Origin of the sequence: Paraburkholderia xenovorans (assembly GCF_046030735.1) — a bacterium.
Taxonomy (GTDB): Bacteria; Pseudomonadota; Gammaproteobacteria; order Burkholderiales; family Burkholderiaceae; genus Paraburkholderia; species Paraburkholderia xenovorans_A.
The window spans coordinates 113184-343869 of record NZ_JAQQBV010000002.1; the positions used below are offsets into that span (position 1 = coordinate 113184).

Genomic DNA, 230686 nt, shown 5'->3' on the forward strand with positions numbered 1-230686 from the left:
GTGTCGTCCGCGTTGCAGACTTTCTTGCGCTACGCCGAACGCGCGGAGAAGCACCGCTCGGCCGGTGCGCGCTACGGTGCAGTGCGCCGCCGTCTCGAAGCCATTTTCGCGGGTGACCCCGACGCACTCGACGGCCACTATCTGACCGCGATCCGCGACGAACTCGACCGCCTTGCCGAAGATTCGCCGAACGTGCCGCCGCAACGCTTCTACCGCACGCAACAGACGCTGGCCGATGCGCAGAAGCGGGACGCCGCCGCGTAAGCGCTGGTAAGACTTTTCCCCGCGCCCAGGGGGTTCACGCCCGCATGCCGGCAAGTTTTTCCACTCCCCACCCTGAAATCAGAACATTCCAGTCCTTTGTACTGAAAATTTACCTTTTCTTTGGGTCGAGCTTGTGACTCCTATGGTATTGTCCGACCTGCGCATTACCGCGTATTACAAACGCTCGATCGGGACGCGTACTCGCTCCCATAAAAATCATGGATGTAAAAAACGCCCGTCGCTGGGCACTCCGGGGAACACGCGCCTGGCTGGCCGCCGCTGCCGCATTGGCGATCGCCGCCGGCGTGCGACTGCTGCTCCATCCTTTGATCGGACCGATCATGCCTGGCACCGCGTTCTGCATCGCGGCGTCGCTGATCGAGTACTTCTTCGGCCTCGCGCCCGCTCTTGCGGTGATGGTGCTCGGCCTGGGCCTTGCCGACTATCTGTTCGTGCCGCCCTACGCCGCCATCGACGTATTCAACCGCGCCGACGTGATCCTGATCCTGTCGTATCCGTTGGTGACGCTGTTCATCATCGTGCTGATCGAGCGGTTGCGGCGCGCACAGTTTCGCGCCGAACTGATCGCGTCGGTCGCGCAGTCGCGCTATGAAATGCTGCTGCGCCACGACAACGAACGCATGCTCGCGCGCCGCGCGATCGACGAAACGCACAGACTGCTGCGGCATCTGTCGCATCACCACAAGACCTTCATTCTCATTCAGGCACTCGAGCGCAAAGCTCGGCCGCAGCAGGACGAAGGCCGCGTGCCGAGCCTGCTGCCGCGCCTGCCGAACGAAATCGCACCTGGCCCGCGTTTCGCGGACGTCAATCCCGACGATTTGCAGCGCCTGAGCAAGGCGCTGCTGCCCGGTAGTCATCGTGCGCGGCTAAAAGGCAGCGACGGCGCGTCGAAGCTCACCGACTGCGTTTGCGAACGCTTCACCACTCACGCGGGCGATTTCCTCGTGTTGCGGATCGGAGACTGAGCGATGAGCCAGCCCAGCCAGATTTTCCTGCCTGGCGACGATCACGCGGTGCTGATGTTGCACGGCCTGTCGAGCTCGCCGCTCGAATTGCGCTACCTCGCACGCTTTCTGAACGCCGAAGGCTTCACCACGTGTGCGCCGTTATTGCCCGGCTATAGCGCCGGTTCCGCAGAAACCGCGATGGAAACGTGGCTCGACGCCGCCGTGCGTGAATACGACGCGCTCGCCGCGCGCTTCGCGCGGGTGTCGATCTGCGGATTGTCGATCGGCGCCGCGCTGGCGCTCGCGTTGGCGCATCGGCGCCCGCAGGCGCAGTCGCTGGTGCTGTTGTCGCTGACTCTGTCGTATGACGGCTGGGCGATTCCCTGGTATCGCTTCCTGCTCAACTGGGCGTACTTCACGCCGCTGCGCAAGCGCTGGCGTTATCGTGAGGAAGCGCCGTTCGGTCTGCGCAACGAAGCGCTGCGCGCGAAGATCGCACGCGCGATGCAGCGCAGCGATTTCAGCGAAGTCGGACCGTCGACGATCTCACTGCCGGCCTTGCACCAGGCAAGCCGGCTCGCCGCGAACGTGCGCACGCTGGTTCAGGACATCAAGACCGATTGCCTGATCGTTCATGCAATCGACGACGAAACGTCGAGCCCGCGCAACGCGCGCTTTGTGGCGAGCCATATCGGCGCCGCCTTTTTACGCACAATCTGGCTGGACGATTCGTATCACATGATTACGTCGGACAACGAGCGCGAGATCGTCGCGCGCGAAACCGCGCTGTTTCTGCGCGAAAGCGAAGCGGCCAGTCGTACAGACGACGGCGGCAAGCAGCCGGTCCTGTCGAAGGCGCTCGCGCGCCGACTCAGACAACTCGCTGCGCTCGGCAAGGAGCACGCATGACGGTGGGGCGTTTGATCACGCGCGCAGGGTCGAGGAAGCCGGCGCGCGTGTCGTCGCTGTTCGCCGCCGCGCTGGCACTATGCGCCGCGAACGTGGCGTATGCCGACGACGCGGCGACAACGACGATTGGCACAACCGCGGCCACCGGGGCAACCGTGACACCGAATGCGGTTGCCGGCGCCGACGCGGCAGCCGACACCAGCAAATGGAAGATCGGCGTCGGGCCGGGCCTCGTGATCACGCCCAAATACCCGGGCTCGCGGCAGTTGAGCTACTTCCCGTACCCGGCGCTCGACATCTCTTACGACGACCGGATTTTCTCGTCGGGTCCCGACGTGCTGGGCGTGAACGTGCTGCGCGGACCCGCGTATCACGTCGGCGCCGCGCTGAGTTTCGATTTCCAGAGCCGCAAGGAATCCGACGACCCACGGCTGCACGGTCTCGGCGACGTACACGGCGGCCCGAAGCTGAAGTTGTTCGCCGATTACACGTGGTGGGCGTTCACCGGGTCGGTTGCGCTGTACCAGGACATCGCCGGGCATCATCAAGGCACGACCGTCAGCACCGATTTCGTCGCTTCCGCGCCGGTCGGCGGATGGCTGTTTTCGGTCGGTCCCGGCTTTACATGGGCGAACGGAACCTATACGCGGACTTTCTTTGGCGTGTCCGGCCAGCAAAGCGCCGCGTCAGGCTTACCGACTTACGGCACCAGCGCGGGCGTCAGGGACATTCACATGAACGCGGTGGTGAGTTACGACTTTTCCAAACACTGGAACGGCTCGGTGGCGGCAACGTTCGGGCGGCTCGAACACGACGCCGCCAATAGCCCGATTACCGAAAAGCGGTTTGAGATCAATACGCTGGCTGCTGTGAATTATCGGTTCTAGAAACGACGGCCACGCGCGTGGCGCGTCGCCGTCATTCCTCGCCGACGTCGATCCCCAACTCCGCGGCCATACGCGCCACGATTGCGCGCAGTCGCGTCACTTCGTCCGCAAGCCGCTTCTGCTCGGCCTTGAGCGCCTCGAATTCGGATGGCGGCACGCTGTCCTCTTCTCCGCCACCCGGCTGCGCGAACTCGCTCGCGCTCACTTCTCCGCATAGCAGATGCATCCAGCGGTTCTCGCGCTCGCCCGGCGTGCGGGCCAGTTTCACTACGCGTGGCGGATCGTTCACCGCGAGCTCGTCCAGAAACGCCTCGACCGACGAAATATCCGCGAAGCCATGCAAACGTGCGCTATTCAGGCGCAATTCGGCCGCGGTCTGCGGCCCGCGCAGAAGCAACGTGGTCAACAACGCGCCCGACTGACTCGGCAGACCGAGCACGCGGTTCATGTTGTGCTCGAAGCGCGGCACGCGGCTGCTGCTGCCTTCGAGCACGAGGCTGAGGCGCTTCAGCCCGTCGATTGCGGTCATTACCTCGGCTTCGGTCGCGTTCATTACCGGCGCGCGACCGGTTTTCTGATTGCAGCCCAACGTCAGCGCGTTCAGCGAAAGCGGATAACTGTCCGGCACCGTGTGCTGTTTCTCGACGAGTACGCCGAGCACGCGCCCCTCGAGCAGCGTCAACGCGCGAATGGAAGGACGGGAAAGCGCTTCGGGAATGGTGTTCATGGATGGTGTCGCGGCAAATGCCGCAGGGTCTCGTGTGTTGGTGCCGTTGGTGCCGTTGGTGCTGTCGGTGCACAAGGCACGTGTGGTGCTGCCTGGATTGGTGGCCACTATGATAAACGGCGCCACGCGTGCCCGCACTGCAGGAAACACTTGCGGTAAAAAATTTTGCCCGGTATTGTCGAGCCGTTCTGCAATGCAGCGCGGGAGAGATCGTCAGAGGTTGTGACGACGCCGACGGAGCAACCGCCCCGGAAACTCTCAGGCAAAAGGACCGCGCAGCAGGAACATCTGGAGAGCGGCGCATCGGCATCATCTATGCGCCCACCGAAGGGGATTCCCCGCGTACGGCATTCACACTGCCCGTGCGTGTCCGGGAAGAAACTCTCAGGTACAGGGACAGATGGGGCATCGACGCCGGATTCGATGAAGCAATCGAACACCGAAGCCGGCGATGCTCACAACTTGCTCTGGACCATGTCATGTCACGAATCGCCATCATCGGCGCCGGCATTACCGGCGTCACGACTGCTCACGCGCTCGCGCAGCGCGGCCACCACGTCACTGTCTTCGAACGTCACCGCTACGCGGCAATGGAGACCTCGTTCGCCAACGGCGGCCAACTGTCCGCGAGTAACGCCGAAGTCTGGAACAGCACGGCCACGGTCATCAAGGGTCTGCGCTGGATGCTCACGCGCGATGCGCCGCTGCTGCTCAATCCGCTGCCCACATGGCACAAATATTCGTGGATGGGCGAATTCCTGCGGCAGATCCCGCACTACCGCGCGAACACCGTCGAAACGGTGCGGCTCGCAATCGCCGCGCGCGAGCATCTGTTTTCGGTTGCCGAGGCCGAGGGCATCGACTTCGATCTGGAGCGGCGCGGCATTCTGCACATCTACAAGACTCGCAAGGAGTTCGAAGCGGCGAGCAAGGTGAACACGTTGTTGCGTGAAGGCGGTCTTGTGCGCGATCCGGTGACGTCGAGTGAATTGCACGCGATCGAACCGGCTTTGCACGGCGATTTCCACGGCGGGTTTTTCACGCCGTCGGATTCGACGGGCGATATTCACAAGTTCACACGCGGCCTTGCACAGGCTTGCGAGCGACACGGGGTCGAGTTTCACTACGACGCGGAGATCGCGTCGATCGAGCCATCGCACGACGGCCAGTTCACGCTGATGGTCAAACTCGATGGCGAGTCGCAGCGCTTTGCTTTCGAACGGATCGTGGTGTGTGCCGGCGTGAAGAGCCGCGACTTCGCAGCAATGCTCGGAGATCACGTGAACGTGTATCCGGTCAAGGGTTATTCGATCACCGTGTGTCTGGATGACGAAGTGAGCCAGCAGCGCGCGCCGTGGGTGAGTTTGCTCGACGATAGCGCGAAGATCGTCACCAGCCGTTTGGGCGTGGATCGATTCAGAGTGGCCGGTACGGCGGAGATCAATGGCTTCAATCGGGATATCCGGTCGGATCGGATCGCGCCGCTGGTCGATTGGACGCGCAGGCATTTTCCTGAAGTGTCGACTTCGCGGGTCGTTCCGTGGGCCGGGTTGCGGCCCATGTTGCCTTCGATGCTGCCGAAGGTGGGTCGCGGGAAGCGGCAAGGCGTGTTTTATAACACCGGGCATGGGCATTTGGGGTGGACGTTGTCCGCGGCGACCGCGCAAGCCGTGGCTGACGTAGTGCAGTAGGTTGTCTGCCTGGGGTGACCGGTAACGGGTTGCCCCAGGCAAACAACACGGGCGCGGGGTCAGGACGCGCGTTCGCGATTGGCACTGCGCCCCGAATTCTCCTCGCCGCGAAGGCCATCACACTACCCGGCAAACGTCGAATAACCTCAACTGCCGCCGCGCTCCTCGGCGCGCAGTAACCCGCGACAATGCCGCGAGATCTGCCGTTCCTCTTCCGTGTGGACCACCCGCACGTTGCCCGTCGCGTTGCCTTCCGATAAGCCGAGAAAAGCCAGCCCGTCGCAAACCCTTTTGCGCACGTCCGCGCTGTGCTCCCCGATCCCGCCAGTCAGCACCAGCAAATCGATTCCGCCGAGCAACGCCGCATACGCGCCAATCGTCTTCCTCACGGCAGTTGCGAATACATCGATCGCGAGCAATGCATCTTCATCACCCGCCGCCGCGCGTTTTTCCAGCGCCTGCATGTCGCTCTCGCCATCGGCATAACCCGCAAGCCCACTCTGCCGATTCAGCAGCGTCTCGAGCGCATCTGCATCCAACCCTTCGGCCCGCATCAGATACAGCAACACGCCCGGATCAAGATCGCCGCTGCGCGTACCCATCGGCACGCCGCCGGTCGGCGTGAGACCCATCGACGTGTCGACGGACTTGCCGTCACGCAACGCACACACGCTCGAACCGTTACCGAGGTGCGCGAACACCGCACGCGACGGCAAGTCGGCGCCGAGTCGCGTCACCAGCGATTCATACGAAAGCCCGTGAAAACCGTAGCGAATCACGCCGGCCTCCGCATAGCGGCGCGGTAGCGGCAGTTGCGCCGCTACCGGCGGCAACATCGCATGGAAGGCCGTGTCGAAACACGCGAAATGCGGCGCATCGCCGAAAATCTTCATCGCTTCGTCGATCAACGCGAGCGCAGGCGGAATATGCAACGGCGCGAAGTGCACCGCTTCCTTCAAGCGCTGCAACACTGGCGCGGTCAATCGCTGATGCGCGCGCAGATGCGGCCCACCATGCACCACCCGATGCCCGACCGCCGCCGGCCGCGCGTAACCCTGCTCGGTCAGCACTTGCGACAGCTTTTTTAACGCGTCGGTTTGCGACTCCAGCAGATGGTCCTGCTGCACCAGCACGCGGCCGTCGGGCGCTTTGATCCGCAAACTGCCGTCGGGCCGGCCAATACCTTCCGCGCTGCCTGTCAGCAACAGCTTTTCGTCGCCGTCGGCCTGTGCAAACACGCCAAATTTCAGCGACGACGAACCGCTGTTCAACACCAGAATCACCTGCTCGCCGTCGCGCGTTTCTTTGCTCATCGTTCGTTCGCCTCGCTCAAGCCTTCCACGTCCAGTTGCGGATTTCTTCCTTATCGATGCCCTCGGCATGCGCATAAGCCAGATGCTCGATGATCTGCCCGCGCAGCCATTCCTTCGCATGATCGCCGACGCCGCGCAACGACGGCACGCGATCGATCACGTCGATCGCCAGTGAGAAGCGGTCGACCTGATTGATGATCGCGAGTTCGAGCGGCGTGTTGATATTGCCCTTCTCGTGATAACCGTGCACGTGCAGATTGTCATGATTGGTGCGGTTGTAAGTCAGTTTATGCACGAGCGACGCATACGAATGGAAATTGAAAATCACCGGCTTGCTGGTCGTGAACAGCGAATCGAAATCGCGGTCGGACAACCCGTGCGGATGCTCGTGCTCCGGCATCAGGCGGAACAGATCGACCACGTTCACGAAGCGGATCTTCAGATCCGCAAAACGCTCCTTGAGTATCTGCACGGCGGCGAGCGCCTCCATCGTCGCGATGTCGCCGGCGCTCGCGATCACCACGTCGGGCTCGACACCCTGATCGGTCGACGCCCAATCCCAGATGCCGATGCCCTTCGTGCAATGCGTGACGGCGGCTTCCATGTCGAGATATTGCAGATGCGGCTGCTTGTCGGCGACGATCACGTTCACGTAATCGCGCGAACGCAGACAATGGTCGCCGACGCTCAACAAACAGTTCGCATCGGGCGGCAGATAAATGCGCACCACGTCCGGGCTTTTATTGGTGACGACATCGAGAAAGCCCGGGTCCTGATGCGTGAAGCCGTTGTGATCCTGACGCCACACGAGCGACGTGATCAACAGATTGATCGACGGCACCGGCTGCCGCCAGCCGAGATCGCGCTTGGCTTTCTCGAGCCATTTGGCGTGCTGGTTGAACATCGAATCGATCACGTGGACGAACGCCTCGTAGGTCGCGAACAGGCCGTGGCGGCCTGTGAGCACATAACCTTCGAACCAGCCTTCGAGCGTGTGCTCGCTCAGCATCTCCATCACGCGGCCGTCCACCGCGAGCTCGCCGCCGTCGGCGTCGCCCGGCTCGGTCTCAGCGAGCCACGTCTTCTCCGAGGCCTCGTAAATAGCCGTCAGCTTGTTGCTGGCGGTTTCGTCGGGACCGAACACGCGGAAGTTCGTCATGTTTCTGCGCATCACGTCGCGCAAAAACTTGCCCAGCACTTCAGTGGGCGACGTGTACGAGCCCGCCGGTTTTTTCACGGCGACCGCGTAATCCTGAAACGCCGGCATATCGAGCGTCTTGCACAGCAAACCGCCGTTCGCATGCGGATTCGCGCTGATGCGGCGCGCGCCTTGCGGCGCGAGTTCGCGCAATTCTTCGACAAGGCGCCCTGCTTCGTCGAATAACGATTCGGGTGCGTAACTGCGCATCCAGCTCTCGACGAGTTTCAGGCTCTTGCCGTTGGTGACGGGGTCGAGCACCGGCACCTGATGCGCGCGCCACGAACCTTCCACCTTGTGACCATCGACTTCCTTCGGGCCGGTCCAGCCTTTCGGCGAGCGCAGCACGATCATCGGCCAGCGCGGCCGCGACGCGTCGTCGTTCTCGCGCGCATGCCGCTGGATCGCGCGGATTTCGCCGATGCACTGGTCGAGCGTCGCGGCCATCTGCTGATGCATGACAGCCGGATCGTCGCCTTCGACGAAATACGGCTTATGCCCGTATCCGGTCAGCAATGCCTCGAGTTCCTCACGGGGAATCCGCGCGAGGATCGTTGGATTGGCGATCTTGTAGCCGTTCAGATGCAGCACCGGCAGCACCGCGCCGTCGCGAATCGGATTGAGGAATTTGTTCGAGTGCCACGAGGTGGCGAGCGGGCCAGTTTCCGCTTCGCCGTCGCCGATCATCACCGTGACGATCAGATCGGGATTGTCGAACGCCGCGCCATAGCCGTGCGACAGGCTGTAGCCGAGTTCGCCGCCTTCGTGGATCGAACCCGGTGTCTCCGGCGTGCAATGCGAACCGATGCCGCCGGGAAACGAGAATTGCCGGAAAAAACGCTGCATGCCGGCTTCGTCTTCGCTGCGGTCGGGATAGATTTCCGAGTAATGGCCTTCGAGGTAGCAATGCGCGAGCGTGGCCGGCGCACCGTGGCCCGGGCCGGCCACGTAGATCATGTTCAGATCGTGTTGCCTGATCACACGGTTCAGATGCACGAGCAGAAAGCTCTGCCCCGGGTCGGAGCCCCAATGGCCCAGCAGACGGTTCTTGATGTGTTCGGGCTTCAGCGGTTCGCGCAGCAGCGGATTGTCGCGCAGATAGATCATGCCCGCGGACAGATAGTTGCACGCGCGCCAGTAACGGTCCATCTTGCGCAGGGTGTCGGGGTCCAGTGTGCTGGGCGGGGTCGAACGGGACGAAGGGGAAGCTGCTTCAGCCATTGCGTCACTCCTCGAAAAGAACTGTCAGGCAGGTTGGCGGGTGCTGCAGCGAGTAATCCTTGATCGTGATGCGCGCGAAGTCATGTGCATGATGCGCGGCGGATTGAAGACGATGCCGATCATAGGGTCATGCGAATGACATACATACGGATGACATAACAGAGGTCTTGCGAAGATCGGGCAAACCAGACGCGTTTCGCGCAGTCTGGCGGAATAGCGCGAACTCTTGCGGAATAAAGTAAAAGGGCCTCCGATCGACAGCAGTGTGACAGACCAGCCGCCGCATGGTTCGAAGGAATCGCACAACACTTGATCTGGATGATCGTCGAACGACGCCCGCCGCGCGCCGCGGCTCGACGTTCGCGCTTAAGACCACATTAAGCGAATGCGATTAAGCTGACGCGGCTGCATTCGCGAACGCGGAGCGCAGCGGCGCATTCCGCCTCCTCTCGCCTCTTAACGGAACGAACGGCCATCATGTCGACTCCCAGCCGCCTCAAAGCGCCTCTGATACTTCTTCTCTCGGTCGTGTTGCTGTTCGCGGGTCTTGCGATCGCGATCGGCGTGTTCGGGCTGCTGGTCAAACTGTTCGGCACGACGTAGCGTGCCCGCCAGGCGGGCACGCGCCGTGCGAAATGTGTATCCTGACCGATGCCCAGGTGCTGTAACAGCAGCACGCTTATCGAAAGGAGATGACATTGACGGACCACGCTGAAACTCCCCCGCCCGCCAAACCGGAGATGGATCCGGAACTGCTCGAACTGGCGCAGCAAGTATTCGATCTGGCCCGCCGCGGCGATGCCGCGATGCTTGCCGCGGTGATCGAAAAAGGCGTCCCGCCGAATCTGCGCAACGACAAAGGCGACAGCCTGGTGATGCTGGCGAGCTACCACGGACATGCGGACGCGGTGCGGACCTTGCTCGAACGCGGCGCCGATCCCGATCTGCGCAACGACAACGGCCAGACGCCGATTGCCGGCGCCGCCTTCAAAGGCTTCGATGCAGTGATCGAAACCTTGCTCGCGCACGGCGCGAATGTGGAAGGCGCTTCGCCGGACGGCCGCACGGCACTGATGATCGCGGCGATGTTCAACCGCACGGCGATCGTCGATCTGCTGATCGAGCATGGCGCGGATCCCGCGGCACGCGACGCCAACGGTGTGACCGCGCTGGATGCGGCCGGCAGGATGGGCGCGAACGATACGGCGGCGCGTCTCAAGGGATTGGGCCACTGAGGGGCCACTGAGGGGCCGCTGAGACTGAGACGCCACCAGGCGTTTTTGCGGGCGCGCCCGCAAAAACGCCAACGCCCCGCCGTCTCAGGCACCTCGCCGCAACAGCAACTGCACATCGATATCGGCCAGCTCCCCGATCCGCTCGACGGTGACATCCGCGGGCGGATTCGCAGCGATCTCTTTCGGATCGAACGCGTAATGCCCCTGGCGCGGGAAAACCGTGGTCAACTCGTCGCCCCACGCTTTTTTCATGGCCGTCAGAATCCGCAGCTTATCGTCCACCATCACGTAATGCCGCGCCGGGTAGCACGACTTCACCTGATCGAGCATCAGCTCTTTATGGATGTAAATCAGAACCCGGCCATGTACTTCTTCCCATAAGCCCGCGCGCGAAATCTTGCGCGGCTGGAACACCACGTCGCCATCGGACAGGATCACGGTCGGCCCGTATTTGCCCAGATGCCGCAGCGTATCGAGCGAGCCCGGGTAAAGCCGGTTCGCAAACGGATAGTCGATCAGGAACTGCGAGATCGTCAGCAGGCCCGTATCGCGCGGATGCTCGTGCCGGTAACGCTGCAGCGCACCGAGATAGTCCGCGTAGCCGAGCTCCGAACGCAGTTCTTCGAAAATTTCCCAGTAACGCGCGCTGTTCTCCGCGCCGAACTTCTGCATCATGTGGGCGCGCAAATCCTCCAGCACATGATCGTTGTCCAGCAACGTGTTGTCGCAGTCGAACAGAAACACGACGTCGTGAAGTGTGGCCTTCGTGGCATCCATCTCGGCTCCCAATGCGTTAGCTCTTGCCGCCGGACGACCCGGCCGCACCCGCAGCCGGCGCGGCGCCTTTCTCGACATGGCCGCCAAAGTCATGCCGCATCGCCGACAGTACCCGGTTCGCGAAATCCGCTTCGCCGCGCGAGCTGAAACGCGCGAACAGCGCGGCGCTCAGCACGGGCGTCGGCACGCCTTCGTCGATCGCGGCGGCAACCGTCCAGCGTCCCTCGCCGGAATCGGACACGCGTCCGGCGTAGTTCGCCAGATCGGCGTCGTTGACGAGCGACCCGGCGATCAGGTCCAGCAGCCACGAGCCAATCACGCTGCCGCGCCGCCAGACTTCGGCGACCTCCGCCAGATTCAGATCGTACTGGTACAACTCGGGGCGGCGCAGCGGCGAAGTCTCGGCGTCCACCTCGCGCGCGTGCTTGCCGGCGTCGGCGTGGCGCAGGATGTTCAGGCCTTCCGCGTACGCGGCCATCATTCCGTACTCGATGCCGTTGTGGACCATCTTCACGAAGTGGCCGGCGCCGTGTGGGCCGCAGTGCAGAAAGCCCTGGTCGGCGGTGCCGGTGCCGGCCGCGCGGCCCGGTGTTGCCGGTGCCGCAGCAGCGCCCGGCGCGAGCGTCGAGAAAATCGGCTCGAGATGCTGCACGATTTCAGGCTCGCCGCCGATCATCAGGCAGTAGCCACGCTCGCGGCCCGCCACGCCGCCGCTCGTGCCCACGTCAACGTAATGAAGTTGAAGTTTCGCGAGATCGTTGCTGCGGCGGATGTCGTCGTGGTAATAGGAGTTGCCGCCGTCGATCACGATGTCACCCGGTTCGAGCAACGGCACGAGTTTCTCGAGCGTCGCGTCGACCACCGCTGCCGGCACCATCAGCCACACCGCGCGCGGCTTGTCGAGTTGCCCGACGAGGTCTTCGAGCGACGCCGCGCCCGCCACGCCGTCCTGCTTCAGCTTGTCCACCGCCGCCGCTTGCACGTCGTAGGCGATGCATTGCTGAGCGCCCTTCGTCAGACGTCGCACCATGTCGGCGCCCATGCGTCCCAATCCAATCATGCCTAGCTGCATATCTCGCTCCGGAAAGTGCGTCGATGCGCTGATCGATTCTGTTGGTCGTAACGCGGCGACGAGCGGCTCTGTCGACCCGCGATGCGCGTATTCATCGTAGCCACGTCGGCTTGCGTTTGCCGGACACACGGTAGCAGTGTCTGACTGTCCTTGCAGTGACGCGGGCTGTTGAGCAGGCTGTGAGGCAGGCCGTGACCCAGGCAGTGACCCGGCAGTGACCCAGGCAACATCGCCCGCAGCAAAGACAATACGCTTAAATGCAGAGGTTTTGCGCGGCCGGAAGTTCCTTGCGTGCGAATGCACGAGCCGCCGCGCGCAGAAAGCGTTCTATTCGACTGACACTCTGCTTACATTTTCAATGTTCACGCGAAGCTCGCCGCATGCACGAACGGCAGCACGCCGCAGCCGGGCGAATCAGCGCGCCCGGGTTTTGAACTTCACGTAATGCTCGCGTGCGAAGCGCTGCACCGCGCGCCACATCAACGGATAGCGATAGCCCGGCACGGCGAACAGCACAAGCGCGCACAGCGCCAGCAGTCCGCAGAACAGGAACGTGCCGCGATAGTTGAAAGCCTGCACCAGCAACCCGGACAACACGCCCGACAGGATCGAGCCGACCCGCGCGGCATTGAAGAACAGCGCGGTCGCGCGCCCCGGCGAGTTCGGCATCAGGTCCTGCACATAGATCATGCCGAGGCAGGACGTGACCGCGACCACGAACGCGTTGAGCATCTGCATCGGGATCAGCACGTTCACGCCGCCCGCCATCGACATCGCGACGAAATACACCGCATGCACCGCCGCGCAGGCGGCCAGCCAGTTCGGTTTGTGCAGCGTCGACGACTTCGCGCCGAGCGCGAGCATCATCGGAATCTCGGTCAGCGCGCCGAGCCCCAGCATCACGGAGACATCCAGATGCGTGCCGTTCAGGCCGTGCACGATGTAAAGCGGCAGTACGATCATCGTCGCGTTGGCGGCGAGGCCGAGCAGCGTGAGCGCGGCCACCGCGCGGCGGATGTCGTTGGTCGACGCGACGCCGGGCCGATTCTCTTGCGACTCTTCGTCCGGTGCGGTCAACGGCGGCACGGAAATCGACGCCGACGGCTCGGACGCCGTATCCTCCACCGTGTGATCGCCCAGATGCCCTTGCGGCTCCTGCATACGCCAGACGATCGCCGCACAGGCCGCGAAACTCGCGGCCGCGAACAGGAACAGCCCATAGAAACCGGTGCCCGCCAGCACCAACGCGCCGACCGACGGACCGAACACCCACGCCGCCGACAAGATGGTTCGCAAGCTCGCGCTGGCGAACGCGCGCTCCGCGGGGTCCGGCACCGGCAGCGCCGCGCGGCTGAACGAAAACACCATCGAGATCGCCGAGCCGCCCGCGCCGATGAACGCGATCCCGACTATCAGCAACAACCGGTAGTCGCGTACCACGCATAAGCACAGGTAACCGAGCGTGGCGGCGATCAGCGCCGCCAGCAGCAGCGGACGATGCCGGCCGCTTTTGTCGCTCCAGCGGCCCGCGATCGTGCTGGCGAGCACGCCGCTCGCGGCGATCAGCGTCATGAAGACGCCGAGCCGGAACGGCGTCATACCGGCGCGTTCGATGCCGAACAAGGACAGATACGGTGCGGTGAAGGACATCGCCACCCCGAGCATCAGCGTGGCGGCGGCGAGCGGCTTGAAGCCAGGTATGCGTAGCAGGTCGAAAAAACGTGAGGTCTTCAACACGGGCGGCGGTGGGTCGGGAGGGCGAGCCGGCGCGACGTGCGCGCCGGACTCGTATTCGGAATGACCGGGGCATTATCGGCCTGAGTTGACGACACGTAAACCCGCGCGTCGGCATCCCAAAAGCACGCGATGCGCGTTTGCCTTCGTCGGGGCAGCGTGTTTTCGCTTGTTTGCCCGCTTGTTTGCCCGCTTGTTTGCCCGCTTGTTTGCCCGCTTGTTTGCCCGCTTGTCTGGCGGCCCGTTTACCCGCTTGTCTCTCCGCTTGTCCGCCCGCTTATCCGCCTCCTACTTGCCGCTTGTTTCGCGCATTTTTTGCGCTTGCCGGGCAAGCAGCGGCGGAAGGTAGCGGGCAAGCGGCAGGCAGCAGCGATAGGCATCAGATGACTCCATGAAGAACACAGCAAAAGGACACGTGACGCGTTATAGAACGATGTAGCCGCGCTTTTCAAGCGTCCAGCGATGCCAGCGGTTGCCGTACTGCCCACAAGCAATGCCGAACAGCACCGACAGCACGAGGCCGATGGTGTCGGCGGTATCGCCCCACAGGCCGCTGCAGAACAGCAGCGTGTTGATTGCCAGCATCACGAAGGCCGCGAACCACATCCGCTTCGACAACGCCCACGCGAACCCGAGCAGCAGCGCGCCCCAACTGAAGCCGACGCCGACCGCAACGGTCTCGTCCTTGCCTGGATGCCGCAGATAAATTCGCTCGCCCATTTCCGTTCCTGAACCGATGATTTGCCCGCGCATCGCATGTCGCGCGCCGATGGCGATGTTTAACACGGCGCGCGGTCAAACGGATGTCGGTGTTCGCTTTGCTCGCCGACGCATCCGGAGCGTAGCTGCTAATCTTGTCGGAACCGCATCGAACGCGCCGCGGCGATATCGGCATATCGTCCGCGACCTTACACCGAGTCAAGGAGCCTCCCGCATGGCCACACCCACCGCTTACGCGCAACAAGCCCCGTCGCGAGCCGAAGTCGACACCCTGGCCGGCGCGACCGTCATCGAATTCGGCACCGACTGGTGCGGCTACTGCCAGGGCGCGCAGCCTTCGATTGCACAAGCTTTCGAACCGCACGCCGGGGTTCGCCATCTGAAGATCGAAGACGGTCCGGGCCGTCCGCTCGGCCGTTCGTTCAAGGTCAAGCTATGGCCGACGCTGATTTTCCTGCGCGACGGCACGGAAGTCTCGCGCGTCGTACGGCCCACCAGCGCGGCCGAGATCGCGGAAGCCTTTTCCGTGCTCTGATCCGCACGACGAGGTCCGAAACATCATGCGACAGGCGATCCATCATCTGAGCGTCAAGGCCCGCACGCGCGGGCTTGTCGAGTTCACCGACGAAGCACGCCGCTTCGTCGGTGAACAAGGTATCGGCACCGGCCTGCTGACGTTGTTCTGCCGGCATACTTCAGCGTCGCTGCTGATCCAGGAGAACGCCGACCCTTCGGTGCAGCGCGATCTCGAGCGCTATTTCGCAACTCTCGCGCCCGAAGACGACGAGCGTTACGAACACGACGCGGAAGGACCGGACGACATGCCGGCCCATCTGCGCACCGCGCTCACGCAGGTGCAGTTGTCGGTGCCGGTCGAACATGGACGGATGGTGCTCGGCACATGGCAGGGGCTGTATCTGTTCGAACATCGCCGGCATACGCAGCATCGCGATATCGTGCTGCATCTGATCGGCGAGTGAGGCGCCCCCGCCTTCAGACGAGCCTTCAGAAGAACCCTCAGCCCAGCCCTTCTCCGGCCCGCGCCATCCGGCGTGCTGCAGCCGGACTGTACGCATGTTGCGGATCGAGATCGAAGAAGCTCAGTACTTCGCTTGCCACCTGTTCGCGGTCGTTGTCGGCGCAGATCATGTGGTAACTGTTTTCCAGCACGACCGAGCGCGCATCCGGAATGGCGGCCTGAAGAAATTCAGCCGAACGCAAACTGGTCAGTTCGTCTTCACGCGAATGCAGAATCAGCGTTGAACACGCAATCTCCGGCGCGGCCTTGCGCACCCAGTCGCGCATCCGGTCGACCTGGCGGATGCAGACCAGCGGCACCCAGGGGTAGTGAAAATTGTCGCCGCGTTCGAACTTCTTCTTGACGATCGCGCGGACCAGCGGATTCTTGATGCCGAACGGCTCGCCCTCTTCGACCTTGATCTTCGCCGCGGCGCCCGGCACGCAGTACAGCAGATACCGCAAATCGCGATACCAGGGCGTCGACCAGCCGTCGATATAAACCGGCGGCGCGAGCAGCGCCAGCCGGCCGCGCTCGTGCTTCACGCGGTGGCACAGCAGCAGCGCGATCAGCGCGCCCATGCACATGCCGGCGACGTGCAGCGTGTCGTACTGCGTTGCCAGTTCACGGTACTGCGCGGTGACCGCGTCGAGCCATGTTTCGGCGCGCACTGTGAGCAGATCTTCCGGCCGTGTGCCGTGGCCAGGCAGCGTGATCATGTGAGCGTTGCCGCCCGCGCGGCGCGCGGCCTTGTGCAGCGAGCCCAGATCGTACTCGGTGCCGCCCAGCCCGTGGATGAGCAGGATCCCGGATCGTGCTGTCATAGCCCGAGCGACACGCGTGGCTCGCGTTGCAATTGCCAGACGCCCGCAATAACGGCCACGCCGACGTCGGCATGCGCGAGCGACGCACTGGTGTCGATCACCGTCATCACCTCGCCGTCCGGCAGGTTGACGCGCAGCGGCAGCGAAGCCGGACGCTCGCCGTCGGTCTCGGCCTGCCAGTGCGAGCGCAGCCGCGCCCGGTCGTCGGGATGCAGCCGCTCCAGCACGTTGCGTACGCTGGCGAGCGCCTCGGCGTTGCTGCCGGTGCCGAACGCGCGTTGCAGATCGCCGCTCCATTCGATGCGATCCCGGGACGTATCGAGCACGTAGCTCAATTGCGATGCGCCGGCCAGCGCAAGCGTCATATTGTTCTGCGACACCGCGGCGCGATCGTGCAGCTCATCTCGCGTGGTTTTCAACGCACTGATGGTCAGCACCAGCAAGGACGCGACCGCGAGGTAAATCTGCGCCTCGAGCAGCGACCGCCCGCGATGCGCATCGACCATTGAAAACGGTCCATGGCCTCTCGCCATCAGCACGCTGACGATCAACGCCAGCACGAGTACCGCAAACGAACCGCCTTTGCCGCCCCACATCAAGGTCACGACGACTGCGCAGAACAGCGGTATGTACGTCAACGCGAACACGACGCCGATACCCAGGTCGTGGGCGCCGGCGCGGTCCTGATCGAAGCTGATCAGTGCGATCAGCACCATCACGGCGAACGCGGCGAGGCCGATCAGGAAGTCGGCCAGTTCGTTCTGTCCTGAACGGTGTGCGCGAAAACGCGACCACGACGCGAGCACCGGTGTGACCAGCACAATGCCGATAAAATCCGAAGCCGCCCAGATCGCGCCGACTCTCCAGAACGACGCATGGTCGACGAAGGCAAACCAGGCGCCGCCGCCGATTGCGCCCAACAGACTGGCGAGCGCGGCGGCCGCCAGCAGGCCGCGCAGGAAGAACAGCCCTTCGAGGGAAAACCGCGCGCGTTGCACGATATAGACCGCGAGCGCGGAGCAGCCGATTTCATTGACGGCGAATAGCAGCGCGTCGACATAACCGCTTCGTTCGATGACGCTCAACAGCAGTTGCGCCAGCGCGAAGCCGATCGCGAGCACGCCCCAGTAGCGCACTGGGCGCAGCATGAAGGCTGCCATTGTGACGCCGGCAGGCAGCCAGATATAGCCCGTCATGTCGACCGGGCCGTTTAGCTGGTGCGATGCATACCCACTCGCCAGATACAGCAGGGCCCAGAACAGAAAGGACGATGGCGCAGGCGCGCTGCGGGTGATTTTCATCAGTTAGTATTCCTAGGGCATTGAAACATCGCACGCTGGCGCTCAGTCGCCGGTTGGCGGCAAATAATACCCGGAATCTCACAGACGAAACATAGAGGTTGTGTGCCGCCAGGCCTGCGGAGGCGGCCTCGTGCATAAGGTGATTTTTGCGCTGTGCCTCAGCTTTCGTCACCCGTATGCAGCGGCAAATCCTGCCGATGCGCCCTTCGCATTGCCCCGTGTGTTGCGGCACTTTGCAAAGGGCGGTATGGCCTTGCAGACGCACAGCGTGAAGCGTTGACGCGGCGGCGCTTACTGCCCCTTGGTGTCGCTGCTGGCGTCGGCGCCCGGCATATTGGTGCTGTCGGTAGCCGGCTTTTTGGTCGACTTCATGTGGTGCTTCTTCGTCTTCGAGTGCGCCGCAGCGCCCGAAGCCTGCATGTCGCCGCCTTCGCGAGTCGCACCGGCGTTGGTGCCGGCGTTCGGATCGTTGCCTGCGGGGCCGCCGCCACCGCCCCCGCCGCTACCTTGCGCCATTGCCACCGAGGAGGCGGCGAGCAGTGCCGAAATGAGCAGTGCGTTTCTGATCTTCATGACTTTCTCCTGTCCGATAAGGAATGGGCCGCGCCGGCTGACCCAGCCGGATCCGCAGACCTCATGCGCTTGACAGCAAGGGGTGTGCCGCGAGTTCTGAAACGCTTCGAACAGAGTGAAATAGCGGAAAAAACCGGAAACCGTGTGTTCGTCTCACGGTTCGCACGCAACCAGAGCGTGCAGTTCGTCGATGTTGAACGGTTTCGCGAGGATCGCGACGCCGAGCCGGCGGGCGCGTTCGAGCTCGTCCGCGTAGCCGGTCATCAGCGCGATCCGTTGCGCAGGCCACGCGCTGCGCACTTTTTCCGCGAGGTCGATCCCGTTCAGTTTGCCGGGCATCTGGATGTCGGACAGCACCAGCTCGAACGTCGCGCCGGAGCTCAGCACGTCGAGCGCCTGGTCGGCGGTGGCTTCGTGCCGCACTTCGCAGCCGAAGGTTTCCAGCACCGCGGCGACGCCCGCCGCCACGTCCGCATTGTCTTCGACCAGCAGCACCACGCCGGTGGCGGCGGGCACCGGTTGCCGTGCGCTTTCGGTTGCGCTGGCGAGCGTTTTTTGCCGTTCGCGATAGCGCGGCAGATACAAGCGCACCGTCGTGCCGCTGCCCGGCACGCTGTCGATTTTCGCGGTACCGCCTGCCTGCTCGCACATCGCGAGCACCTGGGCGAGGCCGAGCCCCGTACCCGAGCCGCGCAGCTTGGTCGTGAAAAGCGGTTCGAACGCGCGTCGCGCGACCGCTTCGGGCATCCCTTCGCCGTCGTCCGAGCACGCGATCAGCACGTATTCGCCGTCAGGCAGCAACGTGTCGCTACCCACCAGCCGGTTGTTCTGGCAACGGATCACAAAGCGGCCGCCGCGCGGCATCGCATCGCGCGCGTTCACCGCGAGGTTCATGATCGCGAATTCGAGGTCGGTGGGATCGGCCAGCACGGGCCATACGTCGTCGACCATGTTCAACGCGACCTCGACGTTGTCGCCGAGCGACGCGTCGATCAGCGGCGCGGCGGCCGGTAGCCATTTCGCGAGGTCGACCGGCTCCTGTTTAAGCGGCTGTTTCTTCGCGACGCTCAACAGCCGCCGCGTCAACGATTCGGCCGTGGCAGTGGCGCGCTCCACTGCGAGCACTTCTTTTTCGAGGTTGTTGAAATGCTTGAGCCGCGCAAGCTCGGTATTCGCCGACACCACCATCAGCAGATTGTTGAAATCGTGCGCGACGTTGGCGACCAGGTTGCCGAGCGCGCCCATCCGTTGCAACTGCCGGCTCGACGCTTCCGCCGACAGACGCATCGCCACTTCGCCCTGCCAGCGCTCCCACGCGCGCCGTTCGCCTTCGAGCTGGCGCAGCGAATAGAACACCAGCAACCAGATCGCGATGCAAGGCACCGCCGTGAGCGCCGCGATGATCAGGAAATGACTCCACCACGCGCTGACGATCGAGCTGATCGCGTACGCGCTCATCACATACAACGGATAGTCGCCGACGCGACGAAACGCGAGCAGACGATCGACGCCGTCCACCGACGAAGTCAGCCGGATATGCCCGAACAACTGCTTGTCGCGCAGCGCTGCGGCGAAGGCGCTGTGCGGCCTGGGCTTCGCGCCTGCGGGCCAGGCCGGATAGCGCACCAGCAGACTCGCGTCCTGGCGGTACAGCCCGAGCGCCAGCGACGGATCGCCGGCCGTGAGTTCACGATAGAAGCGCGCGAAATACTCGTTTTTCAGCGCGACAGCAACGGCGCCGAGGAACTGGCCGTTTTCACCCGAACGGCCGATCAGCGTATTGAAGACATTGGTTTGCGACAACGGCCCGAACATCGATAGCGAGAAATACGGCTGCGGCCGCATCGCTTTCGCGGAATTGAAATCTTCGCGTTGGCCGATCGACAGCGGAGGCGACGGGTACACCTTGCTCGACACCAGCAGATTGCCGCCGGGCCCCAGCACGTAAATCGACGCCACCTGCGGAAAGTCGCCGCCGATCTCTCTCAGACGATCGTGCTCGGACGCTTCGCGCGCGCGAATCTGCGCTTCGTCCTGGTCACCGAGCAACTCGATCACGCGGGAGGCCATCTGCTGATTGAGGTCCAGCACCTTGACGGCCTGCTCTTCGGCCACGCGCGCGAGCCGGTCGATCATGTCGTTCGAATCGGCAATACGGCGCTGATAATCGAAATAGCCATAGCCGAGCAGGCAGGCCAGCGGGAATGCAATCGACACGGCCAGCACGATCAGCAGCATGCGCCGCGTCACCGCGAAATTGCGCGACGGCATCGGGAAATCGACTGCAACACGCTCCGCACGCTGCACGGTCACGATCTCCATGAAAGATAAATTCAGGCCCCAGGGAGCAATAGCGGCAATGGCCGACACACGAATTGTTCGTGCGCTATTTCCCTTTCCCCGGGAATTTACCGCACTTCCGCCGTTCTCCATAGCGCGTGGCGTGAGGAAAACCCGGCCTGACAGTCTGCGCACGACCGTGCTGCGGCGGGCACATGGATTGCTGACGCAGCGCAGACAGCGTCACATTTTCACGTCCGCGAGGAAAGATCATCATGCCGACATCCGCCCGACTCGTCGCCAGGCTCTCGCAGTTGCGAACGGATCGTGCCGTGCGCGTCGAGGTGGAAGGCGAAAAGATTCTGCTGGTACGTGACGGCGATACCGTGCGTGCGTATGGCGCCGATTGTCCGCATGCAGGCGGCCCGCTCGAAGAAGGCGCGCTGTGCCACGGCCGGATTATCTGCCCGTGGCACAAAGCCAGTTTCGATGTCGCGACCGGCAATGTGCTGGAGCCGCCGGCACTTGTCGCACTCGACCGTTATCCGGTCGTGGTCAGCGGCGACGACGTGAGCGTCATCCCCGAAAAGCTGCCGCAACCGGTGCATCGCTCGTCGGCGCGCGAGCCTCACTACGTGGTGATCGGCGCGGGCGCAGCAGGCGCCGCCGCTTGTGCCGCGTTGCGTGAATGCGGCTTTGCGGGGCGCATCACGTTGATCGGCGACGAAGCACACCCGCCGTACGACCGCACGGCGCTGAGCAAATTCGTGCCGTCCGCCGAGATGCAGGCCGCCGACGTGCCGCCGCTGCTCGCTGACGACTGGTACGACCGGCACGACGTCGAGCGCATCGTTGCAAAAGTCGCGCGGCTCGACGTGCCCAAACGCACGATCCACCTCGAAACCGGCGGCGAACTGACCTACGACACCGCACTGCTCGCAAGCGGAAGCGCGCCGAAAATCCCGCCGCTCGACGGCCGCGAACTGGGCGGCGTACACGTGCTGCGCAGTCTCGACGATGCCGCCGCGCTGGTCGACGCCATCGGCGAATCGGCCGAGGTCGCGATTCTCGGCAGCAGTTTCATCGGACTGGAAACAGCCTCGGCGTTGAGAAAACGCGGCATACCGGTCACCGTGATTTCACCGGACAAGATTCCGTTCGCCAAACAGTTCGGCGAACGCGCGGGCAACATGTTCCGCGAACTGCACGAACGCAACGGCGTGCGCTTTCGCCTCGATACGAAGGTCGCGTCGCTCGAAGGCGAGGAAGGCAATGTGCAGCAGGTGATGCTCGAAGGCGGTGGACACATCGCCGCCGATGTCGTGCTGTTGGGCACGGGCGTTGCCCCTGCCACCGGATTCGTCGAAGGATTGCCGTTGCAGAAAGACGGCGGCGTGATCGTCAACGCGGGCATGCAGGCGGCGCCGGGGCTGTACGCGGCCGGCGATATCGCGGTGTTTCCGTTGCATGAGGATCAGGAACCGGTGCGCGTCGAGCACTGGCGCGTCGCGCAGCAGCACGCGCGGATTGCCGCCGAAAACATGTGCGGCGCCCGTCATCGCTACGTGGGCGTGCCGTATTTCTGGACTTATCACTTCGGCAAGCGTTTCGAGTATCTCGGCCATGCGAGCGAATGGGACGACATCGCAATCGACGGCGATCTCGATCAGCAGCAATTCGTCGCGCTGTACGTGAAGGACGACAGGGTCGTCGCCGTGCTCGCCTGCGAACGCGAAGCGCAAACCGCGCGGCTGATCGACGCAATGGGCAGCGGCTTGTCACGCGCGCGTGCGCTCGACATCGTCAACGGCGATTAGGGCGCGGCAGCAGAAAAACTCTCAAGTAGGCCCGCGCGGTTCGCCGCGCTCAACGGAAGGAGGAATTGCCATGGCAGACCACAAGGAAAAACACCCGCATTCGAACAAGTCGGAGAAGCAGATCGACAAACAGGTCGAAGACAGCTTCCCGGCCAGCGATCCGCCGTCCACCGGCGGCACGACGAAGATCGTGCGCGACAAGGATGCGCCGAAAGACGGTCACTCGGCCGACAAACCGGCTCGCCGCTAGCACGTCGCCTTGCCTTCGGAAAACCGCCCCGCGGGGCGGTTTTTCTCGACCCACGCAACCTCAATGCATCCGGAACGACGGGAACGAATCGCCATGTCAGACGAGACCGGCTCCGCTCAGAAAGAGCACGATCAGGACGATCGCAAGAACAATCAACACGCAAAGGACGAGCAGTCCAAAGACAGCAAGGACCAGAACGAGGGCAAAAAAGACGACGGCAACGGCACCGACGAAGGCAACGGCAAAAAGCGCAAAGGCCCCGGCAAGAAACCGCTGATCATTCTCGCGGTTCTGGTGATCCTGCTCGCAATCATCGCGTTCATCTGGTGGTTCGCAACCCGCAACGAGGTCACGACCGACGACGCGTACACCGACGGCAACGCGATCACGATGGCGCCGAAAGTATCGGGCTACGTGGTGCAGCTCGCGGTGAACGACAACGTCTATGTGCACAAAGGCGACCTGCTGGTCGTGATCGACAAGCGCGACTACCAGGCGCAAGTCGATCAGGCCCAGGCTCAGGTCGGCCTCGCGCAGGCGCAACTGAACGCGGCGCAGGTACAGCTCGATATCGCACGCGTGCAATACCCCGCGCAATACCGGCAGGCAAAAGCGCAAACCTCGTCGGCGGAAGCCAACTTCAGACAGGCCCAGGCAGCCTATCAACGCCAGCATGCGGTCGATCAACGCGCCACTTCGCAGCAGAACATCGACACCGCCGACGCGCAACGTTTGTCCGCCAGCGCCAGCGTCGAACAGGCGCGCGCGCAGCAGCAGACCGCGAGCCTCGTGCCGCAGCAGATCCGCCAGGCCGAAGCGGCCGTCGAAGAACGCCGCCAGCAAGTCCAGCAGGCCGAGGCGCAACTGGAGCAGGCGCAGTTGAATCTGTCGTATTGCGAGGTGCGTTCGCCGTCCGACGGCTGGATCACGCGCCGTAACGTGCAGCTCGGCACCTTCCTGCAAGCAGGCGTGTCGCTGTTCGCGATCGTCACGCCCGAGGTGTGGGTAACGGCGAATTTCAAGGAATCCCAACTGGAACGGATGCGACCCGGCGACAAGGTGAAAGTCGAGGTCGACGCGTATCCGAAGCTCGATCTGCACGGCCACATCGACAGCGTTCAGCTCGGCAGCGGTTCGCGCTTCTCGGCCTTCCCCGCTGAAAACGCGACCGGTAACTTCGTGAAGATCGTGCAGCGCGTGCCGGTGAAGATCGTCATCGACGACGGTTTGCCGCGCGATCAACCGTTGGGGCTCGGTTTGTCGGTGTCGCCGAAGGTGTATCTGAAATGAACACGATCACGTCATTTCACGCGACAGCAATGACACGGCACGGCGGATGCTATCAACAAGGTCATGAAGGCAACATTCAAGGCCGAACGGAAGACGCTCGAAAAGAACGGCTATCAACCATCCGCAACCGATCCGCACTATCCGAACGACATTCAGAAAGCGGAGAAGAAAACGTACGGCAACGGAGCCAGCGCGCCGATGGCCAATCCGCAATAAGCGGCGTTGAGGCGGTGGCATGAGTGCAGCCACCGCCGACAGCGGCAACACATCCAACTGGAAGCCCGCGGCGAACCCGTGGCTGATTGCGATCGTCGTCACGCTCGCGGCGTTCATGGAGGTGCTCGATACGACCATCGTGAACGTCGCCTTGCCGCACATCGCCGGCACGATGTCGGCAAGTTACGACGAAGCGACATGGACCCTCACCTCGTATCTGGTCGCGAACGGGATCGTGCTGCCGATCTCCGGCTTTCTCGGCCGGCTGCTCGGGCGCAAACGCTACTTTCTGGTCTGCATCGTCGCGTTCACGATCTGTTCGTTTCTGTGCGGGATCGCAACCGACCTCTGGCAACTGATCATCTTCCGGATCCTGCAAGGGTTCTTCGGCGGCGGTCTACAGCCGAATCAGCAGTCGATCATTCTCGATACGTTTCCACCCGAGCAGCGCGGCCGGGCCTTCTCGATCTCGGCCGTGGCGATCGTGGTCGCGCCGGTGCTCGGCCCGACGCTCGGCGGCTGGATCACCGACAACTTCTCGTGGCGCTGGGTGTTTCTGCTGAACGTGCCGGTCGGGATACTGACCTCGATTGCAGTGATGCAGTTCGTCGAAGACCCGCCTTGGAAAAAGAAAGGCGACAGCAAAGTATCGATCGACTATCTCGGCATCACGCTGATCGCCATCGGCCTCGGCTGTCTGCAGGTGATGCTCGATCGCGGCGAAGACGACGACTGGTTTTCGTCGAATTTCATCCGCATTTTCGCGGTGCTCGCGGTGGCGGGAATTGTCGGCGCGACCTTCTGGCTGCTGTACGCGAAGAAACCGGTGGTCGACATACGCTGCCTGAAAGACCGCAATTTCGCGCTCGGCTGCCTGACGATCGGCGCGTTCGCCACCATTCTGTACGGCAGCGCGGTGCTGGTGCCGCAACTCGCGCAGCAGCAACTCGGCTACACGGCGATGCTCGCCGGTCTCGTGCTGTCGCCCGGCGCGGTGTTGATCACGATGGAGATTCCGATCATCAGCAAACTGATGCCGTACATCCAGACGCGTTTTCTGGTGGCGATCGGCTTTGCGTTGCTCGCGTGCGCGCTGACCTATTCGCATCTGCTCGTGCCGAACATCGACTACGCCACGCTTGTCAAAATGCGCAGCGCGCAGTCGCTCGCGATCGGCTTTCTGTTCGTGCCGATCACCACCCTCGCCTATCTGACGGTGCCGCCGCAGTTGAACGACGACGCGTCGGCGCTCTTCACGATGTTCCGTAACGTGGCGGGGTCGATCGGCATTTCGTTGTCGACCGCGCTGATCCGCGAGCGCACTCAGGCCCGCATGGCTCATCTGTCCGAACATATGTCCACGCTTTCGCAAAACTACAACGACGCGGTGCAACGCAGCGCGCAGACGATTGCCGAGATGACCGGCGTACCGTTCGCGCAGGCCATGCAAACCGCAACCGGGCGCATGTACACCGAATTCATCTCGCAGTCGACGATTCTCGCGTACGTCGACGTGTTCGCGATTCTCGCGGTGTTCTGCGCACTGTGCATTCCGATGTGTTTGTTCTTTTCGCCGGTCAAAGCGGCCGGCGGCGCGGGAGGGCATTGACATGCGACGCTCTTTCATCAAGCCGAAACTGTCCGCCATATCGCTCGCGATCCTGCTCGGCGGCTGCACCGTCGGACCGGATTTTCACGCGCCGAAGGCCGACGTGCCCGCGCAATGGCACGATGCGCAGACCACGAACGTCACCGCAGCCACGGCCGCTTCCGCGCCGACGGTGGCATCGGTGCCCACGCTCGACACCGATCCCGATCCGCACTGGTGGCGCAACTTCAACGACCCGACGCTCGATGCGCTGGTCGAGCGCGCGACGCGCGGCAATCTCGATCTGCAGGAAGCGGTGTTGCGGATCGTCGAAGCCCGCACGCAGGTGCAAAGCGCCGCGGCCGAGGGTCTGCCCAACGTGCGCGCGACCGGCAGTTATCAGCGCGAGCAACTCGGCGTGAAGGGCTTTCTCGAATCAGACGGCGTGTACGACAAGGTCAATCAACTGGGCGCGCCGAATTCGCCGGCCAACGCGATTGCGCCGGGTGCGGGCGCGACGTTGCAGAACGGCGCGAACAACGTGCTGAATCAGTTGACCTCGCCGGTCAATCTTTGGCAGGTCGGCTTCGACGCGTCGTGGGAACTCGACCTGTTCGGCCGCGTGCGACGCTCGGTCGAGTCGGCCAATGCGCAGACCCAGGAAGCGATCGAGAGCCGCAATGACGCACTGGTGTCGCTCGAAGCCGAAGTCGCGCAGACCTACATGCAATTGCGCGGCGCGCAGGCCCTTCGCGACATCACGACGAGCCTCGTGGACCAGCAACGCGAAATCGTCACACTCACGCAAAGCCAGTCGAAAGTGGGTCTTGCCAGCGAGGCCGATGTGAAAAGCGCGACCGCACAACTGGCGCAGACGCAGGCGCAGTTGCCGCAATACGAGCAGCAGATCGCACAGGCGCTCAACGGCCTCGCGTATCTGGTCGGCGAAGCGCCGGGCGCACTGGAGGCCGAACTGGCCGCGCCGTCCGCCGTGCCACCTGTGCCGCCGAGCGTGCCGGTCGGTTTGCCGTCGACGCTCGCGCGCCGCCGCCCCGACATCCGGCGCGCCGAGGCGAGTCTGCATGCGGCGACGGCGAACGTCGGCGTGGCGGTCGCGCAGTTCTATCCGGACGTGTCGCTGACCGGTCAGGCCGGCACGCGGGCAACGAACGCGAGCGACCTGTCGCGCTGGTCGCATCTGTTCTATTCGTTCGGGCCGAGCATTTCGCTGCCGATTTTCCAGGGCGGCGCACTGGTGTCGAATCTGCGTCTGTCGAAAGCGCAGCAGGCGGAGGCCGCGCTCGATTACCGCAAGACGGTATTGATGGCGTTGCGTGACGTGGACAACGCGTTGGCCGTCTATCGCACCGACCAGGCGCGGCGCGATTCGCTCGGCGAAAGCGTCGCCGCGCAGCAGGATTCGTTCTTTCTCGCGCGCGACAGTTATCGCAAAGGGATCACGAGCTTCATCACCGTGCTCGACGCCGAGCGGCAGTTGGCGCAGGCGCGTCAACAGTACGCGCAAGGGACCATGCAGGTGAGCACGGATCTGGTGTCGCTGTATAAGGCGTTGGGTGGCGGGTGGCAGGATGCGAGTGCTTCGGAAGGAGGCTGAGCATTTCTAACGCGGACGTGCAGGTGCGGTTGCGGCCGCTATCAACCGTTGACGACGGCAAGGCCCTCAGCTTGCCGCTGCCCCGAAGCCTGGATCTGCCGGCAAGACGACACCACTTCCTGCAGCGTGCTCGCGTAGACCTCCGCTCCAATCGCGCTTTGCAGATCGGTGCTCCACTTGTCGGTATCTTCGGCTGCCCACAATCCGACCACGATAGCCGCGCGCGGTAAACGCGCGCGCAATCGCTTCACCAGATAGCGCAGGTGCGAAGGAATTCCGTCGATCTGCAGATAGAAGATGCACACGATCCCGACGTCGTCCGCCTCCAGGCTGTCGATCGAGGCTCGCGACGCGGCTTCGTGCGGCAACGCCCGCGCGTCGAAACCATGCTTGCCGAGCACTTGCAGCAGGATCGTCGTGGCGAGCGCGTCGAGCGGGCCGCGTCCGGGAATGCACAACACGCGATTGCCCGCGATGTGATTACGCTCCGCGTGTTCGGTGGGCGCGTGCGGGTCAGCCGCCGCATGCGCCACGGCGGCGGCGGTCTGATCGGCATCCGGAGACAAGGAAGCCGCAGGCCCCACCGCGCTCCAGTTCTCCTCGGCAACTTCCGGCTGCGGCGCGCGGTCCTCATAACCGTCGAGTCCGTCGACCAGATCGTTGGTGGTCGCCTCGATCCGCGCGAGTTGCGCCGACGTCACGCTGCCGCGCACGACGTCGTTAGCGGCGAGCTGCAAACCCTTCAGCGCGACCTCGTCGTAATACGCCGACAACGAACGCTCGCGCAACAACATCTCGGCTTGCTCGATTGCCTCGTCGGGATCGCCGGCGAGCGCGCGCTGGTAGAAGTTTTCGATTGGCGTCAGCGCGGGTTGATCGCCGAGCAGCACGTCGAGAAACTCGAGACGCCGTACATGCCGTCCGAGCACCAGCAAACACAAGGTCAAGGGCGTCGACAGGATCAGCCCGATCGGCCCCCAGATCCAGCTCCAGAAAATCGCCGCCACTACCACGGAGAACGGCGACAAGCCGGTGCTGCGTCCGTACAGCAACGGCTCGACGATCTGCCCGACCACCAGCTCGATGGTGGCGAACAGCGCGAGCGACCAGATCGCCATCGACCACCCCGGACTCACCGCGGCAGCGAGCGCGGTGGCGAGCGTCGCCGAAATCCAGATGCCGACGTACGGCACGAGCCGGAGCAGCGCGGCCAGAATGCCCCACAACAGCGGGCTCGGCACACCGACAAAAAACAGCCCCGCACCGATCACCACGCCGACCCCTGCGTTCAGTCCGAGTTGCGACACGAAATAGCGGCTCAGACGACGCGCCGCCTCATCCATCACGGTGGTCGTGCGATGCAGATCGCGCGAGCCGAACAGACGGATCGCGCGATCGCGCAGGTCGTCGCGTTGCAGGAGGATCACCACCATCACCACGAACACGATGAACGCGGTTTCCAACGGACTGATCGCCGGCGACAACACGCGCCGCGCCAGTTCGAACGGCGTCGGCACGGGCTCGCGCACTTCGACCGGCACGGCATCCGGCGCACGCTCGTTCGAAGTCGTCGCCGACGCGGTGTTGCGTGACGGCTGCGGTTGCGGCGGCTCGACGGTGGCGCGCTGGAACGCCTGGCCGGCCGCGCCCGCGAGACGGTTGAGCTTGGCCACGGTCAGACTGTGGGCCGCGTCCATCTTGCGTTCGATGGTTGCCTGATAGCGCGGCATGCCCGCTGCAAGGTCGGTCAGTTGCGTCGCGATCACTGCACCGAGCAGCCCGATCACCGAAATGGAGATCGCCACCGCCGCGAACACCGACGCGACGTGGCCGAGCCGCAAGCGCGCGAGCGAGTTCGCGAGCGGCGCCACGAGAAAGCTGAGCAGAATCGCGAGCGTGATCGGAATGAGCACCGCGCGCGCGAAGTACAGACACGCCACCACCGTGACGCCCACCGCGAGCGCGACCAGGCTATCGACGCCGAATGCGGCCGGCGGCGCCTGGATGCGGGCGGCCGGTCGGGTTTCGCGGGGTTCCGGGAATGGCTTCATGCGGGCTTCATACGACCGAGGACACTGCGATACGCGCTACGCCACGAGCCGACGCACGAACGTGTAGAAGCGTGCTCACTGGTTCAACGCGTTGTCGATCGGACCGCTTTCGACGGGCGGCGCTTCCTTTTCGACCTCGGCTCTGGCCTGCTCCCAGTATTCGTCAGGCGTGCCCTTGGGTTCGTCCGCCTGCTCCCAAAGGTAGTAAGCGCGCGTGCGAATCTGCTCTTCGAGAGACGTGTTTTCCTGTTCCATTTGATCACCTCATGTTGGGACCGGCGAAGACCTGCGCCGGTCGGGCTGCGTCGCCCGTGCGGAAAGCACAAGGCGCGCGGCCACCCGATATCGAGCAAGCGCTATACCCGGCGGCAAGCGACGACGGCCGGCGTCGCCGGCCATCTTGCAAACGCGTCAGGCGGCTGACGGAGCGTCGCTTTCGTCAGTCGTAAGCTGCTCTTCGAGCCGGTCGAACACACGCTGCGTGGCGCGGCTCGGCGCTTCGAGTGCGAACAGCAGCAGTGAACGCGCGGTGACCTGATACGCGTCGCCGGCGTGGAATTGCGGCAACTCGGAACGCACCGGCATGTTCGTATCGAGCAGACAGGTCCATACGTCGCCGTCGGGAATCTCGGGCAGCGTGAAGTTGACCACGTCGTGATGCGCGTTGAAGACCAGCAGCAACGTCGCATCCGAAGCCGGCCGGCGAATGCCGGATGCCTGCGCGCGGCCGTCGATCACGAGACCGAAAGCGCGCATCGACGCATCGGCCCACTGCTCTTCCGACAGATCGGCACCGTCGGGTGAGAGCCAGCGCGCGTCGGTCACGTCGAGCGCTTCGTTGTACTCGCCGGTCAGAAAACGCCCACGACGCAGTACCGGCAGACGATGCCGCAACGTGGTCAGATTCTTCACGAACTCGATCAGCGCGCGGCCGTCGTCGTCGAGACCTTCCCAGTCGACCCAGCTGATCTCGTTGTCCTGGCAATACGCGTTGTTGTTGCCCTGCTGCGTGCGGCCGAATTCGTCGCCGGCGAGAATCATTGGCGTGCCTTGTGCGAGCAGCAACGTCGCGAGCAGATTGCGCTTCTGGCGCTCGCGTTGCTGACGGATTTCCGCGTCGTCGGTCGGGCCTTCGACGCCCATGTTCCAGGACTTGTTGTCCGAGTGACCGTCCTTGTTGTCCTCGCCGTTGGCCTCGTTGTGCTTGTCGTTGTACGAGACCAGATCGTTGAGTGTGAAGCCGTCGTGCGCGCTGATGAAGTTGACGCTCGCCCACGGTCGCCGTCCGCGATGATTGAACTTGTCGCCCGAACCGGTCAGGCGCGTCGCGAGATCGGCTACCTTGCCTTCGTCGCCTTTCCAGTATTCGCGCACGGTGTCGCGGAAACGATCGTTCCATTCGGCCCAGCCCGGCGGGAAGCCGCCCACCTGATAGCCGCCGGGACCGCAGTCCCACGGTTCGGCGATCAGGCGCACGCTTTCGAGCACCGGGTCTTGCCGGCAACTGTCGAGGAAGCCGCCGCCTTCGTCGAAACCGTGGGGCTCGCGGCCCAGAATCGTCGCGAGGTCGAAGCGGAAGCCGTCGACTTTCATCTCCGTGACCCAGTAGCGCAGGCTGTCGGTGACCATCTGCAATACCCGCGGATGCGACAGGTTCAGCGTGTTGCCGGTGCCGGTGTCGTTGATGTAGTAGCGCGGTTCGTCGGGCATCAGGCGGTAGTACGACGCGTTGTCGATGCCCTTGAACGAGATCGTCGGCCCGCGTTCGTTGCCTTCGGCGGTGTGGTTGTAGACCACGTCCAGAATGACTTCGAGGTTCGCGTTGTGAAAGCGGTCCACCATTTCCTTGAACTCGCCGACCGAATCCACCGACGACGCGAAGAACCGCGGATCGGCCGCGAAAAAGCCGATCGTGTTGTAGCCCCAGTAGTTCGTCAGGCCTTTGTCGAGCAGATAACTGTCGTTGACGAAGGTCTGCACCGGCAGCAGTTCGACCGATGTCACCCCGAGACTCCTGATGTAATCGAGCACTACCTGCTGGCCGAGCCCCGCGAACGTGCCACGCAGATTTTCTGGCACGCCGGGGTGCCGCATCGTGTAACCGCGCACATGCGTTTCATAGAAGATCACGCGATCCCACGGCAGCGCATTGCGTTCCGGATGCGACCACGAGAAGTTCGCGTCGACCACCTTGCACTTCGGCACGAAGGGCGCGCTGTCGCGTTCGTCGAACGACAGATCGCCCTCTTCGGAATCGAGCGTGTAGCCGAAAATCTCCGGCGCCCATTTGAGCTCGCCGATGTGCGCTTTCGCATACGGATCGAGCAGCAGCTTGTTCGGATTGAAGCGGTGGCCTTTTTCGGGCTCGTACGGACCATGCACGCGATAACCGTACACGGCGCCGGGTTTCAGATTCGGCACGAAGACGTGCCACACCTCGTCCGTGTATTCCGGCAGTTCGATGCGTTCGATCTCGACCTCGCCAGTCTCGTCGAACAGACACAGTTCGACTTGGGTCGCGTTGGCGGAAAAGAGCGCAAAGTTGACGCCGCTTCCGTTCCATGTCGCGCCAAGCGGGAAAGGCGTGCCTTCCTGAATGCGCGTTGCGTAGCTGGCCTGGTTGGACATTGGGATTCCTGTTTGCTTTCCGGGAAAGGGACGGCTGTTCGTCGGGCAGTCGCAGACGAGATCAGATAGCAAAATCCAGACCCAACGCTGCGCGGACAACGCACAAGATTTGCGGCAGAAGGGTTAAAGCCGATTGCAAGGCCAGTTGCGCTGTGCGGGGTCGATAGAACCGCTTGGAGTCGCTAACGCGGGTCGCCGTCGTGCAGCGCCGCGGCCGATTCGAGCACGCGTAGCAACCGCGCCGGTGTCAACGGCTTCGCGCAATGCGCATCGAACCCGGCGGCCCGCGCGCGCACCCGGTCGTCGCGCGAAGCGAATGCGGTGCACGCGACCAGCAGCATATGACTCGTCGACGGATTCGCGCGCAACCGGCGCGCCAATTCGAGGCCATCGAGCCCCGGCATCTTGATGTCGAGCAGCACGGCGAACGGCTGCCATTCGCAAGCCATTGCGCAGACAGCGAGCGGGTCCTCGAGCGCGCGGCATTCGAAGCCGTCCGCATCGAGCAGCATCTGCAATGCATCCGCCGCCTCGCGATAGTCGTCGACCACCAGCACGCGACGATGCGAAGCCATCGCGTACTGTATGGGCCGCCACACTACGACGTCTTCGTTTTCATCCATACCGTCGTTCAACGTCACCGCCTTCTCCTTTGTCCCGCCGCTGGGAACCGGGGCGAACACGCGCAAGATTCGCTCCACGTGGGCTGCAAACGCTTCGACCTAACCAGGCGTTTACTTCGGTTTTTTTGCATTTTTTCTGCATGCCGGCGTCGACGCCCGTTGCGGGCGCGCCAAGTCCTACCATAGCCCACCGCACGCGATAGCGCCTTGCTGGTTTATGCCCATGGCCCCTTCTGCTCTACTCATCCTGCATGCTGTGCAAAGGCGTTATCTACACACGTTTGAAGCGGTTATCCCGCACGATCGTCGATGAAACCCTTCAGCATCGCGAGGGTATCGGCGTCGTCGATATGTTTGTCGGTGCGCCAGCGCAGCATGCGCGGAAAGCGCACCGCGACGCCCGACTTGTGACGCGGACTCGCCTGAATGCCTTCGAAGCCGATTTCGAAAACCAGCGTGGGCGTGACGCTGCGCACCGGGCCGAACTTTTCGATCGTGGTCTTGCGCACGATTGCATCGACCTGGCGCATCTCTTCGTCGGTGAGGCCGGAGTAGGCTTTCGCGAACGGCACGAGCGTCCGCACGCCGTTTGCGTCATCCCACACCGCGAACGTGAAATCCGTATAAAGGCTCGCGCGACGGCCGTGGCCGCGTTGCGCGTAGACCAGCACCGCGTCCACCGCATACGGATCGATCTTCCATTTCCACCACGTGCCCGAGGCTTTGGTGCGACCGACCCCATACATCGAGCCGCGCTCCTTCACCATCAGACCTTCGACGCCGCGCGCGCGGCTCTCTTCGCGTAACGCGGCGAGCGACTGCCAGTCCGGCCCGTGGACAAGCGGCGACACGCGCAGCAGATCGCGTGCGAGCGTGCCGTCGACATCGAGTGCCAGTTGCTCCAGTTGCGCGCGCCGTTCGGCGAGCGGCGTCATGCGCAGATCCTTGCCGTGCGACTCGAGCAGATCGTACGCGAGCAACGTGGCCGGCGAATCGGCGAGGATTTTTTTCGTCAGTGTTTTACGGGCGATGCGCGGTTGCAAACGCGCGAACGGCAATGGCGCATCCGCGCCCGGCTCCCACGCGAGAATTTCGCCGTCGATCACGAAGCCGTCCGGCAATGCTTCGCCCAACGCCGCGACTTCGGGAAAACGATCGGTGATCAGGTCTTCGCCACGCGACCATAGCCACACGCGTCCCCCGCGTTTGACGAGTTGTGCGCGAATACCGTCCCACTTCCACTCGATCTGCCACGCCGACGGTTCGCCCAACGTCGCCGGCTCGGCCTGCAACGGATGCGCGAGAAAGAACGGATACGGCAGACCGAGATCGCTCGCATGCGGCTCGTTCGACTCCGTTTCATCGCTGCCGGCTTCAGGCGCGATCAAGCGAAGATAACGCGCGGCATCGGGCTTCTGTTGCGAGTCGGTCCAGCCGACCATCCGCTGCGCGATCCGCTTATGATCGACGCCCGCCACTTCCGCCAGCGCGCGCACCACCAACTGACGCGCGACGCCGACCCGAAAACCGCCGCCGATCAGCTTGGTCAGCAGAAAACGTCCGCTCCAGTCGAGTTCGTCCCAATAGCTGAGCAAACGCGTGCGCAATTCTTCGGGTGCGATGCCGCGCAACGTCAGCACGCGTTGCTCGATCCATTGCGTGAGGCCCAGTTCCGAATCGCGTTGCGCGGGCGGCAGGATATGCGCGATGGTTTCGGCCAGATCGCCGACCGCGTGATACGACTCGTCGAACAGCCACTCGGGCAAGCCGGCGCGCTCGCGGGCGATCTCGGTCAGCAGCCGGGTCGGCACCGATTGGCGCGGCTTGCCGCCGGCGAGGAAGTACGATGCCCACGCGGCGTCTTCGGGTTCGGCGGCGGAGAAATAGCTGATGAGCGCGTCCAGCTTGTCGTGCGTGGAGGTGGTCGCGTCGAGCGCGGTGTAGAGGGCGGCGAAGCGTTTCATCGCGCGCTCGCGGGTTGATCCGTGGCGGGCGCGATGTCAGCGGTCACGCCTGGCTCGTCACCGCCTGCGGCGTCCGCTTCGACCGTATCGTCGCCGTATTGCGTGTCGAACGCGCCTGCCTGCAAACCTTGTTCGCGCAGCCAGCGCACCATCGGCTCGACCGAACCATGAGTCACGATGACTCGCTGTGCGCCGCTCGCCTGAATCGCGTTTTGCAAGCCCGGCCAGTCGGCGTGATCCGACAGCACGAAACCACGGTCGACGCCGCGTCTGCGCCGTGCGCCGCGCAGACGCATCCAGCCTGACGCGAACGCGTCGCTATAGTCGCCGAAACGCTTGAGCCAAGCGCTGCCTTGCGCAGATGGCGGCGCCACGATCAGCGCCTGCCTGAACACCGCCTTGTCTTTCGCGGCGACTTCGCTGACGAGGCGCACCGGCGGCAAATGCACGCCCGCATCCCGATATGCACGGTTGAGCGGTTCGACCGCGCCGTGACAAAAGATCGGCCCGATGCCGGCATCGACGCTCGCGAGCACGCGCTGCGCCTTGCCGAACGAGTAGCAGAACAGCACCGATGCACGACCCTCGGCCGCATTGTGCCGCCACCATGAATCGACGCCGTCGAACACCGCACGCGGCGCATCCCACCGATAGATCGGCAGGCCGAAGGTCGACTCGGTGATGAAGGTATCGCAGCGAACTGGTTCGAACGCATCGCAGGTTGGATCGGGGTCGAGCTTGTAGTCGCCCGACGCCACCCACACACGGCCGCGATGCTCGATCCTGAGTTGCGCGGAGCCGAGCACGTGCCCGGCCGGATGCAGCGACACGGTCGTGCCGCCGAGTTCCAGACGTTCGCCATAGGGGAGCGTTTGCAGCGCAATGCCGGGCAAGCGCGACAACAACACGGCTGCGCCCGCTTGCGACGCGAGATAGTGCCGATGACCGAAGCGCGCGTGATCCGAATGCGCGTGCGTGATGACCGCGCGTTCGACCGGGCGCCACGGATCGATGTAGAAATCGCCCGGCGGACAGTACAGACCCTCGGGCCGCGCGACGACGAGGTCGGCGATATCGGACGCGATAGTCAAAGGTGGCGTTTCCGGGAAGGGTCCATCGGTCATGGTCGGTCAGTCGGTTCTAGTGCTTATAGTCGGTATGCCGGAAAGCAAACGGTATTCCCGCTTGTTCCTCGACAGTCATCCCGCAACGGGCGTGGCTGCATTCTTGCTTCACTACCAGAATAGCTGTCGCACAGGCCGCCTTCCGGCGGACCGGCGACATGCAACGAGAGCCGCCATGCAAACCCTCCTCGACCAGCACATGCTGCACGTGGCACGCCATCCCGGCACGTTCTTCCTGCAAACCTTGAAGGCGTTTCGCGCGAATCAGGGCTTGCTGCTGGCAGGCGCGGTCGCGTATTACGCGCTGCTGTCGATCGTGCCGCTGATGATTCTGATCGTCATCGCGCTGTCGCGCTTCGTGCCGCAGCACGTATTGCTCGCCGCGCTCGGGCATTTCCTGCAATGGCTGGTGCCGGGCCAGGCCACCGCGCTGGTGCGTGAGCTCGCCAATTTTCTCGCGCATCGCGCGGTGATCGGCTGGGTCTTGCTGCTGACGATGATTTTCTTCAGCTCGCTCGCGTTTACCGTGCTGGAAAACGCGATGTCGCTGATCTTCGTGCATCGGGTGGTCGTCAGGCGGCGTCATTTTTTGCTGTCGGCGTTGCTGCCGTATTGCTACATCCTTTTTCTGGGCATCGGGCTGTTGATCGTCACGTTCGTGTCGAGCGGACTGGAAGCTGTCGGGGCCGAAGGCATCGAGCTGTTCGGCACGCACGTTTCGTTGCAGGGACTGTCGCGCGTCGTGCTGTATCTGCTCGGCCTCGCCGGCGAGGTGTTCGTGCTGACGTCGATCTATATGGTGATGCCGGTCGGGCGCCCTTCCCTCAGGCATGCGCTGTTCGGCGGCGTGGTCGCAGCGGCGTTGTGGGAGATCACCCGGCATGTGCTGGTCTGGTATTTCGCGACGCTGTCGCAGGTCAGCGTGGTGTACGGCTCGCTGACGATGGCGATCGTGATCCTGTTCAGCCTCGAATGGCTCGCCACGCTGCTGCTGTTCGGCGCGCAGGTCATCTCGCAGTACGAGCAATCCGGTCTTCAGCCGATGAAGGCCGCGGAGCCGATTCGAACCGGTTGAGTTCGCGCCGCAACTGTGCGGTCCGTGCTTCCGGCGCGCCTGGAATGCACCGGATTGCACTGGATTGCACGGCGTCATGCGTGGCGCATTACACAACGCCAACATAAGCCGCCTGCCCGCGAGACTGCGGTAACATTCCGCAGATGCCGGGGAGACGGCCCATTCACCGCAGCGTTTCCGGCGCTCCAGGAACCACGATGAGCATCACCCACCGCAACACCATACGGATTTCGGGCAGCGGCCACCGCACCATGATGCTCGCTGCACGGCTATGCGGCCGACCTGATCGCGGGTCTGGAGGCGCCGCGGCAATGAACACGTTTCTCGACCGGTTGAGCCTGTAAGCACGATGCAGAGTACGGACCGCCCGCTGCCGCCTTCCGATGCGCTGTTCGAGCACGCCGCGTGCGGGCTGCTCGTCACCGATGCCGACGGGTCGATCCTGCGCGTGAATGCCACCTTCTGCAATTGGCTCGGCTACACGGCGGCGGAGCTCGCCGGCGTGCATCGACTCCAGACATTGCTGACCGCCGGCGGCAAGGTGTTCTATCAGACGCATTGGGCGCCGCTGCTGCAAATCCAGGGCTCGGTGGCCGAGGTCAAGCTGAACATGCTGCATCGCGACGGCCATATGGTGCCGATGCTGCTCAATGCCGTGCAGCGTCGCCACGGCGAGGCCAGCTATCTGGAAGTCGCGGTGCTGATCGTCGCGGACCGGCACAAGTACGAGCAGGAGCTGCTGCTCGCGCGCCGCAACGCGGAAGCCTCGGTGGCCGCGCATCAGCTCGCGCAAAAAGAATTGCAGGAAAGCCGCGACATGCTGGGCCTCGCCATGCGCGGCGCGCGCATGGGCGCGTGGTCGCACGACCCGAAGAGCGGCCACTTCCAGTGGAGCCGCGAACTCGAAGCGCTCGCGGGCTACGCCGAGGGGCGTTTCGCAGACGTACCGGGCGGTTTCTTCGCGCTGATCCATCCCGGCGATCTGATCGCGTTGAACGAAGCGGTCGATCACGCGGTGGAAAGCGGCGACGACTACGTGGCCGAATTCCGCTTCCTGCATGCGAGCGGCGACTGGTGCTGGATGGAAGGCCGCGGGCGCGCCACCTACGACCGCCACGGCGGGCCGACGATGATCTTCGGCCTCGGCATCGACGTCACCGAGCGCAAGGAAGCGCAAACCGTCCTGCTGCGCCAGGCCGCGATTTTCGAGCATCTGAGCGATGCGATCGTGATTACCGACTTGCGCGGCAACATCACCGATTTCAACGTCGGCGGCGAACGGATGCTCGGCTATCGCACCCGCGAGATTCTCGGCAAGCCGATCTCGATCTTCCATCCGCCCGAAGACGCGCTGCGGATTCGCCGTGAAGCGCTCGCCGCGCTCGCCGCGGAGGGCACGTGGCGCGGCGAGTTGACCTTCGTGCGGCGCGACCGCACGAGAGGCGTCTGCGAAACGGTCGTCAAGCCGCTCGCGAACGCGCGGGGCGACATCTACGGTGCGGTCAGCGTAAGTCGCGACATCACGGGCAGCCGGCGTGCCGAGCAGCAGTTGCAGCGCCTGAATCTGGAATTGTCGAAAGCCGATCGCCGCAAGGACGAATTCCTCGCAACGCTCGCGCACGAGCTGCGCAATCCGCTCGCGCCGATGCGCAACGTGCTGGAAATCCTGCGCCTGAAGGAATTCGCCGACCCGCAACTGAACTGGGCACGCGAAGTGTTCGACCGGCAATTGCAGCACATGACGCATCTGGTCGACGATCTGCTGGAAGTCTCGCGCATCACGCAGGGCAAGCTCGAATTGCGCAAGCAGCGGCTCGAACTCGCGCGCGCGATGCAATCGGCAACCGAAGCCGCACGGCCGACCGTGCAAGCGTCGTCGCATCATCTGAGCGTGACGCTGCCGCGCGAGCCGCTCTATCTCGACGCCGATCCTACGCGCCTGTCGCAGATGATCCTGAATCTGCTGAACAACGCGGCCAAATACACGCCACCGGGCGGCCATATCTCGCTGTCGGCCGAGCGCGAGGGCGACGAAGCGGTGATCGCCGTGCGCGATTCGGGCATCGGCATTCCGCGCGAGCATCTGGGCAGCGTGTTCGAAATGTTCTCGCAACTCGCACCGGCGCTGGAGCGCTCGCAAGGCGGCCTCGGTATCGGTCTCGCACTGGTGCGCGGGCTGGCGGAACTGCATGGCGGCACGGTTGCGGCGTTCAGCGGCGGTCCGGGCAGCGGCAGCGAGTTCGTGATCCGGCTGCCGCTGTCGCAATCCGCGGCGGTGCCCGCTGTGCATCCATCGCCGCAGATGCCGTTAGCGACGGGCTTGCGCGTCGTGGTGGTCGACGATAACGCGGACGCCGCCGAGAGTCTCGCGATGGTGCTGGAACTCGAAGGCCACCGGGTGCGCACGGCCGGCGACGGCGTCGCAGGCCTCGCTCTGATCCGCGAATTCGCGCCGCAAGTGGTGATTCTCGACATTGGCTTGCCGTTGCTAAACGGTTATGAAGTCGCGCGGCAGATTCGCGACGACGACCGTCATGCCGGCCTGATGCTGATCGCCGTAACCGGTTGGGGCCAGCAACAGGATAAACAGACCGCCGAATCGGCCGGTTTCGATCATCATTTCACCAAGCCGGTCGATCCGCGCGAATTGCAGCGCGTGTTGAGCCGGCAGCGGGTTTGACGCCCGCTTTCAGCGCCACGTTTCTTCATGCCCACACCTCTTTCTTCGTTCCCGGTTCACGCCGCCCTCGTGCCTGAACCGCTCTCGCCGCGTGCGGAGGCGCCCGCTCATGCTCGATGAAACGCTGGTAGTCAGCCGGCTGGCCGCGCGCGGCATCGTGCCCGACGCAAGCCAGCAGCAGGCCATCGCCGCGCTGGTGAAGCTGCTCGCGTCCAATCAGCCGCTGACCGATTCCGGCGCGGCGCGCCAAGGCGTCTATTGCCACGGCCTGCCGGGGCGCGGCAAGAGTCTCGTCGTCGATACCGTGTTCGAACTGGCGGATTGCCCGAAGCGGCGTCTGCACTTCCATGAATTTCTGCGCGAGATCAACCGGCGCCTCGTGAACGCGCCGCGCGGCGACGACCGGCTCGGCGCGGTGTCGAAGGAATGGCTCGACGGCGTCGCGCTGCTGTGCTTCGACGAATTTCACGTACACGATATCGCCGACGCTTTCCTGATCGGTCGTTTCCTCGATACCGCGATCAGCCTGGGTGTGCGCATCGTGTTGACGTCGAATTACGCGCCGCACGCGCTGCTGTCCGATCCGGAATTTCACGAGCGCGTCCTGCCGACCATCGAGCAGATCGAACGCGGCTTCACGGTGATCCATTTCGACGGCGCGCGCGATTATCGCTTGGGCGGCGAAGAAGCCGCGTTGCCGCATTTCTTCGCACCGCTCGACAGCGCCACCGCCGCCGAGCTCGTGCAGGTGTTCGAGCGTTACGAAGGCGGCGACGCGCGGGAGCCTGCCACGGTCCCGGCGGCAGGCCGGCCGCTCGCGGCGCGTGCAGCGGGGGCGGCGTTGCTGTGGGCGGACTTCGAAGCGCTCTGCGTGGCGAGCCGCTCGCACCACGATTACCTCGATCTCGCAGGCCATTGGCACGGCCTGATTCTCGACAATCTGCAAACGGAATGGCTCGCAAAGTCGCATACGTTGCAGCGCTTCATCTGGCTCGTCGATATTTTTTACGACCGCAAACGCGCGCTGTTCATCGCGTCCGATCATCCGATCGAGGCGGCGTTGAGCGGTCTCGAAGGCGCGCACGATCTGTCCAGAACGTTGAGCCGGCTGGCCGAAATGCAGTCGCGCGCATATCGCAGCACGCTCGACGACACGGCGGGTGCGGCGGATCTTTCGGCTGAAACGGCGGCGTAGTCGGTATCATTCGCAGATTCCTGATGTCGTTCACGCGGCTCTGACATCAGCCTCTGCTTAAGACCCGGACACGCAAGGAAGAAAAAATGGAGGAAAAACTGGAAAGTCTGTCGCAGACGGTTGCGACCGCAGATAGCCTGGAGGCACTCACGCGCCCCTTGCTTGAAATGCTCGAGGTCGTCACAGGACTGGAATCGACATATCTGACCTCGATCGACCTGGAAAACGCGGTTCAGTCCATTGAAATAGCGCGCAACACCGGCGAACTGCTCATTCCGGAAGGGTTGACCGTTCCGTGGTCCGACACGCTGTGCAAACGCTGTCTGGAGCAGGGTCGACAGGTGGTCTCCAAAGTCAGCGAAGTCTGGGGCGACTCCCAGGCGGCAGCGGCTCTCGGCATCCAGACCTATGCGAGCGCGCCGGTTCGTGGCAGCAACGGCGAGATCTTCGGAACGCTGTGCGCCGCCGGAAAAATCAGCATGGAACTCGGCCCGCGCGCGCGCAGTGCGCTCAACCTGTTCTCGACGCTGATTGCGCAACATATCGAGCGGGAACGGCTGCTCGCGCAGCTTCGCCGTTCGAACGAATACCTGACAACCTATTCACTCACGGATTCGCTGACCGAACTGCCGAACCGGCGAGCACTGCGCGACGAATTGGGGCGATTGCTGGCGAGAGCCGCGCGGGATGGTTCGTATGTGCTGGTCGGCATGTTCGATCTCGATGGATTCAAACAGATCAACGACCAGTACGGGCATATCGCGGGCGATCAGTTGCTGAAGAAGTGCGCGGAACGCCTTGCGGGAATCGTACGGGACACCGACATGCTTGCGCGCATCGGTGGCGACGAGTTTGCTTTCATCGGCCCCGGTCCCGTTGACGAGGAAGAAGCGAACCGTTCCGCGTCCGAGCTTGCGGCCCGTGTCGCCGAGGTATCCGCGGGCGCCTACCTGCTGAAAGAAACACACCTGACTTACCCCGGCGCAAGTGCCGGCGTGGTCGCAGTGCGCTTTGTGTCGGTCGATCAGGCGATCGGCGCAGCCGACGCAGCGATGTATCACATGAAGCGTGAGCGGCAACGCATGCAAAAGAGCGGGGGCTGAAGCGGTCGTGACGATTCCCGCGAACTGAGCCGATAAAAAAGCCGGCGGACGCGATGCCGCCGGCTGCCTTTACTTGCAGCGCCGCCTACTCCTGGCTGCTCTTCGACTTCACCCGCTCGATCTGCTGCTTCGCCGCTTCATACACATGCTCGGGCGTGAAGCCGAATTTCTTCTTCAGATCGGCCAGCGGCGCGGACGCACCGAACGTATGCATCACCACCTGCGCGCCGAGCCGGCCCACATAGCGGTCCCAACCAAGCGACGCGGCCTGCTCGACCGACACGCGCGCATCCACATCCGGCGGCAGCACCGAGTCCTGATACGCCTGATCCTGAAGCTCGAAAATATCCCACGACGGCATCGACACGACGCGCGCCGCGATGCCCTCGCTCTTCAACTTTTCGTACACGTCGACGCACACCGACACTTCGCTACCGGTAGCCAGCAACAGCACCTGGGGCTTCTGTCCGTCGGGCGCATCGGCCAGCACATAGGCGCCCTTGCGCACGCCCTCCGCGGACGCGTAACGCGTGCGGTCGAAAGTCGGCAATGCCTGACGCGACACGACGATGCACGACGGCCGCCGTGGCTGCGTCAACGCGACACGCCACACCTCGCCGACTTCGTTCGCATCGGCGGGGCGCAGCACGGTCAGACCCGGCACGCCGCGCAGCGACGCCAGTTGCTCGATCGGCTGATGCGTCGGTCCATCTTCGCCGACGCCGATCGAATCGTGTGTGAACACGAAGATCGACGGGACTTCCATGATCGACGACAGACGGATCGGCGGCTTCATGTAGTCGCTGAAAATCAGGAAAGTCGAACCGTACGCGCGCAAATTCGACAACGCGAGACCGTTCACCGCTGCGCCCATTGCATGTTCGCGAATCCCGAAGTGCAGATTGCGGCCGCCGTAGTTGTCGTGTTCGAAACTGCCCGCGCCTTCGAATTTCAGATCGGTTTTGGTGGACGGCGAGAGATCCGCCGCGCCGCCGATCATCCACGGTACGCGCGCGGCGATGGCGTTGAGCACCTTGCCCGACGATTCGCGTGTCGCGATGCCCTTCGGGTCGGCGTCGAACTTCGGGATGCCCTTGTCCCAGCCCTCCGGCAATTCATGCGCTTCGATCTGCGCGAATTCGCGCGCGAGGTCCGGGTACTTTTTCACATACGCGTCGTATTTTGCCTGCCATTCTTCGCGCGCCGCATTGCCGCGCGCGCCGACGCCGGCTGCGAAACGTTCGTGCACGCCGTCCGGCACGTAGAAGAATTTATCTTCCGGCCAGCCGTAGAATTTTTTGGTCAGCGCCACTTCTTCGACGCCGAGCGCCTCGCCATGCGCGGCCGACGTGTCCTGCTTGTGCGGCGAACCCCAGCCGATGATGCTGTTGACCACGATCAGCGTCGGCCGGTCGGTAATGCTCTTCGCTTCGACGAACGCGGCTTCGAGTTCCTCGGCGTTGTTCGCGTCTTTCACATGCAGCGTGTGCCAGTTGTAGCCGCGAAAACGTGTTTCCACGTCGTCGCTGTACGCGAGATCCGTATGGCCTTCGATCGTCACGCGGTTGCTGTCGTAGATCCAGATCAGGTTCGACAGCTTCAGATGCCCCGCGAGCGACGCCGCTTCGTGCGAAATGCCTTCCATCATGCAGCCGTCGCCGCATAGTGCGTAGACGCGGTAATCGAATAGCGGCGCGTCGGTCTTGTTGAAGTGGTTTTCATACCAGCGCGCGGCCATCGCCATGCCGACACTATTGCCGAGCCCCTGCCCGAGCGGGCCGGTGGTGGTTTCCACGCCGGTCGTCATCCGGTACTCGGGGTGTCCAGGCGTGTTGCTGCCGATCTGGCGGAAATGCTCGATGTCGTCGAGCGACACTGCGGGCTTGCCGGTCGGTTGGCCGTCGTCGTCGACCGCCTTGACGCTCGCCAGATGCAGCACCGAATACAGCAGCATCGACGCATGCCCGACCGACAGCACGAAGCGGTCTCGATTGGGCCACAACGGCTCATTGGGGTCGTAGCGCAGATGGTTTTGCCACAGATGATAGGCGACGGGCGCCAACGCCATTGGCGTGCCGGGGTGGCCGGAATTGGCCTTTTGCACGGCGTCCATCGATAGCGTGCGAATCGTGTTGATGCATAGCTGATCGAGGGCGGGATCGTTTTGCATGGGGACACTCCTTGTTCGGCGGTTGAAAACATCGTCGGGACGCGTCGCGACACGCATGCCCGGCGAACCGTGTTCAGATGGGCTCACGCATCAGGAACGGCAGCCAGCCCCGTCGATGATGCGCCGATGCGCGCAAATCTGCACTGCGCTTTACATTCGGGCGCAGCACCTTCGCGTTTCGTTACAAACGGAACAGCGACGTTTCGGGGAGCGAAACTTTCAGACGGCTTGCGGGTTGGGTTCTGTCGATGCAGCAACAACCGGACCCTCTCCCACGTCGCGCCGTCGCTCGGCGGGATGCCCTGAAATCCGCCGCGCATCCGCATCACTTCTCCGGCGCGGCGCGGTCGGCGGCAACGAGTTCGCGGCCATAATCGATCGCGGCGCTGCGTGCCTCTTCGGCCGTTGCGAACGGTCCGATTTCCGGAGCGCCGTCGAATGGAAACAGGATCTTCCGATCCGCTTTTCTGACAACCTTCAGGCCACCTACGTATCGTCCGTCGCCGGTTCCGTGGTAGCTGGCAAAAATCTCGAAGTCGTCGTCAGCCACATCGGCCTTATGTCGCGCCATTTCTGATTTCCCTTATCCCTTGAATGCCTGGCCTGCTGCGCGGCGTCACAGGCATCGTGAGCGGCATCGCGCATGCGGGAAGTCGAGCAATACCTGTTCCACGCGTCGACGAGGCCCAGGTGGCGGCGCATGGGACCTTCGAAGGAGACCTGGCGGGCATAAAAAACGCGCCGGGCCTTGATGAACCCAAGGACCCGGCGCGCTCTCCCTCACGACACCCACGCTCAACGCAGCTTCGCGACGTCCTTATCGGTGACCTTCGTCGCCGCCGGATTACCGAACTGCGTCGTCACATAGTTGGTGAGCGCGGCGATCTGCGCGTCGTTCAACTGCACCGCGAAGGCCGGCATCCCGACATCGTTGCCCGCAGTCTTGCGCTGCACGCCATGCAGAATCACCTGCACCAGGTTGCCCGGATTGGCCGCGCCCACCGTCGAGTTATGCAACAGCGGCGGATAGTAGCCGTCCGGTGTGCCCTTGCCTTGCGCCTGATGGCAGGTCGCGCAATTGCCGAGGTAAAGACGCGCCGGATCGAGCGCGCCGTCGCTCAGCGCGACACCGCGCAAACGCGTAACGTCCGTAGCCGGTTTGCCCCACGCGGCGCGCGGCTGCGAACTGCCGTCGCTCACCGCCGGCACCGTGCGCACGTAAGTGGCGATGGCATCGATATCGGCGTCGCTCATCTTCGAGAAGCTGTGCTCGACCGCTTCGCCCATCGGACCGGCTGCCTGCGCGAGACCCGGCACGCTGCCCGTTTGCAGATACTGCACGAGCTGCTCATGGCTCCATCCGCCGATCCCGCTATTCGCCGACGACGTGATGTTGTAGCCGTCCCAGCCCGCCAGCACCGAGCCGCCAAGGAAGCCGCTGCCGGTTTCGTCGAGCGCCTTCTCCTGCATCGCGAAGCCGCGCGGCGTGTGGCACGTGCTGCAATGCGCGAGCCCTTGCACCAGATACGCGCCGCGATTCCACGCGAGCGTGCGGTCCGGTTTCGCCTGGTACGGGCCGTTTTTCAGGAACACCCAGTTCCATGCGGTCAACGGCCAGCGCATGTTGAGCGGCCACGGAATGTCGCTCACACGCGTGGGCTGGTTCACCGGCGCGACGCCGTAACGGAAGTATGCGTAGAGCGCTTTCACGTCCGCATCGCTGACCTTCGCGTAGGACACGTACGGCATCGCCGGGTACAGGTTGTGGCCGTCTTTCGACACACCATGACGCACTGCGCGATCGAAGTCTTGCAACGTCCATGTGCCGATGCCGGTCTGCGGATCGGGCGTGATATTGCTTGAATAGATCGTGCCGAGCATCGGCACCTTCAGCGGCAGGCCGCCGGCAAATGGTTTGCCCTTCGCCGTGCTATGACACGCCATGCAATCGCCGGCAGTAGCGAGATATTCGCCGCGCTGGATCAACGCGGTGTCGTTGCTGCTCACAGCGGCATTCGCATCGTCGGCGCGCGCGCAAACAGAAAACGCAGACAATGCGGACCACACCGACGCACCGGCCAGCAGCGAGAAAAAGGTTTTTTTCAGCACGTTCAAACTTCCTTCTTCAACTGGTCGGCCATGCGCAGCGCCAGCGCCGCGATGGTCAGCGTGACGTTGACGGTGCCCACCGTCGGCATCGTCGCGCTGCTCGAAATGAACAGGTTCGGGTGATCGAAGGTGCGGCAATGCTTGTCGACCACCGAGTCGCGCGGATCGCGGCCCATGATCGTCGCTCCGGTGATGTGATTGTTCGGCGCGAACTCGTCCTGATACGCGATCTCCGTGCCGCCCAGCACTTTCGCCGCGTTCGCGTAGACCTCCTTCGTGTGGACGGCGCCGCGCTTCACGTAATCGTCGATCGCGTAGGTGATCTCGGGGCGTGGAATGCCGATCGCGTCGACTTCCGTTTTGCTCGGCACGATGCGGTTCTGCGGCTGCGGCAGAATTTCGTGGAAGCAGTCGAACTCGACGAAGCGCGCCGAGCGGTCGCGAATCTGCGCGTCCAGTTCGGCCGGCTTGATCAGCTTGCCTTGCTTGAAAATCTTCGCCGTTTCCTGGTCGATACGCGACAGGTTCGACAGATGGATTTTCTTGGCCGCTTCGTTCGCGCGAAACGCGCCGTCGCGAAAGCCGATCAGCGAAGTCATTTCCTGCGGGCCACGGCCGGGCCACAGTTTTTCGTCCGCGTAGAACGTGACGCCGGTACCCGGATGGTCCATCAGGTTGCGGCCCACCATGTCGGAGCTATTGCCCACGCCGTTCGGAAAATCGTGGCTGGTGGACATCAGCATGATCTTCGGCGTTTCGATACCGTTGGCGGCCAGCACGAAGTACTTGCCTTCCACGCGGTGCTCGTTGCCTTGCGGGTCTTTGTAGAGCGCGGCCGTAATGCGCTTGCCGGGGCCGACTTCGAGCTTGGCCACCACCGCATTCACGATCAGCTTCGCGCCGGCCTGCTCCGCTTTTTCGACGTGCACGATGCCGTTGTACATCGCGCCGATCGGACAGATCGGCATACAGTTGTTGTTGCCGCAACAGGTCGGGCGGCCGTCGTACGGACGGCTGTTGCGCGCAACCGGTTCGGTCACGACGTGATAGCGCGAATCGAACGCGTTGAGCTTGCCCTTGATGGTCTGCTCGTTGTACGACAGCGGCAGCGGCGCCATCGGATACGGCTGGCTGCGCGGCGAGCCGAGTTCTTCGTCCGTCGGACCCCACACGCCGAGTTCTTCTTCGGCGCGCTGGTAGTACGGTTCGAGCTCGTCGTATTCCATCGGCCAGTCGCGGCCCACGCCGTACACCGTCTTCATCCGGAAGTCGTTCGGCATGAAGCGCCACGCGGACGCGGCCCAGTGCCACGTCGTGCCGCCCACCGCGCGAATGTACTGCGAGTTGAATTTGTGCTCGCCCTTCAGGATCAGATAATCGTTCGGCGGACCGTATTCCGGATGCGGCGCCCATGTGCTCGACGGATACGGCGCGGAGTTATCCGACTTGTCGAGCTGATTGCGAAAGCGTTCGACGATTTCCCAGCGCGGCATCCGCGGTCCCGCTTCGAGCAGAATCACCGACTTGCCCGCGAGCGCCATCTGATGCGCGACGATCGCGCCCGCCACGCCCGATCCGACCACGACGACATCGGCCTGTTCAGTCTGTTTCCGTGTGTCCTGTGTACCTTGATTCTCGGCCATGACTCAGACTTGCCTCTCTACGGGTTTCGCGGCCCAGAAGCCGGGCTTGTTGGGACAGTACGATCGGACGATCAACGTGTCGGACACGACGCCGTACATCAACGCCTGCTCGTAGGTGATCACGGTATCGTCGACGATGCCGAGGTACCACGCTTCCATGATCTTCAGCGCGAGCGCCTGTTGCGTGGCGTCGGCGGAACCAGCGGCCAGCGCGCCGGCCAGTTTCGGCAACTGCTGCGCGAGCGTGAGCGTCGACTTCTGCAACGCCGCGAGAAGACGCGCACCGACGTCGCGATCGAGACCGGACTTGCCGGTCAGCGATTGCGACAGCGTCATGAAGGCGTCGATGGGCGCGGCTGCGGAATCGTCGGCGAGCGCCTTGAGCGTGAGCGAGCCGGCGAGGCTCGCCGCGGTCAAGGCGAGTGCGCCCTGCAACCAGCGGCGGCGCGTCATCGTGGACGGCTCATCGCCCGCGGCTGGCGGGCTGTGAAGCTGGCGTTGAGAGTCTTGTGGAGTCAATTGTTATTCATCCCTTGTGAGGCGTTTTCAAAGCGCATGCCGACATGGCCGCGGGTTCCGTGGCCGTGCCGGCGGTGAAGCCGGTGCTGTCAACTGAGCTGTTAGCTGAGCTGTTAGCTGAGCTGCGAGCGGGGTTGCAAGCTGCGTTGCTGCGTGGATTGCATCAGAACTGATGCAGCATCCCGACATAAGCGCCGGTCTGCGATTCGCCCGCGAGCGGGCTGGTGTTGTTCGACGCATCGCGCGGCGATGCTTCGAGCGAGAAATTCGAATTGCCGCCGTTGCGCACATAGCCGACAGTGCCGTACAGGAAGGTGCGCTTCGACAGGTTGTACGTGGTGCCGAGCACATACATCATCGCGTGGCCTGCCGGGTCGTGCGCGGCATCGCCGCCGCCGTCGCCGACCTTGATGTAGTAACCGCCCGCCGTCACCGCCCAGCGCGGATGGAAGTTGTAGGTGGCGCCGAGCCAGTAGTGATCCGCGGAATCGGCGACGCCCACCGGCGAGTCCGGCGCCGCGTAATGCGTATAGGCGCCCTGGATTTTCACCGCATCGAAATGCACGTTCGCGCCGACGAAATACTCGCGCGACGCCTGGAAGATGTTGCTGAACCGGCCGTTGTTGTCGCGCAGTTCGTCGTAGATGCCGCGCACGTCGAAGAGCTGCGAGTGGTACGTCAGCATGATGCCGTCGGAGCGGCCGGATTCGCCGGCGGCTCCGCTGTTGAACGCGCCCGGCTGATTGCCGAACGAGTACTGGCCTTGCACGTCGAAGCCCCAGAAGGTTGGGCTGTGATACTCGATGTTGTTGCTGGTCTGCTGCCAGTTGCGTCCACGCACGAGTGAGGCCGACGAAAAAGCCTGCTGCACGAACGGGTCGAATTCCCACACGCCGTCGCTATCGATGAACAGGTTGCGACCGGCCTGCAACGTGCCCCACTGCTCGCTCCTGAGCCCGACGAACGCGCGCCGCGACCACAGGCGCCCGCCGCTGGTGGTGCCGTTCATTACCTGCAAACCCGTTTCCAGGTTGAAGATCGCATTCAGCCCACCGCCCAGATCTTCGTTGCCTTTCAGGCCGAGCATGCTGGTGCCCCAGTCGCCGCCTTCCGCGCTGTAGCGGCTCGACGAACCGCCCGCACCGTTATTGATGTGATTCAGGTATTCGAGGCCGCCATCGAGACGGCCATACAACGACACACTCGTTTGACCGTAAGCGAGCGAACTGGCCAACGGACTGGCCACTGCAAGAGCGGCGATTAATCTTGTACGTAGTCTCATTGTTTTTGCCGTGGATTTTTGTGTTGCGGTAATGGGCAAAGGGGACGGCTGATGAATCAAAACTACCCGGTACGTGGCGCCGCGATTTTCGGCGCACCGATCGTCGAGCATGGTGCAATTGCCGCTGCTGGCGCGTGTTGCAAGCTGCCGGGAGAAATGCGCTTTAATTGCCGCGCAGGTCTGCACCGAAGCAAGGTGTAGCAGAATTCAAACCAGCCCGTCACACGTGATGTTGTATAACTACACGCGCGGCGTGTCGAACTATAGGGGATAGATTCGCAATAGCCTATCCATTTGCCGCAATAACCTTTTGCGATCTGTGCGTTCGGCATCCATCATCGCGGCGAAATCCGCGCACGAATGAATGCACTGATACGTATCGTGGGAGATCGAAAGGTACTCAAGATAAGATAGTCCGCGATTGAGTCTTTGGCGAGGCGAAAACTCGTCAATCGAAATGCGCGAAATAGAACTCGCCGCCTGTTAATCGAATTTCATTCCTTGCCATGAACACGCCCGAACTGATCGAAGACGACAACCTTGGCCTCTACCAGCGCGCAACTGAATCCGGTTCTGAATGGTGGCGCGTCAGCGTGGCGGACCGGCCCGAGAACTACCGGCTGGAACACGGCGTGGACGACGGCAAGAGCGCGTCGGTCGATATCGATCTGGTGGTGGACGCGGAGAACCTGCGCGCAAAGCTGAAGAAATGGCGCCGTGAAGGCTTCGCAATCGATAACGAGGATACGAACGACGCAGCATCGGCCGAGCGCACGGCCTTCATGCCGGCGTTGCAAAAAGCGTCCGCGCTGGCGGCCGCGGCCGCACAACACCGGCATGCGGAACGCGCCGATGCCACCGTGCGGATCGGTCATGTCGACGTGCCCTGCGGCGCCGACGGTCCGCTCGTGCCGCGCGTCAATCCCGCTTATCTTTTCTCGGAGCGCTTCAACGACATCGTCGAGGATATCGTCGAGAACCGGCGCGTGATGCTGATCGGTCACACCGGCGCCGGCAAGACGAGCCTGATCGAACAGGTCGCCGCACGCTCGCTTCACGGCGTGTTGCGCGCCAACATGAACGGGCAGACCACCGTCGGCGACTTCGTCGGCTTCTGGACCGTCAAAGGCGGCGAGACGCTGTGGGTCGACGGCGTGCTGCCGACCGCGATGCGCGAAGGCCTGTGGCTGATCGTCGACGAAATCGACTTTGCGGAGCCGTCCATTCTCGCCGCACTCACCGCCGTGCTCGAATCGCAAGGCCGGCTGGTGTTGAAAGAGAAAGGCAACGAGATCGTCGCGCCGCATCCGGCTTTCCGGCTGTTCGCCACCGCGAACGCGGTCGGCGCGATGAGCCAGTTCCGCCATCTGTATCAGGGCGCGAATCTGATGAACGAGGCGTTTCTCGATCGCTGGCGCGTCTATATGCTGGACTATCTGTCGCCCGCCGAAGAAGCCGACGTGCTGATGCGCACCCTCGCCCCGCACATGACGCGCACGCTCGCCACCACGCTCGCCGCGATCGCCGCCGACTGCCGCGCGGCGTTCGCGCGCGAAGATCTGTCGAGCGCGTTTTCGACGCGGCGTCTGCTCGACTGGGCCGAGTTGATGCTGCGCACCGGCGACCCGGAACGCGCCGCCGGTCCCGCGATCTACGCGAAGGTCAGTCCGGAAGACGCCGCGCTGATCCGCGGCATCGTCCGCCATCACATCGCGCCGGCCGGCTGACGGACCGCGCGATGAAGGCCCTGCACGCCACCCGCAACACGCGGGATTTCGCGTTCGAATCCACGTTGAGCAAAGTCGCGCGCGTGCTGACCGGCCAGTATGGCGTGACGGTCGCGTTCAGCCCGGACGGGCCGCGCGTCGAACCCGGCCGGATCGTGATCCCCGATTACGAGTTGAGCGGCGGACTCGAGCGCGATGTGCTGATCGGTTATCTGGATCTGCTGGTCGCGCGCGCGAAGCATTCGTCGCTCGCGCAACTCGAGGCGCTGCCTGCCGGCGTTACCGCGAGGCTCGCGCAGGTGGTCGAGGATCGCCGTGTGTGTGCGCAATTGCTCGACGAATATCCGGGCGCGCGCTGGTTCGTCGGCAAACTGCGCGAGCATGCCGCCGAGCAGGCACGCCAGCGCTGGCCGAAACTGCATTGGCGCGACCGGCTGGTGTGGCTGGTCGAGCGCACGCTGTGGGACGAAACGCCGACGCGCACCGAAGCGAGTCATTCACTGCTGGCTGCGTTGCATGCGTCGCAGGAACTGCTCGTCGAGGCGCGCACGAGCGGTTCGACCGCGCAGAGCATTGCCGCCGCAGAGGCGCTGGTTGCACGGGTGCGTGCTTTGTCGGCCGGCGAAGCGAACAGCATGATGTTCACCTCCGATCCGATCGAAGACATCGACACGGATTCCGTTGCATCGTCGTCCGAACCATTCAGCGACGACCCCGCCCGCCCCGATCACAACGACGCCGCGTCGCCGCCATCGGATCAGAGCGGCGGTGCGCAGGCCGACAACGCGGTCGGCATGGGGCAATCGTTCGCTGACGCGCAGCAGCCGTCGTCGCGCTCGGAAGGCCAAGCACGCGCGGCGGCGGATACCGCACGTCCGCAGCTCTCGATCCCGCTCGCCACCGAGTTCGATGAAATCACCGACCTCACCGGCTCCGGCGACACCGCAACATGGCGCGAACTGCGCGCGCAAGCTCGCGCCGATACCGCGCCGCTGAAGGAAAAGCTCGAACGCGCGCTAAGCGCCGACGAACGCACCCGCTGGAAGCGCGAACAGGAGCGCGGCGAAATCGACCGCACGTCGTTGGCGAAACTGGCGACGTCGCCCGGTTATCGCACGCCGTTCCGTACGCAACGGACCACCAAGGGGCGCGACGTTGCGGTGAGCTTGCTGATCGATCGCAGCGGCTCGATGGCCGGACGCAAGATCGAACTCGCGCGGCTCTGCGCGACCGCGTTGTGCGACGCGCTCACGCAGTTGTCGTTCGATTGCGAAGTGCTCGGTTACTGTTCGCTCGAATCCGTGCCGATGAAGCAGCTCTATCAACGGCAAGTCGCGGCGGGAGCGGATTTGCGGCGCTATAACCGCTTTGTCGAACGGCTCGACCTGAAGGTCTATAAACGCTTCGGCGCGACGGATCTGAGCGGCATTGCCGCGCTCGATTGCGGGCACGAGAATCCCGACGGCGAAGCGCTCGCGTGGGCCGCAACGCGGCTCGCCGATCATCCAGCCGAACGGCGCATCCTGATCGTGTTTTCCGACGGCTATCCATCGACCGGCGACGGCGATCCGCAAGTGCTGCGCAGCGATCTGCGCGAGCGCATCGCGGCAATCGGCAAGCGCGGCATCGAACTGCTCGGCATAGGCGTGCTGACCGATGCCGTCGAGGATTTCTATCCGCACAACGTGGTGGTAAGCCGCCTCGCCGAGCTGCCGTCGACAGTGTTCTCGGTGCTCAGTTCGATGCTGCTGACGCGCTGATAGCCCGGGCCGCCACGCGACCCGAAGCGCCACCGCACTACGCCGGTTGCGGCTTGAATCCATACTGGTCGATCTTGCCGCCGCGCGCGACCACCACCGTACTCTCCGGAATTTCTTCCCACCATCCCGGCAGATCGGCCAGCGGTTCCGACAGCACCAGAAACGCGTCGTCTCCCGCCGCGACGATTCGCGGATCGTCCGGATACAGTTCGTGCAAATGCCGGAACGACGTGCTGTGAAAAAGCGAACGCGACTGCCCTTCGCTCGAATAACGCACCGCGACGACCTGCTCGCCGTCGGTCGCGCAGATCGTCATGTTGAGCGGCTCGGCAATGTCGTGGCGGCGCGCGGTCGCCTCGACGAAACCCACCATCCGCTCGATCGCGCTGACCGGCGCGAGTTCCAGCCCGAATGTCAGCGCCAGAAAGAACAGTACTTCCGAATCCGTCGAGCCTTCGAGCGACGGGAACAGATCCGCGTCGATCGCCAGCATCAGATCGCGGCGCACTTTAGGAAAGTCGCGCACGAGACCATTGTGCGCGAACAGCCAGCGCCCATAGCGGAACGGATGGCAATTGGTTTCCTGCGACGGCGTGCCGGTCGCCGCACGCACATGCGCGACGAACATCGGCGCATGGATCGCGCGTGCGGCTTCGCGCAGATTGCGGTCGCTCCAGGCCGGCTGAATGCAGCGATAGCGGAACGGGATATCGGTGGGATGCCCGTACCAGCCGATGCCGAAGCCGTCGCCATTGGTGGTGGTGTGGCCGAGCCGCGAATGCAGGCTCTGATCGATCAACGAATGCTTGGCGTTGAACAACACCGTTTCCAGCGGAATCGGGTTGCCCGTATAAGCGAGCCAGCGGCACATGAGTTGTTCTCCAGTCGGCTACGGATGACAGGCCCGGCGCTGCACGGCGCCGCGGCCTACTTGACCACCGGCTGCAGGGTCGCGATCGGGATCAGGAATTCGGAGAAGCCGGTCAGCATGATCTGCACGCCGATGCACAGCAACAGGAACGACGATACGCGCATCGCGACCTTGGTGCCTTCCACGTCGAGGTAGCGGGCGAAGATCACCGCACGGCTGTAGATCAGAAAGACGGTCGCCGCCACCAGCACCGAAATCACCACCGACGCGATGCTCGACAGCACGAACTCCGACAGCTTATGCGTGCGGTTCGCGGTCAGCGCGATCGCGGTGGCGATCGAACCGGGCCCGGTGGTGAGCGGAATGGTCAGCGGAAAAAAGGCCTTCGACATCGCGTTATCGGCATCCACGCGTTTGACCGCGGGCTGCTCGGCCGGTTGCGTGTCCGGCGCATTGAGCATCTGCCAGCCGCCCACCGCGACCGCGAGACCGCCGCCGATACGCAAGGCCTGCATCGAGATCCCGAAGAAATGCAGAATCGGCGTGCCGATAAAAAATGCGACCAGCAGCACGCACATCACGTTGATCGCGATTTTTCTGGCAAGCACGGTGCGCTCTTCGGTGGTGAGCGAGGCCGTTCGATCGAGGAAAACAAAAGCAATGCCGATTGGATTGATGATGCTGATCAGCCCGGTAAAGCCAAACAGAATGTCCGAGATCAGACTTTCGACCATATGCGATCCGTGTGGGTAGTTCAGGTGCGTGGCGAGATCATATCGCGTCGCGGCATGCCGACCGTAACACGGCGTGCCGATGCACGGCCCGCCTGGCATTGCGTTGCAGCAAGCCCGCGCAAAAAAGATGCGCCCACAACTTTCAGAAAGCCTACACTTTTTTGACTGGCTTTACGTACTGGAACCATCCGGCATACAGTCCCCAGCGAAGCCGCACTTTCAACGAGACGTACTCACCGGTTCGAGGAGTTGCCCCATGTTGCTTCGTGTACTTGCCGCGCTGCCGTTCATCGGCATTCTGCTCGGTGTTCCGTTTGTGAATCGTGTCGAGCCGCTGGTGTTCGGCATGCCGTTCGTGCTGGCCTGGATCGTCGCGTGGGTGGTGCTCAGTTCGATCATCATGGCGATCGTCTACCGTCTGGACCCAACCAACCGTCAGCTCGCCGCGGACGGCGAGGAGGCCCATTCATGAGCGCACTCGTCATCATTGCCGCAATCACGCTGTTCGCGTTGTATCTGGGCGTGCGTGCGCGGCGCGGCCACGACATGAGTCTCGAACAATGGACCGTGGGCGGCCGCAGCTTCGGCACCGCGTTCGTATTCCTGCTGATGGCGGGCGAAATCTACACCACTTTCACGTTCCTCGGCGGCAGCGGCTTTGCATACGGCAAAGGCGCACCGGTCTACTACATCCTCGCGTACGGCACGCTTGCGTACATCCTGTCCTACTGGATGCTGCCGCCGATCTGGCGCTTCGCGAAGAGCCACCGGCTGGTGTCGCAACCGCACTTCTTCGCGCGCAAATACGACAGCCCGGCGCTCGGCACGCTGGTCGCGCTGGTCGGCGTGGCCGCGCTGATTCCGTATCTGGTGCTGCAACTCAAAGGGCTCGGCATCATCGTCGCGACCGCATCGTACGGCGCGATTTCGTCGACGGCAGCCATATGGATCGGCGCCGCCGTGGTGACCGCCTATGTGATCGTCTCCGGCGTGCGGGGTTCGGCGTGGAATTCGGTGGTCAAGGATCTGCTGATCCTCGCGATCGTGCTGTTCCTCGGCATCTATTTGCCGATCCATTACTACGGCGGCCTTGGTGCGATGTTCCACGCGATCGACGCCGCGCGCCCCGGCTTCCTGACCTTCCCGGCCAAGGGTTCGAGCGTCACGTGGTTCCAGTCGACCGTGCTGCTCACCGCGCTCGGCTTCTTCATGTGGCCGCACACGTTCGGCTCGATCTACACCGCGAAGGACGAGCGCATCTTCCGCCGCAACGCGATCGTGCTGCCGCTGTATCAGCTGATTCTGCTGTTCGTGTTCTTCGTCGGCTTTGCCGCGACGCTGAAAGTGCCGGGCCTGACCGGCGGCAACATCGACCTGTCGCTGTTCCGGCTGTCGTTGCAGACCTTCGATCCGTGGTTCGTCGGCGTGATCGGCGCGGCGGGCATTCTGACGGCGCTCGTGCCCGGCTCGATGATCCTGACGTCCGCGTCGACGCTGCTCGCGAACGACGTGTATCGCGGGATGGTGAATCGCAATGCGTCCGATGCGTCGGTGGCGACGCTTGCACGCGTTCTGGTGCCGGTGGTCGCGCTGGTGGCCGTGGGCTTCACGCTGCACGGCGGCGAGACGATCGTCGCATTGCTGCTGATGGGCTACAGCTTCGTGACCCAACTGTTTCCGGCGGTCGTTTGCAGCCTGCGCCGGCACAACCGGGCGACGAAGCAAGGCGCGTTCTGCGGAATTCTGGCCGGCGTCGCCGTGGTTGCGGTGACGACCACGATGCACCTGAGCGTCGGACAACTGATGCCGTTCCTGCCGGACGCGCTGAAGGACATCAATATCGGCTTCCTCGCGCTCGCCGTGAACATCATCGTGTTTGCCGCGGTGAGCGCGGTAACGCAACCCGCGCCGGCTGAGCAGACCCACGCGCCGGTGCATTAGCTTTTTGCGTTCGAGACGGGGTGTGTTCTGCGCGGCCTGGCGCCACACAGCACACCCCGGTTTAAAGACGGTCGAATCTACACACGAATGAAAATATCGCCCATGTTCACAACGTGGCGCCGATAGCAGCACCCTCATTGCACCGCACCACGAACCCGCGCGCCGGGTGACGAATGGCTCCCCTCCCTCAGGCACACCCTTTGCTGAACCCCCACGTCAGCCCATCCCATCGCACTGTGCAAGTGCAAAAAAAACCCATCGCCTGGGGGCCGCTTTGCCACTCAATGTTCTTCTGGTCGCTTCCGAAGCTCTACCGCTCGCCAAGTCCGGCGGCCTCGGCGATATGGTCAGTGCGTACGCCGCCGCGCTGCGCGATGCCGGCGTCGACGTGTCGATCCTGATGCCCGCTTATCCCGCCGCGCTCGAGCGTGCCGCCGGTGTCACGCCGGTCGCACGCATGACGGGCTTGCCGGGCGGCGACGCCAGGTTGCTGCGCGCGCAGATGCCCGACACCGGCATTCCGGTGCTGCTGTTGCAAATGGACCATCTGTTCGCGCGCGAAGGCCTTTATCGCGACCCGCAAGGCCACGACTATCTCGACAACCTCACCCGCTTCGCGTCGCTCGCGGCCGCTGCCGCCCGCGTGGCGCGCGGCGTGCGCGGCGTGAAGCGCCCCGACATCGTGCACGCGCACGATTGGCATGCAGGGCTCACGCCGCTGTATCTGCGTCTGGCGGGCGTCGCGGCAAAGAGCGTGTTCACGATTCACAACCTCGCGTTCCAGGGCAATCATCCGCTCGCGATGGGTGGCTGGATCGGCGTGCCGCCCGAATTGCTGGCGCCGGCGCTCTCCGACGAACGCAGCATTGAGTTCTACGGTTCGCTCAGCATGATGAAGGCAGGCATCGTTCACGCGGATCGTGTGACGACCGTCAGCCGGCGTTATGCGCGCGAGATTCTCACGCCGCAATTCGGCCACGGGATGGAGGGCGTGCTGCAGGCGCAGGCGGCCAAGCTATCCGGGATCGTCAACGGGATCGATACGGCAACGTGGAATCCGGCGACCGATCCGCACATCGCGCGCCGCTATTGCGTCGACGACACCGCCGGCAAGCAGGCGTGCAAGCGCGAATTGCAGCAGGCGTTCGGCCTGACGCGCGATCCGTTCGCGCCGCTGGTCGCGATCGGCAGCCGCCTGACCGGGCAGAAACTGGCGGACGTCGTCGTGCTGGCGCTGCCTGAACTGCTGGACCGGCATCCGCGTCTGCAATTCGCGATTCTGGGTCAGGGCGAGGCTGGACTCGAACACGCGCTGCTGGACCTCGCGGCGGCATGGCCGGGCCGCGTCGGCGTGCAGATCGGTTATGACGAGCAACGGGCGCACATGCTGCATGCCGGCGCCGACATCCTGCTGCACGGCAGCCGCTTCGAGCCGTGCGGACTCACGCAGCTTTACGCGATGCGCTACGGCACGATTCCGGTGGCTTCGCGTGTCGGCGGGCTGGCCGATACGATCGTCGACTATGCACCGCACGAAGGCCGGCGCATCGATACGGCAACGGGCTTTCTGTTCGACGGCGAGCGCGCGGAGGCCGTTGTCTATGCACTCGGCCGTGCGCTCGATACGTTCGTGCAGCCGACGTCATGGCATGCGTTGCAACGCAATGCGATGAGCCGCGATTTCGGCTGGGCCGCGTCGACGTCGAACTATCTCGAACTGTATGCGGATCTGGTCGACGCTCGTCCGATGCCGAACGACGCGCCGGTTCGCAAGACGCCGGCTCGTGCCCGCACGGCGAATGCGCCGGCGACGCGGCGCGCCCGGTCGGAAGAAGGCTTTGCGGTGGGCGCCGCGGAGATGGCGCGCAGCGCGTGAGATGGGTCATCGAGTTGAATGCGCGCGAGGGGCTCACTGAATGGCGCAACGAAAACAACTGACCTGCTTCGCTCGTTCGATCATGTCGAGATCAGGTGTCGCGCTTGCCGATGATCACGAGACCGCGCGACGTTCCGCTCACGTTGTCCACGGCCAGCGCGCCGGCATACAGTTGAGCGATCGGCACCCAGACCGCCGGATATTTGTAGCGCGCGACGTCGAGCAGCAACACGCTGTCGCTCGACGCATCGAATGCGGCCAGCGGCGACCAGTGACCGCCGCCCACTTCACCGATCTCGACGCGCCTGAAATTGACCAGCGCGAAGCGGTCGCTATGCGTGGTCGTGTCGCGGATCAACGCGCGAAACTGCGCGAGCGACAGGTCCGCCGCATGGAATTTTTTCACGTCGACCGGAAAGGCGGCCAATGCCGCGCTGAGTTGATCGAGCGTCATCCCTTCTCGCGACACGCGTGCAGCATTCGCCACGTTTGGGTCGACGCTGCGGAAAAAATCCTCTTGCGAGAAATACGGAAAATCCGGGTATTGCGTCGACTCGGGACGGCGCACGCCCAATGCGTTGAGCGCCATCACCGAGGTCGCCACCGAACAATAAGCCTGATTGCGCTGCGTTTCGAAGTACTGCGACAGCGGCCAGTACGACGCCTTGTTGCCGGCGTCGAGCAGGCGTTTCTGGCCTGCCGGTTGCGTCAGCGCGATCAGATTGGGCGGAACAGCGAGTGGACCGTCGGCCGCACGCGCGGCGGTGGGCGCATCGCCGTGAAGCGTGACCTGGGGCGTGGTTTGATGCGCGGGTTGATCCGCGCTTTGATTCGTGGCCTGACTGACGCCAGGCGGCAATGGCGCGCAGGCCGCCAATGTCAGCGCCAATGCGGCAACGATTCTATCGACGCGGCTTGCGGGCCGCATAACGCCGATCAACGAGTATCCAAACATCGAATCCTTGCGCAGCAGATGATTTTTCGAACGCAAGGAGCACGGGAAAGCATCTCTTGCGTGGAGGCGAGTTCCGGTTTTTTAACACGAATCCCGGCGCGGCGTGCGGGCTCATGCAAACGCCGTTGAGCTATACTCGCGCGCTACCCGAAACCCAACCCTACCGAAGCGATGGTTTGACCAATGGCCGTTCAATCACCCTGCATCGACGTCTGCAAACTCGATAGCACAACGGGCTTCTGCATTGGATGCCTGCGCACGCGCGACGAAATCCGCGAGTGGAAACATATGGACGACGACCGGCGTCTTCAGGTTATCGATCAAGCGTCGCGCCGGGCGGCGGAGAAAAAGATTGGATCGACGGTTACGCAGGGTTAAAGCACGCGCCGTTCAAACAGGTTGCTTCACGAACGCGTAACCGTTCTTGCCGTTGCGTTTGACCTGGTACATCGCGTCGTCCGCTGCCGCGACGAGCCGCTGATAATCGTCGACGAGATCGGGAAAGCTGGCGATCCCGACACTCGCGCGCACCGTGCCGATTCCCAACTGTTCGTCCGTTCGAGCCACGCACGCAATCAGGCGCTGCGCGATTTCGCCGAGTTCGGTCTGCGTCGAAAACTCGCGCACCAGCACCGCGAATTCATCGCCGCCGATCCGCGCAACCAGATCGGTTTTACGCACCGAATCACGAAAGCACTGCGATACGACGACAAGGAATTGATCGCCGAGACCATGGCCGAGCGTATCGTTGACCTGCTTGAATCCATCGAGATCGACATACAGTAAGGCGATTTTGCGGCGCACCGAGCCTGTCGACGGTTGCGTCGCCGCTGCTTTCAGCGCGTGAAGCAGCATGCGCCGGTTCGGCAGACCGGTCAGCGCGTCGTGCAACGCCGCGTGTTCGAACGCGCTCGATTGCCCTTTCAATAAACGCGCGCGCTTCGCGTACATCGCCAGCGCCGCGAACAGCGTGCAGAACACCAATGCCGCGAGCGCGATGAGCGTATCGGCGACATGCGCGATTTTCACGCGCACGTCGGCGTTGTCGGCGTCGCGCTGGGCTCGCCAGGCGGCCGATATGCGGTTCAGCAACGCGGCCGTTCCCGCGAGATCGGTATTGGCGTTCAGCACGCCCGGCGGCGCACCCGGCACGACAAAAGGACTCGCATCGATCAACGCGGCAAGCGACTTCAGATGACGCGCAAGTTCGGCGCTCGCCGCATCGTAGCCCCTCTTTCGAGCCACGCTTTCCCCAGGCAGACGTTGCCACACACTCGCCTGATCACACGCGCTTTGCGCGCGATCGGCCGTGTCCAGCACCAGCCCCGCATATTCCTGTTTCAACTGGTCGGAGAAGATCGTCCTGATTTGCGCAGCCACGTAAAGCAGGCCGATCACGAGGCACAGCAGCGACGCGCCCGCGAGCATCGCCGGCCCGAGCCTCAGCCGTGTCGCGAAACCGCGCGCCGACATCGCGCGTGCGGCACCCGACGGCTCAGGGGTGGGAGTAGAGGTCTTGCTGGCCTGAGTTGCCATGCTGGCGGTAGGTTACGCGACGAAAGAACGACCCCATGCGTGCGAACAGACCACCTTTGCGACGCGGATTCACCGTCTGCGGGCGCCGCTCCCGCTCTTGCTGCGCGACACGTGCGTCGCGACCGGCGCGGCTCGCTGCCGTCTGCTGCGCGACGGGCTGCGCCGAACTCGTGGCGCGGCGAGCCGGTGGCGAGGACGGCGCGGCCGTGTCGACGGCATCGGTAGCGCTGGCCTGCACCTCAGGCAACGCGGCGGACCGTTTGACCTCGCCGGCCCACGACGCTTGCGGCGACCCTTGCTCGCCATCCGGCACGGTATGCGATTGACCGGTAGACGTGGACAGCATCGTGAAACCGGATGCGGGCCGCGCTGCGTTTGCCGACGTCGCCCGCACTGCCGATCCGTTAGATGCCGTTGTGCCGAGTGCCTGCCGCGCGTTCGCCATCGCTTCGGCATACGCGCGCTGATCCTGATTGAACCAGATCCCGTAAGCGACCGTGCCCATCACGCCGAGCGTCAGCGCGCCCGCCACCGCGAAGCACAGCGCGAGACGCCCGAACCGTGTCGGCGATGACATCTCGCTGTGCATGCGCGCGGCAAAATCCGTTTCCGGATCGTCCGAAGAACCTCGTGAAAAGTCACGCTCGTTGGCCATCGACATGCTCTCTGAAATTCTTTCGTCTGCCGCGTGGGCAGATTTTCCTCATATGAACGCTTGCGGATCGACGCAAAGCCGTTTGGAGAATTTAACTCCCTCGCGGCCCCGGTCACAACATGTAGATGCACTGCTTAAAACAATCTTCAGACAGGACGACTGAAGAAGCGAAAAATGTAAAAGATGCCAACACGCGTGTCGTTACGCGCCTCGCCGACCCGGCGTTCCCGCCCGCTGCCCGCGCCGCAGCGGGTCGTTGAAACAGCGGCGCGGCAGCAGGCAGTCGACATGCAACAAACACGCCCGCTGCGAACGGCAACGCGTGGTGGTCGTATGAAACGGCGGAACGAATTAACTGACTATTGAACCGTGATTGTTTCTTTCATGTTCGGATGAATACCGCAAAACACTTTGTAGACGCCGGGTTTGTCGAACTTGTACTGATAGGTGTCGTTCTGATCGAGCGCGGCCGAGTGGAACATGCCCGCATCGTTCACGACGGTGTGGGGTTCCCCATCGAGATTTTTCCACGTCACCGTCGAGCCGGCTTTGATCGTGATGTCCATCGGCGAGAACATGAAGTTCTTGATCGTAACGGAACCGGGCGACTCCGCGTGCGCAACGGAAAGTCCGGCCGATACGGCAAAAAACGTGGCGCCGCAGATCAGCGCGCGAAGCATGGGGCGAAGCGAATTGGCTTGCATGGCTCATCTCCAGAAGTGAGCGTTAGGTGAACTCGAATCACGAGATCAAACACGAGATCAAGCGAGCGTGGTATCGGCGAGCGTCGCCTTCAACGGATGCTGCGCAATCTGGATGCTGGTCACGCCGAGCATTCTGGGTAGCTGGTCGCTGGCCACCGTGAGCGGTCCGGGACCGGGGCCGTCGCCCGCGGTCGGTTGCGGATAGGCAGTCGAGCGCGCCGTGTGGAACGTGATGTTGCCTTCGACCTTCGAGACGATCTGATGAATATGGCCGTTCAGCACGGTCACCGACCCGAAGCGCTTCAGATAGCTCATCGCCTGACCGGCGTCGCCGGTCCCCCAACCCCAGGGCTCGTAGATCGTCCACATCGGCATGTGTGCGAAGACAACGATCGGCGTGCTCGACGAGCGCCCTTTCAGGTCGTTTTCGAGCCACGCGAGTTGTTCGTCGCCGAGTCCACCCAACCCGTTCGGCTTGAAATGCATCACGTTGACGAGCGCGATGAAATGCACACCGTTGTGGTCGAAGCTGTAATAGCCCTTGTTGTCCGATGCTTGTCCGAAGCGTTTGAAGTACTCGGTGCCGGGACCGTCGGTCACATCGTGTTCGCCCGGAACCGTATGAAGTTCCGTGATGTTCAGCCCTGACAGCAACTGCGCCGCGAGATCGAACTCCGACGCTTTGGACAGATGCGTGATGTCGCCTGTATGAAGCGTAAGTGCCGGTTTGACCGGCATCGCGTTGACGAAGTCGATCGTCTGACGGAGCGTTCCCGCGACATCCGGGTTCGCTTCCTTGTTGAAACCGATGTGGGAATCGCTGATCTGCAGGAACAGCGGCATGGCTCCGGTGGAGTTGGTCTGCGCGGCGAGCGCGAGATCCAGCGGCGTGAGGATGCCGCCCGCGAGCATGAAGAGCGTGCCCGTACCGCCGAACGCAAGGCATTTGAGCGCGTTGCGGCGGGTGGGGTTGAACGAATCGTTTGATGACATGGTGGGTCTCCCGGCTATGAGATTGCTGATGCTCCGACAATTGGAGCGACCGCTCGCGTGCTAGCGGTTCAGCAGGCATAACCGGGAGCGGTGCGGTTTTATTCCCGCACCGTTCTCTTCGAAACGAGATTCTGACTGGCGTCGGCTTACGCGACGCTAACTAGATGGTGTCGATGTCGCCGAACAATTGCGGATTACGTGTCACTGCCCGCTCGTAGTCGGCAACCGCCTGTAGCTTGCGGGTCATCCGGGCGGGCGGGGTTTTATCGAAGGCCGTCGGCTGATTCGCGCCATCGTAGTATTGGACCGACGGATCTCTCGCGAGCGTGCGCTCGTCAAACATCTTCTGCCCTGCTTCGTGCAAACTTTCGCTGAGATCCTTCAGCAGCTCAGGACCAATGGGCGGGAAACCCTCGGCTGCTATCCGCTGGTTCACCTCGGCCTTCGTCATAGGGTGAATGCCGCTGAGAGCCTGCTGCGCCTCATGTGATCCACCGGATTCGAAACGTTGTTTCTTGATGACCATCCCAGCCGGATCCAGTTTCAGGTTCTTCAACGTTGTCGCACCGGCAAAATGAGGCCAGGCATCGACCACGACCGTGTCTGCGGTACTCGCCCGTGGATCGCCGAGCATCACGAACTCGTGATTGTTCTGATAGGAGACTCGGCTCACCGGCGCATTGGCGCCTGTCGCGGCCAGGTACGTATACGCGGTATCGGCCATTTCGCCGCAGTTTGCACCTTGCAGCGTGGCGGCAAGGCGCGCGTTGCGAAACGTACGATCCATCTCCGGATGTTGTTTTGCATACTCCTTCTTCATACCCCTGGTCAGATGCAAGCGTGCGTAACTTTCTCCTTCGCTGTGCACCACCGCGGGCCATTGATTGCCTGCACCGTGCGGAAAATACTGTTCGACTGCATCGACGACCTGCGCGGACAAGCGCAAATTCTGGATCGTTTGCGGTTGTACCCGATCGACCGCATGGCTAAAGCGCGCACTCATCTTGAGCGAAGCAGGATGCAAGTTCGACAGTGCCGGAGGCACACTGCGAGGCGTGCTCGCGTTTCGGCCGGCGCTGGAATGTGCCGACGGCGCTCCCCCGCTCGATAACGTTAGATCCGGATGGAAATCCGCGGCATTTTTCGAAGAAATTCGGTTGCTCATCTGACTCTCTAATGGATATGTGGCATACGGTGACCGCGTGCTGAAAGTTGCACTTCCTCACGCTGCGTAAGCAGAGAGGAGAACTTTCCCGGTATGCGATCAACGCTCATTGATATCAAATGAACGGCGGCGGCGGACCGCCGCACACGAAGTGTCGACGCTCCGCGCGAACGCCTGCTGGCTCGATGCGTGGGAGCGGTCCATGAAACGAAAGTGCGTGCGCGAGGGTCTAGCTCTTGACGCTGCGCATCGCGCAAGCGGACCACGTAGCGATGCGCTCGACACTGAGACAGCGCGCAATCCGCTTGAGCGCATGACGGACCCGGCCACGCAGATGCGCGACCCGCAGGCGTCGCCAGAATCGCTCGGGCACGAAGTCGCCGAAGCGCGCCTCTTTCTCGAGCAGCGCCTTGCCGCCCGGCAAATGGACGAACGAGCAGCAGCGAAACCAGCGCACGTCGCGATAATTGTTGCCGGCCCAGTGCCGCCCGACCGCCTGATACGCGCCCACCTCGATCAAGCTCTGCCCTTCGTCGACGAGCACGTTCAGCGCGGCGGACACAAACGCTTCGTCGCCGTGATGCCGCAAGCGCGGGCTCTCGCGCAGATAGCTCGCGTAACTGGCCCGCGCGCGCGGCACGAGCCGCCGCAGCGCCGCGGGTGTGGCCAGCAAAAACTCCCCGCCGTACCAGCGCGGATTTCTCAGCCTGCGATTCGCGACGATTTCCAGATCCGCGACCACGCGCTCGCTTCCATACGCAGGGAACACCTGATCGGAAATGTCGAATGCGCCGATCCCGGCCAGCGCACATCGCTCGATCAGATCGCGATCGAGCGGCAGCATCGCCACCATGTCGGCATCGAGCAGCAACAGCATCGTGTCCGCGGGCAATGTCGCGGCGAGTTGATCCATCAGCGCGAGCTTGAAATGCGCGGCGTAGAACGGCGTTTCTTTGGGCAAGTCGATCGTTGCGGTCAGCGTCGTCAGCGCCGGCCGCTTCTCAGGTGCAATACTCGCGAGCCGTCCCGCGACGAGCACCGGCGCGTTGGTCATGATGGTCAGCGTCGGCATGCCGACCCGCCGCAAGCTGTTGTTCAGGCAGATCGCCTGATTCACATACGAGAGCGGGTCGCGATTCGTCGAGTTCGCACCCGGATTCGCGTCGGCGTCGACATAAACCAGCGTACAAGGGAAAAGCTTCACATTGCTCCTCAGCAGGCATCAGAAACGGTTCGCTCCTGGCTGGTGCTGTCCTGACTGTCTGGGGACGGATCTGGGCGTTCCTGCGTGATGCGATGAGTTGCGGCTCGCGCAATGGATGGCGCGGCGCACGAAACTCGTGAGCTGATCTGCGGCGATGGAGTCGGATGAGCCGGGGCGCAGATATCAGTGATGCCCTATCGTTTCACGTCTATGTATTGCCTTTCCGCCAAAACTCAGCGAGACGCAACGCGGCTGCGGTCCGCCGCTTCGCCGCCGGTCGAAGTTACGTATCCTTCGCGGCGATTTTGATGGGGGCTAGCGAAGAAGTTACCTCAGCTTCCTGTCTCGCTGTCATTGCCGTAGCGCACGCCATGCGCGCCGAGCAGCCGGTACAGCGTCGTGCGCGACACGCCGAGCTCGCGCGCGGCGTCGCCGGAGCGTCCGCGGTGACGCAGCAGCGCCAGTTCGATCGCCTGCCGTTCGGCCGTTTCGCGTGCCTGCGCGAGGGTGATCGGAACCATGGCGACGTAGCCCGCGAGTTCGAGATCTTCCGCGGTGATCGTGCGCCCTTCCGACATCACCATCGCGCGCCGCACCCGGTTGATCAATTCGCGTACGTTGCCCGGCCATTCGTAGCGATGAAGCGCCGCGATCGCTTCGGCAGAAAATCCGTATAGGCGGCGGCTCGCATCCTTGCGGAAACGCTCCAGCGTGTGCAGCGCGAGCAGTTCGATGTCCTTGCCGCGCGCGCGCAGCGGCGGCTCGTCGATTCTCAGCACGCACAAACGGTGGTACAGGTCCGCACGAAAGCGTCCCTCGTCGATGGCCGTATCGATATCGACGTGAGTGGCCGAAATGATGCGCACATCGACGTCGATCGCATTGTTGCCGCCGAGGCGGTCGATCGTGCTTTCCTGCAGAAAGCGCAACAGGCTCGCCTGGCTCTCGAGCGGCAGGTCGCCGATTTCATCGAGAAACAGCGTGCCGCCGTTCGCGGCCTCCACCCGGCCGATCCGGCGCTGATTCGCGCCGGTAAAGGCGCCGCGCTCATAGCCGAACAACTCGGATTGCAGCAGATGCGGTGGAATCGCACCGCAGTTGATCGCGACGAACGGCGCATTGCGGCGTGGCGAGCGCGCGTGGATCGCCGCGGCCGTGAGCTCCTTGCCCGTGCCGGATTCACCGGAGATGAACACCGGCGCATCGGTGGCCGCGACTTTGCGTATCGAGCGGAACAACGCGAGCATGGATTCAGAACTGCCGACCATGTTGTCTTCGGCGCTCGACGTGTCGAGCGGCGCGGGCACGCCGAGCTGGATCATCCCGCATGCATGGCCGACCGTGTCGACGATCCTGACGTTATCCGCCGGCAGCGTCACGTAATCGAAACAATAGTCGCGCACGAGCCGGCGGATGGCCGCATGGTCGAGCTCCGCCGCGCCGGCCATCGCCACCCAGCCGAGGTGCGGCAGCGCGAGGCAGGCTTCGATCGCCGCGAGCTCGCGAGTGTGGAACACGCTCGACAGGTCGATCAGGCCTGCGGCCAGCGAGCCGTCCTGAACCGCGTGTTGCACGTCGCGCACCGAATCGACGACCTCGACCGTCCAGTCGCGCGCCTGAAAAGACGTCAGCAGTTCCGGTAAGGGGTCGCGCGTGAAATAGACGACGCGCCGCGTCGAGGCCTGGATGTTCTGCATTATTTTTGCTTCTCCTCGCGGGCCTACGCCAAACGCGTAGTGTCGGCGCCCTCATCCGCAGTGAGCCGCCGATCATACGCGCCCGCGCGTTTGCCCGCTCGGCGCCTGACGATATTTGATGATCGGCATCACGTTCGATGTTTTCACGAACGCGATACGCGGGAGCAGCTCGAAGCGCAGGTGCGGTTCGAACCGCGCCGCCGCTAAGGCCGCAACGCGCGGAAAAACCGGCGAATCTCGGCGGCCAGCAGCGTGGGCTTCTCCAGTGCGGCAAAGTGTCCGCCCCCGGGCATGTCGGTCCATTGCACGACGTCGAAGGTGCGCTCGAGCCACGAGCGCGGCGGATGATTGATCTCCTTCGGGAAATGAGCGAAGCCCACCGGCGGCAGCACGCGTTGCCCTTCGGCGAAGCGCATCGGTTGCAGCCGGTTTTCCCAGTACATCTGGATCGAGGAGCCGATGCTCTGCGTGTGCCAGTAGAGCGAGATGTTGGTCAGCAATTCGTCTTTCGGGAACACGCGCTCGATGTCGCCGCCGCAATCGCTCCACGCGCGGAATTTTTCGGCGATCCACGCAGCCAGTCCGATCGGCGAATCGTTCAGCGAAGCGGCGAGCGTCAGCGGCTTCGTCGCGTGCATGTGGGCGTAGCCGCCTTCCAGTGCGACCCATTCGTTCTTTTCGCGCAGATAGTTTGCTTCGGCGGACGTGAGCGGACTTTGCGCGGCGCCGGTGGCCGGCTCGTACGAACTCGGCAGGAAGTTGAGGTGAATGCCATCGACCACGTCGGCATGACGCGCCGCGAGCGCCACCGACACCCCTGCGCCGAGATCGCCGCCTTGCGCGCCGAACCGTTCGTAGCCGAGGCCGCGCATCAGCGAAGCCCATAAATCCGCGACCTGAAATGCCGACGTTCCGCCTTGAGCAGGCGCTTGTGAAAACGCGAAACCGGGCAGCGACGGCACCACGACATCGAACGCATCGGCCGGGTCGCCGCCGGAAGCAGCCGGATCGCATAGCAGGTCGACGAGCGCGTGGAATTCGAAGAACGACCCCGGCCAGCCGTGCGTGATCACGATCGGGTAAGGCGCGGGACCCATGCCGCGCCGGTGCACGTAATGCACGCGCTGGCCGTCGATGTCGGCGAGAAACTGCGGCTGACGGTTCAGCCCGCGCTCGGCCGCGCGCCAATCGAAACGATCGGCCCAGTGGGCCGCGAGTTCGCGCAGCCAGGCTGTTTCGATACCCTGCTGCCAGGCCGGCGACAGCGTGGCCGGCGCCCAGCGCGTCGCCTTGATGCGCCGACGCAGGTCGTGGATATCGGCATCCGGGACGGCAATCTGGAACGGCTTGGTTTGCATGGGTGTTTGCCTTGGGTGATGGGGGGATAACGTGCGCGGCGTGACGCGGCCGCCATGCGGTGAACGGGTACGACGTCACGTGCATGGTACAGAAGATCCGGCTGACGCGACTTCGGGCCTGGCCCTGCTCCACACGAAACCCGACCTTCGCCACAGGTCATCCGGCGTGACGGGATCTTCCGTCACGCCAGCCGGAAAACCCGCTTAAAACCGGTGACGAATCCCCACCGTCCCCACCACTTGCGAATCGGTCGACGAAGCGCTCACGCCGACGATGTCAGCCGTAATGCCCGAGCTACCCGTACTGCCGACGTGCTGGAAAGCTGCTTCGAAGTACACGTCGGTACGCTTCGACAACGCGTAGTCGGTCTGCAGCGTGATCTGCTGGTACTTCGGACTGACGCCGTCGAGACTCGCGTCGGTGTACGTGTAGGCGCCCGACAACGTCCACGCGGGCGTCAACGCATAACGCGCGTTCACTTCATAGTTGGTGAAGCGGGCGCTGCCACTCGTCAGCACAAGACCGTTCGTCTGACCCGATGCGCCCGAGCTGATCGACGTAGCACTGCTCAGTTGCGTTTGCGTGACCACCAGCCCGACGTTCGCCGCGCCGAACGCATAGTTGACGCCCGCGCCGTACGTACGCTGACTGCCCGCGTTGAACGTGGAGTCGCCGGTCGGCACCGCGCCGCCCGAGTTAGTGGCGGAGCCGGTGCCGTTCAACTGCAGATAGCCCGCGGCGACCTTGAGTCCGCCGAACTCGTAAGAACCGCCCACGCTATATGCGCGGCTGTTCGCGAAACTGCCGGCCGCGTTCGAGAAGCCGTACAGCGCGCCGAATTTGAGGCCCGCGTAATCGACGCTCTGGAACTTGACCGAGTTGTTGATGCGCACGGAGTTGTTCAGGTTGTCGTTGTCGAACGGATGCGCCGCGAGCGTGCCGCCGTATTGCGTGCCGTTCAGCGAGAGCGGACCCAGATAGTCGACGACGCTGTCGTACTGGCGACCCAGCGTGAGCGCGCCGTACTGGTCGCTGGACAGGCCGACGAACGCCTGGCGACCGAATTCGAGCCCGTTCTGGCCGAGCTTGCCGGTCGACAGATTGAAGCCGTTTTCCAGCACGAAGATCGCCTTCAGACCGCCACCCAGATCCTCCGAACCGCGCAGGCCGAAACGGTCGCCATTGAGCAGGCCGCTCGCTTGCTGGTAATTGCTGCTGCCGCTGGAATTGCTGGTGTAGCTCAGGCCGGTGTCGATCAGCCCGTACAGCGTGACCGAGCTTTGTGCGTGGGCGACGCCTGCGGCGCCGAACAGAACGAGCGAGAGGCTCGACAGTACAAGTTTTTTCATTCAGATATCTCCTAATTCGAATAGCGAGTGCTATCGAGCGGCCGAGAATATCCGACAAAGTGAAAATCTGTTTTTCAGTTAATTACAGCGTTGTGTTTTTGCGACGTAAAAGGATTTATTATTCCAGATAATTTCATTACCTATCCGCGCCTTACTTCATGCCCATCGCGGGAATCCTTCCAGATTCTCGAATTAATCCAATTCATGTTTCATAAAATTTCCGGAGGAATTTAATCGCAATATTTAATACGATCAATCATCCAATTTATGATAAATATCGCAAATAATTAAAACCGATTTCCAGTATCAAACGCAATAAAGAATGCGCGCGGTCTCACGAGATCATCGAGACTTCGATGCCAGGCGATCTGGTCGCCGGGTTCGAACCACACGCCTGCCAATCGCCGGATAATGCGGCTTCCGTTTCCTTATCCATCGAGAGGAGAAAGCTGCGATGCCAGCCTATGAATCCAAAGTGCCGCGCGTGCTGTTGACGAACGACGACGGTATCGACGCGCCCGGCCTCGCCGTGCTCGAAGCCGTTGCCGCCGAGCTCGCGCACGAGGTCTGGGTGGTCGCGCCCGAGCACGACCAGAGCGGTACGTCGCATTCGATCAGCCTGCATTCGCCGCTGCGCGTGAGCCGCCAGGGCGAGCGGCGCTTCGGCGTGGTGGGGACGCCGGGCGACTGCGTCGTGATGGGCGTGCGTCATCTGATGCGTGAAACGCCGCCTACGCTGATTCTGTCCGGCGTCAATCGCGGCGGCAATCTCGGTGTCGAGACCATGTTCTCCGGCACCGTGGGCGCGGCGATGACGGGCCTGCTGCTCGGCCTGCCCGCGTTCGCGTTGAGCCAGACCTTCAGCGACCGCAACAACGTGCGCTGGGACACCGCACGCACGCTCGCGCCCGGCGTGATCAGGCAGTTGCTCGCGATCGAGCACGACGCGCCGACCTGCCTGAACATCAATTTCCCCGATGTCGATGCGGCCGCAGCCGGTCCGCTGACGCCGACGCGGCAAGGTGTCGGCCTGGTGACGGGCATCGAGGTGCTGCCGCAGGTGGACCCGCGCGGCCTCGAGTATCACTGGCTGCGCTTCGAACGCGGCCCGCGTGAGAACGAACCCGACAGCGAGACCTCCGTGGTGAAGTCAGGCCGTGTCTCGGTCACGCCGCTCGCGTTCGATCGCACCGACGAGCCCACCTTCACGAAGCTTGCCGCGTCATTGCGGTAAAGGTTGCGATCGACAAACCTTGTTGCTGTCTGCCAATGCGTGCGGTGCGTTACGCTTTAGGCGTCATGCGCCTGCGGATCAAGGCCGCGGCGCAATGGCGAGACTCGGCGCGCCGCCAGGGCCGGCCGGGTCCGGGTTGCCGAACGCCGGCAGACTGCCGTCGTTGCGTGCACGGACTATCTCGGCGCGCACCTGTTCGCGCGTTTTCGGACCGCCATCCGTCTTCACCACAGTGCCGCTCGACGTTTCGAGTGGCGCGATTGGCGGCGCCGCCTGAGCGGACGGCGGCGCCGCGGCTTGCGCGGTAAGTTCGGTTTGTGTGCGTGACGGCGGCGTTTGCGCGACGGGCGCGGCGTCCGATACACCGCTTACGCGTGACACCACTTTCAGCGTGGCCGATCCGGACGATGGCGTACTCGCCGCCTTCGCCGCACCGTCCTGCTCGCCCGACGGACTTGCGTCCGCAAACGCGGCGATCGGATCGCGCTGGCTGCTCGCGGAGGCCAATGCACTGTTCGCAGGCTCGCGCGTTGCCAATGACGAAGATCGCAGCACCTTCTGCGTCGACGTTGCTTTTTCTGCGATCACTGCAGTCGGCCCACGTCGCGCGGACCTGGCCGCTGCAACAGCCGCTGCCGGATGCTGCGCCGCGCCGGCGCGTGCCGTGACTTCCTGCTGCAACGCCTGCACCTGCACGTCGTTGCTGTGAACCGAACGCATTGCATCCAGTTGCGCTTGCGCGGCCGCCAGATCGTTGCGCTGCAAGCTATTGCGCGCCGCCTGCAACGTGTCGCCCGAATCGTGGTGCGTAACGACAGGCGCCGAACTCACCGCACCCGTGATCGTGTCGCCGCGCGTGTGATGAACCGACACATCGCCGCGCTCCAACCCGTTGTCATCCGCCGACAACCACCGCTTATCCGACTGCGCGACATAAGCCGCCACGGCCAGCGCGCCGACAATGAAGCCCGTAAAGACCACCTTCCTCGCTTCGTGATGCATGAGACGTCCCCTCCCACAGCGTGAACACGCGCATTCCTCAGAATTTGCTGGCGTGCCCGGAATCGTCAGAGGGTTGGCGGCGCATCGATCGATGGATCGCGCCACAACGACCGCGAGTTTGGGCCGGTCAAAAAGCAGCTACGAGTTCGCGCGGGCAGCGGATGCACCTGACTCCAAATCGTCCGATCGGGCATGGCTTCATGTCCGAAAATGCCAGACTCGCGCCGCCCTTCTCTTATGACGATTATTCGGGTTCCGAATCAATCGCGCGATCGACACAGCGCTGAAGCGTTTATACCAGCGGCCCCTCGGGCTGCTTTCCGCGCATTGCCACGGCAATCGAACTGCCGACGATCAACGCGATGCCGACGAGCGCCACCGCGCCGATCGTCTCGCCCCACGCAATGTAGCCGAACAACGCCGCCCACACGATGCTCGTGTAGTTATACGGCGCCAGTGCACCGGCGTCGCCTTCGCGAAACGCCATCGTCATCAGCAATTGCCCCGCGGTGGCGAACACACCGAGCAAAGCCATGATGACAAGCGCTTCGGACGACGGGGCATGCCATGCGAAAAACAGCGAGGCGCCGGTGACGAGCGTACCGACTGTCGTGAAGAACAGCACTGTCGTGCTGGAATCGTCGGTAGCGCGAATCCGCTTGATCTGGATGATCGACAACGCGCCGAAAAACGCGCTGCCGATCAGCAGCACCGGCCCGATCCACGCCTGCGTATTGCTTGCGTGCGCCTGGTCCGGACGCACCACCAGCAATACGCCGACAAAGCCGAAGGCCGCGGCCAGCGCATCGCGCGGCTTGAGCGTCTCCTTCAGCAGCAGCGGCGCAAGGACGATCACCAGCAAGGTCTCCGAGTAGACGATCGACACGGCTTCACCGAGCGGCATGTAGGGCAAGCCCGCGAAAAAAAGCCCCGACGCGCCGAGCAGCGTCAGCGCACGAATGCTTTGGCCGCGCCAATCCATTTGCCTGATCCGCTGCCGCAATGGTTTGCCGTGCAGGCAAACCGCCAGCGCCGGGAGCAAGCCGAACAGCATTCTGAAAAACGTGACTTCGTTAGGCGGATAGTCGAGCGCAACCGATTTCGCGAGTGCGTCGACGACAGCGAAGCAGAACATCGACGCGAGAATCAGCGCGATGCTGCGTGGTGGCGCGGCCGAGTGCCGGACGGCGGTAATGGGCGGCATGAAGTTTCCAGGAAAGCGCGCAAAGCGAGGTGCGCGCGGCAATTGGCACGAATGAGCGCGCAATTAAGCGGAAACCCAATTATGCCTGGTGGCCCTGAAAACTTACTAATGAAAGCTGCCGGCGCAGTCCTACGTCTTTTCGAACAACGCTATTCGAGGGGGCACAAACCACTGTATAAAAACACAGCACAATGATTTGTCCCGGACAGTCGCAATGTTCGCATTGGCTGTCGCTACCCGAAGGTCAGGATGATGGCGTATCAGGAAGCTTTATTTGCCCTCGAACCGCTGGCACTCGTTCATGACGCTGAAGGCGGCATTCGCTACTTGCCGGAGGCGATTCCGGCAAGTAGCGCGAGATTGGTTCGACGCAGGGTGCAGGACGTGAACGAGCCGCGTATCAGCCTGGCGTTTCGTTGTTTTGCTGCTTAGCGTCGTGGCCTGGACTATCGGCGAGCGAATAAAGACGGAGCGTAGTTCGCGAGTTCCTCGAGTAAAAGCGTCCATCCGCGCGCCCCTTCTTCGATCGACTTCACTCTGAAGAACTCATTGGGCGCATGCACGTCTTCATCGGGAAGGTTGTAACCGAACATCAGCGTATCGATACCCAAAGTCTCCTTGAAGATCGAAGTTACCGGCACCGATGCGCCCAATCGCACATGAACGGCATCGCTCCCCGTAACCTGCTTGAGCACCGTCTGCGCCGCGAGCACCAGAGGATGATCCGGTGCGAGCGTCGACGCAGGCGCTCCGTCGGTCATCGCCACGACTTCCAGAGCGCAATCTGCGGGGCATTGCTTTTTCAGATGGCTCAGCACCGCGTCCAGCACCGACCGCGGGTCTTGTCCGCTGACCACACGCGCGGAAATCTTTGCGGTCGCCTCACAGGGCACGATAGTCTTCCCGCCGAATCCGGTATAGCCGCCATACAGGCCGTTCACGTCAATCGCCGGCCGCAACGTGACCCGTTCACGCGCGGAATAGCCCGGCTCGCCGTAGGAAGCACCTCCGACATCGGAAAAGAATGCGGCTTCGTCATAAGGAAACGCGGCGGTGTCCGCTCGTTGACGATCGGTCGGCGGTATGGAGCCGTCAAAGAAGCCCTCTACTGCCACGCGACCTTCCGAATCGTGCAATGACGACACGAGCCGCGCCATTTCGTGGAGCGCGTTGCGCACACAGCCGCCATAACGACCGGAGTGAAGATCCTTGTCCGCGGTTCGCAATCGCACTTCCAGATTCGTCACGCCTCTCGCGCCCGTATTAATGGTGGGAACTGTCGCACTGGCGCGTCCGCCGTCCGCGGAAAGTACCGCATCCGCCTTCAACAGATCCCGATGAATTTCCGCAATGGTTCGAAGAGTGCGGCTTCCCGTCTCCTCCTCTCCCTCGAGAAAGACCTTGATATTCACCGGACAGGCGCCACGCACCGCGAGAAACGCAGCAATGACTTCAAGAGCAATCGTAGTGGACCCTTTGACATCGGACGTACCACGCCCATAGATCCGGCCGTCGACGATAGTGGGCTCGAAAGGCGGCGTGCGCCATTGTTCGACGGGATCCGCCGGCTGCACGTCGTAGTGACCATAGATCATCAACGTCGGTTTGCCCGGCGCCCCGCACCATTCGCCGAACACCGCGGGTTCCCCACCGCCCTCGAGCAATTGAACATTGTCGAGTCCCATTTCCTCAAGACGATCGATCAGGAAATTACGCGCCTCCTGCATCGCCGGAGCGAATGCAACGTCTGCGCTGACACTGGGTATGCGCAGGAAAGACTTGAGCCATTCGAGGGTCTCGTCCTGACGTGAGGCCAGGTGATCGATGATGGTCTGACTGGTCATTGATATTCCGGTATCGTTAAATTTACTGCGAGAGAACAAAAAATCCAGGGCAATGCGAAGATGCTGCGAGCTTCTCCTGGATATAAAAACCTGCTGTCCATCAGAGGACCTCTGATAGTGGAAGAGCTTTCAATCACGCCGTTTTCGCATCAATCCTCGGTACGCCTGATCATCAAAAGCGACAGGCTCGAAATCACGACACACAGCGTGGTCGCAATCGCCGGGGCCAGCCTGTTTCCTGTCGAATGAATCAACCAGACCGCAACCAGTTGCGTGAGCCCTCCGAATATTGCAACGCCGAAGCTATACACAGTCCCTGTCGCCGTCGCACGGATAGCACGCGGAAACATCTCCGGGATGAGCGTAATCGACGGACTGCCTTGCAGCGTGAACGGTATCGTCAAACCGACAATCACCGCGAACAGACGGAAGATGCTCGGCTCACTGCTGAGCCATGCATACGCGGGATAAAGCATGACGATCAAAACCAGCCGGCCCAGCACGATCGGAACGGTTCGTCCGAACGCGTCGGCAATCTTGCCCGCGATCGGCGACAGAATCGCAATCGTGAGCCCAGACGCTATAGCGCACGCATACGAAGCGGACTCATCGAGCTTGAGTTCGTGGATGGCATAAGTCGGGATGAAAAAGAGCACGGTGTAATTCATGACCACACCGCCCATCAAAAGCAGAACACCTGCACCGAAGTTGCGGCGATGATCGCGCAGCAGTCTTGCAATCGGCGAGTGCTCGGCCGCCCGATTCTCCGCACGAACCGATTCGTCTTCGAACGCGCTGATCTGACTGCGGATAATGATGCCGATCGGAAGAATGGCCGCACCGAAGAGAAACGGCAGCCGCCATCCCCATGCATACAGCGCGTCGTGCGAAAGCACATACGAGAGCACCGAGGCCGATGCCGCGCCGGCCGCAACTCCCATCCCCTGACTGGCGAGTTGCCAGCTCGTGAACCAGCCACGGGACCCGGGCGGTGCCTGTTCGAGCAGCAAAGTCGTGGAAGCACCGACCTCGCCGCCGGCGGAAAATCCCTGAATGAAGCGCGCGAGCACCATGATGATCGGAGCGGCAATGCCCACCTGCGCATAGGTCGGGGCGAGCCCGGCCATGCAAACCCCAACCGTCATCAACGACAGCGTAAGCATCATCGCGGCCCGGCGCCCCGCCCGGTCCGCATACATGCCAATGAGAATGCCGCCCACAGGGCGCATCACAAAGCCGAGCCCGAACGTCGCCACCGATGCCATCAATTGACCGTACGAACTAAGCGTCGAAAAGAATTGATGACCGATGACGATCGAAAAGAAACCGTACACGGTGAAATCGAAAAACTCGAGCGCGTTGCCGATCGTCGTCGCAACCAGCAATTTTGAGCGGGATGGTCGCGCGGGGCCTGCAGTCGCGTGAAGGGTTAGCTGGTCAATCATGTGTCTCTCCCATTTTCAAGGGTTATAGGTGCAATGTGCGACCTCTGTTGGACCAGACGAATCTGCGCAGAGATATCAAGTTGCACTGGAGCGAGGCGTCCAGTGGAGGGTGAAGCGCCGGGTGAGCCGGCGCTTCACCCTCCGGTCAGGTCCGTCAATAGGTCTCCGGGAACACGCCTTTACCCCACACGGTGTTGCATTTGTGGTCAGTATCGAAGGTCGTGGCCATGGTGATCGACGGTGTGGTCAACTCGAGCACCGCACGGTTATTCGGCCCCGTATAACGCGGCCATTGCGGTAGGGACGGGTCGGCCACGCTACCGTTCGGATCACCCACGCGCACGAAGTTGATCAGGTATTTCTTCATCTGCGCGCCGAGCGCCTGCATGGCCGGCACCGGAATCGCACCTGCAATGCCAGTCACCGGGTTGATCGTTGGAGCATCCGTCGGCCCGAACCAGAACAGCGCATCCGACCCATGGGAAGTTCCAAGGTAGAAAGCCGTTGGATTGGTGGGGAACGAAAGGGACGGGTCCGTGTATTCCCATCCATACACGGGTACCCATGACGAAAGGTCGTCTCTGCGGGACCTGTTGCTGCACGAATAGATCGCGTCACCCATGGCGCGGGCATAGCCTTGCGACGGCACCGCGTAGCTTGAAAGCGGATAAGCCGAGAGGATGCCGGTGGTGTCGAATCCGGCCGGCGCAAGCGACTCGATCGCCGGTGCATATTGCGCCGCGGTCAAATTGGTCGGCACGAAGATCGTGCCTTCATCGTAGACGCCGCCGATCATCACCGGCACCTGATTGAACGTCCCGGCAGCAAAGGCATCGGCAGGCACTTGAGTGACAACGCTACCGTCCACGGTCGGACGCCACCTGCTTGATCCCTGAGCCGCAACGAGAGCATCCGCCGACTGGCTGCGAAGACAGGCAGCAACGTCACTTGACTGATCGCATCCAAGCGCTGTCACAAGAAGCCCACCTTGCGCCTCAGCAGCAGCGGGACTCAAATTCGAGTAGGGCCCTCCCGCGCCGCTTTCCATGGCTGCCTTGGCGAACAGCCCCTTGGAAAGAGGCGATTCCAGCAGAGTGAAGGTCGACGTCGAGCCCGCCGAGAGCCCCCACACCGTCACGTTGCCCGGATCGCCACCAAACGCACCGATGTTCTGCTGGACCCAGCGCAGCGCAGCCTGCTGATCCATGACCGCGAAGTTACCCAGATTACTATCCTGAGTGCTTGCGTGAAGCGCCGTGTTCGCGAGATACCCCAACGCGCCCAGCCGATAGTTGAACGACACGTAGATGATATTGCCGGTGGTGGCGATCGTACTGCCGTCAACCTGTGCGCCGGAGCCCAGCGTAAAAGCGCCGCCGTGGATATAAACAATAACCGGCAGCTTGCCGGTGGCCGAAGCAGACGCGGGTTTCTGCACATTAATGAACAGGCAATCCTCCGACATATCCGCCGCCGCTATGTTGTTGTTCACGGTGGTTTGCGGACATGCCTTCCCGTAGGCCGTGGCATTGAATGTCGTAGTGCGCACGCTCGGGGCCTGCGTGGGACGCCAGCGCAGCGATCCCACCGGAGCCTGTGCGTAAGGCATCCCGAGAAAGGAAATCACGTCCCCATTCTTAATACCAGAGACCGTGCCCTGCGCGGTTTTGACGACGAGCGGATTGGCGGCATCCGCGCCTTGATCGATACCTCCCCCACAAGCCGTCAACCCGGCCAGGATCAGCGCAAAGATAGGTGTTCTAAAACGAAAGATTGTCATGTCGTCCTCCATGATTTTTTTAAGTGAGTTGGTTTCGCGATGACGGGTTGCCCTCGACGAGTGCTGCGGCAAGCCTGGCTGGGAAGCATTGATAGCGATCGTATGAAGCCAAAATCGATGCGTCCAATGCATTAATTTTCTCGATACAATTACATTCGGTGATCAGTCAATGCCCCTTCCCAACAGATTCAGCGCCTAACTTTTGAGAGGCTTCAATGAACTTGCGCCATTTAGAGCACTTTCTTGCATTGGTCAAAACCGGCTCGTTCAGAAAGGCATCGGAAACGCTGCATCTCACGCAGCCGGCGCTAAGCCGCAGCGTTCAGACACTGGAGGAGGAGTTGGGAATCCGCTTGATTGACCGTGTCGGCAAGCGCAACGAGGTCACGCAATTTGGTGTGCTTGTCGCGGAGAAGGCGAGCAAAATCGTCGCGGATGCGATCGACCTGAAACACAGCGTGCAACTCATGACCCAACGGGACAGCGGCACGATCCGGCTCGGTTTGGGATCGGCACCGGCGGCGACGTTCACCGCACCGTTGATGTCCTATGTATTGACTCAGTACCCACGGGTTCATCTGCATCTCTCGACGAATAGTCCCGAGACACAGGTGGCATTGCTGCGCGAGCGTGCGCTCGACGCATTGCTAGTCCATTCGCGAACGATTGCTCCACAACCGGATCTTCACATCGAACTTTTGGGCACGGCGCGATCGGGATTCATGAGTCGGCACGATCATCCGCTCGCGAAACGCAAGCGCCTTACTTTTCAGGATCTCGTCGAATATCCCATCGTCTCAACCAAGGTTACCGACGAGATCTCGGCAATACTTGTTCATCGATTTGGTCCGATTGCGCATCCTTCGCGATTCGTTCGGGCGTCTTCGGAATCGGTACCGGCTCTGCTGGAAGTCGTCTTGTCGACCGATGCGATTTTTTTTGGTTTGCTTTCGACTGTGCGACCCGGCTACAGCGGCCAGATAGTAGCGCTAGACTTCAAGTTGCCGCGCGAAGCAGCGGCACGGTATGCGTTCATTACGCTCGATGGGCGTACGAACGCACCCATGCTGGGCCCTATCCAGAAGTTCTGCGCGGATCTTGTTTCGAATGCGGCGAGATAGCTTGATTAGCATCTGCACGGGCTTGCCGTCAGCCAGATAGTCCTGACCGACTCGGTGAACGTGTCTTGACGAAGATCGATGCCCGACGTCTCAATCGAAGTACGCGTGGCTGACGCTATCCGACCGCGTAAATCTCGGGATTGTCGAGCAACGGCAGGAATTCGCCGGTGCGTCCGTCGAGCGCGAGCATGCCGCCGCTTTCGATATCGAAGAACCAGCCGTGAAGCTGCAGCGTCTTATTCGACAGCCCCACCGCCACGGACGGATGCGTACGGATGTTCGCGAGTTGCGCGACGACGTTCTGTTTGACCATCGCATCGAGCCGCTCGCGATCCGAATGATAGGCGCGCGACTGGTTGATGGCTTTGGCGGCATCGGCGTGACGCAGCCAGCTCGCGACGGCCGGCAGATGTTCGAGATTCGTGCATTTGGTGATGGCGGTCATCGCACCGCAATCGGAGTGACCGCAAATGACGATATCGCGCACGCCCAGCACTGCCACCGCGTATTCGACGGTAGCCGACACGCCGCCCGGCTCCGGCCCATACGACGGCACGATGTTGCCCGCGTTGCGGATCACGAACAACGCGCCGGGTTCGGCTTGCGTGAGCAACTCCGGCACGACGCGGCTATCGGAGCACGTCACGAACAACGTGCTGGGACTTTGCGCGGTCGACAGCCGCTTGAACAACGCGATTTGTTGCGGATAGACCTCGCGCTGAAACCGGATGAATCCTTCGATGATTTCCTGCATGACATCCCTATGCTGTTGATCGCGATCGTCAAATGCATGCCGGGACCGTCTTGCCGCTATTTCGCGTGAAGCGCGGGCCGCCATACCTGTCGCATGGCCCGAATTCTACGCGAGGCACGCGCGAGTGAAAACCCACGCCCTCGAGCGCCGCACTGGCGGGCGCGGGTACGCGTTAGCGCCATAAAAAAACCCCGGCTGTTTCCAGCCGGGGCCAACTCTCTCGCTCGCACACCGGAAACCGTGCGAGTTCGACCACTTTAACGACCACGACTGAATCGATATATACGTGCTGCCGTAAGAGTCCTTTCCAAATGCTCGATGGGCGCAAAAAAGCGCGGCGGGCTCAATGCCCGTACATCGCATTCCAGTCGACGGGAGACACGGCTGGCCGTCCGGTTTGGGACGAGCCCGCGGCGACACCGCCGTAGCCGGTCGCATCGCGATTGTCGGTGCGTGCGGCAACGCGAGCTTCGGCGGCTTGAATGGCATCGGGGTAATGTGCCTGATCGCCGTCGCCGACGTGATAGCCGGCTTGCTGGAGTTGAATGAGTTCCGCGCGAACCTGGGCGCGCGTGACGTGTGAATTCGATTGCGCAAAGACTGTCGCCGAGGCGGCAAAAGAAGTAACGATGACGACAGCCTTGATGAGCGACTTCATGATGAAACATCCTCCGAAGATTGACAGATCCGGATGCACCGAACGACTCTCGCTGCACCGGACGAAGTCAGTCTAGACGCCGCGACGCGATGAAGTAACGGCCGCGGACCGAAGGGAGTGTTGTTGAATCTGGGGAAATAAAAAGATCCGCACCAGGACTTCCGGCTTTCCGGCTAGCGTCGGCTCTGCATAGAACCTAGAGCCTGCTCCAACACTACCTGCCAATTCGGATAGGTTGTCGCCTCGGGTAGGCTGCCTGATATCCTCAGCGGCTGTCTGGAGACATAAAACATGCCGAACGCGAACTCCAACCTTCACATGAGCGAAGCGGGTTATGTCGCGCTACGCTTTAACGAAGGCGTGGTCATGCATTACTACAACGATGCTCCGAGAAACGGAAATTGCACCTGGGGCATCGGTTCACTGGCCCATCTCGGACCCTGCGCGCCACACGAGCTTGCGCGAACCGTGTTGCCTGAGCAGGCGAACGCAGTTCTTCGAAACCGCGTTTATGAGGCGGAAGCGATTGTCAAATCCATCGTGACGGACCATCCGTTGACACAGGCTCAGTTCGATACGGCTGTCAGCTTTGCATACAACTCTTCAGGAGTGAACACTCGCGACGCGTTGGTGTATGCGAATCGAGGCGATATGGCAGGCGTGGCCCGGCAGATGATGCTTAACGTGATGATTACCCCACGCGATCGCGACGGAAGAAAGATGGGCGCAGCCCAACGTAGTCAGGGTTTGGTCAACCGCCGCTTACGCGAATCCGCCCCCTTCCAGCAGAGCGCGCAATGAGGGGGATTAGAATATTCGTGGCGGTTGCGCTGATACTGAGCGCAGGCATGTGTGTCGCGCAAAATCAGACAGCGCCGCTCTCCACAAAGGATTTCTTTGGTAAATGGATCGTCACGGATGTAGTCGGTTACACCAACATTTCTGCCGGCATTCCCGAGGCTCGAAGAATACTTGGCAAAGTGCTGACAATCACACCGAATTGGATGGAGTTCGACAAATCACGCTGCACCCCAAACGGCGGTTATACGATTAGCGAAGTCGACAGTGCCACAAAATTGAGAGAGTTTTTTGACCTGTCGTTGCTCGATGCCGGGCTGCCGCCAAGAACAACGCTTCTTGAAACGAACAATTGCTACGCTGCCTTTAGCGTAGACCCATACCGCGTATTGTTTAGCTGGAACGGCGTGATCGTGCGCGCGTATCGGCAAAAATAATCTGATCGCCGGTTCCATCATCAAATTAGCGTGGACAAACTACGGACATTCGGCCGTCCGCCTTACTGGCGGACGGCCGCACAAACGATATTATTTCGCCGACACGAACCTCCCACGCGTGGCTGAAACGCATCGTCACCGGTAAAACATCACCCCCTAAAATCCCCCGTCTCCAACTCCACCGATTTCCCGCCGTTCTTCTCCAGCACCTTCCGGGTAGCATTTTCAATCGTGGCGCGATTAGCCTCAAAAGTCCCCACAAGGTCATGCGCCGAAGGCCCACCATTCCCAAAGTGGGCATTCAACGCATCGAGCGACACACTGCACCAGACATCGGCCCCATCCACACTCGCTTCGAAGGCAACGCGCGCTGCCGCGACCACTTCACGGCGTCCGGTGAATTCGATCCTCATACTTCCTCCCTCTGTGAAAGACAGGTTGATAGCCGCAAACCCCGTGCCACTGCGCAAGGCGATGCCGGCGTTCAAGCAGAGATTCCGCTCAAGGCGCATACTCGGCGTTTGCCGCACCAGACGGCCGCGCGCATGCGCAACGCTTCGCGCATCGCATGCCGCACTGACACAACGACATCCTAATCCCATTGCTCCCATGTCACGCAACCCACAATCGTCGCGTCCCCTTGTTATTGCCGCTGTGATGGCTTCGATGGCGATGGTCGCGATCGAAGCCACTATCGTCTCCACCGCGATGCCGCAAATCGTCGCGCAACTCGGCGATCTGCATCTGTATAGCTGGGTCTTCTCGTCGTTCCTGCTCATGCAGACCGCGATGACCGTGGTATTCGGCAAGCTCGCCGATCTGTACGGCCGCAAGCCGATCATGCTCGCGGGCATCGCGATCTTTCTGCTCGGTTCGATACTCGCGGGCTTCGCGTGGTCGATGCCCGCAATGATCGCGTTCCGCCTGATTCAGGGCATCGGCGCGGGCGCGATCCAGCCCGTCACGCTGACCATCGTCGCGGATCTGTACCCGGCACGCGAACGCGGCAAGGTGCAAGGCTATCTGGCGAGCGTATGGGCGATCTCCGCAGTGGTCGGGCCGATGGTGGGCGGCTTCATCATTCACAACATGTCGTGGGCGTGGATCTTCTGGATGAACGTGCCGATCGGCCTCGCGTCCGCGGCCGGCTTCATCGCGTTCCTGCGCGAATCGGAGCGGCACGCGCGTCCGTCGATCGATTTCGGCGGCGCGGCGCTGTTCATGGCCGCAATCGCCGCGCTGATGACCGCGCTCACGTTCATCGGCGACGACCAGCTCGCCCGGGCTGCGTTCGCCGCCGCGGCGTTTGTCGTGTGCCTCGTGCTGTTCGTGTGGCAGGAGCGCCGCGCGGCCGAGCCGATGATCTCGTTCGCGCTGTGGAGCCGCCGCCCGATCGCCGCGTGCAACGGCTCGACGCTGCTCGCCGGGATGATCCTGATGGGCTCGACCACCTTCCTGCCGATGTACGTACAGGGCGTGCTGAACCGTTCTCCGGTCGTCGCGGGCCTCGCGCTGACGATGATGATGGTCGGCTGGCCCGCGGGTGCGACCCTGGCGGCGAAGTCGTTCCACCGCATCGGCTTGCGCCGCATTCTGATCGGCGGCAGCCTGTTCGTGCCGCTCGGCGCACTATTGCTGCTGTTTCTCGCGCCGGGCGCGTCGCCGCTGATCGCGGGGTTCGCATCGCTGATCATGGGTTTCGGCATGGGCACGTCGAGCGTGAGCGCGCTCGTGCTGATCCAGGAGATCGTCGGAATGGACGAACGCGGCAGCGCCACCGCGTCCAATCTGTTTTCACGCAACCTCGGCAGCACGCTCGGCGCAACCGTGTTCGGCGCGGTGCTCAACTTCGGACTCAGCCATTCGAAGAACGTCGCTGTCGTCACATCGGATCAACTGAGGTCGCTATTGCAAAACCAGACAGCCGCGCTCGGCAACAGCGACGCGATCCGTCTCGTGCTGCATCAGTCGCTGCATCTCACATTCGTCTCGCTGTTCGCGATTGCGATTTTCGTCGTGGCGCTGCTCTGTTTCGTCCCGGCGATCAGCATCGGTCAGGACAGGAAGATGCCGCTCGAAGCGCTGTCGCCGCTCGAAGACTGAGCGGCTCGGCAGCCCATCGCGCCGTTACGCTAGGGCCGGTTCGCCGGCAGCGTCGCAGCGAAGAAATCGCGCGCCAGTCCTATCGTCTGCGCGTGAATCGCTTCACGGTCGACGCCTGACGCGTCCTTGCAGATTGTCGCGAGACGTTCGTAGGTTTCCGGCAGGCAGGTGTCGAGAAACGTGTAGTGCGCCGCGTCGGGCAGCAACGTGATGTCGGCTTTCGGCAGCAACGCCGCGATCCGATGAATGTTGGTGTTCACGGGCGCGGTCGTGTCGGCGGTGCCGGCCACCAGCGATATCGGAATCGTCACGTCTGAAAACGAGTTCGTGTCGAATGCCTCGCCGAGCGCCGGTGCGATCGCGAACACGGCCTTCACGCGCGGATCGCGATACGACGCCCCGGAGCGCGCGCGCGACGCCTTGGTTTGCGGCGATAACATCGCGAGCATCATCGCAGGCGTTTCGGGAGCATTGGCGAGCCGGGCCAATTCAGGCGGCTTGCAGATCGCGTCCGCGGCCGGCGACATGCAGAAGCGTTCGAACGCCGGCAAGTTCGTGCGCGCGCCGGCCAGTTCGAGCACCGTATAGCCGCCGAGCGAAAACCCCAGCGCGCCGATCTTTTCCCGGTCCACGTGCGGGCCCAATTGCGGATCGGCAAGGATGCCGTCGATCACTTCGCTTGCATCGGTCGCGCGCTCCCACCAGAGAATGAAGCCGTCGCGCGTGAGCGGCTCGGCGGCGTTGTTGCCCGGATGATTCGTGCCCGCCACGATATAGCCGTCGGCCGCGAGCGCCGCCGCGAGCCAGTCGAGACTGTCCGCGGTGCCGCCGGTGCCGTGGGACAGCACGATCAACGGATAACTGGCGCGCGCGGCGGAAAGCGGCGCGTCGACAGCAGCCGGATGTCCGACGAACAAAGGATGCGCGCGCGGACCGATATCGTGCGGCGTCTCGGGCACGGCGGCGTCGACCGGATACCAGACCTGCGTCACCAGCGCCTCGGTTCGTGCGCCGCGCCAATGACGCGCAACGGCAGGATGAAACACGCGCGACGTTTCGCCGACATGCCATGCGGGGGCGACTGCAATTGTCGGTGCCGAAGCCGAAGCCGAAGCCAATACCGACGCCGACACCGACGCCGACGCGCACAACGCCGCCAAGCACACGGCGGCGGCCACACCCATACGATTCATGGTCAGTCCTTGCGGATAGGAATCATCAGGTCCGTCACACACTCGTGCTGCGAACCGGCACCCGGCGGGTTGCGGTACAACTCGAGCGCCGGACGGTGATCGCGCGCAAAGCCGCTTTGCGGCAGCCAGCCGTGGTACAGCGCGCAAAAGGTCGGCGCGATCAGCGCATACGGGCCGATCAGCCGGTGCGTCGCATAGAGCCCGCCTTCGAGCCGTATCGATTCGATGCCGTCGGGCGGCTCCACGGTGAGCCCGCCGGACGGGACGACGATGCCCGCCCGATAACGGAAGCGCTCGTAGGCGCCGGGATCGCGCATGCAGATGCCGACGCGCCGATCGAGGCCCGCATGCTCGTCGCAGCGCAGCAGGGTCATCAGATCGCGGAAAGTCTGGCCGATCGTTGCGATCGGGCCTTCGTGACGCATGCACAGCACGTCGAGCGGCGCGATCTCGGTGAGTTCGACGGGCGGCAAAGCCGACAACGGGCTTGCTATCGCCTGCGCAGCATCGGTTGCGTGATCCGCGAGCCGTTGCGCGCAAGCCGGCGCGGCGAGCAGCCGCTGACGCGCCCTGAATTCACTCGGCGTAACGCCGGTAAAGCCGCGAAACGCGCGGGCAAAGGCTTGCGGGCTGTTGTAACCGGCGTCGTGCGCGACCACCGTGACGGACGGGGTCGCGTCCGTCAGCCGTTGCGCGGCCTGCGCGAGCCGCAGGCGCTGCACGGTCTCCACCACGCTCTCGCCGGCCAGCGCGCGATAGATCCGATGAAAGTGATACGGCGACAGATGCGCGACGTCGGCGAGGCTTTCGAGCGTGTGCGGCGCACCCGGCTCGAGCAGGATCGTCTCGATGACACGAGCGATCCGCCGACGGTAATCACGTTCAGTGCTGGGCTTCATCATCGCGCTAGGATAGCGGCCTCGCAGCCGGAAAACGGTGCAGAGCTTGCGTATTTCGCGCGACGCGGCCGGCTCAGGCGTCCTTCGCGTACAGCGTCGAGTCGGCGAAGCCCTCGGCGGCGAGCACGCGGCCCACCAGGATCAGCGCGGTGCGCTCGATATCGGTCGACTGCACTTTCTCGACGATATCGTCGAGCGTGCCCGTCAAGCTCTCCTGATCCGGCCAACTCGCGCGATAGATCACCGCGACCGGACACGCGCCGCCATAATGCGGCCGCAATTCGTCGACGATCCGCGCGAGGTGCCGCACGCCCAGGTGAATCGCCATCGTCGCACGATGCCGGGCGAGGTCGGCGAGTTGCTCGCCTTCGGGCATGCTCGTTCTGGTCGCGAAACGCGTGAGGATCAGCGTCTGCGAGATGCCGGGCAGCGTGAGTTCGCAACCGAGCGTCGCGGCGCATGCAGCGGTGGCGGTCACGCCCGGCACGATTTCGTATGGAATGCTTAACTCGCGCAATCTGCGGATCTGCTCGCCGATCGCGCCGTACAACGACGGGTCGCCGGAATGCACGCGCGCCACGTCATGGCCTTTTTCATGCGCTTTCGCGAGCAACGCGACGATCTGGTCGAGGTCGAGTTCGGCGGTATTCACCACCTGTTGCGCGGTGTGACCCTCCAGCACCGCGGCAGGCACAAGCGAGCCGGCATACAGGATCACCGGACAACTGCGCACGAGGCGCTGCCCTTTCACCGTGATCAGTTCCGGGTCGCCGGGGCCCGCGCCGATAAAAAACACCGTCATTCAGATACTCCGTGATTCATAGCATGTCGAGGTCGTAGGTCGTAGGCCGGAGGCCGGGGCACGCATCAACGCGCGCCGTTCAGCGCAGATTGTCGAGAGCCGCCAACAGTTCGCTCGCCGCATCGAACTCGCGATCCACCACGGGCAAATCCGGGCGACGCAGCATGATGACCGGCAAGCGCCGCTCCCGCGCGACTTCAAGTTTCGCCTCGGTGGCACTGCCGCCGCTGTTCTTGCTCACCACGACGTCGAACCCTTCGGCGTCGAACAGTTCGCGCTCGCCTGCCAGCGTAAAAGGCCCGCGTGCGGCGAGGATTCGCGCGCGCGCGTTGCCTGGATAGGGATCCAGACAACGCACGGTCCAGAATTGATGCGCGGCGATCTCGTCGAGATGCGCGAGCGGTTCGCGGCCGAGCGTGAACAGCGGCCGGACAAACGATTCGAGCACTTGCACGAGCGAATACCAATCGTCGACCATGCGCCAGTCGTCGTCCGCTTGTGGCCGCCACGCGTCGCGACGCAGCGCCCAGCACGGCACTTGCGTGTCACGGCACGCAGCGGCCGCATTCGCGCTGATTTGCGCGGCATACGGATGCGTCGCGTCGATCACGAGGTCGATGCGTTCGTCTTCGATATAACGCGCGAGGCCCGCGCTTCCACCGAATCCACCGACGCGCACCGCGCAGCTCAAATCGTCCGGCACCTTGCCGAGGCCCGCGAGACTGTACACGTGCTCCGCTCCGAGCCGGCGCGCGATCTTCAGCGCGTCGCCGGTGCCGCCCAGCAGCAGCACGCGGGTCATCGCGCGGCTCCGCCTGGATTGCGTTGGCGATCGATCACGAACATGCCGCGCCCGATGCAGCTTCAGGCTGCTTGACCACGTCCAGCATCGTGATCGGCAACGCCTGACGCCACGTATCGAAACCGCCGAGCGGTTGCGCGTCGGCCAGCGCAATGCGCGTGAGCGTGCCGCCATGCCGCTCGCGCCACGCCGCAAGCACCGCCTCGCCTTGCAACGTGACGGCATTGGCGACCAGCCGCCCACCGTCACGCAGACTGGCCCAACACGCGTCGAGCACGCCGGGCACCGTCACGCCGCCACCGATGAACACGGCGTGCGGCGCGGCCAGTCCTTGCAGCGCCTCCGGCGCGCGGCCCGCGACGAGTTGCAAAGCCGGCACGCCCAGCGCGTCGCGATTATGTTCGATGAAACGCTGCCGCTCCGCGTGTGCTTCGATCGCGATCGCGCGGCAAGTCGGATGCGCGCGCATCCATTCGATGCCGATCGACCCACTGCCCGCGCCGACGTCCCACAGCACTTCGCCGGGCGTCGGCGCAAGACGCGCCAGCGTGATCGCGCGCACGTCGCGCTTGGTCAACTGGCCGTCGTGGCGAAACGCGTCGTCGGGCAAACCGGCGGTCAGCGGCAAACGCGGTGCATTTGCCGTCGCGCGACATTCGAGCGCGATCAGATTCAGCGCGGCCACCTGCTGCGCGGACCACCGGTCCGCGTGACCATCGATGCGCCGCTCCAACTCGCCGCCGAGATGTTCGAGCACGATCATCCGCGTGGCACCGAACCCGCGCGCATTCAGCCATTCGGCAAGCGCCGCGGGCGTGGTTCCATCGGCACTCAGCACGAACACGCGCGCGCCGTCGTGCAGATGCGTGTTGAGCGTCGCCAGCGGGCGGCCCACCAGCGAGACCGTCGCGACATCCTGCAACGGCCAGCCGAGCCGCGCAGCCGCCAGCGACAACGACGACGGCGCCGGCAGCACCCGCAATTCATCGGCCGGCAACTGCCGCGCCAACGTCGCGCCGACGCCGAACAGCATCGGATCGCCGCTCGCCAGCACGCACACGGAACCGGGCCGCTCGGCCAGCAACGGCGCGAGATCGAAGGGCCGCGGCCACGCCGCCCGGCGCGCGGCGAGCCGCGCGGGCAGCATCGCCAGATGCCGCTCGCCGCCGTACACCACCGTTGCGTCCAGCAACGCACGCCGCGCGGGCCGTCCCAAACCGGCGAAGCCGTCGTCGCCTATGCCCACTACTGTCAGCCACGCCGGCATGCATCCATCCTCATTCTGTATCTTCAAAAAGTGCGCTGTGCCGCGCTGGTAAAAGCGTCCAGCCTCGTTGTGCTGTTCGAAAAAAGGCATAATACAGCCGCCGGCGCCCTTCGGGGCCGAAGAGGGAACACAGTGTCGCTGTGGCTGCCCCCGCAACTGTATGCAGCGAGTCCGCCTGCGCTCAGCGCCACTGGTTCGACCGGGAAGGCTGCAGCGGACCACGACCTGCGAGCCAGGAGACCTGCCGGCCAGACTGTTCGTGCCAGCCACCATCGGGCGGGGTGTACCGATGCCGCAGCCCTGCCCGCCTCGCGGGCGGCTCGGGCCTTTGCGCGACGCTCAACCCGGTGTCCGTCTTGAATCTTGCTGCGCCCTCCACCGCTTTACCCGACGCTGCGTTCGCGCTGCGGCCCTCGGCATGTCCGGGGCTGCTGCGGATCGTCGCCGCGCGCGACGGCGGCCTCTGCCGGATCAAGCTGCCCGGCGGCGTGCTGAGCGCCCAACAGGCAGTGGCGATTGCCGCGGCGAGCGTGCGGCATGCGGCTGGCGGGGTCGAGATCACGAATCGCGCGAATCTTCAGGTGCGGGGCGTGCGCGGCGGCGAAGAGGCGAAGTTGATTGCCGCGCTGGTCGATGCGGGGCTTGGGCCGCTGCCGGGTCGCGTCGCGGGTAGCGGCTCGCGGGGTTCCGATGAAACCAGCGCTGCCGACATGCAACTGACATCCGCCGCGGACGACGTGCGCAACGTGATGATCAGCCCCGCCGCCGGCCGCGATCCGTTCGCGCTGTTCGACACGCGTCCACTGTGCGCTGAACTTCTTGTGCTGCTGCAAAGCGATGCACGTTTCGCGGCGCTGTCGCCGAAATTCGCGTTGTTGCTGGACGGCGGCGAGCGGCTCGCGCGAGTGGACCATCCGCACGATGTGTGGCTTGCGGCGACGCAAACTCAAGACGGTGTGCGATTCGTGTTGGGTTTGGCGGGGTGTCCGTCTATGACGTTGAACGCGCGTACAGGTATCGCAAAGCAAGCCGCAAGCGGACGCCCGGGTGCTTCAACAGCAACGCCCAACGCGCGCGACTCCATCGCCCTTGCCGCCGTACTGCCGTCGCAAGTCCCCGCTCTGATTCATGCGCTGTTGCACACGTTTCTGGATCTCGCCGCGGCCGACGCGACCCGCATGCGCGATCTGCTGGCCGCCCATTCCATCGATGCCGTGTTGCAACACGCTCAACGTTACGTCGACTTCGACCTGACACGCGACACCTCGCTCGCCGACTGGCACCGCAGCACGCCCGCCGATCCCGCGTTGCGTCTCGGCGCGCACGCGCAGCGCATGCCGGGCACGTGGCACGTGGGCGCTCAACCGCCGCCAGGACGCCTCGACGCCGCCACCTTGCACGCGCTGGCCGCATTGGCTCACGAACACGGCAACGGCACGCTGCATATGACGCCGTGGCAAAGCGTACTACTCCCCGACATCGCCACGCATGCCACCCGCGCCGTAGTCACCGCACTGCAAACGCTCGGCCTCACCTGCGACCCGGCGCATCCGCTCGCGCGCCTGATCGCCTGCACCGGCTCGAGCGGCTGCGCGAAAGGCCTGGCCGACACCCAAGCCGACGCGCGGCTGCTGGCCGCCCGCCTGCCCGACGGCGTCGACGTGCACCTGAGCGGCTGTCCGCGTTCATGCGCCGCCGCGCATCGCGCGCCTTACACGCTGCTGGCCGTCGCGCGCGGCCTATACGACCTTTATCGACGCGACGCCTCGCCGGACTTCGGCCGTCGCGTCGCGCAACAACTGACGCTCGAACAGGCTGCCGCCATGCTCGAACAACTGGCCCGGAGCCCCTTAGATGCTTGATTACATTCGCGACGGTCAGGAGATCTATCGCCAATCCTTCGCGACGATCCGCGCGGAAGCCGACTTGTCGCGCATTCCCGCCGACCTCGAAAAACTCGCGGTGCGCGTGATCCACGCGTGCGGCATGGTCGACGTGATCGACGACCTGCAATTCTCCGATGGCGCCGGTGCGGCCGGCCGTGCCGCACTGCTGCAAGGCGCGCCGATTCTGTGCGATGCCGGCATGGTCGCGCAGGGCATCACGCGCGCACGGCTCCCGGCGAACAACGAAGTCATCTGCACGCTGGCGCACGAGAACGTACCGGCATTGGCGCGCGAACTCGGCAACACCCGTTCGGCGGCGGCGCTCGAACTGTGGCGCCCGCATCTGGCGGGCAGCGTCGTCGTGATCGGCAATGCGCCGACTGCGCTGTTCCATCTGCTCGACATGCTCGACGGCGGCGCACCGAAGCCCGCGCTGATTCTCGGCTTTCCGGTCGGCTTCGTCGGCGCGGCGGAATCGAAAGCGATGCTCGCCGAAGACAGTCGCGGCGTGCCGTACGTGGCGGTCCGCGGCCGGCGCGGCGGCAGCGCGATGGCCGCCGCCGCGGTCAACGCGCTCGCCACGGAGGTCGAGTAAATGGCGCAGCAAGGACGTTTGTTCGGCATCGGCGTCGGCCCCGGCGACCCGGAACTCATCACACTGAAGGCGCTGCGTCTGCTGAAGGCCGCGTCCGTGGTCGCGTATTTTGTCGCGAAGGGAAAGAAAGGCAACGCGTTCAGCATCATCGAAGCGCATCTGCACGACGCGCAGCAGCATCTGCCGCTCGTCTATCCGGTCACCACCGAAGCGCTCGAGCCGCCGCTCTCGTATGAGGCGATCATCGCCGACTTCTACGACGGCGCCGCCGACATCGTCGCCGCGCACCTGGACGCGGGCCGCGACGTCGCGGTGATCTGCGAAGGCGATCCGTTTTTCTACGGGTCGTATATGTACCTGCACGACCGGCTCGCCGCGCGCTTCGAGGCCGAAGTCGTGCCGGGCGTGTGCTCGATGCTCGGCGGCGCAGCCGTGCTCGGCGCGCCGCTCGTGTATCGCAATCAGAGTCTGTCGGTGTTGTCCGGCGTGTTGCCGGAACACGAATTGCGCCGGCGTCTCGCCGATGCCGACGCGGCCGTCATCATGAAACTCGGCCGCAACTTCGACAAAGTGCGGCGCGTGCTCGGCGAACTCGGGCTCGCGCATCGCGCGCTGTATGTAGAGCGCGCAACGATGGGCAATCAGCGTATCGTGCCGCTCGCCGAGGTCGATCCGATGGCGTCGCCGTATTTTTCCCTGCTCGTCGTGCCGGGGGAAAAATGGCAAGGATGACAGCCGCGCCGGCCATCGTGATTCTCGGTGCGGGCGCGCTCCCGACCGCGCGGCGTATCCAGGCAACTTATCCGGGCGCACAGGTGCATGCACTGCAAGGACGCGTCGACGCCGACATCCCGTATAGCGAACTCGGCGCGCATCTGCGTGAACTGTATGCGCGCGGCACGCCGATCGTCGCGTTGTGCGCGGCGGGTATCGTGATTCGTTGCGTGGCGCCGTTGCTGTCGAACAAGGGCGTCGAGCCGCCGGTGCTCGCCGTTGCCGAAGACGGCAGCGCGGTCGTGCCGCTGCTCGGCGGTCTTGCCGGCGTGAACGTAATGGCGCGCGAGATCGCCGTCGCGCTGGCCGTCGCGCCGGCGATCACGACGAGCGGCGAGCTGCGCTTCGGCACCTGTGTTCTGAATCCGCCCGAGGGCTATGCTCTGGCGGATATCACGCAAGGCAAACGCTTCGTGTCCGATCTGCTGGCGGGCGAAAGCACGCGAATCGAAGGCGAAGCGCCGTGGCTCGACGACGCGCCATTGCCGCGTTCGGACTCGGCACGTCTCGCGATTCGCGTGACGCCGCGTGCGTGGGATGGGCATAAGGACGAGTTGGTGATTCATCCACGCAGCGTGGTCGCGGCGGTGTCGGTTCCCGCAGCACAGATGCATACCACCTCCGATCGGGCCGCGCGCATCGTGACGCTCGTGCATGAAGCGCTCGGTGCGCATGGGCTTGCCGTGCTGTCGTTATCCGCGCTGCTGACCTCGACCGGCAATATGACGGACAGCGCATTCGCCGAGGCCGCCTTTATTCTCGACGTGCCTCTGCGTTTCGCGCAAACCCATGCCGAAGACGGCAAGCCGCCGCGCAACCTGCTGCATGCCGCGTTGCGCATTCCATACGAAACACTGCACGACGACGCCGACGCAGGCATTGCGCTGGCGTTGTCGCCGCTCGCGATCGATCCCGGCACGATCGGCCGTGCGCGTGGCCGCCTCACCGTGATCGGCCTCGGCCCCGGCAGCGCCGAGCTGATGGTGCCGGCCGCGCGCACCGCGCTGAACGAGGCCACCGATATTCTCGGCTACGACACCTACGTGAAAATGGCCGGCCCGTTGCGCGCCGATCAACGCATCCACGGCACCGACAATCGCGAAGAAATGCAGCGCGCGCGTCATGCGTTCGAACTTGCGAGCGCGGGACGCGCGGTGGTGATGGTGTCGTCGGGCGATCCCGGCGTGTTCGCGATGGCGGCCGCCGTGCTCGAAGCGCTCGATGAAGACGGCCCGGCTCATGCGGACTGGCGCGCGGTCGAACTCAGGATTGTGCCTGGCGTGTCCGCTGCGATGGCGGCCGCGGCGCAAGCCGGCGCGCCGTTGGGCCACGACTTCTGCATGCTCTCGCTGTCCGACAACCTGAAGCCGTGGACGATCATCGAAAAGCGGCTCAGACACGCGGCCGAAGCCGATCTGGTGATGGCGTTCTACAACCCGATCTCGCGCGCACGACCGTGGCAACTGGACAAGGCGCTGGACATCGTCCGCGAGTTTCGCGCGGCGTCGACCAGGGTCGTGCTCGGCCGCGATGTCGGCAGGCCCGGCGGCTCGCTGCGCACGGTGACGTTGGGCGAGCTGCGCTCGTCGGATGTCGATATGCGGACGATGGTGATCGTCGGATCTTCCACCACACGTGGCTTTCCTCGCGACGGTGGCGACGACGAATGGGTTTATACGCCGCGCTGGTATCGGTAAGCGTCCAGCTTACCGACCCATCACCCTATCGAGTCATCAGGCCGTTACCCGCAAATCCTCGATTGCGCGCTGCCTCACACCGAGATCGTCCCAAAGCTCCGGATGGCACGTGAACACCAGAATCTGGTGACGCGTGGCCGCATCGAGCAATGCGCGTTTGATCGCATCGCGGCGCGCGGCATCGGTGTGCACGGCGGCATCGTCGAGCATCAGCAGGGTCGGACGGCCGGACGCTTTCAACAGGTCCGCATACGCGAGACGCGTCAGGATGCCCAACTGCTCGCGTGTGCCGAAGCTCAATGCCTCCAGCGTGTCCGCGCGACCATAACGATCCAGTGTCGCGGGACTCAGATCGTCGCCGAGTGCGATCGTCGACTGCGGGAAAATCCGCCTCAGATAATGGCCGAGACGTTCGGTCAGCGGTGCGCGCAGTTGCGCGACCGCCGCATCGCGTTCGTCGACGAGAATATCGTCCAGCAGACTCAACGCGCCCGCGCGCAGGCTGAGTTCGTCCTTGCGACGGGTGGCCTGCTCGACTGACGCCTTCACCGTCGCGAGGCGTTCGCCGAGTCCGGACGCGCCCACCGTTTCCAGTTGACTGCGCAGTTGCGCGATCCGTACCTGCCGATCGTGCTGTTCGCTGCGCGCAAGTTCCGCCGACGCGCGATAACGTTTCGCCTCCGCAGCAGGATCGTCGAGACGCGCGGCTTCCAGATCGCGCTCGCGTGCCTGGAGTTGCTGTTTCAGCGCGTCGACCTGCACGCGTTGTTCGACAATTTTCGTCTGCCACTCGGCGCGCTCACGGCGAAACGCTTCGTCGTTCAGTTGCGCCTGCTTGCGTTGCACCTGCGCCGCAAGCGATTCGGTGGTGGCTGTCACTGTGGATTTGCGATCCGCCGCGTGCGTCAGTGTTTTTCTCGCGGCGTCCAGCGCATCGCGTGCGATGTCGGCGTTGCGGCGCGCTTCGTCGACCGGCATTGCGTCGCTCACGTCAGGCAACAGCGCAAGCCGCCCGTTCGAGGTCTGCAAGCGAGCGGCAGCCGAAGCCAACGCGGCGCGCAGCGCGTCGATACCCTGCGGCGCATGCACGTCGAGAATCTTCGCCTGGCTCTTCTGTTGCTCGACGAGCGTTTTCCATTGCTCGTGTTTCGCTTCGGCGTCGCCCAACGATGCGACGCCCAGCGTCTGCAGCAATTGCGCATGCTGGGTCTCCAGCGAAGCGAGTTCGGCAAGCCGCGCCGACAGATCGGAAACGCCCGGAATCACGCGCAATTCGCCGAGGTTGCCGAGACCGATCCGCTTGGTTTCATCGAGACGCAACACGCCTTCGCCGCTCAACGGCGCGTCGCCAACCGTAATCGCTCCGTTCAACCGATACTCGATCCGCGTCATCGCCGCTTCGGTCCGCGCGCGTAACACAGCCGCTTCGCTATCGAGCGACTGGAGCCGCTTCAGTTTCGCCGCATCGATCTCAACCAAGGCCGCCGCGCGCGCCGCTTCCAGCACAGCTTCGTTCGCCGACGCGGCCGCACGGATCGCCGCGTCCAATCGCTCGCTCTCCGCGCGATGAAGCACTATCTGGCCGCGCAGATCTGCGGCGCTCACCGCAGCGTTGGCCAGTTCCAGCGCGCGGTTCGCGTTCGCATACGCCTGCTCGAATTGGCCGACGCTTGCCTCGGCCTGCGCATGTTCGTTCTGCAACTGCGTGACGCTGCCGCGCGCGAGATCGAGTTGCTGAAGCTCGCGTGCTACCGCCGCTTCCAGTTCGCTCGCGCGTTGCTCCTGCTGCAACGACAGCGCGAGTTGCGCGTCGCTCAATTTCAACGACTGCGCCAACCCTTGAAGGCTGCGTTCAAGCTCGGCCGCGGCATCCGCGCGTCGCTGCGCGTCCGCGGCCTTCTGCTCGTGAAGCTCCCAGGGACGTTTGCGTTGCGCGTCCTCGAACGCTTCCTGCTGGGTCGCGAGCCGCGCGATGTTCTCGTCGAATTGCTGGCGCTGCAATTCCAGTTCGTCACGTTCGGCGATCAGCGCCGCCAACGCCTGTTCCGCTTCGGCCAACGGCCCCGTCGACTTCTGCGTGCGCGCCGTGAGCAATTGCCGGAGCTCGCGCTGCACCGCCGCGATCAGCGCGTCTTCGCCTGCCGACTCGGTGCCGCCCGCCAGTTGCGACAACGCATCGCGCAGATACTGCGCCGCGTGTCCCGTCGAATCGCGCACCTCCTGCGTGCCGCCCTGCTGCACCCACAACAAACCGGGCACGCCTGCATCGGCGGGCTTCAGCGCGCCACGCGCCGCGCGCGAAAAGCCGAGCAGCGCGGCGAGCTTGTCTTCGGCTTCGTCTTCGCTCAACACAGTTTGGCCGATCGTCAGCTCGCAGCGCTGGCGCGTAACGAACTGCTTCGATAGCCGGCACGCCGCGCCGGCCAGTTCGAACGTCACTTCCACCGACGGTTGCCCGCTCGCCTTGCCCCACGGCAACAGGTCTTTCAGATGCGATGCCTTGTAGCGTTCGAGGAACACCGCGCGCACCGCTTCCGCGATCGTGCTCTTGCCGGCCTCGTTCGGGCCGGTGAACAGATTGAGCCCCGGTTGAAGATCGCCGATGAAGATCCGGTCGCTAAACTGCTTGAACTCCTGAATCGCGATACTGTGCAGCTTCATGCGGACCTCGCGTCGCGCGGCATGTCACGTTGAAAACGGGCCAGCAGCAATAGCGCTTCGGCCGCGCGCTTGACCTGCTGCGGATCGGACTGCGGGTCTTCCTGCATCCCGCGCAAACGCGCGACGACTTTCGCGAGATAACCGCTTTGCGCGCCGAGTTCGGCGAGATCGTCGGCGGTGGGCAGCACTTGCAGACCGCTCAGATCGACACGCAGCGCGCGCACGCGCGCGCGGGTCTCTTCCACCGCGACGTGGATCGCCTCGGCGTCGGCCAGCGCGGTCGTGCCGCTCACCGCGAGCCGCAGCACGTCGCTGCTGCCGAGCGCGGCGAGCCGTGCTTTGAGCGCATCCACGTCGGTCGGCACCGCGATCGTTTCTTCCCAACGGTGCCACTGATATTTGCCGACTCGCACCGCCTCGACTTCGGGCGCAGCACCCGGCTCGCGCAGCGTGACGTCGAGCATGAAGCCCGGATCGTTGCCGCGAAAGCGGTCCTGCTCGTGCGTGCCCGCATACCAGGTGCGTTCGTCGACGCGCAAATGGCCGTGCCAGTCGCCAAGCGCGAGATAGTCGAGCTGCGCGCTGAGCGCACGGGTCGGCGCGATCGGGTTCGACGAATCGATGCCCTCCTGCAAGATGCCGCTGACGCTGCCGTGCGCAAGGCCGATGCGGTGATAACCGGCCGGCGTTTCAGTGGTATCGAAGAAGGACGTGGTGTCGTCGTATGTGATGCGTTGCGTGAGCGGCGCGCAGAGCAACGCCGCGTTGCAGGCGTCGAGCAGCACCACGCCGGGCGTCAGCACCACGCGCACGTTCGGCGCGATGCAGTTCAGGCGCTGCGCGCGGGTCCACACGCTTTCGACCAGCGCCGCGTCGTGATTGCCGGGCAGCATGACCCACGTGCCGTCGAAGCCCTGCAATGCGCCGAACAGACGGCGGATCACCGTGTCCGATACGGTTTGCAGATCGAACACGTCGCCCGCCACCAGCACGGCATCGACGTTGCGCGCCGCTGCTTCTGCCGCGATCCTGCGCACGGTCTCGAAGCGCGCCTCGGCAAGATGTGCGGCTTCGTCCGCGTCGAACTGACCGAACTGCGTGCCGATCTGCCAGTCCGCGGTGTGCAGAAACCTGATCACTGTGCCTCCATTCCGTTCAATTGCTTCGTCATTGCCTGCTCGCTCAATGAGCATTCACAGCGAATTCAATGCGCATCAGGCGCCCGCTCGCCGCTTCGTGCGAGCATCGCTTCGCAGTCTAACCGCAGATGTTACCGTGCCGACGCGTTAACGCGCGACCCGATCCGCGACACCGCGTGCCGGCCGCGGCGCTACACTCGCGTTTCCAGACGCTCATGTCTCATGTCGATCGCACCGCCTCATGTCAATCGAATCCACCGCACCGCCGCCGATGAACAAAGCAATCGAACTGAAGAAGGCCAAGCGCACGCCGCTGCTGCTCCTGCTCGCGGCGGCCTGCGTGTTTGTCGTGACCGCGTTCATGCCGCGCGGCGTCTGGGTGGACGGCATCAAGGCGGTCGCCGAGGCCGCGATGGTCGGCGCGCTCGCCGACTGGTTCGCGGTAGTCGCGCTGTTCCGGCGCGTGCCGATCCCGGTCGTGTCCCGCCACACCGCGATCATTCCTAAGAACAAGCACAAGATCGCCGACAACCTCGCAGTCTTCGTGCAGGACAAGTTCCTCGACGTGTCCTCACTGGTCGGTCTGATCCAGAAGCACGATCCCGCGCGAAGCATTACCGGCTGGCTCACGAAACCGGCCAACACCGCGCGGCTAGGCGACTACGTCGTCAAGCTGACGGGCGGCATTCTCGAATTGACCGACGACGTGCGCATTCAAGTGTTTATCAAGGACGCGCTGCGCGACGTGCTCGCCAAGGTGGATCTGTCGCAATCGATGGGCGCGATTCTCGACACGCTCACCAAAGACGGCCGTCACCAGGAATTGCTCGACGCGGGCATCGAGCAGGTGGTGGGTCTGCTGCAAAAACCGCAGGCGCGCGAGTTTATCGCCGAACGTATCGTCGACTGGGTGAAGAGCGAGTATCCGAAGATGGAGAAGATTTTGCCGTCCGCGTGGCTCGGCGAGAAAGGCGCGGAGGCGATCGCCAATGCGGTGAACCGGATGCTCGAACAGATCGGCAGCAATCCCACGCACGAGCTGCGCCAGAAATTCGACGACGCCGCGCAGAAGCTGATCGTCAAACTCAAGAGCGATCCGGCGTTCCTGCAAAAAGGCGAGGAACTGAAACGCTATCTGGTGGAAGGCGAAGCGCTCAGCGCCTATGTGAAGGACATGTGGGGCGAATTGCGCGGCTGGCTCAAGCGCGATCTGATGAGTCCGGATTCGGCGATGCATGCGCGCGTGGTGTCGATGGGGGAATGGGTCGGACGCGAACTCGCGAACGATCCGGCATTGCGCCAATCGCTGAACGACCACCTGGAAGACGCTGCGCGCACGATGGCGCCGGACTTCGCCCGGTTCCTCACGCGCCATATCAGCGACACGGTGAAGAACTGGGACGCCCGCGACATGTCCCGGCAGATCGAACTGAACATCGGCAAGGATTTGCAGTACATCCGCATCAACGGGACGATCGTCGGCGGCTTTATCGGCTTGCTGCTTTATGCAAGCTCGCAACTGTTCGAGTTGCTGCGCTTGCATTTGGGTTGAAGCCGCCACTGGGGCGAGGCTTTATTTAGAACGTCGTACGCAAACCCGCCATCACACTGCGGCCACCTTCAGGCGCGATATCGCGCACCACCGAACTCGCGTAGCGGATTTCCTGATTGGTCAGGTTGTCGCCGCGCAGGAACGCCAGCCAGTTAGTCGAGCCGACGCGAAACCGGTAGGTCAAGGTCACGCCGAGCGACGTGTAGCCGTTGGTAGTCTCGTCGTTTTCAGGCACGCGATTCTGCGCCCACGCATGCACGACTTCGGCACGCGCGCCGAACGGACCGTAGCCGTAATCGGCGGCGATCGTCGCGCGCAACGGCGCAATACGCGGCAACGGATCGCCCGTTTCGACATTGCGTGCATGCGTGTAGTCGCCGAGCAGTTCGACGTCGACACGATGCGCGCCCTTCTGGAACACGCGCCATTTCGATTCGAATTCGACGCCGTAAAACTCCGCCTTGACGCCGCGATAGACGGCTTCGTTCAGCGCATCCCCCGTGCCTGCCGCAACCGGTTGATCGTCGTCATCGACCAGTCGGCCCGTGTTGAACTCGGTCAGATAGTTCTTGAAGCGGCTGTAAAAGACGCCCGCACTCGCCTTGTTCGGGCCGCTCGCGTAGCGCAGCGACAGGTCGGTTGAAATGGCCTTTTCTTTCTGCGCGTTCGCATTGCCGATCAGGTACTGGCCGGTGGCGTCGTGCGGGCCGTTTGCGTACAGCTCGTAAAACGTCGGCGCGCGCTCGATATACGCGACGTTGCCCGCCACCGACCACGCCGGCGCAAGCTTGTACAACGCGCCGACCGACAGATTGCCCGCGGTGAAATTGCGTGAGTTCGCGTCGGTGAAACGCTCGTTGCCGCCGGCGTTCGGATTCAGGCGCGTGTATTCCAGTCGTCCGCCCAGGCTCAGTTTCAGCGCGTCGGACACCGCCCATTCTTCCAGCGCGAACAGCGCTGCGTTGTTGGTCTCCATGGTCGGCACGAGCGCCTCGTCACCTAATGCGGAGAAGGTGCTTTGCGAAAGCTGGATGCCGAACACGCCTTCCAGCGGGCCTAACCTCGCGTGCGTCGCTTCGAGACGTGCTTCATAACCGTGGTTCTTGAACGTGGTGCCGGTCACGCCGTCGTCGATTTCCTTGTGTTCGTAGTCCGTGTAGCCGAAGTCGAATTTCAGCTTCTTGATCGGCCCTTGCAGATTGCGCACCTCGGACGCGAACGTCACGCGCTGCTGACGCATTTGCAAACGCACCGAGTCCTCGGCCACGGAGCCGTAATTCGACTGGAAGCCGCTATACGACATGCCCGCATAACCGTCCGCCCATGTGTACGCCGCGCCGGCCGAGCCGCCGTGCGAACGGCCGTCGCTGTTCGGGATGCTGCCGGACGATTGTGCGGCGTCGGGGCCGTCGAGCGCGCGTTGCTGCGCGGAATGCGCGAAGCCCGGAATGCGCAGATCGCTGGTGACGCGATCGAACGCGTCGACGTGAAACGCGAACCGGCCATTGCCGCCCTCCACTTCGGCTGCGCCCGCGCGGGCCGTGTTCGCGCCGCCGTAGCGCGCGTCGACCGCGCCGTTCACGCCGGTGACGGCTTCGCGCGGAATGCGGTTGTCGATCGTGTTGACCACACCGCCGATCGCATTGCCGCCGTACAGCAGCGCGGCGGGTCCGCGCAGGATTTCGACGCGTTCGATCGACAGCGGATCTTGCGGCACCGCATGGTCGTACGACAGCGACGACGCGTCGAGCGCGCCCACGCCGTTCTGCAGGATGCGAATGCGATCGCCGTCCATGCCGCGAATGATCGGCCGGCCGACCATCGGACCGTAGGTGGTCGTCGATACGCCGGGCAAACCGTTGAGCGTTTCGCCGAGCGAATCGGCCTGCCGGACGCTGAGTGCGTCGCCATGCAGCGACGTGCCCGGCATGATCGGCTCGGCGTCGCCGAGCGGATTGCCGGTCACGAAGACGGGCGCCAACGTCGCCGTACTACCGGACGACGAATCGGTGGCGACGGTAGTCGCAGCGGACGACGAATCGCCCTGCGCATGGGCGAGCGCGGCGCATAAAGCCAACGAAAGCGGCGAGAGATGGATGGTCCGCACGCGGCGGCGATTACCCCTGAATCTGAGCATGGCTGTTTTTATCGATGTGTCGGCTTGGCGACGGGGAATCGCATCTTATGTTATAACATAACACTTACGCAACACCTACGATGCGATCCTTTATGTAATCGATATGAAACAAGGTCGTCGGCATTGAGCTGCCATGCGTCTATCGTCAGCATGCCTATCCGAACCTCGATCAGCTTTGACAGACGGTGCTTTGCCGACCTAACTGCGTCGTACAGTAAAATGCGCTGCCTTACGCTGGCACCTTGCCGCCGTTATCGTGGCCCTGCTCGTCCAAAGCTCCGGCCACCCATAGAAGCTTGCGACAGTAAGGCGCCGAAAGCCGCCGCGCCGCGCTCAGACGCCTACAATTCGGGTATATGAATTGCTGAAGCGTCCGTTGCGCGCGTGGGTTCCTGCGGCGCGCTCCCGTCCACGCGTCGGCCTTACCACCTCGGAAAGTCTGCTCATGAAACTCTCGCTACCGCCGCATGGGCGGCCGAACCGCGTATACCCGCCGGGCACGCCCAGCCTGCATGGTTTGGCGTCTGTCATCACCGGCGTGGTGGTGGTTTGCGCGCTGTACTTCGGGCGGGCGGTGTTGATCCCGATTACGCTTTCGGTGCTGTTGAGCTTCCTGCTCGCGCCGCTGGTGCAAGCGCTGCGCCGCCTGCACATGGGCCAGCTTCCGTCGATATTTATCGCCGTACTGTTCGCACTCGCAACGCTGCTTGCGGTCGGCGCGCTGATCACCGCGCAGCTCGTGCAACTGGCGGGCGACCTGCCGCAGTACCAGGTCGCGATCGAGCAGAAGATCGAGACCGTGCAGGAGAAGACCGTGGGCCGCGCGGATTCGCTGATGAGCCGCGCCGCCGCCACGCTCCAGCGCGTCGCGCCGACCAAGCCGAATCCGCCGCGCCCCACCGGCCGCGCCGCTCGCAATTTGCCGGCGGTGCCGACACCAGTCGAAGTACACGAGCCCTCGCCGACTCCTTTGCAGCTTGCACAGCGTGCGCTGTCGCCCGCGATTGCGCCGATCGAGACTACCTTCATCGTGCTGGTGGTGACGATCTTCATCCTGTTGCAGCGCGAAGATTTGCGCGACCGCCTGATCAGCCTGTTCGGCTCACGCGATCTGCACCGCACCACCACCGCGATCAACGACGCCGCCGTGCGGCTGAGCCGCTACTTCGTCGCGCAACTCGGCGTGAATCTCAGCGCGGGCGGCGTGATCGCGATCGGTCTCGCGATCATCGGCGTGCCGGGCGCGCTGCTGTTCGGCGTGATCGCCGCGCTGCTGCGTTTCGTGCCGTACATCGGCATCTGGATCGCGGCGATTCTCGCGGTGTTTCTCGCGGCCGCGATCCAGCCGCAATGGACGATGGCGGTCTATACGCTGATCCTGTTCATCGTCGTCGATGTGGTGGCCGGGCAGATCGCCGAGCCGCTGCTATACGGACACCGCTCGGGACTGTCGCCGCTGGCCGTGGTGGTCGCGGCGATTTTCTGGAGCTGGCTGTGGGGGCCGATCGGCCTCGTGCTGTCGACGCCGCTCACGCTGTGCGTCGTCACGCTGGGCCGTTACGCCGACCGCTTGAACTTCCTCACGGTGCTGCTCGGCGATCAGCCCGCCCTCACACCCGCGCAGAACTTCTATCAGCGGCTGCTCGCGGACGATCCGCATGAAGCGATCGTGCAGGCCGAGCGCCTGCTGCGCGAGATGTCGCTGATCGACTACTACGACAAGGTCGCGCTCGAAGGCCTCAAGCTCGCGCGCAACGACGCGATGCGCGGCGTGCTGATGCCGGACCAGTTGGCGCGCGTGAACGAAGCGCTGGTCGACATCGTCGAAAACCTGGAAGTCGCGGACGGATTGCCTGACCGCATGTCGCGCGAGGAATTGCCCGATTCGACGGGGGCGCTGCTCGCTTCGGCGTCGGCGGATCTTTCGGAGCGGCACGATCACCATGTCGCGCAACACGAACGCGAACGCGCCGCGCAGGGCAAGACCTCGGTGCTGTGCGTGCCCGGACGCGGCGCGTTCGACGAAGTGACCACCGCGATCGCCGTGCAATTGCTGGGACGTTACGGCCTCACGCCGATGATGGCGACGCATTCGGGCTACCGCAGCGCACGCGCCGACGAGCCGAGTTTCAAGGACGCACCGATCATCTGCATCATTTCGCTCGACGCGCCGGAATCGCCGCCGTATCTGCGCAATATGCTGCGGCGCACGCGCGAATGGCGGCCGCGCGCGACGCTGGTGGTCGGCGTCGGCAGCATCGTGCCGGAAGGCGGGCACGAAAGCGGCGCGACCGGCGCGTCGCACGCGACGCCGACGTTCCGCGCGATGATCGAGGAATGCAAGGTCGCGGCGAGCTTGCAGCATGCTCGTCAGACTTCGCATACCGCGGGCGCGGAATAGGCACTGTGTCTTTTCACATGCGCGTTGTACCCAAAATGAGGACAGCCGCGCGTTGTCACTCCTGCATACTTCGCTATCGATTCGCACCGCTTTTCTAGCGCTATGAGGCCAGGAGGCTATCAGGCTGCGGCGGGCAATTTATCGGCATCGAAGAAAACAGCAACCATCTTGCATGGAATAGCTGTGCATGGAGACACACATGACTCGTAGCTTCAAACCCTATCCGTTTACCGCGCGCCAATATCCGGGCATCGTCCCGCCGCTCGTCGATGGCCGCGACCCGGTTCGGCACGCCGTGGCGATTGTGGGCGGCGGGCCGGTCGGCATGACGCTCGCGGTCGCGCTGGCGCGCCAGCGCGTGCGTTCGGTGCTGATCGAAGCCGACGACAGTGTTTGCACCGGCAGCCGCGCGATCTGCATTTCGCGGCGCAGCCTCGAGATTTTCAAGCGGCTCGGCGTAGTGGACGGTTTTCTGCAAAAAGGCCTGCCATGGACAGGCGGCCGCAGCTTCTACCGCGACGCAGAAGTATTCCGCTTCGCGATGCATCAGGATGACGAACAATCGCTGCCGCCGATGATCAACATCGCGCAATATCAGATCGAGCAGTTGCTGCTCGACGAAATGGAACGGCATGCGGATATGATCGAGATCCGCTGGCAGACCCGCGTGACCGGCATCGAACGGAACCGTAGTGACAACGACAACGGCAACGGCAACGGCGGCGCGACGCTCTCGCTGCGCACCGGCGACACCGCATGGCAAATGACCGCCGATTGGGTCGTCGGATGCGACGGCGGCCGCAGCACGCTTCGCGATGCACTCGGCCTCAAACTCAGCGGCACGACTTACGAAGGCCGCTACGTGATCGTGGATATCGAACTGGAGAGCGAACGCGCGACCGAACGCCTCGCCTATTTCGATCCGCCGTCCAATCCGGGCTCGACGGTGCTGGTGCATAAGCAGCCCGACAACGTGTGGCGCATCGACTACCAGCTTCGCGACGACGAAGACCCCGAAGCCGCGATCCAGCCTGACAACGTAATGCCGCGTGTGCAAAGCGTGCTCGACTCGATGGGTGAAACCGGCGACTGGTCGCCGATCTGGATCACCGTCTACAAAGCGAACGCGTTGACGCTCGAACGCTATCGCCACGGCCGCGTGCTGTTCGCCGGCGACGCCGCGCATCTCGTGCCGATTTTCGGCGTGCGTGGTGCGAATTCCGGCATCGACGATGCGGACAACCTCGGCTGGAAACTCGCTGCCGTGGTCAACGGCATTGCGTCGGAGCATCTGCTCGACAGCTACAGCGACGAACGTGTGTTCGCTGCACGCGAGAATCTGAGCTATGGAATGAAGAGCACGGAGTTCATGGCGCCGCCGTCGTTTGCGTTCGACCTGATGCGCAGCGCGGTGCTGGGTCTTGCCGAGCGGCACCCAGCCGTGCGTCCGCTGATCAATCCGCGGCAGACGCATGCGATTGCGTATGTGCAGTCGCCGTTGAACGAAGTCGCGGCGGATGCGTCGGGCGATTTCGGTAAAGGTCCGGCGCCCGGCAGCGTGCTGCCCGAATGCCGCTTGACGCGCATGAGCAATGGAGCGGCAGTCTCCGTTCACCTCACCGATCTGCTCGGCCCGTGCTTCACAGCGCTCTGCTTCGGCATGGATAGCGCGCAAAACGCCGACTGGCAGCGCGTCCAGCAAACGCTTCGCGCACGAAACATTCCGTTCAGAGCGGTCACGCTTGGCACGGCCGACACTGCACGAGCGACAGAGTCACACGCGGTAGATTCAACAGGCCGTCTGCACGACATGCTCGACGCTACGCCCGGCACCGTCTATCTGATCCGGCCCGACGGCCATGTACTCGCGCGCTGGCGCAACGGCAGCGCAGCGGGCGTAGAACGCGCAGTGATCGCCAGTCTGACGAACTCGTTGAAGAACTAATGCCACGGAAGCCGACATCATGACCGACAGCGATCTCGACCTCGTCTATACGACGCTCTGCAAGACCTTGACCACGGAAGGCGAAGCGCAAACATCGTTATATCTGGCGCGCCTCGCGCTGCTTTGCATGACCGAACTCGACGACCCGCAGCGGGCATTGTCGTTGATCGAGGCGGCGAAATTGCCGCCTCCGACGGCTGTGGCCTTGACTCCCTACACTCCATGAAACGCAAGGCCGCGCCGCTCAACTCCGCGGATACAAGCCCAACGTGCTCGCATGCAGGCGCGCGAGACCGAGCAGCGCGTCCGTATACGGCGTCCGCACATCGGTCAGTTGCCCGAGTTCGCGCACCGCGGCCACCAGCGCATCGAGCTCGACCGCCTTGCCCGCCTGCACGTCCTGCAGCATCGACGTTTTCATCGCGCCGAGCGTCAGCGTGATCTTGTGACGATCTTCCGGCTGCTGCGGAATCGGAATCCCGAAGCGCGCGCCGATTTCCTTCGCCTCCAGCATCACGCTCGTCACGAAATTGCGCACCAGCTCGTCGCTGAGAATCCGATCCGTGGTGGCGCCGGTGATCGCGCTGATCGGGTTCATCGTCATGTTGCCCCACAGCTTGAACCACACGTCGCGCTGAATCTGCGCCGACATCGTCGCGTTGAAGCCCGCCGCGACCAACGTTGCCGTCAGCGCGTCGACACGCTCGCTCGGCCGCCCCGACGCTTCGCCGAGAATCCACCCATTGCCCTGATGATGTTTGATCACGCCGGGCGACTCGACCAGACAACTGGTGTGGACGACACAGCCCACCGTCTGCGCGCCAGGAATCGCCGCGGCAATCGCACCATCGGGATCGATCGACTTGAGCCGCTGGCCGGCGAAGTCGCTGCCGAGTCCGTCGCAGAACCACCACGGCACGCCGTTCATCGCGGTCAGCACGATCGTCTGCGTGTTCAATAGCGGTGCGATTTGCGCGGCGACGGACGCCATTGCGGGCCCCTTGACCGCCACCACGACGAGATCCTGCGCGCCGAGTTCGGCCGGCTGTTCACTCGCATTGACCTCGACGGTATGCGTGATGCCGCCTTCGATCAGGCGCAGCCCCTGTTCCCGCACTGCGGCGAGCGTCGCGCCACGTGCCACCACGCTCACGTCGTGGCCGGCCTGCGCGAGCTTCACGCCCATCCAGCCGCCGATCGCGCCCGCACCGTAGATACTTACTTTCATCGATTCAATCCTCAGATCAGTCTTTATAGCCAGCGTCGATGCGATCGATTCGCCGCACCAATGCATCGAACACGTCCTGCCCTGCGCCATGACGCGGATCGAACTGCAACGCGTCGCGTGAGCAGCGGATCGCCACGTCTTCCGGCACAGGCCGCGCGCGCCCCATCGAGAACGTCGCCATCTGGATCTCGCACGCGCGGTTGAGCGTCCACAGCACCGCGAAAGTTTGCGGCAACGTGTGACCCCAGGCAAGCAGGCCATGATTGCGCAGGATCACCGCCTGGCGATCGCCGATATGGTCGAGCAGACGCGGCCCCTCTTCCGCATGGACGGTGATCCCTTCGAAGTCGTGATACGCGACACGGTCGTGCAATTGCGCGCTGTAAAAGTTGGTCTGCTCCAGACCGTTCTCGAGACACGCCACCGCGACGCCCGCGGTGGTGTGCGTGTGCATCACGCAATGCGCGTCGGGCAAGCCCTCGTGAATCGCGGCATGCACGACGAACCCCGCCGGATTCACCGGATACGGCGAGTGATCCAGCACCCGCCCTTGCCCGTCGATCTTGACGAGGTTGCTCGCAGTCACTTCGCTGTAGTGCAAGCCGAACGGATTGATCAGGAAGTGACGCTCGCCACCGCTCACGCTTGCCGGCACGCGCAGCGTGATGTGGTTATAGATCATCTCGGTCCAGCCGAGCATGTCGAAGATGCGATAGCAGGCGGCCAGTTGCACGCGCGCCTGCCATTCGTCCGGATGCATCGCCGTCTGCTTCGGCTGGCTTGCAGCGGGCATGTCGAGGGTCGTCATCGAAGTCTCCATGGTTATTGTGCGGTTGCAGATGCAACGATCTCTACGCGACCACCGCCGCAATCGACGAAGCCACATAAGCCGCGTTGCGCGCATTCAATCCGGCGACGCACATGCGGCCCGAGCGCAGTACATACACCGCGTATTCGCTGCGCAGGCGCTCGACCTGTGCCTCGCTCAAACCGGTGTACGTGAACATGCCGCGCTGCGCGGTATAACGCGCGCGCATCACTTCATCGACACGGCCCGCGAGTCCATCGTGAATCGTGTGACGCATCGCCAGAATCCGCTCGCGCATCGCGCCGAGTTCGGCTTCCCACGACGCGCGCAACGTTGCATCGGCAAGCACGTTCGCCACGAGACGCGCGCCATGCGTCGGCGGATTGCTGTAATTCGAGCGTACCGCGGACATCAACTGGCCCAGCACGCGGCCGGCCTCTTCCGCACTTTTGCACACCACGCTCAACGCGCCGACCCGTTCGCCGTACAGCGAGAAATTCTTCGAGAACGAATTGGCGGCGATCAGCGGCACGCCGGCATCGGCGAGCAGACGGATGCACGCGGCATCTTCTTCGAGGCCCGCGCCGAAACCCTGATATGCCATGTCGACAAACGCAATCAGCTTGCGGCGCTGCAATACCGGCACCAGCTCCGCCCATTGCGCCGGGCTCAGATCGACGCCGGTCGGGTTGTGGCAGCATGCGTGCAGCAACACGACGCTCTGTTCGGGCAAACGGCCGATCGCTTCCAGCATGTCGGCGAACCGCAAGCCGCCGGTGCGTTCGTCGTAATACGGATAGGTGTTGACCGTGAGCCCGGCGTTTTCGAATACCACGCGATGGTTTTCCCAACTCGGATCGCTGATCCAGATCTGCGAGCCCGGGAAGTAGCGCTTCAGAAAATCGGCGCCGACCTTCAGTGCGCCCGATCCGCCGACGGTCTGCAAGGTCGCGATCCGGCCCGCGGCACGCGCTGCATGATCGGCGCCGAACACGAGCGCCTGAGCGGCGTCGCGATACGCGGGCAAGCCGGCCATCGGCAGATACGAGCGCGGTCCGATCGATTCCAGCAGCGCGGTTTCGGCACGACGCACCGCGTCGATTACCGGCAGTTTGCCGGCGTCGTCGAAATAGATGCCGATGCTCAGATTGACCTTGTTGGGACGCGGGTCGAGCTGGAAATCCTCGTTGAGACTCAGGATCGGATCGCCGGGATAGGCGGGAATATGGTCGAACATGGCAAGTCCTCGAGTGTGGCCGGGAGGCCGGTCAGGCAAGATGAAAAGTGTTCACGCACCGGCTGGGATGCGTCGATGGCGGCCAGTTTCCATCAAGCACGCGCCACACACAATCAATCAATTTTCTACGATTCGTAAGTTTTTCTTTAGAATCGACGGATGCCACTTACCCGCGTCACTATCCGTCAGTTCGAAGCGTTTCTCGCCATCGTCGATTTGCACAGCATCGGCGCGGCGGCGGAGCGGCTCGGGCTGACTTCGTCGGCGGTCAGTCAGTTGCTGGCCGAACTGGAAGCCGAACTCGGCTTTCGCCTGTTCGACCGCACTACGCGGCGTGTCGATCTGTCGAGCGCGGGGCAGGATTTTCTGTCCTCGGCCGAATCCGTGCTGCGCCATGTGCGCGCCGCCGCCCAATCCGCCGACGACATCCGCAATCGCGCCGCCGGCATCGTGCGAGTGGGCGCGCCGCTCGTACTCGCGGCAACCGCGCTGCCGGCCGCCATCGCCGAATACGCACGCGACAAACCCAAGGTGGTCGTGCGGATTTTCGACACCGTGGTCGAACAACTGGTGGAACGCGTGGAAAGCGGCGACATCGATCTGGCAATCGGCCCCGATCGCCAAAGCGGCACGCGCGTGCGCTGCGATCCGGCGTTCGTCAGCCCGTGGGTCATGTGGTGCGCGCCCACGCATCCGCTGAGTTCGCGGCGGCGCGTGCAGTGGCAGCATCTGCGCGACGTGCCGATCGTCGCCACCGGGCGCGATCACGAGCGCGCGGTCGAGCAGATGCTGGCGAATCTGCCGGCCGAAGCGCGCATCATCCCGGTAGACGTGGTGGACAACGTGACGACCGCGTTCGGGCTGGCGTCCCAAGGGCTCGCCGTCACGCTCGCGCCGTCCTACGTCGCACCGCTCGCGCGCACTTTCGGGCTGGTGATGAAACGGATCGTCGATCCGGAAACGATCCGCGAAGTCTGTGTTTACCGCTCGACCGAGCGCGCGTTGTCGCCGCCGGCCGACGGCTTCGCTGATTTCATCATGCCGTGGTTGAAACGCTGGGACCGCGACACGCAAGCGGAAGGACGGGCGAAGCGCCGCTGATGCCCCGCCCGCTTCGGTTCAAGCAGGATCGCGCTGCAAACACAACGCGAACAACTGCCGCTGACTGGAAATCCCGATCCTTGCATAAGCGCGTTTCTGATAAGTCACGACGCTGGTCGGTTTGACGCCCATTTGCTCCGCGATCTCGGCGGCGCTCGCGCCTTCGAGCGTGCCGCGCAGCACGTCGAGCTCGCGACGCGTCAGCGCAGGGCAAATACGCCTGACGCGCGCCAGCATCGCCGCCGCGCTGCCCTGCTGGTGCTGTCCGTTGAGTGCGTAATGGCCTCGCGCCGCATGCGCGAACAGATGCGCGACGCTTTCCACCTGTTCGAGCTCGGCCGACTGGAACATGCCGTAGGCGCTATCGCGATACAGGTTGATCGACAGCCATACGTTCGCCATCGGTTGCAGGAGCAACGATAGCCGGTCCGACACATTGGGTTGCGCATAACAGGCCGCCCGATACGCGTCGTTTTCGATCTCGCTGCTTTGTTGCCGATGCAGCACCAGCGCGCCGGGCGCGTGCCGGGACTGCCGCGCGGCGCGGGCGCCGATGATCGCGCGATTGCCGTCGAGCGCATAGAAATGCGTCGCATAGTGATCGGCGACGTCGCGCAGAAACCGTCCGCCGCGATGGTCGGCCACTGAAACGGTGCGCGGCCGTGCGTCGAATTCATACGCGAAGATGGTGCACTGCGAAACCGGCAGCGCGTCGCCGACGGTCTTCAGAATGCTCGCGGCGAGCCGATCCGGATCGGCATGCGCGATCGACATCACGAGATCGGTCGCGCGTGAAGTGCTGATCTGACCGCTTCGCGACGCGGAAGGGATAGGCCAGGAACGCATGATGGAATCCGGCTGCGGTACGTGGAATGGGTGGCGACAAGCGTAGCACAGCGCATTTTGAAGGCCGCTTTTGCGGCGCGAACAACGCGAGCGCAGCTCGCCTGCAGTTTTCCCAGCTCACCGCCTGGTAAACGATCCGCGCGCCAGCGTCACCATTCTCGGCAGTTCGATCGTGAATACCGTGCCCACGGCTTCTTCCGAGTTGACGCTCACATTGCCGCCGTGCATTCGCGCGATTTCCTGCACGATATGCAGGCCCAAACCGAGGCCTTCGCGCGATCTGCCGCCGCTGTTGTTCGGACCGAACGCCTTGAACAGATGCGGAAAAACTTCGGCCGGAATGGTGCCGCGATTGGCGACCTTCAGGCGAACCGACTCCACCGCCGAGCCGTCCACCTCGACGCCGATATCGCCGCCGGGCGCGCCGTGATGCAGCGCATTGCTCACCAGGTTCGACACCGCTTGCCACACCAGATCCGTGTCCCACGCACCTGCCGTATCGCCGTGGCTCGCGAACACGATCCGCTTGCCGTTCTCGCGCGACGCGAACTCGTCGATCACCGATTTGCACAAGGTCGCGAGTTCGATCGAGCGCGGTTGCAACGGCAAACGCCCACCCTGCAAGCGCGCGAGATTCAGTAACTGATCGACCATGCGCGCCATCCGCAGCGAGCTGTTTTTCACCCGCGTGGCAACGGTCACCGATTGTTCGTCCGCGGCGGTACGCATCAGATATTCCGCCGACGCCAGCACTGCGCCAAGCGGCGTGCGCAGATCGTGACTCAGCACCGCCATCAGCATTTCGTTGGCTTCGAGCATTTGCCGCGTGGTCACCAGTTGCGCCGCGAGCTGGCGCTTCTGCTGCTCCAGTTGCACGAATACGTCGACTTTCGATTGCAGAATCCGCGGGTCGAATGGCTTGTAAAGAAAATCGACGGCGCCGGCCTCATAGCCGCGAAACGTGCGCGACGCGTCCTGCGCGGTGGCGGTCAGAAAGATGATCGGCACATGCGACGTGCGCGGGCTGCCGCGCATCAGCGCGGCCAGCTCGAAGCCGTTCATGCCCGGCATATTGACGTCGAGAATCGCCAGCGCCACTTCATGCTTGAGCAACAGGTCGAGCGCCGCCGTCCCCGAATCCGCGACCAGCACGTTCAGATCGGGTCGCGACAGCAAGGCCTGCAGCGCAGTGATGTTGTGGACGATGTCGTCGACGATCAGAATGTTCACGGGTGAGTTCGTCATGGCATCGGATCAGAAAAGGGCCGGCAATGCTGCAAGCCGCCTGGCCATGGTTTCGGGAGAGTAAATACAATCGGCCGCGTCGCGTTCGATCGCGGCGCGCGGCATTTCGGGGGAGCTCGCGGTGTCCGGCGTTTGCACCCAGGTCGTGCCGCCAAGCGCGCGCACACGCAGCAGACCTTGCGCGCCGTCGTCGTTCGCGCCGGATAGCAGAATCCCCAGCAGACGCTCGCGATAAACATCGGCGGCCGACTCGAACAGGACGTCGATCGAGGGCCGCGAAAAACGCACGGCGGCATCTGTCGACAGCGCGACGGTGCGGTCGCTTTCCACCAGCATGTGATAGCCGGGCGGCGCAACATGCACGCGCCCGGCCACGATCTGCTCGCCTGCGTCGGGTTCCAGCACGGGCAACACACAGCGATGCGTGAAGGCCTGCACCAGATAGCTCGGCGGGTCCGGCGGCAGATGCGAAACGATCATCACGGCCGGCGCGAAATTCGCGGGCAGTGCGCCGAGCAACACGTTCAGCGCTTCGATGCCGCCCGCCGACCCGCCGATCACCACGAGCTCGTAGCCGCGCGCCTCTGCGGCGCCGGGTTTGGCGGCAGCAGAGGATCGGCCAGATGAGCGGTCAGTTGAGCGAGACATGACGATGGCTCTAGCGCTTCTGATAAATGCGTTCGCCCGGACGGAACTCGTCGAACGCTTCGTAGTGACGCGAAAAACGCAAACTTTCCTTGCTGCCGAGGCCGAGAAAACCACGCCGCACCAGCGCGTTTTCGAACAGCCCGAGCGCGCGATCCTGCAAGCCGCGGTCGAAATAGATCAGGACGTTGCGGCACGACACCAGATGCGCTTCGAGAAATACTTCGTCGGTGGAGAGGCTGTGGTCTGCGAACACCACGCGATCTTTCAGCGAGCCGGAAAACCGCGCACCGCCATAAGCCGCGTGATAGTAGTCCGACAACGAACCTTTGCCGCCGGCCGCCAGGTAGTTCTGCGTGAAGCCCTGAATCCGTTCGAGCGCGTAGATGCCCGACTCGGCGCGCGCCAATGCGTCCGGATTGATATCGGTCGCGTAGAACAGCGTGCGTTCGGTCAGCCCTTCTTCTTCGAACAGGATTTTCAGCGACCATAATTCTTCGCCGGTACTGCAACCCGCCACCCAGACCTTGATCGACGGATACGTGCGCAAACGCGGCAATACATGTTCGCGCAGCGCGAGAAAATACGCGGGGTCGCGAAACATGTCGCTGACCTGCACGGTCAGGTACTGGAACAGCCGCGAAAATTCGTCGCCGCTGCGCATGATGCGGTCCTGCAACTGCGACAGCGTCTTGAGTCCGAATTCCTCCAGCGCCTGCGACAAGCGGCGCCGCAGCGACGACATCGCATAGTGCCGGAAGTCGTGCTGATACTTGAGGTAAATCGCCTCCAGCAGCAATTTCAACTCGATATCGAAATCGCCGATGCGTTGCGGCGCGTCAAATTCGGACTGGCTCATCGTATCCCTGTTTCCGGCTAGCGCTGCCGCAACCACACGCGGCACAACGCCACCAGCTTATCCACATCGATCGGCTTGGACACGTAATCGTCCGCGCCGGCCTCGAGGCAGCGGGTACGGTCGTTCGCCATCGCCTTCGCGGTCAACGCGATGATCGGCAGATGCGCAAAGCGCGGATTGCGGCGAATCTCGCCCATCGCGGTCAAACCATCCATCTCCGGCATCATGATATCCATCAGGATCAGATGCACTTCCGGGCCGCTTTCGAGCGCGTCGAGCGCTTCGCGTCCGTTGCGCGCGATCTGTAGTTTCGCACCGAGCGGCTCCAGCACGTGCGACAGCGCGAAGATATTGCGGACATCGTCTTCGGCCAGCAGGATCGTGCGGCCCTCGAACGCATTGTCGCGCTGCCGCACCGTGCGCAACATCCGTTGCTGCTCCGGCGCGAGCGACGATTCCACGCTATGCAGGAACAGCGTCACTTCGTCGAGCAGACGTTCAGGCGACTTCGCGCCCTTGATGATGATCGATTTCGAATAGCGGCGCAGGCGGTGTTCTTCTTCGTCGGACAGCATGCGGCCCGTGTAGACGATCACCGGCAGCGCGGCATGCGCGGTATTCGCGGCGAGCCGTTCGAGCAGGTCGTAGCCGGTGCCGTCAGGCAATGCGAGGTCGGTCACGACGCAGTCGAACGTGATCTTCGACAGATAGTCGAGCGCCTCCGCCAACGTTGCGACTGCAACGATCTCGGTGTTCTCGCTTTGCAGCAGTGCGCGAATGCTTTCGCGCATCGGCGTGTCGTCCTCGATCACCAGCACGCGTTTCAGACGCTGTTGCAGACGTGCCTCGAGACGGCGAATCGCCGCTTCCATCGTGCTGCGCGCGGTCGGCTTCAGCGTATAGCCGATCGCGCCGAGGTGCAGCGCCTTGTCGGCGTGATCGGTAGCGGACACGATGTGAATCGGAATGTGGCGCGTGAGCGGATCGTTCTTCAGCCACTCCAGCACCGTCAAGCCGGAACGGTCCGGCAAACCGACGTCGAGCAGCACCGCGGCCGGACGCATGTCGCGCACCAGCGCGAGTCCTGTTGCCGCATCGGCCGCGTGCACGAAGTCGAAATCGAGTTCATGCGTGAGATCGCGCAGGATGGCGGCGAACGCGAGATCGTCCTCCACCGCGACGATCAGCCGGCCGGCCCGCGTGCGATTGTCGCGATCGTCGGCAATCGGTCCACTCGATGCTTCGGGTGCGTTACCGACGGACAACCCGTTGGCCGCCGTGATGACCGCGGGCGGAGAGCCTGCACGCGATGTGCGGATCAGCAGCGGCTCGGTGGCCGGCTCCACCGCCGGTTCCGCCGTCCGCTCCGTCTGGACGAAGACAGGCGGCGTCGCACGTGCAGCCTCATTGGCCAGCGCGGCCGCCTCGCCGTCGAGCGGCAGCCACAGCGTAAACACGCTGCCCTTGCCCACTTCGCTCGCCACGGTGATGCGCCCGCCAAGCAAACGCGAAAACTCGCGCGAGATCGACAGGCCCAGGCCGCTGCCGCCGTATTGACGGCTGGTGGAACCGTCGGCCTGCTGGAACGCTTCGAAGATCATGTCCAGCTTGTCCACCGCGATGCCGATGCCGGAATCGCGCACGTCGATGCGCAGCATGCCGTCTTCAGCCGGCGCGACCGTCAGCGACACCTCGCCGTGTTCGGTGAACTTCACCGCATTGGACAGCAGATTGCGCAGGATCTGCGTGACGCGCTGGCCGTCGGTGACGAACGTATCCGGCGTGCCCGGCTGACGATCGAACGAGAGCTGCAAATGCTTCGTCTGCGCCAACGGTCTGAACATTTCCTGCAACGCCTGCAGCGTTGCATCGATCGATACGGTTTCGAGTTCGACGGTGAGCTGCCCCGCTTCCACCTTCGACAGATCGAGAATGTCGTTGATCAGCACCAGCAGATCGCTATTGGACGCGTGAATGGTTTCCGCGTAACGCACCTGCTCGTCGGTCAGATTACCGGTGCGGTTCTGCTGCAGCAGCTTCGCGAGAATCAGCGAACTGTTCAGTGGAGTGCGCAATTCGTGCGACATGTTCGCGAGGAATTCGGACTTGTAGCGGCTCGACTGTTCGAGGCGCGCCGCATTCGCAGCGAGATCGTCTTGTGCGCGCAACAGATCGGACTTCTGCCGTTCGAGACGCTGTGCGTATTCTTCGAGCTGCACGTTGGTCTGTTCGAGTTCGGCTTGCTGCGCTTCGAGGCGTGCCTGCGATTCCATCAGCGCGCGGCCGCGCTCTTCCAGCCCCTCGTTCGACACGCGCAATTCTTCCTGCTGCACCTGAAGCTCTTCGTTCAGTTGCTGCGTTTCGGCCAACGCATCCTGTAGACGCTCGCGATACAACGCCGCCTCGACGAAGTCGCCCATTGCGTTGCTGACCAGTTCGACGAACTCCTGATCGCGCGCCGCCAGGTCGCGGATAAAACCCAGTTCGATCACGCCGTTGACCTCGCCGTCGTTTTCGATCGGCATGATCAGCAGGTTCTTCGGCGCGCTCTTGCCGGTGGCCGACACCACCTTGATGTAGTTATCCGGTACGTCGTGCAACACGATCGTGCGGCGCGCAACGGCCGCCTGGCCAATCAGCGTTTCCGCATCCTCGAAATTGCGCGCGGCGGCCTGTTCGCTTTCGCGGCTGAAACCGTACGTGGCGATGCGGCGCAACGTGCCGTGACGTTTGTCGCGCACGTATAGCGCGGCGACGGCGGCGTCGAGATATTGCGCGAGAAAATCCAGCATCGCGCGGCCGAGCAGTTCCGGTGTCGCGCGCCCCACCACCTTCTCGGCCAAAAGACGCTGCCCCGAGCGCAACCATACTTGTTGCTGCAAGACCTCGGTCTGTTCCGTCTGATGGCGCAGTACGCCGTCATAAGTGGACGACAGGCCCAGCAATTCGCGGCGACCCATCCATGCGAGCAAACCGCTCACCGTCAGGCTGAACAGCAGGAACACGCCGACCAGCGTGGTGGTCACGCTGCGCGTCGCATCGCTGCGTTCCTGGCGCAAACGCAATTCCACGTCGAGAAAATCGTCGAATTCGCGGCGCATTTCCTCGAATTCAATTCTGCCGCCGCCGTTCGTCAGTGCGTTATCGAGAGGCAGATTCCTGCGGCGCGCGTCGATTGTCTGCTCAGCGAAATGAGTCCAGCGTTGCTGCACTGCCTCGATCTGCTTGAGTTTTTCCACCTGCGGCGGGTTGTCGGCAACCGATTGCTGCAACGCTTCGATCTGCGCCTTGAATTTCGGGCCGCCTGTTTCGTATGGCGCGAGCGAACTCTCGTCGCCAGTGATCAGAAAGCCGCGTGCCGACGATTGCCGGTCGACCGCGAGACGCAATAGTTCATTGGCCTGGCCGATCACGCGCTCGGAGTGTTCCGCCCAGTTCATCGTCGACACCAGATAGGCGATCAGCGCAACGAATACCGCCACGGTAACGAGGCCCATTGCAAGAGGCAATGCGATATTGCGGCGAATGATGTTGCGAAAACGGTTCTGATCGACGGCCTGGGATGCGGTCATTTTTTCTGTCTTCGGCGTGATATATCCGAATGATTCGGAATTATTTTCGGGTTTATAGCGAATCGTTTCCAGTCGCTATTCGACGGCCGTAATCATACAGGATGGGTTTCTTTTTTTGCCGCTTAAACGGCCTTTGTGCCTTGGCTGGACGGCTTGTCGGTCTATTGGACCTCGGCTTGCCACTCGTTGTCCACGCAACTTTTCGCATACACAGGTCAGCACGCGCTCGTCGACGACGAAGTGAAGCCGTAGCGCCGCGTTTTAGCCCGGATTAGAGGCACGAAATAAAGCTGGCCGGTGCGTGTTGAACCGGCCAGCTTTGTTCTTCGGTGTCGCGACTACTCAAACCGGCAAGCGCGCGATCACGCCGGCACCGTTTCCGCTTGCGCCGCGCGTGCCCACACGCGATGCTGTTCGGCGGCCTTGATGAACGCCTTCAACACATCGGCCGACTGCTTGTCCTCACCGGTCACCACGCCCTCTGCATTGCCGGGAAGATGCGCCGCCGTCAGCACGTCACGTCCTGCGCCGATCGCCGCAATCGCCTTCAGATGCTTGAACGCCTCGAGCACGAAATGCCGTGCGTCACCCGATTGCGCGAGCGTCTTCGCGCCGGCTTCACCACCCACCACGATCACCGCGTCGAACATGATCGACGGCAAGCCGGCAATCGTCGCGTCGGGCGCGATGCCGTCGATTGCTGCGAGCGTCGGCGCGATCAGCATCGGTGTTGCGCCTTCGCTTTTGAGCGACTGCTGAAGCTTGCCGATCGCCGCGCCATCCGAACCCGGCGCGGCCAGCAACGCGATTTTCTGCGTCTTGATGCCGGGTTTTACGCGGTTGAGCAGACTCAAAGCCGGCGAGTCCTTTGGGCCGACGAGTTTTGCGGCACCTTTTTTCGGTGCCGGCAAGCCGAGTCCTTCGGCGACCTTCGCGGCGAGTCCCGCATCGAAATTGGCGAGAATTTCGTTCACCGCGCGCGCGCGAATTTCCGGCCTGGTCACCTTGCCGAGTTCGAATTGATAAGCCGCGGCAATATGATCTTTCTCCGGCTCGGACATGCTGTTATAAAACAGCGCGGCCTGCGAAAAATGATCGGCAAACGACTCGCTTCTCACACGAATCTTGGTGCCGTCCACGCGTTCCTGATAACTTTCGAAGCCGCCGTCGGCAGGCGCGGGATCGCTTTCTTTCGGCCAGCCACCGCTCACCGAATTCGGTTCATACGACGCCTGTCCGACATTGATCGCCTGACGATGCATCGCATCGCGCTGGTTATTGTTGAACGGCACCACGGGCCGGTTGATCGGAATCTCATGAAAGTTCGGGCCGCCAAGGCGGCTGATCTGCGTATCCGTGTAGGAGAACAAACGCCCTTGCAATAGCGGGTCGTTCGAAAAGTCGATGCCGGGCACCACATGCCCCGGATGAAACGCCACCTGTTCCGTTTCGGCGAAGAAGTTATCCGGATTGCGATTGAGCGTCATCTTGCCGACGATCTTCACCGGTACCTGTTCTTCCGGAATCAGTTTCGTCGGATCGAGCAGATCGAAATCGAACTTGTGTTCGTCCTCTTCCTCGACGATCTGTATGCCGAGTTCGAACTCCGGAAAGTCGCCGCGCTCGATCGCTTCCCACAGATCGCGCCGATGAAAATCCGGGTCCTTGCCCGCGAGTTTCTGCGCTTCGTCCCATAGCAACGAATACGAGCCGAGCACTGGCCGCCAGTGAAATTTGACGAAACGTCCTTTGCCCTCTGCATTGACGAAACGGAACGTATGAATGCCGAAGCCTTCCATCGTGCGCAGACTGCGCGGAATCGCGCGATCCGACATCGTCCACAACACCATATGCGCGGACTCCGGCACGAGCGACACGAAGTCCCAGAACGTGTCGTGCGCCGAACCGCCGGTGGGCATTTCGTTCGGCGCTTCCGGCTTGACTGCATGCACGAAGTCCGGGAACTTGATCGCATCCTGAATGAAGAACACCGGCATGTTGTTGCCGACCAGATCGTAATTACCTTCCTGCGTGTAGAACTTCACCGCGAAGCCGCGCACGTCGCGCACGGTATCGGCCGAACCGCGCGGACCTTGCACGGTGGAGAAGCGCACGTAGACCGGCGTCTGCACATTCGGGTCCTGCAAGAATGCGGCTTTGGTGTACTCGCCGAGCGATTCGTAAACCTGGAACACGCCGTGTGCCGCCGAACCGCGCGCATGCACGATCCGTTCGGGAATGCGTTCGTGGTCGAAGTGCGTGATCTTCTCGCGCATGATGAAGTCTTCGAGCAACGAAGGGCCGCGCGGACCCGCGCGCAAGGTGTTCTGATTGTCGGCGATCTTCACGCCCTGATTGGTTCGCAGCGCCTGACCTTCGGGGCTGACCCGGAACTGCTCGAGATCCTTCGATTTAGGATCGTTCGCCTGTGCCGGCCTGGCCGCCGGCTTCTGCGTGCTGTTCTTACCTGCCATGGGGATCCACTCCTTGAATTCTGGCGCGCCGGTTGAATCCGGTCGAACGCAATACAAGGAGGGAGCAAGCGATATACCCGCAGATCTCCTGCGAGTACATCGCGGCAGAGCATTCAGAATCGGTAGTTGATGGAAATATCCGCGACGCCATTGGCCTTGCGATGCGTAATCGGACTATTGCCGGCACTGCCGACCAGTTGTTCGAACGCGCCGTCCGCAGTCGCAAACCAGTGCTTGTTGAACAACCATACCGCGCTGATACCGAAGCCCACCGATTTGACGCCGGCGCTCGCGTGGTATCGCGAATAGCCCGAGCTCGCCGACTGACTTTGATTCACGCCGTACCAGCTATTCATATACGTGGAATCGGCCAGACTTACGTTCGGCCCCGCGAACCAGAAGAACTTTTTGGTGCTGCCGGGCATGGGCATATACGCGCCGAAATCGCCGATCCATCCATTCGAGCCGCCGAAATAGCGCCTGACGTCCGCGCGCAATACGAGCGGAAAGTCCTTCGACACGACGTATTCGCCGGACAATTTGACGCCCGGCGCCGCATTGATATTGCCGAGACCGTTCAACTCCTGCGGGTCGTCGTGCGCACGGCGGCCAAGATCGTAGACCGCGGCAAGACTCGCGCGCCAGTTCTGTCCCTGAGCGAAGTTGACGCCGAAGCCTTCGCCGCTGGAGAGGAAGAACAGGTCCTTGTAGCGCACGTCGATACTTGGCCCGGCCATGATGTGATAGCGGTCCGAGCCTTCATAGCGCGGCTGGAACGAAGCAGCCGCCCCGAAGCGCACCTGCCAGTCCGGAATGTCCGGCTGCCACATCTTTTGCAGCGGAATGCCGACGGAGTACTGCCATTCGCCCAGTGGCGACGGCGTTTGTGCCGAGGCTGAGCCCGGCAGACCGGCGAGAGCGCCTAAAGTCGCGGCCATCAGAGACGTAGCCGCGATGCCTGTTTGTTTATTGCGGACCTGACTGGTCCACTTTCTACGGCTGTTCAACACCAGAAGCCTCCGTTTTCTCGCTTGTCGCGAAGGGTTATGTTTTTGCCGATCTCGCCACGGCGTCCGCTTCGGATCGTGCGGACTGTCGCTTTGCCACTTACGGCATGTAATTTTTTCAGCGGGCGCCAGTCTCTGCCCTGCAAACGCACTGCTTAAACGACATCCCTGCATGTAAAACCGGGCTTTCGTATGAGCAGATGCGTGCGAAAGAATTGCCGACGCAGCCACCTGTGCAAAATACGGGCCTAATCGCTGGAAGCCGGACTCGGATCGACGCGATCGGGATGACAAAGCTCGCGGCCCATGTCACCGGCTTACACCGGAAACCGCGTGGTCGACAAAATCTCTTTGAGCACCATGAACGAACGGATTTGCCGCACGCCTGGTAGATAGAGCAACTGCTCAGCATGCAGACGATTGAAACTGTCGCTGTCGCGTGTACGGATCGTCATGAAGTAGTCGAATTCGCCGGTCACCACGTGGCACTCCATGCACCCTGCCACTTTCTGCGCGGCTTTCTCGAACTCCGCGAACGACTCCGGCGTGGAGCGATCCAGCACCACGCCGATGATCACCAGCATGCCTGCGCCCGCCGCCTTCGGGTCGATCAACGCGACCACACCGCGGATCAACCCTGACTCCTTCAGGCGCTCCACACGCCGCAAACAGGCGGGCGCGCTCAGTTTCACTCTGGCCGCCAGCGCGACATTCGAAATGGACGCATCGGTTTGCAGTTGCCGGAGGATTGCACGGTCGATGCGATCGAGCGCGTGGAGCGATTCGGTCTTAACCGCGGCAACGGAACGAACTTTTGTTGCGTTCATGATTTCTCCTGCAATGTTTTATTAATTCGCTTCCAGCTATTTGGCTTTTAAAGTAAGTCGAACGGATTTTTTTCGCAAGCTCATTTCCGGCGCTTTTCCCTAAGCTTCAATGAACGCGAGCGATGCGGATGAGAATCCGCAAACAGCCTGCCGTTCGCGCCCGATCATTCACTGGAACTGGAGCTGCCATGAACCTGCAACGATTTCCCCGCTACCCGCTGACCTTCGGACCCACGCCGATCCAGCCGCTGAAACGACTGAGCGATCATCTTGGCGGCAAGGTGCATCTGTATGCGAAGCGCGAGGACTGCAATAGTGGCTTTGCGTTTGGCGGCAACAAGACGCGCAAGCTCGAATACCTGATTCCTGAGGCGCTTGCGCAGGGATGCGACACGCTGGTGTCGATTGGCGGGATCCAGTCGAACCAGACGCGTCAGGTGGCGGCTGTCGCCGCGCATCTGGGGATGAAATGCGTGCTGGTGCAGGAGAACTGGGTGAACTACTCAGACGCCGTGTACGACCGTGTCGGCAACATCCAGATGTCGCGCATTCTCGGCGCGGACGTGCGTCTCGTGGCGGACGGCTTCGACATAGGTTTTCGCAAGAGTTGGGAAGATGCGTTGGAGAGCGTGCGTGCCGCGGGCGGGAAGCCTTATGCGATTCCGGCGGGCTGCTCCGACCATCCGCTGGGCGGTTTGGGATTCGTGGGCTTTGCGGAGGAAGTGCGGCAACAGGAAGCCGAATTGGGTTTCAAGTTTGACTACATCGTGGTGTGCTCGGTGACCGGCAGCACGCAGGCGGGCATGGTGGTCGGCTTCGCTGCGGACGGCTGGGCCGAGCGGGTGATTGGCATCGATGCATCGGCAAAACCGGCTCAGACGCGCGAGCAGATCATCCGCATTGCAAAACAGACGGCGGACAAGGTGGACCTGGGCCACGACATCACAGCGAAGGACGTGGTGCTGGACGAACGCTACGGCGGCCCGGAGTATGGTTTGCCGAACGAAGGAACACTGGAGGCGATCCGGCTGTGCGCGCGCCTTGAGGGCGTATTGACGGATCCGGTATATGAGGGCAAATCGATGCACGGCATGATCGACAAGGTGAGAAACGGCGAATTCCCGTCGGGCTCGCGAGTGCTGTACGCGCACTTGGGCGGCGTCCCTGCGCTGAACGGATACAGCTTCATTTTCCGGAATGGATAGAAGAATCGACGAAGCGGCGCCAAAAAGAGGCGCCGCCAAGGCACCGTAGGCAAAAAAACTACCCCCCCATTTCCCCCCGCAAAAACTCAACAAAAGCACGAAGCGTGACAGAACTCTGCCGATGCTGCGGATAAACAGCATAAACACTAACAGCAGGAGGCAAAAACTGATCGAGTACAGAAACCAGTACCCCCTCCGTTAAACCGCGATCCACAATAAAATCAGGAAGACGAACAATACCAAGTCCAGCCACAGCGGCATCGCGAATAAGATCCCCATTATTAGCCCGCAAAGGCCCCCGGACTTCGACACTCCTCACCACCCCGTCAACAACAAATTCCCAACTCACAACCCCGCCATGCCCATACAACAAACAGGCATGCCGTTCCAGATCAGCGGGCACCTTAGGCGTCCCCCGCCGCCTCAAATACCCAGGACTACAACAAGCAACCATCTTCACATCGGCAAGCTTCTGCGCGATCAGCGTGGAATCCGCCAACGTACCGATCCGGATCGCCAGATCGAACCCCTCACCCACCACATCGACGACACGATCGCTCAATTCCATATCGAACCTCACATCGTGATGCTCGCGCAAGAACTTCGCCACCAGCGGCGACAAATGCGTCATCCCGAACGACATCGGCGCACTCACCCGCAATAAACCTCGCGGCCCCGCGCGCCGCAACGACATCGCCTGCTCGGCCTCTTCCACTTCGCCGAGAATGCGTCGCGCGCGCTCCTAGAACTCCTGCCCGAGTTCGGTCACGGCCAGCTTGCGCGTATTGCGGATTAGCAACTGCACGCCTAGCGCCTCTTCGAGCGCCATCACACGACGGCTGACGAACTGCTTCGACAACGACAGGCGGCTGGCCGCAGCGGTGAAATTCCGGGCGTCGACGGTGGCGACGAAGATCCGCATGTCATCGAGTTGCATTCTATTGTCCACCTATTGTTGACAGTCTTTCCGATATCGACACAATTATAGCCATCCAGATTGACCTAAACTGTCGTTCATGGATCGCGGACACACCGCTGCCCGGATCGCACAACCCCAAGGAGAACAAGATGCTTGAAATCAGACACGCCAACCAACGCGGTCGCGCAGAGCACGGCTGGCTTAGTTCGCGGCATACATTTTCGTTCGCGCATTACCACGACCCGAAGCAGAACGGCTTCTCCGACCTGCTCGTCATCAACGACGACCGTGTCGCGCCAGCACAAGGCTTCGGCAAGCACCCGCACCGCGACATGGAAATTTTCTCGTACGTGCTGGAAGGCGCGTTGGAACATAAGGACACGATGGGCACGGGCTCGGTGATCGTCCCCGGCGACATCCAGTTGATGAGTGCGGGAACCGGCGTCGCGCACAGCGAATACAACCATTCGAAGACCGACCCGGTGCACTTCATGCAGATCTGGATTGCGCCCGCGAAGAAAAGCACCGAGCCGCGCTACCAGCAACGCCATTTCGGTGCGGACGAGAAACGCGGCGCGCTGCGGCTCGTGTTGTCGCCGGACGGCGAGAACGGTTCGCTGGTCCTGCAACAGGATGCGCGGGTCTACGCCGGTCTGTTTAACGGTGAAGAAACGGCGCGGCTCGAACTGGCCGGCAATCGCTATGCGTATATTCAGGTGGCGCGCGGCAGCGTCACGGTGAACGGCGTGGAGCTTGGTGAAGGCGACGGCGCACGGGTTCGCGGCGAAGAGGCACTGACCTTCACGCAAGGCCATCACGCCGAAGTGCTAGTGTTCGATTTGCGTGATATTGAAACGTCGGAGTTGTGGGCCTGAGCGGCCTTCGTGACTAACCGGGCGCGCCGCGCCGATCGACCCAACGGCGTTCGCCGCGGAGTTCGGCGAGCGGCGCCCCTCCTACTTTGATGAGAAAAAACATGCGCTACAACCTGCTTGAAAACCAGAAGGACGGGGTCATTCTCGTCGCCCGTATCCTGCTGATGGTGCTGTTCGTGATGTTCGGCTGGTCCAAGCTGACGGGCTTCTCCGGCACCGTCGCCTATATGGCGACGACCGGCGCACCGGTTCCGGGCCTGTCGGCGGCGATTGCCGTGGTGATGGAGTTCGTGGTTGGCCTCGCGTTGCTGGTGGGTTTTTATACCCGGCCGCTTGCGCTGCTGCTCGCGCTTTATACGCTGGGCACCGCGATCATCGGCCATCACTACTGGAATATGACGGGCGAGATGCAGTACGCGAACATGATCAACTTCTACAAGAACATCAGCATCATGGGCGGCCTGCTGCTCCTCGTGGTGACCGGTGCCGGCAAATATTCGATCGACCGGCGTTGAGGCCGCACAGCACGCGCCAACACGTGCAATGACAAAAGCCGCCGACGCATTAGCGCCCGGCGGCTTTTTTCCTGCGTGAGGTGCATAACGTGAGCGACATTCTGCGCTAACCCGCAAACTGCGCCAACACGCGCTCGCGAATAGCCGGCCTGATGTTGGATTGCGCCATATTGCCCTGATAGTGCGCGACCACCCGCGGATTCATCACGCGAAACCAGAGCGGCGGCACATAGGCCAGCATGATCATCGTCGCGTAGCCGGACGGCAATTGCGGCGCGCCTTCGAAATGCCGCAGCGCCTGGAACGAGCGCGTCGGGTTGGCGTGATGATCGGCGTGACGCTGCAACTGATACAGAAACAGATTCGTCACGATGCGATTGCTGTTCCACGAGTGCTGCGGCTGGCAACGTTCGTAACGTCCGCTCGCGAGCTGCTTGCGGCCGAGGCCATAGTGCTCCAGATAGTTCACCACTTCGAGCAGCGACGCGCCGTACAATGCCTGAATCAGCAGAAACGGGATCACGATTCTGCCGAACACTGCAATCAACGCGCCCCAGAGCACCGCCGTCATCGCCCACGAATGCAGTACTTCATTGCGCAAGGTCCATGGCGATTTGCCGAGGCGCTCCAGCCGATGTTTTTCGAGGCGCCACGCCGAAGCCATACTGCCGATCACCGTGCGCGGCAAAAAAGCCCAGAACGATTCGCCGTAGCGGGCACTTGCAGGATCGTTCGGTGTCGCCACGCGCACATGATGTCCGCGATTGTGTTCGACGAAAAAATGCCCGTATGCGACGGGGGCTAGCGTGATCTTCGCGAGCCATCGCTCGAAGCGGTCGGTCTTGTGCCCAAGTTCGTGAGCGGTATTGATCGACACACCGGTCGCCGCGCCCAACGAAAGTGCGATGCCGACGTAGTCGTACCAGGTCAACACATGCGTGCTCACGATCCACACCGCGCCGAAGAACGACACGTATTCGATGAACGTCGCGAGATAGACGACCCGCCGGTAATAGCGCTCTTTTTCGAGCGTAGGCACGACCTCTTCGGGCGGATTGCTGGGATCGTCGCCGATCAGATAGTCGAGTACCGGAATGATGCCGAAGACGAAGATCGGCCCGAACCACCAGAAAATATGCCAGCCGGTCTGTAGCGCGAAATTCGCCGCATGCAGCGGCAACGTGATGGTGAGCGCGCCGAGCAGCCACAAATAGCGCTTGCCGTCGACCCATCGTGCGGGGGCCGCTTGCGATGTTGCCATTGTCTCCCTCCTTGTTTTATGTCGTCCGCCAGAGGCAGGCTGTGCGCCTCGCAGCCGGTACGCATGTCGGCAGGATCTTGCTCGACTTTCAGATTTATATGGCCTCGCGAGCGATATCGCCAAGGAATCGGCCTAGGTGCGAGACTCCAAACAGGAGCGCCGTGGAGACGGCCTATACGGACTCGTTAGCGCGGGTGAATGAAACGGGTGTTTGTGCGCCTGCTGCGACGCACTAATTGACACGCGCGCCGTACGGTCTGCACGCAAGGAAAAAAACAAAGCCCGCGTCGATGCGAGCGTTCGGTGAATAGCACCAAAAAAAGCGGCGACCCGAAGGCCGCCGTCCAATACTTTCCCAACCTACATCAAACTGCTGCTTCAGCTTCCACTTCGTTTGCAACTTCAACTTCTTCGCTATGGCGAATCAGGTGATCGAAAGCGGAGAGCGAAGCTTTCGCGCCTTCACCCACGGCGATCACGATCTGCTTGAACGGCACCGTGGTCACGTCGCCGGCGGCGAACACCCCCGGCACCGACGTCGCGCCGCGTGCATCGACAACGATCTCGCCATGCTTCGACAACTCGACCGTGCCCTTCAGCCATTCGGTGTTCGGCACGAGGCCGATCTGCACGAATACGCCTTCCAGTTCGACCGTTTTCGTTTCGCCCGAACGCAGATCCTTGTACACCAGACCGTTGACCTTCTTGCCGTCGCCGGTGATTTCCGTGGTCTGCGCCTGGGTGACGATCGTCACGTTGGCGAGGCTGCGCAGCTTGCGTTGCAGCACTTCGTCCGCACGCAGTTGCGCGCCGAATTCGAACAGCGTGACGTGGCTGACGATGCCGGCCAGATCGATCGCCGCCTCGACGCCCGAGTTGCCGCCGCCGATCACCGAGACGCGCTTGCCCTTGAACAACGGACCGTCGCAATGCGGGCAGTACGCGACGCCATGGTTGCGATACTCGCGCTCACCCGGCACGTTGATTTCGCGCCAGCGGGCACCGGTGGCCAGAATGATCGTCTTCGCCTTCAGCACTGCGCCGTTCGCGAGACGCACTTCGTTGATGCGGCCCGGAATCAGCGCTTCCGCACGCTGCACGTCCATGATGTCGACTTCATAAGTCTTCACGTGCTGTTCGAGCGCGGTGGCGAACTTCGGACCTTCAGTCTCCGTCACCGACACGAAGTTTTCGATCGCCAGCGTATCGAGCACCTGGCCGCCGAAGCGTTCCGCAACGACGCCCGTCACGATGCCCTTGCGCGCCGAGTAAATCGCCGCTGCCGCACCGGCAGGACCGCCGCCGACGATCAGCGTGTCGAACACCGGCTTCTTTTCCAGTTCCTTCGCGGCCCGTGCACCGGCATTGGTGTCGAGCTTCGCGAGGATTTCCTTCACACCGCTGCGGCCCTGGCCGAACACGTCGCCGTTCAGGAACATGGTCGGCACTGCCATGATCTGGCGCGCTTCGACTTCGTTCTGGAACAATGCGCCGTCGATCGCCACGTGGCGGATGCGCGGGTTGATCAGCGCCATCACGTTCAGTGCCTGGACCACTTCCGGGCAGTTCTGGCATGACAACGAAAAATACGTTTCAAATTGATAGTCGCCGTCGAGACTGCGGATCTGTTCGATCACCGCGTCGTCGAGTTTGACCGGATGGCCGCCGACCTGCAACAGCGCAAGGACGAGCGACGTGAATTCATGGCCCATCGGGATGCCGGCGAAACGGATGCCCGTTGCCTTGCCCGGCTCGCCGATCGAGAACGACGGCTTGCGTTCCGCGTCGCCACGGCGTTCGACCACGGACACACGCTCCGACAGCGTAGCGATATCGTTCAGCAATGCCAGCAGCTCTTGCGATTTCGCGCTGTCGTCGAGCGACGCGACGATCTCGATAGGCCTGCTAACCTTTTCGAGGTACGTTTTCAACTGGGTCTTGAGATTGGCGTCAAGCATGGCTATTCGATTTCCGTGACGAGGATATGGGGTCCCGGGCGCCGCACGCATCCGGATAGGACGCGCGCAGCCCGGGAACGTGCGGATCGCTGTGAAAAGCGCTCCGCACGGAGGCGCGCCGCGAGGCGCTGTATTACCTGGTGCTTTGAAGCTTAGATCTTGCCGATCAGGTCGAGCGACGGCGACAGCGTTTCTGCGCCCGGCGTCCACTTGGCGGGGCAAACTTCACCCGGGTGAGCCGCGATGTATTGCGCAGCTTGAACCTTGCGCAGCAGTTCACCTGCGTCACGGCCGATGCCGTTGTCGTGCACTTCGCACAGCTTGATCTCGCCTTCCGGATTGATCACGAACGTGCCGCGCAGTGCCAGGCCTTCTTCTTCGATCAGCACGTCGAAGTTGCGCGAGATGGCGAGCGTCGGATCGGCGATCATCGGGTACTTGATCTTCTGGATCGTGTCCGACGTGTCGTGCCATGCCTTGTGCGTGAAGTGCGTATCGGTCGACACGCTGTAGATTTCGACGCCAAGCTTCTGGAATTCGGCGTAACGATCAGCCAGGTCGCCCAGTTCGGTCGGGCAAACGAAGGTGAAGTCAGCCGGGTAGAAAACGAAAACCGACCACTTGCCCTTCAGGCTTTCTTCGGTGACGGTCACGAATTCGCCATTGTGAAAAGCCTGCGCCTTGAACGGTTTGACTTGACTATTGATGATCGGCATTTTGCTGAGTCCTCTTTCTGGGTGGTTGGAAAGTGGAGTCAGTATGTCAGACGACGCTTAATAGGTAAAGCGGATTGTTTTAATGATTGCGATAGCTTAACGCTATTTATTCTGTTTCCTGAAACTATCGCAACCGGTCAATCCTTCATGAGTCGCCACAGCGTCGTGCGGCCGATTCCCAGCGCCCGGCTTGCCGCGGCGCGGTTGCCGCCGGCCGCCTCGAGAGCTTGAAGAAGCTCCGCCCGAGTCGGCGTGGCGTGGCTGGGCGTAGGGATTATCGCGGAAGCCGACGCACGAGCCAAACCCGCCACCGGCTCGACAGCCCCCGACGAAGGCGGCGCTTGCCGCCCCATCCGCTCAAACTCCGGAAACATGGCCCGGAGATCCTGCAACGCCTCGCCGGAACCGTCGCTGAGATAAATCGCCGCACGCGCGAGCAGATTTTCCAGCTCCCGAACGTTGCCGGGCCACGCATAGTGCTCGAACAATGGCGCGAGGAACGCCAACGCCCGTTCGATCGCCCGCTCCGCCAAACCGTATTGGAGCGCGCCGCGGCTTAACAAGTGCCGCGCCAGTGGGGCGACGTCGCCGCGCCTGTCGCGCAGTGGCGGCAATTCTATCTGAAGCAGGTTAAGACGAAAATACAAATCCGCGCGAAACGCGCCCTCCTCGACGAGCGCGTGCAGATCGCGATGGGTCGCCGCGATCACCCGCACGTCGATCGGCGTGGCGCGCCCGGAGCCGAGTTTCATCACCTCGCGCTCCTGCAACACTCGCAGTAGACGACTTTGCAGCGCCGCGGGCATTTCGCCGATTTCGTCGAGAAAAATCGTGCCGGTATGGGCGATCTCGAACAGGCCCAGCTTGCCGCCGCGTCGCGCGCCAGTGAATGCGCCCTCTTCGTGGCCGAACAGTTCGCTTTCGATCAAACCCTCGGGGAGCGCCGCGCAATTGAACGCGACGAACGGATTGCCCCGCCGCCGGCTGGCGTTGTGAATCCCTTGCGCGACCAGCTCCTTGCCGGTGCCGCTCTCGCCGGTCAGCAGCACGGTAGCGTCGTGCGCGGCGCCTGCCCGCGCAAGCCGCCGCACGCGGGCGAGCGCCGCGGAATCGCCGATCAGATCGTCGAGGCGATGCCGCGCGACCAGATGCTTCGGCCGCTGGCTCGTGCGCAGCGACCGGTCGATGCGCTGCGCGACCAGCGCGTCCTGCACCGTCACCACCGAGCCGGAGCGCACGCCCTGCTCGAGAATCGGCACGCAGTTGACGATCAGCGCCCGGCCGCCAATCTGCTCGATGCGCTCTTCGACCGGCGTGTCGTTGTCGAGTGTTTCGCGCAGCAGCGGGCCGACCGCGCCGCTCAGTTGCGCGGCCACGTCCTGATCGCGCTCGAGACCGAGCAGGTCGAGCATCGCCGGGTTGACGGCTTCGAGCTGGCCGGCGTCGTCGAAAGCGGCTACGCCGTCGCGCAGATGGGCGACGATCGTATTCAGGCGCACGCGCTTCGATTCCTTCTGGCGGCTTACGCGCGCCAGTTCGACCGAGCGCTCGAACGCCTCTTCGACGGCGCCGAGCGAATACAGAAACACGCTTTGGAGCCCGGCCTGCTGCGCGACGTCGCAGGCCATGCCCGGGCCGATGATGACGCCGCAGCCTTCCGCGGCGAGGCCCGCGACGGCGAGCCGGACTTCGTCGACGGAACGGTAGGCGCGCTGTTTCAGGCCGACCTTGAGCCAGCCGCTCAAGTCCGCGAGTTCGTGCGAGATCGTTTCGTGCAGGATCAGCCCGATCTGCTGGCCGGGCCACGCGGACGTAGCGCGCGTGATCGCGCTCAGCACGTCGAAGCCGTTCACTTTGACCATCACGACCGGCACGTTCAGGTTGTCGCGCAGGTACGCGCCGTTCGAGCCGGCGGCGAGGACGACATCGACGGAACCAGCGTCGACGTGGGCCTGCAACGCCGTCACCGCCGCGCCATAGCCTTCGCGCACTGGAAAGAAACGGGCGCGGCCGGCGTAGCGTGGCGCGACCGCCTCGCATAACGACTGCAAGCGGCTGATGCTGACCAGCGCGACGCCGGGGCGAGCGGCGTTCGGATTGTCGAAAGACGAAGAAAAGGTGGACACCGCGATGCTCCTACCGGACTGAAACCCGAAACCTGAAACCCAAAACCCAAAACCCAAAACACATCAGAACGTTCCACGGAACGTTTCATGAAACACTTCCGGCATTCTGCCATGAGTGCCCGACTCCGCGCTCACGCCGCCTAAGCTTTTGATTAGCCGACACCAATCGCGCACGAGCATCGATTGGCATACTTCCTGCAAAATCGGGTCACCGCCCAAGCGGCCCGACCGCCCACGCACACTTCCACCCACGGAGACATCCATCATGAGCACCTCTTCCGCAACCCGTCGCGCCGCCTTCCGCGCAAAAGTCAACGAACGCCGCGGCCTGCTGGTGCCCGGCGCGTTCAACGCGATGAGCGCACGCGTGATCGAGGACGCCGGCTTCGAGGCGATCTACATCACGGGCGCGGGCGTCACCAATATGTCGCTCGGCCTGCCCGACCTCGGCTTCATCGGACTTGCCGAAGTCGCCGAACACACCGCGCGAATTCGCGACGCGGTCGCGCTGCCGCTGATCGTCGACGCCGATACCGGCTTCGGCAACGCGCTGAACGTGCGCCAGACGGTGCGCGTGCTCGAGCGCAGCGGCGCCGACGTGATCCAGTTCGAAGACCAGATCATGCCGAAAAAATGCGGCCACTTTGCGGGCAAGGAAGTGGTGAGCACGAGCGAAATGGTCGGCAAGATCCGCGCGGCCGTCGACGCTCGCGAAGACGGCAATCTGCAGATCATGGCGCGCACGGACTCGGCCGCAGTGCACGGTATCGAAGACGCGATCGAGCGCGGCCATCGCTTCATCGAGGCCGGCGCCGACATTCTGTTCATCGAGGCGACCGAATCGCTCGCCGACATCGAACGCCTGCCCGCGCTGTTCGACACGCCTCAACTGATCAACATCGTGATCGGCGGGAAGACGCCGGTGCAGTCGCGCGAGGCGCTCGCGAAACTCGGCTATGGCGTCGTGCTGTACGCGAATGCCGCGCTGCAAGGCGCGGTGCTAGGCATGCAGCGCGCGCTCGGCACGCTGAAGAACAATGGCCGCCTCGACGAAGATGCGAGCCTCGTCGCGCCGTTCAGCGAACGCCAGCGCCTCGTCAACAAACCGCTGTACGACAAGCTCGATCGCGAATACGCCGCAAAGGATTGAGCGACGTTCGGCGCTGCGCGGCCTCACGCCGGCGTGGCACCGCCACGTCGCCACGAAAATACGTGGTTTGCGGCATACCTTGCGGCATGCCGATTGCACCGCTCATGCCGAAAGCGATGCTATGACGCAGAGGCGTGCGTTAGGATTGCGGGTTGGCGGCGCCCGGCATTTCGATGCGGGCGCGTCGCGCCGCCAGCCAGGTCACTCCGGCCGCGTTCCGCTTGCACCGGGCCAGGGAACGCGAGGAACATGCTTTCAAAAGGTAGTCGCAAACCCATGAAGTCAACATCGTCTCGCGTCGCGCTCCGCCGCCTCTGCGCCCTTAGCGAACCATGCTGCCGCGCAATGAGGACCGCATCATGACTGACGGCGCGGCGCGTAATTCACACGTCGGCTGGCTGCCGTACATCGTCGCGGCCACCTTCTTCATGGAGTATCTCGACACGACGGTGATCGCCACGGCATTGCCGCAAATGGCACACTCGTTCGGCGTCGGGCCGAACAGCCTGAGCCTCGGGATGACGGCTTACATGCTGGCGCTCGCGATTTTCATTCCGGCGAGCGGCTGGGTCGCCGACCGCTGCGGCTCGCGCACCGTGTTCTTCAGCGCGATCGGTGTGTTCACAGTGGCGTCGGTGTTGTGCGGGTTGTCACAGAACGTCGTCGAATTCACGGCCGCGCGGCTGCTGCAGGGCATGGGTGGCGCGATGATGGTGCCGGTGGGCCGCCTGATCGTCGTGCGCAGCACCGAGAAGAGCCGCATGATGCAGGCGATCTCGACCATCACCTGGCCCGCGATCGCCGCGCCGGTGATCGGGCCGCCGGTGGGCGGGTTCATCACGACATACGCGTCGTGGCGCTGGATCTTTCTTCTGAACGTTCCGTTCGGTCTTGCCGCAATGGCCATCGCGCTCGTGCTCGTGCCGAACCTGCGCGGCACCGAACGCAAGCCGCTCGACGTGGTCGGCCTGTTGCTGAGCGGCACGACGCTGACAGCGATCCTTTATGGCGCGGAACTGGCAAGCCAGCCCGGCGAGAGTCCGTGGGTCGCGGGCGCGTTCATTCTCGGCGGGCTGATCGTCGGCGCGGTGGCATTCCAGCACGCAAAGCGCCATCCGCACCCGTTGATCGACGTGTCGACGCTGAAAATCCCGACGTTTTCAGTCACCGTGGTGACGGGCTCGTTCACCCGCATCGGCATCGGCGCGGTGCCGTATCTGATGCCGCTGCTGTTCCAGGTCGGCTTCGGGCTGTCCGCATTCAAATCGGGTCTGCTGCTGCTCGCGAGCGCGCTCGGCAATCTCGGCATGAAGGCGCTGACCACGCGCATCCTGCAACGTTATGGCTTCCGCATGGTGTCGATCGTCGACGTGACGGTGGCGGGCATCTTCATCATCGCGTGCGGATTGCTGACGCCGAACGTGCCGCTCTGGCTGGTGCTGTTCGTGGTGTTCGTCTACGGCGTGGCGCGCTCCATGCAATTCTCGACGCTGGCGACGCTCGCTTACGCCGACGTCGCGCAAGCCAAGATGAGCGCGGCCAGCACGTTGTGGAGCGCCGCCGCGCAAATGACGATCGGCCTCGGCATCGCATTCGGCGCCGTCTCGTTGCGCGCTGCGGCGGTCTTCAACGGCGAGACGACGGGCCAGGTATTCTCGCTCGACGACTTCCGGCTCGCGTTCCTGTTCGCGGGCGTGTTGACGCTGGTTTCCGTATTCGGCTACGTAGGCCTCGCACGCAATGCGGGACAAAGCATCGGCGGTGGGTCGCGCGGCACGGAAAACCCGGTGAAGGGTTGATTCAAAGCGATTGCGGCGAGCACGGCAAAGTGCTCGTCGCACTCTCAATCACGCGCCCGCCACCCTCAACCGTAAGCGCGTTCGCGCATCCACTTGGTCATGATCCACTTGTCGCCCTGAAGCACCGGCGCGCCGCCATGCAACGTGAGCGGATCGAGTTGACGCTGGCCGTTCATATAGCGGAAATACACCGCGCCCCCCTTCTGCGCCGCGACCGACAAACCCGCTTCCGGGAAAATCGTTTCGCCGCCGCCGGGCACGTCGTTCAGATAGATCACGAGCGTCGCCACGCGCTGGCCGCCCTGCGCAGTGTGTACCGCGCTGCCGGGCTGATCGGGTGGAAAGTAGTCGAAATGCGGGCGATACTCGCCGGTCGTGCCGTAATGCAGAATCTGCAACCCTTCGCCGTTTTCGACCGGCCAGTTCATCAGACTCGAAATGCGCCGATCCAGCAGTTCGATGAACGAATCTTCGCCGCGTTGGTACCAGATGCCTTCGCTGGTCCGGTTACGGATCACGTCTTCTTTGCCCGTTGCCGGATTAACCGTGGTCGATCGTTTCAGCCGATGACGCGAACGCTCGATCATTTCACTGCACTCATCGGCCGACAATACATCCGCGAACACGATCAACTGCGGCCGCTCGCTGCGCATCAGCACGCGCACGTCGCGATCGTGAGCGCGAATCACGTTGCCGCTTGCCACCGGCGATTCGTCGTATTGATAGGTTTGCGGCGCTGGTTTGGCCAGCACTGCTTCAGTGGCCGCGGTGGCCCCAGTGGCCGCAGTGGCCGCAATCGAAAGCGGTACGCCGAACGCCTTGTGCACCGCCGCGCGCGCGGCCTCCGTGGCGAAACCGGCCTGCACCATCGCATCGGTCATCGAATCCATACTGCAACCGCGCGCCACGTTGCTACTCAGCCATTCTTCCCATTCGGCATCCACTACTGGCATAGCACTCCCCGTCGATCGGTGTGATGACATGCTGCATCAACGATCCGGATCATGGCAAGGGGGACGTGCGCGTTCAGGCGCGGCCCTGTTTGTGCCGATAGCCTGCGAGGCCCCTTCTCGCCTGCGCGCGGATCGCGCGTTGCACGAGCGGCGACCAGCCCAGCAATGTGCCGCGCACGCCCAACGCCTGGCGCATCCAGCCCCACACGTCGAAGCTGTCGTGATGTTCGGCGATGCGGCCGTCGCGGAACACGAAACGCGCGTCGATCCGGTTGACCACCGCGCGGCCCGTTTGACTGAACAGATAGCTCGCGACCCAATGCGCGCGGCCGCGCTGCTCGTCGGCTTCGACGCCGTCGAAAGTCAGCGAAAAATCCTGCGCACGCGCAACCAGCATGCGCCACATGTCGCGTGCCTCCTCGCCGTGCAGTTTGCCGAAGACGGGGTCGCTGAAAAGGACGTCGTCCGTGTAGCAGGCGGCCATGGTTTCAGCGTCGCGCCGCTGGAAAGCGGCGTAGAAGCGTTCGATGAGTTCGGTGTTGGGATGGCTCATTGTTCGTCGTTATTGTGTGTTGCCCGGTTCCGGAAACGGTCGCTAAGGGCAGCTTAAGCAGCCCTTAGCGACCGTGCCGCACACGATATAGGAAAATGGCCTCGATGTGGGTGCGTCGTGGCCCGTGCTTATCCGTTCGACGCGATGCTACGGTTGTCCGCTCTTTCACGCCTGCCGCCGAGCATCCACACACCCGCCGCGATCGACGCCGCCGCGACCGCCGCCAGACCTAGCGCCGCGGCAAAACCACTGGCGAAACTCGCGTGCGCAGCGCCAATCAGCGTGTCCCGCAGCGCGAGCGGCAAATGCGCGGTCGCTTGCGCGGTGTCGCCGGCGAGCACGCGCGACATGAATCCCGCCTCGAGCGCGGCTTTGACATCCGGCGTCTGCGGCGTGTCCGCCACGAACGCTGCGTGCGTGCGGGCCGCGAGTACCGCGCCGAGCACGCCGACCGACATCACGATGGCCGTGAAACGCGTCGTCGTGCTGATGCCCGACGCCATTCCGGTTCGATGCGGCGGCACGCACGCCATGATCGCCTTTTGCGTGTCGCCGTTCAGGATGCCCGCGCCGAGCCCCGTCACGATCATGCCGAGCGCGACCAGCGTGTAGCGCGCGTCGCCGGCCACCAGTGCGGTGAGCAGATTGCCGGCCGCGATCAGCAGCAAGCCCGCCGCCAGCAGCGCCATGCTCGACAAGCGCTTCGCGAGCGCCGCGCCGACATACGGGCCGACCACCATCGCCAGCGCGAACGGCAGCATGCCCACGCCCGCAACGACCGCCGACAAACCGAACGAGTTCTGCAGATACAGCGGCAAGAACGTCATCATCACCTGCGCGCAGGCCGCGTAGCCGAACATGGCGAGCACCGCGGCGACGAACCTCGGCTGCCGGAACAAGGTCAGATCGACCATCGCATGCGCGCGGGCACGCTGTATCTGAACGAATACGCCGAACAGCAGCGCGCTCGCGGCCAGCTTAACGCCGGTCGCCCAACTCGCGAGGCCGTCGACCGGCACTTCGATCAACGCCCAGATGCCGAGCGCCAGCGCGAGGCCGAACAGCACGCTGCCGGCTACGTCGAGCGGTCCCGGCTGCGGATTGCGCGACTCGCGAATCGCCCGCGACGCACACCACGCCAGCACCGCGCACACCGGCAGATTGAGCAGGAAAATCCAGCGCCAGCCGAGCCACTGCGTGATCACGCCGCCGACGAGCGGCGCGACCGTCGTCGCGAGTCCCATGCAGGTGCCCCACACGGCCCATGCCCGGACCCGCGCGGGCCCTTCGTGGAAAGTGTTCGCGATCACTGCGAGCGCGGCGGTCAGCAGCATCGCGGCGCCGACGCCCTTCACCGCGCGCGCCACGTTCAGGATCGCCGCCGACGGCGCGGCGCCGCAACCGAGCGACGCCACGAAAAACACGGCGAGCCCGAGCAGCAGCATGCGTTTCCTGCCGACACGGTCGGCCAGACCGCCCGCCGCCAGCAGACACGACGCGAACGCGACCATGTACGCGCTGACCACCCATTCGACGTCGGCGAAACTGGCGTGGAATGAACGCGCGATCGACGGCAGCGAGACGGCGACGACATTGGTGTCGAGCACGATCAGCGCGCAGGTCGCGGACGCAGTGGCCAGCACGAACCCCGCATTGGCGGGCGGGGCCTGATTGACCGGGGTAAAAGGCATACCGGATGACATAAGGAGCCACGTCGAGTCGAGTGAAAGTCGTTCGATGGTAGCCAGACCGCTATTACCTGTCATTGACATAGAATCACAGAATAATTAACTGAAATAGCAATACCGAAGCCGCCATGAGACAACTCGAACTCCGCCATATCCGTGCTTTCGTCTGCGTCACGAATCATCTGCATTTCTCGCGCGCCGCCGACGAACTGGAGATCGCCGCGCCGTCGCTGACCAAGCTGATTCAGGAGGCCGAGCGGCTGCTCGGCGTCCGGCTGTTTCATCGCACCAAGCGCTCGGTTGTGCTGAGCGCCGCGGGCAGCGCCTATCTCGCCGAAGCACTGGCAGCCCTCGAACATCTCGCGCGCGGCGAAGAACGCGCCGGGCTCGCCGAGCGCGGCGAACTCGGGCGGATCGAAGTGGGCTATGTGGCGTCGGCGGTCTACGCGGGCGTGTTGCAACGCGCGGTCGGCGCATTTCGCCGTCTGCATCCCGGTGTCGATATTTCGATTCGCGAGGTGCCGATGGACACCATCGCCGCGATGCTGCGCGACGGCTTGCTCGACGCGGCCTATGTGCGCCCGCCCATGCCGCTCGAAGACGGCATCGAAGCCACGACCGTTCATCGCGACCGCTTCGTGCTCGCGCTGCCCGAAGATAGCGCGCTGGCGGCCGCGCCGGAACTCAAGCCGTCGCAACTGCGCGACCAGTATTTCGTGCTACCGGAACAGGAAGCCGGCACTTTCGAAGTGGCGCGGCGCGGCCGCTTTTCCCCGCGACTCGGGCTGCGCCCCGGCACGCTCGCGGCGGTGCTGGCCTGTGTGTCGCTGGGCGGCAACGTAGCGGTGGTGCCGCACGCACTGGCCGGCTGCATCGCGTTGCCGGGGGTCGTGTATCGCGAGATCGCCGGCAAGCCGATCGCGTCGGAAATCGCGCTCGCCTATCGAAAATTCGAACGGGCACCGGCCGTGCGCGCCTTTCTGGCGTTCGCCAAAAACGGCTGATTCACAGAGCTACCACGCGTGCGCGCCTCTTTCACGCCTAACACTCGAATCGCCTTTCGTTATATTCTGTCGGATATTACGGTAGGCTGGGTCGGCCGCCGCAGCGCGTTTTCCGCCAGTTCAGCCGACACCGCCGAACAGCGACGAAATATCCACACGACATCAGCGAAACAAGCGAGCAGGAGCCAGCAGCAGTGCGCAGTCGAACCACATTGTCCGGACCGCCGGGGCGCCTCGAAGGCCTCCCGAAAGAAATTTCGTCGACCATCGTCGCGGTGAAGTCGTCGTCCGAGCGCGGGCGAGCCGAACTGATTCGCGATGTCGTCGACGCTTACCGGCGCCTTTACGGCAGCGTGCAGCGCTTCGTGTCGATGCTGACCGACGACCAGTTGAACTTCGCATCGGTCGGCACGTCGGGCTCGCATTCATTGAATCAGTTGCTGTCGATTCTGGCCGAACAGGCCAAGGCGACGTCGTTCGTGCGTCTGCGCGATTTGAAGGCGGCAATCGAGGAAGCGCGTTCGGCCGAACAACTGCGCGACGCGATCTTCTCCGACGCGTTCAGCAACGACCTCGCCGCGCTGCGCAAGGTGGTGGCGGAGCTCGAACGTCTTGACACGGTGTTCATCGGCCTCTGTGTCGGCCACGTGCTGGAACAGCATGCGCATCGCGCCGCACAGCTGCCGCCGGCGCGAACGCGAGCCAAACGCGGAGCCCCGCGTGCCGCCGCGGCGCGCAAGTCGAACGCCGCCGCCCCGGCACTGACCGGCTCAAGCGACTGACCCGGCATGTCGCCTATGAATAAGCTGCTGCGTTCATCGTTATATTCCGCGAAACATATCGGCAGCAGGTTGGACACGCCGCGAATGTCCCGCACGTTCGCGCAGCCGACCTGACGCCCGCCCCGGATCGAGATTCTCATGCACACGCCACCGTTTCGTCTCGCTGACACCACGCGCCTCAAGCTCTCCGGCGACGACATCGCCGACACCGGTTTGCGCGTGGCCGACCCGTGCTGCACACCGGCCAAAGTCGCGGTGCAGAACACCAGACGACGCGCGCGCCTCGCCGAACTCGACGGCAATCTGCATTGCTCGATCATCGGCACCTGCCTCAGCACGCATGAGTTGCGCAAACTGGTGCCGAAATTCACGGGGCTCGACCGCCGCGATGCGAGCGATCTGGAGATACACCACTGCGCAGTGGAACTCGCGATCGACGGCGGCGCGGGCGCGAAAGCGCTGCATAAGCTGCTCGACGAGCACTATGCAGCAGCGATCCGCCGCTTCGACAAAGCCGACGACGACGTCGCGCTGCTCGCGCTCTGGGACGAAGCGCTCAGGAACGGCGATATTCCGCCGGCCTATTGGGCGCTGATGACGCATCCTTACGCGACCCTGCATGTCAGACAGAAGGCGTTCGGCGAATTGCACATGCTGTCGCATCTGGTGGGCGCGGCGAATCGCGCCGATATTCGCCGGCTGGTCGCGCTCGAAGCGGAAAACGCCGAGTTGAAGGAAAAAGTGGAACGGCAGCAAAGCCGTCTGCAGGAAATCAGCATGCAGCGCGATGCGACGATCGCCGCACTCAATGCGCAGATCGCGCAGCTCACCGAGCTGGCCACGCGCCGGACGCCGGCCGGCGACGCCGGTCTCGAAGCCGAACTGCAGCATCTGCGTGAGAAGTTGACCGACGCCGACCAGCGCGTCGCGCTGCACACGAGCCGGCGCGAGGCGGCCGAACAACGGGTGCAGCAGGAGCAAGGTGCCGCTGCGGCGCTGCGCAAGAGTCGCGATCAGGCGCTAGCGCAGCTCAAGGTCATGCAAAGCGAGTGCGACGCGCTGGAACAGGCCACCGTGGATGCCGCCGAGGACCTGAACGGCGCGGACACACGCCGCGCGAGCCTCGCCAGCGTGCGCGGCAAAAGAATTGTGTACGTGGGCGGCAGACCGGGTTCGAACGCCGCGCTCAAGCGGCTCGTAGGCGCGGCCGGCGGCGATCTGGTGGTGCACGACGGCGGCGTGGAAGATCGCAAGGGCCTGCTCGCCGCGGCGTTGCCGGGCGCGAATATCGTCGTGTTTCCGGTCGACTGTATCGATCACGACTCGATGAATACGCTCAAGCGGGTCTGCGAACGTCATCAGATCGACTATCACCCGTTGCGTACCGCGAGCGTGGCGAGCTTTGTCGAACTGATGGCGCGTCTGCATCCGGAGCATCTCGCGCAACTCGGCAATCCGCCTGCTTCGGCGTTCTGTCTGCGGCACGGTTGAGCTTAATCTGCTTGACGAAGGGACGGCAGTTCAGGAACGGATCATCCGGGTCAGCTCGCCGATCTGTTTGGCGCAGCTTCGTTGCGCCTCGGCTTCGACCTCGCGATACAGACGAATGATCGATTCGCCCACCGCCGTGAGCGTGCAGCCGCCACCGCTTTGACCGCCTTGTTCCGATTCGGTGGCGGGCGCCTTGAGCGAGCGGTTCAACTCGTCGACCAACAACCACGCGCGCCGATACGACATGCCGAGGCTGCGCGCGGCTGCGGAGATCGAGCCGTATTCGCGTATCGCTTCGAGCAGTTCGACTTTGCCCGGACCGAGCGCGACGGCCTCGCCGCTGCGAATGCGCATTCTGAAGCGCACTTCCGGGCGTGTCTTCGCGCTCTTTGTCGCGGGTCTTGAGCTGGTTTTCGCGGTGTCTGCCATGCGCGAAAGCATACACGAACCGCCTCGCGCTGCCAGCCTGGCCGAACGGCCTGCAGCGGCACGTCAAGGCGACGCGGGAAAGCAATGTGCGTAGTCCTCGCAACCCGGACAACCCGGCGCAGGACCCGGTTGCAAGCCGAGCGAAAGCGCGCGTTGCTGCGCCAGGAATTTCTTCCAGCGCAGGTTGGCGACGTTCAGCACAACCAGCGTCGGAAAATAACGCGTCAGCATCCACGTCACGTCTTCGCGGCCGGTAAGACCCAGGTCGCGCCATAAATGGTCCGGCCGCAAACACGCATGCGCGACGATCGACGCGAGACAGCGGGCATCGTCGGCATCCACTGTTCTGGCGGCATACGCCAGCAACAACGCGCGCAGCGATTCGACGAATGCGGCATGCTCGCCGGTTGTCACGGCGGGCGCAGGCGCTTTCGTTGCAGAGCGTTCGAAGCGCCGCGCCATCAAGCCGTTCCACTCCGCTTCCCGCAAGCCGAGCAGCGCGAATTCGCGACGAACGTCGCGCGCGGCGAGCAGTTTGGCGAACAGTTGCGTGTCGGGTGAAGTGGGGTCGGCGGAGGCTGCCAGCCATTCGAGCGTGCGTTCGCCAGCCGGATCATTCGGCCCTCCGGCGGCGGTCACAGCAAATGAAAGCGGATCGTTAGACATAGCGACGACGCAGTGGCCAAGCAACGTTTCATGCTACGCCTTCCGCCCGAATCGTCTAAGCCGACGCGCCGAGCACGTGCGCGTCGATACGAGCGAGGCGTTTCACATGACGTGGCGCAGGCAGGATGTCCGAGCCGGAAAACAGAATCGGCGCGCCCTCTTCCGCGCTGAGCGCGCGGCCTGCGCATTCATACGCGACTATCACGTGCTCGCCGACCGGCGTATTGAACAGCTCATGCCACGAGAATGTGACGACGTAGCCATCCTGCCCCACCGCAACGAACACCGTTCGCTTGAATTCGCCCGGCACCGAGTCCGGCAGTCCCGCTTCCGTGATCAGCGTCGTCAGACGCACACCACGGTACGGCTCGACGCTGCGGATGAACCGGTTGCTCGTGTAGCAACGCAGATCGAACGGCGCGGCCTGCACGCTTTCATAACCTCTGAGCTGATCAAGATCGAAAGACAACGGACGCTGGAAGCGCCCGCCCAGCACGAGCCCGCCGTCGACGGCCGGTGCCGCACTCACATTCATCGTATTCATACGCGTCAATCTCCAACCTCGATGCGTGGGCGGCTCTTCCACCCGGTGTGCCCGTTAGGGCTGATTCGTGCCCGCTATGTTCGCAGGGATATTACGCCGAGTCGGTGCTCACGGCACGAAGCCACGCCGATACGCAATATATCGCCGGACATATCGCGGTCGAGTCAGGTGAACCGATTGCGGAATTTCCGCTATAGCTACCACGCTGCCTGCAACAACCGGCGAGGACATCGTAATATAGCGGTCTTAATAACGAACCGGGGTTTTGCATGATTCGCAAGCTGCTTGCTTCTCTCGTCATCGTGACCGGCGTGACGGCCGGCGCGCCCGCCTTCGCGCAGGACGACACGGTCAACGTGCTGTACGCCGGCTCTCTCGTGAACCTGATGGAACGCAGCGTGGGCCCGGCGTTCGAGAAGGCCACCGGCCAGCATTTCCGCGGCTATGCGGCCGGTTCGAACAAGATCGCCAACGAGATCAAAGGCAAGCTGCGACGCGGCGACGTGTTCATCAGCGCGAGTCCGAAGGTCAATAGCGGGCTGATGGGCGAGGCGAACGGCGACCACGTCACGTGGTATGTCAACTTCGCGGAATCGCCGTTGATGATCGGCTATAACCCGCAAAGCAAGTTCGCCGCGGACTTCAAAACCCGGCGCTGGGATCAGGTGTTGCAGGAGCCGGGCATCCGCATCGGCCGCACCGATCCGAAGCTCGATCCGAAAGGCGCGTTCACCGTCGAGATGATGACGAAGGCGGCAGACCTGTATCACCAGCCGGATCTCGTCGAGAAGACCTTGGGCGCACCGGAAAATCCCGCGCAGGTGTTGCCTGAGGAAACGCTGGTGGGCCGCCTGCAATCCGGCCAGCTCGACGCAGGCTTTTTCTACTCCACTGAAACCTCCGATCTGAAGATTCCGGCACTGCATCCGGCGCCGGAGTTGCAGGCCAAGGCCAGCTACACGCTGACGATTCTGAACGACGCACCCAACCGTGCCGGCGCGAGCAGCTTCGTCGACTTCCTGTTGAGCGCGCAAGGCCGCGCGTTGTTGAAGCAGCACGGCGTGGACGTGATCAAACCAACGGTGACCGGCAACGTCCAGGCGATGCCGCCTTCGGTGCAGGCCGTGATCGACGCCGCCCAGTAAGTCGTGCAACGTACCGCCGCGCGTCCGCTGCTTTGGCTGGCGGCGCTTCTTGCCGTCTATCTGTGTGCGCCGTTTGTGGCCAGCGTGCCGCAACTCGGCGCGGCCGATTGGGCCAATGTCGACTGGTCGGCGACGTGGTCCGCGGTTGGCGTATCGGCAGCGAGCGCCAGCGTCGCCACGCTGGTGATTCTGCTGGGCGGCGTGCCGCTCGGCTATTTCCTCGCCCGCTCGAATTCGCGCAAGGTGGCGCTGCTCGGTTTCGTCGTGCAGTTGCCGCTCGCGCTGCCGCCGCTGACGAGCGGTGTGCTGCTGCTGTTTCTGCTCGGACCGTATAGCTGGGTCGGCAAACTGACGGGCGGCCTGCTGACGGATTCGTTTGCCGGCATTGTGCTCGCGGAAACATTCGTGGCCGCGCCGTTCCTGATCATCGCCGCAAAATCCGCTTTTACGGCGGTCGATCCGGTACTCGACCACGTCGCCGCGACACTCGGCCATCATGCCGGCAGCCGTTTTCTGCGCGTCATGCTGCCGGTCGCGTGGCCGGCGATTCGCGCCGGACTAGCGCTTGCGTGGCTGCGTGCGTTCGGCGAATTAGGCGCGACTGTGATGGTCGCCTATCACCCGTATTCGCTGCCGGTCTATACGTATGTGGTGTTCGGCGGCCAGGGTCTGCCCGCGATGATGCCGTTGCTGCTGCCGACTCTCGCGATTGCGGTCGTCTGCGCGGCGCTGTCGATTTACAGCCTTCGGCAAAAGGCCGCGCTCGAACAGACCGAAAATGGCGACGACGCACTGGAACCCGCCGCCGATCTCACGGCGAGTCGCGGCGATGCAGCCGATCTGCGCCTTTCGTTCCAGTTGCGTCGACGCCTGGGCGCGTTCGATCTCGATCTGGCGTGGGCGCCGGTCACGCGGCGTCTGGCGATCATCGGTCCATCGGGTTCCGGTAAATCGCTGGCATTGCGCGTGATTGCGGGGCTCGAGCGCAATGAAGCCGGCTCGGTGCAATTGGGAACAGCCGATCTGAGCGCGTTGCCACCCGAGCGACGCCAGATCGGCTACATGCCGCAGGACTACGGCTTGTTTCCGCACATGACCGTGGCCCAGCAGCTTGCGTTTCCGGTCGATGCCGATGCCGCGAGCGCGCGCTACTGGCTCGATCATCTGGGGCTGGCGCAACTCGTCGCGCGTTTGCCGCATCAGCTTTCCTTCGGACAACGGCAGCGGGTCGCGCTCGCGCGCGCGCTGACGCGGCACAGTCAACTGCTGTTATTCGACGAACCGTTTGCCGCTTTGGATACGCCGCGCAGGCGTCGATTGCAGCAGTCGTTGCGGGCTTTGCAGCGCGAGATTGCGGCGGTGACGATCATCGTCACGCACGATCCCGACGAAGCCGCATTGCTCGCGGATGAGGTGCTGGTTGTCGAGCAAGGGCGCGTGCTTCAGGCGGGTTATATCGGTGAGGTATTCGAACGGCCTGCTTCGATGAGGGTTGCCGAGTTGCTTGGGCTACATAACGTGGGGGAAGGCGTGATGGTCGCGCCTGGACTGGTCGATCTGGGCAATGGGTTTGCTGTCGGCACTGGCGATTGCGGATTCGATTTTTTTGCGGGGCAACGGGTGATGTGGCGGGTCGCTTCTCAAGCGGTGGTGGGGTCGCCTGGCGGCGCTTACGAGGGGGTGGTTGAAGGTGTCGAGCTCAGGCGCGGGGAGCGGTATGTTCGGGTGAATATCGCCGGGGTTCGGCTTGATGTTCCCGATGGGGATGGGGTCGCGCGAGAAGGAGATGTTTGGCGGCTCGACGTTCGCGGGTTTGGAGTGGGGGTTTGGTGAGCACCACCCCAAACAGACGGCCCCTACTCCCCGGCATGAGCCCTTTCCCGAACCTGAGAAAAATCAACTTCCACCAACAACTTTCCGGAATCAAAAACGGTCTGAAGCGCTTCCTCCCAGTCCCCTTCGACGGTACGGTCATCCCAGGCAATAGGCAAAACAACAGTCCGATACTCCCCTGTACGCCGATTAACCAGCAAAGTCATCCGCCCTTTCATCGACCGTTTCGCGGAATCGGTCACAGGGTCCTTCCGCACATCGTGCCAAACATCCCCCAGTCGAATCGCGGAACACTTCATTGCAAACCGTTGCGTATCGCGATTGATCTGCTGCAACAACGCGCCACCCATCCCGAACACGATATTGTCGGCCGCAAACCCGGCCTCATCAATCGCCGCGAGAATCGTCTCGATCGACTCGGCATTCACGCCATCGCCCTGAATCACACGCACGTTGTTCAACACCCGGCGCCCCTTGCCGTTCACCGTCGAGCCGAACGAAGCCTCCAACGCGCGCATCGTCTGCAATACGATAGTCAACGGATCGCCTGAATCAGGCCGAATCACCAGCGTGCCGCCGCAATCGAGCACGGCCTGCTTCAACTCCGTGCCCCACACCTCAAGCGCGGCATACAGATCGTATGAATCCGACACCACCGAAACGATCGCCCCCGGCTTGCCGAACTGCGCAATCATGTTGCGGAACGCGTCGGTCTCGCGTTCGCGTCCCCACGACGTAATCGTGCTGTGCTCGGCCGCAGGCACGGAGAAAGCCGCCATCGCCTCGTTGTAATAGTGGTTCGCGGCAACCACACCCAGCACCGTGTCCGAACCCATGAAACTGACAAGATGCGCCGCGCCGCCGATCGCCGCCGATTCCGCACTCGAAACACCGCGCGCGCCGAAATCGTGCAACTTGAACGGCAGTTGCGTGAGGTCGTCGCTGCTCTTTTCGAGGTAGCCGCGAATGGTCTTGCGCAGGTGCCAGCTCTGCGTCGCCACCGTGATCGGATACCACACGCGCAGCAGCATCGTTTCCAGATACGACGCGAGCCAGAACACGCGAGGGTCGTCGCATTCGACCGTGACCAGCACATTGTGCGTCGGCACCACCGAGCCTTCCGGCACCGCGCGAATCCGCACCGGCAGATAGCCCCCATATTGCTCGACCACGTAACGCCAGCCCGCCTCGTTGAACGGCTCGCCATGCGCGGTGAAGAACGCTTTAGCCTGATCGATCATGGCCGGCGTAATCGGCTTGCACAGATACTCCTTGATCAGCATCTGCAAACCGAAAAACAGCGTGCGGTCATAGCGGCCGCCGCGCGACTCGATATACGAGAACATCGCAGTCGCTTCGGGCGGATATTGCAGGTAGTGCGACGCCTTGTACGAATCCGTATTGAGAATCGGATTGGACAGGATCGACGCCATATCGTCGGGACGGTTGCCGGTGTGTTGCATGGCTAGAACTCCTCTAGGCCGTTGAATCGCCGCCAGGTCTATCCCGGCGGAGCGGATGCGCTCGAATGCGCTCGAATACCTACAGCTTGCTCAGAAAATGATGGGCGATGTCGAAGTGATCTTCGAACATCACATTGCGCAGGGTCGCCAGTACGTTGAGCGGAATCCATTGCGCTTTGTCCGCGTCGTCGCTGCCTTTTACGCGCGGCAGTTCGCCGAATGGAAAGTGAAACAGAAACGCATGCGTAATAGTACGTCCACGCAGCGATCGATGCGGATGATCGAACACCTGACGATCCTTCAGCGACCCACGCATCACCGGTTCGGGAATCTTCAGGCCGGTTTCCTCGCGCAACTCGCGAATGCACGCGGCTTCGAGCCGCTCATCCTGATTGACGAAGCCGCCGGGCAACGCCCATAAACCGCGGCCGGGTTCGCTGCGCCGACGCACCAGCAGAATGTGCCCGGAATGCACCACGAGCGCGTCGACCGTCACGAACGTCACCGCATACGGCGCCGCAGCCCACTTCCTTTTATAGCCGGCAATGAACTCGGCTTCCGATTTCAATTGCGCGAATTCGGGCCGCTTGCGGAACTGCTCGAGCCACGCGAACACCGGTGCGGGTACAGCCCATTGCACGAAGCTGTTGCTGCGCTCGGCAAACAGTTGCTCGCGGATTTCGGTGGCGGAAATGTCTTCGGCGGCTTTGACGTCGATGAATTCCCATTGCGGGAACATGCGCAGATAGTACGAGGACGCATCTTTTTCATGGCCGATCAGCGCGATTTTCTTGCCGCTGGTATCGCCGAGTTGCGCGGCCACCGCGTCCTGGGTCCAGCGAAGCCAGTCGTTGTCGTTGTAGGTCGAATCTTGCACGGGCGCAATGGTGATGCGCTCGCGTTCGTCTTCACTCAACATCGACGCCAGCATTTCGCGGCGTTCCTCGAATGAAAACGGGTCTTTGATGGTGCGCGGTTTGTCGGTCGAGCCGATCAGAATGCACACCTTTTTCGCCGAAGCGAGCGCCTCGCGCAGCACCTGAAGATGCCCGCGATGCGGCGGTTGAAAACGGCCAATGAAAACGGTAGCGTCGAAACGCTTCGAAGATACTGTGCTCATGAGGCTCCCTCAAGAGTAGTTGGGCGGCGTCGGGTCTTTCCGTCTGCCGTATTGCGATTCTATGGTTGAGTCGCCGCACTCGTCAATCGAGCGGCGGTTTTTCATCGTTTCATCGCAGCTTAAAGCGCGAGTCAACTGCCTGCAAACTCAATTCGCGCGTCAATGTCCCGGCTTCAATTGCTGCGGTCCGTTCTTCGGCCACGTCGAGAGAAAGCGGCCGAGCACGCTCTTGCGACGCTCGACAAACGGAGGCCAGAGCATGTCGGCAAGCAGATTGATCCCTTGCGCGAGCGCACTGTCTTTCGCCGACGTCACGAGCGGCACACCACGATTGAGCGCCTCGTTCGCGAGCTTTTCATCGCGAGGCAACTGGTGCGCGACTTTTGCGCCGAGCGTCTGTTCGAGTGTCGTCAGGTTGATACGCGCGTTCTTGTCGTACTGATTCACGACCACTCGCACCTTGCTCGCCGAATACCCAAGCTCCCTGAAAATCTCCAGCATGCGGCGACCACCGTGCAAATAGAGCAGGTTTTGCCGCACGATCATGCAGATCGCGTCGCTCTGATCGAGTGCATGAATCGTCAGCGGATTGAGACTCTGCCCGACATCGATCAACACCGCGTCATAGCGCTCGCGAGCCAGCGCGAGAATCCGTTCCAGTTGCGCAGGCAGCAACTCCGCTGCCTTGAGCGGATCGCCAGCGCCCGCCAGCACGTCGAGATTGGCATGCACGTGCATCAGACACGACTCGAACAGCGCGACGTCGAGACGTTCGATCTGTGAGCACAAATCCGCGAGTGTGGTGGGCGGCGGCTTGTCGGCCATCAGCAGACTGGCATCGCCGAACTGCTGGGTCAAATCGATCAGCAGCACGCGCCGGTTGCGCAGCGCGGCCTGCGAGTAAGCGAGATTCACTGCGATCAGCGTCGTGCCGCTGCCGCCCTTGCACGACGCCATCGACACCACCCGTCCCGCCCGGCGCTTGCCGATGCTTTTTTGCGTGTCGATCTGCGTGAGTGAAGACGCCACCTCGTGCGCGTCGAGCGGCCAGGCCAGTACATGTCGCACGCCGACGCGCAGCGCGGCGCCCAGCAACGCGGCGGATGGCGCCGGCGTCACCAGCATGCAATGCAAACGGGGATTGCACGCGAGCGCCTCTTCGACGCCGCTCAACTCCCGCGCAGTCAATCCGACTTCGTCGACGATCAGCAGATCCGCGTGCCGGATCGCCGCGCCATACAGGCGCAACTGCCGCACCGTGTCGTACACGACGCGCAACCGGTACACCACCCCGCTCTCCTCGAGGCGCGCGACGATGTGCGGTGCCCGTTCGGCGCTGGACGAAATCAGAAAGATGTCGATCATGTCGGGTCTCCGCCGGCCTGCCGTCACTCGGTCAGACGAGGCCGTGTCAGTTGCGGCCGGCGCTCACGTGCAGTCGTCCGGATCGAAGGGCTGAATGTCCGCGCCGCGCTCGCGGTCCCGTTCCGACGAAGCCGGTATCTCGTACATCGCATCGCGCAGCGCTTCGCGTTGCAGTTCCTGCTGCGCTTTGCGCTTGATTGCGTCGGCGATGACCAGCGTTTGAAGATCCACCGGCGGCGTCGCGAACAACGCACGTGGCGCCGCATGGCACCGCTGCCAGGAGATCGAGTCGTTGCGAGTGTGTTTGACGCGAATGTCGCCGTGAACCTCGTCGCGCTGTGCGGCTCGACGGTCCAGTCCGATAGCAGCCGGTTTGCTGATCCTGTTCATGACATCCCCCGATGATGGGCTCTGAAAGTTTTTCCAGGTGAGCCGTGCCCGCGTGAATACGCGAACACGGCGCCCGGCCAACCTCGTAACTTGCGCCTCTCTGAGAAGGCTCAGGCCTTTTTTTCTCCCCGCTGCTTCGCGCCGGCTGGTCCCGACCGTGCGCGGCCCCGTCCCTGTTCTATGCGTCACATGCCACCCGTCGACAGCCCGGGCGCTGTGCCTGTCGCTATTGCTCGCTGCTTCCCCGCAACCTGATTCCGTCCCAAAGTCCCAGGAGGACGAAAAAAAGTGGCGAGGTCATCGCTTCACGTCGCCCGGTCGCGAATGACCGATACCCCTCGTATCGATCTTTCGCGCCGTTTTATTGACGTCCGTTTTTTGAGTGGCCCCGCCGCACCCTCGTAAAACGCATTGGCTTTCCCCGGCCGCGCTTTACGGAGTTTCTGATTGCCGCCGGACATTGGCTTTATTCGCTGTTTACCGATGCTTACCCGTCCGGCGGCAATGCAAACCGCTTGTAGCCTGCATATTGCAACGCCCATGCCATGCGGCCTCAATCCCTTGCGGCACGGCGATTTTTGTTGCATCGCACCGTATTCGGACCCGCTTCGCGTCGCTCGATGATTCGTATTCGACACGTGTTCTCCGCCGCTCAAAAAGCGTCGGAGAAAAATGTACATAAGAAAAGCACCCGCCACTCGCAATACATCCCGTCTCCAGCAAAGCTTTGCGCGGTGCGCCGGTCAAATATGCCGATGCGTTGGGGCATGAATGACGCGTAAAAACGTGCTGCCCGATTTGTCGCAAACGTGAGACGTGCCATTTCCGGTTCAGCGACGCCTCGGACATGGCCGTTCATGCCAATTGGTTTCGAAATGTGGGACACCGCGCTTATCCCCTCTTGACCTGCTCTTTTTGAGCACTACAACAAATGTGCAAAACGCGGAATTCGTTCTGAATCCATATTTGTTTGTATGGCGTTACAAAGGACTTTCGCTTATGGTTAAGCCATGCGCCGCATAGAGCGCCTTGTATCAGGCCAACGAGGTATGAAACGGCAAATTTGATTCGGGGATGAAATCGTTTAGCGCGGACCGGCGTTTCAAGCCGACGCGCTTTTCGTCCGATGTGTAGCAACGTGCAGCAAACAGCGGCGCGCGCCGCCAGTTCCATGTTCCCGAATCGCCGCCGCCGTGAATCCGTGATCACCAGGCTGCTCGCTGCAACAGCGGGCAAGGTGAGAAAAGATGCCGCCGCTTCCGCATCCATGGAACGGCGGACTCAGTTGGCCGTGAATCGGGGCCGTTCGCCGATTCACTCCAGACCGTAGAACAGCAGTCGAGAGCGCAGCATCGACCCGGGGGCAACATGAATACGACTTGCACGCCTGTCGACACGGAACGCACCGTTCTGTATGTGTCGAACTCGCCCGATCAGGACCTCGCCAGTTTTCTGGCGGCCTCGGGCTGGCAAACAGTGCATGCGAAAAGCACAGCGATCGCGGAACGCATGATCGAACGCGGCAACATCAAGGTCGGTCTGGTCGAACTACCTGCCGAATGCACGTCCCAACATCTGTCCGCGCTGGCGTCCTGCATGCGGCGCGTCGAAACCAACTGGGTCGCGCAGATCGCGCCGGGCCAGGCGAAAGACGAACTGGTCAGCCGCTTCATCCTCGACTATTGCTTCGACTTCGTGACACGCCCCTGGATGAACGAGCGGCTCGTGTTCGCGCTCGGCCACGCGCACGGACTGTCGAGCCTGCGCCAGGCGCGGGTCGTGCTGGAACCGTCGCTCGGCCGGCACGGGATGGTCGGGCAATGCGAGGCGATGCAGCAGCTTTACCGGCGAATCGACAAATGCGGCGTGACGGAGGCGCCAGTGTTCGTCGCCGGCGAATCGGGCACCGGCAAGGAACTGACTGCCCGCGCGATCCATGACCGCTCGCCGCGCGCCGGCAAACCCTTCGTCGCGATCAATTGCGCGGCGATTCCGCCCAGTCTTTTGCAAGCCGAACTGTTCGGCCACGAGCGCGGCGCGTTCACCGGCGCGTTGCAACGCAAGATCGGCCGGATCGAAAGCGCGCACGAGGGCACGTTGTTTCTCGACGAGATCGGCGACATGCCGCATGAATGCCAGGCCGTGCTGCTGCGCTTTTTGCAGGAAGGCACGATCGAGCGGCTCGGCGGCAACGGTCCGATCAATGTGAATGCCCGGGTGATTTCCGCGACCCACGTCGACCTCGACAAAGCCGTGGAAGACGGCCGGTTCCGCTCCGACCTGTATCACCGTCTCTGCGTGCTGCGCCTCGTCGAGCCGCCGTTGCGCGAACGCGGCGGCGACATCAAGCTGCTCGCCAACTACGCGCTCAGCATGTACAAGCAGGACGGCGCGCGCAAACTGCGCGGACTGTCCAGCGATGCGATCGTCGCGATGTCGAACTATCCGTGGCCGGGCAATGTGCGCGAGCTGATCAACTGCGTGCGCCGCGCGGTGGTGATGAGCGAAGGCCGTTTCATTACGGCGAGCGACCTCGGCCTGCCCGACTCCGACAACGGGCCGGCCGTGACGCTGGCGGAAATCCGCAGCAAAGCCGAGAAAGACGCGATCGAACACGCGTTGCAACGGCATGGCTACAAGCTGTCCGAGGCGGCTGCCGAACTCGGCATTTCGCGCGCCACGCTCTACCGGCTGATGCATGCGAACCGGCTGCACCAGGAACCGGGCGCCACCGGCCGCGCGCTCAATCCCAACGGTGGAGCGGATGCCGACGACCAGACCGTGCAACAGGCGACTTCAGCGGCTTAAGGCCGTGCGTGGGGGCGGCCGGCAATGGTTTGCGCGGCGCTTGCGGTTCGCCGCGCCGCCGCAGCCGCGCCACCTCGGTCAATCCGTCGCGACGACCTCCTGCGCGGCAACCTCCTTGTGAGCACACGAAACCCTGCGGTGGAGCGCCGCCCCTCCTCCACCGTTGCGGCTCAGGCAAGCCCCTGCGACGCGCTCGCCATCCGCGCCCAGCCCCTCGATATTGACCACCCGTGCCGCCGCAAGAAACTTGCGCTCGCCGCCACGATCCTCGGCTCGAGCATGGCGTTCATCGACGGCTCGGTCGTCAACGTCGCGTTGCCATCGATCCAGAGCGAACTCGGCTCGAGCGTCGCGGCGATCCAATGGGTGGTCAATGCGTATCTGCTGTTTCTCGGCGCGCTGGTGCTGGTGGGCGGCTCGCTCGGCGACAAACTCGGCCGGCGCACGGTCTTCATCGCGGGGATCGGGTTGTTTACGCTGGCCTCGATCGGCTGTGGTTTCGCGCCTCACGTCGGCGCGCTGATCGCCGCGCGCGCCGTGCAAGGCGTGGGCGCGGCGCTGCTGGTGCCGAGCAGTCTCGCGATCATCGGCGCGGTATTCGACGACAAGGAGCGCGGCCAGGCGATCGGCACATGGGCGGGCGTCGGCGCCATCACGTCCGCGATCGGGCCGGTGGCGGGCGGCTGGCTCGTCGACGCGTTGTCGTGGCGGGCAATCTTCTTCCTCAACGTACCGATTGCGTGCGCAACCATCGCGCTGGCGGCACTGGCCGTGCCCGACAGCCGCGCGCACGAACCGGCCGACGGCGGCGTGGATTCGCCGCCGCCAGGGCTCGATTGGCCGGGCGCCGCCGCTGCGGCCGCGGGGCTCGCCGCGCTGACCTACGGGCTGACGATCGCGTCCGCGCGTGGATTCGGCGATCGCTGGGTGCTGGCGTCGATCGTCGGCGGCCTGCTGGTGCTCGGCGCGTTCGTCGTGCTCGAAGCGAGGACCCGCAATCCGATGATGCCGCTCGACGTGTTCCGTTCGCGCGACTTCGTCGGCGCCAATCTTGTCACGCTGCTGCTTTACTTCGGACTCGGCGGCGTGCTGTTCTTCCTGCCGTTCACGCTGATCCGCGCTGACGGTTACAGCGCGACCGAAGCCGGCGCGGCGCTGCTGCCGGTGCCGGTCACGATCGGGTTGTTGTCGCGCCTGACCGGTGGGCTGACGAGCCGCTTCGGCGCGCGGGCGTTGCTGAGCGTGGGGCCGCTGATCGCGGCGTCCGGTTTCGCGATGCTCGCGCTGCCGTGGGTGCGCGGCGAGTACTGGCGCGGCTTCCTGCCCGCGCTGATCGTGCTCGGCCTCGGCATGACGATCACGGTCGCGCCGCTGACCACGACCGTGATGGCATCGGTTTCCGCTGCGCGGACCGGTGTCGCGTCCGGCATCAACAACGCGGTGGCCCGTGTCGCGAGTCTGCTGGCGATCGCGGTGCTGGGCATCGTGTTCGTGTGGTCGCACGATGCCGCGCTCGACGCACGGCTCGCCGCGTCGCAGTTGCCGCAGACGGTGCGCGACACAGCCCGGCTGACGCAACTGGGAGCGGCTGAAGGATCCGCGCGTTCGGACGGCACCCCGCAAGCTCCTTCGGCCGATCCAGAACAAGCCCGCGAGGTCGCTCAGGCTCAGGCCGCGGCATTGGGCACGGCCTTGCGCGCCGTAGCGCTGGTGTCGGCCGTCTGCGCGCTGGCCGGCGCAGCGTTGGCAGCAGCGACGATACGCTCGCCAGACAGGCCGTAAGCGCGCTCGTATTCTCATCGACAGTTCATCAGGCGCTGAAACGTCGCGGTTAGCCGCCGCCCCATACTTGCGTGTATCGACGCTTGATATCCCACGACTCGAAGCCGCCCGGAGACCCTCATATGACGATCACCTGCTTCATCCGCTATCAGATCGACCCGTTTCAACGCGAGGTCTTCCATGACTACGCCCGCAACTGGGGGCGCATTATTCCGCGCTGCGGCGGCCATCTGATCGGCTACTTCCTGCCGCACGAGGGCACCAACGACATTGCGTGGGGTTTGATTGCCTTCGACAGCCTCGCCGCCTACGAGACCTACCGCGCGCGACTGCGCACCGATCCCGACGCGCGAGAAAATTTCCGGCTCGCGCAGACAAAGCGCCTCATCCTGCGCGAAGAGCGCAGCTTCACCGAGGTGGTCGAAGGGACGGTGGGCGTGCCGGCAGCGGGCACTTCGAGCGAAGCGGTGTAAAGCCCAAAGGCGGCCGCCCAGGCAAGCTTTCTGCTACCTGACGCAGCATGTCGTACTCTATCGAACCCGCGCGGCGTTCCCTTACAGAACGCCGCCGCAGGAACTTGTACGACTAAACCGGTGTCGGTTCATGGTCCACCGGCCGACCCGGCCCACGCGTCCCGGCCCAGCCGCGCGCTTCTGGCTCCCCGCTTTACACCCTATGCGCAAACTATTCCACGTCTGGTTCTTCATCCTTTTCATCGTCGGCGCCGCGCCGGCCTTTGCCGCCAACGCTCAGCCGGCTGCCCCCGCGGCAGCGTCGGGTGCCGCGATCAGCCTCACGCCCGAGCAGGCCCGCCAGGCGCTCGACGTCCTCAACGACCCCAAACGCCGCGCGCAAGTCACCGATACGCTGCACGCAATCGCCGCAGCCGGCGCGCTGGCCGCGCCGCTGCCGTCCGCCTCCGCGGCTGCTGCGGCGTCGGCGGCTTCCGCGCCTGCCGCGGCCAGCGGCGCAGCCGCGCTCGTGCCGGCTGCATTCCAGTCGAACGGTCTCGCGTCGCAGTTGGCGCGCCAGGGTGCGCATTGGGCCGTGCGGCTCGGCGACTCGTTGCGCCGTTCGCTCGCCGCGCTGCTCGACGTTTCGTCGGTACATGCATGGTGGAACTGGCAGTTGACCAATCCGCAAGCGCGCAGCGTGCTGGGACACGTTCTCGGGTCGCTGCTCGCCGCGTTGCTGCCCGCGCTCGCGCTCGAGTGGCTCGCGCGCCGCCTGCTGCGCCGCGCTTACCGGGCGCTCGCCGCGCGCCGCGAGCATGGCGACGAAGACACCGCGCCGCAAGCCGACCTGCCCGTCGACGTGAAACCGCAACCAGCCGATGCGCCGAATGCCGCTCCGCCGCTGCCGGTGCCGTCCGCTGCCGAAGCGCTTGCCGCCGCCCAGGCCGCGCCGGCAGGCACCGGCATGAGCCCTGAAAAACCCTCCGGCAAAGCCAGCGAAGCCAAAGGCAAGCAGAACGCGCAACATCACTGGACATTGCTCCAACGCCTGCCGCGCGCGCTGCTGACGATGGTGCTACGGCTGCTGCCGCTGGCGGTATTCGTCGGCGCGGCGAGCGCGCTGATGTCCATCTTCACCGACGACGGCACGCCGCAAGACCGCGCGCTCGATTCGCTGATCGACATTTACGTGCTGTGCCGCGTGATCGTGATCGTGAGCGGCTTCTTCCTGCAGCCGCACGCGCCGCGCCTGCGTCTATTGCGGATGAGCGACGCGTGGGCCGTATTCGTGCAGCACTGGATGGTGCGTATCGTCAGCGTGGTCGGCGCCGGTTCGGCCGTCGCGGAAATCGCGCAATCGCTCGGCCTGAGCGACGCCGCGCATCTCGCGCTGATGAAGGTGGTCGCCCTGGCCGCCCACGTGATGATCTCGATCCTGATCCTGCAATGCGCGAAGCCGGTCGGCGAACTGATCCGCACGCGTTTCGCCGCGCGCGCTTCGCTGGAAATGTTCGGCAATGCCCTCGCCGATGCATGGGCGTGGTTCGCGGTGTTTGTCGTGATGGCACTGTGGTTCATCTGGGCGCTCGACGTGCAGAACGGCTATCACGCACTGCTGCATCTGGGCGGTATTTCGCTGGCGATTCTGGTCGGCGCGCGGGTCGTGTCGATTGTGATCTTCGGCGCGCTCGCGCGGCTCTTCAACATCGACAGCGATGCGGCCGAGTCGCTCGTGCATCAGCATGCATACCGCTACTACCCGCTGTTGCGGCGGGTCGTGACGTGGATCATCGGCGTGGTCACCGCGCTCGCGCTGTTGCAGGTGTGGGGCGTCGATCTGAGCGATCTGTTCCGCGCGGGGACGGTCGGCCATCGCCTCGCATCGGCGGTCGTGACGATCGCGGTGGCGGCCGTCATTGCGCTGCTGGTGTGGGAAAGCGTGAACGTGTCGATCGAGCGGCGGCTGGACCGCTGGACCAGCAGCGGCGACACCGTGCGCGCCACACGCCTGCGCACGCTGCTGCCGATGCTGCGCAGCGCGTTGTTCTGCGCGATCGCGCTGGTGGTGGTGCTCACCGGGCTCAGCGAACTCGGCGTGAATATCGGACCGCTGCTGGCGGGCGCGAGCATTTTCGGCGTGGCGCTCGGCTTCGGTTCGCAGAAACTCGTGCAGGATTTCATCACCGGCATTTTTCTGCTGATGGAAAACGCGCTGCAAGTGGGCGACTGGGTCACCGTGGCGGGCGTGTCCGGCACGGTCGAGTATCTGTCGATCCGCACGGTGCGGCTGCGCGGCGGCGACGGCTCGCTGTTCACCGTGCCATTCAGTTCGGTCACGACGGTGAACAACACCAATCGCGGGCTCGGCAACGCCGCGGTGAAGGTGAACATCGTGTTCGGGCAGGACGTCGATCTGGCGATCGCCACGCTGAAGGAAATCGGCGCCGCGCTGCGTGAGGACGACAAATTCAAGGACGGCATTCTGTCCGACTTCAGCTTCTGGGGCGTGGATGGGGTGGACGGGTCGGCGGTCACGCTCGCCGGTCAGATCCAATGCCGCGACAGCGCGCGCTGGGGCGTGCAGCGCGAATTCAACCGGCGCATTCTCGATCAGTTCAGCGCGCGCGGCCTCGAGATCGCGAATCCGCAACGGCATGTGCTGACGTGGGATCCGGAAAGCGAGCCGGCCAAGCTCGAAACAAACGGTGCGGCGGCTGGCGCTTCGACGAATTCGCCGAAAGACCTCGCCGACGCGTCGCCAGAAACAGCCGGCCCGCACGCCGACAAAAAGCCGGCCGACGCGCCCGTCGAAGACCAACTGCCAGTGGACCCCAAGCCGGCCGGCGGTCCAGGAACGCCAGCCAATCCCGGTTCGACTTCTCCGCACGAGTGAAGTACTGGCCGTGCCCGGCGCGTTCCGACGTCCACGACGAGCGACCGCATCCCGACGCACTTGCCTACTGCACCTCCCACCAGCGCGGCAATAACCGGCGCACTTCCGCGCGCCGGTACCGATCGTCGATCAGGTGCACCACGCCTCGATCCTGCTCCGTACGAATCACGCGTCCCGCGGCCTGCACGACCTTCTGCAAACCGGGGTACAGGTACATGTAGTCGTAGCCGTTGCCGAACTTCGCGTCCATCGTGCGGCGCATCTGCTCGTTGACGTCGTTCATCTGCGGCAAACCCAGCGTCGCGATGAACGCGCCGATCAACTGCTGGCCGACCAGATCGATACCCTCCGAGAACGCGCCGCCCAGCACGGCGAAGCCCACGCCCTGGTTCATCGTGCGAAAGCGCGCGAGGAACGCGTCGCGCGCCGCCTCGTCCATGCCCGGCTCCTGCGCCCACACAGGCAGCGCCGGATGACGTTCCCGCAGCAGCGCCACCACTTGCTGCAGGTACTCGAAGCTACTGAGAAAGCCGAGATAGTTGCCGGGCTGCGCCGCGTACTGCCGTGCGATCAACTCGACGATCGGCATCAACGAGCGCTCGCGATCGCGCCAGCGGGTCGACACGTTGCCGGCCACACGCACCTGCAATTGCTCGGCGCGAAACGGGCCTTCCACGTCCAGCCAGGTCGTGTGCTCAGGCAGACCCAGCGTGTCGCGATAGAAATGATGCGGATTGAGCGTGCCCGAAAACAGCACGGTGGTACGCGCGGCGTCGTAGCGCGGCGCGAGGAACGGCGCCGGAATCACGTTGCGCACGCATAGCGTGCTGCTGGTTTTGTCGCGTGGCGCGTGGCGATCCTCGGTCAGCGTGATGTCGAAGATCGAGTGCTCGCCGAACTGCTCGGCCAACGCGACGAAATGCATCGCGTCGAAGAAAAAGCGCAGCGATGCTTCGTCGATGGAAAGCGGCGCCTCGGCAAGCTGATCGGTCACCGCGCCGATCAGATTCTGCGCAGCCGACAGCAGTTTGCCGGGCACGTCGGGATAGACCTGATACGTCGCGGCCTGCTCGGCCTGCGCGCGCTTCACCGCGTTCCATTCGCGTTGCAGACGTTCGAGCGGCTTGCGCAAGCTGACCGGCGCGGTCTTGCGCGCGAGCCTGAAAGCCGCCTGATCGAGCGACGCGCTGTACATCCGGCGCGCGCGCTCAAGCAGGTTGTGCGCCTCGTCGACCAGTACGCCGACCCGCCACTGATTGATCTGCGTGAGCGCGTACAGCATCGCGCTGCTGTCGTAGTAGTAGTTGTAGTCGCCGACCACCACGTCGGCCCAGCGTGCCAGCTCCTGCGCCAGATAGTACGGGCAGACCTCGTGCGCGAGCGCCGCCTCGCGCACTGCGGCGCGGTCGAGCTTGCGGCCGGCCAGCGCGGCGCTGCGGGCGGCGTCCAGACGGTCGTAGAAGCCGCGCGCAAGCGGACAGGACTCGCCGTTGCAGGCCTTGTCGGGATGCTCGCAGGATTTGTCGCGTGCGACCAGTTCCAGGGTTCGCAAAGGCACAGGCAGCGGTTGCAGCGTGGCGGTTGCGGCTGTGGCGCTCGCATGCAGCGTGTCGATCGCATCGAGCGCGAGCGCGCGGCCCGGCGTTTTCGCGGTGAGGAAGAACACGCGGTCGATCTGATCCGACGCACACGCCTTCAGCAACGGGAAAATCGTGGCGAGCGTTTTGCCGATGCCGGTGGGCGCCTGCGCCATCAACGGCTTGCCGTCGCGCGCGGCCCGATAGACCGACACCGCGAGTTCCCGCTGCCCGCTGCGGAACTGCCCGTGTGGGAACTGCAATCGGCCAAGCGCGGCGTTGCGTGCCGCGCGATGCGATTCCTCCTGCACGGCCCAGTCGAGAAAACGCTCGCATTGCTCGACGAAGAACATCTCCAGTTCGCGCGCGGTATGCGTTTCGGTCAGCAGCGTTTCCTTCTGATTACCGACGTCGAAATACACCAACGCGACCGTCAACCCGGCCAGCCCACGCGCCCGGCACAGCAGATGGCCGTACACCAGCGCCTGCGCCCAATGCAACGTGCGGTGATTGTCCGGCATCCGTTCGAGCGAACCGCGATGGGTCTTGACCTCTTCGAGCCGGTTCGCCGTCGGGTCGTAGCCGTCAGCACGGCCGCGCACCGTCAGGCTGCGATGCGTGCCTGTCAGCGTGATCTCGGTTTCGTAACCGCTCGCGCGCCGTCCCGCGACCGTCACGTGGCCGGCCATCCCTTCGAGCGACGTCGGCGCCGGCGTGAAGCGCAAATCCAGATCGCCGCGGCGCGCGGTGAATTCGCACATCGCGCGGACCGCGACCACGTAGGTCATGTCGCGGCCTCGGTGGCGGTCGCTGCGGCGGGCAGCGTGACCGCGCTGGCAGTGGCGGGTTCATCGGCCCAGCGCACGTCGAGTACACGCACGGGCATGCGATGCTGCACGCAGTACGCGAGCCAGCGGATCTGGTTGTCCTGCAAGCGGTCGCCGGGGCCTTTGACTTCAATCAGTTCATAGCGCCGTTCGGCCGGCCAGAAGCGGATCAGGTCCGGCAAACCCGAGCGATTGCTGCGGATATCGCGCAATAGCCGTTCGAACCACAATTTCAGATGCGCGGCGGGCAGGCAATCGAGCGCGAGACTCACCAGTTCCGGGCTCAGCATCCCCCAGAAGACGAACGGCGATTGCAGCCCGCTCTTGATCTCGAGATGCCGCAAGATCGTGTCGCGATATGCGCCGCTCTCGAGTTGCGCGAGGCACGCGGCGAACTGCGGCGCGCGACGCAGATGAAAATCCGGCGCATGCAGATCGGCCGGACCGCGCTGGAACGGATGAAAAAACGCGCCGGGCAACGCGGCGAACACCGGCTCCCAGCACAGCAGACCAAACAACGAATTGATCAGCGCGTTTTCGACGTAATGGACCGGCGCGTCGCCCGACGTCAAATGATCGCGGGCGACGTATTCGACCGGCAGCGCCGTGTCCGGCCTCGGCAGCACCAGCGTGTCGCGTTCGACCGGCCGCGCGGCCTGCGCACGGACCGCCGATGCGCCGCACTTGCGCTGCAAGCGCGGCAACATGCGTGCGACGCGCTGCGCTTCTTCTTCGCTTTCCGGCGTGGCGGCGGCTTGCATGGCGAGGGCGAGCGCTTCGTCGAAACGCTCGCTGCGTTCGAGCACGCGCATGCGCCGATGCCGCGCGCCGGGCCAAGCGCTGCGATCGTACACTGCTAGCGCGGGGGCCCAGTCGTGCTGACGCTCGCAATGATGACCGATGCGGAACAGCAGCTTCGCTCGACGCGTTTCGAGCCACGGATTCGCGGTTTCGATCGCGACGACGGCGGCGATCAGTTCGTCGACGGCGGTTTCGCCCTCAGGCAGCCCGTCGAGCGCATCGCGGCAGGCCTGCAACGCGAGATACACGTCGACGTCCGCGCGCTGCTGGAACGCCCGCGACGACGGTGAGAACGCAACGGTTTCGTACTGGAACACGCCGAGGTCGGCGAGCACGAACTCGGACCAGTCCTGCTGCAGATTGCCGAAGAACATCAGACGTAAGCGCTCGCAGAGCGGCGCGATCGCGACGTGCAGGATGCGGTCGGGGGTGGCGGTATGCCAGGCGGAAAGTGGGCGGGCTGGGTTGGGAGGGCTGCTGAACTCGTCGTCGTTTTCTCTTTCGTCGCCGGCTGGCTCGTGAAACGGCCGCAGCGTTTCCAGCAATTCGGGCTTGCGTAAAGCCTTTGCGCCTGGAATCAACGCGATGGCGCCCGCGAAGATCAGCAGTAACTCGGGGCGCGTGGTCAGCGCGAACAGATCGTCGAGCGTCAGGTCCGGCTCGGTATCGACCCAACCGAGTTCGGCCAGCGGCGCGGCCGCCTGCAAGGGACAGCCGATTTCGTCGTACGCGAGTCGGCTCGCGCGGAACAACGCGCCCTTGCGCATCAGCATCCGTACGAGCAGCGCGCGCGAAGGCTGCGGCAAAACCGCGAAATCGCGCAGGAAGCCATGCTCGCGCTCGTCCAGCAAATCGTCGTAACGCTCGGCGAGCCACGCAAGCGCGCGCTCGAAGTTCAGCAGGTAATAAGGGACGCCGGAACGGTTGTCCGGCGGAAGATGTGTCGCCACGGCGCTTTCATGAAACCTGTATGTTTATACAGTGATGATAGCAAAGTCCGGGGCGGGGACGGCCGACGAACTCGGCGTGATGACCGAATTCGCCACGAGTCGTAATCCACGAGAGTTCTGAAGCGCGATACGGCTCGATCGACCACTGTATTGTCCGAGCAGACGATGCAGTAGGTATCGTAGATATGCCGCAGATGTGGCCGCAAGCTGGCGTGAGCGGCGTATCGCGTCTGGTAATTCCAGCCTGAGGCGAAGTAGCGGTTCGCGTTCAATGCCCGCTGTTCTTCTTCAATCGGCTGGAAGCCCGAGGCTTGCATTGTCTCGACGACCGCAATTTTGAGCTTGCCAAGATGCGCTCGCAACCCGCTTTGCGAAAGACCGTGATCCGCGTTGAGGACTACCTTCAAATCGACATCTTCCGACATCCTCTCGATCAGCCCGTGCGCTTTGGACAGACTCGTCCCACCGCAGAATACGAATTGAACGTGGTCGTGTCGCAGATCGGCCAACGCATGCAGTGCGTCGGTGACGTGGACATCTTTCTCGAGAACAAACGCGGACAGTTCCCCCGCCAGCCCTTCGGCCGTGATCGCATCAATGAGGTCTTTCTGCTCGGCCGAAATTATTTTCATATTGAACAGTTTTCTTGCCGAAACCCAATTTGCGCACGATACGGCGATTTCCGGTGTTGATCACCGCTCCAGGCGGCAATTGAGTTGTCTCACCCGCGTTGTACAACTCGGCCTGCTTGCTCGGGTAGACCTTCACGCCCAATCTGGTCAGCGCCTGTTCGGCCAGAATTTCCACCGGTTGAACCGGAATCGGCGCACCGGACAGAACGCTGCGCTTGGCTTTTGCATAGACGCCCACGCCGAGTTTCACAATGACGCCCTCCTCGACCAGCTTGCGAAGCGCCCGCCCTACCTGAGCTTCGCTGCCAAGGCGTGCGAAGTCGGTCCGCAAGAATACGTCGGACGAGCGCCTACCCACTGCTATCTTCAGACGATCTTCCAGAACCATGACAAACTCCGCTCACCAAGTAATCTTGAAATACATTCCAATCAGTTGATTATAAATGTAAATTTCAATCCAATACCGATCACCGAGTCAGTATAGCATGTGGTCAGTTGAGGAAGATTCTGCATTGCCGCCCTCATTTATGACGCCACCCACACCACCGTCAGCGACCGCACCCCCTGCGCTCCGCGAATCAGCACGCCTTCGATGTCCGCCGTCGCCGACGGCCCCGTCACCAGCGCCGCATAGCGAGCCTCGCGGAAATCGTCACGCCGGTACACGTCCTGCAAACCGTCGATCAACTGCGCCGGGTCGACCAGCACCACCAGATGCTGGACGATGTACCCCAGCGCATTGACCACATACTCGCGCTCGCTGAACCACACGGAGCCCGTCTCAGCGACACCGAAGCGCGCCCGCACCACCCCCACGTCGACATCCTGCAGCGAAGCCGGCTCCGTATCGGCCGCGAGCGTGCGCGTGCCCTGCACCTCGGCCGTAGCCGACGCAATCGACGCCTGATCGCCGAAGCGTTCCCGGATCAACCCGAGCACCTCGCTTGCAGTCGCGACTTCGACGCACGTGCCGCCCATCGCCTGCAACGCCGCGGTAAAACGCGCACGCAAATCGCCGCCCGCCGACTCGAACAACGGCACCTCGGGCCGTTGACGAACCGGCGGTTGCGCGGAACGCACCTTCGCCAGAAAAGCCTCACGCGTTGCCATCGCCACCTCCTCGATTCTTTTTGTACCAGGCATGGAAGGTCAGCTTCGGCGCCTCCGGCAATTCGCGCTGCCTGCCCCAGATGTTCAGCGGGTTGTACAGCACGAAATTGGGCAAACGCCGCAATGCGCCGCCCATCGACGACACCGTCGCGCGATACAAAGTCGGACTCGCGAGCAGACGCCCCGCCATCTTCAACACTTCCTGCTTCACGAACGGCACTTCATGACGCTCGGTAATGACCGTGCGCCACTTGTAGATCTGCTCGTGAATATTGATCTTCACCGGACATACGTTCGTACAACTACCATTCAGCGTCGATGCGAACGGCAACGCGCTATAGCGCTTCAGATCGAAAGTCGGATTGATGATCGCGCCGATCGGTCCGGAATAAGTGCCGCCATACGAGAGGCCGCCGCTGCGCCGGTACACCGGACAAGTATTCATGCACGCGCCGCAACGAATGCATTTGAGCGAATACCAGAAGTCTTCCATCGCCAGCCGCTCGGAGCGGCCATGGTCGACGAGAATGAAATGCATCTCGGTGCCGGGACGTGGCGCACGAAAATGCGACGTGTATTGCGTGATCGGCGAACCGAGCGCGCTGCGCGACAGCATGCGGATAAACACGCCGAGGTCCGACACTTTCGGAATCAGCTTCTCGATCCCGATCGACGCGATATGCAACGGCGGCACGTTCGCCGACAGATCGGCATTGCCTTCATTCGTGCACACCACCACCGTGCCCGTCTCCGCGACTGCGAAATTGCAACCGGTCATGCCAGCCGTTTTCTCGCGCACGAAATAAGGCCGCGTATTCATCCGCTGGCTTTCGGCCAGATAGTGGATGTCGCTATTCTTCGGATCGGTGCCGATCGTGCGGCCGAACAGCTCGGCCACGTCCGCGCGCAGTTTATGAACCGCGGGCACCACCATGTGACTCGGGTCCTGATGATCGAGCTGCTGGATGCGTTCGCCGAGATCGGTTTCCATCACCGTGATGCCGCGCGGCTCGAGGTACTCGCGCATCTTGCATTCGTCGGTGAGCATGGATTTGCTTTTGACGAGCGTGGTCATGCCGCGCTCGGACATGATCTGGTGCACGAGCGCGTTGTGTTCCTCAGCGGTCGCCGCCCAATGCACGGTCACGCCGTTCGCCTCGGCGGCCGCTGCGAACTGTTCCAGATAGCCCGACAGATACGACAGCGTGTGTTCCTTGATGCCGGACGCGAGTTCGCGCAGCGTCTCCCATTCGGCGATGCCGTGCGCCTGCGCATCGCGCTTCTCGCGCAAATCCCATAAGCGCTTGTCGTGAAACGCGACATGCTCCGTCTTGCCGATGAAAGCCCCCGCGGCCTTCGCGTGATCGATGCGGCTCATACGCGCGCTCCGTTGAGGACCTGCGCGATATGGATAAAACGCGCATCGGCTTTCATGCGCTCCGCGCAGCCTTGCTGGTGCATCAGACACGACATGTCGCCCGACACGATGTATTCCGCGCCCGCTTGCAGATGATCACGAACCTTGTCCTGTCCCATGCGCACGGAGACCGGCTCTTCCGTCACCGAGAACGTGCCGCCGAAACCGCAGCATTCGTCCGGCCGCGCCGGTTTCACGAATTCGATGCCCTTTACGCCTTCGAGCAACGTGCGGGGTTTCGAGAACGGCACGCCGGCGATCTCGGACACCGACGCCTCCTTCAGATGCCGCAACGCGCTGCAACTGTTGTGCAAGCCGACGCGGTGCGGAAACTCGGCCCACGGAAACTCGCGCGCGCCGACCACATCGTGCAGAAACTCGACGAGTTCATAAGCGCTCGCGCGTACTTTCCTGACCTCGTCGGTCTGCTCGATCGCAATCAGATGCTCGCGAACATGATGAATGCAACTCGCCGACGGCCCGACGATGTAGTCGTAACCCGCAAAGTTGCGTGCGAACACGCGTTCGGTGCCCGCAGCGTCGGCCTGTGCGCCGCTGTTGGCCATCGGCTGACCGCAGCAGGTCTGCTCCTGCGGATAGTCGACCTCGATGCCGAAGCGCTCGAGCAATTCAAGCGTGGCGATGCCGACCTCGGGATAGAACGCGTCGATGAAGCACGGGATAAACAGGGCGACTTTCATAAGCTCATTGTGGGGAAAAGCGACGGCCGGGGATTTGCGTACTCACTTGCCTACTCTACTGCGGAAACGTGCGGCGCTGCACGGCGCAACCGCAGTAGCAGCACAGACCATCCATTCGTTTAGCCTACAAAGGATGATTTTGTATGACTGGTCATGTTGGTCAGACCAAGAATATAAGGAAGTCGCCTGAGGGTGTCAACGGGGGATTGGACCGTGCGCGACGCGGTCGCCGCGCAGTTTCAGGGAATCGTGCGAGGCGAAGGATTTGCCGCGTCTTCGCGGTAGATCTCGCGCACAAACGACAAATGCCGCTCCGCGGCCTTGCGGGCTTTCTGGGCGTCGCGCGCCATCACGGCGTCGTAGATCGCCTGATGCTGGGTCATCAACTGCTTTTCCATCGCGTCGTCGTAATCGATCAGACGATGGTATTGGCGCATGCCTTCGTGAATCAGCGTGTGGATGCCGTGCATCACATGAGCGAGTGCGATGTTATGCGTGGAGTCGGCAATCGCGAGGTGAAAGGCCGCGTCAAGCTCGGCGAGATTCGTGCGGTCTTGCGACAGCGAACCAGCTTTCAACGCTTCGAATGCTTCAGCGATTTTCTGCCGGTCAGCCGCGGTGGCGCGTTCGGCCGCGTACACGGTCGAAATCGCTTCGAGTCCCTGGCGCAATTCGAGAATGTCGGCACTAGTGCGAGGATTCTGCAGCAGCAGTTCCGCAAGCGGTTTCGAAATGATCGGCGCGGTGACGTCGACCACCGTAAAGCCGCCGCGGCCCGAGGTTTCGATATACCCGTCCGCTTCCAGACGGATCAGCGCTTCGCGCAACGAAGGCCGCGACACGCCCAGCTGCGTGGCCAGATCGCGCTCCGCGGGCAAGCGGTCGCCGGGCATCAACGTGCCGTCCGAGATCAATTGCTTGATCTGGTCGGACACGACGTCGGAGAGTCGCTTGCGCGTAAAGGACTGAATCGGGCGGAAAGGCATGATGTGAGGGGCAGACGCGACTCGCGCGGGTTTGGAACGCGAATTATAGCGTTCGCACCTCGCGGGTCCGCCGCTCATTACCGCATCCATGAACACCGTACCGGAATGGGGACCAAAAATTACACCCAGTAAGCATGTAACGGCACGAGTCAAAACGTACAGATTTTAATTCCAGACCAACAAAACACGACAATATCCACCCTTGAATACCCATATTACTTACGACGCAATTGGGAGTCGCAAGTCGGTCTGATACAAGTGTTAAATGTATTTATAAATTGTTTAGTAGCACATCAATTTCAAGAACCGTCGATTGGCCGTATAGCCATAAACCAAGGACCAGGGTGATATCGATAAACACCGCTTTTTCCATAACTAACGAACCATGTTGAAGTGCTTCTCTATTAGGGCTCTGTTCTTTGCAGTGAGCCTGATTCTCACAGGTTGTGTCGTTGCACCTGTCGGTCCAGCGCAATGGGTGCCGCCGCACTATGACGCCTGGGGCTATTGGCATTCAGGCCACTGGCGTTAAGCCGTTGTTTAACGTTTGTTAATACCACTTTCCTGGACACTGAAATGCTCACATCACATTTTGCAAATCGACAAGGCGTCGGCATGCGTGGCTATTCGATGGCGGCCATTTACGCTGCGCTCATCTCCATTTTTCTCGCTCAACCGGCAATGGCGCAAGTAGTGATGACACAGAGCCCCCCGACGATAATAGAGACACCAGCGCCCGGAGTCGTCGTAGCTTCACCTCCACCGCCGCCCGTGGTCGTCACCGCCCCACCTCAGGTCGTTATGGTCCCGCGGCCGCCCTCCTGCTCGTGGGCGCGCCGCCGCGTTCCCGACGACGGCTACTATGGATGGCACTGGGAGCACTTCCGGGTTTGCGGCTGACGAACGCACGCGCAAAGCATCGCAACGATCTGCTTTCTGTCGCGTGGATAACCACGCGACATGCTCGACACGGTCAAATCTGCCGGCGCAATTCCGCCGGCGGCACCTTCATCAGATGGCGATACTTCGCCACCGTGCGGCGCGCAACCAGCACGCCCTGATCGGCGAGCATCTTGGCGAGCGTCACATCGGAAAGCGGATCGCGGGCATTTTCCGCGGCGATCATTTCCTTGAGCAGCGCGCGCACCGCAGCGGCCGAACAGGTGCCGCCGCTTTCCGTGCCGAGTTCACGCGGGAAGAAGTGCTTGAACTCGAAGATGCCGCGCGGCGTAGCCATATATTTGTTGCCGGTGGCGCGCGAGATCGTCGATTCATGCAGACCGAGTTCTTCGGCCACGTCGCGCAAAACCATCGGCTTCAACGCGATCTCTCCGTACTGGAAGAACGCTTTCTGATGCGCGACGATGCATTCGGCGACCCGCTGAATCGTATCGAAGCGCTGCTGCGCATTGCGGATCAGCCAGCGCGCTTCCTGCAGTTGCTGCGCGAGCGGCGAGCGGCTCGCGCCGGCCGACTGCGCAAACAGCTCCGCATACATGCGGTGAATGCGCGCACGCGGCTGCACGGCTGGATTGATCTGCACTACCCACTTGTTACGCGCCTGGCGCACGATCACATCCGGCACTACGTAGTTGTCTTCCGTGCGGCCGTAGCTGTTGCCCGGCTTCGGATCGAGCTTGCGCACCAGCGCGCAGGCCACGCGCAGTTCCTCTGCGCTGCAGCCGATCTGCTTCTGCAGTTCGGCCTGCTCGCGACGCGCGAGACGTTCGAGATGATGCTCGACGATCTGCTTCGCGACATCGCGCCCCGGCGTGTCCGACGGCAACGCATTCACCTGCAGCGACAAACACTCGGACAGCGAACGCGCGCCAAGCCCTGGTCGATCGAGCGACTGCACGAGGCGCAGCGCCACCAGCAATTCTTCTTCAGTGAGTTCCGGTTCGAGATCGACGCTGTCGGCGAGATCGGAAAGCTCCTGACGCAGATAACCGTCGTCGTCGAGCGCTTCGATGACGAAGCGGGCCACCGCGCGGTCGCGGTCGTCGAGGCGATACAGGCGCAGCGAGTCGTGCAGTTGCTCGCGCAGCGTGGGTTGCGAGCGCGCCCATTCTGCAGGGTCGCTGCTATCGGAATCGCCGTTCTGGCGCGATGAACTACGGCTGCTGTAATCGCCGGAGAAGTCGCCGGGCATATCGTCCGGGCCGTCCTGCCCTGCGCTTTCCATCGTGTCGCTGCTGCCGCTATCGGCCGGCAGCGAATCCGGTTCGGCTGCGGCGACGGTATCGGTGGCAGGCATCGACGCGTCGTCGCCCGTTGACGCAGTGGCGAGCGCTACGTCTTCGGTGTCGGTCGAGTCGTACTCGAGGAACGGGTTGGTGTCGAGCGCGGTGCGCAACTCCTGCTGAAACTCCAGAGACGACAACTGCAACAGTCGCACAGATTGCTGCAGGCGCGGCGTGAGTGCGAGAGACTGCCTTGTGCGAAGTTCAATTGAAGGCATTGTAGTGAGGTCCCTTGATAGCTGAGAATTGACAGGTGACCTCTGTAGAGCAACAGTCGTACCAGTTCGCGCAACCTGCTGTTTTTTCTACGCTTTGCTTTTTCAGGCCCGCCAATTGCGCAAGTCGCGGCCGCCATTTTTTACAAGTACCCGGCAATTTCCGGTCTTGGGCCGGCCACGCTCTCCCAGCGCGCGGCGTGGCTTCGCGCAAATACATTCTTCAGCCTAAATGCTTATCCCGTAACGGGTTTTGCTGCATGGCAGCGTTCGATCGGGGCCGCGGGCACAGCGATTGCGTTGAGCCCTATGTGGACGGGCGTCGTTCTTTGCATGCGAATCGGCACAGCCGGGACACCTGCATAGGACGTCGTCCGGTGTCGATAACGGGCCCTGACGGAACCGTAGCGGCAACGACCCCACGCGTGTCATCAACGGTTTCAACCGTGATCGACCGCAGGCAACAAGACCGCAATTTTCATCAACACCCGAAGGAGAAACCATGAAGACCATCCAATTTCTGAAGACTGCAGGTAGCATCGCTTGTGTTGCATTCGCACTGAACGCAACGGCACAAACCAGCGCGTCGGCTCCGTCGTCGGCATCCGAAACCATCGGCCAGCACGTCGACGACGGCACCATCACAACCAAGGTGAAGGCTGACCTGCTCGGCGCGAAAAACGTCAAATCCACGCACATCCACGTGAAGACCCGCAAGGGCGTGGTCTATCTGACGGGCTCGGTGCCGTCGGCTGAGGACAAAGCCGCTGCTCTGCAAGTGGTCGAAAACGTCAACGGCGTGACGAGCGTGAAGAACCACCTGAAGGTCGCCGCCGAATAAGATCGCGCGAGCCTGTAGGCAGGGGCCGGGCGCGACCGGCCCCTGCCACGCTTCAGGGCAACACGAAAAAACCGTCCGCACGCGAGTGTGGACGGTTTTTTTAATGCATCTTCCTGCGCTGCTTTTTCGGCGCACCAGATATCGATGTGCCGATACGCCCCAAAAAAACGGCGCCCATCAGGCGCCGCTCCCATCGATCAGCGAATACCGATTAACGCTTAGCCGCCGCGTATTGATCGCGCAGATCACGCACGCGGTCGTGGTTCTGCAACACACCCTGATACTGACGCTCGACGATCGCACGCACGTCAAGCGGCAAGTCCTTCTCCAGTGCATCGTGATAGCGCTTCTTGGCGACATCCTCGCCTTTTTCGCATTCAGCGAGAATCGCGTGATCGCTGCGATCCGTCACGGCCGATTTCACGTCGACCCAGCCGCGATGCAGCGCACCGCTCACGCTGCCGCCCGTTTCCGGCTTGCCACCCAAAGCCTGAACTGCATCCTGCAACTCGCGAGCGCCGCGCGTGCAGTCTTCGGCACGCGACAGAAACAGCGTTTTCAGTTGCGCGTCATGAGCGTCCTCAGCAGCCTTGCGAAAGCCCTTCTCGCCGTCCTTCGACGTTTCGACCAGATCGTTCAGCACGGAAACAACGTTCGTAGCCATCTAAGTACCTCCAGGGATTTCGTTGAAGTGGAATCCGTCGCCGCGCGTTTCGATGCGGCTGCGGGGTTCATTGAGAGGAACGCATGCGCCGTGCCCGGCGTGCGCCGCCGGGCGCGCGTGGCCAACTTTGCCAACGCGCGTAAATGTTGCCCGCGCCGGGACCTTCGCGCCGCTCTGCGATCCCCGCCCAGCAAGCGTTTAGCCAATGGCACACAGGTTGCTTAAGATGCTGCGCCCAGGCGCGCCAGGATGCACGCACGAATTGAAAAAAATGGGCAGGCAATAACGACAGGGAGAAACCGATGAAGATGAAAATCAGGAGCACCGAATTTCTGGTGGGCGTCGCGATCGTCACTTCAGCGGCGGTGTTGCAGATTCGCGAGCACACCTTGCCGCAAGATGCGCCATCTTCGGCAACGCCGGCGCTGGCGTGTGGCGCGGCGCATGACGGGCTCGTACCGGCCGGCTGCGAGCCGACACGTGGCGAGCGCGAAACGGATCGCGCGCAGAAGCAGGCGCGTGGGGCACAGCGTATTTGGGTTTGATATTGATTAGTTCGGATGCCGGATTAACCCGCCAACGACAAATGCCGCGCTGTCGCAAACCATTCAACGCAAAACGGCCCGACATGTGTCGGGCCGTTTTGTCATCTGCTCGGTGGTCGCCTGCCAGGCGCTTCCGCTCACGCATGCTTCTGCGCGAATTCCTCGATCGGCTGCGGTTCCTTCAGCGGATCGAAATCCGCCCAGCGCCCCTGTTGCCAACGGCCGCTCGCGCGCTCGATCGCGACGCCTCCGGCGTCGCGCAACACGCGCGCGGCGTCGAACTGATTGTCCGGCGACACGTGCACGGCAACCAGCACACCTGAATCGCGTGTTTCTGCGTGCAACGCTGCCGAGTGTGCGGCTTGACCGTCGCGAGTGCGCGACATCGCGCCGACCAGCGAACCGACATAAGCGCCGACGCCCGCCGCAATCAACGAAACGATCAGCGGCGCCGAGAACGCCGCGAAGATTCCGACGCCGACCACCGCGCCCGCAACCGCTCCAAGGGTCACGCCAAGTCCGGCGCCTTTCGGCGCATTCTTCGATCCCGCGTCGGTGTGAGTGTCGCCGCCGATCGGATAACGCGCGTGCTGGCCGCGCGGATTGACGAAAAACAGCGTGACGTCTTCTTCGACGAACCCTGCGTTGAATAACTTTTGCGCCGCTTCTTCAGCGGCGGGGAACGTGGTGAAACGTGCTGCGACGATGAGTGACATAAGGCCTCCTTGCATCGTTGACTGGAGATCGCGCCGCTGGCCGCATCCACGCATGACGCGCGCGCGGCAACCGTATAACCCGGAACTACGCCAAAGTCCCGCGATCCGGTTCCATACCTTCTACTCTGAACAGTCCGCTATGCAACACGACACCCACGCCGTCGTTCTGGTCGAGCGCTTCCGCGCAGACCGAACGGATGCGCTGGCGACCCTTGTCGAACGCGGAAATCAGCGTGGCTTCCAGTGCGGATTCGGCGCCGAAGTGATCTTCCAGGGCCTCCGCGGTGATCGCGCACACGACCTGCTCCCCATCCACGCGCGCGAGGAAGCGCACGGTCAGATTCGCGCCGTCGAAAGCAGGTTCGTCGTCAGGAAAAGTGATCTGCATAAGGGAGTCCTCATAGGCCGGCCGTGGCAGGATCGCGTTCATGACGAACCCTTCATTGCGCCGGCCAGTTGCTGCGCCATCGCGAGGTGATGTTTGATGGTCGGCAACGCATGCGCGGCCGCGGCCTTCAGTTGCGAGTCGGTACCGCTCTGGCTTTCCTGCGTGAACAGATCGACGGCCCGTTGATGCGCTTCGAGTCCGACCTGTTCGACGTACGCCTGATCGAATTCCTTACCCTTTAATGTCTGCAACTTGCCGACCAGCGCCGAATCGGCGGACGGAGCCGTCGCCAGCCCCTTCTTCGCGGCGAGCGCACCCATTCCGCGCGATAGCTTCGTGTGGTCGACGATCATCTGCTGCGCGAATTTCTTCACGTGCGGATCGCTGGAATTCTTCAGCGCGAGTTTGCTGGCCGCGATTTCAGTGGCGTCGGACTGAGAGGCGTCCTGCACGAACTGCTGATCCGCGGGCGAAAGCTTCGTGCCGCCGACCGGCGCATCGCCGGCCGGCGCATCGCTCGCTTGCGCGTAAGCGCCGATGGAAAACACGCCGAGCCCAAGCCCCAGCGCGACGCTCATCACTTGTAGGGAATACCGGAATTTCATGCATTTTCTCCCTAGTTCACTTTTCCATCGGGACGAAGCCCGCGCCACGCGGCGTGACTTATGCGGCTTTGCGCTTCGACGACAACTGCGCAATCAGCGTCTTGTTGAAAGCGGGAAGATCGTCGGGCTTGCGGCTCGAAATAAGATTGCCGTCCTCGACCACTTCCTTATCGACCCATGTGCCGCCCGCGTTGCGAATGTCGTCCTGCAGGCTCGGCCAGCTCGTCAACGTGCGTCCGCTGATGATGCCCGCCGAGACCGGCAGCCACGCGCCGTGGCAAATCACTGCAAGCGGCTTTTTCGCGTTGTCCGCGGCTTTCACGAACGCGCGCGCTTGCGGCAACAGCCGGATCGCGTCGCCGTTCACCACGCCGCCCGGTAACACCACGGCGTCGTAGTCGTCCGCGCTCGCCTTGTCGAAAGTCGCATCCACGTCGACCGTGTCGCCCTTGTCCACGTGTTTGAAGCCCTGGATCGTGCCGGGTTTCGCCGAGATCACGTGCACCGTCGCGCCCGCTTCTGCGAGCGCGCGTTTCGGTTCAATCAGTTCGGCCTGCTCGAAACCGTCGACGGCGAGCACTGCCACTTTGTATCCCTTCAACGTATCAGCCATGCGTACTTCTCCTTGGATGAGTGCCGGGGCCGGCGCGCCCCGAAATGCTCATGTAGATCAATCAGCAAAAGATGTGCCCATGCGATCCGTCTGATGAACCGATCCATGTTTTCCGCGCCGCAATGCGCACACCGCCCGCCCTGCTACAACTTGCGCGAAAGGCGCAATCACAGTCCTTGCGGGTCGTCGTCGAGACCGTCATCGTCGTCGACACCCGGACCGACGATGCGATCGGGTTCGATGTCGCCGTCCTCCACCAACGTCGAATCGCCGTCGGCCGACGCGCGCTCGCCGGTACCGTAGCGGTCGGTATCGCTGCCGAGTTCGGTGTCGCCGGTTTCGAGCGCGTGATTGTCGAGTTCGGAATCGACGTCGAATTCATGGCGCTTCGCGCCGGCGACGTCGCTGCCGCTATCGGACGAATCGCTCGGTCCGAGTGCGCCTGTCGTACCGGACGTTTGCTTCACCTGCTGTTGCGGTTCTTCATCGGGATTCAGCGTGCTGCTCATGGCGCTCTCCTTTGGTTGATCCAGTACCCGTAGCGATGATTCGCAAGGACCGTTCCGCCGACGAATACCTGCGCTACCTGCGCTATGTCCGCATGCAGCAAGGCGAGTCGCGGGCACCGCCTTTGCTTGGTGGAGCACACCGGTGCGAATGCGCGCCTCATGCTTGAAACTTCTACCCATCACCATGCCAGCTACCCCTCCGTCCCAACGCCGCAGCGAAGACAGTGCCCCTCAACCGGCGCCCACGGCGATGCCGCCCGGCTTGCGACACGCGGACGACAGCCGTCCCGGCTACACCCGCGAGCGCGAAAAAGACCGCTTCGTGTACTTCGATCTGAAGGGCGAGCGCATCGACGACGAAGATGAAATCAAACGCATCAACGCGCTTGCGATTCCGCCCGCCTACGAGAATGTGTGGATTTGCCCTGACCCGCGCGGCCATATTCAGGCGACGGGGCGCGACGCGCGCGGACGCAAGCAGTACCGTTATCACCCACGCTGGCGCGAAACACGCGACGCCGACAAATACGAGCGCATGGCCGAGTTCGGCCGCGCGTTGCCGAAGATCCGCGCGCGCGTCGCGCGCGATCTGCAACTGCCGGGCATGCCGTGCGACAAGGTCATCGCCGCGATCGTGCAATTGCTCGACAGCACGTTGATCCGGATCGGCAGCGTCGAGTACGCGCGGGACAATCAGTCATACGGCTTGACCACGCTGCGTAAAAAGCACCTGAAACTCGAGGCCGGCCAGTTGCGTTTCAAGTTTCGCGGCAAGAGCGGAATCGAACACGACGTGACGGTGAACAATCCGCGCGTCAAGCGCATCGTGCGACGCTGCGCGGAGTTGCCGGGCCACGACCTGTTCCAGTATCTCGACGAAGACGGCACGCGCCGCACCGTGGGTTCAGCCGACATCAACGACTACCTGCGCCGCGCAAGCGACGCGGACTTCACCGCGAAGGATTACCGGACGTGGGCCGGCAGCGTCTATGCGCTCGCCGCATTGCGGCGCCTGATCTGTAGCAGCGCGACCGAAGCAAGGCGTCATATCGTGGCGACGGTGAAAGACGTCGCGAGCTTGCTGCGCAATACGCCCGCGGTATGCCGGCGCTGCTACATCCATCCCGCCGTGATCAGCGCGTTCGAGGCCGATGAGTTGCAAAGCCTGCCGCCGGGCCAGGTACGCCGCGGTCTGCGCGTCGATGAAGTGGCCTTTGCCGCTTTCCTTGCGCATGCGGAAAAGCGCGCAATGAAACTGGCGCGTCAGGCGGGAGCGAAGGGCCGCAAGGCGCGCGAATCGGCGGTGAACGACAGCATCGACCAGTCGCTGACTACGTTGCTGAAGAAATCGCGCGTGGTGCGTAAAGCGGCGGCCGCGAAGACCGCAGCAAAAGCAGGTGCGCAAAGCGCGCGTTGAACGCCGCCTGACGTGTCGTTCGATGGCTCGCGTCGGCAGCGGCAGCTGCCACCGCTGCCGCTGCCGGAGCACAAAGCAAACGAACCATCACTGCCCTTTCGTATCGCTGCTCGCGTCGGCACCGGGCATGTTGGTCGAATCCGTCTTCGGTTTCTTCGCCTTCGTCTTCGACGTGTGATGCATTTTCGACGAGCTCGAACTCATCGCGCCGGAAGCCGCCTGACCATCGGTCGTCGGTGCTGCGGTGGCTGCGCCGTGAGCGTTACCTGAACCGCCGGTGCCCGAGTTGCCGCCGTTACCGTTGCCGCCGCCGGCTTGCGCGAACACGGCGCCCGACATGGCGAGAAGTGCCGACACCAGCAATGTCTTTGAATAATTCATTGAGAATCTCCCTGTTCAATGTGAATGACCAACGCGAAACCGTTGCGCGGCAGGACCGTCAATCGTTCGCGTAGCTGTCTTTCATACAGCAAGGGCTATGCCGCATGGACGCTCATCCATAAGAGTCTCGTTGGCAACCGAGCCGGCGCAATAATTTCAAATGCATCAGCATGCTTTACGCGCCTCGTGGCGCAATCGATCCGGCGAAACGCGGCCCCTCGTCGCGCATCCGGCTAACGGCAGCCCCCAGGCACGAGGAACGCCGGTTGCTGATGCCTCCGCATACCCATCCGTAGAGGAGTCAGATCATGTTCAACCAGACACAGACGCAAGCCGGTATGCGCCAGAGCCAAGGCGCGCGCATCGTCGGCGAAGGCGGGGCCAGCGCCGACGGCCCCGGTCCGGACGTGATGGCCGCCGCCACTCTTGACGGCAACAAGGTGATCAGCAGCGACGGTGAAGACATCGGCAAGATCAAGGACATCATGCTCGACGTGCGCTCGGGGCGCATCGCGTATGCGGTGCTGTCGAGCGGCGGCTTTCTCGGCATCGGCGACAAGCTGCTGGCCATTCCATGGCATGCGCTCACGCTCGACACGCAGGAAAAGCGTTTCGCGCTCGCGATGACCGCCGAGCGCGTGAAGAACGCACCGGGCTTCGACAAGGATCATTGGCCTTCAATGGCCGACCCGACCTGGGCGACCTCCGTGCATCAGTACTACGGCAGTGAGCCGTATTGGGGCCGCGAGCGCGATGACAGGCGCGACGATGTCGGCGTCGGCGATATCCCGCCGGGGTCGTCGGATGCGCCCGAGGCGGGCGGACTCAAGCTGTAATCCGGCCGCGTAGTGCGGCGCAGCGATGCGGCGATGCGCCGGCTGCCGTCACCCGGCAACCGGCCGCCTCTGCCCATGGGCAACGTGGCCCCAACCGGATGCTCATGCACGAAACTCTGTGGTTTCTGATAGTCGGCGCCGTGCTCGTTTTCATGGGCATTGCCGCGACCACGTTCCGGCGCCTGCCCGTCAGCGCCGCGATGTTCTATCTCGCGATCGGCTACGCGCTCGGGCCGCCGTGGCTCGGTCTGCTCGACATCGACATCGCCGCCGACGCGCATCTGCTGCGCACCATCACCGAGATCGCGCTGCTCGTGTCGCTGTTCGCGATCGGCCTGCGCTTGCGGCTCGGTGTTTTCGAAAAGCTCTGGACCGTGCCGCTGCGCCTGGGCTTTCTCGCGATGCTCGCGACCATTCCGCTCCTGACGCTGTTCGGCGTGTATGTGCTGCACCTCGGCTGGGGACCGTCGCTGCTGCTCGCCGCCATCCTCGCGCCGACCGACCCGGTGCTTGCCCACGACGTCCAGGTCCACGATCCCGGCGATCACGATCTGCTGCGCTTCGCGCTGTCCGGCGAAGGCGGCCTGAACGACGGCATCGCGCTGCCCTTCGCACTGCTCGGTCTCGCGCTCTGCGCGACCCCCGCCGCCGACGCCGGCGACGTGCTGACCGTGGGACTGGCCGGCGGCATGGTGTGGGGCGTGGCGGGCGCCATCGCGATTGGCGGCGTGCTCGGCTGGGCCACCACGCATGCGGTCACCTGGCTGCGCACGCGCCATGCGCAGGCGCTCGGCCTCGAAGGTTTCTTCGCGCTGGGTTTGATCGAGCTGTCGTTCGGCGCCGCGCAACTCGCGCATACCTACGGCTTTCTCGCGGTGTTCGCCGCGGGCGTCGCGATGCGCCGCGTCGAGCATCGCGCGAGCGGCGACGTTTCAGCGCGCGAGGCGATCGGCACGGTCGACTCGGAGGACGTCGAGGCGACCGCCGCGAATCCGCGTAAAGCGCACGCTTATATGACGGAATCGGTGCTGGGCTTCACGATCGAACTCGAACGCATTGCCGAAGTGGCGGTGATGGCGATGATCGGCAACGTGCTCGCGACGCTGCGGGTGCCGCTCTTCACGTGGCAGACGGTGGCGCTCACCGTCACGCTGTTCGTGATCGTGCGGCCGGCGGCAGTGGAACTGTCGCTGCTCGGTTCAAACGCGAGCCCGACCCAGCGGCGTTTGATGAGCTGGTTCGGCATCCGCGGCATTGGTTCGTTTTACTACCTGACTTACGCGCTCGAACATGGCGCCGCCGCCGACGTGCAACCCCTCGTACCGCTGACGCTCGCGGTAGTCGTGGCGTCAGTGGTGATTCATGGTGTATCGGCCACGCCGTTGATGAACTGGTATCACCGGTTGAGAAGCCGCGAACAATAGCGTTTCAAACAATTCATACCGCATGAGTTAGAAGAAAATCGCATCGATTGGCAGTCAGAATTAGATAAAAACCGTAAATCGAGGCTAGGCGCTTTAGTCTTTTCTATCTAAGATAGCCGCTAACTCATAACAGGGAGCGGGAAGACATCGATGCGAAAGTGCCGGGTCATTTATGCCGTTCACCTGAATACCGTGTATAAATGACACGGCTTGGCTCGCGCTCCTTCGTCAGGGCTGTGTTGTACCCGCTCGCGCAAACGGCGCGTGTCATCTCGGCTCTACGCACGGCTGCTCGCCGTATCGTCCGGCTTGCGGCCCTGACCGTATTCGCGGTATTCGCATGGCTGCATGGCGCTAGCGCCGGCACCTCGGCCGCGCCCTTACCTTCACCCTTGCCCGAACAGAATGCGCCGGCATCCTCGAACGCGCTGCCTTCGTTCGCGCTGTACTACGGCAAGAACCCGCCCGTCGAACTGCTGTCCGCCTACGACGCCGCCGTGGTCGAGCCCGACAGCGGCTTCAATCCGCGCGCGCATGCGCTGCCGCACACCACCTGGTTTGCTTACGCGAGCGTCGGCGAAGTACTGCCCTCGCGCGATTACTACGCGGCGCTGCCCAAGGAATGGCTGGCCGGCCACAACGAAGCGTGGGCGTCCCGGGTGGTCGATCAAAGCCAGCCGGGCTGGCCCGCATGGTATGTCGAACACGTGATTGCACCGCTGTGGGATAAAGGCTATCGCGGCTTTTTTCTCGATACACTCGATTCATGGCAACTCGTCGCTAAAACCGATGAAGACCGTGCGCGTCAACAAGCCGGCCTGATTGCGGTAATCCGCGCAATCAAAAACCGTTACCCCGATGCAAAGCTGATATTCAATCGCGGTTTCGAAATCCTGCCGCAAATTCACGCGCTGGTTTATGCAGTCGCATTCGAGTCTTTATATCGCGGCTGGAATCAGGCGCAGCAGCGTTATACCGAAGTCCCGCAAGCCGATCGCGAATGGCTGATCGCGCAGGCCACGACAATTCGCGAGCAATACCGCCTTCCGGTTATTTCAATCGATTATTGCGCGCCCGCCGATCACGCGTGCCAACGCGACGCCGTCACGAAAATCCGTGCGCTTGGCATCGTGCCGTACGTGACCGACGGCGCGCTCGCCAGCATGGGCGTGGGTGCCGTCGAACCGCTGCGGCGCCGCATTCTGGTGATTCAGGATCCGCCCGCGCGCACCGATCTGAACGTGTCGCCGGGCGTGCGCTTCCTCTCGATGCCGCTCAACTATCTCGGCTACCGGATCGATTTCGCCGACGCCCGCGAGCCGTTGCCGCAAGGCGATCTGCGCGAGCGCTACGCCGGCATCGTGCTGTGGATGAATAACGACGTGCCGCGCGCGAAAGACTACCGCGCGTGGCTGCTCGCGCAGATCGACGCGGGTCTGCCGATCGCGGTGTTCACGTCGTTCGGCACGCAGCTCGATCCGGTGCTCGCGCAAAAACTCGACTTGCAGATCGTGCCCGGCCAAACGGTGAACGGCAAACTCGAAGTCGAATCGTCCGACCCGCAATTGATGGGCTTCGAGATGAAGCCGCGTCCCGATCCGCACGATTACACGGCGGTGCGCGTCGGTTCGCACAGTCGCTCGCTGCTGCGGCTGCGCTCCGGCGATTTCGTGATCGACGGCGCCGCGCTCACACCGTGGGGCGGCTACGCGATGCGCCCGTTCGGCGTGTTCGATCTCGGCGCGGTGAATCAGGCGCGCTGGGTCACGCAGCCGATCGCGTTTTTGCAGGCCGCGCTACGTTTGCCCGCCGACATGCCGGTGCCCGACACCACCACGGAAAACGGCCGGCGCCTGCTGATGTCGCATATCGACGGCGACGGTTTCGCGTCGCGCGCCGAGTTCAGCGACCAGGGCACAACGAACACCGACGCGTCGCCGCAATATTCCGGCGACGTGCTGCTGCGTTTGCTGCGCGACTCCGGCATGCCGACCACCGTGTCGCTGATCGAAGGCGAAGTGAGCGACGAAGGGCCCTACAAGGCTTTCGCGGCGCACCTGCGTACGCTCGGGCGGCGCATCTTCGAACTGCCGAACGTCGAAGTCGCGACGCACACCTACACGCACCCGCTGCAATGGATGCGCGTAACCGGCCTCGGCATCTCGAACGACAAGGACGCGCCCACCGAAGGCGGCAGCCAGACCAGCAACACCGGTCTCTCGATCGACATCCCCGGTTATCGCTTCAATATCGATCGCGAAGTGAGCGGCTCGATCGGCTACATCGACAAACAGATCTCGCCGTCCGCGAAACCGGTGCGCATGGTGCTGTGGAGCGGCGACTGCCAGGTGCCCGCGCCGGTGCTGAAGGCCGCTTATGACGCCGGCGTGCTGAACATGAACGGCGGCGACACGGTGATCACCCAACGCTATCCGAGCTGGACCGCGATCGCGCCGCTCGGCGTGATGAAGGACGGCTACTACCAGGTGTTCGCGCCGAACCAGAACGAGGAGTTGTACACGGACCTGTGGCACGGCCCGTACTACGGCTTCTCGCGCGTGCTCGAAACCTTCGCGATGACCGATCAGCCGATCCGCTTCAAGCCGATGGACATCTACTATCACATGTTCTCCGGCACCAAACTCGCATCGGTGAAGGCCTTGCAGGAAATCTTCGACACCGTGCTGCGGCAGCCGGTGAATCCCGTGTTCTCGTCCGAATACGCGCGCAAGGTGCTCGATTTTCTCGACATGAGCATTGCACGCGACGGCGAACGCTGGGTCGTGCGCGACGCCGGCCAGTTGCGCACCGTGCGCCTGCCGGTGGGCAAGGTGCCGGACATGGCGAGCGCGGTCGGCGTGGCGGGCTATCTGCCCGGCCCCGGCGGCACATATGTGCATCTGGCCGACAGCGAGGCCAGCTTCGCGGTGATCGACGCGGCCGCCGCGCGGCGCGCATCGCGTGTGCCGTATCTCGCGGAAGCGAACGGCCGCATCGAGCGTTTCGAGCGCAACACGAGCGGCTTCTCATTCGATCTGCGCGCGCGGATCGCGCCGCAATGGCGGGTGGCCAACGCCGGCGCCTGCCGCGTGAGCCGCCGAACTGTTTCCAACGATCCCCACCAATTGCATGTCGATGTCGCCTGCGGCACCTGAGCGGCAACGGCTCTTTTCGCCGGCCGTCATCCTCGTCCTCGGCGCGCTCACCGCGCTGATGCTGGTGCTCGCCTTTCCGCGCGAGAAGCTCGAAAGCCGGCTGCTCGGCGGCGTCAACGCGGACGGCCTGACGATCGCGTATCTGGAAGCATGGCTGCGCATCAATCCCGACAATGCGGACGTGTTGTCCGCGTTGACGCGCGAGTACCTGAAGGGCCAGCGGATCGCCGACGCGGCGCGCGTGCTCGAGCGTCTTCAGCATTCGAACGATCCGGCCGCGCGGCAAGGCGCGCTGGCGATTCGCGTGTCGATCGCGCAGCAGCGTCTGTATGCGTTGAAGCCGGACGATCCGGCGCGGGCCGCGCGGATGCGCGAGCTCGACGCGGTACTGCGCGAAGCGGCCGCTTATCAATGGGACATCGAACAACTGGCGGTGCTCGCGCGGCAGGCGCGCGGTCTGAACGACAGCGAACTCGCGGCGCGCTACTACCGTCAGTTGATCCAGCGCGACCCCGCGCATGCGAGCGGCTGGCTGATCGATCTCGCGCAGACGGAACTCGGCAACGGGCGGTATGCGGCGGCCGCCGACGCGTGGTTCGACGCGCAACGCCATGCGAGCACGCTGGACGAGCGGCGCAAGCGTTTCATGGCCGGCGTGCAGGCATTGCAGGCCGGCAACGATCCGGTCGCCGCGCTTCAGGCCGCAAACACGCACCTCGGCGATCTCGCCGACGATCCCGACACGTTGCGCTACCTCGCCAATCTGGCGCTCGCCGCAGGCCGTCCCGATCTGGCCGAGCGGTACGTGAAGCGATTGCTCAAGATGTCCTCGGTGACGCCACGGGAGATCCGGCGCGCAACGCTGAAGGTCGATCAGAAGGCTGAGCTCGTTGAATATCGCAACGAGCGAGGTGTGTGGCTGCGCGCCGCGTGGTATCGCCCGGCTCCTCGATGGCGCGGGCTGCGTGGCGCGGTTTTTTCAGGCGATGATGCACGTTACGGCGGTGGCTTTCGTCCAGTCGCCGCCAGCGCAACGCCAGCCCCCACTGCTTCCGGCAACGACAACGAACTCGCCTATCGCGTGTTCCTCGCCAACGGCAACGTCGCCGACGCACAGCGCATCGCACAAAGCGCACTCGACCAGGACCCGCAATCCGCGCTGTGGCGCGGGCGTCTTGCGCAAGTCGCGGAATGGAATCATCAACCGCAGGTCGCGTTGAAGAACTACCTCGCGCTCGCGCAAAACGGCGGCGACGCGAACGCATGGCAACAGGTCGCGCGTCTCGCGCCCGGCCTCAACGACAACGCCGCCGTGCTGGCGCTCACGCTGCATCGATCCGAACAACAGCCCGGCGACCTCAAACTGATCGACGCGGTGGTGTTCTCGTACGAACAGCTCGGCGACCCCGACAGCGCGCTGCGTTTCCTGCAATCGCGGATGCAGGGCGCGCAGCGGCGCGCGGTGCTGGAACGCTACGCGGCGCTCGCCAACCGCAAGGGCGACGACGACCTCGCGTTGCGCAGCTACCGCGATCTCGAACGCGAGTTCGGGCCCAACAGCGCGTACGGTTTGCAGATCGCCACCGTGCTCTACACCCGCACGCAATTCGACGCCGCGCTCGCCGCGATGAACGAATCGAAGCGCGCCGCGCCGAACACCGATACCGACTTCTGGCGCTTCTACGCGCTGCTCGCCAATACGGTCCAGCATCCACACGAGGTCAACGCCGGCTATCGCGCGCTGATCGCGGGCGGCAAAGCCGATGCCGACGACTACGAAGCAATGACCGGCTTCTACAGCGATTCGCCGCTCGACGCCGGCCGGCTCGCCGAATATGCGTACCGTCACGGCGGCCCGCCGCGCACGCTGCCGCAAGCGCTCTACAACTATCAGCGAGCCCGCGCGTGGGGCCGGATTCGCGCGTTGCTGGCTTCGCTGTCGCCGCAGGAGCGCGCGGCCGCCGAACAGTCCGCGGCATTCCTGCTCGCGCGGGCCGACTACGAGCGCCAAACCGGCGCGGTGGACGACGCCGCGCGCGATATCCGCCGCGCCGCGAGCATCGCGCCGGACAACACCGAGGCCCGCGCCGCCTATCTGTGGATGCTCACGGATCACGGCACGGACGCGGAGTTACGCAACGCGATGCGCCGTTATTCGAGCGACGCCGAAGACGACCCGCCGCTGTGGGCGCCGTATGCGGCTGCGTCGATGCGGCTCGGCGACGGCCGCGCCGCACTGCACTATCTGCACAAGCAGGCAGGACAGACAGCACAGGGTGCACAACCGGGCTCCGCCGCGCAAAGCCCGCTGTGGCGCCTCACCTATGCGGACGCATTGGAACTGAATAGCCGCATCGACGAGGCCTGGCGCCTGCGTCGCAGCGTCTGGCTCGAACTCGCGCGGCGCCCGCGCGATCCGGCGCAGGCGAGCGCGCTGTCCGCCGCCGATCAGGACGACTTGCGCGGCCGCTACGTTTCACTGGCGACGCTGTTCGACAGCGGCGACCGCTCGCGCGCGGTGCTGATCGAAATGCTGCGCGCCGATCGCCGCGACGACGCGCAATCCAGCACGACGCAGCAGTCCGCACTCGGCGACATCGGCCTGCTGCCGCCCGCGCAACAGGACGCGCTGAAAAAAGAGCAGCGCGTGTACTCGGCGATCGCACGCGAAGCCGCGATTTCGTGGGCCCAGACGCAGGACGAACCCGACATGGAGCGCGCGTGGCTCGAAAAGCAGTACATCCAGCGGAGCACGCGCCCTGTGTATGCGCAAGCGCAACTGGCAATCAACGACGGCGACGTCAACGAACTTTCGCGGCTGCTCGACACGCTGCCCGATCTGATCCCGCGGCAGAACAAGGTCGACGCGCAGACGCTGACGGGTCGCAACGCGGCCGCGCAAACCACCGCGTTCGAGTCGCAGACGAGCCTGCCGAACGACAGCGTGATGCAGGGTCAGTTGCACGACCGTCTGCTGAGCAATGCGCAGGCGGTGGCGCCATCGGTGCGCTACAGCGACCAGGGGCCGTTGCGCTTCAGCGAAGAATCGATCACCGGCGGCGTGCGTCTGACGCCTTCGCAGGCGCTGCAATTGCGCTACCGTCAGCGCGATCAGTCGACCGATGCCGCGTCGCTGCCCAATGCGCCGAACCACGACCGCCTGCTCGAAGGCGTGTATCAGCACAAAGGCCAGTATGACGAGGAACATGTGATCGTCGGCCGCCGCGAGGCACTGAAGGACTTCGTGACCGCGCGCGTCGAGGGCACCTATGCGGTGAATCCGAAACTCACGCTGACCTATGCCGCGGGCTACAACCAGGCCGCGACGGAAACCACGCAACTGTCGGTGGCCGGCGTGAAGGATCTCGCTTCGGTGGGCTTCAATTACCGGGCCGATTCGCACTGGTTCGGCGGCGGCCGCTACGAATACGCGCGCTTTCACGGCCAGGATCGCTCGTCGCTCGGCGACGGTCATCTGGTCGAATTGAACGCCGGCTACAAGATCAAGGCCGACTATCCCGACTACACGATCCGCGCGGTGTTCTCGCACGGCCAGTACAGCGCGAACGGCACGCCTGGCGCGGCGCTGCGCAACCTGTTGCCGGCCGGTACGGCCTTCGACGCGCAGTCGTTCATGCCGCAGACCTTCACGCAAGGCGGCCTGCTATTTTCATTCGGCGACGACCTGCCGGAAAACTATTCGAAGGCGTGGCGGCCGATGTTCTCCGCCGGCCCGCTGCGCGACTCGCGCGCGGGCTGGTCGGGCCAGGTGATGGCGGGACTCGTCGGCAGCCTGTTCGGCTCCGATCAGGTGCTGATCTATGGGCTGTATCAGGGCGCGTCGTCGAATCACTCGACCTCGGTGAAGGAACTCGGCGCGCGATATCAGTGGCTTTACTAGAAGAATCACGAGGCACGCGGCTTGAAAGGCCACGACATGCAGCAAGCCTGAACGACTGTCTGACTGGGAGAACAAGATGGATCAAGCGAATCAAACCCGAACGGCCGCCACACGCACCCGCGCCGCGCTGTTCTCGATCGTGTTCGGCGCGGCGTTCGGCATGCTGGCTGCCGGCTGCTCGGTGATCGATCGCAGCGCGGCACCGGCCTTCTCGAAGAGCGACACGTGGGCGATCCTGCCGATCGCCAACAACACCGAAACGCCGCAAGCGGGACAGCGCGCCGCGTCGATCGCACACAGTCTGCTGGCTTCATACGGCTACGCGAACCTCGCCCGCTATCCGGCCAGTGCCGACGACGAAACGTTGTTCGACCCGGCAAAACCGGATGCGCAGCAGAACGCGCTGAACTGGGCGCGTCAGCAAAACGCGCATTATGCGTTGACGGGCTCGGTCAACGAATGGCGCTACAAGGTCGGCGTGGACGGCGAACCGGCCGTCGGCCTCACGCTTGAAGTGCTCGACGTGCAAAGCGGCAAGGTGGTGTGGACCGGCAGCGGCAGCCGCACCGGCTGGAGCCGCGATGCGGTGTCCGGCGTCGCGCAGAAACTCGAGCGCGATCTGCTGAGCCCGCTCGCGCGATGAACCGAAGCACGCGGCTGCGCCCGCCACGCGCGGCGCGTGTGCATCTAACCGATACCAGGAAGCCATCGCCATGAACACGCGTGCTCCGGATCAATTCGCGCCGCGCTCCCGGCTCAAACGCCGCCAGGCGCAGAGCGTGGGCGCAGGTTCGCTGTGGGCCCGGCTGATCGCGCCGCCGCGCGGCTCCGCTCATCGGCGCCTCGTCACCACGCTCGAATCGATACTCGCGACGCTGCTCGCGATCGGCCTGTGCTGGCTGTTCCGGCCGCACAATCCGCTGCTGGTTCACGTCGGCTTCGGCTGGATCTGGATCGTGCCGATCGTGCTGGCGCTGCGCTACGGGTCGATTGCGGGCGCGTTTTCCGGGCTGATCCTGCTGGGCGCGTGGTATGTGCTGTATCCCGGCGCCGATCCTTCGTCGCTCGGCTCGATCGCTCATACGTTGATCGAACCGCAGCCGCAGGCACAAGCGTTTCCGGTCGGCTTTTTCTTCGGCGGCTTCGTCTTTACGCTGCTGTGCGGCCAGTTCGGCGACGTGTGGATCACGCGTCTCGGCCAGGCGCGCATGGCCAACGACTATCTCGCCGAACGCCTGTCCATCCTGACGCGCAATCAATTCCTGCTGCGGCTCTCGCACGAACGCCTCGAACAGGATCTGCTCGGCCGTCCCGCGACGCTGCGCGATTCGCTCGCACGCATGCGTGCGGTGACGATCGCGCAGGAACCCGGCAGTGCGCAGCGCGGCGCGGTCGATCTGCGCGGCGCGCAACAGTTTCTCGATGCCGCGGCGCAGGCCTGTCAGCTCGAACGCGCGCGCCTCTACGCATGGCGCGACGGCAAACCGCATCCGGAGGCAGCGGCATGGATCGGCACAGCCTTCGATCTCGATGCCGACGACCCGCTCGTGCGCGAGGCGCTCGAAGCCCGCAGCCTCGTGCATATCGAATCGAACGCGCAGCAACTCGGCGCGCCGAGCCGCTATATCGCCTGCGTGCCGCTGATCGACGCACTGAAGGAGCCGGTCGGTCTGCTGGTGATCGAACACATGCCGTTCCTCGCGTTGACGCGCGACAACCTGCAATTCCTGCTGGTGCTGTGCAACTACTACGCCGACGGCGTGCAGCACGCGGTGGTCACGCGCGACACGCTGAACGCGTTTCCCGATTGCCCGTACGATTTCGCACTCGACTATGCGCGGCTCGTGCATCTGTATCGCGACACGCAGGTGCAGTCGTCGCTGGTCGCGCTGGTATTCGACGACCGCGCGGCGAGCACCACCTGGTACGAACATGTGCTGCGCACGCGGCGCGCGCTCGACGTCCAATGGGCACGCGGCGACGCGCGGCAACGCATGATTCTGACCTTGATGCCGCTGTCCGGCGAAAGCTCGATCGACGGCTATCTGCTGCGGATCGAAGACAATCTGCGCGCGCAATACGGCGTCGATTTCGAATCCGCTCGGATCGCCGTGCACGCGATGGTGATCGCCAACGACGAACCCGTCGTCGCATTGCGACGTCTGCTGGAGCGCTGCGATGCCAGCCACGCCTGACGAACGCCGGCAAGCCGCGGCGAACGCGCCGCCGTCTCAGACCGCCGCTCGCGTGAGTGCCCTTCTCGCCACGCTCGCGGGTATCGGCGGCCTTGCGTTGCAACTGGGCGTGTTCGCGCTCGCCATGCATGGTGCGCCGGATACCTCCGCGCAATGGCTCGGCGGTCTCGCCGACGACACCCCGCTCGCCACCGCCGGCCGTCTGAACACGCGCACGTTGCTGCTCTGCCTCGCGTTGCAGGCAATCGCCGCGCTACTGATCTCGCTCGCGATCGCGCGGGCGATGCCGCCGCGTTACCGCACGCCCCGCAAAGGACTGCTCGCCGCGCTGTGGTTCCTGAACTTCGCGGTCCCGCTCGGCGGCATTGCGTGCACACTCGGCGCGCTCGGTATCGCGCGGCTTTTGCCGCGTCCCGCCGCGCGCCTGCCGGTCACGCAGATCGACGAACCGGAGTTCGCCGCGAATCTGATCGGCAACGTATCGTATGGCCGCGGCGCGCGTCTGAAGGCCGAATTGCAAAACGCGGACGCCGGCACCGCGTTTCGCATGACCGCGTTGCTGGCGATGCAGGCGATGCCGGCGCGCACGGTATCGCCATTGCTGCAAGGGATGCTCGCCGACCCGCTCGACGACATCCGCCTGCTTGCGTACGGCATTCTCGACAACCGCGAAAAACTGCTGACCCAGCAGATCCTGCAACAGCGCCCGAGGCTCGACAAAACGCTGCACCCCGAACTGAACGACACCGACCGGCGACGCGCGAACAAGACACTGGCAGAGTTGTATAGCGAACTGATCTACGAGCATCTGGTGACGGGCGACGTGTATCGCAACGCCGCCGATCAGGCCGACGGTTTCGCCGCCGCAGCGCTCGCATCCGATCCGGACGACGCGTCGCTGTGGCGTCTGCGTGGCCGTCTCGCGCTCGACCGGCGCGAACTCGACGCCGCCGACACGATGCTGCAACGCGCGATCGACTGCGGCTTTCCGCGCGAACGGATGCTGCCGTATCTGGCCGAAGCCGCTTACCTGCGGCGCAATTTCGCGCGCGTGCGGCAGTTGCTCGGCGAAATGGATCGCCGCGCCGGCAGTTCGACGCTGCATGCGGTGCTGGCGTTCTGGCAAGCGCATCAGGTGCATCAAGCGCATCAAACACCGGCAGCGCACGGCGCTTCTCTATGAGATCTCGAACATGAATGCCACCGCGTCATCGTCCTCTTCATCGCCGTCGCCCTCGTCATCCCACACGAATGCGAATGCGCCGCGCCTGCCACGCGCCGCGTCCGCCGATATCGGCCTGCTGCTCGAAGGCACGTTCCCGTATGTGAGCGGCGGCGTGTCGAGCTGGGTCAACCAGATCATCCGCGCGTTTCCGGAGTACACGTTCGCGCTGTGTTTTCTCGGCAGCCGTCCGCAGGACTATCCGAAGATGTCCTACGCGCTGCCCGACAACGTCGTGCATCTGGAGAATCACTACCTGTACGATTTCACGCCGCCGCCGATGGTCCAGCAGCATGCGGGCGACCCCGCGGCTTTCATGCAGGCCGCGCAGATGCACGACAAGCTGCGCAACCCGGCGATGCACCAGGCCGCCGGCCGAATGCTGAAGGACATGCTCGACGATCTGCGGCCCGGCGGCGCACTCGGTGAAGAAGCATTCCTGTACTCGAAAGAAGCGTGGACCTATCTGACGGACCAGTACCGCCAGTTCTGCACGGACCCGTCTTTCGTCGACTATTTCTGGACCGTGCGGATCATGCACAAGCCGCTCTGGCAACTCGCGCGCATCGCCGAAGGGCTGCCGAAGGTGAAGATGTTCCATACGGTTTCCACCGGCTATGCAGGCTTTCTCGGCGCGCTGCTGCGCTACCGGCACAGCCGCCCGCTGCTCGTGTCGGAGCACGGCATCTATACGAAGGAACGCAAGATCGACCTGTTCCAGAGCCAGTGGATTCGCGACAACCGCAGCATCTTCGAGCGCGACGTATCGCAGATCGGCTATTTCCGCGACCTGTGGGTGCGTTTCTTCGAAACGCTCGGCCACGTGTGCTACGACGCGGCCGAAGACATCATCGCGCTCTATGAAGGCAATCGCCGCCGCCAGATCGTCGACGGCGCGCCCGAATACAAGACCGCCAACATTCCGAACGGCGTGAACCTGCCGCGCCTCGCGCCGCTGCGCGCGCAACGCGGCGCGCAGGTGCCGAAAACGCTGTGCCTGATCGGCCGCGTGGTGCCGATCAAGGACATCAAGACTTTTATTCGCGCGATGCTGACGGTGGTGCGCCGGATGCCCGAGGCCGAAGCGTGGATTGCGGGCCCCGAAGACGAAGACGAGTCGTATGCAAACGAATGCCGCGCGCTCGTCGAGAGTCTCGGCTTGCAGGACAAGGTGAAGTTTCTCGGCTTCCAGAAGATCGACGAATTGCTGCCGAAATGCGGCGTGCTGATCCTCAGTTCGATTTCCGAAGCATTGCCGCTGGTGGTGCTCGAAGGTTTCGCGGCGGGCGTGCCGTCGGTCACGACCGATGTCGGTTCGTGCCGCCAGTTGATCTACGGCCTCGACGGCGAAGACGCGGCGCTCGGCGCGGCGGGTCGCGTGGTGCAGATCGCCGATCCGCGCGCGCTCGCCGAAGCCGCGCTCGAGCTGCTCGACGAACGGAACTGGCATGCGGCGCAGCAAGCCGGTATCGCACGGGTCGAGCGTTTTTATACGCAGGAGCAGATGGTCGGTTCGTACCGTGAGTTGTATGCGCGGCTCACCACGCAGGCGGATGTCGTCGAGCCGGCCGGGCCGCCCGCCTCGCTCGCCACGTTGCCGCACTGACGGAGTTCACACGATGGCCGGAATCGGATTCGAACTGCGCAAGATGCTCCGCCGCAATACGCTGCTGGGGCTGATGCAGGCCTACACGTATGCGGGATTGATCGGCGCGGGACCGTGGGTGCTGTCGATCGTCGGGATTCTGCTGATCGGCGTGCTGAGCCTGCCGTTCGTGCTGCCGACCGGCCTCATCACGCAGTTTCAGGTATCGGTGACGTATCTGATTTCGCTGTCGCTGATTCTCACCGGGCCGTTGCAGCTCGCGTATACGCGCTTCACGTCGGACCGTCTGTTCGAAAAGCGCGACGATCTCGTGCTGCCGAATTTTCATGCGGTGGCGTTCGTCGTGACGGTGGCCGCCGCGCTGCTCGGCACGCTCGCCGTGGTGCTGCTGTTCCCGCAGCAAACCGTCGCGTATCGGCTGCTGATGCTGGCCGGCTTCGTGGTGATGAGCAATATCTGGATCGCGACGATCTTTCTGTCCGGCATGAAGCAGTATGTGTCGATCATCGTCGTGTTCTTTATCGGCTACAGCTTCACCACCTGCGCCGCGCTCGCGCTCAATCGCTTCGGCCTGACCGGGTTGCTGTCGGGCTTCGTCAGCGGCCAGACGATTCTGCTGATCGGTCTGCTCGCGCTGATCTACCGCGACTACCGCAGCGATCACTTCATCTCGTTCGAAGTATTCTGGAAGCGCTATCGCTATCCGTCGCTGATGCTCACGGGGCTGCTCTACAACCTCGCGATCTGGGTCGACAAGTACATGTTCTGGTATTCGCCGGGCACGGGCCAGCCGGTGATCGGGCCGCTCAGGGCGTCGATCATTTACGACATCCCCGTGTTTCTCGCTTACCTCGCGATCATTCCGGGGATGGCGGTGTTTCTGATGCGCATCGAGACCGACTTCGTCGAGTATTACGACGCGTTCTACGATGCGGTGCGCGAAGGCGCATCGCTGCAACATATCGAACGGATGCGCAACGCGATGGTGGAAGCGTTGCGCAACGGCATCTGGGAAATCATCAAGGTGCAGACCATCGCCGCGATGATGCTGTTCGCCGCCGGCACCGTGCTGCTGTCGTGGCTGAAGATTTCGACGCTCTATCTGCCGCTCCTCTATATCGACGTGATCGCGGCCAGCATGCAGGTCGTATTCATGGGCACGATCAACGTGTTCTTCTATCTCGACAAGCGCAGGATCGTGCTGATGCTGGTCGCGGGTTTCGTCGTGCTCAATGTGGTGTTCACCGCGATCACGCTCGCGTTGAATCCCGCGTTCTATGGTTACGGCTTTGCCGGTTCATTGCTGGTGGTCGTACTCGCGAGCCTGTATCTGCTCGATCGTAAATTGGAGTCGCTAGAATACGAGACCTTCATGCTGCAATAGCGTCTCCATTCGATGACCTCACCCGAAGAATCAAATCGCGCCGCACGCGCGAGCGCCGCCAACTCGCTGTTTGCCTTTCTCAAGTCACTGCCGCTCGGCGACCGCCTGGTCGAAGGCGGGGTGATGGCCGTACAAGCCGTGGCCGGCGCGAGCCTCGCGTTCTGGATCGGCCGCTGGCTGCATACCGAACAGGCGTTCTGGGCCGCGATCACCGCGATCGCGGTCAGCCAGCATAGTTATATCGACACTCGCAATCTGTCGCGCGACCAGTTCATCGGCGCGATGGTCGGCGCGCTCAGCGGACTCGTGGGCGCCACGCTCGGCGGCGGCCATTTCGCGGCATATGCGATCACGGTGGGAGCGGCGATTCTGATCTGCTGGGTCGTGAACGTGGGGAGCGCCGCGCGCCTCGGCGGCATTACCGCGACCATCATGCTGCTGGTGCCCGGCATCGGCTCGCCGTGGGACCGGGCGCTGCTGCGTTTAGGCGAAGTGACGCTGGGCACCGTCTGCGCGCTGCTGGTCACGTTGCTCATGTCGAGAATCGAGAAGCGCTGGCTTGGTCGGCCCGATAAGGCCTAGATTTTTTATCGGGGTTCCCGGTCTGTCTCTTGCGGTTGGCGCCGGTAACGACCCGGCGGCACACCCACACTATGCTGAAACGCCTTGCCGAACGCGGCTTCGGATTGATATCCGACCGCTTCGCCGATCTCCGCCGCGCTGCGCTGGGTACGCCGCAGCAGATCGCACGCAATCGTCATGCGAATCTGCGTGAGGAAATCCATCACCGTCATGCCGGCGCGCTCGCTGAAATGGCGCGCGTAAGTGGCGCGCGACATGGCCGACAGATCGCCAAGCTCGGCAATCGTCCACGCTCGCTCGGGTTCGGCCAGCAACGCCTGAACGGAAGCGCCGAGGCGCGCGTCGGCGAGCAGCGCAAGCACGCCCGAAGCGGACGCGTTCTGCGCACCGTACACACGCAACGCAATCGCGAACAACGCGTGACTCAATGCGGTGACTACTGCAAGCGCACCCGGTTGACGCTGTTCGGACTCGGTCCGCATCAGCGCGATCACCGTCTGCAATGCGCCGAGCGTGGGCTCGCGGCCGAGCGAGACGTGGAGCGGATCGGGCAGCGCATTCAGCAGCAACGCGGACGAACCCGGTGCGTAGATGAAGCGGCCGCACAGCAGATCGAGGTCGGCGGTGATGTCCGTGCTGCTGCCGTGGCCCGTGTGCCCGCTATCGCCGTTGCGCCGCAGCGGCAACATGCCGTTGTGGCTCGACGTGAGCGGCGTGGTGACGGTAGAGCGTTGCACGTCGCGCACCCGGTGCGCCGCGCCACGCGGAAACAACACGAAATCACCTGCACGCAGCGGCATTTGCGCACCGTTTGCCGTTTCGACAATGCACGCGCCGTCGAGCACGAGATGAAACGGCGCGATGCCCGCTTCAAGCGGCGCATGGTCGATATCGAAACCGCCCGCGAGCAGGCAACGCAAATCGAGGCTGCCTTGCGGCCTCGCGAGGTCGATCAATCGGCTGAGCGTATCCATGAGACGATCGCGCTAAAGGTTGAGCGAATCGAGTATTCAGGATATCGCGGGACAGCGCAATACTTTGTTCAACGCGCAGGCAACCGCAGGCGCGCAGCAAACAAGGAGCACTGTCATGTTGAACTGGATCGATTACCGCACAGAACTGTTCGGCCGCATCGGTGAAATCGGCAAACTGTCGCCGGATACCGTGAGGGCTTATCAAACGATGTCGGGCGCCGGCAAGAAAGCCGATCTGCTCGGCGCAAAAACGCGCGAACTGATTTCGCTCGCTGTCGCAGTGAGCCTGCGGTGTGACGGCTGTATTACCGTGCACACCGCAGAAGCGCTCAAACACGGTGCGACTCGTGAGGAAATCGCCGAAGCGCTCGGTGTGGCTGTCGCGATGAATGCGGGTGCAGCAATGGTGTATTCGGCGCGAACGATGGATGCGGTCGCCGCTTATGCAAGCGAAGCAGCGGCGACCGAAGCGAGCGCGGCTAGTTGAGGCGCGGGGCGGCGCGGCGCTTGCGCGTCACGACGTCACCGCCTCACCGCCTCACCGTCTCACCGCATCACCATGTCACGCCACGTCACGACGCAAAGCGCGCCTCTTCAAGCTGCTTGCGGCGCGCCTCGCCCTGGCGCGTCAGCATCCAGCCCGGATATTCCGGCGGCAACGTACTCACCTTATCGAGCTTCGCGAGATCATCGGCCGTAAGCGACACACTGGTGGCGGCGATGTTGTCGTCGAGCTGCTCGATCTTTTTTGCGCCGACGATCACCGACGTCACCGCGCGCTGATGCAACAGCCACGCAAGCGCGATCTGCGCGACCGAAACTTTTTTCGCGTCGGCGATATCGCGCATGACGTCGATGCAGTCATACGCGCGTTCGCGATTCACCGGCGGAAAATCGAAGGTCGTGCGACGACTGCCCGCTTCACCCTGCTGCTCACGGCCATACTTGCCGCTCAGTAAACCGCCCGCAAGCGGACTCCACACCATCAGACCGAGCCCTTCGCTATGCAGCATCGGCACCAGCTCACGTTCGAGGTCGCGTCCTGCCAGCGTGTAATACGCCTGCAGCGTTTCGAAACGCGCGAGGCCGAGGCGCTCGGCAATGCCCAGCGCTTTGACGATCTGCCAGGCGGCCCAATTGGACACACCGACATAACGAACATGGCCGTGCTGCACCAGCGTATCGAGCGCGCGCACCGTTTCTTCGATCGGCGTGGCGGGATCGAAACCGTGGATCTGATACAGGTCGATGTGATCGAGTTGCAGACGCTTCAGGCTCGCCTTCACACCGTCGATGATGTGATAACGCGAAGCGCCGCGCGCGTTCGGAAAATCCGCGGTCGGCCCGAATACTTTGGTTGCGACAACAACCTTGTCGCGCGGCACTTTGAGATTCTTCAGCGCCTGACCCGTGATCTGTTCGGACAGGCCTTCGGCGTAGACGTCGGCGGTGTCGATGAAATTGATGCCTGCGTCGAGCGCCCTGCCGACCAGCCGCTCCGCATCCGCCTGTTGCAGATCGCCGATCTGCTTCCATATGCCCTCGCCGCCGCCGAAGGTCATCGTGCCCAGACATAACTCTGAAACAAACACACCGGTACGGCCCAACTGGTTGTATCGCATCGTTCGAGACTCCGTCGTAGATTCGTTGACAGGTGAGCCGGACAGAGTACTTGAGTTCACAGAATCTCGCAGCGCGCAGCCATCCCGCGCGTTCGATGCGTTGTCAGCGGATTTGGAAAGTTCGAGTAAGACGTGTATAAATCGGACCATTCCGCTCCGTATGACGTCGTCCCTTAAAAGAGGACCCTCGGCATGAAGAAGACGGTAGGCATTGGGCTCGGCAGTGTGGTACTCCTGTCCAAAGCACTCGTTCCATCTGCTATGGCTGCCTGCAGCAATAGCGCCCCACCCTCCAGTACAACAGTCACATGCACCGGCAGCGGACTCGCTGCGGTCGTAGCGCAAACCGGCAGCACCGGCGTGACGATCAATACCGACAACACCGCGTCGGGCAGCTTTGTGCGAAGCAGCAACGCAGTCGCTTTCAGCGTCGATACCAACAGCTCGATCACCAGCGCCGGCAACTTCTCGCTAACAGGCGGAGGCGGTTCGGGCACCGTGCGAGGCGCGGTGCTGCTCGGCGTGAACAACGGCAACCAGATCACCAACGCGACGGGCGGCGTGATCACCACCAGTGGCGCGTTCAACGACGGCATGGCCGCCAACGGCAGCGGCAATACGCTGACCAACAACGGCACGATCAGCACCGTCGGTCCCAACGCATACGGCATGACTGCCGCGTGGGGGCAAACGAATGTCGGCCAGTCGAACAACACGCTGATCAATACCGGCACGGTCACGACATCGGGCAGCAATGCACGCGCGGCATCGATCCTCGGCGGCAGCGGCAGCATCAGTAATAGCGGCACACTGTCCACCAGCGGCTCGGCAAGTCCTACCGCTTATATGCAAGGCAATAACGACCAGTTGACCAACAGCGGCACGATTTCCGCGAGCGGTGCCGGGTCGGACGCCGTGTTTTCGAACACGGCGGGATCGAGCTTCGTCGCGACAATCCGGAACCTCGCGGGCGGCACGATCATCAGCCAGAACGGCTCGGGCATCCGCACACTCAACGGCAACAGCACGATCATCAATGCCGGGCTCGTGCAAAGCGGTATCGGTACAGCCATCACGATGGGCAACGGCAACAACTCGCTGATTCTGCAAACCGGCTCCACGATCGTCGGCACGGCGGACGGCGGCGCAGGGTCGAATACGGTGACCTTGCAGGGCACGGGCACCGCGGCGAATGCGTTCAACCATTTCCAGACCCTGCTGATGCAAGGCACGTTGTGGAACTGGACAGGCAGCGGCACCTTCACGCTCGCTCATGTGGAGACCGGCACGTTGAATCTGACCGGCACGCTCGGCGTGAGCGCGACGGCGCTCGTCGATAGCGGCGCGGTGTTGCAGGCGACCGCGCAGAGCCTCCCCTCGACGGTGACCGACAACGGACTCGTGCGCTTCGCGCAGGACACTGCGGGCACCTACACCGGTTCGATCGGCGGTACGGGCGCCGTCGATAAAACCGGCGCGGGCGTATTGACGATGGCACCGGGCGCGGCGAGCGGCAACACGTATTCGGGCGGCACCACGATCGATCAGGGCACGCTTGCCGTCGCCGCGGACAATGCGCTCGGCGCGAACAGCGGCGGCCTCACGTTCAACAGCGGCACGCTGCAATTGAATTCGAGTTTCGATCTGGCCGGCACGCGTGCGATGACGTTGGCCGCCGGCGGCGGCACGATCGATACGCAGGCGTTCGACAGCACGTTGTCGCAGGCGGTAAGCGGCCCCGGCGCGTTGACGAAGGCCGGCAGCGGCAGCCTGTTGATGAACGGCGTGAACACGTACAGCGGCGCGACCACGATCGCTGCGGGCACGCTCGCAATCGGCGACGCGGCGCATCCGGTCGCCGCGCTCGCCGGCGGCGGCGCCACGACGGTCGCGCCGGGCGCAGCGTTCGGCGGCTATGGCAGTGTAAGCGGCGCGGTGACGAACAACGGCACGCTCGCCGTCGCGAATGCGCTGCCCTTGTTTGCAGGCGGCAGCAACGGCGCGTTCTCGATCAACGGTTCGCTCGTGAACGCGGGCGTCGTGCAGATCGGCGATGCTGCCGGCGCAAGCGTTGGCAACCGGCTGAACATAACGGGCAACTACGTCGGACAAAACGGCGCGATCGGACTGAACACCGTCGTGGCCGGCGACGGCGCGGCATCCGACCGGCTGGTATTGAGCGGCGGCAGCGCGAGCGGTGCGACGCGTCTGCAGGTCACGAACGTCGGCGGACAAGGCGCGCAAACGATCGCGGACGGTATCGAGCTGATTCAGGCGACCAACGGTGCGAGCACGTCAGCCAGCGCCTTCTCGCTCGCCGCTCCGGTGAAGGCCGGCGCGTACTCGTATTACCTCGCCAAAGGCGGCGTGAGCGGCGGCACGACTGACAACTGGTATCTGCGCAATACGGTGCCCGCCCTGCCTCCCGGCGTCACGCCACCGGTCACCCCACCCGGCGAGCCGCCCGCGGAGATCCCAGGCGTGCCGCTCGCCGCCGTGGACAGCATCCCGCTGCCCGCGCCGGCTCCGGCCGGTTCCGCACCCACACCGCTATATCGCGTCGAAGTGCCCGTTTATGCGGCGGCGCCGGGGGTCGCGCGTACGCTCGGCTGGATGCAGATCGATACGTTTCATGAGCGCCAGGGCGACCAGGCACTGCTGAACGAAAACGGCACACTACCTGCCGCGTGGGGCCGCGCGTGGGGCGGTCATAGCGTGCTGAGCGAGGACGGCGTGGCGAGCCCGCAATTCGACGGCTCGATCTACGGCATCCAGGCGGGCCAGGATCTGTACGCGGACAGGAGCGCGAGCGGCCAGCGCAATCACTACGGTCTATTCGTCGGCTTCGCGCGGGCGACCGGCGACGTCGACGGTTTCGCGCTCGGCATGCCGAACCTCGCCGTCGGCCATCTCGCGATCAATGCGTACAGTCTCGGCGGCTACTGGACTCATGTCGGCCCGAGCGGCTGGTACACGGACGCGGTGTTGATGGGCAGTTCGCTCACCGTCGATCCGCTTTCGCGCGACGGCGTCGGCGCGAGCACGCATGGCAGCGCGGTGACCGGCTCGCTCGAAGGCGGCCTGCCGATTCCGCTCGGCGCCGGCCTGACGCTCGAACCACAAGCCCAACTGATCTGGCAACACCTGTCGCTCGACGATCTGAACGACGGCGTGTCCAGCGTCGGCTTCAGTAGCGGCAATACTTTCGTAGGACGAATCGGTGCACGTCTGCAAGGCCAATTCGATGCGCTCTCAACCGCATGGCGGCCGTATCTGCGAGTCAGTGTGCTGCGCACATTCGGCAGCGACGACAAGGTCACCTTCGGCGGCAGCACGGTGATTCCGGGCAGCGTCGGGCAAACCGCCGCACAACTCGGCGCAGGGGTGGTCGGCAAATTCAGCGCTTCCGGCAGCGTGTTCGCAACGGTAGGCTGGATCACGAACCTGGGTGGCGCGCATCAGCGAACGGTAACGGGCGACGCGGGGGTGCGTTGGGTCTGGTAATTTTTGCCGCTTGATCGGAGCGTTGTGAATCGCGCTGCGCGCGAGCCTCGGCAAACACCGTAGAAACCTGCGAGACTGGCTGCTGATCCTCGCTGACAGGCCGACGCTCGCGGCCCTCTGGATATGGCACGCCATGCCCCCATCTATGCCGACATGACTTCGGCTTCGCCCTCCACTGCTATCGACGCGGTCCCCGACCCACACGCGCCCGATCCGTCGGCTCGAAAACGCGCGCACGTCCATGTCAAACGCGCCGCCGCGGCGCTCGATGACTTTCATCCTGCTGTCGCCGGCTGGTTCCTGAAAACGTTCCCCGCGCCCACCGACGCGCAGAGCGCCGCGTGGCCGCCAATCCGCAGCGGTCGCTCGACGCTGGTCGCCGCGCCGACCGGCTCCGGCAAGACGCTCACCGCGTTCCTGTCCGCGCTCGACGAACTCGTGCAAACGGGCCTCGCGAACGACGGCGCGTTGCCCGACGAAACGCTGGTGGTCTACGTGTCGCCATTGAAGGCGCTCTCGAACGACATCCGCCTCAATCTGCAGATCCCGTTGCAAGGCATCGCCGAAGAACTCGCGGCGCGCGGCTTGCCGCCGCTCGAGATTCGCACCGCCGTGCGCACCGGCGACACCACGCAACAGGAACGCAACGCGTTGAAAAAGCGCGCGCCGCATATCCTCGTGACCACGCCGGAATCGCTGTACGTGCTGCTCGGTTCCGACTCGGGGCGCCGCATGCTCGCGACGGTGCGCACGGTGATCGTCGACGAAATTCATGCGCTCGCGGGCAGCAAGCGCGGCAGCCATTTGTCGCTCAGCCTCGAACGGCTCGACGCACTGTGTCAGCGGCGCTTGCCGCGGATCGGCTTGTCGGCGACGCAAAAGCCGGTGAGCGCGGTCGCGCGCTTTCTGGTCGGCGGAGCGAGCATCGATAGCGAGACACCCGCGGATTGCGCGATCGTCGACGTCGGTCATATCCGCGCACGCGATCTCGCGCTGGAGATTCCGCCGGTGCCGCTCGAAGCAGTCATGCCGAACGAAGTGTGGGAACGCGTGTACGACCGCCTCGCGGAACTGGTCGCGCAGCATCGCACCACGCTGATTTTCGTCAACACTAGGCGCATGGCCGAGCGGGCCGCGCGCCATCTGACCGAACGGCTCGGCAAGGACGTGGTGGCCGCGCATCACGGCAGTCTCGCGAAAGAACATCGTTTCGATGCCGAACAACGCCTGAAGCGCGGCGAGTTGCGGGTGCTGATCGCGACGGCTTCGCTGGAACTCGGCATCGACATCGGCGACGTCGATCTGGTGTGCCAGATGGGTTCGCCACGCGCGATCGCGCCGTTCCTGCAACGTGTCGGACGCTCGGGGCATCATGTCGGCGGCATGCCGAAGGGCCGCCTCTTTCCCACCTCGCGCGACGACCTGATCGAATGCGCGGCGCTGCTCGATTGCGTGCAGCGCGGCGAACTCGACGCGCTGCGGATTCCGCGCGCGCCGCTCGACGTGCTCGCGCAACAGATCGTCGCCGAAGTATCGAGCGCGGAATGGAACGAAGACGCGCTCTTCGAGCTGATGCGCCGCGCCGCGCCGTATGCGGATCTGCCGCGCGAACAATACGATGCGGTGCTGCGCATGCTCGCTGAAGGCTATACGAGCCGCAACGGGCCGCGCGGCGCGTATGTACATCGCGACTTCGTGAGCGGCACGTTGCGCGGCCGGCGCGGCGGCAAGCTGGTCGCGGTGACCTCGGGCGGCACGATCCCCGAGAATGCCGACTATGCGGTCGTGCTCGAACCGCAGGCGATCAACATCGGCACCGTCAACGAGGACTTCGCGGTCGAGAGTCTCGCGGGCGACGTGTTCCAGCTCGGCAACGCGTCGTACCGGATTCTGCGGATCGAAAGCGGCCGCGTGCGGGTCGAGGACGCACAAGGACAGCCGCCGAACATTCCGTTCTGGCTCGGTGAAGCGCCGGGCCGCAGCGACGAGTTGTCGTTCGGCGTGGCGCGCCTGCGCGAGCAGATCGCAGGTTGGCTCGAAGGCGAACACGAAGAACGCGGCGTGGACAGTTCAAATGCCGAACTCACATCCGCGACAATAGCCAGACGCATCGAGCAGGCCATCGACTGGCTCGTCGCGACGCTCGGCCTCGACGCCGCCGCAGCGCGTCAGATCGTCGAATACCTCGCGCGCGCCCGCGCGGCGCTAAGCGTATTGCCGACGCAAAACACGCTCGTGATGGAACGTTTCTTCGACGAATCGGGTGGCACGCAACTCGTGATTCATGCGCCGTTCGGCAGCCGTGTGAACCGCGCGTGGGGTCTCGCGCTGCGCAAGCGATTTTGCCGCACGTTCAATTTCGAACTGCAAGCTGCCGCCACCGAAGACGCGATCGTGCTTTCGCTGACCGGCAGTCACTCGTTCGTACTCGACGACGTATGGCGTTATCTGCATTCGAACAGCGCCGAGCATCTGCTGATCCAGGCGCTGCTCGACGCACCGCTGTTCGGCGTGCGCTGGCGCTGGAACGCGACCACCGCGCTCGGGCTGCCGCGTTACACCGGTGGGCGTAAAACCGCGCCGCAATTGCAGCGCATGCGTAGCGAGGATCTGCTGACCAGCGTATTTCCCGAGCAGGCCGCATGTCTGGAAAACGTGGTCGGCGAGCGCGAGTTGCCGAGCCATCCGTTAGTGGACCAAACCGTCGACGATTGTCTGCACGACGCGATGGACAGCGAACGCTGGCTCGCGTTGCTGCGCCGTATCGAGCAAGGCGAACTCACACTGGTGGCGCGCGATCTGCCGGCGCCGTCGCCGCTCGCCGCGGAAATCCTCAACGCAAAACCGTACGCGTATCTCGACGACGCACCGATCGAGGAACGCCGCACGCAAGCCGTGCAGAACCGCCGCTGGACCGACCCCGCCTCTGCCGACGACCTGGGCGCGCTGGATGCCGCCGCGATCGACAGCGTACGCGACGAAGCATGGCCACAGGCGCGCAACGCCGACGAAATGCACGAAGCGCTAACCGGCCTCGCGTGCATCACGCAAGCCGAAGCGCGCAACCACGAAAACTGGCCGGCGTGGCTCGACGCGCTGGCCCGAGCGGGACGCGCGACGCGTCTGCGCGTCGCACCCGACGACATGCTCTGGCTGCCCGTCGAACGCGTAATGTGTTTTCAGGCGTTGTATCCGGACATGCCGTTCGACCCATCGCTCGCGCCGCCGAAGGGCTACACGGAGTCATGGAGCGCGGACGACGCGCTACTCGACGTGCTGCGCGCACGGCTGACCGGCTTCGGCCCGCTGCCGGTGCGAGCGATCGCCGATGCGTTGGGTTTGCCCGCACCCAGGATCGAGCAAACCCTCGCGCACCTCGAAGCGGAAGGCTATGTGATGCGCGGCCGCTTCACGCCCGGCGCCGACGAAGAAGAATGGTGCGAGCGCCACCTGCTCGCGCGGATTCATCGATACACGGTAAAGCGCTTACGACGCGAAATCGAGCCGGTGGAGCGCCACGACTTCATGCGTTTCCTGTTCGCATGGCAGCACCTGACGCCCGACACGCGCAGCGAAGGACGCGACGCGCTCGCCGCGGTGCTCGATCAGATGGAAGGCTTCCAGGCCGCGGCCGCCGCATGGGAAGAAGACATTCTGCCCGCACGGGTGCGAGCCTATTCGAACACTTCGCTCGACGAACTATGCCGCGCGGGCAAGATCGTCTGGACCCGCCTGACCGAACGGGCGCGCGGCACGACGGGCCCGGTGCGCAGCACGCCGATCGTACTGTTGCCACGGCGTCATGTGAACGTGTGGGGCGCGCTGCTCGATCCCGCGAAGCAGCCCGAATTGTCGGCGCGCGCGCAGAGCGTGCATGACGCGTTATCGCAACACGGCGCGATGTTCTTCGACGAACTGATGAACGAAGTGCACGTGCTGCGTATCGAGCTTGAAAACGCGCTGGGCGAACTCGTGGCGGCTGGGCTCGTCAATTCGGATAGCTTTGCGGGCTTGCGGGCGTTGTTGAAGCCCGTCGCCAAACGTAACGCGTCGTCGGGCAGCCGCCGCGCCCGCTCGCACTCGAGCGCGCTGATCGGCGGAATGGACGACGCGGGCCGCTGGGCATTGGTCAGCCGGCGCGCCGCGCCCGCTGCGGCTTCCGATGCGCCGTCACGGCGGCCGCAATGGGCGCCCGACGTGCTCGAACACGTCGCAATGAGCCTGTTGCGCCGCTATGGCGTGGTGTTCTGGCGCGTGCTGGAACGCGAAGCCGAATGGCTGCCGCCGTGGCGCGATCTGCTGCGCGTCTATCAGCGGCTCGAAGCTCGCGGGCTCTTACGCGGCGGCCGTTTCATCAACGGTCTCGCGGGCGAGCAGTTTGCGTTGCCCGAAGCGATCCCGTTGCTGCGGGAAATGCGTCGGCATGCGAACGATAGTGCTTTTATCTGCGTGGCCGGCACAGATCCGTTAAACCTCGTCGGCACGCTGCTGGTGGGCGACCGCGTGCCGGCGGTCGCGGGAAACCGCGTGTTATATCGCGACGGCATGGCGGTGGCGACGCTGGTCGCGGGCGTCTTCTGGTTTCATCAGAGCGTGGACGAAGCCCCATCCGAGCGCGAGCGGGCACGCGCATTGCTGGCACGGCGTTTCTGAGTGGTGGCACGGCGAAGACACGCATGAAGAACGCATGAAGCACGCATGAAATTCGCAAGGAATGCGGTAGAAAATCCGCAGCGGCTAAAAAACCCTAAAGCCCATCCCTTTCAATACCGTTAATGTTTATAAGCCAGAACGCCAGCCGCTTCGCTACAATGGTGTGAGTCTTACATCTGATGAAGACTGTTTGCCGTCACCGCCACGAGGCGGACCGACCGGTACACACCGCCCGGGGATCTCATGAACGACGACCAACACGAGCAGGTGCTTCTGGCGCAGTTCGGCACAAGCAGCCCATGCTGGCGTCTGTCGGCCGACAGCAACGCACTGGAACTGACGCCGGTGAGCGGCGACGGGCCCGCTAACGTCGCGGTTCCGCTCAATCCCCAACAAGCATCGCAAATCCGCTGCCTCACCGGCGTTACTTCGCATCGGGTTCTCGACGTGCGGCTTTTCGGCGAACCGCTGCGCCTGCATCTCGTCGGCAAGAAACTGTCCAGCAACACATGGGCCGGCACTGCATCGGCCTACGACGATACGGAATCCGTCGCGCGCGATCTGGTTCACGGCCTTTCGTTCGCCGAACAGGTCGTCTCCGAAGTCAACTCGGTGGTGGTGATCGTCGACAGGCATGGCCGTATACAGCGCTTCAACCGGCTTGCCGAAGAACTCACCGGCGTCAAGGAAGAAGACATCGTCGGGCGCAACGTGTGGGCGTTGTTCATGACGTCCGAGTCCGGCGCGGCGTCAAGCCAGAACATCACGGGCTTTTTCAATCGCGGCGTGTCGTATGAAGTTGAACGGCGCGTGAAAACCATTCATGGCGAACGGCTCTTTCTGTTTCGCAACAAGTTCGTGCAAAGCGGCAGCGGCGTCGAAGAACAATTCCTGATCTGCTCCGGCACCGACATCACCGAAGAACGGCTCGCAAAGGAACGGCTCACCGAACTCGCGAACACCGATGCGCTTACCGGCCTCGCCAATCGCAACGCGATCCACGACAAGATCCGCACCGCGATCGAAAACGCTGAGGAAGGCGAAACGATCGGCGTGCTGTTCCTCGATCTCGACAACTTCAAGAAGGTCAACGATCACTACGGCCACGTGTTCGGCGACCGGCTGATCCGCGATGTGTCGTCGGCGATCAGTGGCTGTCTGAACCAAGGCGACACGCTCGCGCGCCTCGGCGGCGACGAGTTCATCGTGCTCGCGGCCAAGGGCACCGCGCATGAACTCGAAGCCACCGCGCAGCGCATTCTCGAACGGCTGCGCACGCCGTTCAGCGTCGGCCTGGTGGAGGTGTACACGGGCTGCTCGATCGGCATCGCGCTGTGTCCGGAACACGGCGACAGCCTCGAAAAGCTGGTCCGCTCCGCGGATACCGCGATGTATGTCGCGAAAGACGAAGGCAAGCGCACCTATCGCGTGTTCTCGCCCGACATGAACCGCAAGGTCGCCGAGTACATGTGGCTCGACACCAATCTGCGGCGCGGTCTCGAAGAAGGCCAGCTCACGCTGCACTACCAGCCGAAACTGTCGCTCGCCACCGGTATCGTGCAAGGCGCCGAGGCGCTGGTGCGCTGGAATTCGCCGGAACGCGGGCAGATCATGCCGGCCGAATTCATCCGTTATGCAGAGGAATCGGGGTTGATCGGGGTACTCGGCCGCTGGGTGATGGAAACGGCCGCGCAACAGGCTGCGAAATGGAAAGCCGACGGCTACAACCTGCGTATCGCGATCAATGTGTCCGCGCGGCAACTGGTCGATACGGCCGTGGTCCGGCATTTCAGCGAGGCGTTGCAACACGCGAGCCTCGACCCGTGCCTGCTCGATCTGGAGCTCACCGAAAGCTGCCTGATCGAGGACGAAGCGGCCGCCATCGATCTGATCACGCAGTTCCGCCAATTGGGCGCGCAAGTGCATCTGGACGACTTCGGCACCGGCTATTCGTCGCTGTCGCAACTCGGGCGTATTCCACTCGACGTGATCAAGCTCGACCGCAGCTTCGTGCGCTCGATCAACGCCGATACCAAAGCGCAGGCACTGGTGCGTTCGATGGTAGCGGTCGCGCAGGAGCTCGATTTCAAGGTCGTCGCCGAGGGGATCGAGACCGAAGCGGAAGAAGTGTTCATGAAGGGGTTGGGCGTCGATTATGTGCAGGGCTTCCTGTACGGTCAGGCAATGCCGGCTGCGGAGTTCGAGCGCTGGCTGCAGGATCGGCAGAAGCTCAGACTGATCGCCTGAGCTTCCGTGGCGCCGGTGGCTATTGCCGTGGTGGCTCGCTGAGTGACGCGCGGATCGATTCAGGCGAAGTTAGCGGCGCTCGAGGCAGCCTGACGCAGGTTGGCGTTCCGGCGGTTCTGCAACAGCACCAGCCGCTCCATGAAAGCGAGATCCTTTTCCTCGATCGTGAAGGCGGCGTCCACCCAGTCTTCGGTAATTTCCATCAGCTCGGCACGCGACAGTTGCAGCACGCGCTGACGCGCCCGCAGCATCGCGCGAATCCCGTTCATTTTCGGCTTGATCGTGTCGATGAAAGTGCGCGTCGCCATATAGGCGTCACCCGGCTCGAACAACTGGTCGACGAGACCCTTGCCGTAATGCCACTCCGCGGTGTGCGACTCCCCTATGCCGATCAGTTCCTCTGCGAGCCGCATTCCCACCTTGCGCGCGACCAGCGAATAACCGCCCATGCCCGGGAACAGGTTGAACGCGATCTCCGGAAAACCCATTCGCGCATCGGTCTGCGCGAGCAGGAAATGGTGCGCGAGCGCCGCCTCGAAGCCGCCGCCGAGCGCCGTGCCCTCCACCATCGCGATCGAAATCGCGCCCGTATCGAAGCCCCGCGCCGCGGCGTGCACACAATCGACGCAGGCCCGCGCATACGCCATCAACGCCTGACGCTTGCCGGAGCGGATCGCGTCGGCGAAGAAATCGAGGTCGCCGCCCACGTTGTACAGGGTCGGAATCAGCGAGCCGGTCACCCAGAAGTCGATCGGCAAACCGGACTCGCGCGCAGCCTGCGCCAAACCCAGAATGTCGTGCACCAGATCGAGATTAAAACAGGGACGCGGCTGCGCTCGCAGCATCATCCACATGACATTGCGGCCTTCTTCGTAGTAAGCGGAAATTTGCGACAGATTGCCGGCTTCAAGGAACGGGCGGCAGGCGTGGTGATTATGCAGATTCATTTTGAATGGTCCTTTAAGGTTAAACGCTGGTATTGCAATGCGAGCCTAAAGCAGACCGGAATGGGATGGGAGCGGGGTAACCAACAGATGAATGCAACGCGCGCGGGGAGCCCCACTGGACGGGGCTCGGCGGGGAGACTTCGGTGAGCGTGCCGGATAAGAAAGACGCAAACGCTTGCGCACCGAAAATAGACGAAATGAGCTCGTAATCAAGCGCGCCCGGCCATCGAAATTGGCGCACTCATTCATGTGGAATTTATTGCCGGAATTGAAATCGGTCGAAGTATTTTCTATTGATAAATACCGAAGAAAATATGAATTGTGGATATTTATCTTTTCTATCTGTGGGCTAACAGACGGAATATCCGATTTGCATATTCAAATGATTTCGATCGCGTCGATAAGCCGTTGAAGCGCGACTCTGCGCCCATGTGGCGCGATCGACGGGCACGCCCTCAGCCTCACGGCTATGAGTCATTCGGGCGCCCGGCGTAGTAGAAAGTAGTGGAGAAAATCAGGGCGCCGCGGCGATCACGTCGGCGACCGCGGCCGTCAGCTTCTTGCCATACGGCACGTGCAGGAATTCGTTCGGGCCATGCGCATTCGACTTCGGTCCGAGCACGCCGCACACCATGAATTGCGATTTCGGGAAGCCGGCCTTCAACACGTTCATCAGCGGAATCGTGCCGCCCTGCCCCATGTACGCGACATCCGCGCCGTAGTGTTCGCGCGATGCGTCGTTCAGCGCAGTGGCGAGCCACGGCGCAAGATCGGGCGCGCTCCAGCCGCTCGCCGCGCCCGCGTCCGGTTTGAACGTGACCTTCGCGTTGTACGGCGGATCGAGTTCGAGCAGCGCCTTCAATTCGGCGACGGCCTTTTCCGCTTCGATCAGCGGCGGCAGGCGCAGCGACAGCTTGAACGCGGTGCGCGGACGCAGCACATTGCCGGCATCGGCGAGCGCGGGCAGACCGGCCGCACCGGTCACCGAAAGCGACGGGCGCCACGTCGAATTGAGCAGCGCTTCCTGCGGATCGGTGGTGGTGGGCAGCACCTGACGACCATCCTGGCCGCAGGCCCACGGCAGCTTCTTCCACACGTCGTCGCCGAGAATCTTTGCGGTGGCTTCCGCTTCACGCAGACGGTCGGCCGGCACCTGCACATGAAAGCCCTTCGGCAGCAGCGTGCCGTTGGCCGAATCTTCGAGCCGGTCGAACAGTTGACGCATGATGCGGAAGCTCGACGGCGCGATACCGCCGTAGCCGCCTGAATGAATGCCTTCGTCGAGCACCTGGACTTCCAGATCGCCCGCGACCAGACCGCGCAGCGACGTGGTCAGCCACAGTTGATCGTAATTGCCCGCGCCCGAATCGAGACACACCACCAGCCCCACTTTGCCGAGCCGCTCGCGCAACGCGTCGACGTACGGCAGCAGATCGTAGCTGCCCGATTCCTCGCAGGTTTCGATCAGGCCGACGCAACGCGGACGCTCGATGCCTTGCGCGTCCAGCGCGGCCAGTGCCGTGATGCTCGCGTAGATCGCGTAACCGTCGTCTGCACCGCCGCGGCCGTACAGCTTGTCATTCTCGAGCTTCGGCGTCCACGGCCCGAGATCGTTGCGCCAGCCGTCGAATTCCGGTTGTTTGTCGAGGTGGCCGTACAGCACGATGGTTTCTTCGCTGCCGGAGCGCGTCGCCGCCGATTCGAAGAAGATCACCGGCGTGCGGCCCGGCAAGCGGATCACTTCGAGCTTCAGACCACGCACAGGCTGCTGTTCGGCCCATTGCGCGGCGTCCGTGATCACGCGTTCCAGATAGCCGTGCTTGACCCACTCGGGATCGAATGCCGGGCTTTTGGCCGGCACCGCGATGTAGTCCGTGAGCGCGGGCACGATCTCGTCGTTCCATTTGCGGTCTACGAATTCGCGGAGCGTGTCATGGTTGATGCGCTGCGTTTGCCGGGTCGTATCGTCGGAGATCATGATGGCCGTCCGTTAAGGATCTGTTCAGTCGAAACGTGCATGATAGTCCCGATGGCGGGCTGCGCGAACCCCGTATTCGCGCGACAATTACCGCCTATGTCGCGGATCGTGGAGCACATTGATGGGTGGCAACATCGTCGTTCAGGGCATCGCCGCAGCAGTGGCGCTCGGGCTGTATTTTCTGCCGTCGATCCTCGCGGACCGGCGCAAGCGTCACGACATGCTCACGATCGCGCTGTTCAACGCCTGCATCGGCTGGACGGGTTTCGGCTGGCTGCTCGCGCTGTACTGGTCGTTGCAGCCGAACCCGCCTGAAAACATCGCGGGGAAAGTGGTCGAGACGCGCAAGATCGTGCGGATGCGGGCGTTTTCGTCGGCGCTGATGGCGCGCGTGCAGCGGCGCGGTGCGCCGGCGCGCGACCGCGTGGAGAAATGAAGGTGGGTGGTGGGGTGGTGACCGGTGTGGTCTATGCGACCGCGGCGCAGGCGCGTATCGATCTCGCGCCGCCTGGCCGCTAGTCGCTGTTCTTCAAGCCGCGCGACCGATTCTACCCCACACGACGGAGCCCGCCGGAATGGAGCGCGGTTCGACCCGCACGTTGTCCGGCGAAAACATTTCGCGGCGCAGTTCGCCGTGTTCGTCGAACCACTCGCAGATCAGCCAGTCGCCCGGGTTGAGCGCCACCGGCCCAGCGTACGTGACAGTCATGCGCGGGCCGCCTTCTTTCAGTGTGACCACGTCGCCGATATCGAGGCGCGCGGATGGCGGTGTCTGGAATGCGTCGATGGTGGCGGTCAGCATATTCAATCCCCAAGGAACCGTTAAGCGTTATTAAGCCTTTGCGTCATGTAATGAGTTTGGGTTGCGATGATTTGCCGCGGCGAGTCTTCTGAAGGAAAACTCTAAAGGTCCTGCCAAGATTAACAATCGAATTTAACCACCGCAAGCGCTTTTTATTGATACCGTTTTCATCGGTGCTGAAATAGCTTTCTCTTTCACCACATTACCCCTGGTTACGGGAAAACCCCTCTGGACCCACCCCACAGGGCTACCCATGCGGCATTGCACGATAGAAAAACTTACCCCGGGGATTGATCCGCGTCATGTAGAAAATGCGCGCGCTTTTGTCATATCTAAACCCGCGACAGAGAGATCGACTCGGGTTTATTCCAGGTGTCGTACAACTGAAAATTACTTGTGAATCATTGGATCGCCGGTAAATTCAACATTTCCAAAAATGAATTCTGTTAAAAACTCTTAATAACCGCGTCGACACTGTGGCTGAAAACGATTTCCCGCCTGATATTTTCAAACCGGCTGCGCCGCACGGCTCAGCACCAGTTGCTGATGCCGCACCAGCAACACGCTCAAACCGATACACAAGAACATCAGAACCGCATTGATCGCGAGGCTCAACTGGAACGCCTGCGCGTACGCACCTGCCGTCGTGTGGCCGCCGACTGCACCGAAGAACGCACCGCTGATCGCGGCCGTGCCGAACGCGGAGCCGATCTGCAGCGTCGACGAAACCACGCCCGACGCAAGCCCGGCTTTCTGCGGCGCGACTTCCAGCAACACAATGCGCATGATCGACGGCAACAGCAAGCCATGGCCGACGCCCGCGCACACCAGCCCGCAGTAGAACAACAGGTCTGGCGTGGCCGCATGCGTGGCGGACCAGCCCGTGACCGTAAAACCGACCGTCATCATCGAGAAGCCGAGCGTCAGCACGTGGGCGCCGATGCGTTTCACCACCGCCGGCGACGTAAGCGGCCCGATCACGAAGCCGATCGCGAACGGCATGATCGCGATGCCCGACGCGAGCGGCGTCCAGTGCAAGCCGGTCTGCAGGAAGATGCCGTAGGTGAGGAAGAACGCGCTATTGCAATAGAACAGGAACGCGAGCACAAGACCGAGAGCGAACGCCCGGTTGCGGAACAATTGCAGGTCGACCAGCGGATGGCCACCGGCTCGCTCCACGCGACGCTCCACTGCGACGAACAAGGCCAGCGCGGGCACCGCGAGCGCGAACATCACGAAAGTCCACGCGGGCCAGCCGGCTTCGCGGCCGTGCGTCATCGGATAAATGACCAGCAGTAGCACGGTGGAGAGCAACGCCACGCCTTTGAGATCGAGGCCGGTGTTCGTGCCGGGCTGATTTTCCGGCACGAACTTCCACGTGCCGATGAAAGCGAGGATGCCGACCGGAATGTTGATCAGGAAAATGATCCGCCAGTCGAGTCCAAATGGGTGATACGTGATCAGCGCGCCGCCGCCGAGTTGCCCGACGATCGACGACAACCCGAACACGAAGCCATACAGGCTCATCACCTTGGTCTGCTGATGCAGCGGCACCACCGCGCGGATCGTCGCGAGCACCTGCGGCGCCATCACCGCGGCGGCCATCCCCTGCACGATGCGGGAAATCACCAGCATGTGTCCGCTAGTCGCAAAACCGCATAGCGCGGACGCGACCACGAAGGCCGCCATGCCCGTCATGAACATGCGACGACGTCCGAACAGGTCGCCGAGACGCCCGCCCGTGATCAGCAACACGGCGTACACCGACGCGTAAGCGGACACGACGAGCTGCAACTGCGCGTCCGTGGCATTCAGCCCGGTGCGAATCGACGGCAGAGCCAGATTGACAATGAAGTAGTCGAGCGGCGCGAGGAATGCGCCGACGAACAGCACGGCGAGCGCGAGCCCCTGGCGCTCGAAGCGCTGCGCCGACGGTGCCGCAGGCAGTGGGCACGACTTGATGGCCTCAGAATTCATGACTGTCCGTTCAAAAATTAGGCAAAAAAAATTAGACGAGCGCACGCATCGCGACGTCCACGATGCCGATCAGCGCATCTTCTGTGTGAGCCACCCGCCCTAGCACGCGCAGGCCTTGCATCACGCACAGCAGAAAATCGCCGACGGCTTTTTCATCGAGAGTTGAATTGAAGGCGCCGCTCGCCTGGCCGCGAATCACCGAGGCGGCCAGCAAAGTCGCCATGCGCCGCTGGATGGCCGCGACGCGGGTGCGTAATTCTTCGTCGCCGGATTGCATTTCCAGCGCGGTGTTGGTGATGAAGCAACTGCGCTCGCCGCTCAGCGCGCACGCGACCCGCGCGTAATGCAACAGCGCGTTGCGCAGCGCCTCTTCGGCCGATACCGGCGCATTCAGCCGTTCGGCCAGCCGCGCGACCGAGCCTTCCGCGTAATGGTCGAGCGCGGCGAGCATGATGCCGTGCTTGTCGCCGAATACGCCGTACAGGCTGCCGCGCAGAAGGCCGGTGGCTTTGCACAGGTCGTCGATCGAGGTGGCGTGATAGCCGTGGTTCCAGAACACCTGGCTCGCGCTGGTCAACACGGTGTTCGTGTCGAACTCGCGCGGCCTGCCCCGAACGCAGACCTCGCCCGCTTTTTTGGCGGATTGCTTGCTTGCTCGAGTCACGGCCTCGTCCGAATGTTCCGATCGCTTCATGAGACGGATATTATGACCATCCGTTCAAGAAAGCAACCGGAGTTTTCTGTCAGCGAAAGACTGGGCTCAGAACAGATAAAGCCCGGCGACAAACACGACGCCTGAAAACAGCAGCGCCGTCACGCAATACCCCATGATGTCCCGCACGCCCAACCCTGCGATCGCCAATGCCGGAAGTGCCCAGAATGGCTGCGCCATGTTCGTCCACGCCTCGCCGTAGGCTATCGCCATTGCCGATTTCCCAAGGTCGGCGCCAATGGCCTTCGCAGCAGGCATGACAAACGGCCCCTGCACCACCCAGTGGCCGCCGCCGCTCGGCACCGCGAAATTGATCACCGCCGAACTCAGGAACGTCAGAAGCGGAAAGGTGTGCACAGTCGCGATCGTGATGAACCAGTTTGTGATGACGCCGGCGAGACCCGAGTGGTCCATCGTCGCCTGTATGCCCGCGTAGAACGGGAACTGGATCATGATGCCGGCCGTCCCGCGCGCGGCGTTAGCGACGGCGCGCGCGTAGGCCATCGGCGTACCGTGCAACAGGATGCCCGCAGCGAGGAACGCAATGTTCACGGTATCGATGTCGAGGCTAAAGCCCTTCTTCGTGACGCGGATAACCAGATAGGCCACGATCAGCAACGCCACGAGCACGGACAGTGTGCGGCTTTCCTCGATGCGCTCAGCGGCGGTCGACTGAGGTGTGATTTTTCTTGCCGCGACCGGTTCGTCGACGAGGAGCGCAGGGTCGATCGAAACGACGTCTTCGGGTTTCGGCATCATCGCGCGCACCAGCAACGGCAGCAGCACGATCAACGCGATGGTGACGAACGCGTTGTAGCCGGTGAACAGCGTCTGGGAGACCGGGATGAGCCCGATCACCTTCTCCATCGGATTACCTTTGGTCGCGGCGACAAGAGGAACGGAACCCGACAAACCTCCGTGCCAGGTCAGAAAGCCCATATAAGCGGCGGCAACGAGCAGCCGGTAGTCGACGCCCTTGACGCGGCGTGCCACTTCGCGGGCCAGCATCGCGCCGAGCACGAGTCCGAAACCCCAGTTGATCGCACACGCGATCGCGCTGACGAAAGCGACCAGCATGGTTCCCTGGACAGGCGTCTGCGCCACGCCGCCCAGTGCGGACAGCGCCCGCTTGACGGGACCGGATGTGGCAAGTGCATGCCCGGTCACGAGAATCATCGCCATCTGCATGGTGAAAGCGAGCAGGTTCCAGAAGCCGCTGCCCCACATGTAGACGAGCTCGACTGGCGATTGCGGCGTCAAACCCAGCGCCAATGCAAATGTGATGGCGGTCAGGATCAGCGCAAAGATGAGCGGATCGGGCAGGAAGCGATGAACGATCTGCGTGAAAAATCGAGAAATACCCTGAATCACGTGGTCTCCGGCGTTGTTAGATGAATAGGCCGGGATTCTGCCACGCACACAAAAAGTTAGCAGGCTACCTCGCAGGCCTCCGATTCAGCAGGTAGCCGCGTGACTGGAATATCAGCCCGGCCCGGCCTTGCCCCACTTCTGCTCGGCGCTCGCGAACAGCTGATTGATCTCGTTGCCGCTGGCGGCTTCCTTCGTGTACTCGAAGGTGCCGTGGTCGCGCATTTCGTACGCGGCTCGCAGAAACGCACCCAGCGCGGCACGCGCGAGCGACCCGCCGACACTCACGCGCCGCACGCCCAACGCCTGCAACTCGTCGAAGCTGAGCACGACGCCTTGCAATCCCATCAGCACGTTGACCGGACGGTCGAGCGAGCTGACCACTGCGGCGATTTCGTCGCGTGTTTTCAGGCCCGGCGCATAGAGGACGTCCGCGCCGGCATTCTGAAACGCTTGCAGGCGCCGGATCGTATCGTCGAGATCGGGACGGCCGTTCAGGTAATTCTCGGCGCGCGCGGTCAGCGTGAACGGGAATGGCAACGCGCGCGCCGCTTCGACCGCGGCGCGCACGCGCTCCACCGCTGCTTCGAACGGGTAGATCGGTGCGTCGGCGCGACCGGTTGCGTCCTCGATCGAGCCCCCGACCACCCCTGCCGCCGCAGCCTGCCTGATCGTTTCGGCGGCGTCTTCCGGCGCGTCGCCGAAGCCGTTTTCCAGATCGGCGCTAACCGGCAGATCGCTCGCGCCGGCGATTTCGGCCAGATGCACCATCATCTGCGCGCGGCCGATCGAGTTGTCCGGCAGCCCACGCGAAAATGCGTAGCCCGCGCTGCTGGTCGCGAGCGCCTTGAAGCCGGCGAGCGCGAGCAGACGCGCGGTGCCGATATCCCACGGATTCGGAATGATGAAGGCTTCGCTCGATGCGTGGTACGACTGGAATTGCCGTGCTTTTTCGGTTTGCGTTGTCATCGACGGTTCCATCGGAAAGAGACGGCCGGCGCTGTGCCGGATCGTCGTCATGTTGGGAGGGGACACACGCGGCAATGCCGGCGGTGTGTGGCTGCGTGTGCTTGTGTATGTCCAGCCGCCGGCATTCCCCGCGTGCAAGAGTCACGCGGGCAGGTTATTCCCCGGCTCAGGTTTCGAGCTTCGCGTCCAGCGTAATGGTGGCGTTCAGCACCTTCGACACCGGACACCCCGCTTTCGCGTCCGCCGTGGCTTTGTCGAACGCGGCCTTGTCGCCGCCGGGAATCTTCACGGCCACAGCGAGATGCACCGCGGTGATCGAGAAACCGCCGCCGTCCTTGTCGAGCGTGACGGTGGCCGTCGTGCCGATCCGCTCCGGCGTGATGCCGGCCTTGCCCAGTTCCGCCGACAACGCCATCGAGAAACAACCGGCGTGCGCAGCCGCAATCAGCTCTTCCGGATTCGTGCCGATGCCGTCCGCGAAGCGTGTCGAAAACGAGTACTGGGTCTCCTTGAGGACGCCGCTGTCGGTGGAAATCGAGCCCTTGCCGTCCTGCAGGCCGCCTTGCCAGACTGCTGATGCCTTGCGCTTCATCGCTCTCTCCTTTTGTGTGCCTGCTTTACGCGCGCTACGACCGGATCTGATGCCCGCCGCCACGGTCCCGCCAGGTGGTTGCGGATTCGGCATCGGTCGCAAGTTGTTCGAGGGACTTCCTCTGAGACGCGTCGCGCGGCGCCGCAGGCGCGGGCGTGGACCGAACTTCATGATAGGCGCTTCTGTGTGCCGGTGTCGTGACGATGCGAGCAATGGAAGACGTTACCGATCGAAGCGGAGTACGCGGCAATTTTTGATCGACAGCATCGGGTTTTTACCGATCGAAGCGACCGAAACGACTACTCGGCAAATGGCAAGCTCTGCTGTCCCACCGCGCGCATGTCGAACACATTCAGCGTCATCGCGACCAGCGCGTAGTAGCCGAGCAGGCCGACGAGATTGATCACCACCTCATGGCCGAAACGCTCGATCGCTCGCGCGTAGGTGGCGTCCGACACTCGTTTGGTGTCGTACAACTCGCTCGCGAAGTCGTGAATCAATGCGTCGTCGGCATCGGCAAAAGCGGGACGCTGCCCGTCGCGGATCGCCTCGGCGTCCGCTTCGCGCACGCCGGCTTGCAGCGCGATCGGATAGTGGATGTACCACTCCGCCTGCGCCTGCCAGCGTGCCGCCGTCACCAGAATTGCCAGTTCGGAAAGACGTAACGGCAATCCTGTTCGATAGCGGCAGAACGCGCCGAGACGCTGCGCCTGTTGAGCCAGCTCCGGGCTGTGAATCCAGCCGAGAAACGGGCCGTTCAGATTGCCGCGAGGACCCGACACAATCTCGTCGAGAACGGCCTTTTGCTCGGGGGTGGCGTGTGCCGTGTCGAAATGCGGCAGGCGGTCGGTCATGGCAAATCTCTCGAAGTCGCAGGGTCAGTGGTTCAGTGGTTCAGGCCGGCAGCGCAGCCGCGATCGCGTCGCTCAGCCGGTTGACGATCTCGTCGATATCGCGCGCCGTGCAGATGAACGGCGGCGCCAGCAGCACATGATCGCCGATCTTGCCGTCGACGGTGCCGCCCATCGGATACACCATCAGGCCACGTGTAAAAGCCTCGCGCCGGATGGCCGCATGCAGTTTGAGCGCCGGGTCGAACGGCGTTTTGCTCGCACGATCTTTCACCAGCTCGATGCCGACGAAAAGTCCGCGCCCCCGCACGTCGCCGATATGCGGATGCTGCGCATAGTGTTCGTGCAAACGGCCGCGCAACTGTTCGCCGCGAGCGTGCACGTTCGGCAACAGATTGTCTTCTGCGATCACGCGTTGGACTTCGAGCGCGGCGGCGCACGCGGTCGCGTGACCGATATAGGTATGACCGTGCTGAAAGAACCCCGAGCCGCCGACGATCGCCTGATAGATCCGCTCGCTCACCAGCGTCGCGCCGATCGGTTGATATCCGGCGCCGAGTCCTTTGGCGATGGTCAGGATATCCGGCGCGACGCCGTCTTCCTCGCACGCGTACAGATAGCCGGTGCGGCCCATGCCCGACATGATTTCATCGAGGATCAGCAGCACGCCGTAACGGTCGCACACTGCGCGAATCTTGCGGAAGTACTCGCGTACCGGCGGCACCGCGCCCGCCGTCGCGCCCACCACCGTCTCCGCGACAAACGCGGCGACGTTATCCACGCCGAGCTCGAGGATTTTCTGTTCGAGTTCGTCAGTGAGACGCTGCGCGAACTGTTCGTCGGTTTCGTCGGCGCGCTGCTCGCGGTATGCGTAGCACGGGCTCACGTGATGCGCTTCGATCAGGATCGGCAGGAACGGCTCGCGCCGCCATGCATTGCCGCCGATCGCAAGCGCGCCGAGCGTGTTGCCGTGATAGCTCTGCCGCCGCGCGATGAAATGACGACGCTGCAACTCGCCCTTCTCGACGAAGTATTGCCGGGCCAGCTTCAGCGCAGCCTCGATCGCCTCCGAACCGCCGGACACGAAGTACACGTGTTCGAGTCCTCGCGGCGCGCTCGCCACCAGCCGATCTGCGAGTTCTTCGGCGACATCGGTTGTAAAGAACGACGTGTGCGCATATGGCAATTGCTGCGACTGCCGCCTGATCGCATCGATTACGCGTTGATTGCTGTGGCCGAGGCACGAGACGGCAGCGCCGCCGCACGCGTCGATATAGCGCTTGCCAGTGGCATCGACGATCTCGATGCCCTCACCGGCGACGGCAACAGGCAACGTCTGCTTCGGCGCGCGATGGAATACGGTGGACATGGCTTCTCCTTCTGGACGATCACGTGTGTGTTCGCCTCCATTCAACAATCGGCACGCATTTATACTTTAATACAACATTTGTTGTCAAACGGGACGAAAGCAATCCAGACGCGCCACGGCGCGAACCGATCGATTCTGGAAGCGTGGCATCAAACCACGTAAGCGCCCTTCGCATGCAGCGATTGCTCGGCGATGGCAAGCTGCTCGACGGCCCCCGCGCCCTCCAGCGCAAGCAGATGCGCGACGAGCGATTCGGCGAGCGCCGTCGCGGCCACCAGCGAAGGAAAGAACGACGGACTTTCGTGCGAGAAAATCAGGACTTTGTCGGCATTCAGCGCGATCGGCGACACCGCGCTATCGGTGATGGCAATCAGCTTGCTGCCTTTTTCCAATGCAGCTTCGGCCACGCGCGCCGCTTCGACCGAATACGGCGCGAAGCTGATCACGATAGTCGCGCTGTCGCGCGCGATGCCGCGCAATTGCATCTCGAGCGTGCCGGCCTCGCCATTGAGCAGCGACACCGACGAGCGGAACAACTGGTATCCATACACGAGCCCGAAAGCCACCGCGTAGCACGAGCGGAAACCGGCCACCTGCACATGCGGCGCGCGCCTCAACAGCCGCGCGGCTTCCACGATGACGCGACCGTTATGCGCGGAGGTGACGTCGAGATTGTGTTGCTGCGCGATCAACAGATCGCGCGCCAGTGCATCCTTCGATTTGACCAGCGAGCGCGCGCGGCTTGCGAGCGGTTCGGGCCGCGTGCGCACCCGCGCGACGAACAGATTGCGCAATTCGTTCCAGCCGGGAAAGCCGAGTTGCTGCGACAACCGCACCAGCGAAGCAGGTTGCACCTGCGCCCGCTCGGCGACCTTGCGCATCGACGAGACCGCGACTTCGTCGGGATGATCGAGCAGGAAGCCCGCTCCCGTCTGGAACTGCGGACTCAGTTCGGAGAAGCGCGCGCGGATCAGCGCGGCAAGCTGGTCGAAACTGTCTGGCATGCGATGTACCGGGCGAACGGTCGAGTAGGATGACAACAAATGTTACCACCCGGTGCAGCGCAGCCAACAGCCATTCGAACGCGCGGCTAGAGCAGCGCGACGACCCGCACGTCGCCCTGTTCCGCCGACGCCACCACCTTTTCGCCGATGCGCCGGAACGTGATCGACACCGACGAATCGCCGACTTTCAGATCGCCGACTTCGAGCCAGTCGATGCCTTCGGGCAGCATCGGCTGTTCGATCAGCACCTCGCGACGGCCTGCGTCGATCGTGATGCCGAGACACGCTTCGAGCATCATGAACGGCGAGCCGGCCGCCCACGCCTGCGGCAGGCACGCCACCGGATAAGCGGTGGGCGGCTCGCCACGGCGCCGTGGGAAGCCGCAGAACAGTTCCGGCAGACGCATGTCGAAATTGACCGCCGCCTGGAACAGCGCCTGCAGCAAACGCACGGCGGCCGCCTTGCCGCCGTAACGCGACAGGCCGCGCGCGCAGATCGCGTTATCGTGCGGCCAGACCGAGCCGTTGTGATACGCCATCGGGTTGAAGCGCGCCTGGCTTGCAGCCAGCGTGCGCACGCCCCAGCCGGTGTGAAACAGCGTGGAGTCGAGCGCGTGCACCACTGCTTCGCCGCGTTCGCGCGAAGGCAAGCCGAACGCCAGCAGATGCCCCGCATTCGACGCCATCACGCGGCACAGTTCGCCGTGACCGTCGAGCGCGATGCCGTAAAAGCCGGCCTCTTCCATCCAGTACTTTTCTTCGACGCATTGGCGGATCTTCTTCGCGCGTTCGCTGTATTGCTCCGCCGGCTCATGCAGACCGCGCAGTTTCGCGAAATGCGCCATCGTGTCGAATGCGGCGCTCGCGTAGGCCTGCACTTCGACCAGTGCGATCGGGCCGTCGGGGAAACGGCCGTCGGCGTGGAACACCGAATCGTGGCTGTCTTTCCAACCCTGATTCGCGAGACCGCCGTCCGACTCGCGCTGATAATCGAGCAGGCCATAACGGTTCTTGTCGCAGACGCCCGCCACCCACTGCGCTGCGCGCTCGAGCGCCGGCCACAATTCGTCGATCAATGCGAGGTCGTTGGTGCGCGCCACGTAGGCGCCGGCCAGCACGATGAACAGCGGCGTAGTGTCGACGCCGCCGTAGTACAGCGCGAACGGCACTTCGCCGGTGGCCGCCATTTCTCCCTTGCGCATTTCGTGCATGATCTTGCCGGGCGCGGCGTCGCGGAACGGCGAGTTCTCGCGTGCCTGATGCTCGGCGAGAAAGCGCAGCACGCCGGCGGCCAACTCCGGCTGAAGCCACAGCGTTTGCAGCGACGTGATCACCGCATCGCGGCCGAACGGCGTCGAGAACCACGGGATGCCCGCATACGGATACGGGCCCGTGGCGAGATCCGTGGTCAGCAAACCGAGGTCCGCGAGCGAACGGTCGATCCATGCATTGAAGAGCGGATTGCTCGTGCGCACCCGCGCGGTGGCGCGGCGCCGTTCGCGCATTACGAGGTGTGCGTCGACGAGCGCTGCACGCACCGCCGCGCGGCCCACGCGTGGGCGCTCCGCATCGATCTGCGACAGATGCGCTTCGCTCAGCGCATGCGTGGGCTGCGAAACCTGCGGCACGCCCGCGTCCGGTTTGCCCGACTGCGCGACGACCTGCACGGCCACCGACAGATAGATCGACACGCACGCTTGCGCCGGCAACTTCACCGTGTAGTCGGCGCGATCGGCGAACAGCTTGTCAGGTTCCGGTGCGAACGCGATCTGCACATTGCGCGCCACGTTGTCGAGACCGATGTAGCCGAGCAGCACCTCACGGTTCTCGACACGCGCCGGTTCGACGCGGCCCTGTTTGTCTCGCTTCAGGCCGCGCACTTCGAACATGTCGCGGAAGTCGCTCGCGAACGAGATGGATAGCGGCACGACCGCGTCGCTGGTGCCGTAGTTTGTAAGCTCGATGGCCTCATTGAGCACCGTGCCCGACAGCACGCGCACGCGTTCGACGTGGATCACGCCTTCTGGCGTGCTGTCGCCGCCGAGCGGCGGCAACGGACGATTGGTCAGATGGGCGGTGAACGACGTGTTGTCACTGCTGACGCTGCCCGAAAGCAGCGAAGGCGCGCGGCCGCCGAAAGTCAGGCGCAGCGTGGAAAGAACACGAGTGTCGTTGACGAACAGGCCGTCGTCATGGCCCGTGATATCGCCAAGCGGATCGTTGACGATGAAGGTGTCGCCGGACTTCAGCACATGCTGCGCGGCGCTTGCGACGTTGAGGTTTTCCGTCGGAATGAATACGCCGTCCGGCTCGGGCTCGCGGTGATCGATTCCGCCGGACAGGCCGCCGAGGGTTTCTGGCTGCTGCATCAGGTCGCTCCTATGGGGTTCGCTTCGCTTTCATTTTCACTTCGGATGCTGCATGCGGCTGGCACACGTGGGTGGCAGGTCGCTTCCGATTGTAGAGGGTATGTGGGCGTCAGACGAACTTAACACACAGGAGTTTCCTGTTTGTGCGGGCACAGTAAGTGCAGATATCGCGCACCTGTCATGACGATTTCATTGTCCTGTCAGACAAGACGCTGCGTCGTCGATTCAGCGAGTTCCGCCGCTTCGCACCCGACGGTATAGTGACTCTGCCTCCCCCGGGGCTGAGCGATTCAAGCAATACCGGTCCGATCGCTCATTTTGATCGCCGTGCCTCGATACGAGGACGGCGACTTTTTTTGCATCCAGCCCCCTCCATGTCAGGCTGGTTGTGGCCTCACTTGAACCGGCGTCAAAAAGTTTTTGGGGCCTGCGCGCAATCCCTCAGGCGTGGGTCAGCCGTTCGAGCATGTACCCGTAACGGGTCACCGTGCTGAGGATGTAGCCGTTGCGGGGCCGCAGGTTGAGCTTGGAGCGGATAACCGACGCGTGGCTATCGATCGTTCGCGATTTCATTTCCGCCTCCTGATGCCAGACCACCTGCCGTATATAAGGCGTAGCGAGCGGCTTGGACAGGTTTCTGAACAACAGCAATGCAAATTCATACTGCTTCGCGGTCAGGGCCACTCGCTGGCCGCGCACCCAGACCTTTCGTTCACCGTGGCAAAAGCGGTATTCACCGTAACACTCTTCCGTCACCACTCTTGCGATGCCTGGGACACGCCCCAGCATCGCGTCGACGCGCGCAATCAGCCTTTCTGGAGAAACCGGCACGATAATGTGATCCGCTCTGCCGGGGCGCGATATAGCGGCCATCTCGCATGCAAGGTCGCGATAGGCAAGAACCAGAACCGGCAGCTCGGCAGAAAAGAGCGCCCGGATCCGCACAAAGATACTGGCCAGGTTCTGATCGGCGATGAACCGCCCCAAGATGAGTAGATCAAAAGACATGCGAGCACCAGCAGCATAGAGGTCGCACTCACTCTCGAAAACGTAGCATTCGTCGTGTTGACGCTCAAGATGGCAGGTCAGAAAGTCCGCTTCGGATTTGAACGCGGTGAGGATGGCGATTTTCATCGGTTAAATCCGTCTGGAGGGCAACATATCTTGGCTGTAAAAACCGGCGATATTCTTCTTCATGATCTGCAATACTTAATAAGAAAATTATTTTTTTTAACTTTAAATATCATTAGCTCGCAATGCCCTCCGTCATCCAGAAACTGTTCGCAGATCACCGGTTGCTTACTGCTCCCCGGAAGCGAACCGGGTACCGCACCGATCGATCCCGATGAAACGCTGCCACCGTCACAGGCTGCGATCGTCATCAACATAGCGATGTAAAACAGCATCGCAGAGCTTCTGATCTGCCCGGTCCGGATATGTGTTCCTGTTCGTGCCACCTGACACACCTAGAATTAAATATTCATTAATCGATAGCATCGCTAACTATCAATAATAGTGGTGTAATTGTCAGTGAAGAGTCAGAATCAGGTTCTCTGGCTAATAGAATCTTTCATGACCTTCGTAAAATCACAGAAGCTAGGATAGCGTTGTGAACGCCCGAGGATAACTAGCAAGGTTAGCAATACTGCGTCCTTTTACACAGGACAACCGGATGTATCTTTCAGCACCAATGCGCGCTATTGATAGCTGAGAGTGAACGTAGCCATACCCTTGACCGTGCCGGGTGTCACCGTGCCCGTCGAGATGTATTGCACCGTCATCGGAATGTTCATCGCACGGTCTACCGTGGCGCCGACCAGCCATTGGTTGACGTTGCCAGCGACCGCCGAATCCGGCCCATAGCTGACCACGGTGCCGTCGCTACGCTGCATCTGCAACTGCACGCCCTTCGCGGTCGAATCCGTCGACAGCGACAGATTGCTGCCCGTGTTAGCGGGATTCGTGGCATCGCTCAATGTCATGTAAAGCTGCGAGCCCGATGTGCAGTTGGACAGTGCAATGTTGAAACGCGTTTTGCCGGCTGTGCTGCCGAGAGATGGGAAAGCACTGGGACTAACGGAGGGTAGATTGACGGACGACGTAGGAGTGACGGTGCATGTGGGGGCGGCGATGGTTGCGCCGTTGATGGCAATGTACTGGGGGATCCAGCCCGCAGGACTTTTACTGTATACAGCTACTGCCATAAAATTGGAAATGCTTACGTTAGCGCCTGCTTTTATTGGGCCGGTTTTAACAAGATCGATCTTGATCTTGGCGGTTGTAGCTGCTTGCAAAGTGCCTCTCAGGGTCACCGCACCATCAAGACCAGCAGACAACAGTTCGCTAGACAATACTGGAGCCTGGCCTGGCAAATTAGCGGTCACACTAATGCCCACACCGGGCGTCCCCGAGCCAATATATTGCGACGAGTTCGAATCGGCGGAAACCCAACTGCTAAACGCCGCCTGGAAGTTACCTGAGGAGTATCCGGCTGGATTACATGTAAATGTGGCTGTGATGGTCTTAGTCGCGATAATCGAACCCGGAGCCGCGTCGCGATTTACATTTACATTACCGAATCTCACCACGGTATCGCTCGGCGTTACCGTGCATTGCGCGCCAGAATCATCTGCATGTGCAGCCGTACTCACGAGGAGCGCGACCCATACCAGTCCCCACCATACCAACGCCTGTTCCCAGGACATCCACAGCGAGCGCATCCCGCTTCTGCTCGTCACACGCTTCTCACATCCACTCGTTGCGCTCATCTTGATCACCAGTTGCCAGATTTACTCTGTTCAGACGCCATGCGCGTGTTTGCCGCCACATGAGTCATCGTTGAATTCTGTGCGGCATTGCCAGCATCCGCATGCTCGCTCGCACCGCTACCCGCCACCGCTGGCGCACCCGCATTGCGCGCACCACACACCGCATCGATATGTGCAAAAGCACCGCGATCCTCGCCCTTCGGAGGCAACCGATAATCGAACGAACATTGCTGATCGGCCGCGTCGCCCCACTTGACCGACAACGAACCCGCGTCCGCGACGCCCGTCACGAAGATCCGGCTGTTCTGGCCAATCGCACCCACGCTGCGATTCTTTTCGTCATATACCTCGGCCCCGAACGGCAACGACGCACCGTTAGGCAGATGAGTCGAGATCACAGCAGCCCGCCCGGTCGTGGTGGGGAAGCGGATCAGGACCACTGAATTAGCGCGCGGCACGACCTGCTCACTCGTCGAATTGAATTCAACATCAACAGGAATTCCCTTCGGATCGATATCGATCGTATTGAGCTGATAAGGCGACAGGTACGGCACCACCGCATAGCCGTGGCTATCGATTCGCACTCCGGTCGCGTTCGTCACACGCGCACCTTCCGCGCCCTTCGCTTCGACCACGCCGATCGTATCGCCGACGTTATTAGCGAACGTCACGCCGCCCGGGTGAGCCACCACCGCACCGCTCAACCCGCCCGAAATCTGCGAGTAGCCGCTACCGTCGCTTGCGCTCGCGGAGACCGTCGTATACGCACCGCGATACTGCGCGTTCACGCCGCCAGAATTGGAACCCGGCGCATGGTTTGCCGTCACTCCGTAGGAGAAATCGTTGTCGTCGCCAACGGTACCGTTGACCATCGCCTGCTCCGACGACCCGCTAGTGCTGTTACGAGTAACGCTGGTCATCAGGTTCGGCGCATGAATGCCGTGACCAAGCGGGATCGTCACGCTCGCGTAGATCTGGTTGCTGAAGCGGCCCGACAAGCCATCGCGCTGGCGCGACAGCGAAAGACTGTATGACAGACTGTTATTGAAAATGCGCGTCGAGTTGTTGTAGCCGACCTGGAATGTCGAGGTGGTGCCCGACCGATTCCAGTAGTCGAGCATCGATCCCACCGCGTAGACGCTTCCCCATTTCGACCCGAACGTCTGGTTGACGGTCAGTTGCGCCTGATTGCGTTGACGATCGAGCAAACTGGCGTCCCTACCCGACGACACCGCGCTGCGCGCCAGCAGCGCATCGCGCATCGACCAGAAGCCGCTCGACGAATAGCGGTAAGCGGCAATCGAAAAATTCGTATTGGTGGCGCTCACCAGTTTGCTGTAGCTCAGGCGCACGCTCTGGCCGGTCGTGTTCGGTACGCCGTCGATCTGCGCGCGCGCCTCGGTGATGTCGAGCGCCACCGCGCCGTATGGCGTGTTCACCGCCATACCGAGAAGACCGGCGAGATAACCTTGCGCGGCGAGTACACCCGCATAACCCGTGAGCAGATTGTTAAAGCCGCGCTGGACCGTGCCCTGGAAAAAATTTTCGTGCACGGTGATCTGCGGGTCGCGAACCGCGCCCGCGGCAAGGTTGAAACGCGTGACGCCAGGCCTCAGCAACTGCGCGACCGATGCATACGGTACCGAGAAGCTGTGCTGACTACCGTCGGCCTCGGTCACCGTCACGAGCAGATTGCCGCCGTAACCGGTTGCGTACAGATCGTTGATTTCGAACGGCCCGGGCGCGACTGTCGTCTCGTACAGCTTGTTGCCGTTCTGCGTGACACTCACGCGTGCATTGCTGTTCGCCACGCCGCGAATCAACGGTGCATAGCCGCGCTGCGAATCGGGCAGCATGCGGTCGTCGGAACCCAGTTGCACGCCGCGCATGCCGATGCTGTCGAACATCGTGCCGTCGGTGAACGACTCGCCCACCGTCAATTCGCTGCGAAGCGACGGTATGTCGTGTTGCAAGTAAGTGGCGATGTTCTGATAGGTTTGCGGACCTCGAGTCTGCCACGTAAAGGCCGAATTCTGCCGCACATGCCAGTTGCCGAAATTGATGCCGATGTCGAGCCCGAGATACGTTTGCGTGCTGGGCGCACCGCCCCCCATCGAGCGAAACGAATTCAGGTTATAGCCGAGCGTCGCCGAAGGCACGCCCGCGTCCCACAGTTCAGGGCTGACGTAGCCTTGCGGATTGTGCAGCAACGCGGCTTGAGGGAGGCTCACGTCGAGGCGGAGTTCCGACATATCGAAGGTTTGCGACGCATCGTCCGCTAGCGCGGACAGGTTCGCGCAACTGCCCGCCTCTACCTTCGCGAGCTCGGCACGGCCTGGTTCCGGAAGCACCGCGAAGTTCAGACCCAACCGTTCGATCAGGGTCTTGTCCATGCAAGCGGTCGCGCTTTCCCCTTCCGTTTTCGCGACGAAGCGGACCCGCGTATGAGCGATCCAGGTACCGTTCTTGTAGAGGTCGACCGTGTAGTCGCCAGCCGGCACAGGGTTGCTGCGCTCGAAACGCGATACGTCCACCTTCTGATCCTTCGGTTTCGCGAGAAACTGATCGTTAAACTGGACGTCGGCGAGCGTAAGCGAATCCGCCCATGTAATACCTGGCGCAAATGCCCCGATCAGCATCGCCACTATCAGGGTGAGGCATCCGGGCGCGCGCGCGCGCCTCGCACGCGACGTGCGATATTTTTTGCTACTCATGATTTCCCCAACAGAGCGGCGATTCGCTGTTGCTATCGGTGCGAAACGCTGCCTCTCTTTTTGGATAGCGGTCGATACGTCGTGGTTATTGCCACCTCACCGCTGGATTCAGGGTTTCGCCGCCTGGCGATAGTTGCCCGGACGTTCAGCGCCATAGTCGTCGATGAACGTGTAGTCGACCCGCAAATCGGCGCCGGCCGGCGGCGGCGTTTTGCCCAGGTCGAAGTGTTCAGTTGTTTGCGGCGCTACCATGCCGGCGAGATCGGACGCCAGCACCTTATCGCCGGCCTGCGCCGAGATCTTGCCGAACGTCACGTAGTAAGGCGTCGGATTCACCGCCTCCAGCACGTAACCGCCGCCTTCCTTCTGCACGACCTTCCAGTTCACTTTTTCAACCGCATCGGCTGCGTTTCCCGTCAGCCCTGCAGGACGGAAGAACACCTTGATTCGGGACCGGATCGCCAGTTGCAACAGATTGGCGCCACTCGCTGCCCCCGCCGTATCCGCACGCGGCGGAATGTCGAGCACGTTGAGCCAGAACAGCGATTCTTTGTCCTTGGGGAGCGACTCCTGCGTGTAAATCAGACGCAAGCTCTGCGATTTTTTCGGGTCGAGGCGAAACAGCGGCGGCGTCAGCGTGAACGGCACTTTCGATTCGTCGGGCAATGAGTGCATATTGCCGTTGTCCAGCCAGGATTGAACCAGCGCCGGCGCCGTGCCTTCGTTGCTCAATTTGACCGTGACTTCACGCTCTTTTTCCAGGAACACGACGCGAGTCCCACCTAACACGACGCCGGCTTGCGCTACCCCGAGGAGCGACGAAAACGCGAGCGCAGCGATCGCCGTTTTTAACTTCTTGTTCATTTTGGTATCCATACTAACTGGAATAATTTCAACCATCGAATTCAATGACAGTGTTCGTGCCGTGCGCGAACACTGTCACAGCAAACGTTTATTGATAAACGATGGTGTAGTTCACGCTTGTCGAAATAGAGCCCGCACCCGGCGTACCACCATTTGCGACATACCCTGCCAGGAACCTGGCCGTACCGGAGTAATTGGTGAACGCACCGCTAGTCGCGGGAGATCCTGTCAGCGTCACCGATTTGACGCCCTGAGAACCACTAATATAACTCAGGTTAATGAAGGTTTTATCGGCGTTATATAAGCCGATTTCCACATTCGTAGCCGTGCCGCTGCTGTTTGTCAGCATCCCGGTATTTGAATCAATGGTGGCACCAGGCTCAAAAAATGCGACAGCGCCGGTGCGAGTCGAGCCACTGCAGTTACTCATAGCAATAGTGAATGGCGTTAGCCCAACGGGTGTCGTCGTAGTTGTTCCCTTCACCGAACTGGCACTAACTGTCGGCAGCACGATCGTCTGATTAGAGGCCCCCGTGGTGACAGTACAAGTCGTATCAGTAACTGTTCCGGTGAAATTGAACACCCCGTCATACGCATTCGACACACCCGGTACCAGTGCCGCAAAACCGGCCGCAACACCCATAGCGACCACCAACACCCCTGCCCGCGTTTTATTCAAATTCATAACCAATCCGATAAAGGTTAATTATATTTAACAGCATCTTCAAATACGGTTAAATAAGGTCTGTAAAATTATGGCGCGCCAGCGCATTTATTTATCTACTGCATACCTGGAAAAATAGCCAAAGTAGAGCGGCCAGATACGGACACGTCTTTGTCGAGATACGCTGATAGAGCCAGAGCCGACAGAAATGCCGACCCTTCGATAATGCCATGCATTTCAGGTTTTGAGTGTCCTGCCGGGAAGGACACTGCCATGCGGTTTTTGGTTATTCCAACAGCCGTTGTTTATCGATATGCTTGTGACGCTTGTTGGACGGACGACTCTCTCCCGACTTCGCTCTGGTCGTCCGCTTGATCGCTGTTCGCCCTGACGGGAACAGCGTTTTTTATTTCAGACGACGATACTCGTTCGAGTTCAATTCGCTATTAAATAAATACAGAAACAAATAGTCGGCACCGGACACGAAGCTTGGCGGAAAATTAAACCGCGAGTTTTTTCAGAAAAAACGAGACAAAGGAATATAAGTTTGCACCAGACGATGATCACATTGCGTGACAGGTGCATCACAGATTGAATCTTTGCGGGCAAGCAAATGCGCGGGCCAAGGTGCTGACAAACGTCAGACCAGACACCGCGCGATAACACACTTAAAAAAAATCCAGCTTTACCGCTTATCGATCGCCTTCGCTTCCCGCTGCGTAGCACCGACAAACAACTGACGCGGCCGGCCGATCTTCTGCTCCGGATCGGCGATCATTTCGTTCCACTGCGCGATCCAACCGACCGTACGCGCCATCGAGAAGATGCACGTGAACATCGACGTCGGGATACCTAGCGCGCGCTGCACGATGCCCGAATAGAAATCGACGTTCGGGTACAGCTTGCGCGACACGAAGTAGTCGTCTTCCAGCGCGATCTTTTCCAGTGCCATCGCGAGCTTGAACAGCGGGTCGTCGTGCAGACCGAGTTCTTCCAGTACTTCGTGGCAGGTTTCACGCATCAGCTTTGCGCGCGGATCGTAATTCTTGTAGACGCGGTGACCGAAGCCCATCAGCTTCACGCCGGAGTTCTTGTCCTTCACCTTCGCGATGAACTCGGGGATGTTGTCGACCGAGCCGATCTCCTCCAGCATGTTCAGCGCGGCCTCGTTCGCGCCGCCGTGAGCCGGTCCCCACAGACACGCAATACCCGCCGCGATACACGCAAACGGATTCGCGCCCGACGAACCGGCGAGACGCACGGTCGACGTCGACGCATTCTGCTCATGGTCCGCATGCAGAATCAGGATGCGATCCAATGCGCGCACCAGCACGTCGTTGACCTCGTACTCTTCGGCCGGATTGGCGAACATCATGCGCATGAAGTTCGCGCTATACGACAGGTCGTTCTTCGGATAAACGAACGGTTGACCGACCGTGTACTTGTACGCCATTGCGACAAGCGTGGGCAGCTTCGCGATCATGCGAATTGCGGAGACGTCGCGGTGCTGCGGATTGTTGATGTCGAGCGAGTCGTGATAGAACGCCGACAGCGCACCCACTGCGGCGACCAGAATCGCCATCGGGTGTGCGTCGCGACGGAAACCGCGAAAGAAGAAATGCATCTGTTCGTGAACCATCGTATGTTGCGTGACGGTGTTCACGAATTCTTCTTTCTGCTGCGCGTTCGGCAATTCACCCTTCAGCAGCAGATAGCAGGTTTCGAGGAAATCGGCATTCTGCGCAAGGTCGTCGATCGGATAACCGCGATACAGCAGTTCGCCTTTGTCGCCATCGATATAGGTGATTTCGGAATTGCAGGCCGCCGTCGACATGAAGCCAGGGTCGTACGTGAACTTGCCGGTCTGGCCGTATAGCTTACGAATGTCTATCACGTCCGGCCCAAGCGTGCCCTGATAGATCGGCAAATCGATTGTCTGGTCGCTGTCGGAAAAACTCAGCGTTGCGTGTGTCTTCGAATTCATCTGGCTATTCCTTTTACTTTCACATCGCACACGTGCCGGCATGCTCGATCGTCGCGTGGCATGCTCAGGCTCCGCTTCGCATTCTACGGTTGTAAAGAGGTTTGATTGCGACGGTTGACGACAACAATCCATCTCTGTACGCGCAATACTCAGCGCTTGAAATATCCGCAAATATCGTTGTGAATAAAAGAACGAGCATCTACATCCCGTTGCGAGAATGAAAGTAAGCACGCTTACTGCAACAATGTTTTGCTTCGGCCGAACAGCAGAAGCGCGCGGGCTCTGCGATAGTGGCTGCGTGTTTTGCTTCCCCTGCAAGCACATCGCTGTCTTTGGCCCGCCACTCTATGGCGGGCCTTTTTACTCAGCTAAAAGAACAGGAAGAACCCGATGAATGCCTCGCTCGAAACACTGTTTCCGGACCACATCCACACTGAAGACAACATCGTCACTGCACTGAATCATCAGGACATCGTCGTCGCGTTGTCGGCCGCGCTGAAAACGCAGAACGTCGCGGTGCTTCACATGCTGTATCCGCGCACCGACGCGCGCACGCACCGCAGTCTCGACGCGCTGGTGAACGTATTGCACGGGCACGGCCTGCATGAAGTGGCGGAGTTGATCGCGCAGGAAGCGCACTACCTGCTGTTCAAAGATCCGGTGAAGGCATGGAAAGCGTTCCACGAAATTCGCAACGACTCGCTCGCGATCGGCGTGCATCTGTATTACCACGGGCTTGTCGGCGAAGCTGCGGAACTCGCGCTCGATAAAGACGCGCATCGCAAGGCTTAACAACAGGACGCCGCGTCAGTTCATTCGTAGGCCGATTCGTCGAGCAGGCCGGCGGCAGCCGCCGCGCCTGCACCGCGCACCGCGCAGGTCAACGGTTCGTCGGCCACCCGCACGTAGAGTCCGAGTTCGTTGGTCAACCGGCGGCTGAGATGGCCGAGCAACGCGCCGCCGCCTGTCAGCACCACACCATTGTGAGCGATGTCGGTCACCAGTTCCGCCGGCGCCGTTTCAAGCGCGCGCTTGACCGCGCCGATCACCTGGCGCAACGGACCGTCGATCGCATCGGCAATATCGTGATTGCTCAATTGAACCGTGCGCGGCAGGCCGTCGTCGACGCTGCGGCCGGTGGCGTTCATATGTTCCATCGGCACGTCGCGCACCGCAGAACCAATGCTTTTCTTCACGTGCTCAGCGGTTTGCTCACCGAGCAGCACACCGTACAGATTGCGCACATAGGTGACGATCGCCA

At 63.1% G+C, this 230686-nt stretch carries 188 protein-coding genes, 1 pseudogene and 2 riboswitches (2 of these 191 only partly in view); of the genes and pseudogenes, 74 read left to right on the forward strand and 115 right to left on the reverse strand.

All coding sequences use genetic code 11. The annotated features are described in order from the left end of the window. From PQQ51_RS02255 to PQQ51_RS02270, 4 genes are all read left to right on the forward strand, one after another. Nucleotides 1-264, forward strand: the 3' portion of a protein-coding gene (locus tag PQQ51_RS02255) for an SLATT domain-containing protein (protein ID WP_408494418.1). It extends 255 nt beyond the left edge of the window; only the last 264 of its 519 coding nucleotides appear in the window; its start codon lies off the left edge, out of view; its stop codon occupies nucleotides 262-264. Between the two features lie 218 nt (nucleotides 265-482). Then, nucleotides 483-1253: a DUF4118 domain-containing protein gene (locus PQQ51_RS02260; protein WP_408494420.1), complete on the forward strand. Its 771-nt coding sequence runs from the start codon at nucleotides 483-485 to the stop codon at nucleotides 1251-1253. Between the two features lie 3 nt (nucleotides 1254-1256). Further along, on the forward strand, nucleotides 1257-2144 hold the full coding sequence (locus PQQ51_RS02265) for an alpha/beta hydrolase (RefSeq protein ID WP_408494421.1): 888 nt from the start codon (nucleotides 1257-1259) through the stop codon (nucleotides 2142-2144). After that, a complete protein-coding gene (locus PQQ51_RS02270; RefSeq protein ID WP_408494422.1) occupies nucleotides 2141-3031 on the forward strand; it encodes a MipA/OmpV family protein in 891 nt (296 codons plus the stop codon). Before PQQ51_RS02265 ends, PQQ51_RS02270 begins: the two co-directional genes overlap by 4 nt. A gap of 31 nt (nucleotides 3032-3062) precedes the next feature. Here the strand turns inward: PQQ51_RS02270 and PQQ51_RS02275 are convergent, their stop codons facing one another. Beyond that, nucleotides 3063-3758 (reverse strand): YceH family protein, encoded by a 696-nt coding sequence (locus PQQ51_RS02275; RefSeq protein ID WP_408494423.1) that lies wholly within the window; start codon nucleotides 3756-3758, stop codon nucleotides 3063-3065. A gap of 191 nt (nucleotides 3759-3949) precedes the next feature. Beyond that, a riboswitch (glycine riboswitch) is annotated at nucleotides 3950-4042 on the forward strand. 195 nt (nucleotides 4043-4237) lie between these two features. Between PQQ51_RS02275 and PQQ51_RS02280 the strand changes: the two genes are divergently transcribed. Continuing rightward, on the forward strand, nucleotides 4238-5449 hold the full coding sequence (locus tag PQQ51_RS02280; protein ID WP_408494424.1) for a D-amino acid dehydrogenase: 1212 nt from the start codon (nucleotides 4238-4240) through the stop codon (nucleotides 5447-5449). Between the two features lie 146 nt (nucleotides 5450-5595). Here the strand turns inward: PQQ51_RS02280 and PQQ51_RS02285 are convergent, their stop codons facing one another. Further along, nucleotides 5596-6762: an acetate/propionate family kinase gene (locus PQQ51_RS02285; protein ID WP_408494425.1), complete on the reverse strand. Its 1167-nt coding sequence runs from the start codon at nucleotides 6760-6762 to the stop codon at nucleotides 5596-5598. 16 nt (nucleotides 6763-6778) lie between these two features. Further along, nucleotides 6779-9181, reverse strand: a complete 2403-nt coding sequence (locus PQQ51_RS02290; protein WP_408494426.1) for a phosphoketolase family protein — start codon at nucleotides 9179-9181, stop codon at nucleotides 6779-6781. A gap of 477 nt (nucleotides 9182-9658) precedes the next feature. On the opposite strand from PQQ51_RS02290, the gene PQQ51_RS02295 reads away from it, so the two are divergent. Beyond that, nucleotides 9659-9784, forward strand: a complete 126-nt coding sequence (locus PQQ51_RS02295) for a hypothetical protein (RefSeq protein WP_408494428.1) — start codon at nucleotides 9659-9661, stop codon at nucleotides 9782-9784. Between the two features lie 89 nt (nucleotides 9785-9873). After that, the gene (locus PQQ51_RS02300; protein WP_408494429.1) at nucleotides 9874-10416 is read left to right on the forward strand and encodes an ankyrin repeat domain-containing protein; all 543 of its coding nucleotides are present in this window, start codon (nucleotides 9874-9876) and stop codon (nucleotides 10414-10416) included. A gap of 84 nt (nucleotides 10417-10500) precedes the next feature. Here the strand turns inward: PQQ51_RS02300 and PQQ51_RS02305 are convergent, their stop codons facing one another. From PQQ51_RS02305 to PQQ51_RS02320, 4 genes are all read right to left on the reverse strand, one after another. Further along, a complete protein-coding gene (locus PQQ51_RS02305) occupies nucleotides 10501-11193 on the reverse strand; it encodes an HAD family hydrolase (protein WP_408494430.1) in 693 nt (230 codons plus the stop codon). Between the two features lie 16 nt (nucleotides 11194-11209). After that, a complete protein-coding gene (gene gnd / locus PQQ51_RS02310) occupies nucleotides 11210-12265 on the reverse strand; it encodes a phosphogluconate dehydrogenase (NAD(+)-dependent, decarboxylating) (RefSeq protein WP_408494432.1) in 1056 nt (351 codons plus the stop codon). A gap of 414 nt (nucleotides 12266-12679) precedes the next feature. Then, on the reverse strand, nucleotides 12680-14002 hold the full coding sequence (locus PQQ51_RS02315) for a sugar efflux transporter (protein WP_408494433.1): 1323 nt from the start codon (nucleotides 14000-14002) through the stop codon (nucleotides 12680-12682). 420 nt (nucleotides 14003-14422) lie between these two features. Next, entirely contained in the window at nucleotides 14423-14719 is a 297-nt protein-coding gene (locus PQQ51_RS02320) for a DUF2628 domain-containing protein (protein ID WP_408494434.1), read from the reverse strand. A 214-nt stretch (nucleotides 14720-14933) separates the two neighbouring features. Here PQQ51_RS02320 and PQQ51_RS02325 point away from each other — a divergent pair, with 214 nt between their 5' ends. Together PQQ51_RS02325 and PQQ51_RS02330 are read left to right on the forward strand one after the other, a co-directional pair. Continuing rightward, nucleotides 14934-15254 (forward strand): thioredoxin family protein, encoded by a 321-nt coding sequence (locus tag PQQ51_RS02325; protein WP_408494436.1) that lies wholly within the window; start codon nucleotides 14934-14936, stop codon nucleotides 15252-15254. Between the two features lie 25 nt (nucleotides 15255-15279). Continuing rightward, on the forward strand, nucleotides 15280-15699 hold the full coding sequence (locus tag PQQ51_RS02330; RefSeq protein WP_408494437.1) for a secondary thiamine-phosphate synthase enzyme YjbQ: 420 nt from the start codon (nucleotides 15280-15282) through the stop codon (nucleotides 15697-15699). Between the two features lie 37 nt (nucleotides 15700-15736). Here PQQ51_RS02330 and PQQ51_RS02335 read toward each other — a convergent pair whose 3' ends face one another. From PQQ51_RS02335 to PQQ51_RS02350, 4 genes are all read right to left on the reverse strand, one after another. After that, nucleotides 15737-16561 (reverse strand): alpha/beta hydrolase, encoded by an 825-nt coding sequence (locus PQQ51_RS02335; RefSeq protein WP_408494439.1) that lies wholly within the window; start codon nucleotides 16559-16561, stop codon nucleotides 15737-15739. Continuing rightward, the gene (locus PQQ51_RS02340; protein WP_408494441.1) at nucleotides 16558-17862 is read right to left on the reverse strand and encodes an MASE1 domain-containing protein; all 1305 of its coding nucleotides are present in this window, start codon (nucleotides 17860-17862) and stop codon (nucleotides 16558-16560) included. Before PQQ51_RS02340 ends, PQQ51_RS02335 begins: the two co-directional genes overlap by 4 nt. A gap of 291 nt (nucleotides 17863-18153) precedes the next feature. Then, on the reverse strand, nucleotides 18154-18435 hold the full coding sequence (locus tag PQQ51_RS02345; protein ID WP_408494443.1) for a hypothetical protein: 282 nt from the start codon (nucleotides 18433-18435) through the stop codon (nucleotides 18154-18156). A 153-nt stretch (nucleotides 18436-18588) separates the two neighbouring features. Then, nucleotides 18589-20757, reverse strand: coding sequence for a hybrid sensor histidine kinase/response regulator family protein (locus PQQ51_RS02350; protein WP_408494445.1), 2169 nt, complete (start codon nucleotides 20755-20757; stop codon nucleotides 18589-18591). A gap of 233 nt (nucleotides 20758-20990) precedes the next feature. Here PQQ51_RS02350 and PQQ51_RS02355 point away from each other — a divergent pair, with 233 nt between their 5' ends. The 6 genes from PQQ51_RS02355 (at nucleotide 20991) to PQQ51_RS02380 (ending at nucleotide 27491) form a co-directional block, all read left to right on the forward strand. Continuing rightward, complete coding sequence (locus PQQ51_RS02355; RefSeq protein ID WP_408494447.1) at nucleotides 20991-22532, forward strand: FAD-dependent oxidoreductase; 1542 nt, start codon at nucleotides 20991-20993, stop codon at nucleotides 22530-22532. Between the two features lie 70 nt (nucleotides 22533-22602). Next, nucleotides 22603-22782, forward strand: coding sequence for a hypothetical protein (locus PQQ51_RS02360; RefSeq protein ID WP_408494449.1), 180 nt, complete (start codon nucleotides 22603-22605; stop codon nucleotides 22780-22782). Between the two features lie 93 nt (nucleotides 22783-22875). Further along, the gene (locus tag PQQ51_RS02365; RefSeq protein ID WP_408494451.1) at nucleotides 22876-24072 is read left to right on the forward strand and encodes an HlyD family secretion protein; all 1197 of its coding nucleotides are present in this window, start codon (nucleotides 22876-22878) and stop codon (nucleotides 24070-24072) included. Nucleotides 24073-24135: 63 nt separating this feature from the next. Next, entirely contained in the window at nucleotides 24136-24288 is a 153-nt protein-coding gene (locus PQQ51_RS02370; protein ID WP_408494453.1) for a hypothetical protein, read from the forward strand. 19 nt (nucleotides 24289-24307) lie between these two features. Next, nucleotides 24308-25897, forward strand: coding sequence for a DHA2 family efflux MFS transporter permease subunit (locus PQQ51_RS02375; protein WP_408494455.1), 1590 nt, complete (start codon nucleotides 24308-24310; stop codon nucleotides 25895-25897). A gap of 1 nt (nucleotide 25898) precedes the next feature. Further along, nucleotides 25899-27491: an efflux transporter outer membrane subunit gene (locus PQQ51_RS02380; protein ID WP_408494457.1), complete on the forward strand. Its 1593-nt coding sequence runs from the start codon at nucleotides 25899-25901 to the stop codon at nucleotides 27489-27491. Nucleotides 27492-27532: 41 nt separating this feature from the next. Here the strand turns inward: PQQ51_RS02380 and PQQ51_RS02385 are convergent, their stop codons facing one another. From PQQ51_RS02385 to PQQ51_RS02410, 6 genes are all read right to left on the reverse strand, one after another. After that, nucleotides 27533-29542, reverse strand: a complete 2010-nt coding sequence (locus PQQ51_RS02385) for an AI-2E family transporter (RefSeq protein WP_408494459.1) — start codon at nucleotides 29540-29542, stop codon at nucleotides 27533-27535. 75 nt (nucleotides 29543-29617) lie between these two features. Next, on the reverse strand, nucleotides 29618-29797 hold the full coding sequence (locus tag PQQ51_RS02390) for a DUF2934 domain-containing protein (RefSeq protein WP_408494461.1): 180 nt from the start codon (nucleotides 29795-29797) through the stop codon (nucleotides 29618-29620). 156 nt (nucleotides 29798-29953) lie between these two features. Beyond that, nucleotides 29954-32170: a glycogen debranching protein GlgX gene (gene glgX, locus PQQ51_RS02395; RefSeq protein WP_408494463.1), complete on the reverse strand. Its 2217-nt coding sequence runs from the start codon at nucleotides 32168-32170 to the stop codon at nucleotides 29954-29956. A 182-nt stretch (nucleotides 32171-32352) separates the two neighbouring features. Continuing rightward, entirely contained in the window at nucleotides 32353-32793 is a 441-nt protein-coding gene (locus PQQ51_RS02400) for a response regulator (protein WP_408494790.1), read from the reverse strand. Between the two features lie 290 nt (nucleotides 32794-33083). Next, nucleotides 33084-34757 carry an ATP-dependent DNA ligase gene (locus PQQ51_RS02405; RefSeq protein WP_408494465.1) on the reverse strand — a complete coding sequence of 558 codons (1674 nt, stop codon included), beginning with the start codon at nucleotides 34755-34757 and terminating at the stop codon, nucleotides 33084-33086. Continuing rightward, the gene (locus PQQ51_RS02410) at nucleotides 34754-35881 is read right to left on the reverse strand and encodes a ligase-associated DNA damage response exonuclease (RefSeq protein ID WP_408494467.1); all 1128 of its coding nucleotides are present in this window, start codon (nucleotides 35879-35881) and stop codon (nucleotides 34754-34756) included. Before PQQ51_RS02410 ends, PQQ51_RS02405 begins: the two co-directional genes overlap by 4 nt. 175 nt (nucleotides 35882-36056) lie before the next feature. Here PQQ51_RS02410 and PQQ51_RS02415 point away from each other — a divergent pair, with 175 nt between their 5' ends. The 5 genes from PQQ51_RS02415 (at nucleotide 36057) to PQQ51_RS02435 (ending at nucleotide 41934) form a co-directional block, all read left to right on the forward strand. Further along, on the forward strand, nucleotides 36057-36956 hold the full coding sequence (locus tag PQQ51_RS02415; protein WP_408494469.1) for a YihY/virulence factor BrkB family protein: 900 nt from the start codon (nucleotides 36057-36059) through the stop codon (nucleotides 36954-36956). 197 nt (nucleotides 36957-37153) lie between these two features. Beyond that, complete coding sequence (locus tag PQQ51_RS02420; RefSeq protein WP_408494471.1) at nucleotides 37154-37300, forward strand: hypothetical protein; 147 nt, start codon at nucleotides 37154-37156, stop codon at nucleotides 37298-37300. A gap of 5 nt (nucleotides 37301-37305) precedes the next feature. Then, nucleotides 37306-39636 carry a hybrid sensor histidine kinase/response regulator gene (locus PQQ51_RS02425; protein ID WP_408494473.1) on the forward strand — a complete coding sequence of 777 codons (2331 nt, stop codon included), beginning with the start codon at nucleotides 37306-37308 and terminating at the stop codon, nucleotides 39634-39636. Between the two features lie 109 nt (nucleotides 39637-39745). Next, nucleotides 39746-40831: a cell division protein ZapE gene (gene zapE / locus PQQ51_RS02430; RefSeq protein ID WP_408494475.1), complete on the forward strand. Its 1086-nt coding sequence runs from the start codon at nucleotides 39746-39748 to the stop codon at nucleotides 40829-40831. A gap of 86 nt (nucleotides 40832-40917) precedes the next feature. Continuing rightward, nucleotides 40918-41934, forward strand: a complete 1017-nt coding sequence (locus tag PQQ51_RS02435) for a sensor domain-containing diguanylate cyclase (RefSeq protein ID WP_408494478.1) — start codon at nucleotides 40918-40920, stop codon at nucleotides 41932-41934. A gap of 85 nt (nucleotides 41935-42019) precedes the next feature. Here the strand turns inward: PQQ51_RS02435 and tkt are convergent, their stop codons facing one another. From tkt to PQQ51_RS02465, 6 genes are all read right to left on the reverse strand, one after another. Continuing rightward, complete coding sequence (tkt, locus tag PQQ51_RS02440; protein WP_408494480.1) at nucleotides 42020-44104, reverse strand: transketolase; 2085 nt, start codon at nucleotides 44102-44104, stop codon at nucleotides 42020-42022. Nucleotides 44105-44429: 325 nt separating this feature from the next. Then, complete coding sequence (locus tag PQQ51_RS02445; RefSeq protein ID WP_408494482.1) at nucleotides 44430-44675, reverse strand: DUF6723 family protein; 246 nt, start codon at nucleotides 44673-44675, stop codon at nucleotides 44430-44432. A gap of 224 nt (nucleotides 44676-44899) precedes the next feature. Beyond that, a complete protein-coding gene (locus PQQ51_RS02450; protein WP_408494484.1) occupies nucleotides 44900-46213 on the reverse strand; it encodes a cytochrome c in 1314 nt (437 codons plus the stop codon). Nucleotides 46214-46215: 2 nt separating this feature from the next. Then, on the reverse strand, nucleotides 46216-47856 hold the full coding sequence (locus PQQ51_RS02455) for a GMC family oxidoreductase (protein WP_408494486.1): 1641 nt from the start codon (nucleotides 47854-47856) through the stop codon (nucleotides 46216-46218). 3 nt (nucleotides 47857-47859) lie between these two features. Beyond that, a complete protein-coding gene (locus PQQ51_RS02460) occupies nucleotides 47860-48309 on the reverse strand; it encodes a sugar dehydrogenase complex small subunit (RefSeq protein WP_408494488.1) in 450 nt (149 codons plus the stop codon). Between the two features lie 229 nt (nucleotides 48310-48538). Continuing rightward, on the reverse strand, nucleotides 48539-49657 hold the full coding sequence (locus PQQ51_RS02465) for a porin (protein ID WP_408494490.1): 1119 nt from the start codon (nucleotides 49655-49657) through the stop codon (nucleotides 48539-48541). Nucleotides 49658-50163: 506 nt separating this feature from the next. Here PQQ51_RS02465 and PQQ51_RS02470 point away from each other — a divergent pair. After that, nucleotides 50164-51384 (forward strand): AAA family ATPase, encoded by a 1221-nt coding sequence (locus tag PQQ51_RS02470; protein WP_408494492.1) that lies wholly within the window; start codon nucleotides 50164-50166, stop codon nucleotides 51382-51384. 11 nt (nucleotides 51385-51395) lie between these two features. After that, the gene (locus tag PQQ51_RS02475; RefSeq protein ID WP_408494495.1) at nucleotides 51396-53144 is read left to right on the forward strand and encodes a cobaltochelatase CobT-related protein; all 1749 of its coding nucleotides are present in this window, start codon (nucleotides 51396-51398) and stop codon (nucleotides 53142-53144) included. Between the two features lie 37 nt (nucleotides 53145-53181). Here PQQ51_RS02475 and PQQ51_RS02480 read toward each other — a convergent pair whose 3' ends face one another. Both PQQ51_RS02480 and PQQ51_RS02485 read right to left on the reverse strand, forming a co-directional pair. Further along, nucleotides 53182-54015: a class II glutamine amidotransferase gene (locus tag PQQ51_RS02480; RefSeq protein WP_408494497.1), complete on the reverse strand. Its 834-nt coding sequence runs from the start codon at nucleotides 54013-54015 to the stop codon at nucleotides 53182-53184. Nucleotides 54016-54071: 56 nt separating this feature from the next. Continuing rightward, a complete protein-coding gene (locus tag PQQ51_RS02485; protein ID WP_408494499.1) occupies nucleotides 54072-54749 on the reverse strand; it encodes a MarC family protein in 678 nt (225 codons plus the stop codon). Nucleotides 54750-55005: 256 nt separating this feature from the next. Here PQQ51_RS02485 and PQQ51_RS02490 point away from each other — a divergent pair, with 256 nt between their 5' ends. The 3 genes from PQQ51_RS02490 to glgA all read left to right on the forward strand — a co-directional run bounded on the left by PQQ51_RS02490 (nucleotide 55006) and on the right by glgA (nucleotide 58566). Continuing rightward, a complete protein-coding gene (locus PQQ51_RS02490) occupies nucleotides 55006-55221 on the forward strand; it encodes a DUF3311 domain-containing protein (protein WP_408494501.1) in 216 nt (71 codons plus the stop codon). Further along, on the forward strand, nucleotides 55218-56690 hold the full coding sequence (locus PQQ51_RS02495; RefSeq protein ID WP_408494503.1) for a sodium:solute symporter family protein: 1473 nt from the start codon (nucleotides 55218-55220) through the stop codon (nucleotides 56688-56690). The genes PQQ51_RS02490 and PQQ51_RS02495 overlap by 4 nt, the downstream gene beginning before the upstream one ends. Before the next feature lie 274 nt (nucleotides 56691-56964). Continuing rightward, entirely contained in the window at nucleotides 56965-58566 is a 1602-nt protein-coding gene (gene glgA / locus PQQ51_RS02500; protein WP_408494505.1) for a glycogen synthase GlgA, read from the forward strand. 91 nt (nucleotides 58567-58657) lie between these two features. On the opposite strand, the gene PQQ51_RS02505 is transcribed toward glgA, so the two are convergent. Continuing rightward, nucleotides 58658-59521 carry a phytochelatin synthase family protein gene (locus PQQ51_RS02505; RefSeq protein WP_408494507.1) on the reverse strand — a complete coding sequence of 288 codons (864 nt, stop codon included), beginning with the start codon at nucleotides 59519-59521 and terminating at the stop codon, nucleotides 58658-58660. A 183-nt stretch (nucleotides 59522-59704) separates the two neighbouring features. Between PQQ51_RS02505 and PQQ51_RS02510 the strand changes: the two genes are divergently transcribed. Then, nucleotides 59705-59899 carry a DUF1289 domain-containing protein gene (locus PQQ51_RS02510; RefSeq protein ID WP_408494509.1) on the forward strand — a complete coding sequence of 65 codons (195 nt, stop codon included), beginning with the start codon at nucleotides 59705-59707 and terminating at the stop codon, nucleotides 59897-59899. Nucleotides 59900-59911: 12 nt separating this feature from the next. On the opposite strand, the gene PQQ51_RS02515 is transcribed toward PQQ51_RS02510, so the two are convergent. The 9 genes from PQQ51_RS02515 to PQQ51_RS02555 all read right to left on the reverse strand — a co-directional run bounded on the left by PQQ51_RS02515 (nucleotide 59912) and on the right by PQQ51_RS02555 (nucleotide 70183). Next, complete coding sequence (locus PQQ51_RS02515; protein WP_408494511.1) at nucleotides 59912-61057, reverse strand: diguanylate cyclase domain-containing protein; 1146 nt, start codon at nucleotides 61055-61057, stop codon at nucleotides 59912-59914. Further along, the gene (locus PQQ51_RS02520; protein ID WP_408494513.1) at nucleotides 61017-61718 is read right to left on the reverse strand and encodes a hypothetical protein; all 702 of its coding nucleotides are present in this window, start codon (nucleotides 61716-61718) and stop codon (nucleotides 61017-61019) included. Before PQQ51_RS02520 ends, PQQ51_RS02515 begins: the two co-directional genes overlap by 41 nt. Nucleotides 61719-62071: 353 nt before the next feature. After that, nucleotides 62072-62416, reverse strand: a complete 345-nt coding sequence (locus PQQ51_RS02525) for a cupredoxin domain-containing protein (protein ID WP_408494514.1) — start codon at nucleotides 62414-62416, stop codon at nucleotides 62072-62074. A 57-nt stretch (nucleotides 62417-62473) separates the two neighbouring features. Next, the gene (locus PQQ51_RS02530) at nucleotides 62474-63409 is read right to left on the reverse strand and encodes a metallophosphoesterase family protein (RefSeq protein WP_408494516.1); all 936 of its coding nucleotides are present in this window, start codon (nucleotides 63407-63409) and stop codon (nucleotides 62474-62476) included. Between the two features lie 160 nt (nucleotides 63410-63569). Continuing rightward, nucleotides 63570-64574, reverse strand: a complete 1005-nt coding sequence (locus PQQ51_RS02535; RefSeq protein WP_408494518.1) for a hypothetical protein — start codon at nucleotides 64572-64574, stop codon at nucleotides 63570-63572. Between the two features lie 229 nt (nucleotides 64575-64803). Beyond that, a complete protein-coding gene (locus PQQ51_RS02540) occupies nucleotides 64804-65778 on the reverse strand; it encodes a hypothetical protein (protein ID WP_408494520.1) in 975 nt (324 codons plus the stop codon). Nucleotides 65779-66110: 332 nt separating this feature from the next. Beyond that, the gene (locus PQQ51_RS02545; protein WP_408494522.1) at nucleotides 66111-67475 is read right to left on the reverse strand and encodes a sigma-54 dependent transcriptional regulator; all 1365 of its coding nucleotides are present in this window, start codon (nucleotides 67473-67475) and stop codon (nucleotides 66111-66113) included. Nucleotides 67476-67678: 203 nt separating this feature from the next. Further along, on the reverse strand, nucleotides 67679-68833 hold the full coding sequence (locus PQQ51_RS02550) for an epoxide hydrolase family protein (protein ID WP_408494524.1): 1155 nt from the start codon (nucleotides 68831-68833) through the stop codon (nucleotides 67679-67681). A gap of 204 nt (nucleotides 68834-69037) precedes the next feature. Next, nucleotides 69038-70183, reverse strand: coding sequence for a porin (locus PQQ51_RS02555; protein WP_408494526.1), 1146 nt, complete (start codon nucleotides 70181-70183; stop codon nucleotides 69038-69040). A 454-nt stretch (nucleotides 70184-70637) separates the two neighbouring features. Between PQQ51_RS02555 and surE the strand changes: the two genes are divergently transcribed. After that, a complete protein-coding gene (gene surE / locus PQQ51_RS02560) occupies nucleotides 70638-71417 on the forward strand; it encodes a 5'/3'-nucleotidase SurE (RefSeq protein WP_408494528.1) in 780 nt (259 codons plus the stop codon). A gap of 78 nt (nucleotides 71418-71495) precedes the next feature. On the opposite strand, the gene PQQ51_RS02565 is transcribed toward surE, so the two are convergent. Next, nucleotides 71496-72419: a hypothetical protein gene (locus tag PQQ51_RS02565; protein ID WP_408494530.1), complete on the reverse strand. Its 924-nt coding sequence runs from the start codon at nucleotides 72417-72419 to the stop codon at nucleotides 71496-71498. A 292-nt stretch (nucleotides 72420-72711) separates the two neighbouring features. Beyond that, nucleotides 72712-73623 (reverse strand): DMT family transporter, encoded by a 912-nt coding sequence (locus PQQ51_RS02570; protein ID WP_408494532.1) that lies wholly within the window; start codon nucleotides 73621-73623, stop codon nucleotides 72712-72714. Nucleotides 73624-73872: 249 nt separating this feature from the next. On the opposite strand from PQQ51_RS02570, the gene PQQ51_RS02575 reads away from it, so the two are divergent. Continuing rightward, nucleotides 73873-74055 (forward strand): hypothetical protein, encoded by a 183-nt coding sequence (locus PQQ51_RS02575; RefSeq protein ID WP_408494534.1) that lies wholly within the window; start codon nucleotides 73873-73875, stop codon nucleotides 74053-74055. A 14-nt stretch (nucleotides 74056-74069) separates the two neighbouring features. Here the strand turns inward: PQQ51_RS02575 and PQQ51_RS02580 are convergent, their stop codons facing one another. The 3 genes from PQQ51_RS02580 to PQQ51_RS02590 form a co-directional block, all read right to left on the reverse strand. Further along, on the reverse strand, nucleotides 74070-75467 hold the full coding sequence (locus PQQ51_RS02580; protein WP_408494536.1) for a dipeptidase: 1398 nt from the start codon (nucleotides 75465-75467) through the stop codon (nucleotides 74070-74072). 149 nt (nucleotides 75468-75616) lie between these two features. After that, nucleotides 75617-76912, reverse strand: coding sequence for an MFS transporter (locus tag PQQ51_RS02585; protein ID WP_408494538.1), 1296 nt, complete (start codon nucleotides 76910-76912; stop codon nucleotides 75617-75619). Between the two features lie 154 nt (nucleotides 76913-77066). Then, nucleotides 77067-78824 carry a carboxylesterase/lipase family protein gene (locus tag PQQ51_RS02590; protein ID WP_408494540.1) on the reverse strand — a complete coding sequence of 586 codons (1758 nt, stop codon included), beginning with the start codon at nucleotides 78822-78824 and terminating at the stop codon, nucleotides 77067-77069. Between the two features lie 83 nt (nucleotides 78825-78907). Here PQQ51_RS02590 and PQQ51_RS02595 point away from each other — a divergent pair, with 83 nt between their 5' ends. After that, nucleotides 78908-79813, forward strand: a complete 906-nt coding sequence (locus PQQ51_RS02595) for a LysR family transcriptional regulator (RefSeq protein ID WP_408494542.1) — start codon at nucleotides 78908-78910, stop codon at nucleotides 79811-79813. A gap of 115 nt (nucleotides 79814-79928) precedes the next feature. Here the strand turns inward: PQQ51_RS02595 and PQQ51_RS02600 are convergent, their stop codons facing one another. Both PQQ51_RS02600 and PQQ51_RS02605 read right to left on the reverse strand, forming a co-directional pair. Then, on the reverse strand, nucleotides 79929-80567 hold the full coding sequence (locus PQQ51_RS02600; protein WP_408494544.1) for a carbonic anhydrase: 639 nt from the start codon (nucleotides 80565-80567) through the stop codon (nucleotides 79929-79931). A 343-nt stretch (nucleotides 80568-80910) separates the two neighbouring features. Next, entirely contained in the window at nucleotides 80911-81225 is a 315-nt protein-coding gene (locus PQQ51_RS02605; RefSeq protein WP_408494792.1) for a DUF4148 domain-containing protein, read from the reverse strand. Between the two features lie 291 nt (nucleotides 81226-81516). On the opposite strand from PQQ51_RS02605, the gene PQQ51_RS02610 reads away from it, so the two are divergent. Further along, nucleotides 81517-82026 (forward strand): lysozyme, encoded by a 510-nt coding sequence (locus PQQ51_RS02610; RefSeq protein ID WP_408494546.1) that lies wholly within the window; start codon nucleotides 81517-81519, stop codon nucleotides 82024-82026. 17 nt (nucleotides 82027-82043) lie between these two features. Beyond that, on the forward strand, nucleotides 82044-82460 hold the full coding sequence (locus PQQ51_RS02615; RefSeq protein WP_408494548.1) for a hypothetical protein: 417 nt from the start codon (nucleotides 82044-82046) through the stop codon (nucleotides 82458-82460). A gap of 149 nt (nucleotides 82461-82609) precedes the next feature. Here PQQ51_RS02615 and PQQ51_RS02620 read toward each other — a convergent pair whose 3' ends face one another. Further along, complete coding sequence (locus PQQ51_RS02620) at nucleotides 82610-82873, reverse strand: DUF1488 family protein (RefSeq protein WP_408494794.1); 264 nt, start codon at nucleotides 82871-82873, stop codon at nucleotides 82610-82612. A gap of 196 nt (nucleotides 82874-83069) precedes the next feature. Between PQQ51_RS02620 and PQQ51_RS02625 the strand changes: the two genes are divergently transcribed. Beyond that, on the forward strand, nucleotides 83070-84563 hold the full coding sequence (locus tag PQQ51_RS02625; protein WP_408494550.1) for an MDR family MFS transporter: 1494 nt from the start codon (nucleotides 83070-83072) through the stop codon (nucleotides 84561-84563). A 29-nt stretch (nucleotides 84564-84592) separates the two neighbouring features. Here the strand turns inward: PQQ51_RS02625 and PQQ51_RS02630 are convergent, their stop codons facing one another. The 5 genes from PQQ51_RS02630 to cbiE all read right to left on the reverse strand — a co-directional run bounded on the left by PQQ51_RS02630 (nucleotide 84593) and on the right by cbiE (nucleotide 89526). Beyond that, complete coding sequence (locus tag PQQ51_RS02630; protein WP_408494552.1) at nucleotides 84593-85756, reverse strand: alpha/beta hydrolase family protein; 1164 nt, start codon at nucleotides 85754-85756, stop codon at nucleotides 84593-84595. Between the two features lie 2 nt (nucleotides 85757-85758). After that, nucleotides 85759-86658, reverse strand: coding sequence for an AraC family transcriptional regulator (locus PQQ51_RS02635; protein WP_408494554.1), 900 nt, complete (start codon nucleotides 86656-86658; stop codon nucleotides 85759-85761). Between the two features lie 70 nt (nucleotides 86659-86728). Beyond that, complete coding sequence (gene cobM / locus PQQ51_RS02640; RefSeq protein ID WP_408494556.1) at nucleotides 86729-87457, reverse strand: precorrin-4 C(11)-methyltransferase; 729 nt, start codon at nucleotides 87455-87457, stop codon at nucleotides 86729-86731. A gap of 79 nt (nucleotides 87458-87536) precedes the next feature. Beyond that, nucleotides 87537-88259, reverse strand: a complete 723-nt coding sequence (locus PQQ51_RS02645) for a cobalt-precorrin-6A reductase (protein WP_408494558.1) — start codon at nucleotides 88257-88259, stop codon at nucleotides 87537-87539. 34 nt (nucleotides 88260-88293) lie between these two features. Continuing rightward, nucleotides 88294-89526 (reverse strand): precorrin-6y C5,15-methyltransferase (decarboxylating) subunit CbiE, encoded by a 1233-nt coding sequence (cbiE, locus tag PQQ51_RS02650; protein ID WP_408494560.1) that lies wholly within the window; start codon nucleotides 89524-89526, stop codon nucleotides 88294-88296. A gap of 84 nt (nucleotides 89527-89610) precedes the next feature. Further along, a riboswitch (cobalamin riboswitch) is annotated at nucleotides 89611-89789 on the forward strand. Between the two features lie 84 nt (nucleotides 89790-89873). Between cbiE and cobG the strand changes: the two genes are divergently transcribed. The 4 genes from cobG to cobJ are packed head-to-tail and all read left to right on the forward strand — an operon-like array spanning nucleotide 89874 to nucleotide 94478. Further along, nucleotides 89874-91388, forward strand: coding sequence for a precorrin-3B synthase (cobG, locus tag PQQ51_RS02655; RefSeq protein WP_408494562.1), 1515 nt, complete (start codon nucleotides 89874-89876; stop codon nucleotides 91386-91388). After that, complete coding sequence (locus PQQ51_RS02660; protein ID WP_408494564.1) at nucleotides 91381-92007, forward strand: precorrin-8X methylmutase; 627 nt, start codon at nucleotides 91381-91383, stop codon at nucleotides 92005-92007. The genes cobG and PQQ51_RS02660 overlap by 8 nt, the downstream gene beginning before the upstream one ends. After that, nucleotides 92008-92739, forward strand: coding sequence for a precorrin-2 C(20)-methyltransferase (locus PQQ51_RS02665; RefSeq protein WP_408494567.1), 732 nt, complete (start codon nucleotides 92008-92010; stop codon nucleotides 92737-92739). Continuing rightward, nucleotides 92727-94478, forward strand: a complete 1752-nt coding sequence (cobJ, locus tag PQQ51_RS02670; RefSeq protein WP_408494569.1) for a precorrin-3B C(17)-methyltransferase — start codon at nucleotides 92727-92729, stop codon at nucleotides 94476-94478. Before PQQ51_RS02665 ends, cobJ begins: the two co-directional genes overlap by 13 nt. Before the next feature lie 36 nt (nucleotides 94479-94514). Here the strand turns inward: cobJ and PQQ51_RS02675 are convergent, their stop codons facing one another. Then, entirely contained in the window at nucleotides 94515-97139 is a 2625-nt protein-coding gene (locus PQQ51_RS02675) for an AAA family ATPase (RefSeq protein ID WP_408494571.1), read from the reverse strand. After that, nucleotides 97136-98278, reverse strand: coding sequence for a metallophosphoesterase family protein (locus tag PQQ51_RS02680; protein WP_408494573.1), 1143 nt, complete (start codon nucleotides 98276-98278; stop codon nucleotides 97136-97138). The genes PQQ51_RS02675 and PQQ51_RS02680 overlap by 4 nt, the downstream gene beginning before the upstream one ends. A gap of 271 nt (nucleotides 98279-98549) precedes the next feature. Here PQQ51_RS02680 and PQQ51_RS02685 point away from each other — a divergent pair, with 271 nt between their 5' ends. Beyond that, nucleotides 98550-99830 carry a DUF445 domain-containing protein gene (locus PQQ51_RS02685; protein WP_408494796.1) on the forward strand — a complete coding sequence of 427 codons (1281 nt, stop codon included), beginning with the start codon at nucleotides 98550-98552 and terminating at the stop codon, nucleotides 99828-99830. Between the two features lie 25 nt (nucleotides 99831-99855). Here PQQ51_RS02685 and PQQ51_RS02690 read toward each other — a convergent pair whose 3' ends face one another. Further along, nucleotides 99856-101967, reverse strand: a complete 2112-nt coding sequence (locus PQQ51_RS02690) for a TonB-dependent receptor (RefSeq protein WP_408494575.1) — start codon at nucleotides 101965-101967, stop codon at nucleotides 99856-99858. A 445-nt stretch (nucleotides 101968-102412) separates the two neighbouring features. Here PQQ51_RS02690 and PQQ51_RS02695 point away from each other — a divergent pair, with 445 nt between their 5' ends. The 3 genes from PQQ51_RS02695 (at nucleotide 102413) to PQQ51_RS02705 (ending at nucleotide 106539) form a co-directional block, all read left to right on the forward strand. Next, nucleotides 102413-104368: an AI-2E family transporter gene (locus PQQ51_RS02695; RefSeq protein WP_408494577.1), complete on the forward strand. Its 1956-nt coding sequence runs from the start codon at nucleotides 102413-102415 to the stop codon at nucleotides 104366-104368. A gap of 199 nt (nucleotides 104369-104567) precedes the next feature. Beyond that, on the forward strand, nucleotides 104568-106313 hold the full coding sequence (locus tag PQQ51_RS02700; RefSeq protein ID WP_408494579.1) for an FAD-dependent oxidoreductase: 1746 nt from the start codon (nucleotides 104568-104570) through the stop codon (nucleotides 106311-106313). A 19-nt stretch (nucleotides 106314-106332) separates the two neighbouring features. Beyond that, nucleotides 106333-106539 carry a hypothetical protein gene (locus tag PQQ51_RS02705; protein WP_408494581.1) on the forward strand — a complete coding sequence of 69 codons (207 nt, stop codon included), beginning with the start codon at nucleotides 106333-106335 and terminating at the stop codon, nucleotides 106537-106539. Between the two features lie 18 nt (nucleotides 106540-106557). Here PQQ51_RS02705 and PQQ51_RS02710 read toward each other — a convergent pair whose 3' ends face one another. Genes PQQ51_RS02710 through PQQ51_RS02720 form a run of 3 tightly spaced genes read right to left on the reverse strand, consistent with a single transcriptional unit; the run spans nucleotide 106558 to nucleotide 109586 of the window. Beyond that, nucleotides 106558-107541 (reverse strand): 2-dehydropantoate 2-reductase, encoded by a 984-nt coding sequence (locus PQQ51_RS02710; RefSeq protein WP_408494583.1) that lies wholly within the window; start codon nucleotides 107539-107541, stop codon nucleotides 106558-106560. A 16-nt stretch (nucleotides 107542-107557) separates the two neighbouring features. Then, nucleotides 107558-108349 (reverse strand): class II aldolase/adducin family protein, encoded by a 792-nt coding sequence (locus PQQ51_RS02715; RefSeq protein WP_408494585.1) that lies wholly within the window; start codon nucleotides 108347-108349, stop codon nucleotides 107558-107560. A 43-nt stretch (nucleotides 108350-108392) separates the two neighbouring features. Then, the gene (locus PQQ51_RS02720; protein WP_408494587.1) at nucleotides 108393-109586 is read right to left on the reverse strand and encodes an amino acid aminotransferase; all 1194 of its coding nucleotides are present in this window, start codon (nucleotides 109584-109586) and stop codon (nucleotides 108393-108395) included. Between the two features lie 159 nt (nucleotides 109587-109745). Here PQQ51_RS02720 and PQQ51_RS02725 point away from each other — a divergent pair, with 159 nt between their 5' ends. Beyond that, complete coding sequence (locus PQQ51_RS02725) at nucleotides 109746-110687, forward strand: LysR family transcriptional regulator (protein WP_408494589.1); 942 nt, start codon at nucleotides 109746-109748, stop codon at nucleotides 110685-110687. A gap of 18 nt (nucleotides 110688-110705) precedes the next feature. Here PQQ51_RS02725 and PQQ51_RS02730 read toward each other — a convergent pair whose 3' ends face one another. The 8 genes from PQQ51_RS02730 to PQQ51_RS02765 all read right to left on the reverse strand — a co-directional run bounded on the left by PQQ51_RS02730 (nucleotide 110706) and on the right by PQQ51_RS02765 (nucleotide 122162). Then, nucleotides 110706-111533, reverse strand: coding sequence for a helix-turn-helix transcriptional regulator (locus PQQ51_RS02730; RefSeq protein WP_408494591.1), 828 nt, complete (start codon nucleotides 111531-111533; stop codon nucleotides 110706-110708). Between the two features lie 117 nt (nucleotides 111534-111650). Continuing rightward, nucleotides 111651-112778: a hybrid sensor histidine kinase/response regulator gene (locus PQQ51_RS02735; protein WP_408494593.1), complete on the reverse strand. Its 1128-nt coding sequence runs from the start codon at nucleotides 112776-112778 to the stop codon at nucleotides 111651-111653. 9 nt (nucleotides 112779-112787) lie between these two features. Next, nucleotides 112788-113426 (reverse strand): chemotaxis protein CheB, encoded by a 639-nt coding sequence (locus tag PQQ51_RS02740; protein ID WP_408494595.1) that lies wholly within the window; start codon nucleotides 113424-113426, stop codon nucleotides 112788-112790. Between the two features lie 10 nt (nucleotides 113427-113436). Continuing rightward, the gene (locus PQQ51_RS02745; protein WP_408494597.1) at nucleotides 113437-114282 is read right to left on the reverse strand and encodes a CheR family methyltransferase; all 846 of its coding nucleotides are present in this window, start codon (nucleotides 114280-114282) and stop codon (nucleotides 113437-113439) included. A 17-nt stretch (nucleotides 114283-114299) separates the two neighbouring features. Then, nucleotides 114300-117854, reverse strand: a complete 3555-nt coding sequence (locus PQQ51_RS02750) for a response regulator (protein WP_408494599.1) — start codon at nucleotides 117852-117854, stop codon at nucleotides 114300-114302. Between the two features lie 362 nt (nucleotides 117855-118216). Then, nucleotides 118217-120328 (reverse strand): catalase HPII, encoded by a 2112-nt coding sequence (katE, locus tag PQQ51_RS02755; protein WP_408494601.1) that lies wholly within the window; start codon nucleotides 120326-120328, stop codon nucleotides 118217-118219. A 113-nt stretch (nucleotides 120329-120441) separates the two neighbouring features. Next, nucleotides 120442-121338: a MipA/OmpV family protein gene (locus PQQ51_RS02760; protein WP_408494603.1), complete on the reverse strand. Its 897-nt coding sequence runs from the start codon at nucleotides 121336-121338 to the stop codon at nucleotides 120442-120444. 314 nt (nucleotides 121339-121652) lie between these two features. Next, on the reverse strand, nucleotides 121653-122162 hold the full coding sequence (locus PQQ51_RS02765) for an Lrp/AsnC family transcriptional regulator (RefSeq protein ID WP_408494605.1): 510 nt from the start codon (nucleotides 122160-122162) through the stop codon (nucleotides 121653-121655). Between the two features lie 188 nt (nucleotides 122163-122350). Between PQQ51_RS02765 and PQQ51_RS02770 the strand changes: the two genes are divergently transcribed. Continuing rightward, nucleotides 122351-123367: a 1-aminocyclopropane-1-carboxylate deaminase gene (locus tag PQQ51_RS02770; protein WP_408494608.1), complete on the forward strand. Its 1017-nt coding sequence runs from the start codon at nucleotides 122351-122353 to the stop codon at nucleotides 123365-123367. 58 nt (nucleotides 123368-123425) lie between these two features. Here PQQ51_RS02770 and PQQ51_RS02775 read toward each other — a convergent pair. Next, nucleotides 123426-124304: pseudogene (locus tag PQQ51_RS02775) on the reverse strand (LysR family transcriptional regulator). Between the two features lie 131 nt (nucleotides 124305-124435). Between PQQ51_RS02775 and PQQ51_RS02780 the strand changes: the two are divergent. Further along, complete coding sequence (locus PQQ51_RS02780) at nucleotides 124436-125161, forward strand: pirin family protein (protein ID WP_408494610.1); 726 nt, start codon at nucleotides 124436-124438, stop codon at nucleotides 125159-125161. 101 nt (nucleotides 125162-125262) lie between these two features. Next, nucleotides 125263-125676 carry a DoxX family protein gene (locus PQQ51_RS02785; protein WP_408494612.1) on the forward strand — a complete coding sequence of 138 codons (414 nt, stop codon included), beginning with the start codon at nucleotides 125263-125265 and terminating at the stop codon, nucleotides 125674-125676. A 106-nt stretch (nucleotides 125677-125782) separates the two neighbouring features. Here the strand turns inward: PQQ51_RS02785 and PQQ51_RS02790 are convergent, their stop codons facing one another. The 4 genes from PQQ51_RS02790 to prpR all read right to left on the reverse strand — a co-directional run bounded on the left by PQQ51_RS02790 (nucleotide 125783) and on the right by prpR (nucleotide 131737). Continuing rightward, nucleotides 125783-126937 carry an alkane 1-monooxygenase gene (locus PQQ51_RS02790; RefSeq protein WP_408494614.1) on the reverse strand — a complete coding sequence of 385 codons (1155 nt, stop codon included), beginning with the start codon at nucleotides 126935-126937 and terminating at the stop codon, nucleotides 125783-125785. Between the two features lie 365 nt (nucleotides 126938-127302). Next, nucleotides 127303-128895: an alkyl hydroperoxide reductase subunit F gene (gene ahpF / locus PQQ51_RS02795; RefSeq protein ID WP_408494616.1), complete on the reverse strand. Its 1593-nt coding sequence runs from the start codon at nucleotides 128893-128895 to the stop codon at nucleotides 127303-127305. Between the two features lie 152 nt (nucleotides 128896-129047). Then, the gene (gene ahpC / locus PQQ51_RS02800) at nucleotides 129048-129611 is read right to left on the reverse strand and encodes an alkyl hydroperoxide reductase subunit C (protein ID WP_408494618.1); all 564 of its coding nucleotides are present in this window, start codon (nucleotides 129609-129611) and stop codon (nucleotides 129048-129050) included. A 137-nt stretch (nucleotides 129612-129748) separates the two neighbouring features. Further along, entirely contained in the window at nucleotides 129749-131737 is a 1989-nt protein-coding gene (gene prpR, locus PQQ51_RS02805) for a propionate catabolism operon regulatory protein PrpR (protein WP_408494620.1), read from the reverse strand. A gap of 265 nt (nucleotides 131738-132002) precedes the next feature. On the opposite strand from prpR, the gene PQQ51_RS02810 reads away from it, so the two are divergent. Further along, nucleotides 132003-132887 (forward strand): isocitrate lyase/PEP mutase family protein, encoded by an 885-nt coding sequence (locus tag PQQ51_RS02810; RefSeq protein ID WP_408494622.1) that lies wholly within the window; start codon nucleotides 132003-132005, stop codon nucleotides 132885-132887. A 359-nt stretch (nucleotides 132888-133246) separates the two neighbouring features. Next, complete coding sequence (locus PQQ51_RS02815; RefSeq protein ID WP_408494624.1) at nucleotides 133247-134686, forward strand: MFS transporter; 1440 nt, start codon at nucleotides 133247-133249, stop codon at nucleotides 134684-134686. Nucleotides 134687-134751: 65 nt separating this feature from the next. On the opposite strand, the gene PQQ51_RS02820 is transcribed toward PQQ51_RS02815, so the two are convergent. The 3 genes from PQQ51_RS02820 to PQQ51_RS02830 form a co-directional block, all read right to left on the reverse strand. Then, a complete protein-coding gene (locus PQQ51_RS02820) occupies nucleotides 134752-135639 on the reverse strand; it encodes a 2OG-Fe(II) oxygenase (protein ID WP_408494626.1) in 888 nt (295 codons plus the stop codon). Nucleotides 135640-135712: 73 nt separating this feature from the next. Continuing rightward, nucleotides 135713-136192 (reverse strand): nuclear transport factor 2 family protein, encoded by a 480-nt coding sequence (locus tag PQQ51_RS02825; RefSeq protein ID WP_408494628.1) that lies wholly within the window; start codon nucleotides 136190-136192, stop codon nucleotides 135713-135715. Between the two features lie 128 nt (nucleotides 136193-136320). After that, entirely contained in the window at nucleotides 136321-137883 is a 1563-nt protein-coding gene (locus tag PQQ51_RS02830; RefSeq protein WP_408494630.1) for an MFS transporter, read from the reverse strand. Nucleotides 137884-138008: 125 nt separating this feature from the next. Between PQQ51_RS02830 and PQQ51_RS02835 the strand changes: the two genes are divergently transcribed. The 3 genes from PQQ51_RS02835 to PQQ51_RS02845 all read left to right on the forward strand — a co-directional run bounded on the left by PQQ51_RS02835 (nucleotide 138009) and on the right by PQQ51_RS02845 (nucleotide 141157). Continuing rightward, the gene (locus PQQ51_RS02835; RefSeq protein WP_408494632.1) at nucleotides 138009-138884 is read left to right on the forward strand and encodes a LysR family transcriptional regulator; all 876 of its coding nucleotides are present in this window, start codon (nucleotides 138009-138011) and stop codon (nucleotides 138882-138884) included. A 194-nt stretch (nucleotides 138885-139078) separates the two neighbouring features. Continuing rightward, entirely contained in the window at nucleotides 139079-139666 is a 588-nt protein-coding gene (locus PQQ51_RS02840; protein WP_408494634.1) for a hypothetical protein, read from the forward strand. A 138-nt stretch (nucleotides 139667-139804) separates the two neighbouring features. Beyond that, nucleotides 139805-141157 (forward strand): DUF2325 domain-containing protein, encoded by a 1353-nt coding sequence (locus PQQ51_RS02845; RefSeq protein WP_408494636.1) that lies wholly within the window; start codon nucleotides 139805-139807, stop codon nucleotides 141155-141157. 30 nt (nucleotides 141158-141187) lie between these two features. Here PQQ51_RS02845 and PQQ51_RS02850 read toward each other — a convergent pair whose 3' ends face one another. From PQQ51_RS02850 to PQQ51_RS02860, 3 genes are all read right to left on the reverse strand, one after another. Then, nucleotides 141188-141511, reverse strand: a complete 324-nt coding sequence (locus tag PQQ51_RS02850) for a winged helix-turn-helix domain-containing protein (protein WP_527250783.1) — start codon at nucleotides 141509-141511, stop codon at nucleotides 141188-141190. Nucleotides 141512-141649: 138 nt separating this feature from the next. Then, on the reverse strand, nucleotides 141650-142252 hold the full coding sequence (locus PQQ51_RS02855) for a nitrogen fixation protein NifQ (protein WP_408494640.1): 603 nt from the start codon (nucleotides 142250-142252) through the stop codon (nucleotides 141650-141652). Between the two features lie 55 nt (nucleotides 142253-142307). Next, nucleotides 142308-142796: a molybdopterin-dependent oxidoreductase gene (locus PQQ51_RS02860; protein WP_408494642.1), complete on the reverse strand. Its 489-nt coding sequence runs from the start codon at nucleotides 142794-142796 to the stop codon at nucleotides 142308-142310. Between the two features lie 269 nt (nucleotides 142797-143065). Between PQQ51_RS02860 and PQQ51_RS02865 the strand changes: the two genes are divergently transcribed. Together PQQ51_RS02865 and PQQ51_RS02870 are read left to right on the forward strand one after the other, a co-directional pair. Beyond that, nucleotides 143066-143941 (forward strand): extracellular solute-binding protein, encoded by an 876-nt coding sequence (locus PQQ51_RS02865; protein ID WP_408494644.1) that lies wholly within the window; start codon nucleotides 143066-143068, stop codon nucleotides 143939-143941. Nucleotides 143942-143944: 3 nt separating this feature from the next. After that, nucleotides 143945-145774, forward strand: a complete 1830-nt coding sequence (locus PQQ51_RS02870) for an ABC transporter ATP-binding protein/permease (RefSeq protein ID WP_408494646.1) — start codon at nucleotides 143945-143947, stop codon at nucleotides 145772-145774. Between the two features lie 23 nt (nucleotides 145775-145797). On the opposite strand, the gene PQQ51_RS02875 is transcribed toward PQQ51_RS02870, so the two are convergent. The 5 genes from PQQ51_RS02875 to PQQ51_RS02895 form a co-directional block, all read right to left on the reverse strand. Continuing rightward, nucleotides 145798-147237, reverse strand: coding sequence for a nicotinate phosphoribosyltransferase (locus PQQ51_RS02875; protein WP_408494648.1), 1440 nt, complete (start codon nucleotides 147235-147237; stop codon nucleotides 145798-145800). A gap of 79 nt (nucleotides 147238-147316) precedes the next feature. Next, on the reverse strand, nucleotides 147317-148357 hold the full coding sequence (locus PQQ51_RS02880) for a bifunctional nicotinamide-nucleotide adenylyltransferase/Nudix hydroxylase (protein ID WP_408494650.1): 1041 nt from the start codon (nucleotides 148355-148357) through the stop codon (nucleotides 147317-147319). A gap of 159 nt (nucleotides 148358-148516) precedes the next feature. After that, on the reverse strand, nucleotides 148517-149722 hold the full coding sequence (locus tag PQQ51_RS02885; RefSeq protein ID WP_408494652.1) for a CpaE/TadZ family protein: 1206 nt from the start codon (nucleotides 149720-149722) through the stop codon (nucleotides 148517-148519). A 63-nt stretch (nucleotides 149723-149785) separates the two neighbouring features. Next, nucleotides 149786-150112 carry a hypothetical protein gene (locus PQQ51_RS02890; RefSeq protein WP_408494654.1) on the reverse strand — a complete coding sequence of 109 codons (327 nt, stop codon included), beginning with the start codon at nucleotides 150110-150112 and terminating at the stop codon, nucleotides 149786-149788. Nucleotides 150113-151003: 891 nt separating this feature from the next. Next, nucleotides 151004-151381 carry a hypothetical protein gene (locus tag PQQ51_RS02895; RefSeq protein WP_408494656.1) on the reverse strand — a complete coding sequence of 126 codons (378 nt, stop codon included), beginning with the start codon at nucleotides 151379-151381 and terminating at the stop codon, nucleotides 151004-151006. A gap of 99 nt (nucleotides 151382-151480) precedes the next feature. Between PQQ51_RS02895 and PQQ51_RS02900 the strand changes: the two genes are divergently transcribed. The 4 genes from PQQ51_RS02900 to PQQ51_RS02915 all read left to right on the forward strand — a co-directional run bounded on the left by PQQ51_RS02900 (nucleotide 151481) and on the right by PQQ51_RS02915 (nucleotide 158050). After that, entirely contained in the window at nucleotides 151481-152920 is a 1440-nt protein-coding gene (locus PQQ51_RS02900) for a sigma 54-interacting transcriptional regulator (protein WP_408494658.1), read from the forward strand. Nucleotides 152921-153037: 117 nt separating this feature from the next. Then, complete coding sequence (locus PQQ51_RS02905; RefSeq protein WP_408494660.1) at nucleotides 153038-154702, forward strand: MFS transporter; 1665 nt, start codon at nucleotides 153038-153040, stop codon at nucleotides 154700-154702. 122 nt (nucleotides 154703-154824) lie between these two features. Continuing rightward, entirely contained in the window at nucleotides 154825-155175 is a 351-nt protein-coding gene (locus PQQ51_RS02910; RefSeq protein WP_408494662.1) for an NIPSNAP family protein, read from the forward strand. Nucleotides 155176-155377: 202 nt separating this feature from the next. Further along, nucleotides 155378-158050, forward strand: a complete 2673-nt coding sequence (locus PQQ51_RS02915) for a mechanosensitive ion channel family protein (RefSeq protein ID WP_408494665.1) — start codon at nucleotides 155378-155380, stop codon at nucleotides 158048-158050. Nucleotides 158051-158114: 64 nt separating this feature from the next. Here the strand turns inward: PQQ51_RS02915 and PQQ51_RS02920 are convergent, their stop codons facing one another. From PQQ51_RS02920 to PQQ51_RS02960, 9 genes are all read right to left on the reverse strand, one after another. Then, nucleotides 158115-160415 carry an ATP-dependent DNA helicase gene (locus tag PQQ51_RS02920; RefSeq protein WP_408494667.1) on the reverse strand — a complete coding sequence of 767 codons (2301 nt, stop codon included), beginning with the start codon at nucleotides 160413-160415 and terminating at the stop codon, nucleotides 158115-158117. Then, nucleotides 160412-162205, reverse strand: a complete 1794-nt coding sequence (locus PQQ51_RS02925) for a VRR-NUC domain-containing protein (protein ID WP_408494669.1) — start codon at nucleotides 162203-162205, stop codon at nucleotides 160412-160414. Before PQQ51_RS02925 ends, PQQ51_RS02920 begins: the two co-directional genes overlap by 4 nt. Further along, on the reverse strand, nucleotides 162151-162837 hold the full coding sequence (locus PQQ51_RS02930) for a nucleotidyl transferase AbiEii/AbiGii toxin family protein (protein ID WP_408494671.1): 687 nt from the start codon (nucleotides 162835-162837) through the stop codon (nucleotides 162151-162153). The genes PQQ51_RS02925 and PQQ51_RS02930 overlap by 55 nt, the downstream gene beginning before the upstream one ends. Next, the gene (locus PQQ51_RS02935) at nucleotides 162800-163225 is read right to left on the reverse strand and encodes a DUF6088 family protein (RefSeq protein WP_408494673.1); all 426 of its coding nucleotides are present in this window, start codon (nucleotides 163223-163225) and stop codon (nucleotides 162800-162802) included. Before PQQ51_RS02935 ends, PQQ51_RS02930 begins: the two co-directional genes overlap by 38 nt. Nucleotides 163226-163362: 137 nt before the next feature. After that, nucleotides 163363-163947 (reverse strand): LutC/YkgG family protein, encoded by a 585-nt coding sequence (locus tag PQQ51_RS02940; protein WP_408494675.1) that lies wholly within the window; start codon nucleotides 163945-163947, stop codon nucleotides 163363-163365. After that, on the reverse strand, nucleotides 163934-165325 hold the full coding sequence (locus tag PQQ51_RS02945; RefSeq protein ID WP_408494677.1) for a lactate utilization protein B: 1392 nt from the start codon (nucleotides 165323-165325) through the stop codon (nucleotides 163934-163936). Before PQQ51_RS02945 ends, PQQ51_RS02940 begins: the two co-directional genes overlap by 14 nt. Then, nucleotides 165322-166065, reverse strand: coding sequence for a (Fe-S)-binding protein (locus PQQ51_RS02950; RefSeq protein ID WP_408494679.1), 744 nt, complete (start codon nucleotides 166063-166065; stop codon nucleotides 165322-165324). Before PQQ51_RS02950 ends, PQQ51_RS02945 begins: the two co-directional genes overlap by 4 nt. A gap of 239 nt (nucleotides 166066-166304) precedes the next feature. Then, nucleotides 166305-167051 carry a FadR/GntR family transcriptional regulator gene (locus tag PQQ51_RS02955; RefSeq protein ID WP_408494681.1) on the reverse strand — a complete coding sequence of 249 codons (747 nt, stop codon included), beginning with the start codon at nucleotides 167049-167051 and terminating at the stop codon, nucleotides 166305-166307. A gap of 973 nt (nucleotides 167052-168024) precedes the next feature. Beyond that, entirely contained in the window at nucleotides 168025-169512 is a 1488-nt protein-coding gene (locus PQQ51_RS02960) for an RNA polymerase factor sigma-54 (RefSeq protein WP_408494683.1), read from the reverse strand. 499 nt (nucleotides 169513-170011) lie between these two features. Here PQQ51_RS02960 and PQQ51_RS02965 point away from each other — a divergent pair, with 499 nt between their 5' ends. Further along, a complete protein-coding gene (locus PQQ51_RS02965; protein ID WP_408494685.1) occupies nucleotides 170012-170350 on the forward strand; it encodes a BON domain-containing protein in 339 nt (112 codons plus the stop codon). A gap of 211 nt (nucleotides 170351-170561) precedes the next feature. On the opposite strand, the gene PQQ51_RS02970 is transcribed toward PQQ51_RS02965, so the two are convergent. After that, nucleotides 170562-171014: a PA2169 family four-helix-bundle protein gene (locus tag PQQ51_RS02970; protein ID WP_408494687.1), complete on the reverse strand. Its 453-nt coding sequence runs from the start codon at nucleotides 171012-171014 to the stop codon at nucleotides 170562-170564. A gap of 302 nt (nucleotides 171015-171316) precedes the next feature. On the opposite strand from PQQ51_RS02970, the gene PQQ51_RS02975 reads away from it, so the two are divergent. Continuing rightward, a complete protein-coding gene (locus PQQ51_RS02975; RefSeq protein ID WP_408494689.1) occupies nucleotides 171317-171559 on the forward strand; it encodes a hypothetical protein in 243 nt (80 codons plus the stop codon). Between the two features lie 137 nt (nucleotides 171560-171696). Here PQQ51_RS02975 and PQQ51_RS02980 read toward each other — a convergent pair whose 3' ends face one another. From PQQ51_RS02980 to PQQ51_RS03000, 5 genes are all read right to left on the reverse strand, one after another. After that, a complete protein-coding gene (locus tag PQQ51_RS02980; protein ID WP_408494691.1) occupies nucleotides 171697-172275 on the reverse strand; it encodes a hypothetical protein in 579 nt (192 codons plus the stop codon). Between the two features lie 85 nt (nucleotides 172276-172360). Beyond that, entirely contained in the window at nucleotides 172361-172705 is a 345-nt protein-coding gene (locus PQQ51_RS02985) for a DUF1488 family protein (RefSeq protein ID WP_408494693.1), read from the reverse strand. After that, nucleotides 172702-173268, reverse strand: coding sequence for a DUF4142 domain-containing protein (locus tag PQQ51_RS02990; RefSeq protein WP_408494695.1), 567 nt, complete (start codon nucleotides 173266-173268; stop codon nucleotides 172702-172704). Before PQQ51_RS02990 ends, PQQ51_RS02985 begins: the two co-directional genes overlap by 4 nt. Nucleotides 173269-173326: 58 nt before the next feature. Next, on the reverse strand, nucleotides 173327-173881 hold the full coding sequence (locus PQQ51_RS02995; protein ID WP_408494697.1) for a type 1 glutamine amidotransferase domain-containing protein: 555 nt from the start codon (nucleotides 173879-173881) through the stop codon (nucleotides 173327-173329). A 167-nt stretch (nucleotides 173882-174048) separates the two neighbouring features. Then, on the reverse strand, nucleotides 174049-174390 hold the full coding sequence (locus tag PQQ51_RS03000; protein ID WP_408494699.1) for a chemotaxis protein: 342 nt from the start codon (nucleotides 174388-174390) through the stop codon (nucleotides 174049-174051). A 184-nt stretch (nucleotides 174391-174574) separates the two neighbouring features. Here PQQ51_RS03000 and PQQ51_RS03005 point away from each other — a divergent pair, with 184 nt between their 5' ends. After that, nucleotides 174575-175807: a DNA topoisomerase IB gene (locus PQQ51_RS03005; RefSeq protein WP_408494702.1), complete on the forward strand. Its 1233-nt coding sequence runs from the start codon at nucleotides 174575-174577 to the stop codon at nucleotides 175805-175807. A gap of 87 nt (nucleotides 175808-175894) precedes the next feature. On the opposite strand, the gene PQQ51_RS03010 is transcribed toward PQQ51_RS03005, so the two are convergent. Further along, the gene (locus PQQ51_RS03010) at nucleotides 175895-176188 is read right to left on the reverse strand and encodes a hypothetical protein (protein ID WP_408494704.1); all 294 of its coding nucleotides are present in this window, start codon (nucleotides 176186-176188) and stop codon (nucleotides 175895-175897) included. Between the two features lie 308 nt (nucleotides 176189-176496). Between PQQ51_RS03010 and PQQ51_RS03015 the strand changes: the two genes are divergently transcribed. The 10 genes from PQQ51_RS03015 (at nucleotide 176497) to PQQ51_RS03060 (ending at nucleotide 192493) form a co-directional block, all read left to right on the forward strand. After that, entirely contained in the window at nucleotides 176497-177024 is a 528-nt protein-coding gene (locus PQQ51_RS03015) for a PRC-barrel domain-containing protein (RefSeq protein ID WP_408494706.1), read from the forward strand. Nucleotides 177025-177128: 104 nt separating this feature from the next. Continuing rightward, nucleotides 177129-178448 (forward strand): cation:proton antiporter, encoded by a 1320-nt coding sequence (locus PQQ51_RS03020; RefSeq protein WP_408494708.1) that lies wholly within the window; start codon nucleotides 177129-177131, stop codon nucleotides 178446-178448. 200 nt (nucleotides 178449-178648) lie between these two features. After that, the gene (locus tag PQQ51_RS03025; RefSeq protein ID WP_408494710.1) at nucleotides 178649-181603 is read left to right on the forward strand and encodes a bifunctional glycoside hydrolase/polysaccharide deacetylase family protein; all 2955 of its coding nucleotides are present in this window, start codon (nucleotides 178649-178651) and stop codon (nucleotides 181601-181603) included. After that, nucleotides 181578-185504, forward strand: coding sequence for a tetratricopeptide repeat protein (locus PQQ51_RS03030; protein ID WP_408494712.1), 3927 nt, complete (start codon nucleotides 181578-181580; stop codon nucleotides 185502-185504). The genes PQQ51_RS03025 and PQQ51_RS03030 overlap by 26 nt, the downstream gene beginning before the upstream one ends. A gap of 76 nt (nucleotides 185505-185580) precedes the next feature. Further along, nucleotides 185581-186147, forward strand: a complete 567-nt coding sequence (locus PQQ51_RS03035) for an LpoB-related protein (RefSeq protein WP_408494714.1) — start codon at nucleotides 185581-185583, stop codon at nucleotides 186145-186147. A 70-nt stretch (nucleotides 186148-186217) separates the two neighbouring features. Then, complete coding sequence (locus PQQ51_RS03040) at nucleotides 186218-187699, forward strand: PelD GGDEF domain-containing protein (protein ID WP_408494716.1); 1482 nt, start codon at nucleotides 186218-186220, stop codon at nucleotides 187697-187699. Continuing rightward, nucleotides 187683-188882, forward strand: a complete 1200-nt coding sequence (locus tag PQQ51_RS03045) for a sugar ABC transporter permease (RefSeq protein WP_408494718.1) — start codon at nucleotides 187683-187685, stop codon at nucleotides 188880-188882. Before PQQ51_RS03040 ends, PQQ51_RS03045 begins: the two co-directional genes overlap by 17 nt. A gap of 10 nt (nucleotides 188883-188892) precedes the next feature. Then, nucleotides 188893-190527: a GT4 family glycosyltransferase PelF gene (gene pelF, locus PQQ51_RS03050; protein ID WP_408494720.1), complete on the forward strand. Its 1635-nt coding sequence runs from the start codon at nucleotides 188893-188895 to the stop codon at nucleotides 190525-190527. Between the two features lie 13 nt (nucleotides 190528-190540). After that, the gene (gene pelG, locus PQQ51_RS03055; RefSeq protein ID WP_408494722.1) at nucleotides 190541-191911 is read left to right on the forward strand and encodes an exopolysaccharide Pel transporter PelG; all 1371 of its coding nucleotides are present in this window, start codon (nucleotides 190541-190543) and stop codon (nucleotides 191909-191911) included. Nucleotides 191912-191923: 12 nt separating this feature from the next. After that, nucleotides 191924-192493 carry an FUSC family protein gene (locus tag PQQ51_RS03060; RefSeq protein ID WP_408494724.1) on the forward strand — a complete coding sequence of 190 codons (570 nt, stop codon included), beginning with the start codon at nucleotides 191924-191926 and terminating at the stop codon, nucleotides 192491-192493. Nucleotides 192494-192498: 5 nt separating this feature from the next. On the opposite strand, the gene PQQ51_RS03065 is transcribed toward PQQ51_RS03060, so the two are convergent. Next, nucleotides 192499-193467 (reverse strand): AraC family transcriptional regulator, encoded by a 969-nt coding sequence (locus tag PQQ51_RS03065; protein WP_408494726.1) that lies wholly within the window; start codon nucleotides 193465-193467, stop codon nucleotides 192499-192501. Between the two features lie 115 nt (nucleotides 193468-193582). Between PQQ51_RS03065 and PQQ51_RS03070 the strand changes: the two genes are divergently transcribed. Next, nucleotides 193583-193954, forward strand: a complete 372-nt coding sequence (locus PQQ51_RS03070) for a carboxymuconolactone decarboxylase family protein (RefSeq protein ID WP_408494728.1) — start codon at nucleotides 193583-193585, stop codon at nucleotides 193952-193954. 85 nt (nucleotides 193955-194039) lie between these two features. Here PQQ51_RS03070 and PQQ51_RS03075 read toward each other — a convergent pair whose 3' ends face one another. After that, entirely contained in the window at nucleotides 194040-195089 is a 1050-nt protein-coding gene (locus PQQ51_RS03075; RefSeq protein ID WP_408494730.1) for an aldo/keto reductase, read from the reverse strand. 192 nt (nucleotides 195090-195281) lie between these two features. On the opposite strand from PQQ51_RS03075, the gene PQQ51_RS03080 reads away from it, so the two are divergent. The 3 genes from PQQ51_RS03080 to pdeR all read left to right on the forward strand — a co-directional run bounded on the left by PQQ51_RS03080 (nucleotide 195282) and on the right by pdeR (nucleotide 205493). Next, nucleotides 195282-198593, forward strand: a complete 3312-nt coding sequence (locus PQQ51_RS03080; protein WP_408494732.1) for an autotransporter outer membrane beta-barrel domain-containing protein — start codon at nucleotides 195282-195284, stop codon at nucleotides 198591-198593. Between the two features lie 123 nt (nucleotides 198594-198716). Next, a complete protein-coding gene (locus tag PQQ51_RS34460; RefSeq protein WP_459252340.1) occupies nucleotides 198717-203246 on the forward strand; it encodes a DEAD/DEAH box helicase in 4530 nt (1509 codons plus the stop codon). 243 nt (nucleotides 203247-203489) lie between these two features. Further along, nucleotides 203490-205493 carry a cyclic di-GMP phosphodiesterase gene (gene pdeR, locus PQQ51_RS03090; RefSeq protein ID WP_408494734.1) on the forward strand — a complete coding sequence of 668 codons (2004 nt, stop codon included), beginning with the start codon at nucleotides 203490-203492 and terminating at the stop codon, nucleotides 205491-205493. Between the two features lie 59 nt (nucleotides 205494-205552). Here pdeR and PQQ51_RS03095 read toward each other — a convergent pair whose 3' ends face one another. Next, complete coding sequence (locus PQQ51_RS03095; protein ID WP_408494736.1) at nucleotides 205553-206440, reverse strand: crotonase/enoyl-CoA hydratase family protein; 888 nt, start codon at nucleotides 206438-206440, stop codon at nucleotides 205553-205555. Nucleotides 206441-206954: 514 nt separating this feature from the next. Beyond that, nucleotides 206955-208418, reverse strand: coding sequence for a M20 family metallopeptidase (locus PQQ51_RS03100; RefSeq protein ID WP_408494737.1), 1464 nt, complete (start codon nucleotides 208416-208418; stop codon nucleotides 206955-206957). A 121-nt stretch (nucleotides 208419-208539) separates the two neighbouring features. Here PQQ51_RS03100 and PQQ51_RS03105 point away from each other — a divergent pair, with 121 nt between their 5' ends. Then, complete coding sequence (locus tag PQQ51_RS03105; protein WP_408494739.1) at nucleotides 208540-208854, forward strand: superinfection immunity protein; 315 nt, start codon at nucleotides 208540-208542, stop codon at nucleotides 208852-208854. Nucleotides 208855-208947: 93 nt separating this feature from the next. Here PQQ51_RS03105 and PQQ51_RS03110 read toward each other — a convergent pair whose 3' ends face one another. The 16 genes from PQQ51_RS03110 to gltA all read right to left on the reverse strand — a co-directional run bounded on the left by PQQ51_RS03110 (nucleotide 208948) and on the right by gltA (nucleotide 229425). Continuing rightward, entirely contained in the window at nucleotides 208948-209220 is a 273-nt protein-coding gene (locus PQQ51_RS03110; RefSeq protein ID WP_408494740.1) for a YodC family protein, read from the reverse strand. A gap of 507 nt (nucleotides 209221-209727) precedes the next feature. Further along, nucleotides 209728-211197: an MFS transporter gene (locus tag PQQ51_RS03115; RefSeq protein ID WP_408494741.1), complete on the reverse strand. Its 1470-nt coding sequence runs from the start codon at nucleotides 211195-211197 to the stop codon at nucleotides 209728-209730. Between the two features lie 31 nt (nucleotides 211198-211228). Continuing rightward, nucleotides 211229-211861 carry a TetR/AcrR family transcriptional regulator gene (locus PQQ51_RS03120; RefSeq protein WP_408494742.1) on the reverse strand — a complete coding sequence of 211 codons (633 nt, stop codon included), beginning with the start codon at nucleotides 211859-211861 and terminating at the stop codon, nucleotides 211229-211231. A 96-nt stretch (nucleotides 211862-211957) separates the two neighbouring features. Beyond that, nucleotides 211958-213280, reverse strand: a complete 1323-nt coding sequence (locus PQQ51_RS03125; RefSeq protein ID WP_408494744.1) for a TIGR00366 family protein — start codon at nucleotides 213278-213280, stop codon at nucleotides 211958-211960. 111 nt (nucleotides 213281-213391) lie between these two features. Beyond that, on the reverse strand, nucleotides 213392-214246 hold the full coding sequence (locus PQQ51_RS03130) for an isocitrate lyase/PEP mutase family protein (protein WP_408494745.1): 855 nt from the start codon (nucleotides 214244-214246) through the stop codon (nucleotides 213392-213394). Between the two features lie 166 nt (nucleotides 214247-214412). Next, complete coding sequence (locus tag PQQ51_RS03135) at nucleotides 214413-214838, reverse strand: OsmC family protein (protein ID WP_408494747.1); 426 nt, start codon at nucleotides 214836-214838, stop codon at nucleotides 214413-214415. A gap of 299 nt (nucleotides 214839-215137) precedes the next feature. Further along, nucleotides 215138-215692 (reverse strand): carboxymuconolactone decarboxylase family protein, encoded by a 555-nt coding sequence (locus PQQ51_RS03140; protein WP_408494748.1) that lies wholly within the window; start codon nucleotides 215690-215692, stop codon nucleotides 215138-215140. Nucleotides 215693-215732: 40 nt separating this feature from the next. After that, on the reverse strand, nucleotides 215733-217058 hold the full coding sequence (locus PQQ51_RS03145; protein WP_408494749.1) for an aspartate aminotransferase family protein: 1326 nt from the start codon (nucleotides 217056-217058) through the stop codon (nucleotides 215733-215735). A 149-nt stretch (nucleotides 217059-217207) separates the two neighbouring features. After that, entirely contained in the window at nucleotides 217208-218062 is an 855-nt protein-coding gene (locus tag PQQ51_RS03150) for a MurR/RpiR family transcriptional regulator (protein WP_408494750.1), read from the reverse strand. A gap of 86 nt (nucleotides 218063-218148) precedes the next feature. Next, the gene (locus PQQ51_RS03155) at nucleotides 218149-220431 is read right to left on the reverse strand and encodes an amylo-alpha-1,6-glucosidase (RefSeq protein ID WP_408494751.1); all 2283 of its coding nucleotides are present in this window, start codon (nucleotides 220429-220431) and stop codon (nucleotides 218149-218151) included. A gap of 441 nt (nucleotides 220432-220872) precedes the next feature. Continuing rightward, nucleotides 220873-221565: a response regulator transcription factor gene (locus PQQ51_RS03160; RefSeq protein ID WP_408494752.1), complete on the reverse strand. Its 693-nt coding sequence runs from the start codon at nucleotides 221563-221565 to the stop codon at nucleotides 220873-220875. Nucleotides 221566-222128: 563 nt separating this feature from the next. Continuing rightward, on the reverse strand, nucleotides 222129-223151 hold the full coding sequence (locus PQQ51_RS03165) for a fimbrial protein (RefSeq protein ID WP_408494753.1): 1023 nt from the start codon (nucleotides 223149-223151) through the stop codon (nucleotides 222129-222131). Nucleotides 223152-223204: 53 nt separating this feature from the next. Further along, a complete protein-coding gene (locus tag PQQ51_RS03170; protein ID WP_408494754.1) occupies nucleotides 223205-225913 on the reverse strand; it encodes a fimbria/pilus outer membrane usher protein in 2709 nt (902 codons plus the stop codon). 108 nt (nucleotides 225914-226021) lie between these two features. Continuing rightward, entirely contained in the window at nucleotides 226022-226777 is a 756-nt protein-coding gene (locus PQQ51_RS03175) for a fimbrial biogenesis chaperone (protein ID WP_408494755.1), read from the reverse strand. Between the two features lie 88 nt (nucleotides 226778-226865). Next, a complete protein-coding gene (locus tag PQQ51_RS03180) occupies nucleotides 226866-227462 on the reverse strand; it encodes a fimbrial protein (protein WP_408494756.1) in 597 nt (198 codons plus the stop codon). A 664-nt stretch (nucleotides 227463-228126) separates the two neighbouring features. Then, nucleotides 228127-229425, reverse strand: coding sequence for a citrate synthase (gene gltA / locus PQQ51_RS03185; protein WP_408494757.1), 1299 nt, complete (start codon nucleotides 229423-229425; stop codon nucleotides 228127-228129). Nucleotides 229426-229815: 390 nt separating this feature from the next. Here gltA and PQQ51_RS03190 point away from each other — a divergent pair, with 390 nt between their 5' ends. Beyond that, complete coding sequence (locus PQQ51_RS03190) at nucleotides 229816-230217, forward strand: hypothetical protein (RefSeq protein WP_408494758.1); 402 nt, start codon at nucleotides 229816-229818, stop codon at nucleotides 230215-230217. A gap of 20 nt (nucleotides 230218-230237) precedes the next feature. On the opposite strand, the gene PQQ51_RS03195 is transcribed toward PQQ51_RS03190, so the two are convergent. Then, nucleotides 230238-230686, reverse strand: partial view of a rod shape-determining protein gene (locus tag PQQ51_RS03195; RefSeq protein WP_408494760.1) — the end only. Its footprint extends 604 nt past the window's final position; 449 of the gene's 1053 nt are visible here — the last part of the coding sequence; its start codon lies beyond the right edge, outside the window — the gene reads right to left on this strand; its stop codon occupies nucleotides 230238-230240.

Coding starts and splice junctions, on each gene's coding strand:
- PQQ51_RS02260 (WP_408494420.1), top strand. CDS start 483: ATGGATGTAAAAAACGCCCGTCGCTGGGCACTCCGGGGAACACGCGCC.
- PQQ51_RS02265 (WP_408494421.1), top strand. CDS start 1,257: ATGAGCCAGCCCAGCCAGATTTTCCTGCCTGGCGACGATCACGCGGTG.
- PQQ51_RS02270 (WP_408494422.1), top strand. CDS start 2,141: ATGACGGTGGGGCGTTTGATCACGCGCGCAGGGTCGAGGAAGCCGGCG.
- PQQ51_RS02275 (WP_408494423.1), bottom strand. CDS start 3,758: ATGAACACCATTCCCGAAGCGCTTTCCCGTCCTTCCATTCGCGCGTTG.
- PQQ51_RS02280 (WP_408494424.1), top strand. CDS start 4,238: ATGTCACGAATCGCCATCATCGGCGCCGGCATTACCGGCGTCACGACT.
- PQQ51_RS02285 (WP_408494425.1), bottom strand. CDS start 6,762: ATGAGCAAAGAAACGCGCGACGGCGAGCAGGTGATTCTGGTGTTGAAC.
- PQQ51_RS02290 (WP_408494426.1), bottom strand. CDS start 9,181: ATGGCTGAAGCAGCTTCCCCTTCGTCCCGTTCGACCCCGCCCAGCACA.
- PQQ51_RS02295 (WP_408494428.1), top strand. CDS start 9,659: ATGTCGACTCCCAGCCGCCTCAAAGCGCCTCTGATACTTCTTCTCTCG.
- PQQ51_RS02300 (WP_408494429.1), top strand. CDS start 9,874: ATGACATTGACGGACCACGCTGAAACTCCCCCGCCCGCCAAACCGGAG.
- PQQ51_RS02305 (WP_408494430.1), bottom strand. CDS start 11,193: ATGGATGCCACGAAGGCCACACTTCACGACGTCGTGTTTCTGTTCGAC.
- gnd (WP_408494432.1), bottom strand. CDS start 12,265: ATGCAGCTAGGCATGATTGGATTGGGACGCATGGGCGCCGACATGGTG.
- PQQ51_RS02320 (WP_408494434.1), bottom strand. CDS start 14,719: ATGGGCGAGCGAATTTATCTGCGGCATCCAGGCAAGGACGAGACCGTT.
- PQQ51_RS02325 (WP_408494436.1), top strand. CDS start 14,934: ATGGCCACACCCACCGCTTACGCGCAACAAGCCCCGTCGCGAGCCGAA.
- PQQ51_RS02330 (WP_408494437.1), top strand. CDS start 15,280: ATGCGACAGGCGATCCATCATCTGAGCGTCAAGGCCCGCACGCGCGGG.
- PQQ51_RS02335 (WP_408494439.1), bottom strand. CDS start 16,561: ATGACAGCACGATCCGGGATCCTGCTCATCCACGGGCTGGGCGGCACC.
- PQQ51_RS02340 (WP_408494441.1), bottom strand. CDS start 17,862: ATGAAAATCACCCGCAGCGCGCCTGCGCCATCGTCCTTTCTGTTCTGG.
- PQQ51_RS02345 (WP_408494443.1), bottom strand. CDS start 18,435: ATGAAGATCAGAAACGCACTGCTCATTTCGGCACTGCTCGCCGCCTCC.
- PQQ51_RS02350 (WP_408494445.1), bottom strand. CDS start 20,757: ATGGAGATCGTGACCGTGCAGCGTGCGGAGCGTGTTGCAGTCGATTTC.
- PQQ51_RS02355 (WP_408494447.1), top strand. CDS start 20,991: ATGCCGACATCCGCCCGACTCGTCGCCAGGCTCTCGCAGTTGCGAACG.
- PQQ51_RS02360 (WP_408494449.1), top strand. CDS start 22,603: ATGGCAGACCACAAGGAAAAACACCCGCATTCGAACAAGTCGGAGAAG.
- PQQ51_RS02365 (WP_408494451.1), top strand. CDS start 22,876: ATGTCAGACGAGACCGGCTCCGCTCAGAAAGAGCACGATCAGGACGAT.
- PQQ51_RS02370 (WP_408494453.1), top strand. CDS start 24,136: ATGAAGGCAACATTCAAGGCCGAACGGAAGACGCTCGAAAAGAACGGC.
- PQQ51_RS02375 (WP_408494455.1), top strand. CDS start 24,308: ATGAGTGCAGCCACCGCCGACAGCGGCAACACATCCAACTGGAAGCCC.
- PQQ51_RS02380 (WP_408494457.1), top strand. CDS start 25,899: ATGCGACGCTCTTTCATCAAGCCGAAACTGTCCGCCATATCGCTCGCG.
- PQQ51_RS02385 (WP_408494459.1), bottom strand. CDS start 29,542: ATGAAGCCATTCCCGGAACCCCGCGAAACCCGACCGGCCGCCCGCATC.
- PQQ51_RS02390 (WP_408494461.1), bottom strand. CDS start 29,797: ATGGAACAGGAAAACACGTCTCTCGAAGAGCAGATTCGCACGCGCGCT.
- glgX (WP_408494463.1), bottom strand. CDS start 32,170: ATGTCCAACCAGGCCAGCTACGCAACGCGCATTCAGGAAGGCACGCCT.
- PQQ51_RS02400 (WP_408494790.1), bottom strand. CDS start 32,793: ATGGATGAAAACGAAGACGTCGTAGTGTGGCGGCCCATACAGTACGCG.
- PQQ51_RS02405 (WP_408494465.1), bottom strand. CDS start 34,757: ATGAAACGCTTCGCCGCCCTCTACACCGCGCTCGACGCGACCACCTCC.
- PQQ51_RS02410 (WP_408494467.1), bottom strand. CDS start 35,881: ATGACCGATGGACCCTTCCCGGAAACGCCACCTTTGACTATCGCGTCC.
- PQQ51_RS02415 (WP_408494469.1), top strand. CDS start 36,057: ATGCAAACCCTCCTCGACCAGCACATGCTGCACGTGGCACGCCATCCC.
- PQQ51_RS02420 (WP_408494471.1), top strand. CDS start 37,154: ATGAGCATCACCCACCGCAACACCATACGGATTTCGGGCAGCGGCCAC.
- PQQ51_RS02425 (WP_408494473.1), top strand. CDS start 37,306: ATGCAGAGTACGGACCGCCCGCTGCCGCCTTCCGATGCGCTGTTCGAG.
- zapE (WP_408494475.1), top strand. CDS start 39,746: ATGCTCGATGAAACGCTGGTAGTCAGCCGGCTGGCCGCGCGCGGCATC.
- PQQ51_RS02435 (WP_408494478.1), top strand. CDS start 40,918: ATGGAGGAAAAACTGGAAAGTCTGTCGCAGACGGTTGCGACCGCAGAT.
- tkt (WP_408494480.1), bottom strand. CDS start 44,104: ATGCAAAACGATCCCGCCCTCGATCAGCTATGCATCAACACGATTCGC.
- PQQ51_RS02445 (WP_408494482.1), bottom strand. CDS start 44,675: ATGGCGCGACATAAGGCCGATGTGGCTGACGACGACTTCGAGATTTTT.
- PQQ51_RS02455 (WP_408494486.1), bottom strand. CDS start 47,856: ATGGCCGAGAATCAAGGTACACAGGACACACGGAAACAGACTGAACAG.
- PQQ51_RS02460 (WP_408494488.1), bottom strand. CDS start 48,309: ATGACGCGCCGCCGCTGGTTGCAGGGCGCACTCGCCTTGACCGCGGCG.
- PQQ51_RS02465 (WP_408494490.1), bottom strand. CDS start 49,657: ATGAGACTACGTACAAGATTAATCGCCGCTCTTGCAGTGGCCAGTCCG.
- PQQ51_RS02470 (WP_408494492.1), top strand. CDS start 50,164: ATGAACACGCCCGAACTGATCGAAGACGACAACCTTGGCCTCTACCAG.
- PQQ51_RS02475 (WP_408494495.1), top strand. CDS start 51,396: ATGAAGGCCCTGCACGCCACCCGCAACACGCGGGATTTCGCGTTCGAA.
- PQQ51_RS02480 (WP_408494497.1), bottom strand. CDS start 54,015: ATGTGCCGCTGGCTCGCTTATACGGGCAACCCGATTCCGCTGGAAACG.
- PQQ51_RS02485 (WP_408494499.1), bottom strand. CDS start 54,749: ATGGTCGAAAGTCTGATCTCGGACATTCTGTTTGGCTTTACCGGGCTG.
- PQQ51_RS02490 (WP_408494501.1), top strand. CDS start 55,006: ATGTTGCTTCGTGTACTTGCCGCGCTGCCGTTCATCGGCATTCTGCTC.
- PQQ51_RS02495 (WP_408494503.1), top strand. CDS start 55,218: ATGAGCGCACTCGTCATCATTGCCGCAATCACGCTGTTCGCGTTGTAT.
- PQQ51_RS02505 (WP_408494507.1), bottom strand. CDS start 59,521: ATGTTTGGATACTCGTTGATCGGCGTTATGCGGCCCGCAAGCCGCGTC.
- PQQ51_RS02510 (WP_408494509.1), top strand. CDS start 59,705: ATGGCCGTTCAATCACCCTGCATCGACGTCTGCAAACTCGATAGCACA.
- PQQ51_RS02515 (WP_408494511.1), bottom strand. CDS start 61,057: ATGGCAACTCAGGCCAGCAAGACCTCTACTCCCACCCCTGAGCCGTCG.
- PQQ51_RS02520 (WP_408494513.1), bottom strand. CDS start 61,718: ATGTCGATGGCCAACGAGCGTGACTTTTCACGAGGTTCTTCGGACGAT.
- PQQ51_RS02525 (WP_408494514.1), bottom strand. CDS start 62,416: ATGCAAGCCAATTCGCTTCGCCCCATGCTTCGCGCGCTGATCTGCGGC.
- PQQ51_RS02530 (WP_408494516.1), bottom strand. CDS start 63,409: ATGTCATCAAACGATTCGTTCAACCCCACCCGCCGCAACGCGCTCAAA.
- PQQ51_RS02535 (WP_408494518.1), bottom strand. CDS start 64,574: ATGAGCAACCGAATTTCTTCGAAAAATGCCGCGGATTTCCATCCGGAT.
- PQQ51_RS02545 (WP_408494522.1), bottom strand. CDS start 67,475: ATGCAGAACATCCAGGCCTCGACGCGGCGCGTCGTCTATTTCACGCGC.
- PQQ51_RS02550 (WP_408494524.1), bottom strand. CDS start 68,833: ATGCAAACCAAGCCGTTCCAGATTGCCGTCCCGGATGCCGATATCCAC.
- PQQ51_RS02555 (WP_408494526.1), bottom strand. CDS start 70,183: ATGAAAAAACTTGTACTGTCGAGCCTCTCGCTCGTTCTGTTCGGCGCC.
- surE (WP_408494528.1), top strand. CDS start 70,638: ATGCCAGCCTATGAATCCAAAGTGCCGCGCGTGCTGTTGACGAACGAC.
- PQQ51_RS02565 (WP_408494530.1), bottom strand. CDS start 72,419: ATGCATCACGAAGCGAGGAAGGTGGTCTTTACGGGCTTCATTGTCGGC.
- PQQ51_RS02570 (WP_408494532.1), bottom strand. CDS start 73,623: ATGCCGCCCATTACCGCCGTCCGGCACTCGGCCGCGCCACCACGCAGC.
- PQQ51_RS02575 (WP_408494534.1), top strand. CDS start 73,873: ATGATGGCGTATCAGGAAGCTTTATTTGCCCTCGAACCGCTGGCACTC.
- PQQ51_RS02580 (WP_408494536.1), bottom strand. CDS start 75,467: ATGACCAGTCAGACCATCATCGATCACCTGGCCTCACGTCAGGACGAG.
- PQQ51_RS02585 (WP_408494538.1), bottom strand. CDS start 76,912: ATGATTGACCAGCTAACCCTTCACGCGACTGCAGGCCCCGCGCGACCA.
- PQQ51_RS02590 (WP_408494540.1), bottom strand. CDS start 78,824: ATGCATTGGACGCATCGATTTTGGCTTCATACGATCGCTATCAATGCT.
- PQQ51_RS02595 (WP_408494542.1), top strand. CDS start 78,908: ATGAACTTGCGCCATTTAGAGCACTTTCTTGCATTGGTCAAAACCGGC.
- PQQ51_RS02600 (WP_408494544.1), bottom strand. CDS start 80,567: ATGCAGGAAATCATCGAAGGATTCATCCGGTTTCAGCGCGAGGTCTAT.
- PQQ51_RS02605 (WP_408494792.1), bottom strand. CDS start 81,225: ATGAAGTCGCTCATCAAGGCTGTCGTCATCGTTACTTCTTTTGCCGCC.
- PQQ51_RS02610 (WP_408494546.1), top strand. CDS start 81,517: ATGCCGAACGCGAACTCCAACCTTCACATGAGCGAAGCGGGTTATGTC.
- PQQ51_RS02620 (WP_408494794.1), bottom strand. CDS start 82,873: ATGAGGATCGAATTCACCGGACGCCGTGAAGTGGTCGCGGCAGCGCGC.
- PQQ51_RS02625 (WP_408494550.1), top strand. CDS start 83,070: ATGTCACGCAACCCACAATCGTCGCGTCCCCTTGTTATTGCCGCTGTG.
- PQQ51_RS02630 (WP_408494552.1), bottom strand. CDS start 85,756: ATGAATCGTATGGGTGTGGCCGCCGCCGTGTGCTTGGCGGCGTTGTGC.
- PQQ51_RS02635 (WP_408494554.1), bottom strand. CDS start 86,658: ATGATGAAGCCCAGCACTGAACGTGATTACCGTCGGCGGATCGCTCGT.
- cobM (WP_408494556.1), bottom strand. CDS start 87,457: ATGACGGTGTTTTTTATCGGCGCGGGCCCCGGCGACCCGGAACTGATC.
- PQQ51_RS02645 (WP_408494558.1), bottom strand. CDS start 88,259: ATGACCCGCGTGCTGCTGCTGGGCGGCACCGGCGACGCGCTGAAGATC.
- cbiE (WP_408494560.1), bottom strand. CDS start 89,526: ATGCCGGCGTGGCTGACAGTAGTGGGCATAGGCGACGACGGCTTCGCC.
- PQQ51_RS02660 (WP_408494564.1), top strand. CDS start 91,381: ATGCTTGATTACATTCGCGACGGTCAGGAGATCTATCGCCAATCCTTC.
- PQQ51_RS02665 (WP_408494567.1), top strand. CDS start 92,008: ATGGCGCAGCAAGGACGTTTGTTCGGCATCGGCGTCGGCCCCGGCGAC.
- cobJ (WP_408494569.1), top strand. CDS start 92,727: ATGGCAAGGATGACAGCCGCGCCGGCCATCGTGATTCTCGGTGCGGGC.
- PQQ51_RS02675 (WP_408494571.1), bottom strand. CDS start 97,139: ATGAAGCTGCACAGTATCGCGATTCAGGAGTTCAAGCAGTTTAGCGAC.
- PQQ51_RS02685 (WP_408494796.1), top strand. CDS start 98,550: ATGAACAAAGCAATCGAACTGAAGAAGGCCAAGCGCACGCCGCTGCTG.
- PQQ51_RS02690 (WP_408494575.1), bottom strand. CDS start 101,967: ATGCTCAGATTCAGGGGTAATCGCCGCCGCGTGCGGACCATCCATCTC.
- PQQ51_RS02695 (WP_408494577.1), top strand. CDS start 102,413: ATGAAACTCTCGCTACCGCCGCATGGGCGGCCGAACCGCGTATACCCG.
- PQQ51_RS02700 (WP_408494579.1), top strand. CDS start 104,568: ATGACTCGTAGCTTCAAACCCTATCCGTTTACCGCGCGCCAATATCCG.
- PQQ51_RS02705 (WP_408494581.1), top strand. CDS start 106,333: ATGACCGACAGCGATCTCGACCTCGTCTATACGACGCTCTGCAAGACC.
- PQQ51_RS02710 (WP_408494583.1), bottom strand. CDS start 107,541: ATGAAAGTAAGTATCTACGGTGCGGGCGCGATCGGCGGCTGGATGGGC.
- PQQ51_RS02715 (WP_408494585.1), bottom strand. CDS start 108,349: ATGACGACCCTCGACATGCCCGCTGCAAGCCAGCCGAAGCAGACGGCG.
- PQQ51_RS02720 (WP_408494587.1), bottom strand. CDS start 109,586: ATGTTCGACCATATTCCCGCCTATCCCGGCGATCCGATCCTGAGTCTC.
- PQQ51_RS02725 (WP_408494589.1), top strand. CDS start 109,746: ATGCCACTTACCCGCGTCACTATCCGTCAGTTCGAAGCGTTTCTCGCC.
- PQQ51_RS02730 (WP_408494591.1), bottom strand. CDS start 111,533: ATGCGTTCCTGGCCTATCCCTTCCGCGTCGCGAAGCGGTCAGATCAGC.
- PQQ51_RS02735 (WP_408494593.1), bottom strand. CDS start 112,778: ATGACGAACTCACCCGTGAACATTCTGATCGTCGACGACATCGTCCAC.
- PQQ51_RS02740 (WP_408494595.1), bottom strand. CDS start 113,426: ATGTCTCGCTCAACTGACCGCTCATCTGGCCGATCCTCTGCTGCCGCC.
- PQQ51_RS02745 (WP_408494597.1), bottom strand. CDS start 114,282: ATGAGCCAGTCCGAATTTGACGCGCCGCAACGCATCGGCGATTTCGAT.
- PQQ51_RS02750 (WP_408494599.1), bottom strand. CDS start 117,854: ATGACCGCATCCCAGGCCGTCGATCAGAACCGTTTTCGCAACATCATT.
- katE (WP_408494601.1), bottom strand. CDS start 120,328: ATGGCAGGTAAGAACAGCACGCAGAAGCCGGCGGCCAGGCCGGCACAG.
- PQQ51_RS02765 (WP_408494605.1), bottom strand. CDS start 122,162: ATGAACGCAACAAAAGTTCGTTCCGTTGCCGCGGTTAAGACCGAATCG.
- PQQ51_RS02770 (WP_408494608.1), top strand. CDS start 122,351: ATGAACCTGCAACGATTTCCCCGCTACCCGCTGACCTTCGGACCCACG.
- PQQ51_RS02780 (WP_408494610.1), top strand. CDS start 124,436: ATGCTTGAAATCAGACACGCCAACCAACGCGGTCGCGCAGAGCACGGC.
- PQQ51_RS02785 (WP_408494612.1), top strand. CDS start 125,263: ATGCGCTACAACCTGCTTGAAAACCAGAAGGACGGGGTCATTCTCGTC.
- PQQ51_RS02790 (WP_408494614.1), bottom strand. CDS start 126,937: ATGGCAACATCGCAAGCGGCCCCCGCACGATGGGTCGACGGCAAGCGC.
- ahpF (WP_408494616.1), bottom strand. CDS start 128,895: ATGCTTGACGCCAATCTCAAGACCCAGTTGAAAACGTACCTCGAAAAG.
- ahpC (WP_408494618.1), bottom strand. CDS start 129,611: ATGCCGATCATCAATAGTCAAGTCAAACCGTTCAAGGCGCAGGCTTTT.
- PQQ51_RS02810 (WP_408494622.1), top strand. CDS start 132,003: ATGAGCACCTCTTCCGCAACCCGTCGCGCCGCCTTCCGCGCAAAAGTC.
- PQQ51_RS02815 (WP_408494624.1), top strand. CDS start 133,247: ATGACTGACGGCGCGGCGCGTAATTCACACGTCGGCTGGCTGCCGTAC.
- PQQ51_RS02820 (WP_408494626.1), bottom strand. CDS start 135,639: ATGCCAGTAGTGGATGCCGAATGGGAAGAATGGCTGAGTAGCAACGTG.
- PQQ51_RS02825 (WP_408494628.1), bottom strand. CDS start 136,192: ATGAGCCATCCCAACACCGAACTCATCGAACGCTTCTACGCCGCTTTC.
- PQQ51_RS02830 (WP_408494630.1), bottom strand. CDS start 137,883: ATGCCTTTTACCCCGGTCAATCAGGCCCCGCCCGCCAATGCGGGGTTC.
- PQQ51_RS02835 (WP_408494632.1), top strand. CDS start 138,009: ATGAGACAACTCGAACTCCGCCATATCCGTGCTTTCGTCTGCGTCACG.
- PQQ51_RS02845 (WP_408494636.1), top strand. CDS start 139,805: ATGCACACGCCACCGTTTCGTCTCGCTGACACCACGCGCCTCAAGCTC.
- PQQ51_RS02850 (WP_527250783.1), bottom strand. CDS start 141,511: ATGCGCATTCGCAGCGGCGAGGCCGTCGCGCTCGGTCCGGGCAAAGTC.
- PQQ51_RS02855 (WP_408494640.1), bottom strand. CDS start 142,252: ATGTCTAACGATCCGCTTTCATTTGCTGTGACCGCCGCCGGAGGGCCG.
- PQQ51_RS02860 (WP_408494642.1), bottom strand. CDS start 142,796: ATGAATACGATGAATGTGAGTGCGGCACCGGCCGTCGACGGCGGGCTC.
- PQQ51_RS02865 (WP_408494644.1), top strand. CDS start 143,066: ATGATTCGCAAGCTGCTTGCTTCTCTCGTCATCGTGACCGGCGTGACG.
- PQQ51_RS02875 (WP_408494648.1), bottom strand. CDS start 147,237: ATGCAACACACCGGCAACCGTCCCGACGATATGGCGTCGATCCTGTCC.
- PQQ51_RS02880 (WP_408494650.1), bottom strand. CDS start 148,357: ATGAGCACAGTATCTTCGAAGCGTTTCGACGCTACCGTTTTCATTGGC.
- PQQ51_RS02885 (WP_408494652.1), bottom strand. CDS start 149,722: ATGATCGACATCTTTCTGATTTCGTCCAGCGCCGAACGGGCACCGCAC.
- PQQ51_RS02890 (WP_408494654.1), bottom strand. CDS start 150,112: ATGAACAGGATCAGCAAACCGGCTGCTATCGGACTGGACCGTCGAGCC.
- PQQ51_RS02895 (WP_408494656.1), bottom strand. CDS start 151,381: ATGGATGCGGAAGCGGCGGCATCTTTTCTCACCTTGCCCGCTGTTGCA.
- PQQ51_RS02900 (WP_408494658.1), top strand. CDS start 151,481: ATGAATACGACTTGCACGCCTGTCGACACGGAACGCACCGTTCTGTAT.
- PQQ51_RS02910 (WP_408494662.1), top strand. CDS start 154,825: ATGACGATCACCTGCTTCATCCGCTATCAGATCGACCCGTTTCAACGC.
- PQQ51_RS02915 (WP_408494665.1), top strand. CDS start 155,378: ATGCGCAAACTATTCCACGTCTGGTTCTTCATCCTTTTCATCGTCGGC.
- PQQ51_RS02920 (WP_408494667.1), bottom strand. CDS start 160,415: ATGACCTACGTGGTCGCGGTCCGCGCGATGTGCGAATTCACCGCGCGC.
- PQQ51_RS02930 (WP_408494671.1), bottom strand. CDS start 162,837: ATGAAAATAATTTCGGCCGAGCAGAAAGACCTCATTGATGCGATCACG.
- PQQ51_RS02935 (WP_408494673.1), bottom strand. CDS start 163,225: ATGGTTCTGGAAGATCGTCTGAAGATAGCAGTGGGTAGGCGCTCGTCC.
- PQQ51_RS02940 (WP_408494675.1), bottom strand. CDS start 163,947: ATGGCAACGCGTGAGGCTTTTCTGGCGAAGGTGCGTTCCGCGCAACCG.
- PQQ51_RS02945 (WP_408494677.1), bottom strand. CDS start 165,325: ATGAGCCGCATCGATCACGCGAAGGCCGCGGGGGCTTTCATCGGCAAG.
- PQQ51_RS02950 (WP_408494679.1), bottom strand. CDS start 166,065: ATGAAAGTCGCCCTGTTTATCCCGTGCTTCATCGACGCGTTCTATCCC.
- PQQ51_RS02955 (WP_408494681.1), bottom strand. CDS start 167,051: ATGCCTTTCCGCCCGATTCAGTCCTTTACGCGCAAGCGACTCTCCGAC.
- PQQ51_RS02960 (WP_408494683.1), bottom strand. CDS start 169,512: ATGCCTTCAATTGAACTTCGCACAAGGCAGTCTCTCGCACTCACGCCG.
- PQQ51_RS02965 (WP_408494685.1), top strand. CDS start 170,012: ATGAAGACCATCCAATTTCTGAAGACTGCAGGTAGCATCGCTTGTGTT.
- PQQ51_RS02970 (WP_408494687.1), bottom strand. CDS start 171,014: ATGGCTACGAACGTTGTTTCCGTGCTGAACGATCTGGTCGAAACGTCG.
- PQQ51_RS02975 (WP_408494689.1), top strand. CDS start 171,317: ATGAAGATGAAAATCAGGAGCACCGAATTTCTGGTGGGCGTCGCGATC.
- PQQ51_RS02980 (WP_408494691.1), bottom strand. CDS start 172,275: ATGTCACTCATCGTCGCAGCACGTTTCACCACGTTCCCCGCCGCTGAA.
- PQQ51_RS02985 (WP_408494693.1), bottom strand. CDS start 172,705: ATGAACGCGATCCTGCCACGGCCGGCCTATGAGGACTCCCTTATGCAG.
- PQQ51_RS02990 (WP_408494695.1), bottom strand. CDS start 173,268: ATGAAATTCCGGTATTCCCTACAAGTGATGAGCGTCGCGCTGGGGCTT.
- PQQ51_RS02995 (WP_408494697.1), bottom strand. CDS start 173,881: ATGGCTGATACGTTGAAGGGATACAAAGTGGCAGTGCTCGCCGTCGAC.
- PQQ51_RS03000 (WP_408494699.1), bottom strand. CDS start 174,390: ATGAGCAGCACGCTGAATCCCGATGAAGAACCGCAACAGCAGGTGAAG.
- PQQ51_RS03005 (WP_408494702.1), top strand. CDS start 174,575: ATGCCAGCTACCCCTCCGTCCCAACGCCGCAGCGAAGACAGTGCCCCT.
- PQQ51_RS03010 (WP_408494704.1), bottom strand. CDS start 176,188: ATGAATTATTCAAAGACATTGCTGGTGTCGGCACTTCTCGCCATGTCG.
- PQQ51_RS03015 (WP_408494706.1), top strand. CDS start 176,497: ATGTTCAACCAGACACAGACGCAAGCCGGTATGCGCCAGAGCCAAGGC.
- PQQ51_RS03020 (WP_408494708.1), top strand. CDS start 177,129: ATGCACGAAACTCTGTGGTTTCTGATAGTCGGCGCCGTGCTCGTTTTC.
- PQQ51_RS03025 (WP_408494710.1), top strand. CDS start 178,649: ATGACACGGCTTGGCTCGCGCTCCTTCGTCAGGGCTGTGTTGTACCCG.
- PQQ51_RS03030 (WP_408494712.1), top strand. CDS start 181,578: ATGTCGATGTCGCCTGCGGCACCTGAGCGGCAACGGCTCTTTTCGCCG.
- PQQ51_RS03035 (WP_408494714.1), top strand. CDS start 185,581: ATGGATCAAGCGAATCAAACCCGAACGGCCGCCACACGCACCCGCGCC.
- PQQ51_RS03040 (WP_408494716.1), top strand. CDS start 186,218: ATGAACACGCGTGCTCCGGATCAATTCGCGCCGCGCTCCCGGCTCAAA.
- PQQ51_RS03045 (WP_408494718.1), top strand. CDS start 187,683: ATGCCAGCCACGCCTGACGAACGCCGGCAAGCCGCGGCGAACGCGCCG.
- pelF (WP_408494720.1), top strand. CDS start 188,893: ATGAATGCCACCGCGTCATCGTCCTCTTCATCGCCGTCGCCCTCGTCA.
- pelG (WP_408494722.1), top strand. CDS start 190,541: ATGGCCGGAATCGGATTCGAACTGCGCAAGATGCTCCGCCGCAATACG.
- PQQ51_RS03060 (WP_408494724.1), top strand. CDS start 191,924: ATGACCTCACCCGAAGAATCAAATCGCGCCGCACGCGCGAGCGCCGCC.
- PQQ51_RS03065 (WP_408494726.1), bottom strand. CDS start 193,467: ATGGATACGCTCAGCCGATTGATCGACCTCGCGAGGCCGCAAGGCAGC.
- PQQ51_RS03070 (WP_408494728.1), top strand. CDS start 193,583: ATGTTGAACTGGATCGATTACCGCACAGAACTGTTCGGCCGCATCGGT.
- PQQ51_RS03075 (WP_408494730.1), bottom strand. CDS start 195,089: ATGCGATACAACCAGTTGGGCCGTACCGGTGTGTTTGTTTCAGAGTTA.
- PQQ51_RS03080 (WP_408494732.1), top strand. CDS start 195,282: ATGAAGAAGACGGTAGGCATTGGGCTCGGCAGTGTGGTACTCCTGTCC.
- PQQ51_RS34460 (WP_459252340.1), top strand. CDS start 198,717: ATGGCACGCCATGCCCCCATCTATGCCGACATGACTTCGGCTTCGCCC.
- pdeR (WP_408494734.1), top strand. CDS start 203,490: ATGAACGACGACCAACACGAGCAGGTGCTTCTGGCGCAGTTCGGCACA.
- PQQ51_RS03095 (WP_408494736.1), bottom strand. CDS start 206,440: ATGAATCTGCATAATCACCACGCCTGCCGCCCGTTCCTTGAAGCCGGC.
- PQQ51_RS03100 (WP_408494737.1), bottom strand. CDS start 208,418: ATGATCTCCGACGATACGACCCGGCAAACGCAGCGCATCAACCATGAC.
- PQQ51_RS03105 (WP_408494739.1), top strand. CDS start 208,540: ATGGGTGGCAACATCGTCGTTCAGGGCATCGCCGCAGCAGTGGCGCTC.
- PQQ51_RS03110 (WP_408494740.1), bottom strand. CDS start 209,220: ATGCTGACCGCCACCATCGACGCATTCCAGACACCGCCATCCGCGCGC.
- PQQ51_RS03115 (WP_408494741.1), bottom strand. CDS start 211,197: ATGAATTCTGAGGCCATCAAGTCGTGCCCACTGCCTGCGGCACCGTCG.
- PQQ51_RS03130 (WP_408494745.1), bottom strand. CDS start 214,246: ATGACAACGCAAACCGAAAAAGCACGGCAATTCCAGTCGTACCACGCA.
- PQQ51_RS03135 (WP_408494747.1), bottom strand. CDS start 214,838: ATGAAGCGCAAGGCATCAGCAGTCTGGCAAGGCGGCCTGCAGGACGGC.
- PQQ51_RS03140 (WP_408494748.1), bottom strand. CDS start 215,692: ATGACCGACCGCCTGCCGCATTTCGACACGGCACACGCCACCCCCGAG.
- PQQ51_RS03145 (WP_408494749.1), bottom strand. CDS start 217,058: ATGTCCACCGTATTCCATCGCGCGCCGAAGCAGACGTTGCCTGTTGCC.
- PQQ51_RS03150 (WP_408494750.1), bottom strand. CDS start 218,062: ATGCCAGACAGTTTCGACCAGCTTGCCGCGCTGATCCGCGCGCGCTTC.
- PQQ51_RS03155 (WP_408494751.1), bottom strand. CDS start 220,431: ATGCAGCAGCCAGAAACCCTCGGCGGCCTGTCCGGCGGAATCGATCAC.
- PQQ51_RS03160 (WP_408494752.1), bottom strand. CDS start 221,565: ATGAAAATCGCCATCCTCACCGCGTTCAAATCCGAAGCGGACTTTCTG.
- PQQ51_RS03165 (WP_408494753.1), bottom strand. CDS start 223,151: ATGCGCTCGCTGTGGATGTCCTGGGAACAGGCGTTGGTATGGTGGGGA.
- PQQ51_RS03170 (WP_408494754.1), bottom strand. CDS start 225,913: ATGAGTAGCAAAAAATATCGCACGTCGCGTGCGAGGCGCGCGCGCGCG.
- PQQ51_RS03175 (WP_408494755.1), bottom strand. CDS start 226,777: ATGAACAAGAAGTTAAAAACGGCGATCGCTGCGCTCGCGTTTTCGTCG.
- PQQ51_RS03180 (WP_408494756.1), bottom strand. CDS start 227,462: ATGAATTTGAATAAAACGCGGGCAGGGGTGTTGGTGGTCGCTATGGGT.
- gltA (WP_408494757.1), bottom strand. CDS start 229,425: ATGAATTCGAAGACACACGCAACGCTGAGTTTTTCCGACAGCGACCAG.
- PQQ51_RS03190 (WP_408494758.1), top strand. CDS start 229,816: ATGAATGCCTCGCTCGAAACACTGTTTCCGGACCACATCCACACTGAA.